Source organism: Winogradskyella pacifica, from assembly GCF_003386275.1.
Classification (GTDB): Bacteria; Bacteroidota; Bacteroidia; order Flavobacteriales; family Flavobacteriaceae; genus Winogradskyella; species Winogradskyella pacifica.
Map to the genome: position 1 here is coordinate 115344 of NZ_QREI01000004.1, position 230686 is coordinate 346029.

A 230686-nucleotide genomic window follows, 5' to 3' on the forward strand; every position below is an offset into this window, starting at 1 on the left:
TAAAAAGGTAAATATATTACGCGTAGTTGGAGATTCTATGTCAGCAACAATACCCTCAAAAAGAGGAGCGAGAAAATTGGCACTTAAGTGCGCAATACTTACAGTACCAAATGCAATAGCACAGATAACCATTATATCCGTAAGGGATGGATTTCGTTTTACTTTTTCAGAAAATGTTGACATTTTTTCTTTTAATTCCTCAATTGAAGACGTGTCTGCTTTTAGCCATTTATTAATACGATTTCTTTTCCCGATACCAATTAATATAATAGCCATCCAAATATTAGCGACAACAATATCTACAAATACCATTCCTCCGTATTTCGCTTGGTTGTAGCCATAAATTTCTAACATCGCCGTTTGGTTGGCTCCACCACCAATCCAGCTTCCTGCTAAAGTAGAAAGGCCTCTCCAAACAGCATCTGGTCCAACACCACCAACAGTTTCTGGTGATACACTTGCAATTAATATAATGGCGATAGGTCCACCAATTACAATACCTATTGTTCCGGTGAAAAACATAACTAAAGCTTTCCAACCTAAATTAAAAACGGCTTTTAAATCAATACTCAAAGTCATTAATACTAAGGCTGCAGGCAGTAAGTAGCGGCTAGCTACGTAATATAGACTAGAACTATGCTCGGTAATAACACCTGTTTCTGATACCGTTGTCCATTCTGGAGAAATTAAACCTGTAGTTGTTAAAACAGCAGGAACCATGTAAGCCATAAATAACCCAGGTACTATTTTGTAAAACTTAGCCCAAAAACCTGTTTTTATGGACTCGGTTATAAACACAAATCCTAAGGCTAACATTAAGAGCCCAAATACAATAGTATCATCAGTAAAAATCGGAGTATTATCCATGGTTTAGTTTATTTAGAACTTGCAAAATACAAAAATTTAAAACGAAAAAAGTGACCGTTTTCGATCACTTTTTTTCTGTTGAATTATCTTTTGGCTTGGGTTGCCGGTTATGTTCTTTTAGATACTGCATTAGCATCCATTCTATCTGGCCATTAGTACTCCGAAATTCGTCTGAAGCCCATTTTTCAATGGCTTTCAGCATATCTTCATTCATTCGTAGTGCAAAGGCTTTCTTCTTAGACATAGTAATGTTACTGTTTAAATTTTAATTTATAGGTCGCAATAGTGTTTTTAGCATTTTCTTCGTGTTGTGTACCAATTAACAGGTTTTTACCGGTTTTTAGTGTGATTTGAATTCCGACGTCGCCAGAAACATTTAAGGCTTTTCCTTTAGATGATGTATTCCAAATGGCTGTACCTCTTATGCCCCAACCACCATATTCACTTAAAGGACTGTAGGTTCTTACATAAGCGTTATCTATAGCATTCCACTTAATGGTTTTATAACTCCAATGGAACGGAAAGAATTGATAATGAATGCCTTCTTCATCTATTCTTGTACTTAGCTTAAACAAAAATAGTATTGAAGAAGCTAAAATAACGGCTCCAATGATAGATAATAATTCTGAAGTAGAAAAGCTGTTAGGATCTTCTATGTATGTTTTTATAATAATGCCAATAGGAACTAATAAACTCATTAGTATCAGTATAATTAACCATGGTTGATTAAAACGTTGTTCTTCTTTAAAGATTTTCATTATCTATTTTTATCTCGTTCAAAAACTACTGAAGACCAATTCACACCAATATCCTTAACGACCCAACCTTCACGAGCATGTTGATTAAGAAGATCTTCAAAATTTTGAATACGATTTCTAAAGCCTAATTTAGGAGTTACTACTTTATATTCTTTCATAATGTATCATTTTTACCGTCTGTCTTAAAAATCGCGAAGGCAAATATAATACCTATTAGTGTTCCGATAATTGAACCAAATATTAAACACGTTGCGATATTGTCAGTTATGGCACCAATTGTGGTGCCTATGCTACTTCCTATAGCTGACCCTATGCCAATACTAGAAATCTGTTTTTGATTCATTTTAATGATTTAAAGTTCCTGTATTTAATACTGGTGATGCATCTTTATCTCCACAAAGCACCACCATAAGATTACTCACCATAGCTGCTTTTCGTTCTTCATCTAAATCCACAACATTTTTTTTGCTAAGTTGCTCTATGGCCATTTCTACCATACTAACCGCACCTTCAACAATTTTATGTCTTGCTGCGACAATCGCTGTGGCTTGTTGACGCTTAAGCATGGCATTGGCAATTTCTTGTGCGTAGGCCAAGTAACCAATTCGTGCTTCTAAAACTTCGATGCCTGCAATGGATAAGCGCTCGTCTATTTCTTTTTCTAAGGCGTTGCTCACTTCATTAACACTAGAGCGTAAGGTAATATCTTCGTCTACACCTTCATCTGCAAAATTATCATAAGGATACATACTTGCTAGTTTACGAACGGCGGCGTCGGTTTGTACACGAACAAAATTTTCATAATTATCAACATCAAAAGCGGCTTTATACGTGTTGTGAACGCGCCACACTAAGATGGTGCTAATCATAATAGGGTTACCTAATTTATCATTCACTTTTAAACGTTCGCTATCAAAATTGCTTGCCCTAAGTGAAATTTTCTTTTTTGTATAAAAAGGATTTACCCAATAGAAACCATTCTTTTTTACGGTACCAACGTATTTTCCAAATAAAAGTAAAACTCTAGAACCGTTGGGTTGTACCATTAAAAACCCGAAGGCTAATACTAATGCGAATACGATACCAAATACAGACCAGCCTGTTTCTGTAATTGGTATTAATGCTATGCTTCCAAAAAAGAGTAGTATAAATAAAAATAGCATTAGGTAGCCATTGGCTGGGACGATGATTTTTTCTTCTTTCATAAGTTTAGAATTTAGTTGGTTAATCATTTTGATAAGTTAAAGTGATATTAAAATGATATCATAAAGATATACTATAATTTATAAGTATGCAAATATTTTATTTTGTTACAGTTTTAAAAAAAGAAATAGAAAATAAAGTTTGGCACAAGGTTTGCTTACTATTAATTGTAATGATTATTACAGCTGTTATCAATTGATAACAGAACTACAAAGTTGTAACATTACATTGGTTGGTTAGTTAGAAAAAGCATCTCGTGGTTGGGATGCTTTTCATTTTATTAGGTTAGTTAAGTTAAAAAAGCATCTCATTTCTGATATTTATCAGTAGAGATGCTTTTTGTAATTTAGGATATGTGAAAGCTGCTAAGACTTCATAAATGCAGTAATACGATTTAAAAGTTGCGGAGAGATAGCTCTAAAAGATTCGTTGTACGACTTTGAATTTTCTAAATCATCACCTGCGATTTCAAACAGTACATGGTTCATGTTTTCTATTATTAATAGTTCGGCTTCACTATTCGCTTCTTTTAAGACTTCGGCTTCACTAACAGAAACTTGAAGGTCTTTTGTGCCATTAACAATAAGGATGGGCATTTTTAACTCCTTAATAATGTCAGTAGGATTGTAAGCCATCCAATTCATCATAAACTCTTGTATGTCCGGACCAAATAGAGATCCTAATGCATCAGGATAGTCCGTTGTCGTTTTTCCTGTTTTTAATAAAGCGACAACGCGTTGTGTTTCTTCGCCCAATTTTGGAGCCATTTTAGTCACTTGTTCTATGAGTACATCTCCTATATTATTACCAGCACCTGCCAATGAGATAAAACCATCAGCTTTTTCTTTGGCAGACAACATGCCAACCAAACTACCTTGGCTATGTCCAACAATATAGATTTTATTATAAGTGCCTTTTTCTTTAAAATAATTTAATACATCTGAAGCATCATTCACAAAATCATCGAACATAATGTCCTTAGCGACTTTGTTTTGAAGAATTTGTTTAACGATGCGCTTATCATATCTAAATGTTGCAATACCATTTTCTGTAAGGCCTTCTGCTAATTTTTTTAAGGAGTTATTTTGAAGGAAGTTTTGGTTACCATTTCTATTAGTAGGACCAGAACCGGCTATGATAATTGCCAAATTTGGCTTGTCTATGGTTTTAGGAATAAGTAATGTGCCATCTATCCATTTTGAGATTGATACTTCTTCTTCATTATACGTTTTGTCTTGACTAAACCCAATAATGCTAATTGAACATAGAAAGAGAATTAAATAGTGTTTCATTTTTAAGTTTTTTAAGAGGTATAAAGTTAATTCATATTGAATTGAATTCTACATTTGTTTCAAATTTTATAGTGTCAATTTATTCTAGTCGGATGAATTTTGAAACGTATTTCATCGTTGAAATGCATCATTTCGTCTTGAAATGTTAAAATTATATGTATTTCAGCGATTAAATGTGTTTTTAAGCGTTGTAATTGAAAATGAATTATATATTTGACTCGTACTAAAATTTAGTTTTTAGTTCAATGGATTAATTAATTAATATTTGCCTTGTGTTTTGTTGACTTAGAGACCCTAAATCTACTAGCATAAAAAAAAGCAAATAAACGAAAACCGAGATTGAGGGATCTCGGTTTTTTGTTTTTTATAACTTCAAGTTCGTCAGTGTCCAACTTCAATTTTAGATAATTTTAAGTTCAGAAAAATACTTCTATGACAATTTTTAATTGTCATTATTTAGTTTTTAATTCCAACGCTTATAATGTTGCTTCACTAAAATAAGTTCCTACTGTATTTTTTATTAATTTAGTATTTTGATATGAATTACAAAACACTACTATATTTAGGAAGTTTAATCCTATTGACTTTCGGGTTTCAACAAAAGCAAACGTTACCAGATGGCTTTGTGTATGCCAAATCTGTGATTCCAGATTTAGATGTGGAATTAAGATATTTCTCGCAAAACAATTTTGTTGGTGACACCATAGATGGTTATAATGCAAATCGCTTAATCGTAACTAAAGGGACTGCTGAAAAATTAAAATTGGTCCAAGACGAATTACAAGAACAAAATCTTTGTCTCAAGGTTTATGATGGTTACCGTCCGCAACGTGCAGTGAATCATTTTATAACTTGGGCTCGCAAGCTGAATGATACCGTTAACAAAGCCATTTTTTATCCTGAAGTTCAAAAGAAAAACCTATTTAAATCAGGTTATATTGCATCTCGGTCTGGTCATAGTAGAGGTAGTACAGTTGATTTAACGATTACTGATGGAGAAACAGGGGAGCCTTTAGATATGGGCAGTCCGTATGATTTTTTTGGTGAAGCTTCTTGGGTTGCTCATGATGCCTTAACCGACGAGCAAAAGAAAAACAGACAGTTATTACAAACTGTAATGCTGAAACATAATTTTAGAAACTACTCAAAAGAGTGGTGGCATTTTACACTTCGTTGGGAGCCTTTTCCTAAAACCTATTTTGATTTTGAAGTAGAGTAACCTAGGTTTTCTTTAAGTAGATCAACCCGATAATAGGACCTAAAGCTAGAGTCATAAACGCATACTGCGATAGGTGATTCGTTGTGATTAAAAAGTTTAATAATTGAATACTCACAATGGTTATTGAAAAACCGATACAATTAACTATCGTTAATGCAGTACCAATAGATTGTACTTCGCAATTTTGAGCGACCAATGTAGAAAACAAAGGTGAATCTGCAATAACTGCCATTCCCCAAATTATCAAAAAGGTAATAAACAAAGGTGTAGAGCTTACCATAAAGAATACTGGTGAAAGCAAACAGCAAAGACCTGATATTGTTAGTGCTAAAATAGCCGTTTTTTTAATGCCTAGTTTATGAGAAATAAAACCACCTAAAATACAAGACACCGTTCCTGAGGCAATTACAATAAAAGAATATAAAGGTACATTCAGTGATGCATTATGAAGTTCTGAATGCATTATTAGTAGTATCGGTACAAATGTCCAAAAGGCATAAAGCTCCCACATGTGTCCAAAATACCCGAATGCTGCAGAGCGAAAGCTCGGTTTTTTAAAAACGTTTATAATCTTAGACATATCAAATGTATCAGCAAGCTTTTGGTAAGGACCGTTAGGAACTAATATAACAATGAGAAAGCCTCCAATTAAAGCTAATGTAGAGGTTGTCCATATTACGGTTTCCCATTTAAGATTAAATTCAAAAGACTGAATGAGATAAGGGAATGCAGTACCTAAAACTAATGCTGCAATTAAAAAACTGAGTGATTTTCCTAAGCCTTTCTCAAAATGATCTGCTGCAATTTTCATTCCTACAGGATATATACCTGCCAAGCAAAATCCAGTGAGAAACCTAAAAATCAATAATGTGAAAATCGTATTATTAGAATAAAGGATGCCAAGATTAAATGCGGCTCCTAAAAGAGCACAGATAAAAAACACACGAGATGGTGAAAATCGGTCGCTTAATGTAAAAACAGCAAAGATAAAAGTGCCGATAATGAATCCGAATTGTACAGAAGAACTGATGTAGCCTAAGGATTCTGAATTAAGATTAAAGAACGCAATTAAATCATCTGTAATAGCGTTTCCTGCAAACCATAAAGACGTACAACAAAACTGAGAAAAGATAATTATGGGTAAAACCCATTTGTGGGTGCTGAATTTGGTTTTCAAAATACCTTTAATTTAAATACGTATAAGCCCAATACATCAACCCAAACTGAAGTGGTAAACGTAATATTAAAATCCATTTCGGAATTCCGGCAGCTGCTTTTTCACTAGATAGCATGTACACATGAACTAGAAGAAATACGGCGAGCATTGCCATAATACCATAAATAGAAAATGCTTTTACTGCGGGAATACACAAACCTATGCCTAAGACTATTTCGGCAACTCCACTCAAGTACACTAAGGCCTTATGGTTTGGTAAATATCTAGGCATAATCCGCATATACATTTTTGGCCTTAAAAAGTGCATTAGCCCTCCAAAAATATAGATAGCCGCCATGATGTATAATCCAATAGACTCATTCATCTTTATAGGTTTTGTAGGTGAGACCGATACCGTAATTAAAAAGATTCTTGTCTAATAAGCTCGATTTAAACTGATTGCCTTTTTCAAACTTAACCCAATTATTTCCATTGATAAATACGCGTTTGATATAAGTGTTTTTCGCTTCAACTTCATCTGTGAATGGTAATAATGGTCTAAAGTTGGTCGGGATTTTAACAACACCTCCAGTTTTAGAAACAATCTCTTTGTACTTTTTGTTAGGAAGTAGTTTTCCGTCTTTATTAGTATAGCCTAAAACTTGTAATGATACAAAAAAACCATTTTCAGGAATGTAGATGCTATAATCATCAACATTTAAGTCATAAGCGTCCCCATCTTTTTCTGTGGCTCTAAAAACAATGGTTTCGTTAGTAAGCACATTACCAGGAACACCATTATTGTTATCGTAAAATTTCACTTTAAATAAAGTAGAGAACTTCTTCTTTTCGCTATTAGAACGGTTACGTTTTTCCCAATCTTTAGATTCTAACGCAATCGGAAATAATACATGCGTCAGTTTTTGATCTTTAGAAGTGGTTTTAGGGAAATAAACAGCAATTTCAGATTCTATGGTGGGTAGCCAGCAATTATAATAATCGTCATCTAAAGAGGGTTTCAGTTTTTCTTCTTTAAATTTTCGATCTATTTTATTCGCAATCATAACCGCATCTAGTTGATGAGCTTCGGGTTGCATTAATAAATATTGTGGTAAATTATTTGTTGCAACATTGAGGTCCTTAAAACCTAAAGCCGAAATAAATAACGAATCAATATCCGGATATAATTTTTTTGTAAAGATAAATTGACCTTCATCATCAGCAAAAACACCGTTACCATTACCAAAAGAAATGGTTGCGTAACTGACAGGGTAAGAGGTTATACTGTCTTTAATTGTTATTTGAGCAAACGAGATTTGCCCAATAAATACTAGAATAAATAAAAATTTCTGCATGGTTAAGCTTATAGATTTTAAAGATACATTATTTATAGGCATAAAAAAATGCCTCAATCGAACTTTGGAAGAGGCATTATACACTGTTTGGTTGATTAAGTTGATTACTCTTTATCTAAGTTCTTAGTCATTATATACCCTATAAATAAGCTTATGCCAGCCGTTGTAAACGTGACTCCAGGATAAATGGCGTCAGGAACTACAGCTAAACTCTTCTCTAATATTGAAGCGATAAGCATACCAAGACCAATTCCCATTAATAATAAGGCAAGATTTAATAAGATAACTTTCCAAATTGGAGATTTTGAGTGTCCTCTCAGAAATATTGAGGCATCTGCACCTTTCTCAATAAGTGCTAAGCGTTCTTTGTTCCTCGTAGAAAGGTATAAATAGATTATTCCAAAAATGACTAGAAACATGCTAATTGGTACTAAGATTCCTTCATTCATAATGTTTGATTTTTAATTGATTAATTTTAAATGTTTTAGCTTATGACGACAAGTTTTAAGAAAAGGTTACAACTTTTAATGAAAAAATATTTTTTATAAATTAGTGTAACCTTATACTATATTCTGTCGTCTTAAAGATGAATGACCACTAACGACGACCAGCAATTAATTGAGGCTATTAGCCAAGGAGATACTAAGGCCTATGCCCAATTAGTTGATCACTATAAAGATATGGTCTTTTCTTTGGCTTTGAGTATGCTTAAACATAGAGAAGAAGCTGAGGAGGTTGCACAAGATACTTTTATTAAAGTATTTAGGTCTTTAAATAGGTTTAAAGGAGATTCTAAATTCTCTACTTGGATATATAGAGTGACTTATAATACCTGTTTAGACCGTATAAAAAAGAACAAAAAGCATTATAATGATGTCGAAATAGATACGTTTACATTTAATAAAATAAGTACAATTGATAACGCCTTAGATCTTATGATTAAGGAAGAAAAAAGTGTTTTAATAAAGAAATGCATAGATAAATTACCAGAAGAGACTAGTACATTATTAATGTTGTTTTATTTTGAAGACTTGTCTTTAGATGAAATAGCTATGATTGTAAATATTGAAACAAATACGGTTAAAGTGAAACTCTTTAGAGCACGCAAGAAGTTAGCAGTTATTTTAGAACAGTATTTACATCCTGAAAATAATTTGAATTATGGAAAAGGGAAATAAAGAATTAGAAGCATTTATAGAAAAAATTATGTCTACTGAAAGTTTAGAGCAACCTTCAGTAGAATTTACAGATAACATAATGTCTAAGGTTAAAGCTATTTCTAATTCAAAGACAATAGTTTATAAGCCATTAATCCCAACTTATATTTGGATCGTAATTATAGGAAGTTTTTTATGGCTAGTAGGTTGTATTTACTTAAACGAATCTGTTACTAGTGTTTCATGGCTAGAACGTTTTACCTCCATAAAAAAAGTAATAGATCCTTTGGCAACTTTAACATTTGGCGCTTCTAAAATATTAATTTATACAGTTGTATTGTTTACTGTAATGTTAAGTATTCAAATACCCTTATTAAAGCAGTATTTTAATAAACGAATGATGGTTTTTAATCAGGATAATACCAAAATGGTATAGAAACTTCAGTTTTTGATATAGTAGCTGAAGCTTTTAGTTCCTTGCGTTTTACATGTAACATATGTTTACCGTCATCTATGTTTTTTATACCAATATAGGTTTCAAACCCATTTTGCTTTTTTATGGTTTTACCAAGTACAAAATCGGTTTTATACAGAGTAGAATCAATTTCAACAGAATAGAGCGTATTAAATGTGGTTAAATAGTCACTTTTTAATGAGCTATCATTGGATCCAGAATTCATGGAGCCTATTTCTGAAGTAATTCCTCTGGTGTCTTCCTCTGGTTTTAAACTCGGATTAAATCGGTAAATTTCATCTTCTATTGATTTATCAAAAGCTATAAATACTTTAACGTACGGATCGCTTATAACTTTACTATTAATAGCAATATTTTTAATAAAATCAGATTCCTCAACTAACATATCTTCGTAATTTAAAGAATTAGAAATGTTATTGCTCGAGTCCTCAATAAAATTAAAATAGTTAGATTGATTGTAATATAAGGAAGTCATCCATATCAATAAAATATAAATAGGAACTAAAAAGAGGCTCAGGCGTTTTCCAAATTTATTGTCTAAAAAATTATAAATTAATGGTCGGTACAAGAAGGAAAGTGTGATAATGCTAAAAACCCAGTAGAAAGGAAAATATACTTTACTAAGCCATTTTTTCTTTTTTAAATAACCGAGAGTAATAAAGTCGATAAAAGTTAGTAGCATACCAATAACTAAAAATGCTAAAAGGATAATGCCAACGTAAGTAGAAAAATCACGAAAGGTATGACCATTTAAAAATACCGAAACTATTGTAGCAATTGACCCAATGATTAGAACAAGAGCGAGTAAATAAAAGATGAGTAAAAACGTGATTGCGAAAATGATGCTACAATAGTCTTCTAATCTTGCAATATACCTATCAAAAGAACCTACTTTTATTTTTAGATAGTTGCTAAATCGTCTGGTGTAATTTAAGGTGTCGTATTCAATGTCTCCAGAAACATACCGTAATCCTAACGCACCAATCCATAAGCCTCGTAAAAGCACATGTAGTAGTAAGTTAAAAATTAATATGGAACACGCAGAAAGTGCAAGAATTAAAATCAACGTAAAAAACAGATTATTATCGTTTTGAGACTGGTGATAGGCCATTTTCATTTCTAAAGCTGGATAGGCTGAGAATAATCCAAAAATAGCAAAACCAGAAATCAGTAATTCTAATTGCCAGCTCTCTTCTTGTAATCGATCTAATAATTTTTTAAACGCAGGTTTCTTGTAATCGTCGCTCATCTTTATATTGGGTAGATTGAAATTCAGGTTAAATTTAGACATATTCAATTAAAATCAATCTTTTTTATCCTATTTTGAAACCCTTTCCAAATTCCATCGTTTTTATATTAGAATTCAACTTGATTTTTTGTTTTAAGCAGAAAATGAGAAGAAATTTATTCAGACGAGTCTATTTTTGAAAGTCATAGCATAGCTATGAGAAAAAAAATAGATGAAGAATGTGTGAGTTTTAGCCATTTTTTAGGAAATAGAAAAAGTCAATATGAGTTCTTAAAACCGCTAACCAATCCAATGCAGAAATTAGAAACTAAACTTATTAAGCTTTGCAAAAAAGGAAATCAAGTTGCGCAAATGCAAGTTTATGATAAGTATAGTCAAGCTATGTTCACCATTGCCTGTCGATATTTAAGTGAAGAAGATGCCAAAGATGCGATGCAAGAAGGCTTTTTAAAAGCGTTTAGACATATTGAAACTTATAAACCCGAATCCACCTTTGGTGCTTGGTTAAAACGCATTATCATTAACCAGTGTTTAGACGTTTTAAAGAAAAATAAACTAGAGTTTGAAGCGGTTGAGGTGTCAGAATTGCAGATTTCGAATGAAGATGATTGGCAATTTGATACTTCAATTACGAAGCAAGAGATTTTATTTGCCATTGAGCAGTTAAACGAAAAACATAGAATTGTAGTAAAGCTTTATTTATTAGAAGGCTACGATCACGAAGAGATTTCAGAGATATTAGAAATTCCCACAAAAACATCACGTACACATCTAAGACGTGGTAAATTAAAGTTACAAGATCTATTAAAAGATAAGTATAATGAAGCAAGATATTAGAACCTTATTTACAGAGGAGGACGATTTAAAAGCGCTTCCTAAAAATCATAGAAGTGAATTTGCAGATAAGCTTAAAAGGCAATCCAAACCAAAGCAGAATCCTTATACTTGGTTAAGTGCTGCTGCTATTTTAATTGTTGCATTAACTATAGGGTTTAATGTTATGGACATGGAAGCAAAACCAGATCCCAATCAAGTGTCACCAATTATAGCACAAGTTGAAGCTGTTGAAGCAGCATATCTTAAAGATATAGAGACCGAATGGCAGAGTTTTTTAACCATCGCAGATGATGCTGTTTTGGTAGAACGGTTTAGAAAAAAGCTGAAAGACTTAGATACAGATTACAAAGCTATTTCTGTTCAGTTTAAAGACGATTCTAATAACATTTTAGTTATTGAAGCACTCGTTGAAAATCTTCAAACGCGATTGCAGATTTTAAAAGACATTCAAAAGCACATCAACATATTAAATCAAAAAAACGAACAGTATGAAAACACCATTTAAAATTTTAGCACTGATGCTCATCACATCAGTTATGCTAAATGCACAGCAACATAAGATTCATACGGAGTCTTTTACGGCTGATAGAAATACCACAGCCATTTTTAATTTAGATAATATTACAGTTGCGTTGGAGGAGTCTACAGATGGAAATCTTCATGTGGATTATATTATGGAATTTGATGGGTATTCAAAGAAAGAAATTAATGCCTTTTTAGATGAGATAAAAGTAGAGGTCGGTAAATTTGATAATCATATTACACTCAGTGCGAGTAGTAAAAATAAAATTTCAATCGAAACTTATGAATTTAAAACAACAGATGCTATTACTATAAACCAATCATTTTTTGAGTCTAAAAAGGATTCTGTTAGTCGTAAATCATTAGATGCATTACGTTTAGAAATAGAACAGAATAATCACAGCATACAAAGTAATTCTTTGAAATATATTAACGACCGTTTTAAAAAAGTAGATAAAAATGGTAATATATCTAATTTTAAAAAAGGTGGTGTAAAAATGATACGAAGTCGTTTTATAATTAAAATTCCACCCTATTTAAAGTTAACAGTTAATGCCAAAGAATCAGGATTATATATAGGATATCATTTCAGAAATGAATTGACAGGAACACTGATTGGTGGCACTTTAAAAACCAAAGAAATCTCAAATCCATATAATAAGTTTAAGATTGAAAATGCAACATTGGAAACTATAGCAATTGAAGGTGGTGATTTTGAATTTATTAATGTGAAAAATGGTAAAATAGGAAGTGTGCAAAACACAAAAATTACCTCAGAGTTTTCTAAAGTTGAAATTGGAGAAATTCAAAATAACACAACAATAACAGACTTTAATAGTGAATACTATTTTTATAATTGGGATTCAAATTTTAAACGCTTTAATCTGTATTCTGAATATTCTAAAATCCATTTTTTCTATCCTGATTTAGATTTCAGTTTTAAGGCCATTGGTAACAATACTAAGAATTTTGTGGGAAATTATAAAATAGAAATGCAACCCACGAGCAAAGGTGAGAAGTATAGTATGATGGAAAGAAAACCAAGTGGCAAAGGAAATTTTTCGGGTGAAATTTACTTCGATATTATTCATGGTATTATTTATACCTACAACGATTCAATCAAAAAATAAAACAATTAAGTTATGAAAAGATTTCTAATTATTACTGTCGCATTAACGTGCTTCAGCGGATTGCTAGCACAACAAAAAGAAGCTGATTCTAAAACGGATTCATCTTTAAAAATGACAACTGAATATGCATCAGATATTGAAGAAATAAACGATCTTTTAAGTTTTGAAGGCATTGATTATATGAAGTTGAAATTTTCAGGCGAACAACTTAAAGGGAAAAGTTATCAGCTCTCAGTCAAGGAAATTTGGGATGGTAAAATAGTGTCTGATACCACCATTATAAATAGTAAAACGATTGGCTATAAACAGTTTGAGACCTTAAATGACACGGTGTTTAAAATGAAAGTGATATCAAAACGAACCAATGATAACCAACTGAAAATGACTTTTAAATTTCCTAGATTTAGTATCACTAAAAATTATGATGCTATCGACTCTGATAATTACAGTTTAAGAAATTTAGTAGATGAAAGCAGTTTAGAAATCGACTATAACAAGTCATTTTATCTGTTAGCCTATATTTTACCTTACGAAAGAGAAGATGGTTCTTTGTCTTGGTGTGACGTTGGTACATCTGGTGATGCTATTGAAAAATGGGGTGAAAAGTTCGGCATAAAACACTATTTACTTTTCGAAATGAAATTTGAATAATTCCATTATTATATAAACAAAAAAAAGCACTTAGGATCATTAAGTGCTTTTTTGTTTTTTTGCCAACAGCCAACAGCCAACAGCCAACAGCTATTCTAATACCAACGCTTCTTCTTCTTCTTAGAAGCTTCACTTTTACGACCTTTTTTATACTTACTACCTTGTCTTTTATGCACAACAGGTTCCGCTTTTGGATCTAGCGGATAAGGATGATCGGTTACTACAGGAATCTGAACATTAATAGCTTGTTCTATCTTTTTTACATAATTCTTCTCATCAGCAGAACACAGTGAATACGCATTACCTGTATGTCCCGCTCTACCAGTTCTACCAATTCTATGCACATAAGTTTCGGGTATGCCTGGCATATCAAAATTAAGAACGTTATCTAGTTCATTAATATCAATACCACGTGCCGCAACATCTGTAGCAATAAGAATTTTAACGTAACCGTTTTTAAACTTATTTAAAGCGGTTTGTCTTTCACTTTGTGGTTTATCACCATGAATACTATTTACAGAGAATCCGTTTTTTAATAAGGTTTCTTCAAGCTTATCAACGCCATTTCTAGTACGTCTAAAAATAAGAACACTTCCTTCAATAGTGTTGCGCATTAAATGTAAACACAGTTCAATTTTATTTTGCTTAGGCACATAATACAATAGCTGACTTACATCTTTTGCTACAGATTTTGTTGGTGTTACATCTATACGTTCAGGATCTTTAAGCAAGGTATTGGCTAATTCTTCAATTTTATACGGAATCGTTGCCGAGAATAATAAGGTTTGCTTTTCTTGAGGACAAAGACGTTCTATCTTTTTTACATCATCAATAAAGCCCATGGCTAACATTAAATCGGCTTCATCTAAAACAAAGGTTTCAATGAAATCGAGATTAATATAATCTTGTTTGTGTAAATCGAGTAAACGACCAGGAGTTGCGACTAAAATATCAACACCTTTTTTTAATATATCTATTTGAGGTTCTATCGAAGCGCCACCAAATACGACTAAAGACGTTAGATTGGTAAACTCAGCATAGGTTTTAAAATTCTTATAAATTTGTATGGCTAATTCCCGTGTCGGACTTATAATCAACGCTCTTATTTTCTTACCCTTTTTTGGTGCATCTTGCTTATCGTACAATTTTTGCAAAATAGGTAAGGCAAAAGCAGCTGTTTTTCCTGTACCTGTTTGTGCAGATACGATAACATCCTTGCCTTCTAATATAATTGGAATAGACCGTTGTTGTACCAAAGTAGGTTCAACATAACCAGAAGCTGCAACAGCTTTTTGAATCGGTTTTATAAGATGTAAGTCTTTAAATGACATAAGTATTGTGTTTGTGACAAAGGTAGAATATTTGTTAATTCAAACTTTGGTATAAAAATATTAAAATTACAAACCACGTCAGTTTGAGTGATTTGTGAAGTATCAGCAAATGACATCGAGAACCATATTGATTCAATTACTTCTCGAAACATTCCGCTGAAAAAAAGGATTACTCTAAGTAACGTAATCTTACTAAAAACGTTCTTTTATCCAATCGCTTTGTTCTTGTTCTGTTAAAAAAGTCCAAGCGATAAATCTACTGATTTTATGGCCTTGTCCCATTTCAATAGTTTTTACAACTGTCGCATTTACTTTTTCTAAAACTTTATAAGTTGGTTTTAGCGTCACTTCTTTCGAAATTAAACTTGTAAACCAGAAGCATTGTTTGCCAAAATGCTTACTTTCATAAATCATGTCTTTTACAAAACGAGCTTCACCACCTTTGGTCCATAATTCGTTATGCTGTCCGCCAAAATTTAAAAGTGCTTTATTAGGGCGTTTCCCTTTAAGGTTCCTTTGTTTTTTTAAGCTTGCTTTTTGAGCATCTTCTGCAGACGCATGAAACGGTGGATTACAAATAGAGAAATCTACTTTTTCTTCAGGTTTTAGAATGTCATAAAAAAAGTTGTTCGCTTTTTCTTGACGTCTAATTTCTAGAGTAGATCTTAAGTCATAATTTTTCTGTTCAATTTCTTTCGCAGATATAATAGCGGCTTCATCGGTATCACTTCCTATAAATGACCAACCGTATTCATGATGACCAATAATAGGGTAAATACAATTGGCACCAACACCAATATCGATACCTTTAATATGATTTCCTTTAGGAATAACACTGCCTTCACCTTTTAAAAGGTCGGCAATATTATGAATGTAATCTGCTCTTCCTGGAATAGGTGGACATAAATAATGCTCAGGAATATCCCAGTAGTCTAATCCGTAATGGTGAATTAATAAAGCTTTGTTCAATGCTTTTACAGCCGCAGGATTAAAAAAATCGATGGAATCGTCACCGTATTTATTAGGTGCAACATAAGGACTTAATTTTGGTGAACTTTTTATAAGTGCGTCAAAATTGTATCGTGATCTATGTTGATTTCTTGGGTGAAGTTCTGATTTTACTTCAGGATGCTGTTTTTTCTTTTCCAATACTTAATAATTTATGGAGGCAAAGATAGTGGAAAAGAAATTGGGTTATTGAGACCTAAGCCTAAATAACCCAATTCATTTTGAATATAATAACAATGAAATTAATCTACTTTTTTGAAACGTAACGTTTCGTCACCAGCTTCATTGTAAAAAGATAACGTTAGCCCTTCTTTTTTATACGTTGAAATGCTATTAAATGCCTTGTCAAAACGATCTGGAATTGCCATATCCATACACATTTTTCGAGTGGATGCCATAGCTCCAAACTCAATAGTATCAGAAGTGATGTTTTTTATTTGTCCGGTATAATTATTACAGCCATTAGTTCCAGAAGCGCGCATTTCAGTTGTGTTAATTTCAAGAGTTGGCACAGTGGTTGTGCTTTCAATCGCTTTTCCATTAATATGTGTTGTTGCCCAAATATCGTGAATCGCTAATTTAGGGTCTTGCTTTTTTTCTAACACTTTTATAAGATCATATTGAATTGAAGACGCATCAGCAGGAACACCTTCAGCATCTAATTGTGTTTCTGTGACTTCAATTTTTTGTAAGTAACCAGGTTCAAAAGTGAAACCATTTATAGGGGCATAAAAATTAGACCATTCTGCATTTTCATGATTCTCGGCTTTTGAAACCTGCAGACATGTTGTTTTTCCGGCTCCTGCGTCGCAGTCTACTTTAGCACTGTTTACCCAATAGGTTGCCGTTGTTTTTTTTGTAGAACCACAAGAGGATAGGACTGTGGCTAAAATAATAATTGGAAGGTTTTGTAATAATTTCATGTTTATGTTTTAGTTGTTTAGGGTATAAGTTTCAAAAGTCTTGCCAAGATTTTTTCTTAAAAGTTAAAAGAATGTTATAATGATTATCTTCAATCTAATTCTTACCAATGATGTATAGGTAATCGCCTAAATCATTTTCATAAGACTTCATTATATCATTTATTTTTCCGCTATCAATGTCGCGTCGTAGCGAGACTAAACCAGTTTTAATTTCATCTATAATTGCTAATGTACTAAAAGAAGAGATGCCATGTCTTATACTTTTATCAAAATATAATTCTGGATTTTGTTTTCCACAATACAGAAATTGATCTTTTAAATCGGGTTGGATGCTATAGATTTCCGTTTTTGTAATGTTAATATCTGCAAAATTTAAAGCATTTTCAATAAGTTTTAGTGAAGGCATTTGTGAAATAGAATCTTCCATCATTTTTGGAAAATAATGATTCAACCAATAACCTTTCATTTGTTCTGGAGTTGAAGTGAAAATTACAATTTCACCATTCGGTTTTAAAACATAAGCTAACTCAGAAAACGCTTGCATAAGATTAGACCAATGATGAATAGTTAAGGATGCTATGATGCCATCAACACTATTTTGTGGTAAGTCTGTTTTCTCTGCTGTACCAATATTCCATTGAATATTTTGATTTTTAGATTGTGCTTTTTGAAGCATTTCAATAGACGGATCAATACCAATACATTGAAATCCTTTTTTCTGAAACTCTGACGTATAATTACCAGTGCCACAACCAATATCTAAATACAATCCATCTTTATTCGGATTAAGATGTTTTAATAATTGTGATGTTAAATACGGATCTGCTTTTCGAGTTTGGTTATAATTGATTCCTATTTTGTTGTATTTGGATGACATAAATTGAATTGCTTAGTCAAAGGTAACAATCAAATCATCTTGTTTTACCATACTGCCTTCAGATAAACTTACCGATTTTATTTTACCAGATTTATGTGCTGTAACGGTTGTTTCCATTTTCATGGCTTCAATTATAAACAAAGGATCATTTTCCTTAATAGTTGAACCTTTCTTTACTAAAACTTTATATAATGATCCTTGTAAAGGAGCTCCAATTTGGTTGGCATCTTCTTTATCAATTTTCACGTTTTCTACTTTAGTAATATTTAATGACGTATCAAATATTTCAACAAATCGGTTTTCTCCATTCACTTTAAAAAATACGGTTCTTACACCTGCATCATTGGGAATACTCACCGAAAGTAATTTTACAATTATCGTTTTCCCTGGTTCAAGCGTAATGTTGGTTTCTTCTTGAAGCTTCATTCCAAAAAAGAAATCTTTAGTTGGTATAAGCGCTATATTTCCGTAAAGTTTATAGTTTTCATGGGCTTTCTCAAATACTTTTGGATATAACATAAACGATAAAAAGTCTTCTATTTCAATAGGTCTTGTAAAGCCTTGTTGGAATTTCTTTTTGAAAGCAGCGAATTCTTTAGTAAAATCTACAGGCGTTAAATGGGCATTTGGTCGGTCGGTATACGCTTCTTTATTTTTTAATATAATTTTTTGAAGTGCTTTAGGAAAGCCTCCAACAGGTTGACCTAAATCTCCCTTAAAGAAATTGATTACCGATTCTGGAAACGAAATTGTTTCACCACGTTCCATAACATCTTCTGGCGTGAGATTATTAGTCACCATAAAAATAGCCATATCACCAACCACTTTAGAGCTTGGTGTGACTTTGATGAGGTTGCCAAACATGGCATTCACCTGTGCATACATTTTTTTTACCTCATCAAAACGGTCTCCAAGACCTAAGGCAATGGCTTGTGGTCTTAAATTTGAATATTGACCACCAGGAATTTCATGTTGATAAACCTCAGCTGTGCCTGCTTTTAACCCGGATTCAAAAGGATAGTACATTTCGCGTGTATCTTCCCAATAGTTTGAAAACTGATTGAGCGTATTCATATCAAAGTCATGCGCACGTTCTTGACCTTTCATCATTTCAACAACCGCATTAAAATTGGGTTGAGAGGTCAATCCAGATAGGCCACCAAGTGCTACATCAACCACATCAACTCCTGCTTCAATAGCTTTTAAATAGGTTGCGGTTTGCAAAGATGAGGTATCGTGGGTGTGGAGCTGAATAGGTATATTTACAGTGTCTTTTAAAGCACCAACTAATTCCGTCGCAGCATACGGTTTTAATAAACCAGCCATATCTTTTATGGCAATCATATGGGCACCTGCGTTTTCTAAATCTTTTGCGAGTTGCGTATAATAGTTGAGGTTGTATTTGGTTTGCTTTGGGTCTAAAATATCACCTGTATAACTAATGGCAGCTTGCGCGATACCACCTGTTTTATTACGAACAAAATTCATGCTTGGTTCCATAGCTTTTACCCAATTTAGAGAATCAAAAATTCTAAAAATATCAACTCCATTTTCCCAAGATTTTTCAACAAATTTCTCAATTAAATTATCAGGATAGGCTTTATAGCCTACAGCATTAGAGCCGCGTAATAACATTTGAAACAAAATATTTGGAACCGCTTTACGTAATTCTCTTAAGCGCGTCCATGGACTTTCGTGTAAAAAGCGGTAACAGACATCAAAAGTAGCGCCTCCCCAAACTTCCATACTAAAGGTGTTGGGATGGTTTTTTGCAAAGCTTTCGGCCACTTTTAGCATGTCATAACTTCGCATACGTGTTGCTAAAAGCGATTGATGCGCATCGCGCATGGTGGTATCTGTATAATGTATTTTATTGTCGTCTTTTAACCATTGGCAAAAGGCTTCAGGACCTAATTCTGTTAGTAGATCTTTGGTGCCTTTTGGAAAGGCCTCCGAACGATTATACTTTGGAACTTTAGCCGTTCTAAAAACTTTGGTTTTATCAATATTTTTGACATCAGAATTACCATTGACAATCACTTCAGCAAGAAAGTTCACTGCTTTAGTTGTTCGGTCTTGTGGTAATTTTATTTCGAATAAAGCTGGAGTATTCTGAATGAAATTCACAGTGACCTTTCCTTCCTTAAACGTTTCATGCTGAATGACATTTTGAAGAAAATGGATGTTAGTTTTTACACCTCTAATTCTAAATTCTTTTAACGCACGTGTCATTTTCCGAACGGCTCCATCCAGTGTTCTACCATGAGCAGATACTTTTACAAGCATAGAATCAAAAAATGGACTCACGTTATACCCTTGATAAATACTACCAGCATCTAAACGAATTCCCATTCCGGAAGCACTACGGTAAGTGGTAATATTTCCGTAATCTGGAGTAAAATTGTTTTCAGGATCTTCGGTTGTTAATCGACATTGCAAGGCAAAACCATAGGTTTGTAAGGACTCTTGCTCGTATATTTTTATTTGCTGATCCGATAATTTATAACCACCAGCAATGAATATTTGTGTTTTTACCAAATCAATGCCAGTAACCATTTCGGTAACCGTATGCTCGACTTGAATTCTTGGGTTGACTTCAATAAAATAGATATTGTCTTGCTGATCTACTAAAAACTCAACTGTTCCAATATTGTTATAATTAACTTCCGAAGTAATAGCGACAGCATATCTGTATAAATCATCTTTTACCTTTTGAGAAATGTTATAAGACGGAGCGATTTCAACTACTTTTTGATGGCGACGTTGCACAGAACAGTCACGTTCAAATAAATGACGAATATTGCCATGTCTGTCGGCTACAATCTGTACTTCAATATGCTTTGGGTTTTCTACATACTTCTCTAAAAACATGGTGTCGTCACCAAACGCATTTAAAGATTCGTTTTTGGCGGAATCAAAATGTTGCTCTAAATCTTTATCATTCCTAACCACGCGCATTCCACGTCCACCACCTCCAGAAGCGGCTTTTAGCATTAAAGGATAACCAATGGCATTTGCTTCAGAAAGTGCTATTTTTAGTGAGCTTAAGTTTTTCTTGTTACTTTCTATAATAGGAACATTACATTTTACAGCAATTTTCTTAGCTGTAATTTTATCACCCAAAGCATCCATAACTTCCGGATCTGGACCAATAAAAATAATATCGTTTTCTGCACATCTCCTCGCAAATTCTGAATTTTCAGATAGAAACCCATAACCAGGATGAATAGCATCGACATTCTTTTCTTTGGCTAAAGCCACAATCTCTTCAATATCCAAATACGGTTTTAAAGGATCATTATCTTCACCAATTTGGTAAGATTCATCAGCCTTATTTCTATGTTGGGAATACCGATCTTCATAGGTGTAAACCGCAACTGTTGTAATATTAAGTTCCGTACATGCTCTTAGAATACGGATGGCTATTTCACTTCGGTTGGCAACTAGAATTTTTTTGATTTTCATAATTGGAAGGATATCTTTAATTGATTTGTATTCAGACCTCGTAAAGATATTAAAAGATTAACTACAACGTTTGCGCATAAAAGATATTATTTAACACTATTCAGAGTTTTAGGTGCTTAAGTCAGAATTAAGATCACGGTGAAGCTTAACCTAAATGTGATGTTTTTGAAGATTTAAGGGCTTGAAGAAGGTTGTTATCTTGTAAAAAAGGCTAAGCGTTTTCTAAAGCGTTTTGGTAAAGCTTCATTATCGAGAAGTAAATTGATGTGCCCTATATTTTTGTTTTCTGCGTAGAGTAATTCAAACAGTTGAAAAATAGAAATACTATCTTTTCCTCGTTCTAGTAATTCAAATGTATCTCCAACTTTGACCTCTCCTTCTTTTAAAACTTTGACATAAGTTCCGGAGTAACCATGCGTAATAAATTGTTGTAAAACAGTATCGGAGCCAAACTTATGCGCGAATTTAAAGCAGGGTTCTCTTGGTTGCGTAATTTGAACTAAAGCATTACCCAATTTATAAATGTCACCAATAAAAAGTTTCTTTTCGTCTAAATTTTCAACGGTTAGATTTTCGCCTAGCATACCATAAGTCCAATCTAAATTAGGATATAAATCTTGCCAATAGGGATACTGATTTGCAGAAAATAAGTAACACGCTTTAAACTCTCCACCATGTACTTTTCGATCCGAAACCTCGTCACCTTTAACATCGGTCAGACCTAAGTGAATAGCAACCTCAATCGGTTTTTTATATATCCCTGTGGTGATCTCTTCACCATTCCAAATAAATTTGGTTGGTTGCGCAATATTGGTTGAATTAATTTTCATTCAATAAAAGTATTAAAAATAGTACAACTAAGGGGCTTTATAATTTGCAATAATTTTAAGAATTCACTCGACTTGAAGTTCAATTTTAATCATTCGGAATGTTAAAAAAATGTTAAAGCATTTATATTTTAAAACCCACCCTTAAATTTTCTCGTAGGTATTTGTGCTTTCCAAAGTGGCAAAGCAATTAACCATTTTATCAAATACTAATCAACATGAAAAACAAAATTACTTTTGTTATTGCTATGGCAATGACTTTTTTTATTTCAGCAGATGCATTTGCGCAGCTAGTAACTAGCGGAGCAGATGATGGAACAGACGGAACACTACGAAATGAAATCGCAGACACACCAATTGGTGGCGTAATAACTTTTGACACATCAGTGACTACGGTAACGTTAAATAGCGAACTTTTAATTGATAAAGATTTAATAATTAGTGGGAATTCAATAACACCATTAACTATAGATGCTAATAATAATGGTAGAATATTTAATATCACTGCAGGTTTAGTCGTATTAAATGACTTAATGTTAATCAACGGTCTTGATGTTGATGGTGGTGCCATTTATATGACAAATTCAGTTGTAACTATTAATAATTCAATAATATCGGGCAATACAGCTAATGGAGCTTCAGGTTCTGGTGGTGGAATTTTTAATGCTATTGGAGGTGTTTTAGTGGTTAATAATTCTGAGATTTCAAATAATACAGCGAATAGAGCAGGTGGTGGAATTGAGGATAATTCTGGTGCAGGATTATCAATTACATTACTGAATGTTAATTTAGATAATAACAATGCAGGTGTGTCGCCTGCAACAGCAGCTCCAGGAAATGGAGGTGGATTACATATTACAGGAGCAGGAAGTGCTATTGTTAACGGAGGTACTGTTAATGGAAATGTCGCTGGTAAAGAAGGTGGTGGACTATGGAATGGTAGTGGTGTTTTAGATGTAATTGATGTCATGATAACAGGAAATTCTGCAGTAGGAGATGCTACTGGTGGAGGTGGTATTTATAATAATGGTAACGGTACAATTAATATTAGCGCAGGAACTACCTTAGTAGGTAACATTGCAAGTGGATCTACTCCAGGTGGACGTGGTGGTGCTATTTTTAATAATACTGGTGGAATTTTAAACCTAGCAAATGGATTAGCAATTACAGGAAACTATGCAAGTAGAGCAGGTGGAGCGATTGAAGATAGTTCAAACGGAACTTTAATTTTATCGGGTGTTACACTAACAGGAAATGCTGCAGGTGTAGACATTGGATTAGGAAATACAATTACACCAAACCCTGGAAATGGTGGTGCAGTACATTTATCTGGTACAACCAATGCAACAATTTCGGGTTTTTCAACAGTTTCAAATAATTATGCGGCTAAAGAAGGTGGTGGATTATGGAACAATTTAGGAACCATGGATGTGAGCTTAACGTTTTTGGATGCTAATATCGCTTCAGGTAACGATGCTGATGATGGTGGTGGAGCTATATTTAATAATGGAGGAACTTTAGTTGTTGGTAATGCAGCAGCAATAACAAATAATATTGCAAATGGAACTTCAGGTTCTGGTGGTGGAATTTTAAGTACAGATGGTGCTGTTACAATTACAGATGCTGTTTTGGCTTTTAATCAATCTAACCGCGCAGGTGGAGCTATTGAAATTATAGACGGTTCTATTGATTTCTCAGGAAACTACAATGTTAGTGGCAATAATACCGGTGTTTCACCAGCGATTGCTAGTCCAGGTAATGGAGGGGGTCTTCATATTAGTGGATCAGGAACAGCAATATTAACAGGAGGTACAATGAGTGATAATGTGGCTGCTAGAGAAGGTGGAGCTTTATGGAACAGTACAGCTACAATGACTGTAGATGGAGTATTAATTAGCGGGAATGTGGCAAGTGGACCAGCAGCAGATGATGGTGGTGCCGGAATTTTTAATAACGGAGGGACATTAATCGTTCAAAACAACACAACAATAAGCAATAATATAGCGGATGGAGCTTCTGGCTCTGGTGGCGGAATATTAACTATTGGTGGTGATGTTACTGTAACAAATTCTACAATTACAATGAATCAGGCCAATAGAGCTGGTGGAGGAATTGAACATGCAGGTGGCACTTTAAATCTTATAGACACCACATTAGATATGAATAATGCAGGAGTTTCTCCGGCAATGGCTGCACCAGGATCTGGTGGTGGACTTCATGTATCTGGTGCTGCGACAACAAACATTACAGGTGGTACAACAAATAATAATATAGCAGCTAATGAAGGTGGTGGTTTATGGAATGGTTCAGGAGTTATGACTATTGTAAATCATATGGTTGACGGAAATATAGCTTCAGGAAATGACGCTACTACAGCAGGTGCTGCTGGTGGAGGTGGAGTTTATAATGAAGGAGGAACACTTGATCTTTCAGGAACAACTGAAATCACGAATAATATAGCTGATGGAGCACAATCTACAGGTGGTGGAATTTTAAACGCAGCAGGTACTTTAATGGCAAATGGAATTACAATTGCTTTTAATGAATCTAACAGAGCTGGTGGTGGAATTGAAATTAATGGAAGTGGACCAGTACTATTGACTGATGTAAGCTTAAATAATAATATAACAGGAGTTGTAACAGGAACAGGTGCACCTGGAAATGGTGGTGGACTTCATGTAAGTGGAGATAGCACTGTTGATATTGTTGGTGGAACTGTAAATGGAAATAATGCTGCTCGTGAAGGTGGTGGTTTATGGAATGGTTCTGGAATAATGACAACAGATAATGTTCTTGTAGATTCTAATATGGCTTTAGGTGCTGCAGCTGATGATGGTGGTGCTGGAATCTTCAATAATGGAGGAACGTTAAATATTACAAATGGTAGTATAATTTCTAATAATATGGCAACAGGAGCTTCTGCATCTGGTGGTGGATTATTAAGTACGGCTGGAGATGTTACTGTCATGGATTCTACATTCGATGGTAATGCAGCTAACAGAGCAGGTGGTGCTATTGAACTTATTGATGGTAACTTAATGTTTTCAAATTCAATAATGTCTAATAACGATGTTGATGGCTTAGCAGGAACTGCTGCTCCAGGAAATGGTGGAGGCTTTCACGTTACTGGAATGTCAGGAATGATTACAATTTCTACAAGTACCATAACAGGAAACGCTGCGGCTAATGAAGGTGGTGGATTATGGAATCAAGGAGGAACAATGATGACAGTTTCTATGTCTACAGTAGATAATAATACAGCTGCTGAAGGTGGTGGAATTTATAATAACACAGGATCAATCACTTCGGTTATGACGAGTACAATTTCTGGTAACTCAGCATTAGTTTCTGGTGGTGGATTAACAAATAATGGAGCGAGTTTAGATCTTAATGCGGTAACGGTTGCCAAGAATTCAACTGATGGAATTGGTGGTGGTATTGATGCCGTTAATACTGTTACTTTAAAAAATACGATTGTAGCTTTAAACACTGCAGTTACAGGAACAGACGTATCAGGAATGCTAACATCAAATGATTTTAATTTAATTGGATCAGATGATTTATCAGTATTTACAACTCAAACTAATGATATCGAAGGAGTAGATCCTTTATTAGGACCGTTACAAGATAATGGAGGTGTTACATTAACACATCAATTATTAACTAATTCACCTGCTTATGATGCTGGTGATGCAACGGATATGTTTGTAGATCAAATTGGTCAGGTTGTATTTGGAGGAGCAAGAGATATAGGATCTGTAGAAGCACAAGTCGCTTTATCAGTTGATGATTTTAATGCTGCTTCAGTTTTAAATCTTTATCCAAATCCAACAAAAGGACAATTTAATATTGTGATAGATAATTCTGTTTCTGGTGAAATAAAAGCTGAAGTTACAGCGTTGTCTGGAAGAATAGTAAAGCAAATTAAGATAGTAAATGGAACAAACTCCATAGATATTAGAGGGATATCTACTGGGATTTATATTGTTAATGTATTTACAGAACAAGGAAGAGTATCACATAAGTTGATTCTGGAATAATAGTTAGTAATTATTTAATAAATGAAAAGACCATCGAAAGATGGTCTTTTTTTGTTTTCACTATTTTTATTTGAGCGCTAGCCAAAACGGTAACAAATTCTTTTTAATTTTTTGGAAGGCTTCAGGTAAATCAGTTAAAGGTTCCTCGGTAAATGTGAAAGGTTTATCGTTTTCAAAATTCCAATAGGGCTCTTCTAATGTACCATCGGTAGATGTTGTGTGTGATTTTGGAAAATTCGTCATGGAGAGCTTTCCATCATTATTTTTATTGATGCCAAATATTTTTAAATCTTTTGAGGTCGAATAGGTTAGACTTAGTTTTAAATTAAGCGATTTTTTATCATCAGACTTGTAGAATTTCTTCTCTTTTATAGGGAAGTTTTCAAGTTGAGGGCTCCATGAATGATTAGGATGTACTATTTTTGACAATTCATTTTGAATATTTATACTATCACTTTCAGTTTTAATAAATGTCATTAAGTTTTCTTGTACGATTATAATAGTTTTTTCTTCCGGACTTATAGTAACTGTTGTTTTTTCTGAAATGATGTTACTTTGATGAACACCGAAAAAAGTACCTACAACAAAGAATAGTATTTTAATTTCTTCCATGGGCTAATTTAAATAAAAAATCATTTCTTATTTATCAGTTTTAAGGATTTAAATATAGATGTAAAAAAAAGCGCAAGTTGTACAACCTGCGCTTTTTAGCTATTAATCCTTAGGGGGAATATGTTAGTATAATTAGTTAGGTAATTATGCTGATGCAAAAATAAAAGGTTCAGAATAAATAAAAATTGATGTAGGATAATAAATGGAAAAATTTTAAGAATTGTATAATTCTTTTCGAATACGGCTTAAACTTTCATTTGTAATACCTAAGTAGGATGCTATATGATAATTCTTCAATCTTTTCTCAATATTATTATGAGTATCAAGAAAAACAAGATAACGCTCTGTCGCAGATTGTGATAAACTAACTATAATTCTTTTCTGAAAAGCAGCAAAAGCACTTTCTAATTTTTTTCTAATAAAAGTTTCTACTTGAGGAATTTCACTATATAAAAGCTCTTTATCAAATTTAGAAAGACTGTAGAGTGTTGTATCTTCAATAACTTCAAGATTCATTATAGCCTTTGAAGAAGAAAAGTAAGCCGTGAAATCTGTAATCCACCAATCTTTTATTCCAAATTGAACGGTGTATTCTTTTCCGGAAGTAGACATATAATACGTCCTTAAGCAACCCTGATAGATATAAAACATATCATCTATAATATCATTGGCTTTAAAAATTAGGGCTCCTTTTTTATAATGTTTTTTATGAAAAACGGAAGATGCAAATTTTAACTCTTCATCTGTAAATGAGAGTCCTTTAAAAATTTCTTGAACTTTTGAAGTATCGTTTTTCACTTTAAACTTAATATAATCGTGAAAGTATGTAAATACTTTTAAATGAGCGTCTTGATTTCGATGCGCTAGGTTAAAAAAATGTTGACTAGCTTTTCTTTGTAAGAAAAAACCACTTTGAATTAACAAAGTGGTTTTAGTCTTGACTCTTAGCTCTAAAAGCGAAGCGGTCTTAATCTATTTTATCATCTCATAACTACGCTTAATAAAGTTCGTTAACTCTTCACCTTTTAAAAGGCCTTGAGATAAACGTGCTAAATCTAAACTTTGCGTAATTAAACGTTCTTGTTTCTTTTTGGTTTTAGTTTCTAAAATTTCACTAACCAAAGGAGAGTTTGTGTTTACGATAAGATTGTACATCTCTGGCATATTACCAAACATCTGCATTCCGCCGCCACCAGTCTGTTGCATCTCTTTCATACGACGCATAAATTCTGGTTGCGTAATAATAAATGGAGACGAATCGCTATCCATAGCTTCCAACTGTACAGCGAACTTTTCAGAAGGTATTACTTCTTTTAAGATGGTATCTAATTCTGTTTGTTGCTCTTCTGATAATTTAGAAATTGCAGTTTCATCTTTCTTGATTAAATTATCAATATGATCACCATCAACTCTCGCAAAAGAAACATTTTCTTTAGTAGATTCTAACTTCTGAATTAAATGCGGTACAATAGGTGAGTCTAAAATTAATACTTCATATCCTTTCGCTTTTGCAGCTTCAATGTAGCTGTGTTGTTGGTCTTTATTAGAAGCATAAAGCATAACTAACTTACCATCTTTATCTGTTTGAGTTGCTTTTGTTTTGTTGAAAAGCTCTTCATATGTATAGAATTTACCATCAACCGTTGGGTACAAGGCAAAAGCATCAGCTTTTTCGAAGAATTTCTCTTCAGAAAGCATTCCGTATTCAATTACGATTTTAATATCATCCCATTTTGCTTCAAAATCTTCACGATTCGCGTTGAATAATGATTTCAATTTGTCTGCTACTTTACGAGTGATGTAAGATGAAATTTTCTTCACAGCTCCATCAGCTTGTAAGTACGAACGCGATACGTTTAATGGAATATCTGGAGAATCAATAACACCACGTAACATGGTTAAGAATTCAGGAACAATTCCTTCAACATTATCTGTTACATAAACTTGGTTTTGGTATAATTGAATCTTATCCTTTTGCATGTTCATATCGTTCGTCATCTTAGGGAAATACAAGATTCCTGTTAAGTTGAACGGATAATCTACATTTAGGTGAATGTTGAATAAAGGCTCTTCAAATTGCATTGGATACAATTCTCTGTAGAATCCTTTATAATCTTCATCTTCTAATTCCGTTGGTTGTTTTGTCCAAGCCGGATCAGGATTATTGATGATGTTATCTACTGTAATCTGTTTGTGTGGCTCAGTCGTTTCTTTTCCTTCTGCATCAGTAGTCGTTGCAGGAGTAAATTCTGGATCGTTTATTTCCTTTGTTCCAAACTTAATTGGAATAGGCATAAACTTGTTATACTTATTCAGTAACTCACTGATTCTATTGTCTTCTAAAAATTCAGTAGAATCTTCTGCAATATGAAGAATGATTTCTGTTCCTCTATCTGCTTTATCAGAAGGCTCTAATGTAAATTCAGGAGATCCATCACAAGTCCAATGTGCAGCATCAGCACCAGTATGCGACTTAGTGATAATTTCAACTTTTTCTGCAACCATAAATGCAGAATAGAAACCAAGACCAAAATGACCAATAATTCCTGAGTCTTTAGCCGAATCCTTGTACTTGTCTAAGAATTCCTCAGCACCAGAAAATGCAACTTGGTTAATGTATTTTTCAACTTCTTCAGCAGACATCCCTAAACCTTGATCAATGATGTGAAGTTTTTTACCTTCTTTATCAATCTTTACTTCGATAATAGGATTTCCATAGTCAGATTTAGATTCACCTATACTTGTAAGGTGTTTTAATTTTAGCGTGGCATCTGTACCATTACTAATAAGCTCACGTAAAAAGATTTCGTGATCGCTGTATAAGAACTTTTTAATTAACGGAAAGATATTCTCTACCGATACATTAATACTTCCTTTTGTCATGATATATAGTTTTTTGTATTATTAATTTGAATGATTAGGTATAGTCAAATAAAATACCAAGACTTAAAATGTGACAAAGTGACATAAGTACTATGCGTGCATAACGAATGTAAATTCTAATAAAAATAAATTGTATCTTATATCTTAAATTGCTGAACTAAATAATAAGTTTTCCGATGTTTCGGAAACGAAAATAAATTTTCGATGTACAATTCAAAAATAATAGGCTTAGGTAAATATGTGCCAGATAATGTTGTAACCAATGATGATTTATCTAAACTCATGGATACTAATGACGAATGGATACAAGAACGCACAGGTATAAAAGAGCGTCGTTGGGTAAAAAAGGGTAGTGGAGACACTACTGCAACCATGGGAGTGAAAGCTGCTAAAATTGCTATTGAACGTGCGGGTATTGATAAGGATGACATCGACTTTATCATTTTTGCAACCTTGAGTCCTGATATGTATTTTCCTGGTCCAGGGGTACAAGTGCAACATGCTTTAGATATCAAAACGGTTGGAGCGCTAGATGTGCGTAATCAGTGTTCTGGGTTTGTATATGCCATGTCTGTAGCCGATAATTTTATTAAAACAGGAATGTATAAAAACATCCTAGTTATAGGAAGTGAATTGCATTCTTTTGGTTTAGATAAAACAACGAGAGGTCGTGGAGTCTCTGTTATTTTTGGTGATGGAGCAGGAGCTGCCATTTTAACTAGAGAAGAGGATAACTCAAAAGGAATTTTATCAACACATTTACATTCGCAAGGAGAACATGCAGAAGAATTAGTCTTAATTGCACCAGGAATGGGTAAGCGTTGGGTTAGTGATATCATAGAAGATAACGATCCTAATGACGAAAGTTATTTTCCGCACATGAATGGCCAATTTGTATTTAAAAATGCAGTGGTTCGTTTTAGCGAAGTGATTATGGAAGGCTTAATGAAAAACAACTTAAAAGTTGAAGACATTGATATGTTGGTTCCTCACCAAGCAAATCTTCGTATTTCACAATTTATACAACGTAAGTTTAAGTTAAGCGATGACCAAGTGTTTAATAACATACAAAAATACGGAAACACAACTGCAGCCTCTATCCCCATTGCATTAACTGAAGCTTGGGAAGAAGGTAAAATAAAAGAAGGAGATACCGTTGTTTTAGCTGCTTTTGGTAGTGGGTTTACTTGGGGAAGTGTGATAATTAAGTGGTAAACAAATCCCTTTGAAAAAACGGATCTCATACAGTTTAGATCAAAATTATTGATTAAAAAACATCATGTTTTATAAGATCGAATAGTATTAATTATGAAAAACAGCTTAGGATTTGTCGGATTTATTGCAATCATTTTTTTGACCTTCGGAATTACCTATTTAGATTTTGATAATTTGAGTTTTGGATATAATTATAAGGCTTATGCCATGTTAATTATTGGGGTTGTATTATTTGGTTTTGTGCTTTATGGATTTAAAAAGAGCAGCAAAAAATAAAACATAGGCTTTATGAACAAACTATTCTCTTTATTATTTTTAATTCTTTGTTCACAGTCAAGTTTATTCGCGCAACAAAACGATGTTTACATTAAAGCGGGTCTTTTATACGACAGCGAACAAAATGCCCTTTTAAAAGATAAAGTGATTTATGTTAAGGGTAATAAAATTGTATCTATTGGTGCTTTTAATACCATTCCAGATGATGCTGAAATCATAGATTTAACCGAATACACTATCCTTCCTGGTTTAATAGACGCGCATACGCATGTGCTTTTTTCTCAAGATGCAACCGAAGACTTTTCTGAACATAGCATTCATTCGCTCACTATGGAAAGTGATGCCTTAAGAACACTTAGAGGTTCAAAACGCGCAAAGTCGTATTTAGATGTTGGAATTACAAGTGTGAAAGATCTTGGTAATTCAGGACTTTTTCTAGATGTAGCGTTGCGTGATGCGATTAATGAAGGGACTATTGATGGCCCACGTATTTTTGCATCAGGACCAATTATGGCCGCTACAGGTGGTCAAGTTTATGGTGTATCTCCAAAACATCAAAACCTTATAGATTTAGAATACCGTATTATAAATGGAGTAGAAGATGCTAAAATTGCGGTTAGAGAACACGTGAATCAAAAGGTAGATGTTATTAAAATTTGTGCAGATAATATCCCGAACAATACACATTTATCCATTGCAGAAATGAAAGCGATTGTAGAAACCGCAAAAACGTATAGTCTTTCTGTTGTAGCGCATTCAATTACAAACCAATCCGCATGGAATGCCATACAAGCAGGTGTCGATGGCATTGAACATGGATTTAATTTAGCCGATTCTACATTGACCTTAATGGCTAAGAAAAAGGTGTTTTTAGTACCAACCGAAAACAGTAGAACCTATATGAACACGTATAGCAAACTTGCAGGTTATGACGATGATGATTTAGGTTGGGTAGATAATTATTTAGATAGAATGAAAAGCAGACTTTCTAGAGCCATCCAAAAAGGGGTGACAATTGTAGCAGGTTCTGATAATTATACAGATATCGGAGGTACTCGAGGTGAATCGTCAAGAGATATGTTTCGTGCGTATTTTGAAGCAGGAATGAAGCCGTTGGATATTTTACAATCGGCAACTTATATCTCTGCGCTAAATTTAAATAAGCAAAATGAAATAGGAGTTCTTAAGTCTGGTGCAAAAGCAGATCTTATTGCGGTAAAAGGACATATATCTACCGATTTTATAAACACAATAGGACACGTCGTATTTGTAATGAAAGAAGGAAAGGTCTACGTGAGCCAACACAATTAAACAATTCACATATTTTACTTAATCCATAAAACTAAAAAAAGCCCAAACAAAAATCTGTCTGGGCTTTTCAGCTATTAACCAACTTAACTAACACTATTATAAAAATTAATTTATAATTACTATTACTTAAAACTTATACTATACTAGACGTAAAAAGTCCTATTATATTTCATAGGTTTCCACTTTTAACGTGTATTTAACAAAAACCCGAAACTTGCGTTTCGGGTTTTCTTTATTTAATAGTTAAGAATTAACACTAACCATAAACATTCTTTTTAACTATTAAATAATGGGTTTAGAACATACCTCCACCTTCTTTAACGTCGTTATCACGCTGCTTACGAGATTTTGCTCTGTATTTTCCTCCACCAAAACGGTAAGATAAACGTGCTGATATTTGCTGACTTTCCCAATTAAATCGTCCGGTTTGTGCATACGGTCTTTCACTCGTAAATTCGGCATACATCGTATTGAAAATATCATTGTAACTTAAGCTGAAATTAGCTCTCTTTTCCATGAAACTATAATTAAGACCTAAATTAACCATGAGCATATCGCTCATTTCAAATTGAATATTTTTGTTTTTCCCTCTATACATTCCGAAAATAGAAAAACTCAAACTTTCATCGACTTTAAAGCTATTGAAAGCTCTTGCACTCCAAGCGATGTTATCTACTTCAATAGTGTTTAAGATAATATTCATATCCGTATCAAACGATTCGGCAATACTTTTTTGAGATTGTGAGTATAAATCAAAACTCGCATTAACACTCCACCATTTGGTTGGACGGTAATTTGATGATACTTCTACACCGTAAGATGTGGTGTTATCAAAATTCAAATTCGTTAAAATTAAACGATTGATATCAGCTCGGTCTATTAAAACGGCTTGTTGTATTTCGTCTTCAATAATTCTGTAAAAAACACCACCGGTAATACTTCCTTTTTTAAGCTGTCTGGTGTAATTCATTTCAATAGAATTCGTAAACTGAGGTCTTAATTCTTGATTTCCAAATTGTGAAATTAAAGGCGTGTTCCATTCTGGTAATGGATTTACTTGTCCAATACCAGGACGATCTATTCTTCTGCTATAACTTAATTGATACGAGTTTTTATCTGTAGGAGAATAGGTGAAAAATGCTGATGGATATAATTCAAAATAATTGTTTTCAAAAGGAATTATAAGTTCGTCGTTAGAGGCTAAATCTTTTTTGAAAGCTTCAGAATCTACATTTACGGTTTCTGCTCTTAAACCAATTTGGTAGCTCCATTTTTCTAATTTAGCACCATAAGTTGCATAAGCAGAATAAATATCTCTAGTATAATCAAAACGTGTGGTTGTCGGAATATAGTCACCGTCTTGGTTGGTTTCTCGTGCATCAGACTCGTAAAAAAGATTAGTGTCAAATAAACGCGCTTGCAATCCTAATTCTAATTTAGTAGTTTCCGATAATGGATTTACATAATCTAAATTTAAAGTGGTATTTGTTCTATCTGTGTCAGTATCTTCTAAAAAGTTAGGACGTTGAGAGCTGTAAAAAATATTATTTACTTCGTTATTGCCCTCAAAAGTATTGTAATCTGCTTCAAGTTCTATACTATGGCCTTCCTCATTAAAATCGTGCTTATAATTAACATTGTATTGTTGCGAATCATTATCACTACCTCCTCTTGTAAATTGCGATTCATTTAATGATGGATTAGACAAGTAATTGATATTAGAATCTGCAGTACTCCAGTTATCAAAAATATTTTGATTGGTAAAAACCGAAATAGTATTCTTATCATTTAAATAATAATCGACTCCAACTTTAAACAAATGCGATTTGTTATTATTTAAAATGTCAAAGTTTTGTTCAATCCCTTGCTCAGTCCTGTTAAACGCTCCATTATTCGCGTTTTTAGCAATACTATTACTATAAGAACCGTAAACATTTAATTTTCCATTTCTATAATTCGCATCAATTGAGCTATTAAATTTTGCTTCAATATCGTGCGATAAACCAAAATTAATATTACCATTAAAACCAATTTGTGTGTTTTTATGAAGTACAATATTAATAATCCCACTCATACCTTCAGGATTGTATTTTGCAGAAGGGTTAGTGATCAATTCAATACTTTTAATTGAAGTTGAAGGAATCTGTTTTAGCAATTGATCGGCAGGAATATTAGATAACTTTCCATCGACCATAACTCGTACATTTTGGTTACCACGCAAACTTACAGAACCGGTCTGTTGATCGACGCTTACAGAAGGTAAGTTGTTCATAATCTCACTTGCCGTTGCGCCAGCAGTTTGTAAATCTTTACCTATGGTAATAACTTTTCTGTCCACACGTTGTTGTATTGTAGACACATCTGCAACTATGGTTACTTCATCTAAACCGGTAGATTCTTCTTCAAGTTTAATATCTCCAAGGTTAGGTTTGTAGTTGCCCTTGCCAATGGTTATGTTTTTATCAATGGTTTTAAAACCTACAAATTGAATAGAAACAATAACTTTTCCTTCCGGAATATTTTGAATTTCGAAAGTTCCGTCGTCACTAGTTATACCTCCAGTAATAATTTTATTCGCCATATCTTTAATGACAATATTTACATAAGGTAAGGGTTCGTTTAATTCTGCATCTATAACACGTCCTGAAACAGAACCGTCTTTAATATCAGAATTGGAGTTGGGTTGCGCACTTATAATGGTTGATGAGATCATTATAAGCATTAGTAAGAAATGCTTCATTTTTGATTGAAATTTTGGTTATTTTTTTTGATTGATTTAACAGTTTGTTTAACAATAGACGACTATATTTAGGTTGTGTTACTCTAAAAAGTTTACTTAACATTATTTTAACATTATGAACAAAACAACATTAGTTATCGGAGCATCTCTAAAACCAGAGCGCTATTCTAACATTGCCATAAAACGATTAAGACGTTATAATCATGAAGTGAAAGCCTTTGGATTAAAAACAGGAAAAGTTGAAGATGTATCTATTGATACAGAGTTAATGCCATATAATGGAATAGATACCGTGACATTGTATCTTAATCCGCAACGTCAAAAGCCGTATTACGATTACATTATTGGTTTAAAACCAGAACGTATTATCTTTAATCCGGGAACAGAAAACCCGGAATTTTACAATATTTTAGAACAGCATAATATTGATTATGAAGTTGCTTGTACTTTAGTATTACTGAGCACCGGACAATATTAAGCCTTCTTTTTTATAAGAAGTAAACCTAGAAACATTAATAGACCATTGTAGATTAATATTTCGAATCCGATTTCGTGACCATTAAATAATTCTTTAGAATATAGATTTAAGATATATGAAAGAAGTGGAGCCGCAATAGCGATAATCCACACTAATTTATCTTTAATTTGAAATTTGGTAATTAAGCCAAAAGCAAATAATCCTAATAACGGTCCGTAGGTATAACCCGCTGCTTTAAAGAGTTCCCAAATTACAGATACATCTGTAAAAATGATATCGAATAATAAGATGACGAGAACAAGTACAGCACTAAAGCCAATATGAACACGTTTTCTTAAGCCTCTTCGTTTGGCTTCGGGTTTGTTTTCAATATCTAAAATATCGAAACAAAATGATGTGGTTAACGATGTTAAAGCAGAATCAGCACTAGAATAAGCCGCAGCAATTAAGCCGAGTAAAAAGAAAGCTGAGGTTACAATTCCTATTTCAGGAAGCATTGCAATAGTAGGGAATAGATCATCTTTAGACGCTGTAATTCCGTTTTTAGCCGCGTACTGTGTTAACATCAAACCAAGGACAAGGAAAAGGATATTTACAAAAACAAGAACAATACTAAAGGTTATCATGTTCTTCTGAGCGTCTTTTAAATTACGACAGGTTAAGTTTTTTTGCATCATATCTTGGTCTAAGCCTGTCATGGTGATGGTGATAAAAATTCCAGATAAAAAGCTCTTCCAAAAATATTGAGAATCATTACCATCTTCAAAGAAGAAGACTTTGCTAAGGTTGCTTTCTTTGGTATAAGTGATAATGTCTCCAATACCATTCAAGTCTAAAGCAGATGCTAAAAAGACAATCGTTACGATTACAGAAACTAACATAAATAAGGTCTGAAGCGTGTCTGTGAAAATAATAGTTTTTATACCTCCTCTAAAGGTGTAAAGCCAAATTAAGGCAATGGTAATTATTACGGTTATTGCGAATGGAATATCAAACAGATCAAAAACTAAAAGTTGTAAAACTTTAGCAACTAAAAATAAACGAAACGACGCACCAACAGTTCTAGAAATTAAAAAAGCGATAGATCCTGTTTTATAACTGACAATACCAAAACGGTCTTTTAAATACGTATAGATTGAGGTGAGGTTGAGCCTATAATAGAGCGGTAAGAGGACGTAAGCAATTATTAAATACCCAAAAAAGTAACCAAAAACAACCTGCAGATATCCAAATTGTTTGGCTTCAATAGCACCAGGAACTGAGATGAAAGTCACCCCAGACAATGAAGCTCCAATCATTCCAAAAGCGACCAAATACCATGGGGCAGATTTGTTAGCCTTAAAAAAAGCGGCATTAGAATCTTCTTTTCCAGTGAAATAAGAGATTAAAATTAGCAATCCAAAATAACATACAATTAATAATAGTATTGCTGTTGGAGACATGATGTATAAGTTTTAATAATATTTACGAAAAATAGTGTATTTGAAAAAAAGGACTGCGTTAAAGTAGAAATAATTATGAAAAACTTATTTAGATATTCAGGATTTAACTTTAAATAGACTTTTAAAACAACGCCTTTTTTATGTTCAAAAATCTTTACCTTCGCGCCTATGGAATTTTCATCAAAACTCTTAGAAAACGCAGTTAACGAAATGTCGCAATTACCAGGTATTGGTAAGCGAACGGCATTGCGTTTAGTGTTACATATGTTACGACAACCAGAAAATCAAACCTTTCAATTAGCTAATGCGTTAACGAAGGTGAGAGCAGAAATTAATTTTTGTAAATCGTGCCATAATATTAGCGATACGGTGTTGTGCGAAATATGTTCAAACCCAAAACGTAATAGTGAATTAATTTGTGTTGTTGAAGATATTAGAGATGTTATGGCTGTAGAAAATACAAGCTCATTTAAAGGTCTGTATCATGTTTTAGGAGGAAAAATATCTCCAATGGATGGTATTGGACCTCAAGATTTGAATATAACAACTTTAGTCGAAAAAGTAAAAACAGGTGAAGTAAAAGAATTAATTTTTGCTATGAGTCCAACGATGGAAGGAGATACAACTAACTTTTATATCTTCAGGCAAATTCAAGATTATAATGTAGCAACATCAACTATTGCAAGAGGAGTAGCTGCTGGTAATGAATTAGAATATACGGACGAAATTACTTTAGGCCGCAGTATTATAGATCGTGTGCCTTTTGAAGCATCCTTAAAATCTTAATGATATATTGAAGCTATCTGTCATCATATTAAATTATAATGTACGCTATTTTTTAGAATTATGTCTAAAAAGTGTGGAAGCTGCCATTGCTGATATTGATGCAGAAATTATAGTGATAGATAACAACTCCCCTGATGATAGTTGTGCTATGGTGAAGGAATTATTTCCTTCTGTGAAATTGATTGAAAACAAAGATAATTCAGGATTTTCTAAAGGTAATAATATAGGAGTTGCGCAAGCTAAAGGAGAATATTTATGTATTCTTAATCCGGATACGATTGTCGCAGAAGATACGTTCACAAAACTTATTAAGTTTACTGACGGTAAAGATAATCTCGGAATTGTAGGTTGTCAACTTATAGATGGTAAAGGTAATTTTCTACCAGAAAGTAAACGTAATGTGCCTACACCAAAGGTGTCCTTAAAAAAAGTATTAGGTAGCACTAATGATTATTATGCCAATCATATTGAAACCGAAAGTACAGGCAAAGTAGATATTTTAGTCGGAGCTTTTATGTGGCTGAAAAAAGACGTGTACGACGCTGTTGGTGGTTTTGATGAAGACTATTTTATGTACGGAGAAGATATCGATTTGTCTTATAAAGTGGTTAAGGCAGGTTATGATAATTTCTACTTTGGAGAAACGACTGTAATTCACTTTAAAGGAGAAAGCACTCTAAAAGATTCGAAGTACGCAAAACGGTTTTACGGTGCCATGCAAATATTCTACAAAAAGCATTTTAAGCAGAATCTATTATTTAATGCTGTGGTTTGGGTAGGTATTAAAATGGCACATTTTTTACGGAAGAATACCGTTGAGGTAAAAATAAAGTCAAATCAATCCTATTTATATTCAGTTGATTTTGACCCAATTTTGGTAGAACAATTACCAAATCCAACCCACATTGAAAATACAATACAAGATAATATTGAGAATAACAGTCTAATCGTTTATGATTTTAAAATGTTGATTTCAAGCATTGTAATTGCAGATATGAAACAAAAATCGAAGCAAGAAAATATTGTTTTTAGATTTCTTTTAAAAAATAGTAAATTTATCCTCGGAAGTGATAGCGCTACCAATAGAGGGGAAGTGCTTCACTTCTAGAATGTATTTGTTGAATAAAAACCAATAAAACATCTATTTTTTTAGTAATTTTGCACGCGATTAGCAAATAACGACCTACAAATTAAAGATATGGCAAATTTTGAACTTAAGTTACCTAAAATGGGAGAGAGTGTTGCAGAAGCAACTATAACCTCATGGCTTAAAGATGTTGGAGATACTATTGAAGCAGATGAAGCAGTTTTAGAGATTGCAACAGATAAAGTAGATAGTGAAGTGCCGAGTGAAGTGGATGGCGTTTTAATTGAAAAATTATTTAACGTTGATGATGTTGTACAAGTTGGGCAAACTATAGCAGTTATAGAAACAGAAGGGGGAGGAACGGTAGACGTAAAAGCTCCTGCTGCTAAACCAGAGCCTACTGCAGAACCAGTAGCACCAAAAGTAGTTGCCGAAGTTGCACAAACTGTTGTAGCTGCAAAAGCATCTGTAGAACCTTTGGTCTCTACTGAAGATCGATTTTATTCTCCACTAGTAAAAAATATAGCAAAGCAAGAAGGCATTTCTCAAACCGAATTAGATACTATTTCTGGTACAGGGAAAGATGGGCGCGTTACTAAAAACGATATTAAAGCGTATTTAGAATCTCGTAGTTCTGCTCCAACTGCTGTTCAGAAATCAGAACCTATTTCTGCAACGAAATCTGAAGACACGAAGACATTAGACGCTGAGCGTAGTAAAAATTCAATTGAAGCTCCTAAGAAGGATATTGCTCCGGCTCAAGAAAAACCAAATGCGGATAAGTCAATTGCAGTTTCTGGAGGTGATGAGGTTATTGAAATGACCAGAATGGGGAAACTCATTTCAAAATATATGGTAGATTCAGTACAAACTTCAGCACACGTGCAGTCGTTTATAGAGGCTGATGTCACTAATATTTGGAACTGGAGAAAGAAAGTTAAAGATGGCTTTATGAAGCGTGAAGGTGAAAATCTAACCTTTACTCCAATCTTTATGGAGGCGATCACTAAAGCTTTAAAAGATTTCCCGATGATGAATATTTCTGTTCAAGGAGATAAAATCATTAAAAAGAAAGCGATTAATGTTGGTATGGCAGCAGCCCTACCAGATGGTAATTTAATTGTACCAGTCATAAAAAATGCTGATCAGTTAAATTTATTTGGCATGGTAAAACGTGTTAACGATTTAGCGAATAGAGCACGTTTAGGAAAATTAGATCCAGACGATATACAAGGAGGAACCTATACTGTTACTAATGTTGGTACATTTGGTAGCATCATGGGAACACCAATTATTAATCAACCACAAGTTGGTATTTTAGCTTTAGGAGCTATTAGAAAAACACCTGCAGTAATAGAGGGGCCAGAAGGAGATTATATTGGTATTCGTTTTAAAATGTACTTGTCACATTCTTATGACCACAGAGTGGTTAATGGAGCACTTGGAGGTCAGTTTGTAAAAGCTGTTAAAGATTATTTAGAAGGTTGGGATAGTGACAGAGAGATATAATGAATTCTAAAAAACTAATTGATAGTAAAACAAAAGCGAAACTTATGGAAGTAGGTGAAGTTGTGTTGTATTGGGTGGGAGGAATTTTACTTATATCAATAGGTTCAGTTATTCTTTATTATCTAGTAGTGTTAGTTTTACATTTTATAACCTAAGAGATATAAAAATATATATAAAAAAGCACAGTTTTAAACTGTGCTTTTTTTGTTTTTTACAAGCAACTCTTTATAGCGCTCAGAACATCTGTTTTTTATGTTGTAACTTATAAAGGTTTAGTAATAAGATTTGTAGCAAGTGTCTTTATAAATTCGTTAACCTTATACGGTTTTACAATAGAATCATCAAACTGTGCGCTTTTAAAACGATCATCTTGTTCGTCTTGTGTTACGGCTGTTAATGCAATGACAATGACGGGTTTTTGAAGTTCTCGGATTTTTTTAGTCGCTTCTATACCATCCATAATAGGCATGTGAACATCCATCAATACTAAGTCGTAATCCGTTAGCATAATTTTATCAATACCTTCCTGACCGTTAGTGGCAACTTCTACTACAATATCATGACTTTCCAATGTTTTTTTAGTCACCATAAGGTTAATTCTGTTATCATCTACAACTAATATCTTTTTACCGCGAAGCATTTCAATTGAAACAGTATCTTCAATCTCTTCATTGGCATGCTTCTTTTTTGTAGTTCCAAAAGTGATCTCAAAGAAGAAATTTGAGCCTTCGTCAACTACGCTTTCTAGTTGTATGTTAGACTTCATATCTATGAGTAATTTTTGTACAATAGTAAGTCCTAAGCCAGAGCCTTGAAAATCACCTTTGTGTTTAAGTTGTCCAAATTCCTCAAAGATTTTTTGTTGGTCGGCTATAGGAATTCCTTGACCGTTGTCCTTAACTTCAAACTTTAGCTTTAAGTCATTTTTTTTAAGGTCTAATAAACTAACAACGAGCTCTACTTTTCCGTTAGTTGTAAATTTTAATGCATTACCCAATAAATTGATGAGGACTTGAGACATTTTAGTTTGATCTCCATTGATCCATTTAGGAATATTAGGGTTTAGCGTTATAACTAAATCATTATTAGTTTGTCTCGTTAAGTATTCTAATGATTCTTTAATATTATTTAAAAAATCTTTAAGGTGAAAAGCTTTTGATTCAAATTTGATTTTCTCATCAGAATCCATCTTGTTTAAGGTCAGTACATCATTTACAAGGTTTAGTAAATAGTCTGCTGAAAATTTTAGGGACTGCAATTCTGTTTTATGAGATTTTAGATTACTGTCGTTATTAAGAACAGTGCTTAAGCCGATAATTCCATATAAAGGTGTACGCAATTCATGGCTCATTGTAGATAGGAAACGAGATTTAGCCTCTGCTAATTTTTCGGATTCTAGTTTAGCTTCCAGGTATTCTTTATTTTTTATTTTTAATTCATTGTTAAGTTTTCTTCTGTTTTTTGTCACCTTTAAAAGGTAGAATAAAAGACCTAAGAGTACTAAGAAGACAACAGCACTAAAGATTAATAATTTTCTCTGAGTCTCTGATTTTTCGACTATTAATTCATTTCTGAGGGCTTCGGTTTTTAATTCTTCCTGTATTTTAGCATTTTTAAGAGAGGTGATAAGGTTGTCAGCCGATTTTTTAATTTCTAATTTGCTTTGCTCTAAAAAAAGGCTATCTTTTAGTTTGCCTATATCATAGGCTTTTTGGTAATTACCTTTAAAGGCAAGGCATTCAATATAACCGTTATAAGCTTTCTTTAGTACGTCTAGGTTATTCGTTTCTTTTGATAAAAGAATGGCTTGTTTATATAGGTCTATAGCTAAATCATAATCGTTAATTCTATAAGCATAATCGGCTTTGTATAAATTAAGACCAGCGTGTCCTATCTTAAAGTCTTTAGGAATATGCAACTCTGCAGTATCGAGATATGGCTTCGCTTCTTTATGTTGATTATAATGATCAAAATATATTTGAGCTATATTATGATTTAGGAAGAAAAGAGCAAGATTATTATTATCCTCCTTTGCCACTGGTATTCCTTCCTTAAAAGAATTTATGGCTTTATCTGGCTTTCCAAAAGCATAATAGATATTACCTAGATCTATATGAGAACCCACAAGAGAAGTATTGTCATTTAGCTTTTTAGCTAATTGAATGTTTTTTCGAGCATACTCAAGTGATTTTATGGAGTCGTTTAAGTTGAGATAGGAATTTGCTAAGAAGCTACGAATTTTACTAATCTCATTATTTAGCTTATTGTCCTTTGCTATTTTAAGTATGTCATTTGCTTTAAGAATAACAGAACTGTAATCCTCTTTATAGTAATCAGCGATCATCAGTTCTTTAACTGAGTCCAAGTAAATTTTGGTTTCAGAATCTTCACGGTTTATAGAGCTGTTGAGCGAGCTTTCTTTTTTTTGTGCATGAAGGCCACATACTTGAAAAGTGAGAATTAGGGCAAATAAGAATGTTCGCATATTAATCGATAAAGGATAGTAATAGCTGTCAAAGTACTTATTTTTTATATAAAACCTATCATTTTAATCTCTAATATTATGGAGGCCACAGCGCTAGTTAATGTAAAATAAGCTTTAAAATGAGCTGCAAGTTAGGTTTTAGAGTGGCAACCATAGTATTACCGTAGTTTTTAAAAATTATGATATTAATATTTAGCTTTCAATAGTTTGCTGAAACTATAGGCATAGCTTATTAATCTAATTACAGCTTTTTCATCCCAATCAAGGCTATTCTAGTTATTCTAATTATCTTTGATTCTCAAAACTAAAACAATGCAACTCAACCTCACAAAACCTATCTGCTTTTTCGATTTAGAAACTACAGGTATTAATATTTCAAAAGATAGAATCGTAGAAATTTCAATTCTTAAAGTTCATCCAGATGGTAAGGAAGAATCTAAAACGTGGGTTGTAAATCCTGAAATGCCAATTCCTGCAGAGGTAACAGCAATTCACGGCATTTCGGATGCCGATGTTGTTGGCAAACCAACATTTAAAGAATTGTCTAAGGAAATTTATAACTTAATTAAGGACTCAGATTTAGGTGGCTTCAATTCTAATCGTTTCGATATTCCGTTGTTGGCAGAAGAAATGCTAAGAGCAGAAGTAGATTTTGACATGAAGAATACACAATCCGTTGATGTACAGACTATTTTTCATAAAATGGAGCAGCGTACTTTAGTGGCGGCTTATAAGTTTTATTGTGATAAAGACTTAAGTGATGCACATAGTGCAGAAGCAGATACAAAGGCTACTTACGAAGTTTTAAAAGCACAATTAGACCGTTACGAAGATTTAGAAAACGACACCAAGTTTTTAGCAGAGTTTAGTTCTCGTAAAAAATTCGCAGATTTCGCAGGTTTCTTAATCTTTAATAAAGAAGGTGAAGAGTGTTTTTCATTCGGAAAGCATAAAGGGAAACGCGTCTTAGACGTTTTAGAGAAAGAACCAGGCTATTTTGGTTGGTTATTAAACGCTGATTTTCCATTATATACGAAGAAGGTTTTGACGGCTATTAAGCTTAGTCAATTTAATAATAAGTTAAGCTAACAGCCAAAAGCTAAAAACCAACAGCTAACCAATGAAACTAATCTGCATAGGTCGCAACTACACCGACCACATTAAAGAGCTCGACAACGAAAAACCAACAGATCCTGTGGTGTTTTTAAAACCAGATACATCGATTTTACTGAAGAAACAACCGTTTTTTATTCCAGATTTTTCAGATGATGTACATCATGAAGTTGAGGTTTTAGTGAAAATCAATAAAGTTGGAAAGCATATCGATAAGAAATTTGCACATAAATATTACGATGAAATCGGACTCGGAATAGACTTTACAGCACGAGATCTTCAAGCGCAATTAAAAGCAAAAGGCTTACCGTGGGAAAAAGCTAAAGCCTTTGATGGTGCTGCGGTTATTGGTAAATGGTTGCCAAAATCTAAATTTCAAAATCTAAATAATATTAATTTTAGTTTAAAGAAGAATGAAGAGATTGTTCAGTCTGGAAACACAGAACTGATGCTTTGGAAAATTGATGAACTTATAGAATATGTGTCAAAATATTTCACTTTAAAAATTGGAGACATTATATTTACGGGCACACCAGCAGGAGTTGGAAAAGTTTTTGCAGAAGATCAATTAAAAGGATATCTTGGGGACGTGGAAATGTTTTCAATTAAAATTAAATAAATGTCACAACATTATCAATTACACCGTGTACGAGAAATGGCTGAGGGAGACGAAGATTTCGTTGCAGCTTTAGCGGCCGCTTTTATAGAAGAAGTGCCAGAAGATGCAGAACGTTTAAGAATAGCAGTACCAGCAAAAGATTATAAAGAAGTTTATCAAGCTGCTCATAAAATGAAGCCTACTATAGATTTGTTTGAGCTTGGTGTTTTAGATACGCTGATCGAAGTACAAGATTGGGGAAAGTTGGAACAATCGGACAAAAATGTAGATCAACAACTTATAGAGGTTTTAACCGCAGTAGATAATGCTGTTAATGAGATTAAAGCCGATTTCGGACTCTAAATGCAAGCAGAAATTATTACTATTGGCGATGAGATTCTCATTGGCCAGATTGTAGATACAAATTCGGCATTTTTAGGTAAGGAGTTGAATAAATTTGGGATTTCAATCTATCAGATTACATCAATTCAAGATGATAAAGCGCATATTCTTAAAGCTTTAAAGGAAGCTGAAGAAAATGCAGATATCATTATTATTACAGGTGGTTTAGGACCAACAAAAGATGATATTACTAAGCACACCATTTGCGAATACTTTAATGATACCTTAATAGAAGATAAGGCTGTTCTAACTAATGTAGAGCAGATTTTTTCAAAATATAGTGCAGCACCACTTTTAGAAGTTAATAAACAACAAGCTTTAGTGCCTTCTAAAGCCACGGTTCTTATGAATCACAATGGTACAGCACCAGGTATGTGGTTAGAGAAAAATGGTAAAGTATTTGTGTCACTGCCAGGAGTGCCTTTTGAGATGAAAGCTTTAATTACAGAGCAAGTCATTCCGAAGTTAATAGGGAAGTTTAAGTTTCCATATATAATGCACAAAACCCTCTTAACCTATGGTCTTGGCGAAAGTGCATTGGCAGAACGAATTGCAACATGGGAAGATCATTTACCCAATTTTATAAAATTAGCATATCTACCAAGTTTAGGTCGCGTGCGCATACGGTTATCTGCAAAAGCTTTTGATAAAGTAATGGTGGATGCCGAATTACACAACCAAATTAATTTGCTGTTACCACAAATTAAAGATGTTTTTATCGGTTACGAAGAAGATGAATCTATTGAAGCGGTAATAGGTAAGCAATTAACTGAAATGGGAAGAACTTTAGCTGTCGCAGAAAGTTGTACCGGAGGAAGAATTGCAAAATCATTTACAGAAAATGCAGGTGCGTCTGCTTATTTTAAAGGTGGTGTTGTGACTTATGCTTCAGAATCTAAAGTGAAAATTTTAGACGTTTCAGAAGACGATATAAAAAATCATTCTGTGGTGAGTAAGCAAGTTGCTGAGACCATGGCTAAGAATGTCAGATTATTATTTGATAGCGATTATGCTATTAGTACCACTGGTAATGCAGGACCGTTGAAAGGAGATTCGGATGTAGAAGTAGGAACTGTTTGGATTGCTATTGCTTCAAAAGATGACGTTTACTCTGAAGTTTTTAACTTCGGAAATCTTCGCGAGAAGGTAATTGTAAGAGCTTCAAATAAAGCTTTTGAAATGCTTCAGAAATTTTTTTTGAAAAAGTAGAGTTTTATGTTTGCTGAAACCTAAAGTTTTACTAAATTTGCACCCTGTTTAAAATATCCATGTTCGGATTTTAGATTCTTATTGAGATTAATTTGAGGTAATTCCTTTAAATACAATAAGAGTTAGCAGAATAATAAATTATAGACCTAAAGAAAGAAAACAATGTCAAGAGTTTGTGAACTTACTGGGAAGAAAGCGATGGTTGGGAACAATGTTTCTCACGCAATGAATAAAACGAAACGCAAGTTTGATGCAAACTTGATCAAAAAACGTTTTTATATTCCTGAAGAAGATAAGTGGGTAACATTAAAAGTTTCTACATCAGCATTAAAGACTATCAATAAAATTGGTATCGAAGCGATGTTAAAAGAAGCTAAAGCAAAAGGATTTTATAAATAATAGCGTTTACGCTTAAGTCAATTTACAATGGCAAAAAGAGGAAATAGAATACAAGTTATCTTAGAGTGCACAGAGCACAAAACTTCTGGTCAACCAGGAACATCAAGATATATTACAACAAAAAATAAGAAGAACACGCCAGATCGTATGGAGATTAAGAAATTTAATCCTATCCTTAAGCGTATGACTGTTCATAAAGAGATAAAATAAGATACCATGGCAAAGAAATCAGTAGCGTCTTTACAGACAGGATCAAAACGTTTGACAAAAGCTATAAAAATGGTGAAATCACCAAAAACTGGAGCATACATGTTCGTAGAATCAGTAATGGCACCAGAATTTGTCAATGACTTTTTAAACAAAAAGTAATCTTTATCTATATAGAGATTAACAGAACTGCTTTCATTTGAAAGCAGTTTTTTTATGTTTATATTTGAAAAACATCTGACATATTAACAGTAAATTGTTATAGGCAAGGTTGTTGCAATGTAATAATTGTAAATAATACTGTCACACTGAGCTTATCGAAGTGCGATTAATAACCTAACTACAAAAATGAGTTTTTTTAAAAAAATATTCTCTTCCGAAAAGAAAGAAACTTTAGATAAAGGCTTAGAGAAATCTAAATCTTCTTTTTTCAATAAATTAAATAAAGCCGTTGCCGGTAAATCTAAAGTCGATGATGACGTTTTAGATAATCTTGAAGAAATCCTAGTCACCAGTGATGTAGGTGTTAATACCACATTAAAAGTGATTACACGTATTGAAGAACGGGTAGCAAAAGATAAATACCTAGGTACTTCTGAATTAAATAAGATTCTACGTGAAGAAATAGCAGCGCTATTATCTGAAACCAAGTCTGGCGAAGAAACCGAATATACCATTCCTGAATTACCAAAACAAGCAGATGGTTCTAAAACACCATACGTTCTTATGGTTGTTGGCGTGAATGGAGTTGGTAAAACAACAACAATTGGGAAATTAGCTTATCAGTTTAAGAAGAAGGGTCTAAAGGTTGTTCTTGGAGCAGCAGATACGTTTAGAGCCGCAGCTATAGATCAATTACAAGTGTGGGCAGATCGTGTAGATGTACCAATGATACGACAAGAAATGGGATCTGATCCTGCTTCTGTAGCGTTTGATGCCTTACAGTCAGGTGTCAATCAAAATGCAGATGTTATTATTATTGATACTGCAGGTCGTTTGCACAACAAAGTGAACTTAATGAATGAGTTGACTAAAGTAAAACGTGTCATGCAAAAAGTGGTTGGTGATGCACCTCACGATGTATTATTAGTTTTAGATGGTTCAACAGGTCAAAATGCTTTTGAACAGGCCAAACAATTTACAGCAGCTACCGAAGTAACATCGTTAGCTGTGACCAAATTAGACGGTACAGCAAAAGGAGGAGTTGTCATCGGAATTAGTGATCAATTTCAAATTCCTGTAAAATATATTGGAGTAGGTGAGGGTATTGAAGATTTGCAAGTATTTAATAAATATGAGTTTGTAGATTCGTTTTTTAAATAAATTCTTTTCATACCAGAATACTCCAGAAATAGTAAACTTAAGTATGTCTTAATATATATGGCATTACATTTTAAGAATTATAGAATTTTAAAGCCGATTACAATAATTTCACTATTGTAGTATTCGGCTTTTATGTTTTTTAAACATGCAGTGTCGTTAATGTTGGTATATATTACACCACAAAGTCCTTTGCTTCCAAAACAATTGAAGGCTTATGCGGCCTTTCCGTTGTTTTTTATTTTAGTATTTTTCGGTATACTGAGTGCTTTCGGTATTCAAAGTTTATGGTTTAAACGGTATAATGTTAAATATGTTTATGCTACGTTTGGATTGTTATTTTTGTTTTACATTTTTCAGTGGCAGATCTATCAGTGTATGATGCGTTTTAATCCTTATAGCTAATTAATTAATGCGTTAATCTTCAACCAAAGCGCGTTATCAAAATTTGAAAGTGCAAAATTATCATCGTCTGCAGATTGTCCCATCCTAACGACAACAAGCTTTTTACTAGGAACCACATATATTTTTTGATCATTTTTTCCTAAAGCAGCATACATGTCATTTGGTGCATCTGGAATAAGTTGACCTGGAAATTCAACCTGAGTTTGTGGTAAATGGTAAGATGATTTTCCATTTAGCCACCATAAATAACCATAAGCATCATTAATGGATTGAGAGGTGGTTGTTGCCTGCCTAAAATAATTTTCACTAACAATCTGCTGGTCTTCCCATTTGCCATGTGCATAAGCCAATAATCCAAATCTGGCCATGCTTCTTGTATGACTTCCATAAACTTGTAAGCCATTAATAGTAAGCCAACCACCATTCATACCTATGGGTGCTTTTAGTTTAGTGTTAAAGTAAGTATTCCAAGTTTGATTGGAAGCTTCAGAAACGACATTTTGTAGTTTTACATAGACGTTATGATATGCCCAACGTGTGCCAGCATCAGCGATATATTGTAAATTGTTAGGTGACACATCATCACCTAAGCTGTCATCTAAGCCAGAAGTCATTGATAATAAATGTTTGCAAGTAATTAAATTTTCTTTTTCTAATGAAGTGTTAGTCCAACCAGTTCCTAAATAATCAGAGACTTTGTTGTTTATATTTATAAGACCTTCGTCTTGTGCAATTCCTGCAACCGTAGAGGTTAAAGTTTTACCAGCACTCGCCCAATACCAAAGTGTTGAACTCGTATGGCCATTGAAATACTGTTCTTCAACAATTTTACCATTGTAAAGCATCATAAAACTTTTGGTATGCTTCTCTTCAAGAAAGTCTAATAAAGGTTGTAATTCATTAGTATTCCAGTTTAATTCGGAAATGGATGTTGTTTCCCAGGTATCAGAATTTATCGGAGGAAAGTAAATGGCTTCATGTTCTGGTTCTTCAGATGTAGAACCATCATTAGTAGAACACGAAAAATTAAAGAAAAAACATAACATTAATATAGCTATAGGTCTTGCTTTCATCATTTTATTTAAAAATAAGACTATAAAAATAGGAAAAAGTTTAATCTCGTTAAGCAGCAATCGATTATCGTAAATCATTCCGTATCTTTGCAAACTGATTTACAAAAAGCATGAGAACTAAAAGCACAAAAAAGAATAGAATCAACGTCATTACACTAGGTTGTAGTAAAAATGTTTACGATAGTGAAGTGTTAATGGGGCAACTTAAAGCAAGCGGAAAGGACGTGGTCCATGAGCAAGAAGGTAATGTTGTGGTTATAAATACTTGTGGGTTTATTAATAATGCTAAAGAAGAAAGTGTGAACACCATTTTGGAGTACATGCAAAAAAAGGAAGATGGTGAAGTTGATAAAGTGTTTGTTACAGGTTGCTTAAGTGAGCGCTACAAACCAGACTTAGAAAAGGAAATTCCAAATGTAGATCAGTATTTCGGAACTACAGAATTACCTGGCTTATTAAAAGCATTAGGTGCAGATTATAAACATGAATTGATAGGGGAACGTTTAACAACAACCCCAAAGAATTATGCTTATCTTAAAATTGCTGAAGGTTGTGACCGACCGTGTAGTTTTTGTGCCATTCCAATTATGCGAGGAAAGCATAAAAGTACACCGATTGAAAACTTAGTAACAGAGGCTGAAAAATTAGCAGCTAATGGCGTTAAGGAATTGATTCTTATTGCACAAGATTTAACGTATTACGGTTTAGATATTTATAAAAAACGAAACCTAGCTGAGTTATTAGAAAACCTAGTAAAGGTTGAAGGTATCGAGTGGATTCGCTTGCACTATGCATTTCCAACAGGTTTCCCGATGGATGTTTTAGACATTATGAAGCGCGAACCTAAAATTTGTAATTATTTAGATATTCCGTTACAGCATATTTCTGATGACTTATTAAAATCTATGCGTCGTGGAACGACCAAAGCAAAGACGACTAAATTGATTCATGATTTTAGAGCCATTGTTCCTGAAATGACGATTAGAACAACACTTATTGTTGGGTATCCTGGAGAAACAGAAGCACATTTTCAAGAACTTAAAAAATGGGTTTCAGAAATGCGTTTTGAACGTTTAGGATGTTTTACCTATTCTCATGAAGAAAATACACACGCCTATAATTTAGAAGATGATGTTCCGGAAGAGGTGAAAATGGAACGTGTTAACGAGATTATGGAAATTCAATCTCAAATCTCTTGGGAATTAAATCAAGCCAAAATAGGACAGGAATTTAGAGTCGTTATTGACCGAAAAGAAGGGAATTATTTTGTAGGACGTACAGAATATGATTCACCAGATGTTGATAATGAAGTGCGCATTGATGCTACTAAAACGTATTTAAAGACAGGTGAGTTTGCAACAATTAAAGTTACCGAAGCAGAAGATTTTGATCTTTATGGTGAAGTGATTTAATCATAACTATTTTTATGCACTACTATAATAGTGCTCTAAGTTTTTTATGATGGTACAAGTTCTAGTGATGTAGCTTGTACCATCATTTGTAAAATGCAAGCGCTGTTTCTAGCAGTGTTTTCGCTTTTAAAAGGCTTGTAATTAGAAATTAGATTCTGTCTGGCCAAGCATTTGGGTGCTCTCCACTAAATCCAAATTCAGATAGTTCATTTATTTGATTCATTTCGTCATAAGATAACTCAAAATCAAATAGGTTTATATTCTCTTCAATGCGCTCTTTTGTAATTGATTTAGGAATTACAATTACATCATGTTGGATGATCCAGCGAAGGCAAACCTTTGCAACCGACGTATAATGCGTTTTTGCGATTTCTTTTAAGCGTTCATTTTCAAAAACTTTTCCTCTTGCTAATGGCGACCAAGATTCAACTGCAATGTTTTGCTTTTTACAATAGTCAACTAAGTCGCGTTGCCAGTAACCAGGATGAAATTCTATTTGATTAACAGCTGGTTTTACTTTAGCTGTTTTAAACAAGGCTTCAAGGTGTTCTTCAAAAAAATTACTTACACCTATAGATTTTATTTTGCCCTCGGCTTGTAATTCTTCCATAGCTCTCCAAGCATCAGCATTGGCTTTTTGCCAATTATCATAATTTTTGGCATTTGCAGGCCAATGAATGAGATATAAGTCTATATAATCTAATCCCAATTTTTTAAGGGATTTTTCAAATTCTTCTTTAGCCATGTCATAACCTAAGTTGTCTCGCCATAATTTGGTTGTCACCAAAATTTCTTCTCTTGGAACTCCACTCGCTTTAATGCCTTTTCCTACGGCTTCTTCATTGTTATAAGCGGCAGCGGTGTCTATTAATCTATAACCGTTTAAAAGGGCATGTTTAACAGATTCAATTCCTTCTTGCTCTTTAGCTTTAAAGGTTCCAAAGCCTACAATCGGCATTGTATTTCCATTATTTAAAATTATATTTTTCATACTTCAATATAGTATTAATTGTAGATGTTTTCTTTAAGAGGAAGACTGTCATAATAGAATTTTGATGTGTATTATTCTTCCGAGACAATTTTCCTTATTCAATTTAGAAAAATGTTATTGTTTTAAAAAATCAATTAATGGTTCTATAAAACTTTCAAACTTTTCTATGTGAGGTAAATGTCCAACGTTTTCTATTTCTACCAATTTTGCATTAGGAATTTTCTTCTGGGTTTGTTTTCCTAATACATCATATAATCCCATGGTCTTTTTTAAATCTTCAGAAACAAGTCCTTTACCCAAAGCTGTTCTGTCTCTAGTACCAATAATTAAAAGTGTTGGTGCAGTAATATTTTCAAATTCGTAAACAACAGGCTGTGTAAAAATCATGTCGTAGGTTAACGCTGCATTCCATGCTATGGTTTTATAATCTGAATTTAATGTCCAGCCAGCTAATAGGTTTACCCATTGGTCGTATTCAGGCTTCCATTTATTGTCGTAATAATTTTCTAATTGGTATTTTTTAATGCCTTCATAAGATTTTTTTAATTCATTTTTATACCACCATTCTACAGGTTTGTAAGGCACTTTTAGTTTCCAATCCTCCAGCCCTATGGGATTTTCTAAAATGAATTTTTCAACAGTTCCTGGATACATTAAAGCAAAACGTGTGGCGAGCATGCCACCCATGGAATGTCCCAAAATGGCAGTTTTCTTAATATTTAAAGTATCGAGAAGGGTTTTGGTGTTTTGTGCGAGTTGCTGAAACGTATAATGAAAATGCTCTGGTTTAGACGATTTTCCGAACCCAACTTGATCTGGTACAATAACACGAAACCCTTCTTTAGTTAGCGCTTGGATAGTCGTTTTCCAATAGGCACCATTAAAATTTTTTCCATGAAGCAACACTATGTTTTTTCCGTTATAATTATCAGGTTTTACATCCATATACACCATTTTTAATTCTTGCTCTTGTATGGTCAACTCTAACTTAGAGACAGCATATGGATAGTTGTAATTTGCCAATTCAATATCTAACCATTGTAAACTATCTGTTTGTGCCTTTGTAATTTGAAAGACGAATAAAAGTGTCAATCCTATTATTAAATTCTTTTTCATGATGTGATTTTGTATTAATTGTGTTTTATTCCATGCTTATAGGTCAAATAGAGTATGCAATCTTAATGCCACTAAACCAATTTCTCGGCATTCCAGGATAATAATAACGTGGTTCTGAATTGCCAAATCCAACGGCATTAATTAATACGGATGAAGCATACTGTTTATCTGTAAAATTATTAACACCTATATTAATTTCAATATCGAAGTCTTTCGTAATTGAATTCTTGTAAGATAATTTGGTGTTGAAAACGGTATATGCATCCGAAGATAAAGTGTTAGCATCGTTTAATGGCATATCTCCAATATGGATAAAATTAGTGTTTAAGTTAAAATTTTTAAAGCCTAACTGAAGACCTCCATTTATTTTCACCTTAGGAACACCTGTTAATTGATGGTCTGAATAATCAGTTTGGTCATCAACGAAATCTATAAAGCGATGGTCTGTAATTTCGGCATTTATATAGGGGGAAAGTAAAAATCCATTACTAAATTTTTGTGTATAAGAGGCAGACAACTCAATACCTTTATGTTCTGTTTTACCTGCATTACGACCAATATATTGATCATCTCCAACACGGTCAGCCACCAATAAATTGTCAATATCGAGTAGGTAAGCTGAAAGCTGAAATTTTAATTTTCTATCTAATAAAAACAGTTCACTTCCAATTTCGTAATTAAAACCAGTTTCTGGTCCTAAGTCAGGATTGATCACTCCTTCTGGTGTTAATGTTTCTTCTATAGAAGGGTAATTGAACCCACGGCTGACGTTTACATAAATAGTTGTATTTGGTGTAAATTGATATAAAACGTTTAAATTTGGAGCAAGTATAGGGTCAAAATCACGATCTGCATTTTTATTATTCTCACCAGTATTAAAGTCATCTTTAAACTTATAATTGGTCGTGTTGAAATTCACACCCAATTGCGCTTTTAGTTTTTCGGTAATAGGCAGCGTTACCGTTGCAAATGCATTCAGAGTGTTTCTATTCTCTATATTATCACTGAGTAATTGGCCTTCTAAACTTCCATTATTCGCATTGCTGTCATAAAGATTTTCAATGGTTTTCCAGTTGTACTGATCGCTATAAATTTCGGCACCAAAACTAAGATTTGCTTTATGGTTTAAGAATTTAAAATCTTTTGCGAAAAGTGTTCTGGCACCATAACCATTCGTATATTCATCTAAAATATTAAAAGGACGTGGTTCATAATGATCGAGATAACTATAGAAAATGGATGTGGTATTACTAAAATTATTAGTAAAGCGATGTGTGTAATTAAGTCCAATTAAGACCTGCTTGTTATCTTCAAAACCTTGTGCAGCATTCCATGTAAAAGCTGCTTGCGAAGGGTCTTCATTAAAGGCAGTTTTGCTTATAGAACTTGGTATTTGAGCAAAATAATCTGTGTAATTTATTAAAAGTCCAATGTCATTTTTAGCGTCAAAAGTATAGTTAGACGTTAATAAAAGTGCTTTTCTATTATAATTACTGTTTTCGCGAAATCCATCTGATTTTAAATGATCATAATTAAGATTTAGAGCTAATTTATCATTGGTAGTAGCAACAGAAATATTGTTTTTTATCAAACCGTAACTTCCAACAGTAAGATTGCTTTTAAAATAAGTTTCACCTTCTAAAGCTTGTTTAGAATTGAGTAATAAGGTACCTCCTAAATTTGTACCATATTGAGAGGCTTTAGGGCCTTTTACAATTTCCAAATTACCAATATCTTCAGGGTCAAAAGCATCAATAGCCGTTTCTCCTATACCGTTTGTTATCGGTATGCCGTTAAAATAAGCACGAATTTTGTTGGTACCATAAAGTGTTCGCGATCCGACACCGCGAATAACTATTCTATTGGTATTTATGGCGCCACTTTGAATATAAACTCCAGGTGTTTCGTTAATAGCCGAAGTTAAATCTATCGGACTGAATTCCTCAAATTTCTCTGACGAAATTTTTGCTGTAGGAATAATAACCTGACTTTCTTTTTGATAGGTTGAAGAGATGAGGACTTCTTCAAGATCTAAACTGGTTTCTAATGCTGTAAGCTCGAATACACTGTTATCTTTAGAATACCGAACCGTTCTTATATAATAATTGGGATGTTTTAATTTTATGGTTATTGGCAATTCAAGCGTTTGTGAAAGGGTAAATATACCTTGAGCATCGGTTTTAGAAATCAGCTCATTTTCTATAAAAACAGACACATCTGATAGTGGTGTACCCAGCGCATCTTGAACTTTACCTTGGCTGTTTTGAGCGTTTAAAGGCATAATAAAGGCGGTTATAATCATAACCGCCAAGGTTTTAAAAGGTGTAAACTTCATGTATACTGTTGTGAGGATTGGTATTTATAAAACTATAATATTAATTCTTATAACTTACTTTCCAAATGGTATTCCCAGAATCATCATTAACCAATAGGTCACCAGATGGAGTAACAGCTACACAAACTGGTCGTCCGTATACATCAGTCTCACTATCTTCAGCTATAAATCCTGTTAGAAAATCTTGAGGTTTCCCAGTAGGTTTACCATTTTCAAATGGTATAAAAACAACACGATACCCTGAAAGTACTGAACGGTTCCAAGACCCATGTTGCCCAACAAATAATCCATTCTTATATTTAGAAGGGAAATTGCCTTCATCGTAAAAGGTGAGTCCTAATGACGCGGTATGAGGTCCTACAGACACATCTGGTATAATTGATTTTGCGACAAGATCTGGTGCTTCACCTTCTAAGCGTGGGTCTTCAATATTTCCAAAATAAGAATAAGGCCAGCCGTAAAAGCCTCCTTCCTTAACGCTTGTAACATAGTCAGGTACAAGATTATCACCAAGCTTATCACGCTCATTTACTGCTGTCCATAGTTCTCCGTTTACCGGATTCCAATCCATTCCTACAGGATTTCTAAGACCGCTAGCGTAAATTTTTTCATTCGCCCCATTTAAATCAACTTCTATAATATTAGCACGACGGATTTCTTCTTCCATTCCGTATTCTCCGACATTACTTGCCGAACCTACCGAAATATAAATTTTATCTTGTGCTTTATTGGTAATAATATTCCGTGTCCAATGGTTATTATAACCACCAGCAGGAAGCGTTACTATTTTTTTGCCTTCAGATGGTTTAAGAGCTGTTTGCCCTTCCTTGTATGGATATTTATAAAGTCCGTCCGTATTTGCGACATAAAAATAATCACCAATAATTAACATGCCTAAGGGTTGTTTTAGGTCTTCAAGAAAAGTGTCTCTAAGTTCAATTGTACCATCGTTGTCTTTATCTCTAAGAATTGTAATAAGACCTGCACTATTCTTGGTGTTGGCTTCACAAACAAACAAATCTCCATTGGGTGCTATATACGTCCATCGTGGGTTTTTAAATCCATCTGCTAATTTAGTAACCGTAAATCCTTCTGGAGCGACTGGCATTTTACCTTCTGGCCAATCTGCCATGCTATTTTGTTTTCTTACCGACTCTGTTGCGTAAGGTTTTGGTAGAATTAATTCTCCTATAGCTGTTTGCACCGTATCTGCCGGCTCTTGAGATATCATTTCTTTTTCATCTTCAGATACTTTCATTTTCTTTTCTCTTTCCGTTTTACAAGATTGTAAAGAGACCATTATAAGAAGTATTATAAATGTAGTTTGTAGTTTCATAACGTTTGTTTTCGGTTTGTTCAAAAGTAAAGTATTCCCTATATTTTTTTAACTCATTTGAAATACGAATAGACTCAAATCGATTCTTAACCTTCAGTTAACATGCTTGCTAAGCACTTATACTTTAATCTTTCTATAACAGTTTGTGGTATAATTTATGATTATTATGAGGTATGAAATCGAAACTTATTACCACATTTATAGCACTGATTTTAGTCTCTTGTAAGCAAGTGCAGCATGTTTCGGATTCTATTACAAAACCTTCCGCAAGAACTATTTTTGAACGTGATTTTAAAAACAACGATAGCATATTTCAGCGTTATAAAATGGCGTACCGAAATGCCAAACGAAACAATCTTCAGTTGGAATTACCTATTGTCTTAAATTCAAAATCGGACACTTTAGACTTTAAAGTATTAGCTTATACTTTAAACTTACAACGTGGTGAGCGTTTTAAAATAGAATCACATACGGATAGTTTACAATTGGCGATTGATGTGTTTATGTTTGAAAATGATTCGGTAATATCTGAAAAAGTACTGCATTCTAATGAACCTGAAGCAAATCGTTTAGAATTTGATGTGACTAGAACTGGAAAATATAAAATAGTAATTCTTCCGAATCTTAAATTTAGCAGCAACTTTGGAATAATACTATTTGCGGAACCGACTTTAGCGTTTCCCGTTAGTGGAAAAGATAATAAAGCGATTCAAAGTTTTTGGGGTGCGTCGCGAAGTAGTGGTAGTCGCTCACATCAAGGCATCGATATTTTTGCTAAACGAGGAACACCAGTTGTAGCTGCAACTAATGGTTTTATTTCAAACACTGGAAATCGTGGTTTGGGCGGTAAACAAGTGTGGTTGCGCGATGGACTCTTTGGCCAGTCGTTATACTATGCGCATTTAGATCGTATTGCTGTGTCTGAAGGCAATCGTGTTAAGACGGGAGACACCTTAGGTTTTGTTGGTAACACCGGAAATGCTAAAACCACCAGTCCGCACTTACATTTTGGAATTTATACAAGTGGAGGGGCTGTAGATCCTTTGCCTTTTGTAAAACAAACTAATCCTATTGAAATAGTAATTATACCGATGCTTTTAAAAGGAGAAACGCGTCTTCGGAAAAATGAGCTAAGAGCTGGTGCCAGTGTTAAGTCGAAAAAACTTCAAGATTTAGAAGCAAATACGCAACTTGAAATTTTAGGAAAAACGCAACGATGGTTTCATGTACAGGTTAATGATACTTTACAAGGTTTTATGCATGAGTCTTTAATTAAAGAAATTGAGTGAATTTTTAAGTGATAGATGGTAAGACTTAACGAAACTAAATCTGATGAATCTATGTCTTCTCAATATAATAATTGTTTAAGATGGAATCCATTTCTTCTTTTCCAGAAGCTATACGTTCAATCTTATTCCATAAATCATCTTTAATTAAAACGCGTAACGGTTGCTCGTTAAAAGGTATTTTACCAAAAACGTTCAAAATTTGTTGATCCCAAATTTTATGGAAGTTCAATAAATCATCTGGGTAAACAACTCTTCTCTCTGTGCCTTCATCAACACCTTCAAAGGGTTCTGTAATATTTAAATACCCATAATCGTCTGTTAATTGTTCGCCTGGATGAATGTCTCGTATAGCAATTTCAAAATCATAGGCGGTTGTAAAACAATTAGAATTAAAACTATGGTTAACGAATCGTCCATTATCCCAACACAGCACAAAGTTGCCCTTATTGTTCCTATAAGAATACGTATCTAAGATAGTCTTGTAGATGGGATCCATAGCATTAAATGCTTCTGGACTAAAGTCCCGATCTAATTGGTCTAAGACCCAAGTAATGGTTCCGGCAGGAATAAACTCAGTAGCAACAACTCCGTAGCCAATCTCTTTGTTTATAAATTTTAATTCTGTTTTTGGGTGAATCATATCGTTTTAAATTAAGTGTATGCTTAATTAAAAATAATACTTTTTTCGATTCAAAAATAAGTCGGTTGAAAATTATTATTGACCTTAATTTGTCGTCAGTATTCTCTTGAGTAGGCTAGAGCTGAACCATGTGTTTTATAATTATAAAGTTTATTGTTTTCTATATATGTTGATCTATTAAAATAGCATTACCATCAGGATCTAAAACTACAAAACTTGCAGGTCCTGAACTCGCTTCATCAGCTTCGTTCTCTAATTTAATGTTGTTGCTTTTTAAATGTTTTTGAATATCTCGTATATCATCAAAGTTATTGAGGGTTTTAGCATCTTGATCCCAACCAGGATTAAAAGTGAGCATATTATTTTCAAACATACCTTGAAACAAACCCACAAGTGTTGATTCGTTTTTCATAATAAGATAGTTCTGTTCTAAATCACCACCAAAAACAGAAAATCCTAAGGTTTCATAAAAAGCTTTTGAAGCTTTAATATCTTTAACGGCTAGACTAATTGAAAAGGCTCCTAGTTTCATGGTTTATTCTTTTTTGTAATACTAAAAGGTATTGAATGTTTGAATTTCCAATACCTTAAAATATAAACGTTACTACTTTAATTCAACAACACTGCATCACCAAATCCTAATCCGTTTAATTTACTTAATTGCGTTTCGGCATCACCAACAATCACATAAATCATTTGGTTTGGGTTTATGTACTTTTCAACCAGTGCTTTAATGTCGTCAACACTTAAATCTTTTACAATAGATTGGCGTTGTTTGGCATAATCGTCTGCATAACCATAATTACTAATATTACTCAGCATATTTAATTTAGAACCTAAAGTTTCAAACGCACGAGCGCTACTTTTTAAGGAAAACCCTTTTGTGATTTCTAAATCAGCCTCACTATAATTGGTGCCGTAATTTTCTAAAATCTCTTTAATCAAAGCGGCAGATTCATAAGTCACGTTAGTACGAATAGAACTATTAATTGAAAATTCTCCTGTATTAGCGTCACCATCAAATCCAGAGCTTATACCATAAGTGTAGCCTTTAGATTCGCGTAATTCTTGTGTTAATTGAGACGCAAAACTTCCACCTCCTAAACGGTAATTCATTACAGACGCAGCATAGTAATCCGTATCAGTAGCTTTTAAAGACGGATAGCCAAAGGCGATAACCGATTGTTTGGCACCAGGTACATCATAGAAAAATACTTTAGATGTTTCTGGTGTTATAGCTTGTGGTAATTCTGGGATCACAACATCTTTAGATTCCCAAGTTGTATTAATAGTTTCTAAAGCTGCGATAACATCGTTTTCTGAAATTGAACCTACAACGTGTACATTCGTGAGTTTCGGAGTTAATTTAGTCGAGTAGAAATTTTGTAAATCAGAAATCGTAATCGCATTTACGGATGCTTCTGTACCATTATTGTTATACGCTAAAATGTTGTTTTCGCCATATAATTGCTTTGCAAATGCATTAGCAGCAATACTATTTGGATTTGCCTTTTGGCGTTGAATTCCACTAATCGTACTTTGTTTTAATAAGTTGAATTCTTCTTCATCCCAACGTGGTTCTAAAAGAATTTCAGTCACTAAAGCCATAGTCGCATCAAAATGTTTTGCTAAGGTCGTTCCAGAAATAGTGACACTATTATCTGTGGCATAGCTGTAAATTTGAGCGCCTAGACTTTCAATGGCATTTTCTAAAGCTTCTGGTGTTTTGTTTTTTGTGCCTTTACTCATTAAATTGGCCATCAGGTTAGACACTCCAACTTTATCGGTTTGTTCTAATAGTAAGCCCCCTTTTATTTCCAATTCAAATTCTACTAATGGCACTTCGTTATTTTCAATACCAAAAACTTTGATTCCAGAATCTAAGTTGTGCTTCCATACTTTAGGAATTACTAAATCTGGACTTTTTCCATATTCTGGTTCTACAGATCTATCAAAACTGCTTGGCGTTTTTTCGTATTCTGCGGCTAGGCTTGCATCAAAAGTATCTTCAGCACCTTCAACTATTTGCTCTTCTTCTACAACGGCCTGCTGAGAATTATCTAAAACTAAGTTCATTTGTCCTTTTGGAACAAAGCTCGTAGCAATAAAATTCTGATCCTTAATGTATGTGTTGTAAACACGCATCACATCTTCTGGAGTGACGGCTAAAATGTGTTGCACATCTTGATTGATAAAACCAGGATCACCTGCAAAAATTTCATATTGTGCTAATTGAAACCCTTTGCCTAAAACACTAGATAATCCTTTGTAGAATGACGTTTCCTGTCCGGCTTTTATACGATTTAAATCCGTTTCAGAAATCCCATTCATTTCAAAATCTCTTAAACCTTCATTAATAGCACTAGCAACCGTATTTAAGTTGGTTTGATCGAATGCTGTAACCCTTAACATTAATTGTCCGGCTATCTCAGAAGAACTTTGATACATGCCGACATTACTTGTTAACTGTTGGTTTTCAACTAAAACTTTATATAATGGTGCTTTTTTACCTTCAGTTAAGTATTGCGATAATACGCTTAGTGCATATGTGTCTGGATGATATTCATAAACGGTTGGCCACGTCATTGTTAATCGCGGTGCACGTGCAAAATTGTCTTCATAAAATAAGCGTTTAGACGTTTTTAGTGTCACTGGTTGCTTTTTCATTTTAGGAATATCTTCTCCTCGTGGAATTTCATCAAAATACTTTTTAACCCATTCTTTCGTTTGCGCTACATCAATATCTCCAGCAATGGTTAAGGTCACATTATTCGGTACATACCAACGTTTGTAAAACTCTTTTACATCGTCTAATGTTGCGTTTTGTAAATCTTCTAAGGATCCAATAACCTCCCAACTATATGGATGGCCTTCAGGGTATAGATTACTATTTATTACACTAGAATTAAAACCATAAGGTTGGTTGTCTACACGCTGACGTTTTTCGTTTTTAACCACTTGTTTTTCTTTAGCCAAAACGGGTTCTGTAACTGTATTTATAAAATAACCCAGTTTATCGGCTTCTGCCCAAATCATTTTTTCTAAAGCATCTTTTGGTACGGTTTGAAAGTAATTGGTACGATCTTGACTTGTAGAACCATTAGCGCCAGAACCTCCAATACGAGCACTCATTTGGTCTAAACCACCTTTGCCTAAGTTTTCAGATTCTAAGAATAAAAGATGCTCAAATAAATGTGCAAAACCAGTTCTGCCTGTTTTTTCACGTGCTGATCCTACATGTGCTGTTAATGCTACAGCTGCTACTGGGTCTGATTTATCAACGTGAAGAATGACTTGTAAGCCATTGTCTAAAGTGAATTTTTCGTACTCGACTTTAAATTCTGGAGTCGTTTCTTTGGTGTCGTTTTCTTTACAAGACGTTATTGTAAAAAGCACTAAAAAGGCTAAAAGTATTGATTTGATGTGTTTCATAATTATGTATTTGAGTGATGATGATTTATGTTATAACAGGTTGAATGCGATTTGAAAATTTTTGAAATTGATATAATAGTTTTTCTGTCTTTTGAATACTGCATCTGACTTTTTAACACTAATGATAATTTATAAATAGTACTATGAATTATAGCATTCGTTTATTAACTCAGATTTTTAAGCACTTCAATAATGTCATCTGGTTCAGAGCGTGTTCTGTAGTCCACATTGACATAGTTCCATATTACTCTACCATCAATTCCTATAATAAACGTAGCCGGAATTGGTAAAACACTAGCATTGCCATTATTGATTTTTTTAAGATCGAGTTGTCTATCTACGCGCATGTGATCCAATAAAAATTCAGGAACTTCCCAAGCCACACCATATTGTGAAGCAACTTTTGCATCTTGATCAGACAACACTGTAAATTCCATGTTATTTATTTCGTTTGCTGTTAGGGAGTCATCTGGCACTTCTGGACTAATAGCAACCAACGTCGCTCCTAATTTATGGATGTCGTCTAGTTTAGCTTGTAAAGCTCTTAGTTGTAAATTGCAGTAAGGACACCAACTACCGCGATAAAATGTAACAATTACTGGCCCCTTTTCTAGTAAATTAGATAATGAAATTAATTCTCCTTGTGGATTTGGTAATTTAAAATCTACTGCTATTTCTCCTATTTTAAGAGCATTAGATCCTTGTTCGAAAGCTTTTGCTTTATCAATGGCTTCATCAACTCCTTTCATAAAGTCAGGTTTTGCTTTTCTTCCAGCAGCAATCTTAGCGTCAGTTTGTTCTTTTAACGTTTTCATTAATTGTATTTAAAACTATAATTCGTATGCATTATTATTCACCATAAAAATAGAGTTCACTAAAAACAGTTTTCCATTTTCCCAGAAACTTCTAAAAAGTGTATTATCTACCATGTAAATAAAACTACCATTGCCCATATGTTCTTCACCAAATACTAAGGTTTGGTCTAAACTTTTCAATGCATTTTGTCCTGCAAAACCAGAATAAACTTTGGTGTTATTTAAGTAAGCTACATTGTAACCACTATCTAATAAACTGTATGCCGTACTACCTAATTTTAAGGTGAAGTAATTGTCGTCATAGCCAAAAGCCATAGGATGTGTATGATCTACTTTTGCATTAAAAATAGCTCCCGTAATTAAGTTGTTACTGTATTCTCGTTCGCGATCTGCGTAAGCGGTTAGGTTGTCTTTCTTTTCAACGTCATCTTCTTGTTTTTTATAATTGAGGCTAAAACCATCTTTACCAGCAAAGCTTCGCAGTGCGCCATCAATAGCAATCACTTTACCTCCAGCACGTACCCAGTCTTTAAGTTTAGTCATATTGTCTTCCGTAAATACGTTTCTGTAATTACCATTCGGAAGAATTAAGACATTGTACTTGTCTAAATTTATGCTTCCAAAATCATCTGTATTAATAGACGTTAAAGGGTAGTGCAATTGCTGCTCAAAGAAATGCCAAACTTCACCATAACTTAAAGACGATGTACCCTCTCCAGAAAGTACAGCAACCTTTTGCTTGTTTACTAGTTTAATATCTGGTGAGCCAATATCTGGTGTTGTTTGTGAAAACCCTGAATTAATTTGCGTTAAGTGTTGTGCCTGTTCTTGAGCAATCGTATTTAAGGTTTCTAGGAAATTTTTAATGTGTTTATTGTCGCCTTTAGTAATGATTAATGAACCACGTTCAAATTTATTGTTGTTTGATGTGAATGGTTTTTCTGTAAAACGGACTTTGAAATTATGTTTCAATAGCGCTGCTAAAAACTGAGCATCGTCCATAGAATTCCATTTACTAACATAGCCGTAAGCATCGGTTAATTTTTGCAATGCTTTTTTACTTAAAAGTGTTTCACTCGGAATTTTGGTAGTACTCGCCATCGCTTCTAATCCATAGGCATAAGGTAATGACCAAGCCGTGATATCGTAAGTTAAGGAATCCGAAAGTTTAGCATTTGGTTCAAATAAGGCTTTTACCATTTTACCTTTGGGCTGGTTGGCGTGTACAACTAAAGCCTTACTGTCAATGTTTAGAGAACCTTGTTTTCCGGTAGCATAATTCATGCCCGAAACTTTAGATGTTGTGGCATTTTCGAATGTGATATGGTGTTTGTTTAAAAGTGTTTTTAAGCTATTCAATTTATCTTCATTCCCTTTTAAAACGTAACTTTTATATTTTAAGTTGGAATTGTCAAAGAATTTAGCAAACTCAGTATTTAGTTGTTTCGCATTTTTTGAAGCCATTTCAACCGTTGAAAGTCCAGAGGTTGTATGATGCGTTAAGCGCTCCACTAAAGTTAAAACGTGGCCTTCATCATTAAAGATCCCTAATCCTGCCATACCATGTCCGCCTTGCTCGTAAGTCATTCCCATAGCTCCCATAAAAGTGGGGTAGGTATCACCATAACTCGGATAAAACAAATCGAAACGTTCTCTGGTAAAAAACAACCAACCTTCAGCATCAAAATATTTAGCGTGATTTTTTCCAATTTCAGTTTGAAAATCACGTTGCCAATCGGTGATCACTTCATGAAATGGTTCTGCGGCAGGTGCAAAATAATACGGTTCGTTAATGCCTTGTTCATGAAAATCGACATGTACATGAGGCATCCACTTATTATAGACTTCTAAACGTTGTTGTGTTTCTACTTGTGATGCCCAAACCCAGTCTCTGTTTAAATCAAAAAGATAATGATTTGGTCGTCCTCCTGGCCAAGGTTCATTGTGCTCGCTGGCTTGTCTGTCTATATCATAAGGTTGACTTGCCGTTTCATTATACCAATTGATGTAACGATCACGACCATCCGGATTCATGGAAGGATCAATAATTACAATCGTATTTTTAAGCCACTCTTGTTTTTCGGTTAGCAATTTAAATAAGGTGAGCATTGATGCTTCTGAGCTTGATGCTTCGTTACCATGAACGTTATAACTTAACCACACAATGGCAATGTCATCTGCAGAAGACTCTCCTTCTAATAATCCAATGTTTTTTAAATTATTTTCTCGAATTGTTTCAAGATTTTTAATGTTTTCTTCGCTAGAAATATAGGCTAAATATAACCCTCTTCGTTCGTTTGTTTTACCGTAGGTTTCTAGTTTTACTTGGTTAGGAATTTGCTTTTGCACCGTTTTAAAGTAATCGATAACTTGATGATTTCGACTAAATTGTGTGCCAATTTCATAGCCTAAAAAGTCACTTGGAGATGAAATGGTTTGAGCAGTTAATGAAAGTTGAAAACAGAAAATAATAAGAAGAGAAGTAACTAATTTTTGCATTGAAGTTGGTTTTATTTTGATGCTAGTAAATATACGTAGCATAAGTGAATTAACTAAAAATTAGGAATTAAAATACTGAAGAGCCTTATATTTATGCCATAATTTGAGATTTGTATGCCAACCGATTATATCCCATTTAGAGAAACTAATTATTTCTCCGACTTTATCTGTAATTATTTAGACCAAAAACCGGAATTAAACGACTTTTATAATCGTTTTCCGTTGTTAGAAAATTTTGAAGCTCAGATAGAAGAGAAGCAATCAAATATTGATGATCACTTTGCCGAGAATCGACAGGTGTTAGTAAACACTTTAACCTCGCAATATAAAGATATTGAAACCTCAGGTGCCACTGCGGAGAATATCCAAAGCTTAGCTTCTAAAAATACGTTTACAATTACTACAGGTCACCAGTTGAATTTATTTACAGGGCCACTTTATTTCTTATATAAAATTATTTCAACCATAAATTTAACCAAGCAGTTAAAAGAAACCTATCCAAAATACAATTTTGTGCCAATCTATTGGATGGCTTCGGAGGATCATGATTTTGAAGAAATAAATTATTTCAATTTTAGAGGTAAAAAAATACAATGGAATTCTAAACAAACCGGAGCAGTTGGTCATTTTGATACTAAAGGTTTAGATGAAGTATTTGAAGTGATTTCTTTAGAATTTGGAGCAGGAAAAAACGCAGAACAATTAAAAACATGGTTTAAGGAAGCGTATCTCAATCATAATAATTTAGCGGATGCGACTCGTTATTTGGCAAACCAGTTATTTGGAGAACACGGTTTAGTAATTTTAGATGCCGATGATAGCGAACTGAAACGTTTGTTTATTCTGCAGATGCAAAAAGAAATGTTAGAGCAAACGGCATTTAAAACCGTTTCTGAAACTAATAAGAAGTTAGAAGATTTAGAATTAAAGATTCAGGTAAACCCTAGAGAAATCAACCTCTTTTATATTAAAGAAGGTGTACGTGAACGTATTATAGAAAGTGAAGGGGTTTATTCAGTACTCGATACTGATATTACATGGAGCGAGAGTGAGCTGCTAGAACACCTCGATGAGATGCCGGAGCGATTCTCTCCCAATGTTATCATGCGTCCATTATATCAAGAAGTGATTTTGCCAAATCTCTGTTACATCGGTGGAGGTGGAGAAATGATTTATTGGTTACAATTAAAATCTAATTTTGAAGCTCAGAATGTGACATTCCCGATGTTGTTATTAAGAAATTCAGCTTTGGTGACATCTAAAAAACAAGCAGAAAAACTTGAAAATTTAAATATTTCAAACAAAGATTTATTTTTAGATAGGCATTCATTTATCAATAAAAAAGTTCGAAAAATTTCGAATATAGATATTGATTTTTCAGAGCAAATTCAACATTTAGAATCACAATTTAAAGGCCTTTATGATTTAGCAGACCAAACCGATAAATCTTTTGTTGGTGCTGTAAAATCGCAAGAAGTCAAGCAAATAAAAGGATTAAAACAATTAGAAAAGCGATTGTTATTAGCTCAGAAACGCAAATTAGCAGATCAAATAGAACGTTGTACAGAGCTACAAGAGCAATTGTTTCCTGGTCAAAGTTTACAAGAACGAAATACTAATTTTTCAGAATTGTATTTAGAATATGGTGATCAGCTAATTCCTGAAATACTAAAAGCCTTAGAACCTTTAAAAGGTGAGTTTTTAATTCTTAATTTAGAATAATTCATGCATAAAATTGATATTGAACTTGTTGAAATGACCTTAGATGTTATGAAATATGTCATAGGACGAGTTTCAGCAACAGAACATAAAATCGGAAAACCAAGAAAATCTGAAGAATTAAAAGCAGCTGTAGGTGAAACTATAACCGAAAAAGGAGTCGGCGGAGAGTATGCTTTTAACTTATGGAAAGAGCATTTAGCAACTGCAAATGTGCCTGTAGATCATCCTCGTAATTTAGCGTTTGTACCAGCGTCACCAACCAAAGCAGCCATTATGTTCGATTTAATAACGTCGGCATCGAGCATTCACGGAGCCTATTGGATGGAAGGTGCAGGAGGTATATTTTGCGAAAATGAAGCGATGAAATGGATGGTGTCCTTAACAGGTTTACCAGAAGGAGCATTTGGGGTATTTACAAGTGGAGGTACAGCAGCTAACTTATCAGCCATTGTTACAGCAAGAGAACATTGGAGAGAAAACCCAGAATATCAGCGCGAAAAAGGATTAATTATTACGTCTATTGGAGCGCACTCATCTGTAAAAGCCATGGCAAAAGTCGCTGATGTAGATATTGTGATGGTCGATTCTGAAGAGCATTTAACAGGCGAGGCTCTAAAGGAAGCTATTGCTACTTTAACAGCACATCAACGCAAATGTTTGTTTGCAGTTGTAGCTACAGGAGGAACAACCAATGCAGGAATTATTGATGATTTAGAAAGTGTTTCAAAAGTATGTGAAGATGAAAATCTATGGTTTCATGTTGATGCTGCTTATGGAGGAGGTGCTTTAGTTGCTGATTCGGTTCGTCATTTATTTAATGGTATTGAAAAAGCAGATAGTATTACTATAGATCCACATAAATGGATGTTTTCGCCTTACGATTGTGGAGCTGTGATTTATAAAAACATGGAATTGGCAAAAAATGCCCATTCGCAACAAGGCTCGTATCTCGAAATTTTTAAAGATGAAGGTGCACATGGATTTAATCCAACCGATTATCAAATTCAATTAACAAGACGCGTTAGAGGTTTACCGCTGTGGTTTTCTTTAGCAACGCACGGTACAGACCGTTATAAAGAAGCGGTTGAGCGTGGTTTAGAATTAGCACAAATTGCAGGACGACTTATAGAAGCGCATCCCAATTTAGAATTGGTGCGAGAGCCAAGTCTGTCTTGCGTACTTTATCGAAGAATAGGTTGGCAGCCCGAAGATTACACACATTGGACTTATGAAAATCACGAAAAAGGATTCGCATTAGTGACACCAACTAAATGGAAAAATGGGGATACCTATGAAACCTGTTCGCGTTTTTGTTTTATTAATCCTGATACCACTGAAAATGATATTGCGATGATTCTAGAAACTATGATCTAATTGAAACGTAATGACGTGTTAAATGAATGAATTATTTGATGGTTTTGTGATATTAACTTAATAACACAAAAGTTGGTTTTATGTTAAAAACTTAATCCAAAAAATTATAAATCATAAAACGTAATTTCCAAATCAATCCTTATTTTTGCGCATGCAACACAACAAAGTCCTAATACTAGATTTCGGATCGCAATACACACAACTTATTGCGCGTCGCGTTAGAGAATTAAACATCTACTGCGAAATTCACCCTTACAATAAAATTCCTTCAGATTCAGAAAGCTTTAAAGCGGTAATTCTATCTGGTAGTCCAAACTCTGTTAGAGGAGAAGCAGTGCTTCATCCTAACTTAGATGGTATCAGAGGAAAAAAACCGATGCTAGCCGTTTGTTATGGAGCCCAATATTTAGCCCATTTTTCTGGTGGTAAAGTTGCGGAATCCAATACAAGAGAATATGGAAGAGCAAATTTGGCGTTTATAAAATCTGACGAGGATTTCTTCGAGAACATACACGAAGGCAGCCAAGTATGGATGAGTCATAGTGATACCATAAAGCAATTACCAACAGGAGGAGTACTTTTAGCAAGTACAAGCGACGTTGAGAATGCAGCTTATAAAATTGAAGGTGAACAAACGTATGCCATTCAATTTCATCCTGAAGTTTACCATTCTACGGATGGTCATCAACTTTTAAGCAATTTCTTAATTAAGATTGCGAAGGTTGAGCAAGACTGGACACCACAATCTTTTGTTGAAGAAACCGTTGATAGTCTTAAGGAGCAATTAGGAAACGATAAAGTGGTCCTGGGTTTATCAGGAGGAGTAGATTCGTCTGTAGCTGCCATGTTATTGCATAAAGCTATTGGCAAAAACCTCTATTGCATCTTTGTGAATAATGGATTATTACGAAAAAATGAGTTCGAAGATGTATTGCATCAATACGAAGGCATGGGACTTAATGTAAAAGGTGTAGATGCTTCGGCACGCTTTTTGGATGCTTTAGCAGGATTGAGTGATCCTGAGCTAAAGAGAAAAGCAATTGGATCCGCATTTATCGATGTTTTTGATGTTGAAGCGAATTTAATTAAAGATGTAAAATGGTTGGCTCAAGGTACTATTTATCCTGATGTGATAGAAAGTGTATCGGCAACAGGAGGACCAAGTGCGACTATAAAAAGTCATCATAATGTTGGTGGATTGCCAGATTATATGAAATTAAAAATAGTAGAACCATTAAGAGCTTTATTTAAGGATGAAGTTAGACGCGTAGGAGCTTCTATGAATATGGATAAACAGTTATTAGGTCGTCATCCTTTTCCTGGTCCAGGTTTGGCAATTCGGATTCTTGGAGATCTAACCGCTGAAAAAGTACGTATATTACAAGAGGTTGATGCTATTTTTATTAATAATCTCCGTTCTTGGAACCTATACGATAAAGTATGGCAAGCAGGTGCAATGCTATTACCTGTGAATAGTGTGGGAGTCATGGGCGACGAGCGTACCTATGAAAAATGTGTCGCTCTAAGAGCTGTAGAAAGTACAGACGGAATGACTGCTGATTGGGTGAATTTACCGTATGAGTTTTTACAAAAAACATCAAACGAAATTATAAATAAAGTGAAAGGTGTGAATAGAGTTGTTTACGACATCAGCTCAAAACCACCTGCAACTATTGAGTGGGAGTAAAAAAAGTTATCAGTTTACAGGTGCAGTATATAGTAAATAAATAAAAAAAAATCACTGATCACTGAACGTTGTCGATGTACAGTCTCAATCACTGTATAAAGTAAAAAAGTAAGCTGTTTTAAATAGCCATTTACAGTAAAATAGAATTCATGAAAAATATCTTAACCATCATTTTAATTGCTTTTACAATTGGTCTAAGTGCTCAAGACTACATTGAGCACACCGTTAAGCCAGGTGAAACAATTGAAAGTATTGCCAAGGGTTATTTAGTGACTCCGTTTGATATTTATGCACTAAATCCGGATGCTAAACGTAAGTTTCAGCCTAATACAGTTTTAATTATTCCAAACTCTAAAGTTAAGAATAACGCTATTGTAGAAGATAGTAGAGAACTTATTGGTTATAAAAATCATAAAGTAAAACGTAAAGAAACCTTATACGGATTAACAAAAGAATACAATGTTTCTGAAGAAGAAATTAAAAAAGCAAACCGTTTTTTGTATTCTGAAAATCTTAAAAAAGGCGATAAAATTAGAATACCAAAATACAGAACGCAAGTATCTAAACAAACCTTAAATAATACCGTAAAAAAATATACGGTTCAGGCTAAGGAAGGGAAGTGGAGAATTGCTTATAAATTTGGAATTTCTGTTACTGAGTTAGAAGCTTTGAATCCATTTATGAATGAAACCATTCAGCCAGGAGATGAGCTAAACGTACCTAACATTGATGATAACGAAGAAAAACAAGTTGAATCGACTTTTGGGTATTACGAAGTGTTACCTAAAGAAGGTTTTTTTAGACTAAAAGTAAAATTAAATTTAACTCAAGAACAACTAGAAAAATTAAATCCTGAATTAAAAGAGACAGGTCTAAAAGCAGGAATGGTATTAAAAGTACCAGCAAATGTTGACACAACGAGTAGCTTAGAAATTGTTAAAACCACAAACTTAAAAAGTAATCTAACCAATTTTAAGACTAAAAAAATAGCCTTAATGTTACCGTATCGTCTCGATAGAATTGATGTAGATGCGGTTGAAGAAACCAAACAGAAGATAAAAGAAACACGTTTATTATCTACAGTATTAGATTTTCACGTTGGTGTTATGATGGCTTTAGATTCTGCTAAGCAATTAGGGATTTCAACAGATTTAAAGGTTTTTGACACGCGTTATCATGTTTCAAAAACAGCGGATATTTTAGCTGATAATGATTTTTCTGATTATGATGCTGTGATTGGTCCAATGGAAGAAAATAGTTTTAACCGTGTCGCAATGACATTAAAAGCCGATAATATTCCTGTTATTGCTGCTATGAACAAGCCAAAGCAAGTTTATAGTAATGTCTTCCAAACCTTACCAGAAAATAAGTTGTTAAGTAAAACAATGATCGATTTTGTAAAAGCGGATAGTTTAAAGACTAAAGTGGTTATTATTTCAGATCATGCGCACAGAACGAGTAGTGAAGCGTTACAAAAACAATTTCCAAACTCTAAGTTAATCTTAACTCAAAAAGATAAAAAAGATAAGACAAAAGATGCCTATTATATTTATCATTCTAATTTACAAAATGTGTTTTCTGCCGGTAAAACGGTTGTGTTTTTAGAAACTGAAAACACATCTTTAGCTTCTAGTGTTATTAGTATGCTTAATGGTTTTGCTGTAAATAAAACTGAAATTGTATTAGCAACTCTAAACAAAGGGAAAGCATTTGAAGGGAAGGATATAGACAATAATAATTTGTCTCATCTTAAATTTCATTACCCATCTGTACATAAGGATTTTGACGAATCGAAATCAAATGGTTTCGTAGATAGGTACCGTAAAGAATATGGAGTATCCCCAAGCAAATATGTAGCGCGTGGATTTGATATTACTTTAGATCTTTTAATGCGATTGGCTTCTGCTGAAAACCTATATGAAGCATCAATAGATTCAATTGAAACGGAATATATCGAAAATAAATTCAGATATAATAAAGCCTTAATGGGCGGTTATGTTAATGAAGCAGTATATATTGTAAAGTATGATGACCTCAGAATTGTAAAGGCTGAGTAAGTCGTTAAAAAAGGTTATTGATAGTAATTTCCTAGTCTTATAGCGTATTTAGTATTCTAATATCGAAAAAGATTTTACATTTAATTCGAAATAATTACTCTTGAAAAACCTACTTATAATTATAACCTTACTTTTTCTTGGAGGTACGTCTCATGAAGAATCTGTAACTTGGAATGAAAAAACCAAGCTAACTTGGGCCGACTTTAAAGCGCCACCAAGTTTAACGTCTAATGCTGTTGCTGTTACTGCGTCAGGTATTACTTTTGGATATGCCGTTAAGACGTCTGGAGAAAGAATCGTTGACTTCTCTACCACTGTAGAAGCGCACTTTTATCCAAATAAGTCTTGGTACATAAAGGAAAAAGGAAACCCTCATGTTTTGGCTCATGAACAGTTACATTTTGATATTACAGAACTTTATGCACGTCAATTTAGAGCACAAATAACAAAGTTGATTGTTAATCAAAATGTAAAAGAGCAGATGAACAGGCTACATGCTAAAATTAATGAAGCCGTAAATGAAACTCAAAAACTTTACGATGAGCAAACTAACCATTCTATGAATATTGAAATGCAAGAGGAATGGGAAACAACAATTCAAATTGAACTTAAGAAATTTGAAGACTACAAGTCACAATAATTTAGGAGCTTTTATCTACACTAAAATTTAATTAAAAATGGAATTAGACGGCACAGTTTTAATTGAATTGGCACATTACAAAATGCCATTTGGCAAATACAAAAATCAATACTTAATAGACGTCCCAGAACATTATTACATCTGGTATCAACAAAAAGGATTTCCTGAAGGAAAACTTGGTCGTATGATGGCACAGATGTGCGAAATAAAAATCAATGGCTTAGAAGAGTTGATTTATACGATTCGTAGGGATTTTAAAAAGCAGCGTTAATACTGTTTTCAGAGTAAAACTCAAGTTAGAGGTTATAGAATCACGGTAATCTGTTTAGGAAATTCTTTTGAGTTACAGCAATGATGAAACGCAGCAATAGAATAAAAGTTGAAGTTGTTTATTTGCGACAATACACAAATTATGATCTTCTTTACGTGCTTGTTGTTAGGATTTATTATTGCCGCTTCCGGTAGTATTGTCCCTAGTTTTTTGAATTTGACTGTTGTTAAGTTTAGTTTAAAAAGTGGTCGGAAATCGGCTTTATATCTCATTGGTGGTTTTGCGACCGTATTATTTTTTCAAGCGAATATTGGTGCTTATTTATCAAGTGTTCTAATGAAAAATTCTGAATATATTTCTACTATACAAAAAATTGGTACAGGGATTTTATTCTTGGTCTCTATTCATTTTTTTAGATTACATTTTACTTTAAAAAAGCAGAAAATTAAAACGGAAATTAAGAAGTCTAAAGCTTATTTTCATGGCATAGGCATGTCGCTGCTCAATACTTTTGCAATTCCGTTTTACTTTACAGCGATTTCTTTTTTAATAGGATTAGATTATTTTGAATACTCTTTTCTAAATAGTTTTTACTTTTCAATAGGTTCAACCTTTGGTTCGTTTATATTATACGCTATCTATGCCACAGTCGCTAGTAGAATAGAGCATAAACTAACTTTTATAGCAACTAAAATGGATTTTATATTAGGGTGCTTAACAGGTGTAGTTGCTATGGGGAATCTCATTTATTTAATTTAAGTCAGCTCTGCGTTTTTAGACGGAGTGTTTAGAACTAAAAGAGCATTTTTGTTTAGTTATTATTAAAGATAAATAAGTCTGATTACTGTTTCTTCCGTAGCGTAACTGCCTTATATATTCGGTTAAATTATTCTATATGGAAATACCTTTTGCTTTTAAAAGTAAATTAAGTATATCATAAGATTGAAATGTGCGTTATGTGCTTGTTTGTAATGTTTTGTCATTCAGTAGCTAAGGTTCTAATTCGTTTGTGTTTAACGATAGAAATAATAACATATTAACAAACCATAAACAAATAGAGAATAACTCATTAAATTTCGTAATTTTGCCTGCGTTTAAAAGCGTATCATGACCACAAACCCTAAGTATATTTTTGTAACTGGCGGCGTGTCTTCTTCTCTCGGAAAAGGCATAATAGCTGCATCTTTAGCTAAACTCCTTCAAGCACAAGGTTACAGAGCAACCATTCAGAAATTAGACCCATATATTAATATCGATCCAGGTACCTTAAATCCTTACGAGCATGGAGAATGCTATGTTACGGATGACGGAGCCGAAACAGATTTAGATTTAGGTCATTACGAACGTTTTTTAAACGTACCAACATCACAAGCTAATAACGTAACTACTGGTAGAATTTATCAGAGTGTTATCGATAAAGAAAGACGTGGTGAGTTTTTAGGAAAAACGGTACAAGTCATTCCTCACATTACAGACGAGATTAAACGTAGAATCCAAATTCTTGGAAATTCTGGAGATTATGATATCGTTATAACTGAGATAGGTGGAACCGTTGGTGATATTGAGTCTTTACCATACATTGAAGCTGTTAGGCAGTTAGAATGGGATTTAGGTGAGCATAATACTTGTGTTATACATTTAACTCTTGTGCCTTATTTATCTGCTGCAGGTGAATTAAAAACCAAACCAACACAACACAGTGTAAAAACATTGATGGAAAGTGGAGTGCAAGCTGATATCTTAGTTTGTAGAACAGAACATCCACTTAGTGATGGTATAAAAACCAAACTTGCACGTTTTTGTAATGTAAAAAAGGAAGCGGTTATAGAGTCTATTGATGCTTCTACTATTTATGATGTACCAAACTTAATGTTAGAAGAAGGTTTGGATAAAGTAGTTTTAAATCAGTTACAACTTAAAAGTGATGTGCCAGATTTAAAACGTTGGAACGAATTTTTAAAACGTCATAAGAATCCTAAAAGCGAAGTTACCATTGGTTTAATTGGTAAATATGTAGAACTTCAAGATTCTTATAAATCTATTTTAGAATCGTTTATTCATGCAGGAGCAGAAAACGAAGTTAAGGTTAATGTAGAACCAATTCATTCTGAATATTTATCAGAGAGCAATATAGAATTCAAATTAGGTCATTTAGATGGTGTTTTAGTAGCTCCAGGTTTTGGTGAACGTGGTATTGAAGGTAAGATTGATGCTGTGCGTTTTGTGCGCGAACAAAATATTCCGTTTTTAGGAATTTGTTTAGGTATGCAAATGGCAGTAATAGAATATGCTAGAAACGTACTAAACCTTAAAGACGCGAATTCTGTTGAAATGGATGAGCGTACTCCAAATCCTGTAATTAATTTAATGGCATCACAAAAAGGTGTGGTTAATAAAGGGGGAACTATGCGTTTAGGAACTTGGGATTGTAATATTGAAAAAGATAGTATTGCCTATAAAGTTTATAATTCAGAAACGATTACAGAAAGACATAGACATCGTTTTGAATTTAATAACGATTATAAAGACCAATTTGAAAAAGCAGGAATGAAAGCTACTGGCCTTAATCCTGAAACTGGTTTAGTAGAAATTGTAGAAATTCCTGAAAACGACTGGTTCGTTGGTGTGCAATATCACCCAGAATATAAGAGTACAGTAAAAAGTCCACATCCGTTATTTGTAGCATTTGTGGCTGCTGCTCTAAAATACAAGAAGAAGAAAAAGTAATAATTAATATGTCACTTTGGCGTAAAATACATTTTGGACAGTTTTTTGGGTTGTTCAATTGATATCATATAAGACCTGTCAGATTTAAAAAACATGACAGGTCTAAAATTGAAAATTAAAGATGGAAGAAAAGAAATTCGACGTTAAATCAATAATAGGTTTTGTCCTTATTTTTGGTATATTATTATTTATAATGTATCAAAATCAACCAAGTCCAGAAGAACTTGAAGCTCAGAAAATAGCAGAACAAGAGCAGGTTGAAGCTGAAAAAAATCAAAGTAAGCAAAATGAAACTTTAGTAACGTCGTCTTCGGATTATTCTACAAATACGCAAGCTTTAGATTCTACACAAAAAGTTGCACTTCAAAATAAAGTTGGTTCTTTTGCTTATGCATTAACCTTACCAACTGTAGGTGACAAATTTACAACGGTTGAAACCGATGTTTTCGAATTAAAGTTTAATACTAAAGGCGGTCACTTAGCAGAAGTAAAGTTGAGAAACTTTGTAGATTACGATTCTGTGCCAGTTTATATGGTGAGGGATAATAATAGTGCTTTTAATATTACATTTGGTACTTCGGATAATAGAACATTAAATACACAAGATTTTCCTTTTCAACCAAGTGTCACTAAAAGTGGCGAGAACACTATTGTTTCTATGAAACTTAAAGTGTCTGAAACGGCATTTTTAGAATACCGGTATGAGTTGAAGCCTAATGATTATATGATTGATTTTTCAATTAAATCTCAAGGTTTAAGTGGGGTATTTAATACATCGCAACCTATTGAATTAGATTGGAAACAAAAAAGTATTCGTCATTCTAAAAGTATAAATTACGAGAATCGTTATACCAGATTAACGTACATGTACGATGATGGTAAAGTTGATAAATTATCACAAGGTAGTGATGATGATGAAACTGTTGATGATGTAGAATGGCTTTCTTACAGACAGCATTTCTTTAGTTCTATCTTAGTAGCTAACGATAGCCCGTTTAAAAAAGTAACATTGACCTCTTTAGATTTAGTAGAGGATGAAGAAATAGATACTTTATATACTAAGTTATATACCTCTAAAATGCCATTAGCTTTTAATGGTGGAGAATTAAATCAAAACTTAGGTTTATACTATGGACCTACAGATAACGCTACTTTAAAAGATTATGATAAAGGTTTAGAAGAAAGTATCCCTTTTGGATGGGGAATTTTTGGATGGATCAATAAAATTTTATTCATTCCATTATTTGGTTTCTTAAGTCAACACTTACCATCTTATGGTATTGCAATTATTGTGATGACTATCTTGGTTAAAATTGTACTATCATTTGTACAGTATAAGCAATTCTTGTCGCAAGCAAAGATGAAAATCTTGAAGCCAGAATTAGATGCTGTAAGAGAAAAGTACAAGGACAATAAGTTAAAAGCACAGCAAGAAACTATGGCTATTCAAAGCCGAGCAGGAGCAAGTCCGCTTAGTGGTTGTTTGCCAGGTTTAATGCAGATTCCTGTATTCTATGCCTTATTTATGTTTTTCCCAACAGCTTTTGAGTTAAGACAAAAAGGATTTTTATGGGCAGACGATTTAAGTTCTTATGATTCGGTTTTAGATTTACCTTTTCACATTCCATTATATGGAGATCACGTGGCTTTATTTCCGATTTTAGCTGCAATTGCTATTTTCTTTTACATGAAAATGACTACGGGTCAGCAAATGGCAACACAACCAACACAAGAAGGGATGCCAGATATGGCTAAGATGATGAAGTATATGATCTACTTCTCTCCAATTTTAATGTTGATTTTCTTTAACAACTACGCATCAGGTTTAAGTTTGTATTATTTTATCTCTAACTTAATTAGTATTGGTATTATGTTAGTAATTAAAAACTACATAATTGATGAGGATAAAGTGTTAGCTAAAATTGAAGTCAGCAAAACGAAGCCTAAGAAACAAAACAAGTTTCAGAAGAAAATGGCTGAAATGATGGAGCAAGCAGAACAGCAAAAGCAATCACAACAAAAAGGAAAGAAGAAATAAGTATTTCAACTTTCTATTCGTATAAGATTTATAGCCTCAACATTTTGTTGAGGCTATTTTATTAAAAATAGTATGCAGATGGTAATTGATCTTTGTAACAAAGCAGATATTAAAATAATCGTTGATGGTCTTAATGCTTACAATTTAGATAAGGTCGCAGCATTATCGCCTATTTGGACACCTTTAGAATTCTGTATAAAAAATGAACAGGGCGATGTCATTGGTGGTGTTTTAGCTGGTATTAACTATTGGAATGGTTTAGAGATTAAAATTTTATGGGTCGATGAGGGCTATAGAAAACAGGCCTTAGGAACTAAGCTTTTAAGTTATATAGAAAAGGAAGCTACAAAAAGAGGAGCAACTATGGCAATGGTTGATACTTTTGATTTTCAAGCAGAAGGTTTCTATATTAAGAATAACTACGAAATTATTGGTGAAATTAAAGATTTCCCAAAAGGGCATCGACGGATTTACTTTTCGAAAGTATTACAATAAAAAAGACTCAAACCTTTTACAGTTTGAGCCTTTACTTAACTAATTAATCAACGTATTTAAAGTGAGGCTGTCAACCTTAATTTTACTTTTATTGCATTGGTAAAAGTACCTTGTCAATGACATGCACAACACCATTCATAGACTGAATATCTACTAAGCTAGTCACAATATTACTAACACGGTCGTTAGAATCTGTTAACGTAAACGCAGTGTTGTCAGCAGTAATTTCTCCACCTAGAGTCATAACAGCTCCATTTGGTAAACCACTAGATTGTATGTTACCACTTACGATATGATACGTTAAGACAGCGTCTACTGTTGCTGGTGCTAAATCACCAAGAGTAGTATTTCCTGAAGGATCTAACTCTAATAATAAATTAGCGAAAGCGTCATTTGTTGGCGCAAATACTGTAAATGGTCCAGCAGAAGCATCAGAAACTGTAGAAATGTATGGTACTGTTGGTGTACCAGTGTCAGCCAATGCTAATGCCGCTACTAAATTTGATAAAGCAGGATTGGTTGTCGCAAACGTCGCAATTGTTGGTAAGCCAATGACTTCATCAACAATATGTACAATACCATTACTAGCAAGGTTATCAGCATTAGTTACCGCAGAAGAACCGTTTAACATCACGCCATTCGATGTTGTGTAGTATAAACTTAAGTTAGCTCCATTAGGTCCTGTTGCAGCCGTGTTCGTATAACCAGATCCAGCGTCAACTAAATTAGTTGATGTTACTGTTGATCCGATTATTACATGGTTCAATAAAATGTTTTTTACTAAGGCGTTTTCTGCTGTAGATAAATTGTTTAGATCTAAACCAGTATCGGCTAATAATTGTGCAAATGCAGCATTACTAGGTGCAAATACAGTAAAAGGGCCTTCACCTTGCAAGGTTGTTACTAAGTCAGTGGCTTGCAATGCAGCAGCTAAGCTCGTTAAATTGTTTTCTAAAGCGATGTCAACTACAGTTGTAGGAGTTGGTGATGTTGTGTTATCATCATCATCACTACAAGACGTAAAACCTATAACCAATAGAAATACTGTAAGTAATTTGAAGTTTTTTGAAATAATTTTCATTGTTTTGAGTTTTTATATTGTTCAACATTCAAACCTTAATCGGTTTGTTTAACAAAAATACAAAATGATTAAACAAAAAGTTTTTACGCTTTTCACTTTAACACTATTTTTAACATCTGCTTATGCGCAAAACTCAGTCAATCAATTTGATAAAGACGGACTAAGGCACGGTACATGGACTAAAAACTATCATAACACCAAACAGAAACGTTATGAAGGAACTTTTAAACATGGAAAGGAAATAGACTCATTCAAATTTTACACCTTGTCTTCAGGAAAAAGTGTGCTAAGTGCGATAAAAGTCTTTAATGAAAGCGACAGCATTGCTAATGTTACTTTCCTAGCTTCAAATAAGAAAGTGATTAGCGAAGGTAAAATGAATGGCAAACGATTTATGGGGCCTTGGACATTTTATCATAAAAATTCTGCTGCTAAAATGATTGTAGAGAATTATAATGAAGAGGGATTACTACATGGTGAGCGCTTTGTGTATTTTAAAAATGGAGTCGTTGCAGAAAGTGCCAATTATAAGAATGGTAAACTTGATGGTGAATCAAAATGGTTTTCCGAAAAAAGTGTCGTGTTAAGACATACACATTATAAGGACGATGAGTTGGAAGGTAAAACGATTAATTATGATGCTTTAGGTAATATAACTTCAGAAGGAAATTATATTAAAAGTCAGAAAAACGGCATTTGGAAATACTATAAGGATGGTGAACTCTCCAAAAAAATAGACCATACCACACAAGAAGTCTTATTTAAGAAAGAATAGCTTAAAGCTATGCGCTCTATAGAATTTCAGAATGGCAATCTTAATAGGATTGCCTTTTTTATTTGTAATTTTGCCGAAGTTTTTCGAACAAAAACATTATGAATATATAATGTTCATGTTTTTAGATTGTCCCCTTTACGGGACTTTAAGGGTGTTTTTAAAAAAGCACTAGTTATTAATTAAAAGAGATACCTGCTTTGGCAGGTAATTAATATGAAAAGAGTCATCGTAGGACTTTCAGGAGGAGTAGATTCTAGTGTTGCAGCCTATCTTTTAAAAGAGCAAGGGTATGAAGTTATTGGCCTGTTTATGAAAAATTGGCATGATGACTCTGTAACCATCTCTGATGAATGTCCATGGTTAGAAGATAGTAATGATGCCATGTTGGTGGCAGACAAATTGGGTATTCCTTTTCAAACGGTAGATTTAAGCGTACAATACAAAGAGCGTATTGTAGATTATATGTTTAATGAATACGAAAAAGGACGCACACCAAACCCAGATGTACTTTGTAACCGTGAAATAAAGTTTGATGTCTTTATGGACATCGCCTTAGAGCTGGGAGCAGATTACGTTGCAACAGGTCATTATTGCAGAAAAGGAACCATCGAAAAAGATGGAAAACAAATCCATCAGTTGTTAGCTGGTGCAGATGATAATAAAGATCAATCCTATTTTCTTTGTCAATTATCTCAACAACAATTGGCGAAAGCTTTATTTCCTATTGGTGAATTACAAAAACCAGAAGTGAGAGAAATTGCGAAAGCTCAAGATTTAATTACGGCTGAAAAGAAAGATTCTCAAGGCTTGTGTTTTATAGGAAAAGTAAGATTACCAGAATTTTTACAACAACAATTAAAACCCAAAGCAGGTGATATTGTAGAGGTGTCAGATACGTTTGAAACTTATAGTCAAGCGCTTCCAGAATTCGATTCAAAAGAAAACGAATTAGAATTTTTGTCTAAAAAACCGGTTTATAGTTTAGCAGACGGAAAAGTAGTCGGTAGACATCAAGGCGCACATTATTTTACCAAAGGACAACGTAAAGGTTTAGGAGTTGGAGGTACAGTAGAGCCTTTATTTGTTATAGATACAGACGTAAAAGACAATGTAATTTACACAGGTCAAGGGAAACAACATCCTGGTTTATACAGAAATGTATTGTTTGTGACTAACGAAGAATTGCATTGGGTGCGTGAAGATTTAGCAATAAACGAAGGAGAAACCATGGATGTCATGGCAAGAATCCGTTACAGACAAACCTTAGAGAAAGCCACTTTGCATAAAGTCGCTTCAGGGATGTATGTGGAATTTGAAAACAAACAATCCGCAATTACCGAAGGTCAATTTGTGGCTTGGTATATAGAAGACGAATTGTTAGGTTCAGGAGTTATTTCTTAACTTGGCTTTAAATAAATTTTTCTGATAGATTATATAGAGATCGTCAGTTCGAGTGATTTTTAACTGTTTTCTAGTTGAAAATGATCTCGATAACAAGTTAGATGTATAGTCTTATGAAAAATAGTTTTACAATACTACTTTTAATTTTTATTACCAATAGCTTTGCTCAAGAAGACGCCTGGATTTATCTTACTGACAAACCAAATGTTTCAACAGCACTAGCAAATCCTACAAGTATTCTTACTCAAAAAGCAATAGACAGAAAACAGAGGCATAATATTACGATTGATGAACGCGATGTGCCAGTCAATGAAATTTACATTTCAGATTTAAAAGCCCAAACAGGAATCACGGTTTTGGCAAAATCGAAGTGGTTTAATGCTATCCATGTTAGAGGGACTGAAGAAAATATTAACGCTTTAAGCAACTTAACTTTTGTTGAAAGTATTGATTTCGCTAATAAAAACTTGAATACGTCGTCAAGAAGTGCATCACAATTAAGCAAAACAGAAATAGAAGATGAAACCGTTGCTTTTATTTATGGGGATACACAAAATCAGGTAGAAATGATTAATGTAGATAATCTCCATTTAGCTGACTTTACAGGTGAAGGCATTACTATTGCTGTTATGGATTCTGGGTTTCCAAATGTAAATACTATGGGCGCATTTCAGCGTTTACGAGATAATAATGATTTATTAAATGGTTATGATTTTGTAGATAGAACCTCAGATGTGTATGCCTTTACAGGAAGTAATCATGGTACAAAAGTACTAAGTACAATGGCTGCATTTGTACAAGATCAGTTTGTAGGAACAGCACCAGATGCGTCTTATTATTTATTTAGAACAGAAGATGCTGGTAGTGAAAATCCGGTAGAAGAAAGTTATTGGGTAGAAGCTGCTGAGCGTGCCGATAGTTTGGGAGTAGATCTCATTAATACGTCCTTAGGATATACCACTTATGATAATTCTAATTACAGTTATGCACCTTCTGACATGAATGGTCAAACCGCTTATATTTCAAAAGGAGCTTCCATAGCTGCGGAGAAGGGAATTTTAGTAGTGGTTAGTGCTGGTAATGCTGGTGCAACAGATTGGCAAACTGTTGGTGCACCCGGAGATTCACCAGATGTCTTGTCTATTGGAGCTGTAGATGGAAATGGAAATTTTGTGTCGTTTAGCTCGCAAGGTGGACCAGCACAAGTTGGCTATCAAAAGCCAGATGTGGTAGCTAGAGGTGGAGCCGCTTATGTGGTTAGTGAATTTAATAGTATCGTTCAAAATAATGGTACATCGTTTAGTAGTCCTATTCTCTGTGGTGGTATTGCGTCGTTATGGCAAGCATTACCAGATACTTCACCAACCGAAATAAAAGATTACGTTAGGCAATCAGCCTCACAGTTCAATACACCAGATGATTTTTTAGGATTTGGAATTCCGGATTTAGATTTGGCAAAAAACTTAGCGCTATCAATTAATGAGGAACAGCTTGGTGATTTTAAATTTTATCCAAACCCGGTAAAATCGAATTTGAACATCGTCTTACCCTCAACTGTAAATCAATTAGAGGTTTCAATTTATAATCAATTAGGTCAAGAAATTTTGAATCAGATTATAACCGAAAATTCTAAAACCATAAATGTTTCAAGTTTTACAGCAGGAATTTATTTGATTAGATATTCATCTCAGAACATTTCAAAAACATTAAAGTTTATTAAAAGTTCTAATGAATAATTTACGTTAGTTCGAGTGATTTCGAGTTGTGAGAAATCGTATAGAGAGCAGCATGAACTATAATTCCCTTAGTACAATAAAAATTATCCTCATTTTCAATCGTGAAATTCACTTGAATTGCCGAAATTTATACGTTTTTACAACAGATATAATTTCAAACTATGGCAAATAGAATCACATCACTTTTCAATATAAAATATCCAATTATCCAAGCAGGAATGATTTGGAATAGCGGCTGGAAATTAGCTTCTGCATCAAGTAACTCGGGAATCTTAGGGTTAATTGGAGCAGGCTCAATGTATCCAGATGTTTTTCGAGAACACATTCAAAAATGTAAAGCGGCAACCGACAAGCCTTTTGGTGTTAACGTACCCATGTTGTATCCAAATGTTCAAGAGATCATGGATATCATTGTAGAAGAAGGTGTGAAAATTGTTTTTACGTCTGCCGGAAATCCGAAGACTTGGACCAAATGGTTACAAGATAAAGGGATTACAGTGGTGCATGTGGTCAGTAGTGTAAAGTTTGCTTTAAAAGCACAAGAAGCCGGAGTCGATGCTATTGTTGCCGAAGGTTTTGAAGCCGGTGGCCATAATGGAAGAGATGAAACCACAACGTTAACCTTGATACCAATGGTAAAAGAACAACTTGAAATTCCTTTAATTGCAGCAGGTGGTATTGCCACAGGAAAAGCCATGTTAGCCTGTATGATTTTGGGTGCGGATGGAGTACAGGTAGGAAGCCGATTTGTAGCGAGTGAAGAATCCTCGGCACACCAAGCGTTTAAACAAGTGGTCGTTGATGCCAAAGAGGGAGATACACAATTAACTTTAAAAGAATTAGCTCCTGTAAGATTAGTGAAGAATAAATTCTACAACGATTTACAAGAACTCTATAAAACAAGTCCAACATCAGAACAACTTAAAGAATTATTGGGAAGAGCTAGAGCCAAACGTGGTATGTTTGAAGGAGATCTAGAAGATGGTGAACTAGAGATTGGTCAAATCGCAGGATTGATTCATGATGTGAAACCAGTTGCTAAAATTGTTGAAGACATGATCAGTGAATTTGAGGACGCTAAGAAATCCTTGATTACATTATAGTTAGCTTTTATGTGTGCTGATAATTAAATTATAGTTAAGTAACTATAAATATGGTAATTAAGGTGGTTTTGTTTTATCATAAAAATTAAATCTAACTTTATTTTTTGTAAGATGATAATTTATTGAATTACGACGTTTTAAAACACCTAATTACTTATTTCTTTTTAAGAAAAAACCTAAATTTGTGCTTGCTAATTTTAGCTAGTAGCGTATGAATTTAACCACCGAAAACATCCTCTTAATAGGTTCACTATTACTTTTTATAAGTATTATAGTAGGAAAAACATCTTATAAATTTGGAGTACCAACATTAATACTCTTTTTAGCTATAGGAATGTTAGCCGGTTCAGACGGTATTGGTGGTATTCGTTTTGATGATCCTAAATTAGCACAGTTCATTGGTATCGTTTCTCTTAACTTTATATTGTTTTCTGGTGGTCTAGACACCAATTTCAAAGCCATAAAACCCATTCTTAAAGAAGGGCTTATTTTATCTACACTGGGCGTTTTTCTTACTGCAGCAACCCTTGGTATATTCGTTTGGTTTGTCACAGATTTTACGATTTATGAAAGTTTACTATTAGGTTCTATTGTGTCTTCTACAGATGCAGCTGCCGTATTTTCTATTTTACGTTCAAAAAATTTAGCATTAAAAACGAACTTAAGACCAACATTAGAGCTCGAAAGTGGAAGTAATGATCCCATGGCTTACGTGTTAACGTTGGCGTGTTTAAGTTTAGTAATAAATCAAGACCAGAGTATTCCCACGATGATTTTTATGTTTTTTCAACAGATGATCTTAGGTGGTATTGCAGGTTTTGCCTTTGGTAAATTGAGTAGGATTATTATTAATAGAATTAAGTTAGGTTTCGAAGGACTTTACCCTGTTTTAGTAATTGCACTGATGTTTATTACATTTTCGGCAACTGATTTTGTTGGGGGGAATGGATTCTTAGCTATTTATATATGTGCCGTGTATTTAGGAAACCAAGATTTAATACATAAATCTACAATTCTAAAAATGTTTGACGGGATAGCATGGTTAATGCAAATTGTCTTATTCCTTACTTTAGGTTTACTCGTATTTCCGTCTCAAATTATCCCTTACATGGGCATAGGGTTGTTAATCTCCGTATTCCTTATTCTTGTTGCACGACCAGCAGCGGTGTTAATAAGTCTCATGTTTTTTAAAATGAAAATGAGAAGACGCTTTTATATTTCGTGGGTTGGTTTACGTGGTGCCGTTCCAATAGTATTTGCGACGTATCCGCTTTTGGCAGGTATTGATAAAGCCAATATGATATTTAATATTGTTTTCTTTATTTCGGTAACTTCTGTTTTAATTCAGGGGACAACCTTATCGCTATTTGCAAAATGGTTAAATGTGGCGTTGCCAGAAGAAGTAAAACCTATTGCAGAGAACGATCGTTACATTCTTAATTTGCCTAAATCAGCAATGGAAGAAATCTTAATACCGCCCCATAGTTTTGCCGTAGATAAACGAATTATAGATTTACATTTTCCTACGTCGGCATTTATTGTAATGATTAAGCGAAATAATAAATTTGTGCGTCCAGGAGGTTCTACAGTTATTGAAGCTAATGATACTTTAGTCGTTCTATTAGATAATGAAGATAGCTTAAACGAAGTGAACGAAATACTAGATAAAACCTTAATAGGTTAAAATTAGTATTTCACGTTACCGCAGTAGATAATAATGTTTAATTTTTATTTGTAGTTCTAAAATTTATCGTTATTATTAAGTGACTAAAATAATGCCAACTAATTAGTTTTTAATGACTCAAATTATCATATCATGAAAAGAGTAATAGTTTTATTTATAGTGCTTTATGGGTTTTATTCTTGTAATGAAACGTCGAATGGTGATGGGTACGAAAAAATTGATTGGAGTACGAGACAAGCAAATATTCAGCCTACTGATTCTTTAAAATCGGGAAAATCATATCTATCCGTTTATTCTCAAATTTATAGCTATTCTCAGCACAAAATGTATAATCTTACGGCAATGATAAGTATTAGAAATACAAGTGCTAAAGACACGATGTACTTATCTAAAGTAGATTATTTTGATACACATGGTACCTTATTAAAAACGTATTTTGAGAACCCGGTTTACTTAACTCCAATGGAAACTTTAGATATTGTTATTAATGAGGTTGATATAGCAGGTGGTACAGGTGGTAATTTTATTTTTGATTGGCAAACACCTAAAAATTCGCCTGAACCTATTTTTGAAGGAGTAATGACATCTACATCTGGTCAACAAGGTTTATCTTTTTTAACGCAAGCGAAAAGAATTGATTAATAGCCTTTAATTTTAGACGTTAATAGCGTCCTATTAAAATTTCAAAGACACCTATTATTTACTAAATAATTCATTCTTAAAACTAAATGGAAGTAGTACTTTTGCGCCATGGTTTTAAGCAACTACACTAAAGAATTTAGATATAATCTTAAACTCGCATCTCCTGTGATGTTGGGTATGCTTGGTCATACTTTTGTGAGTTTTGTAGATAATATCATGGTTGGCCAATTAGGGGCTACAGAATTAGCGGCAGTCTCTTTAGGGAACAGCTTTATTTTTATTGCCATGTCTATAGGAATTGGTTTTTCTACAGCGATTACACCTTTAGTGGCAGAAGCTGATACTGAGAAAAATTTCGAAAAAGGAAAATCTATGTTTAAGCATGGACTTTTTCTTTGCACCGTTTTAGGATTGGTTTTATTTGGCATCTTATTATTTGCTAAGCCTTTAATGTACATTATGGATCAACCAGAAGAAGTGGTCGATTTAGCGATTCCGTATTTAGATTTGGTAGCATTTTCATTAGTACCACTGATAATTTTTCAGGCATTTAAGCAATTTAGTGATGGTTTATCGCTAACCAAATACCCAATGTATGCTACAATTGTAGCTAACTTACTCAACGTCGCCATTAACTATGTGTTGATTTTTGGAAAATTTGGTTTTCCTGAAATGGGAATTGTTGGTGCAGCCGTTGGGACTTTAGTTTCTCGTTTTGTTATGGTCGCTTATTTGTGGTGGTTACTAGCTAAACGCGAAAAATCAAAAGCCTACGTAACTAACATAAAGTTCTTTGAATTAAGTAAAGAACCTATGAGAAAATTAAGCAATTTAGGACTGCCAAGTGCAATGCAAATGTTTTTTGAAGTCGGAATTTTTACAGCAGCCATTTGGTTAAGTGGAACTTTAGGAGCCAATGCACAAGCGGCTAATCAAATCGCCTTAAATCTATCATCTATGACGTTTATGGTAGCCACAGGATTGAGCGTTGCGGCAATGGTTAGGGTTGGAAATCAAAAAGGATTAAAAGATTTTACAGCTTTAAAACGTATTGCTGAATCTATATTTTTTGTTGGATTTATTTTCGCGGTAATTTTTGCTTTACTCTTTGTAGCCTTCCATCAATTACTTCCTGATTTGTATGTGGATTTAGATGATCCTGAAAATGCAGTAGATACAGCAGAAGTTGTAAAAATAGCGGCAACATTATTATTAGCAGCAGCTGTTTTTCAGATAAGTGATAGCCTTCAAGTGATTGCCCTTGGTGCGTTACGCGGGTTGCAAGATGTAAAAATACCGACTATAATTACGTTTATATCGTATTGGGTTGTTGGTTTTCCTATTAGTTATTATTTAGGGAAAGCAGAAGCTTATGGAAGTCTTGGAATTTGGATTGGACTCATTGCAGGTTTAACTGTAGCGGCTATTCTATTGTTTATTAGATTCAATATACTGACCAAAAAACTTATCGTTAAATCATTAAATTAAGGAATGATATTAAAGAGTATTTTGATATTTCAATATTACTCGAGTAGCTCATTCAAAATCTATATATTTGCAACTTAAGTTGAAAAACTGAAGACTTTCAAACACAAAATTCAAAAAAAATGGAATTACCAAAATTCATATTAGGAGACAATACAGATTATCCTAATGCCATATTTATTATACATACTGAATTTCCTCGTTTTATTATTAATCTTGAAGATGATGAAGTAGAGTGGTTTGAAGAATTTGATCAGCACGATGAAAAGGAACTAGAAACTGAAACTGAAAACTATATTCAGCAAGCTACAGACTTTTACGATAGAGAAATTGCGAGATACGACGATTAATGCTAGAACAACTTATACAGTACGACAAAGAACTTTTTTTATACCTCAATAATTTAGGATCGGATACATGGGATAATTTATGGTTGGTAATTACCAATAAATTCACATCAATACCATTGTACGCTGTATTGTTGTTTACAATTTACAAGAAATTTGGCTTAAAAGCCTTGTTGTTAATGGTGTTTGTAATTGCAGGTATGATTGCGTTTACAGATCAAATGACCAATCTTTTTAAGGATACGATCCAACGACCGAGACCTTGTAGAGCACAAGGAGTTATGGATGTAGCGCGTTATATCGCACCGCGTTGTGGAAAATACGGTTTTTTCTCAGGTCATGCGTCTAACTCCATGTCAACCGCAATTTTTGCTGGCTTGCTATTACGGCCATATTTTAAGAACCTTATTTATGTGCTAATTATTTGGAGCCTAATTGTAGCCTATAGCCGTATTTATGTTGGGGTTCATTATCCTTTAGATCTAATCTGTGGATTAAGCTTTGGTGCTATTGCTGGCTTTGGCTTTTACAAGTTAAATTTATATCTTATAGATAGATTTATTTCAAAGTAAGCTTGTAAAGTTGATTTATTAATCGTGATTTATGATCTCTATCAGAAAAGTTCAAATCATAAGTAGCCATAAATTCAATGGTGTAAAGCTTCGCTAATTCGTCAATCTTTTCAGGATTTGTTGTTGACGTTAATAATCTAAACTCTTTTTCTTTCGGAAGTTCTATACCCTCTTCGGTTTTAATACTCGGAATTTTTTCACCATAATTATAAAGAGCTTCGGGTGAAACACCATCTAAAGTGTAAAGCGGTATCTTATCTGATGCTAATTCAGAAAGTGGTTTGTAATCTGCTTGTGATTGCACTTGTGCTAAAGGTAAAACCAAAACACCTACGCTGAGCATAAACGCTATGACTAAGTAGAACGTTGCCTTAATGTTTTTAGCTTTTAACTGCTTAAAAATGAAGAAGCCAATAATGGCTAAAACGATAGCTGAAACGATAAATCTTGCTAGAACAATTCCTGTTAAAAACGGTCCTAAAAAGAAACCAGCTATCCAAAAAAGTAGTGCTATAATGCCTATTAAACCAAATTGAAAATATACAGGAAACGTTTCTTTTTTATCCTTTAAATTCTTGAATTCACGAATTAAATACTCCATATAAAATCCAATATTTAAGGCTAATGGAATTAATACTGGCATTAAATAACGCGATTTCTTTTCAGGAATAATAGATAATAAAATAACGGCAAAAATCGTCCAAAAGAACGTGAAGCGATACGCTTTGAGATTACTGACTCTTGTTTTTAAATAAGGATACAGCAAACTAATAAATGCAGGAACTGTCCACAAACCACTCTGAATAAAGAAGCTCCAGTAATAATAAAACGGTCTTACATTGTAACTGTGCCAATTTGAAGTTTCGCGTTGTGCAATGGCAGAAAAGGTTTCAGGGTCTGCAACTCTAACATGCAAGTACCACCAACCACCTAAAACAATTCCAAAGACTAAAAGGCTAACTAATTTTAAAAAATGAAGCGTTCCTCCTTTATATTTAAAAGCAACACCATACGCAATAATAAAAGGTAAGAAAAGGACGTAAAGGGAAACGGGCCCTTTAGATAACACCGAACCCGCTAAAAACAAGACAAAGAGTAAACTTCTTAGAATTGTAGTTTTTTGATTTTGGAACAGAATAAATAATTGATACAAGGCCATCAACATAAAACCATGGGTGTAAATATCCCAAGGTGCCTCAATCGTAATACCTAGGGTATAAAAAGAGGTCAATGCTATAAAACCATTGATTAAACTATGGGATTTAGTTAGCTCTAATTTTTTTGATATAAGGTAAGTTGAAATCCCAATACTTGCCACAAATAGTAGTGCTGGCCAGCGTAAAGCCAAAACAGATGTTATACCAAATATATAACCAAAAACAGCTGTAATCCAAGTGGGTAATGGTGGTTTTTGATAACGGGCTTCACCATTCATTGTGGTTAAAATCCAATTATTATCAGTGAGCATTTCTCTGGCAGAAATAAAATTTCGAGCTTCCATAATGGTCACCGGAATGGCATCTATAGTAAAACCGAGCATTACAATTACAAAAAGTAAAAGACTGAGTATCGGATATTTTTCAATGAGTTTAATCATTCGTATGTCTAATTAAATAAGCGTTACGAGCGTAGATCACTAAACCAAATAAATGACCGACAAACAGTACAGGATCTTTTCTTATAATAGCATAAGTTAATATTAAACCTGCTCCAATTAAGCTCAAAACCCAAAAGCCCATAGGTAAAGTTGATTCTTTGTTGCGTTCAGAATGAATCCACTGATACACAAAACGCAGTGTGAATATGACTTGTGCTACAATTCCTAAAACCAATAACCATGTTGGAATATCGGCATTTTGAAAGAGTAATTCTACATCTATTTGATTGTTATTATAATAGAATACAACAATTAAAATGGGAACAATGAAAAGTAGATATTGTACAATCTTCGGGAATTTTTGCCACTGACCTTGTAGTTGTAAATTCCGAATGTATATGAAATACGTTAAACTCTGACCTAACATAATAGCAAAGTCTAAACGTAAATAACCATAAATAAATAGTAAAAATGAAGCAATTAAACTCAGCGTCCAAAAGGTTTTTGGAGTGATAACTTTACGTTGTTTTTCAGAAGTTATCCATTGTATAATAAGCCGAGAAGAAAATAGAATCTGGGCTAAAAATCCAATACTGTAAATTATCCAGTCTTTCAAATTAGAGCTTTTGATTGCTTGATTTTGCTACCTCGTAATTGATATACTTTTTCTTCATCCACAGATATGCAAAACAATCCATTAAAGGCCCGAGTAATCGATTCCAAACTCCAAATTTTGCTGTACCAGCCATTCTAGGAAAATGTTGCACCGTAATCTGTGTGACACGTCCGTGTTGTAGCATAATCATTGCTGGTAAAAAACGATGTAACCCTCTAAACATAGGAATCCGTTTTGCATAATCGGATCTTATAACTTTAAGAGGGCAGCCAGTATCGTCCATGCCGTCGTGTGTAAAAGCACGACGTATTCCGTTGGCAATTTTAGACGACATATTCTTAACAAATGAATCTTTTCGGTTAGAGCGTACACCTGTAACCAATTCATAAGAATTTATATGTTCTAAAAGGATATTAAAATCTTCAGGAGCGGTTTGTAAATCAGAATCGATATAACCAACCAGTTCAGAATCCACATGATCAAAGCCTGCTTTTATCGCAGCACTTAATCCTCTATTCTCTTTAAATAAGATGTATTCAAAAGCGTCGTTACGTTCGCAAATCGCTTCAATTAAAACTTGACTATTATCGCTAGAGCCATCATTTACAAAGAGTATAGACGTTGTAACCGTAGCGATTTTAAGATATTTTAAAAGTTCCGATTCTACACGTTCTAAATTTTCCTCTTCATTATAAACGGGAACTATAATAGTGAATTGATACGTCATGCGTTATATTGCTTTGTCGGCACAAAAATATCGTTTTTTTGTGTTACAGCGCAAATCTTATGATTTAAAGTAAATGGTATTACTCTGTAGATTCCATTTTTAGTCTTATATCATTTGTTATTTTCTGTAATTCTAAATTCTCAGGGTCTTTCATTTCGTTTTTTACCGCTTCAACATACTCTGGGAAATCTCTAAATTTTAGCGCTAAAAGTGTTTCCGATTTTATGAAGAAAAACAAGATACCAACGGCAGAAATTATAGTAAGGCGAATTAAAAGTGTTTTGTAAAATCTATTTTTATGTGTAAAAAATTTAAAAATGACAACAGTAACTATAGGTAATACGCTGGCTAATCCTATCAGTAAAATGATATTACCATAAGGCCATCTTTGAAATTTGAATAGAATACTTATTGAAAGTATTGATAAAACAAGTCCAGTTCCCATAGTACCAATTACGCGTAATATGCTAATGTCTTTATAAGATTCCTTTTTAAATAAATTTCTAAATCTAATTTGATTTAAAAGCCCGAAGCTAAAAACAAAGTAAAGCATTGATAATAGTAGCGTCAATAGCGTAATAAGTAGAGCGGCATAAGGATACGTAAAGCATAATCGCAATACCATTAATAGGAGTATCGCTAAACCAATACTAATTTCAGTCTGTTTCATTATTTTGAGTAGTTGTTTTGATGCGCCAATTAAAGAGAAAGCAAATACTCAGCAGCAGCAAATGGAGTTGTTTTTCCAACTTCAACCAGTTTGATTTGTAAAGGCAATTCTATTTTAATTTTAGAAGCGTTATAAAAATCAGACTTCAAACGGTCTTCAATGGTTTGCAATAACCAAAATTTATTCTGATTGTTTCTGTTGGTTTTAAAATACTGATTCTCTGACGTGGTTTTGGTATAATCTTCAATCATGTTCCAAACTTCAGCTATGCCTTCGCGTTTAAGTGCGCTACATAACGATACTTTTGGCGACCATTCAGAGGACTTAGCAGGATATAAATGCAACGCTCTATTAAATTCTACCTTAGCTAATTTAGCGGCTTTTAAATTTTCACCATCAGCTTTATTAATCACAATAGCATCGGCCATTTCTATAATACCGCGTTTTATACCTTGTAGTTCATCTCCGGCACCAGCTAACTTTAATAGTAAAAAGAAATCAACCATACTATGTACAGCGGTTTCACTTTGTCCGACTCCAACAGTTTCAATAATAATGGTATCAAAACCTGCTGCTTCACATAGAATAATAGTTTCACGTGTTTTTCTAGCCACTCCTCCTAAAGAATTTCCGGAAGGAGAAGGGCGTATAAACGCATTTTCATTCTTAACCAAATCCTCCATACGAGTTTTATCTCCCAAAATACTACCCTGACTTAGACTACTACTAGGGTCTACGGCTAAAACCGCTACTTTTTTTTGTAAAGTCGTGAGGTGAATTCCAAAAGCTTCGATAAAGGTGCTTTTTCCAACACCAGGAACACCTGTAATTCCTATTCTAATAGATGTATTAGAATAAGGCAAGCATTTGGTTATGATCGCGTTTGCCTTTTTAGAATGTGAAGGATTGGTACTTTCAATTAAGGTAATTGCTCTACTTAAAGCCGTTATATTTCCTGAAAGAATACCAGAAACTAAATCATCGACTGAAATGGTTTTTTTCCGATTCGCTTTTATGATTTTGGCAACATTAGGACTTAAACTATCTGGTGATTGAACACCATCTTGTTCATGCAAAGCAGATTTGTATGTCTTGTTTTTATTTGCCACCTAAAGTCCGTTTATTTCTCTGTTCTTGCTTTCTTAAGTTCAATAGGAACTTCAATTAGCGTATTATCCCAAGCCATAGTTAAATTGAGATGGCCTGTTTTATTATCAAAAGCAATGGTAAAACGCTCTACAGTAACGTCTAATTGTTGTGTTGGCACTTGAAATTCAAGCGCATCGTAATTAGGATCCCACATCGGTTCCATTTTTTCATCAACTCCCCAATCATACTGTTTAGAGTTAAACATTACTTTCCATTTGTCTTTCATTGGTACGGTCCAAATCGTATATTTTCCTTTCTTTAATTCTAAACCATCAATAATAAGTGATTGGTTAGTTTCAAAAGTAGTCGCTTCATTTGCTCCTGTTCTCCAAACTTTATCAAATGGCACTAATGCTCCAAAAACATCACGATCGCGTTTAGAAGGTCTGTTGTATTGAACCTTTATATTTAAATCGTTAAGCGTAATTTCTGCTGAATCTTTCGGACTCAATCGCGGTGAAAAAATGTTTTCAACAAATGCAGAATATAATAGCAAGCCTAATGCTAAAATGGATAAGATAATCAGGAGGCGTTTTAACATAGTTGTTAATCTTAAATAATTTGGGTTAAATTATAATGCAAACTTATGCATTCAAGATTTAAAGATAATTCAAATCCCTAACTTTATGGATGTCAAACGTTGAATTTTATGGAAATCTTATAAAATCGAAAATATTTTGAAGATTCTTGCAACACTTCAATTTTTGTGTCGTCTTTAAGGTGTAACCAATCAAAACCAAAACCAAAATCAGTACGTTTCAAATTCATATTGTTGAAAAATGCAAACAGAACGATAGGCAAGCGCAGATGCAATTGTACAATCAATACTGTAACGGCATGTTAATCGTAGCACTTCGATTTGTTAAAGATAGAATGGAGGCGGAAGATGTTGTACAAGAGGCGTTTATAAATGCGTTTTCAAAATTAGAACATTTTAAAGCTGAAGTCAGTTTTGGAGCCTGGTTAAAACGCATTGTTATCAATAGATGTATTGATGTTTTAAAATCGAAACACCAACGTTTGATTGCATTAGAAGAACATCACTTAAGTGTCATTGATGATGATAATGAGAAGGATTGGACCGTTGAAGACGGTATTACAGTTGATGACGTAAAATTAGCGATTGAGGCTTTGCCTGAAAAATACAGGTTTGTAGTGCTCTTGTATTTAATAGAAGGTTACGATCATAAAGAAATATCTGAAATTTTAAGTATTTCTGAAATCGCCTCTAGAACGCAATTATCGCGAGGAAAACAAAAATTAAAGGACGCATTAAAATTAGAAAAAGATGGCACAAGATCTTAGAAATTTATTTGAAGAAGACTCAAAAGATCAGCAGACAAAAATGTCTGAAGATCATGAAGCCCGTTTTCTTAAGAAATTAGAAAATGAGTTTCCAAAGCAGCAAAAATCAACTAACAGATTTGGCATTTTAAATATTGCGGCAAGCGTTGTGTTGCTGTTGGGCTTAAGTTATGGAGGATATCAGTATTTTCAGGTTCCTACAAAAATAGTTGAACCAATTAAAGTTGTTGAGACCGAACTAAAATCCTTAGGTGATGTGTCTCCAGACTTAAAAAAGGTGGAAGATTATTACTTAGCCAGCATTAATTTAGAATTGTCTAAAGTGCAACTCACCCCAGAGAATAAGGAATTATTTGATGGTTATGTGGAACGACTGAAAGAGCTAAACGATGAATACAAAGCCTTAACTATAGAGCTAAATGCCAATGGTCCCAATGAATCTACATTAGATGCATTAATTAATAATTTAAAATTTAGACTCAATTTAGTGATGCGACTAAAAGATAAACTACAAGAGTTTAATGACGATGCCTTTTCTGAAGAACGTGTTTAAAATGCTGTCACGCTAAGCGCAGTCAAAGTAGTATAAAATCAATCAATCAATCAAATTAAATCAAAAAACGAACAGATTTTACTCAGTTTAACTGGGTATGTCAAAAAAAATCAAGACTTATGAACACCATTAGAATTTTAGTAATGTGCCTTTTAACCACGTTTGGTTATGCACAAAAAAAGATGACTAAAACATCACAATCTATCAAAGTGAACAAAGAGGTCGTTGTCGATTTAAACACCAGTTATGTTGAAATAGAAATAGATACATGGAACAAAGATGTGGTGGAGGTTGAGGCTTATATTGAAGGTGATAAATTATCTGATGCCGAATTAAAAGAAGCTTTAGAAAACTGGAATTTAAAAGTAGAAGGCTCTAGTAATAGGGTGCTTATATCTTCAACAGGAGGAAGTAGTTCTAGTTTATTTCCGCATTCAGAATATTCTAATGCCTTAAAAGAATTAGAGTACCGATTAATCGAATTACCAGAAATGCCAGAAATGCCAATGATGCCAATGTTACCAGAAATGGTAGAAATACCAATGGTGCCAGAGATGCCAGAAATGCCAGTGATGCCAAAGTTACCGACCTTACCAAAAGGCATTATGACTATAGAATTTGATTATGATAAATATCAAAAAGATGGAGAAAATTACTTAGCAGAATGGAGTAAAAAGTACGAAAAGAAGGGTGGTAAGGAATTTCAGAAAAAAATGGAAGACTGGGCACGGAAATTTGGGGAGTCAGGATACCAAGAAAAAATGCAAAAATGGGGAGAACAGTACGGTGAACGTTTTGAAGGGAAATGGGCCAAAGATATTGAGAAATGGGGTGAGAAATTTGGCGAAAAGTACGGTAAGGATATGGAAAAATGGGGAGAAGAATTTGGAGAGAAATTCGGGAAAGAATGGGAAGAAAAAATGGCAGCTTGGGGAGAAAATTTAGGGAAACAAATGGAGGAGCGCTCTGAAGCCTTGGAGAAGAGAGGTGAGTCAATGGAAAAACGCCAGGAAGCACTTGCCAAACGACATGAGTATTTGGCGGATAAAAGAGCGTCTATTTTGGTGAAGCGATTAGAATCAGGAAATAATAGTAAAGTAAAAAAGGTGATTAAAATTAAAATCCCTAAGAAAGCAAAACTAAAGACTAATATTAGGCATGGTGAATTAAAAATAACATCTGCAATACATAATATGAAAGGTGATATTTCACATTCATTTTTAGTAGCAGAATACATTGATGGAAGCGAAACTTCCATCAATGTATCCTATTCTCCAGTAATGGTGAATACTTGGAATTTAGGAACTTTAAATCTCAATTTTGTAGATAAAGCTCAGATTAAAACGGCTCAAAATTTAGTGCTGAATTCTAAATCGTCTAATGTAACAGTTGGCAATTTAATAGACACGGCTATTATTGATGGAAGTTTTGGTGATTTAACGATTTCTAATTTAAGTGCGACTTTTAAAAATCTCAATTTGGTTTTAGAAAATAGTGATGCGCTTATTAATTTACCAAAGGATATAGATTATACCCTTTATTTTAAAGGCAACCGTTCTAAGTATAATAATAAAGCAACGACGCAAAAAACACTTCGTAATTATCCTGATGGACAGAATTCTAACCGAAATATTATGGTCAATGCTAAGTTTAGTAATGTGATTATTAATTAAAGCGTAATTATAATGTCAGTTTGCGTGTCGTTGACATCTAATTGTTTATTGACTGCGACGAATCTTCGATTTAAAATTTATTATTCAATTCACATTTAGTTTTCCATGAGATAGATTTTCTATTTTTATGGAAATTTTGTTTTTATGTCATTTCTCACTTTCGAAGCCTTTTTAAATTCACTCCAACCACATTCGTTGTTGGATGCTGATCGTACTTCTAACGATTTTATTACACTCGATTTATCAATTCATAATCCGGAATTAAAAGCTGTTAACGTGGCTTCTTCAGATGATTTAGAACATTTTATTTGGAAGCATATCAAAACCAATGGTGCCAAAATCGCTTATGGAGGTTACATAGAAAAACGTGGCATCTACCAACGCAGCACCTATTTTAATCAACAAAATCCTGAGGAAGAACGCAATATTCACTTAGGTATGGACTTATGGATAGGGGCTCATACTCCAATTTACGCTCCTTTAAATGGAACGATTCATAGTTTTAAAAACAATACCAATCATGGAGATTATGGGCCAACCATTATTTTAAAACATCATATTGAAGGCCTTGAATTTTATACCCTATATGGGCATTTAAGTTTGGCATCAATTCAAGATTTAGAAGTTGGAGTAGAAGTAACTCAAGGAGACCAAATCGCAACACTGGGAACGGCGGAGGTTAATGGCGATTATCCTCCTCATTTACACTTTCAGATTATAAAAGATATTCAGGATTTTAGCGGAGATTATCCAGGCGTGAGTAATCAACTCAATTTAGCCTTCTATAAAGACAACTGTCCTGATCCTAATTTACTTTTAAAGCTGTCTTAGCTTTTTCTTCGCTTTTCAGAAGTTTTATAAATCCATTCCGCAATAAAACATAAAGCAATAATTGCCACAGAAACGAGCACACCTGTAAGGTTCGATTTGTACTGTTGATTAATTAATATAACCAAAGCTAATACGCAAAGTGTACAACCAACGATCGGAATTATTTTATTACTACTCGTGTCTTTAGAGGTTTTAAAACCCACAAAATTAACGATGCCAAAAATGATGATGAACCCAACGCTTCCTGCTGTAGATATGCTTTCTAAATCTAAAATATTCACTAAAACTAAAGTTGCAATAGCTGTGACTAGTAAACCAATAGGTTGATTCCAAAGTTTAGACGTAAAGTGATGTGGTAATTCATCATCTTCTGCAATTTCAAAATTAACACGACTACCTCCATACAACGATGCATTGATAGCAGAAAATGTAGAGATTAATGCTGCAATCGTAATAATGGTAAAGCCTATTTGTCCTAACATCGGTTTTGCTGCTTCTGCCAACACGTAATCTTCTGCCGTGGCAATGGTATCAAAAGGCAATGAGCCAACGGTGACTATGGCAATGATAATGTATAACACAATAACGAAAATGACAGAACCATAATATGCCCTTGGGATGTTCTTTTTAGGGTTGATAATATCTGGAGCTGCATTCGCAATAAGTTCAAACCCTTCGTAAGCCACAAAAATCACCATGCCTGCTGCAAATAATTGTACTGGAGATTCCCAATGCGAAATAGCCAATTGTGATAGGTTAGGATTTCCGATGAGACCATAAGCACCAACACCTATAAAGCCAAAAAGTATAATCAGTTTTATGATCACAGCATAAGACTCTATCTTTCCTACGACAGCAATGCTATAATAATTTATGGCAGTGGCAAGGATGATAATGGCGCTTGCATAAATATGAAAATCGACTGTTTTGTTTGAGGTCAACTCTAATAAATTAGGTGCATACGATCCAAAAGCAGAAGCGTAGAGCGAGAGCATAATAATATAGCTAATCCAGAGTAAGTTATTAATGGCTCCACTAAAAATAGACACGCCAAAACCTTGATTTATAAATTTTACAGTGCCTCCTCGGTCCGGATAGTGTTGCGATAGTTTGACATAACTATAGGATGTAATTAAAGCCAAAAGTCCAGCAAATAAAAAGGCTACAGGTGTTCCGCCTTGGGCTATGGATACGGCCAATCCGAGAACGGCAAAAATACCACCACCAACCATACCACCAATACCAATAGAAATCGCGTCTTTTAAACTTATTTTATCTGCCATATTTATTATTTTCTAAATCGAAAATTAAAGGTAAAACCATACACCGTGTATTCTCGTAAGTATTTTATGAGAAGACACTTAATCACCATCCTTGTTTTACTACCATTGGGCCTATGGGCTCAAAAAATAGATCATACGAGTTCCTATAGAGCCATGGAAAATGAGCGTTATTTCAGGTTTCATTATGATAATGATTACTTCGCTGCCACAGACGAAAACTACACACAAGGTTACAGTTTTGAACTGGTATCCCCTAAATTAGAAAAAAATCCTGTGAATTATGTATTTCTGAAACCTAAAGATGTCACCACAAAATACGGATTAGCTATAGAACATATCGGATTTACTCCAAATGATTATGTGAGTAAAGCGATTCAATTTGGAGATCGCCCTTTTTCATCTGCGATAATGTTGAAGAGTTTTGCGATAGCCACAGATACCATTCGCAAAAGGAGAATCTCACAAGGATTGAGTTTGGGATTAATTGGTCCAGGAGCGTTTGGTAAAGAAATGCAAGTTGGAATTCATGAAGCCACAGGAAATAAAATTCCTGGAGGTTGGGACAATCAGATAAAAAATGATGTGGTTGTAAATTATAGAATCGACTATGAAAAACAGCTTTATAATTATAACAATCTAATCACGTTACAAGCACAAACCACAGTGCAGTTAGGAACATTGTTTACCAATGCATCTGTGGGTTTTAATACGAGATTAGGCCTGTTTAACTCGGTGTTTTCGACTACCCAACACAAAAAGAATTTTCAAATTTACGCTTATGCCCAGCCAATGGTTAGTGTTATTGGTTATGATGCCACTTTACAAGGAGGTTTAATTAATACAGATAGTCCGTATACTATTGCATCAAATGAAATTGAACGATTGACCGCACAATTTAACTTCGGACTTGTGTTAAAAACTAAAACGCTTTATTTCGAATATACCAGATCTGCCATCACCAGAGAATTCGAATCTGGTGCCTCCGCAAAATGGGGTGGTATTCGGATTGGGTTTACGTTTTAAGATACATCAGACTTATTAGTTTGAGAAGTTGCTAAGAAATGGCCAATAAAGAAACCAATAATAGCAAATAGCCCATCCGAAAGTGTAAACCAAAGTTCTTTAGGTAGCATAACAATATTAAAAAATGTAGCAGCAAGCATTAGCGCTCCAACAATATAACTTGGTATCCTACTTTTTTTAGAAATTAAAGCAGCCACAAACATACCTGTAACAATACCTAAAAAGTGGGCAATGACTACAAATATCTTTGCACCCATTGGTATTTTATCCATGTTACTGCTAAGCCATTCTAGATCCATCGCATTGGCTCCTTCGGGCAGAGGGAATAGACTTTGACCAATTAGAGATTCAAAGATATAAACCGTTACAGATGCTGCAATAAAACCAATTATGGTTGCTAATATATTTCTCATTATGGACGTTGGTTAGTTATAATAAATTCAATTTATGCTTAAAAGGTATGACATATTATAAGGTTTCCTTCAACCACTTAAAAAATTCGTGTTGCCAAACTAGTGCATTTTGAGGGTTTAATACCCAATGGTTTTCTTCAGGGAAATATAATAACTTACTTTTTAAACCTAGCAGTTGTGCCGTTTGGTAAGCAGCTAATCCTTGCTCAATTGGCACACGATAATCTTTTCCACCTTGAATAATTAACATCGGAGTATTCCATTCTGCCACCTTGTTTACAGGATTAAATTCATTATAAGCCTTTTGTGCAGCTTCATTGGTTGTATCCCAATAGTCGCCTCCAAAATCATGGTTCACAAAAAATAACTCTTCTGTTGTACCATACATACTTCTGGTATCAAAAACACCATCGTGAGAAATGAATGTTTTAAAGCGATTGTTATGAATCCCTGCTAAATAAAACACAGAATACCCACCAAAACTAGCACCAATAGCACCCAATCGGTCGTTATCTACATACGGTTCTTTTGCGATAGCATCAATAGCAGAAAGGTAATCGTCTATGACTTGGCCTCCCCAATCTTTACTGATGTCGGCATTCCATTTTACTCCATGTCCTGGCATACCACGACGGTTAGGAGCCACAACGATATAGCCTTGCGACGCCATGAGTTGGAAATTCCAACGGTACGAATAAAACTGAGATAATGGAGATTGTGGACCACCTTGCGCATATAATAAGGTTGGGTATTTTTTTGTAGCATCAAAATTAGGAGGTAGAATCACCCAAACCAACATTTGTTTCCCGTCTGTTGTAGTGACGTAGCGTTTCTCAACTTTTGGTAAATCGACACTATTGTATAAATCCTTGTTGATATTGGTTAGTTGGGTAAAGCTTTTCTTTTTTAGATTGAAACTAAAAATATCAGCCGCATGGTTCATGTCTGTTCTTGTCACCAATAAAGTATTGTCTTTTTGAGCGATAATACTCGTCACATCAAACTGACCTTTAGAAAGTTGTTCTACTACCGGAGCGATACGTTTTTTACCCGGATAATTCACTTTAAAAAGTTGAATAGTCCCATCTACAGGTGCTGTAAAATACACATGATTTCCGTCGTTACTCCATGTAAAACTTCTTACGGTGCCATCCCATTGTTGGGTTAAATTCTGTTTTATGTTGTTGTTTAAGACAATGATATCATTTTTATCACTTTCGTAACCATCGGTTTTCATTTGTAACCAAGCTAGCGCTCCAGTTGATGAGAACGCCGGATTGGTATCATACCCTTTGTTGTCCTCTGTAATGTTCTCCGTGGTTTTAGAATCTAGATTGTATTTGTAAATATCCGTATTGGTACTCGTAGCGTAGGCTTTACCTTTAAGTTTTTTGCTGACGTAGTAAATGGCTTTACTGTCTGGCGACCAGATATAATCTTCATCACCACCAAACGGTTTTTGAGGTGTGTGGTAAGGTTCGTTAGGCATAATGTCAATGCCTGTGGCATCTTCTGATCCTACTTTTTTATAAAATAGGTGATTAAAACTACCATCGCTCCAAGTATCCCAATGGCGAATGTCTAAATCTGAAAATATATACACATCAGATTTGTCTAAATTCTTATAAACGTCTGTGCCTTTAATCGCTTCAATTTGAACCTCAGTATTAAACAATTCATGGTTGCCATCTGTCGATACATTTTTGTCTGTAGCTTTAACATCTTCCTTTTTGATTTCGACGATCGTGCCACCGTCTACAGGCATTTTAAAGTACTTGGAATCGTAACTATTGTCTTCAATGTTTGGTGTTTTTACAGTAAAAAATAGGGTGGTTCCTTCGCTATCTAAACCCATAACACTAAGGCGTTCTACTTGCCATAATAATTCTGGGGTCATTGTTTTTTGTGCGATCATTAGGTTGCTAGTCAGGATTAATGTGAAAATAAGGAGGGTGTTTTTCATAATGGCTATTTCAATAATTTACAAGTGTAAAGTTAAGAAGATTTTTCCATTGCAAGGAACGGTATTGTAAGACTTCTGTGGTTGTGCAACAGGTTTATGAGTTGAGTTAATGTGTGAATTATTAGTGATTTGGGGTAAAACCGCTCAAGACCTTGATATGACTCGCTTTAACCTTGCTTTAACCATAATATAAGCATGTTATAACCACGCTATAACCTATATTTTGAGATGTGTGTTTTTTGCATGAAAAAGGGAGCATTTTAGTATAACGCTAGTTTGACTTGATGAGTTAAGTGATTAATTTAGAAAGGCAGTTTAACAGCTCATTTTATTATAACGGAAATGTGATTCCTACCGCCATAGCTCCAACAAACTGCTTAACAGAAGGTTGAGAGTAATAGGTAAATCCTAAATCGACATTATTGTTTTTTCCTAATTCTAGTCCGAATGCAATAGGGATGTGATAGATGATGCCGCCTTTATCACTATAATCGTAGTATGTGAAGGTTTCAAATTTACCGATAGACGCTCCTATTCCTAGTTCAAGATAGGGTGCTACCCAAGGAATTGGTGCTCTAAGTCTCGCTTTTCCGCCAAGTAAAAAGGCTTTGGATTCTGCTTTTTCATTCGTAGGATTGTTATTTAAATCTTTACCATTGGAATTTGTTATGATCATACCAGCATAAGGTCTTAATTCAAACCAAGACGTCACTTTTAATACGAGTTCCCCTTGTAATAAAAGACCACGATCAGCTACATCATCCATACTATTATAAGGGACACTAATGCCTAAACCGATGAGGGCATTTATTGATTTTTCCTTTATAAACTGTGCGCTTAGGATGTTTGAGGTAAGAACTACTATGAATACGATTAAAGTTTTTTTCATAATTTGTGGTTAGGTTTTAGTGTATGGATGGTTGGGTGTTTTATGGAACTAATTTAAGGAATGAAATATTTAATGCGTGTTATTTTTTTGCCATAGTACTTTTGTTACCATACGCTATTTTACTAAATTCCAATCTTTACAGTTCTGATTCATTTTTTCCAAAGCAGCAATGAATTCCGATGTGTCTAAAAAATAACTAGGATATGCTTTTTTTAATGATTTCATTGATATAGAAGAAACTAATACAACAGCATTTTCTGATTCTTCTATACTTTTTTCTAATTCTAAATATTCGTCAGTTGCTTCTTCAAATTGAGTTTTTTTAAATGTCGTAATATTCACAAACATTTCTTTAATATTAATGTTTATGATGTAATAATCTCCTATATAATTGTCGATTTCAATTTGCCTTGCAGAAATACGTAAAGCTTTTAAAATTGGAATTATATTTAGTTTTTTAGTGAAGTTATAGCATTCAACCATTAAATTTTCCATAGTTCTTTCCGAATGCTCCTTCAAAACAGGAAGCTTTTCTTTTATTGCAAATAAAGAACTAACAATTTTAAAAAAGTCTAGCCATTCATCTGGTCCTTGACTAGATTTTAAAGAGGTTTTAGTTAATATTCCAGCAGTCTCAACTGCTGTTGCCCAATTGTGTTGAAGTTTAGTTCTAATTTGCAATTCCAATAATAGACCTTGATATTTGTCAATTTTTGAGTTATATATGTAAATGAAATGGACACTGCGATAACCAGATTCTTTAGGTCTTTCTACATAGTCTACAACTCTTTTTAATTTATGATTGAGTTTGTTTTTGTCGAGAATTTTCTTGAGTTTAGCTAAATCTTTGGTGTCTTTTAGTACAGCTCTAAATCCACCTATGTCTTGCATTCCACCAAGTCCCATGCTCTCATTCAAATCAAGTTTATATTCAATTGATGTTAGACGTTTTAATCGTTGAGAAACAAGAATTGGTTCAATATTTTGTTTTTCCGTTATCCGTAAAAGCGCATTTTTCATGACATTTAAAGGGTGAAGGTGATTGGCTCTCCATTCGTTAATTTTTTCAAGCGCAGTATTTCTAGCTTCAATCGATTTTGATGAAAGAATTAACAGACCTGCTTTAGATATTTCTTTTTTACTGAATGTCATTTTTAATGTTTTCTAACGGTTAGTATATGAAAAGTAGGCGATTTCGAAGTGCTAAACTTTCGGTTAAGCACAAAGTCCGAAGCGAGTCGAAAGACTTGAATTTATTGCGATTTCGCCTGTTTTTTGTGTGTATTATTATGGGCTTTTATTTTTAGAATGGGAAATTATCCTCTTCGTTATTATTTCTGTTCTGCTGATAAACCGGATAATCGTCTCTTCTCCGATTAGTTTTTGTCCATTTTCTATCAAGCCATTTAAACTTATCTAAATCATATCCAACTTTACATTCTGTACATTGATAAGTGTTTTCATTTATTTCCGTCATCATACCTGAACACTTGTAACAATAATATTCCTTCTTTTCTAAGTGTCCATTTTGGTTTTCAACATTATCTATTAATTCTTCGTGAATATAACCGCCTACTTTGTTCAAATTGGCTAATCTTCTTTTGAATAGATCTTCTGAGCAACAAGTGCCACAATTATGACAAATGAAAAGGCCGTGTTTACACCTCTCTGAAATTCTACTATCTATTATAGTTTTGCACTCGCCATATAAACAATTATTTAAATAAATTTCTTCGTGTTTTTTAGAACAAGTTTTTTCTATGCAATAAAATCTAATATCTCTAAATAAAGCAAAATGAGAAGTGTTTTTTGGATATATTAAATTATTACATTCTTCGCAGTAAAGTCTTTCCAAAAGTCTGTTAAAAGCATTAATATGGCCCAAAAATTTAAAATAATCACCATCTTCAATAAGGTCTATGCCATTATTTTTACTAATGTCAATTTTAAGTATGCGTAGAAAATCTAACAAAGTATATTCTTCCCAAATGTCTTTATTTTGACTTGATAAAGTGTTGTCAAAATCTTCTGTCGTATGACTGTCACAAGAGTTGTTAAAGCATTCTTGGTTACAACACCACCAAAATTCTCTTTTAAATTTGTTATGTTCTTTATTAGCTTTTCTGCCTTCACAGTAAACTATTCCCGAAGGAATATTTTTTTTTGAAGAAACCTTTTTCCCTTCACGTATATTTCTTGTAAACTGAACTAAGTGAATGTTGTTATCATAATGTTTTCTGTCCTTTAGTTCTATGAAGAATCTATTTTTTTTGCAAATAAATAAACATCTTCCTTGTTTGAGGAAGGAACTCCCCAATGATTTTTATCAGGATTCCATTTTCTATTTGGTATCTTTTTTACTTCTTCTTTTAGATTTTCAAAGTTTGGGTTTTTCTCAAAATAAGTGTAACTACCATAATAATTTTTACCTTCTGCTTGTCTTCCTGGTTCAAATTCTATAGCATAATAAAATTGACCTTCGCCATAAAAAACTTGGGTTATTTTTCCTACCGTATTCCAATCCCAATCGGCCGTTAATCTTCCTTTACATTTATCAAAATAATGCTCAATTTTGAATTTTTTATCACTGTTATTTCTCAAATCTTTTAGAATCAAATCACTTTCGAAAACAAAGTTTCCTGTTTTTACATAAGACTTTAAACATTCAATTATTATATGAGTAGAAATATCAAGAACAAAATCGTTATTGTACTGCTCATTCGATAAATACAAGTCCACATCTGCTCTTAGTATCTCATCAAGTTTTTCTAAATCGAAATCTATCTGTTGATTGTGTTTTAAATAAAATAATCTTTTGAAAATGTTTACTTGGTCATTTGGCTTAAAGTAAATAAACTTTCCTTTTAGTGTTTCAAAATCGAATTCTTCAATAATTTTTAAGTGCCATAAAATTAAAGGAATACAAGTGTTTTGTAATGAAATTAAAGAACTGATAGAATTGTTATCAATTGAAATAATTGATTTAATAGAATTGTATAAAGTGTAAAAGTCAAATCGACTATTTATTGTTTTTGTTTCTTGGATATTTGAGAACAAAATTTTCTTCGCAGCTTCTTTTGATATTGTTTTTGTCAGTAACCAATCATCTAACTCACGGTAATAATCTTCATTATGATTTAAGTATGTGTTTAAATGATTTTCCGGAAGAATCATACCTTTTTTTAGTTTCCAGAAAGCAAAGTATTCTTTTTCCTCTAAGCGATTGAATATAAGTTTATCATATTTTTCAAATAGTTTGATAGAATGAAATTTAGATTTATCTAAAACTATTTCGTATTCATCTAATTTTAATAACTGTTCTAGTACAATATCTATTTGCTCGGTATTGGAATTCTCAAAATTCAAGAAATATTCTAAATCATTTGCATTTTGTTCTTTGACTTTTGTTTTTATAAAATCATTATTTAGTTCTAATAGGTTTTCATTCCAACTGTCTATTACTATTCTAAACGAACCATTTTGTATGATTTTTTTTTCAAGTTCTTTTTTTATTGAATTTATAATCTCATCATCTAAAAAAGTTGGCTGTTCAGAAATTATTTTTTTTAAATCCCAAATAGAGATTATTTCGTTTTTTGTTGAATCATCTATTTTTTGATTTACTATTTCAAGATAATGTGATTTCGCAATTTTTGTTATGTCCCTTGTTATTTTTGTTCTGAGGTTTTCGGTATCAATTATTTTAAAAATTTGGTCAAAATTTAGGAAATCTAGAAGGTTGAAATTTTCAGCTAAGTTTCGTGCTTTCTTGATTATAATAATGTTTCTTGTTTCAATTTTTTGAATTGATTTTAACTCTACTATTTCAATTTCCTTGTAACAATGTGTTAATATGGAATCGCTTGGTTCAAAATCAGTTAAAATTTTCTTTTTCCAAAATTGAAGTATTTGAGTATTACTAAGTTTATTAATTCGAAAATTTATAATTTTAAGAAGAAGAGTTTTGAGATTGTCAATTTTTGTATTTTGATAAGTTTTATAAATCCAATTATGTTTTTCGAGAAGTTCACTTTCTGATAGATTTTCTATTCCTTCAATGAAAAAATCTTTCACTATAGAAATATCGAAATCAGCATTCAATGAGTTGAATGTAAGTTGAAGTAAATTGAATTCAGAGTATTTTACCTTTACTATAAAATTATGCTCTTTAATAGAGAAAAGTGTTTGCCAATCATTTGAATTGTTTTTATTAAAATATTTACAATCTAATGCAGTATTCTTATTTCTTTGAAACCCAACATTGAATAGTATTGGTATTTTGTTTTCAGTATTGAGGTTTCTCGAATCTTTCCAATTTGAAATATGTAAAAATACTTCATTGTTGTCGGCTGTTTTTATCAGTCCGAATCCTTTACTATCATCAAACCATTCTATTAATCCAATTTCCATTCTTTAAGTTGGTCTGTTTTTTTTAATTGCCCATAATTAGTTATAAGAGCACAATCATTCTAGTTATCCCTTTTTTCATTCCAGATAACAAGCGCAACAGCACTCCATTCTTCGTTTATAAAACTAAGCAATACTTTGCTAAGTTTAGTACGTAACTTTACGTACATGTTCATAAAAATAAGATAGTTATGAGAGTTCTGATTACTGTTTTCCGTAATGGCATAAAAAAAAACTAAGCGATTGCTGAGAATTTTAGGTGTTGTTTGTAGGTGTTAGGTGGTTTTTGAAGCTATCTAAGTGATACTTTGTTTTTATTGTAGATCTCTAAGTGGCGTGTAAGATCTTTGTAAATAGTATGATGCTTGGTTATAACGCTTCTCGATACATGCCGACAAAAAGGTCGGAACACTCGAAGTGCCATACAGGAAGCTGTTAATTTTTTTTGTTCTTTGAAGACCTAACAACTACCGTCAGTTTCAGTGTTTTGAGTAGGTGAGAGGCAAGTACTTACGAATCGCCATTGTTATAAATGGCTTTTACAAGTTATATTCAATTCCGAAATTGAAAACAAACGATTTAATATCTTCTCTTTCTATTAGTCCGGTAAATGCTCTTATGTTTAATGATAACGCATCTGATACATCATAGCCTGTACCTAGGCATACGCCAAAATCGAAATTAGCATTCCCTTTTTTTATAAAACTGCTATCGTTGCCATCTAAAAGAATTTGAGACGATTGTAAGTTTCGGTCTATAATAAATCCGAATTGCGGGCCACTTTCCATATAAAAAGCTTCTGAAAAATAGAGTTTTATGGGTAGGGGAATTGAGATGGTGAACTCATAGACCTGATATTCAAAATCAAATGTGCCAGTGTACGGTAATGGGTTACCATTAAAATCTGTGATTGGATTATCTTTCGTATTTATTTTACTGCCCTGTAGCGCAAATAGAAGTTCGGGTTGGAATTTCATTTTGTCGGTTATTTCAATTTTATAGAAGCCACCAATATAAAATCCAACTTGATAGTTGTAGTCTCTTAAATTTTGATTTGGGGTATATTTCCCATAGTTAATACCTCCCTTGATGCCGAAATTGGCAATTTTATCTTGAGCGATAATAGTGGCATATGAAAACATGAAAAAAACTAAGAAGGCTGCTTGTAGTTTGTTCATTTGTAGTGTTGCTTAATTGGTTGTGAAGTTGTTGCGTATGATTAAGCACCTAATTTAGTAAATAAAAACCGAATATAAAATCCGTACATATTTTTGTAAGTGGGGGAGGACTAGCCATTAATTATACACCGTATGAGCCCAGTGGTCATACTTTTTTTCTACCTATAAAATAATAAAAAATCGAACCAATATTTAAAAACGTAATTAAAATAATAGTCCAAAATGTTTTTTGTTTAGTTTCTTTGATTTATTTATTTCAATAACTCCAAGTATTAAAAAAAGCAAAGTTAAAATAACACCTATAAATAAAAATGAGTTAGCAAAGCTCGAATTGTAGTTCAATTTTAGAATGCTACCAATTAATGAAAATATTAATGAGCCTATAAAACTTGTGTGGATAACTATTTTATTTTTCATTTATTGACTATTATTTAATGATTTGAATTAATTTAGGATATGACTTCTGAAAGTTGTTCTTTCTTATTTTGATTACAGCTATAATTGGTAGTATTATATTTAAAAGGTATAATCCGATAAAAATATACCCTAAGAAGCTAAATTTTTCATAATGCATTATTTTTGTTAACGCGTATCCAATAATTATTATCGATGTTACGAAAGTCCAAATAATTTGAAAATTTAAAACGTTCGCACCACTATTTTTTAATCCAATAATTTTATCCTTTTTGGTCAGCCATAAAATCAATGGTAGTATGATGTTACCTATAGGAATAACTAAAAAGGAGAGCACAGAAAGATGAAAATATGTTAAATAGGTTTTATCAATCTGTTTGCCATAATCGAGAATATCCTCAGTGTTTATTTCTAATACTTTACAAATTAGGTTAAGTGTTTTTCCACGAGGTTCATTTTGGTTCGTTTCTATTCTTTGAATGGTTCTTAGATTAATTTTTGCTAAATCGGCTAACTCTTCTTGGGAAAGACCTTTCATCTTTCGCGCTTCTTTAATTTTTTCGCCTATTTCGTTCATCGTTTGTCTTTTAATAATATATCACAAATGTAATTCTGAAATGATATAATTGATAGCGGTTTGATTGCGACATTTTTACGACATTTATGTCAAGTAGCTGGTTTTTTAGGGTTTAATTGATGCTAGCGCTTCTTGTGTATTATTTTTCCGAGTTTTAAGCACCTATTTTGCAAATACAAACCGTATAGAAAATCCTCTAATTTTGGTAAGTAGGTTAGAACTATCAATAAATGATATATGGTGTTCGCAAATCGTTTTTATTCGTTTTTAGTTTTTTGAAATATTCGATTTTTCATCTAAAAGGCCCAAAAATTCAGCGAGAGGTAATTCAGATGCATTTTTTTTTGAAAATAAAATTTTAATAATGGAAAAATAACCAATACCTCCTAATTGAGTTAGATAATAACGTTTTAATACATTCGCCGAGTTTGTTTTAAAAAGATAGAAAGATCTCTGCTGAATTTCGAATGTTTTTAAATCAGTTATTGATTTGTATTCAACTCTGTTATTGTTAAAATAAACAGCGCTTTTTGAAAATTCTACTTTCTTTAAAGTGATAAATAAAGTAAAAGCTAGTATTGCTATAATCCAAGTTCCATAGTCCCAAAATCGACTTAAATTAAAAAATTCAGTTATTAAATAAGCCAGTAACAACACAAACCAAGAAAGGAAGTATTTTCTGAATATAATGTTAGATGATATTTTTTTTCGTTGTTCCATTGAAATCTCTTCTAATGTCAAATTTTGTTGTTGACATTCAGTTAATTATGTTTTTTGTCAGATTTGTCAATTTCACCAACATTTAGATTAATTTTTCACGATTCGTTAGCTCGAGGAATTAATCGGATTCTGATGTGGTAAATGTTTGCCAACTTCTCATAAGAGAACAATCCCTCACATGTCCCTTTTTTAATTTTGGATAACAAAAGATATAGCAATTCATCCTCAGTTTATAAAACTAAGAAAAACTTTACAAAGTTTAATACGTGACTTGACGTTATTTTAATGAAAATAAGAGCGTTGCAATACTTATAGTTACTGTTTACCGTAATGGCATAAAAAAAATCCTGATGTATTGCATCAGGATTTTTTGATAATATGACTTTGAGATCTATTTATTATGGTCTGCTAAAGGTGATATCATAATATGTGCGCGGTGTGTACCAGGATTCATAATCCAAGGATGGTTAGAGGCTACTGGTGCTTCTGGTAAGCCTGTAGATGCTGCTGTAGCCCAAGGTAAATATACCACATAACGAAGTTTTGCTTCATCTACTTTTGCTGTTGTAGGATCATACTCTGCTTTTGGTCCGGAATAGATGTGCAACGTCGCCCCTGTAGGAATATTAAATTTACCCGCTTTCATTTCTTCTTCGCGGATATCAAATATTTCTTGATGTTTTTTGCCTTCGGCTTTTAAGGCGCGTCCTCTTGCCATAAATGGGTCGAGGTCTTTGTGATAACAGGCAGCACTAAAGCCTTCTTTATTAGGGTCGTCTGCAAGAACAATAAATTCATTATCACCTTCTCTTAAAGTTACAAATTCACCTGCCATATTATAGCCAATCACTTTACAATTGGCTCTACTGGCTTCGGGTGCAGCCATTAATGCGGTTGCAATTAAGGCGTCGTCAGAATCTATCGCTTTTAAGTTTTTATTGGTTTCGGTTGGTGTTGTTTCTGTTGTGGTTTCCGTTGTATCTGAATCTTGAACGGTTCCTTTTGTTTTGTCTGTAGAATTACAAGACATTAAGAGTCCTGTGAAAATTATTGCTGGGATGAGGTGTTTCATGTTGGGTTTTTAGGTTGTTAGACAGTTAGATTATTAGACTGTTAGATTGTTAGATTGTTAGATTGTTGGATTATTGGATTTTTGGATTTTTGGATTGAATTGTTGTTTTTAAAGTTACTAAAATCTGATGAGATTAAGGAATATGAAGGTGGATGATTATTAAAGGAGCTGTTTTTTATTATGATGCTTCTCGATACATTCCGACGAAAAAAAGTGGAAATGTTGGAAGTGACGTTGCATATATCACAAAAAAATCCTGATGGGTTAACATCAGGATTTTTAATTCTATTAATGAGATTCCTGCGTCCGCAAGAATTTGTGTTATTCAACAATTACCCATTCTCCTTTTTCAATCAAAGGAATGGCTTGCTTGTATTTAACGTCTTTAGCTTCACCGCTCATAACATGTTTAATCGTTACTTTATCGTTACGACCAATTTTTGGTTGGTCTCTCACAATCGTTTCAACGACTTGCTGTTGTTGGCGAGAAGCGCCTTCACCAGCTTGTCTGTTTTGAGACGCACGCTCATCCAAGTTAGGAATGTCGTCTTTTTGTGTTTCAAGTTTTTCTTGCTTACGTACTCTCGCTTCTTGAATAGTGTTTGCTGTTTCTTGAGGAATTTCACCTTTAAATAAGAATGATATAACATCTTTATTTACAAGATCGATCATTGTTTTAAACAACTCAAAAGATTCAAACTTGTAAATTAATAATGGATCTTTTTGCTCGTGAACCGCTAACTGTACCGATTGCTTAAGTTCGTCCATTTTACGTAAATGTACTTTCCAAGCATCATCAACAATGGCTAAAGTAATGTTCTTTTCAAAATCATTAATTAATTGCTTTCCTTTCGTTTCGTATGCTTTTTCTAAATCCGTTACAACTTGTAAGTTTTTAACTCCGTCTGTAAATGGTACAACGATACGCTTAAATTTATCGCGTTGTGTGTCATATACATTTTCAATTACTGGGAATGCTAAATCTGCCGCACGTTGCATTTTCTCTCTGTAGTGCTTAAAGGCCGCTTTGTAAATAGTACCTGCAATATCAGTGGCGTTCATTTTTCCGAATTCAGATTCAGAAATAGGAGACTCCATTGAGAAATAACGAATCAATTCGAATTCAAAGTTCTTAAAGTCGTTGGCGTTTTTGTTGGTTTCAGCGATGCCTTCTGAGGTATCAAAAATCATGTTCGCTAAATCCACTCTTAAACGTTCACCATGTAAAGCATTACGACGACGCTTGTAAATCACTTCACGTTGCGCGTTCATAACATCATCATACTCTAATAAACGTTTACGCACTCCAAAGTTATTCTCTTCTACTTTTTTCTGTGCACGCTCAATAGATTTAGAAATCATACCATGTTGTATCACTTCTCCTTCTTTTAAGCCCATTCTGTCCATCATCTTAGCGATACGTTCAGAACCAAATAAACGCATTAGGTTATCTTCTAAAGACACATAAAACTGTGAGCTTCCTGGATCTCCCTGACGCCCAGCTCTACCACGCAACTGTCTGTCTACACGACGCGAATCGTGACGCTCAGTACCGACAATGGCTAAACCTCCTGCTTTTTTAACTTCGTCACTTAACTTAATATCGGTACCACGACCAGCCATGTTGGTAGCAATAGTTACTTGCCCAGCATTACCAGCTTGTGCTACAATATCAGCTTCTTTTTTATGTTGTTTGGCGTTTAAGACGTTATGATCTATTTTACGAATGCTTAACATCTTACCTAAAAGTTCTGAAATTTCAACGTTAGTTGTACCAATAAGAACAGGACGACCTGCATTAGAAAGGCTTACAACTTCGTCAATAACCGCATTGTATTTTTCACGTTTCGTTTTGTAAACTAAATCGTCTCTATCATCTCTAGCGATTGGTCTGTTTGTTGGAATTTCTACAACATCTAATTTGTAGATTTCCCAAAGTTCACCAGCTTCTGTAACCGCAGTACCTGTCATACCAGACAGTTTACGGTACATTCTAAAGTAATTTTGAAGGGTTACGGTGGCAAAAGTTTGCGTAGCAGCCTCAATTTTTACATTTTCTTTAGCTTCAATCGCTTGGTGTAAACCGTCAGAATAACGACGACCATCCATAATACGACCTGTTTGCTCATCTACAATCATTACTTTGTTGTCCATTACAACATACTGATTGTCTTTTTCGAATAACGCGTACGCTTTTAAAAGTTGGTTTAACGTATGAATACGCTCCGACTTAACATTGAAGTCTCTAAATAAGTCTTCTTTAAGATCTGCTTCTTCTTCAGATGATAAGCCTTTACTTTCAATCTTAGCAATTTCAATACCCATTTCTGGCATGACGAAGAAATCTGGATCATCTTTACCCGAAAGGAATTCAACACCTTTATCAGATAATTCAACTTGATTATTTTTCTCATCAATAACATAATAGAGTTCTGCATCTACTAAAGGCATTTCTCTGTTGTTATCTTGCATATAGTGATTTTCGGTTTTTTGAAGTAATTGCTTCACACCTTCCTCACTTAAATACTTAATTAAAGCTTTGTTTTTTGGAATACCTCTGTAAGCTCTCAATAATTGAAAACCACCTTCTTTAGTATCACCGGCAGCAATTAACTTCTTAGCTTCTGCTAAAACGCCCACTAAATATTTACGTTGTACTTCTTCGATAGCATTTACTTTAGGTTTTAAAGCATCAAATTCGTGCTCTTCACCTCTAGGAACAGGTCCAGAAATAATTAAAGGCGTACGTGCATCATCGACTAATACAGAATCGACCTCATCGACAATAGCATAGTGGTGTGGACGTTGTACTAAATCGTCTGGCGAATGCGCCATGTTATCACGTAAGTAATCAAAACCAAATTCGTTATTTGTTCCGTATGTAATATCTGCGTTGTAGGCTTTACGACGTGCGTCAGAGTTTGGTTGGTGGTAATCAATACAGTCAATACTCATACCATGAAACTGAAAGATTGGTGCCATCCAAGCGCTATCTCGTTTTGCTAAGTAATCGTTAACCGTTACTAAGTGTACCCCTTTTTCTGCTAATGCATTTAAATATACAGGAAGTGTTGCTACAAGCGTTTTACCTTCACCAGTTTGCATCTCTGCAATTTTACCTTGGTGCATCGCAATACCACCAATAAGTTGCACATCATAATGAATCATGTCCCAAGTAATAGGCTTCCCAGCGGCATCCCAAGAGTTGGCCCAAACGGCTTGGTCACCTTCTAAAGTTACATAATCATGAGCGCCAGAAATTTCACGGTCAAATGCATTTGCAGTTACCGGAATCTGTGTATTGTGCACAAAACGTTTTGCTGTTTCTTTTACAACTGCGAAGGCTTCTGGAAGAATATCGTTTAAAACACCTTCAGTTATGTCGTAGATCTCGTCATCGATTTTATCGACTTCCAAATACATATCTTCGCGTTCGTCAATATCTTCAGTAATCTTAGCTTTATCTAAAAGCTCGTCTTTTTTAGTTTGAAGTGGTTTCCTTGCTTCGGCAATTTTGGCTTTAAATTCAGCTGTCTTTGCCCTCAGTTCGTCGTGTGATAAAGCCTCTAATGCTTTTTCGAAAGTTTTTATTTTTTCAACAATAGGTTTAATTGAACTTACATCTTGTTTGGATTTATCTCCAACAAAAACTTTAAGCACTTTATCTAAAAATGTCATATTGATAAGTTTGTAACAGATTGAATTGTTTCAATCTTTGTATTAATTTCAGTTAGTTTGTTTATTCGATGTCACGCTGAGCGCAGTCGAAGCGCAATTGTACTTAGTTTTATTTAAATCACTTTGACTGCGCTCAGTGTGACAAAAAGGTTTTATTTATATACCATTATATTTATAATGCGTTGCATTTCTACATTCTGCTAAAATTTGCAACATCTTCGCATCTTCATTTATTAATGCTTCTTTTTTTGCTCTTGTCCATTTTTTAATTTTCTTTTCAAAATAAATAGCCTGAAGCACATCATTAAATTCTTGATTGAAAACCAATTGTATTGGTCTTCTTTTAAACGTGTAACTATCTCTATGTTTACCTAATTGATGTTCGTTATATCTTTTTTCAAGATTATTAGTAATTCCTGCATAATAGGAATCATCAGAACACTTTAATATATACACATAATAGAAATACATTATTTAGTTTTAATAATTTTACTAGATGTCAGCTTGAGACAATCGAAAACCTTTATAATAAGCACTTCGACAAGCTTCACTTGGGTGCCTTCAAAACAAAATATATTTCGTTTCTTGTCAATGCTCAGTGTGACATTATATTTCACATTTAAAATCGACCATCCGAAAATAAAAAAAGTCTCTCAGTTATGATAACGCAAGAGACTTTTTTGTGATAATTTTATATGTTAATATTCATCCTCATTCCAGAGGTAATCTTCGTCAGTAGGATAATCTGGCCAAATTTCTTCAATAGAGTCGTAAGAATCTCCTTCATCTTCTATTGCTTGTAAATTTTCAACAACTTCTAAAGGTGCTCCTGTTCTAATTGCGTAGTCAATAAGCTCGTCTTTGGTTGCTGGCCAAGGCGCATCACTTAAATAAGATGCTAATTCTAATGTCCAATACATAATTGCGTTGTAATTTTATTTTTTGCAAAAATAATTTTTTAGTTGAACAATCCAAGAAAAAATCACATTAATTAGCTGTTAACTTATATAAAATAATTTATCGGTCTTGCTGAACATTTATGTTTATGTGGTTTGAATGATTCAAACGTCACTTAAATAAATGTTTCATCAGTATAAAAAGAACGTGTAATGGTCAACTTTTAATTTCGGATTAAATTTTGCTGTTTTAATCCTGTGCTGAAGAGATTATTCATTCTCTCTTATTGATTTTTAAGGAATTCATGATTGCTATGCAGTTGCTTCGTCCTGCGTTCTCGCAATGGCATTAAATTAAGATTCTTTATTCGGAATCCATTTTATTTCTTCAGCTTGTAAGTCATGTGACAACTTCCGTGCCAACACAAAAAGGTAGTCAGATAGTCTATTAATATACATCAATGTTTCAGGTTGAAACGGTTCTAAGTCATTAAGATGCGACGCCAAACGCTCAGCTCTACGGCATACGGTGCGTGCAATGTGACAGAATGACACGGTTGTGTGCCCGCCAGGTAAAACGAAGTGCGTCATAGGAGGAAGGCTGTCTTCCATAAGATCCATTTCTTTTTCTAGTTTCTCAATGTCTTCGTTAGAAATCTTCGGAATGTTTAATCGTGCTTTACCGTTTTTTAATTGTGCTTTTTCAGGATCTGTCGCTAAAATAGCACCAACTGTAAACAACCGATCTTGAATATCCATCAATGTGTTTTTATACAATTGATCGATATCTTGATCTCTGATTAATCCAATATGCGAGTTAAGCTCATCAATAGTACCGTAGCTTTCTATTCTTATATGATGTTTTGGAACTCTTGTGCCACCGAAAAGTGCGGTTGTGCCTTTGTCTCCTGTTTTTGTATATACTTTCATGTAAACAAAGTTAAGAGTTATGAGTGGAATGTTGAGGGTTATGGGTTAAAAAATTATATGGTTTATGTGGAAAGTGGAAAGTTTTGAGGATGATGCAATAACCAAGAACCTAGAGTCAAGAACCAAGATGCAAGAGTCAAGATTAAAGATAAAAGAGAATAGATAAAAGATAAAAGAGCTTTTATTTATAAATGACGAATTTGAGCTAAAGGCTAAAGGCTAAAGGCTAAAGGCTTGTAGTTGTTGGTGGTTGGTGGTTGGTAGGGGAGAGACAGGATGTAAGAACCAAGAACCAAGAGTCAAGAACCAAGAACCAGGAGCCAAGAACCAGGAGCCAAGAGTTAAGAGATGAGAATAGAGAAAAAAGAGGAAAGAATATAGAGGAAAGAGAAAAGATTATAGAGGGTTTGGTTGTGGATTGATTATGTTGGGATAAGAGCTAAGAGCTAAGAGTCAAGAATAAAGAAAAGAGAGAAAATAGAGACAAGAGACAAGAGACAAGAGACAAGAATTTAGAGTTAAAAAGTTTCTATCTAAAAGTTTAAAATTTAGTTTTCAACTAACAACTAACAACTAACAACTAACAACTAACAACTAACAACTAACAACTAACAACTAACAACTAACAACTAATTAAACGTATCACTCTCAATAACACCATCTCGTAAACGAATAACGCGTTTAGCATGTGCTGCAATGTCTTCTTCGTGAGTTACCATGATAACTGTGTTTCCTGCGGCGTGAATATCACCAAAGAGTTTCATGATTTCAATTCCTGTTTTAGAATCTAAGTTACCTGTTGGCTCATCGGCTAGGATGATTGATGGTTTATTAACTAAAGCTCTACCTACAGCAACACGTTGCCGTTGTCCTCCTGAAAGTTGGTTGGGTTTGTGGTCCATTCGGTCTGCTAGTCCAACATCAGTTAAAACTTCTGTAGCACGTGCGATACGGTCTTTTTTTGAGAATCCGGCATAGACCATCGGTAAAGCCACATTATCTAATGCCGTAGTTCTTGGTAGTAGGTTGAAGGTTTGAAAAACGAATCCGATTTCTGTATTTCTAATGTCTGCGAGTTCGTCATCTGACATTTGACTTACATCATTTCCATTTAAGTTATATGAACCTGCCGTTGGTGTGTCTAAACATCCTAATAAATTCATTAGTGTCGATTTTCCAGAACCAGATGGTCCCATAATAGCGACATACTCGCCACGTTTAATGTCTAAATCGATGCCTTTTAGAACATGAACAATTTCTTGTCCTAATTTAAAATCTCTAATGATGTTTCTAATTTCGATGACGTTGGCACTCATGATTTTATGTTTTTTCTGTCACCTTGAGCGCAGTCGAAAGGTATTAAAAGTAGAATTTTATTTGGTTTCGACTGCGCTCAACCTGACATACGATATAGGTTGTAAATCTACCTGCAAGATAAAAGATTTTGCAGTGATTTATTTAATAAGACGCAAAACTTGTTGACTTGTTACAGTCTAATTTTAAAATGTTCTTTTGCTTGTTCTTTTCTGAAAAACACAAAACCCAAATTGAAACAATCTACCGTGACCGTTACTGCATTGTGATTTCTAATATAGTCCCATGCTTCCGTCATGCCCTTTGACCAGTAAATATCATCAAAGACAAAAACAGTGTCATTGTGAGCAGTAGGCAACAAGGCTTCAAAATATTGAATAGTAGCTTCTTTGTTGTGATGGCCATCGAAAAAGATGAAATCGTAACTGTTGTGTTTTAAATCGGGGGTCTTATCTGCAAAGTTTCCGACTTCAAATTCAATATTGTTTATGTTAAGCTTTGTAAGTTGAGATTGTGCAAATGTAGAGGTGTTTAAGCAGCCTTCTATGGTCGTGATTTTTGCGGAATTATTTGCTAATGCCATAGCATAGGTTCCCATTCCTATTGACGTTCCTAATTCCAAAATACGCTGAAACCCGAAGTATTTTGAAAGTCTGTATAAGAGTTCTGAATCTTTTTTAGAACTGCTAGACGTTTTTACCATTTTACTAACCTTACGTTGGTTAGCGTCTAAAACCTTTGAGCCTTCACCTAAATCTATAATATCCAAAATGGCACTAGAGTTTTCTAAGGCTTTTTTATAAAGTTTTAGTTTAGCGTAGGCGTCATGGTTGGTTTTATCATAAAGGCATTTGGTTACAAAATTATAGACAAAAGGGGAGTGGACACCATGTTGGTTGGTGGCTTTTGAAAGGAATTTTAGGTATGCTTTTATTTGGTACACTTTATTAGTTTCAGAGTTTCAGAGTTTCAGAGTTTCAGAGTTTCAGAGTTTCAGAGTTTCAGAGTTGCTGAGTTTGGAAGTCTCAAAGTTTCATAGTTTGGGAGCTACGGAGATTAATTTATAAACTTCGTGTTTATTGGTAAGTATTATTTAATTACAACGCTTAATTGTTTTCTGTGACCTTAAATAGATACTTTTCCTAACCATCTAACCATCTAACCATCTAACCATCTAACCATCTAACCATCTAACCTTCGAGCTTTTCAGCCAATTCAAACCAACGCATTTCTTTTTCTTCAATGGTATCAATAACCACTTGTAATTTTTCTGAAAGTTTACTGATTTGGTCTTGACTTAATTCAGGATTAAGAAACTTGGCTTCTAATTCGGTTTTATCTAATTCTAAAGATCTTATTTTAGAGGCTAAGTTTTTGTATTCCTTTTGTTCGTTATAATCTAATTTGTTGGCTTCGTTTTGCTTTTCAGCTTTGGAATCAATAACTTTTTCTACGACTTCAATTTGTTTGGGTTGACTTTCGTCATAGGCTCTAAAATCGGAATAATTTCCTGGGAAATCATCAACAACTCCTTGACCTCTAAAAACAAACATGTGGTCTACAATTTTATCCATAAAGTAACGGTCGTGAGATACCACTAATAATACTCCTGGGAAATCCATTAAGAAATCTTCAAGAACATTTAACGTTACAATATCTAAATCGTTAGTAGGCTCATCCAAAATTAACACATTCGGATTCTGAATTAAAACAGTACATAAGTACAATCGTTTTTGTTCACCACCGCTTAGTTTTTCAACAAAATCCCATTGTTTTTTTCTGTCGAATAAAAACTTTTCTAGTAATTGTTGTGCGCTAATTTGTCGGCCTTTGGCTAATGGAATATACTCGCCAAATTCTTTAATAACATCAATAACTTTTTGGTTAGGTTTGGCTTTAATGCCGCCCTGTGTATAATAGCCAATCTTAACGGTTTCACCCAAAACAACTTTACCGCTATCTGGCTGTGCACTTTGGGTTAAAAGATTTAAAAATGTAGACTTTCCAGTTCCGTTTTTTCCAATGATTCCAATACGTTCACCTTTTTTGAAGGTGTATTCAAATTCATTTAAAATCGTTTTGTCTTTAAATGCTTTTGAGACTTTATGAAACTCTATGATTTTACTCCCTAGACGTTCCATATTAATATCCAATTCTATGGTGTGATCGTTACGACGTTGGTGTGCTTTTGATTTTATTTCAGAGAAATCATCAATTCTACTTTTAGATTTTGTGGTACGCGCTTTAGGTTGGCGACGCATCCATTCGAGTTCTTTTTTAAAGAGTTGTTTGGCTTTACCAACTTCAGTAGCTTGATTCTCTATTCGAGCTTCTTTCTTTTCTAAATAATATGAATAATTTCCTTTATAGGTGTGTAATTCACCATGATCTAACTCTATAATTTCATTACAAACACGTTCTAGGAAGTAACGGTCGTGCGTTACCATGAATAGTGTTTGTTGTGTTTTAGCGAAATACTCTTCTAACCATTCTATCATTTCTAAATCTAGGTGGTTGGTAGGTTCATCGAGAATTAAAATATCAGGTTTGCTTAAAAGTGCTTGTGCCAATGCTAAACGCTTTTTCTGTCCACCAGAAAGTGTGTTAACTTTCAGAGAAAGGTCGTCTAATTTTAATTGCGATAAGGTTTGCTGGTATTGTGTTTCAAATTCCCACGCGTTATAGCGATCCATACCTTCAAATGCTTTTTGATAGGCATCTGCATCTTCTGGATTTTTTAAAGCCTGTTCATAGGCTTCAATGATTTTTAAAACCGGGATGTCAGAAGCGAAGATGGTTTCTTCGAGTGTAAGGTTAGGATCTAAATCAGGTTCTTGATCTAAAAATGCTAAACGCAATCCTTTTCTAGCGACGATCTGTCCATCATCTGGAGTGTCCTTTCCAGCTAACATTTTTAGGATGGATGTTTTTCCACTTCCATTTTTAGCCACAAAAGCAATTTTCTGATCTTTATGGATACTGAAAGACAAATTTTTAAAGAGCACAAGCTCTCCAAAAGATTTTGATATATTTTCTACGTTTAGGTAATTCAAGGTGTTTTTTTTGCAAAGAACGGAAATAAACCAAAAAGAATCGTATTAGTTTTGATATTAGTGTTGATACATTATATTTGTGTTCAAAGATCCATTGTATTTATGAAGCATATTAGGCTTTTAATTATTGTTCTGAGTTGTGTTGTTGTATCGTCTTGTATCCCTCATAAAGACACCATTTATTTGCAGGTTAAGGAGGGTGCTATCAATGATACTATTCCTAATAATCTTAGTGAAATTCAGAAACCTTATCGTGTTCAAGTTAATGATATATTGAATATACGTGTTAAGGCATTGGACCAAGAAACGGTATCTATTTTAAATCCAGTAGGTGATGAGAATTTAAATGCTACTAGTGCAGAACGTGCCTTTTTTGATGGCTTTATTGTAGATGTACATGGAAATGTAAGAATGCCAACACTTGGTTATATTAATGTCTTGGGATTTACCACAGAAGAGATTGAGAAAGCTTTAGAGCAAAAACTATTGGAAGAGCAATTTAAAGAAACTGCTAATATTTTTGTTACGGTAAAATTGGCAGGTTTGCGTTACACCGCGAATGGTGAAGTAGGCTCGCCTGGGAGCCAAGTGTTGTATACCGAGCGCGTGAATATATTTGAAGCGATTGCCAATGTTGGAGAAATCCCTGTAACAGGTAATAAAAAGGATGTTTTAATTATTAGACAATATCCTCAAGGTCAGCAAATACATCATTTAGATTTAACAGATATAAGAGTGATGCAATCTCCTTATTATTACATACAACCCAATGATATTATTTATGTAAAACCTTTAAAGCAAAAGTCACTTGGTACCGGTGAAACAGCACTCTCAAGTATTGCTGCGATAGCTTCGATACTTTCTTTACTTACTACAGGAGTTTTACTTTATTCAAGACTATAATACACATGAAAGATTATGACGATTTAGAAGACCAAGATTCGCAAAGTATAAGTTTTGATTTTAGAGGTTATCTTTTTAAAGTATTAAATCTATGGAAATTTGTATTGATTTGCATTGGCGCAGCTATGCTAATCGCTTATTTTATTAATGTAAGAAAGCAAAATGTTTACCGCTTAGATTCTTTAATTTCTATAGAAAACGATCAGAATCCATTTTTTACGGCTAATACTAGTATATCCTTTAATTGGGGAGGAACCTCTGGAAAAGTCGGTAAAGTAATGACCGCTATAAAAACGCGTACCCATAATGAAATTGTTGTGGATTCTCTTCAGTATTATATGGATTACCTAGAAGAAGGTAAGTACCGAAAAATAGATATTTATAAAAGCGCGCCTTTTGAATTTATTATAGATAAATCTAAAGCTCAAGCATTGAGCTACCCAATTGGGATACGGTTTTTAAATGCCAATGAATTTGAGGTCTTTACTGCATTTGAAGAAGCAAGTGTTTCTACACAAACCTATGGAGATAAATCTAAATCTACAGCAAAGGTGCCAACAGGCGTATTCACAAAAAAAAATAAAAGTGGTGAGGTTATTGCGTTACCATTTTTAAATGGTCAAATTATAGTAAAGCCGGAGCGTAGCATTACACCAGGATCGGAATATTATCTTCGGTTTAGTAATTTTGATGGAGTGGTTAATAGTTACAAGTCTAGTGTTATGATTACCCCAGTTGGGACTTCCGCAGGTTCTATTTTAAATTTACAGTTGGCAGGTCATAATAAAGCTAAAATTGTAGATTACCTGAATGCTACTTCTGAAATTTTGAGTAAAACCGAGTTGAAGCGTAAAAACCTATACGCCACGAACACCATAAAATTTATTGATAGTAGTTTGGCAGCCGTAAATGTAAATCTTGAAGATTTTACGGATGAGATGAATACGTTTAGAAGAGATAACAAGGTGTTTGACGTAAGCACTGAAATCTCTCAAATTTCAGAGGAGCTGCGCCAATTTGAATTGGAAAAGCAAAATGAAGAATCGAAACTAGATTATTTAAATAACCTTGAAGTTTATTTAAACACTAAAACTGATTATACTAATATAGCAGCTCCTACGAGTGTTGGTATTGAAGAAGGAAACGTACTTGGTGGTGTTTCCAAGATTGTTGCTTTGGCAGCAGAGCGTCAAAATTTAGAATATACCACTAAAGAGGGGTCAGGGCTTTTTAAAGAGTTGGATCGCCGAATTGATTCTGAAAAAAATGTATTGCTTGAAACCATAGATGCTACCAAAGAAACGATTGGTGTACGAATAAGAACTTTGAATAGTAATATTGCAACTTTAGAATCAAAATTAAGTGGATTACCAGAAGATGAGCAACAGTTTTTAAGGATTCAACGAAAATTAGATCTCAGTCAGGAAGCTTATGATATTTACCTAGCAAAACGCAGTGAAGCTGCTATTGTAAAAGCGGCAAACATTTCTGATATTACTGTAATTGATGAAGCTAAAGATATTGGAGGAGGTTTAATAGGGCCTAATAAGAGTCTTAATTATATGATGGGCTTAATGCTAGGCTTTTTTCTTCCGATGTTATTAATTTTTATTGTCTATTTGTTAGATAGTACCATTCATGGATCTGATGAGATTGCCCGATTGTCTAAAATCCCTATATTAGGTTTAGTCGGTAAATACCGCTATAAAAATAATTTGGTAGCTTTTGAAAAACCGAAATCTGCCGTAGCTGAATCTTTTAGAGCCATCCGTTCGAGTTTACAATTTATTTTTAAAAATAAGAGAACAGGAGCTCATAAGGCAGATACATTAATGGTAACCTCTTCTGTTAGTGGAGAAGGAAAAACATTTACATCCATTAATATTGCTACAGTCTATGCGCTTTCAGGAAAAAAAACCATTTTATTAGGTTTGGATTTACGTAAGCCAAAAATCTTTGATGATTTTAATATTACTAATGAGAAAGGTGTGGTTAATTATCTTATCGGAGATGATACCTTTGACAATATTGTTACCCATACACAAGTTGAGAATTTGGATGTTGTTCCTTCTGGCCCAATCCCACCTAACCCTTCGGAGTTATTGATGAGTGATAAATTAAGGGAGCTTATTAGTATGCTTAAGCAAGAGTATGATATCATTATTCTAGATACTCCTCCTTTAGGTTTGGTTACAGATGCCTTAGAATTAACGCAATATGCAGATGCCACTATATTTATGGTCCGATTAGACTATACAAAAAAAGGTATGCTTCAATTGGTAAATGCTAAACATCGAAGTGGAGAGCTTAAAAACGTAAGTTACGTGCTCAACTTTTACAGGCATAAAAACAACAGTAATTATGGTTATGGCTACGGCTATGGCTATGGTTATGGCTACGGTGTCTATGGTAGTACGTATCACGAAAAAGATGATCAGTCTATTCTTAAGAAGATAAAAGAGTTTTTGAAGCGGATCTAGTTGTTGGCTTTTGGCCTTTAGCTGTTGGCTGTTGGCTGTTGGTTGTTCATAAAATTCAATTTGTCTTCTTTTGAAGTTAGGGCCAGAGCTGTAGGTTTTTAAATGGTTTTTAACAGTATGCTTATGATTAGTAAATCGCAACTTAAAGTTAAACGTATTTTTGATGTTGTCGTTGTCATACTATTTCTACCATTACTTATCTTTCCTATTATTTTATTAGTACTCATTGCTACAATAGACACTAAAAAATGGGGAGTCTATTCTCAACTTCGTGTTGGTCAGTATGGAAAACTTTTCAGGATTTATAAAATTAGAACTTTAGTAGATGGAGACCATCAATTAGGGCAATTAGAAAGTAGTGCAACTTCTATAGGTAAATTTTTAAGGCAAACTAAATTAAATGAATTACCTCAGCTTTATAATGTCTTAATAGGTGATATGAGTTTTGTTGGTCCGAGACCTGATTTGCAGGGTTTTGCTGACGAATTAACTGACGACGATCGCATTATTTTAAAAGTCAAACCAGGAATTACTGGTCCGGCGACCTTAAAATACCGAGATGAAGAACAGCGTCTAAAGCTTCAAAATGACCCAGAACACTACAATAGAACGATTATATGGGTTGATAAGGTGAAAATCAATAAAAAATACGTTCAGAATTATAGTTTTTACTTAGATTTGAGACTTATTTTAAAATCTATTTTAAACAAATGAATCATTCAGAAGATAAAATTGCAATAATTGGATTAGGTTATGTTGGTTTGCCACTTGCTGTAGAGTTTGCAAAAAAATTCTTTGTCGTTGGTTTTGATATTAATAAACAGCGCATCAGTGAATTAAATACAGGATTAGATAAAACCTTAGAAGTTGAAAATGATCATTTAAAATCGGTATTAACGTCAGATTTAAATGCTAGCAAAGGTCTTTATATTACAGATGATATAGAAGCATTAACCGTTGCTAATTACTATATTATCACAGTGCCCACGCCTACAGATGCTTTAAACAAACCTGTGTTTACTCCTTTAATAAAGGCTAGTGAAACAGTTGGAAAAGTATTATCTAAAGATGATATCGTGGTTTATGAGTCTACGGTTTATCCTGGAGCAACTGAAGATATTTGTATTCCTGTATTAGAGAAAACTTCTGGACTCGTTTATAATAAAGATTTTTATGCAGGGTATTCACCAGAACGAATTAATCCAGGTGATAAGGAGCATACGGTCACAAAAATATTGAAAGTTACTTCTGGTTCTACTCCAGAAATAGCCATAAAAGTTGATAATCTTTATAAAAAGGTTATCGTTGCAGGTACGCATATGGCACCTTCAATAAAAGTGGCGGAAGCTGCAAAAGTAATTGAGAATTCGCAGCGTGATATCAACATTGCCTTTGTTAATGAATTGTCTAAAATCTTCAGACTTTTAGGTATTGACACTAAGGCTGTATTAGAAGCTGCAGGAACCAAATGGAATTTCTTAAAATTCTCACCAGGTTTAGTAGGTGGGCATTGTATTGGAGTCGATCCTTATTATTTGGCACAAAAAGCGATAGAATCTGGTTATGATCCTGAGATTATTTTAGCAGGTCGTAAGATGAATGACAGTATGGGAAGCTATGTGGCTACCGAAACGGTGAAAATGATGATTAAAAAAGGAGCCACTATTAAAGGTTCTAAAGTGCTTGTATTAGGAATTACCTTTAAAGAAAATTGTCCGGACATTAGAAACTCTAGAGTTATTGATATTATTGAAGAATTAGAAACATACGATGTTAATGTCGATGTCTATGATCCTTGGGCTTCTGCAGAAGAAGTAAAGCATGAGTATAAATTAGATTTAATCTGTGAATACACTGAATTAAGTTCTGAATACGATGCGGTAATTTTAGCGGTCTCTCATAACCAATTCTTAAAATTAGATATCACGAAATTAAAATCACAAACAGGTGTTGTTTTCGATGTAAAATCATTACTTCCTTTAGACACCGTAGACGCTAGACTATAATGTATTCAAATCCACATCATACCGCAGACCTTTCTAAATTAAGTTTTTTAATCACAGGAGGTGGAGGCTTTATTGGCTCTAACCTTACGGAATACTTATTAAAGTATAAAGCTAAAAAAGTACGTGTTTTAGACAACTTTTCTAATGGTCATCGCGAAAACTTAACTGAATTTATGGATAACCCAGCCTTCGAATTGATAGAAGGCGATATCCGTGATTTAGAAACATGTAAAAAGGAGATGGAAGGTATAGATTATGTCTCTCATCAAGCCGCTTTAGGTTCTGTGCCGCGTTCTATTAACGATCCGGCAACTACTAACGAGGTTAATATTTCAGGGTTTTTAAATATGATGATTGCGTTGAAAGATAGTTCAACCGTAAAACGTATGGTCTATGCGGCGTCTAGCTCAACGTATGGAGATAGTAAAGCTTTACCAAAAGTAGAAGACACTATAGGAAAACCCTTATCACCATATGCCGTAACAAAATATGTGAACGAGTTATATGCAGATGTTTTTGGTACTACTTATAATACTGATGTTATTGGCTTACGCTATTTTAATGTGTTTGGACCAAAACAAAGTCCGGATGGTGCATATGCAGCGGTAATTCCTTTATTTATGCAAGCGCTTAAAGATAATGAGCCTTCTAAAATTAATGGTGATGGTGAGCAAACCAGAGACTTTACATTTATAGATAACGTTGTTCAGGCTAATGTAAAAGGATTTTTCGCATCAAAAGAGGCTAAGAATGAGGTTTTTAATGTGGCTTGTGGTGAGCGTATTACGATCAATTATTTATGGGAATCTTTGCGCATTGCCGCCAATTCTGAATTAAAAGCTATTTACGGACCTAATAGACAAGGTGATGTTAGAGATTCTTTAGCCGATATTTCTAAAGCGCAAAACTTGTTAGGTTATGAACCAAAATATACCGTAAGAGAGGGGTTGAAGATCACTTGGGATTCGTTTGATTCTTAATATACGCTTTTCTGCGTGTTGAACACTCCTTTCTTCACCTCGTTCCTCTGGAATTTTTCCCATGCGCCAGCTCGCCCCTTCACTAAAATAGTCCGCAGGTCTATTTCCATACGTTCGGTCGTCCTCTTTGAAAAAAAAAGAGGGGAGCGGGATTAGGTGGTTCTATTTGACATTGTTTTCTGGAATTTGCTTTTTTTTTATCATCTATACTTTTCTTTTAATAAAGTGGCAGAAAGTATGGCTGGTGGTTTATTTTATAGTTTGCTGTTACTTTTAAAATTCTTTTTTCTTATAATTTGAACCAGAAAGTTTATTGTTTATACAACTTATTTGGGTTTCCTAAATGTGCTCCTCCCTTTAGTTAAAGGGAGGTGGCTGAATCGCCTTAGAAGGTTCAGACGGTGGGCTTGCACTTTTGCCTCATTTCACAACAGTTTAAAATCCTATTTTATTCTTTTGTCTGTGTTTTAGTATCTCTATGGAATTACTATATTTACCCAACAAAAAACAAGAGTCACATTGAGTAAGATAGAAGATGATGGTTGGTTGTATACCATTTCCTCAGAACGTAAATTAATAGATTTTAATTTTAAGGAGATTTGGCGTTATCGTGATTTACTGATGTTATTTGTAAAGCGCGATGTGGTAACCGTATATAAACAAACGGTTTTAGGGCCACTTTGGTACTTAATTCAACCGTTATTTACAGCGCTTACATTTACGCTTATTTTTAATAAGGTTGCCAATATTGAAACAGGCACAGTACCACCTTTCTTATTTAACCTTGCGGGTGTTTCTATTTGGAATTATTTTAGTACTTGTTTGAGCTCTACAAGTGACACCTTTAAGACTAATGCTGCCATTTTTGGAAAAGTCTATTTTCCGCGTATCATAGTTCCTTTATCTATTATTATGTCTAATTTGATGAAGTTCGGGATTCAACTACTCATCTTTATCGCTTTTTATATTTATTATTATTTTAACGGTGCTGCCATACATTTAACAGCAAGTATTTTGTTTTTTCCTTTTATAGTCTTACTCATGGGCTTACTTGGTTTAGGTATGGGAATGATTATCTCTAGTATGGTGACTAAATATCGTGACTTAAAATTTTTAGTTGGTTTTGGTGTACAGTTGTTAATGTACGTGTCTGCCGTGATGTATCCCTTAGCTTTAATGCGAGAGAAATTACCAACCATTGCGTGGGTGGTAGAATATAACCCATTGGCATATATTATTGAAACTGCCCGTTATATGTTGTTAGGGACAGGTACTTTTAGCTGGTTTGGTATTTTATATACTGTAGGTGTGACATTGCTCATACTATTGCTTGGCGTTATTATTTTTAATAGAACGGAGAAAACATTCATTGACACGGTTTAAGCTATTGGTTTTGAAGGGGGTGACAAAAAAGAATAAAAAAAATACAATAAAAAATAAATAGAATACCTATGGTTATTTTAAAAGCCGATAATATTAGTAAACAATACAGACTAGGATTAGTGGGTACTGGTACTATTAGCCACGATCTAAATCGATGGTGGGCTGGTATTAGAGGAAAGGAAGATCCATATTTAAAAGTAGGTGCTGTTAATGACCGTAGTACTAAAGCCGATAGCGATTATGTTTGGGCATTAAAATCTATTAACTTTGAAGTGCAACAGGGAGAAGTCCTTGGTATCATAGGAAAAAATGGTGCTGGGAAATCTACGTTGTTGAAGATACTCTCACGTGTTACTATTCCTACTACAGGCGAGATAAAAACTAGAGGTCGTATTGCCTCTTTATTAGAAGTTGGTACAGGTTTCCATCCTGAACTAACAGGTCGGGAAAATATTTATTTGAATGGTGCTATTTTGGGTATGACCAAAGCCGAAATAAAAGTCAAAGAATCTGAGATTATAGAATTTTCTGGTTGTGAACGTTATGTAGATACCCCAACTAAACGCTACTCTTCTGGAATGCGTGTACGTTTAGCTTTCGCAGTAGCCGCTTTTTTAGAACCTGATATTTTGGTGATTGATGAGGTGTTGGCAGTTGGTGATGCTGAGTTTCAGAAAAAAGCTATTGGGAAGATGCAGGATATTTCTAAAGGTGATGGTAGAACGGTATTATTTGTAAGCCATAATATGGCAGCTGTAAAAAGTTTGTGTACGCGTGCTATTGTGTTGGAACATGGAACTACTGTTTTTGAAGGGGGTACTGATGAGGCTGTCGATTTTTACTTAAAAGAAAGAAAGATCTCAGACAAAATTGATTACAGTAGATTATCTTCTTCAAATATAGAAATTAAGTCCATTAATGTTTTTGCAAGAAACAAGAATATTGGTCAACCAATTTATATGAATGACAATGTTATTATTAAGGTAGATTTTTTAAAAAAAAGTAATGAAAATATTGGATTAAATATAAGAATAAAAGATGACTCAGAAAATTTTCTTTTTACTCATGGTAGTTTAAATGATATAAACAATAGTAATGATATTGGGGAGTTAACCTATTTAATAGAAATACCTAAAAATATACTTAATCAAGGAGAGTTTTTGTTGGATTTTGGATGTGTCATAGGCAAGTCTTTTCATTTTATTGAAGAAAATATACTATCATTTGTTATTAACCCAGAAAACAAGGAACTTGGAAGTTATATGGGGAAATCTAAAGGTGTATTCAACTTAAAACTAAATTGGAAAAAATGTTAACATTTGGTAGACTAAAACCTAAATTTATGATTTTAGGTGTGCAAAAAGGTGGTACAACATCTTTACATGAATATCTTGTACAGCACCCAAGTATTTTAGGTCCTACAAAAAAGGAATTGCATTTTTTTGATTCTTTTCAGCCTTTAAATATAGACGATTATCATAAAAATTTTCCGTTTAAATTAGTTACTAATAAAATGACTTTTGAATCAACACCACGTTATATATATTATCCTGATGTGGCAAGAAAAATTTATGACTACAATCCGAATATGAAATTTATTGTAGTATTGAGAGATCCTGTGAAAAGAGCATATTCTGCATGGAATATGTATAAGCAAATGGGCGAGAGTGAAAGTATGAGGAATTTTTTTAAAAAAAATGAAATAACGTCTCCAAAAGAAATATTTTTCTCGTTATTATACAGTAAAGAGACTTTTCCAAATTTTTTAAAAATGGCTAATTATGAGTTAGATAATGAATTAAATTCTAATTTTATTGAACCTTCCATTATAAGAAGAGGTTATTACAAGGAGCAAATAGATACTTATTTAGAGTATTTTTCTCTTGAAAATTTTTTGTTTATTGATTCTTCAAGTTTAAAAAATAGAACCTTCGAAGAGTTAAATAGAGTAGCATCATTTTTAAATATTTCTGATTTTAATAGCTTAGAGCTAGATTTGGAGATGAAACATCAAAGAGTGTATTCAGAACCGTTAAGTGTTGAGATATATGATGAGTTATTACTTCATTTTCAAAATAAAAACAAGGGGTTAGAAGAGTTGGTTAATCTTAATTTTGAATGGATGCGCAATAAAGCGAGTATACATGTTTAGTAAGAATAGAGAGAAAATATTTTGCATAGGCTTCAATAAAACTGGAACTACAACTATTGAAAAAGTTCTTAAAGATTTTAATATTAAATTAGGGAATCAGAAAGAGGCTGAAGTTCTTATGCCTAATTGGTATGAAAGAGACTTTAAAGCAATTTTTCATTATGTAAAAAGTGCAACCGCTTTTCAAGATATTCCTTTTTCATTACCTTATACTTTTATAGCATTAGAACAGAAATTTCCTAATGCAAAATTTATACTTACTGTTAGAGATAATGATGAACAATGGTATAATTCAATAAGTAAATTTCATTCAAAATTATGGTCATCTGATGAAAATGTACCCAACGTAAGCGAACTTAAAAATGCGCCCTACCGCTACAAAGGTTTAGCCTATGAGTATGTTAAACAGGTGTTTAATACGCCAGATGAGGATTTATATAATAGGTCTATTTTAATGAAGACTTATAATAATCATAATAATCTTGTTAAGGACTATTTTAGAGCACATCCAGAAAAGCTCATCGTTATTAATACGTCAAATAAAGCGGATTATTTTAGACTATGTGATTTTTTAAAAGAGAAACCATTGCATGATAATTTTCCATGGGAAAATAAAACTAGTGATATAAAATGATAAACGTTACCAAAACATTTTTACCACCGCAAGACGAGTATCAAGCCATTCTAAAAAAAGCTTGGGATACGGGGTGGATGACAAATAGGGGTGTTTTAGTGAAAGAGTTAGAGCATAAATTACAATCCTATCTTGGTATTTCAAATATCATTGCCATGACTAATGGTACTTTGCCTTTACAAATAGCAATAAAAGCATTGGGGTTGCAAGGTGAAATTATAACCACACCTTTTAGTTATGTAGCGACAACTAGTAGTATCGTTTGGGAAGGTTGTACTCCTGTCTTTGTAGATATAGATCCAAATTATTTAACTATTGATGAAACGAAGATCGAAGCGGCCATTACATCTAAAACTACAGCAATTTTGGCAACTCATGTTTTTGGAAATCCATGCGATGTAGATGCCATTGCTGCCATTGCAAAAAAACATAAGCTGAAAGTGATCTATGACGCTGCACATTGTTTTGGGGTCACTTATAAAGGGCAATCTCTTTTTAATTATGGTGATGTCAGTACCTGTAGTTTTCATGCTACTAAGTTATTTCATACCGGTGAAGGAGGTGCTTTGTTTTGCAAACCAGAACATTTTGAAGCTTTGTATTCTCATCATAATTTTGGACATGATGGGCCTGAATCTTTTCAAAGTTTAGGGATTAATGCTAAAATGAGCGAGCCACAAGCGGCTATGGGTTTGGCAGTATTGCCCTATATGACAAAAATCCTCAAAGAACGAAAGGCAATTGTTGAGAGTTATAATCAGGCTTTTGAGCCAACAAGTTTGCAATTGCTAAAGATTAGAGTCCAAACCAATTGGAACTATAGCTACTATCCTGTGATTTTTGAAAATGAGAGCCAGTTGTTGCGTGTAAAACAAGCATTAGAATCTCATTCTATTTATCCGAGACGTTATTTTTACCCCTCTTTGAATACACTTCCATATGTTAATCCTTGTAGTTTGGCTGTTTCGGAATCTATATCGTCTAAAGTTTTGTGTCTACCATTATTTGCTGGTCTAGCAACTGAGGATTTAAACCAAATTATTAATATTGTAAAAGAACAGTTGTTATGATAATAGTTGGCGCTAAAGGTTTTGCAAAAGAGATTTTGCAAATAGTATCAGTAGATATGGGTTTCTCTGATAAAGACATTGTTTTTTTTGATAACGTAAGTGTTGATTTACCTTTAAAACTATATAATAGATTCAGGATATTAACTTCTTTTGAAGAGGTAGAAACCTATTTGTTAAAAACGGAAGATAAATCTTTTGTTTTGGGATTGGGAAATCCATTATTAAGGAAAAATTTATTTGAACAATTTACGCAATTAGGAGCACAACCAATTTCAATTATTTCGAAAAATGCCGAAATTGGTAATTTTGACGTTGATATAAAAGTTGGGGCAACTATTCTGTCAGGTGTAAAAATATCTAATTCTGTGAATATAGGTATAGGGTGCTTAATTTACTATAATTCAATTGTTACACATGATTGTATTATCGGAGACTTTGTAGAAATATCACCTAATGTAAACATACTTGGTAGAAGTAGTATTGGGGATAATTCATCTTTAGGAGCATCTTCTGTAATTTTACCAGATACTACCATTGGTAATAATGTAGTAGTTGGTGCTGGTACTGTTGTTCTTAACGATGTCCCAAATAATAGTACAATAGTAGGTGTGCCAGGTAGAATTATTTCAAAAGAGATAAAGATATGATGGTTTCGGTATGCATGATTACTTATGGTCATGAAAGATATATTTTACAAGCATTAACAAGTATATTAAACCAAACATGTGATTTTGAATTTGAAATAATACTTTCAAATGATTGTTCTCCTGATAATACAGATTCAATAGTTCTCGATTTTATCAATAAAGAAAACCTATCAAATAAGATTAAATATTTTAGTCATGAGCAAAATTTAGGTATTACACCCAATTTTGTTTTTGCACTTCAACAATGCAAAGCTAAATACATAGCAATTTGTGAAGGCGATGATTATTGGACAGATTCTTTAAAATTACAAAAGCAAGTAGATTTTTTAGAACAAAACAATAGTTTTTCAGGAATAGCTACAAATTCGCTTGTAAAGTATGAAGGTTCCACCAAAGAACATTTGTTTAAGAAAAAACTAAAGTCTGAGCTACAAACAAATGACTTGTTAGAATCTAGACATTTTCATACAGCAACGTTTATGTTTAGAAAAACAGCATTTAGAAATGATTTCCCAAAACAAGTTTTATCAGCAGATAGAACTTTATTTTTATTAGTGTCTTGTTTTGGTTCTATTAAGTTATTAGACGATGTGACTGCTGTATATAGAAAAAATGATGGTGGTATTTCTCGACAGGTTACTTCTAAACAAATGAAATTGGATTATAATATCGCAAAGTATATTAAGAATTATAATTCGGATTTTAATCTTTATAAATTAAAAAGTTTTATTTCTAAAACGGTATTAGAGTATTCTTTTAAAGTTTATTTTGTAGACTTTGTTAAAGCTTCTATATATCTTACTTATTTTAATGTTAAAGAAAGAAGAGGTGTAAAAGGAAAGACTAAATCAATAAAGCAAAGTTTAAAATTGATTAAAAAAAATTGTGTAAAAATTGGATAATGATTAATACATATATTATTATAGTTACCTACAACGGCATGCAATGGTTAGAAAAATGTTTAAAAAGTTGTACTAACTATCCTGTTATTATAGTGGATAATGCTTCTACAGATGAAACCGTTTCTTTTATCGAGACCAATTACCCAGATGTTACTTTATTTAAACAAGATAAAAATTTAGGTTTTGGACAAGCTAATAATCTAGGGATTCGGTATGCTCTAGATCAAGGTACAGAGCATGTTTTTTTACTCAACCAAGATGCTTATTTGATAGATTCTGTTTTGGATGATTTAGTAGATTTTCAAAAAGAGCGTCCAGAATATGGGGTGTTGAGTCCTATACATATTACAGGGGATCAGAAAAAATTAGATAAAAATTTTTCTAACTTTATGCTCAAAGAATACAGTGGTCAGTTTTATTCTGATTTTGTATTGGGCAATAAATTGCATGATGTATATGAAGTACCTTTTGTAAATGCAGCAGCTTGGTTAATTTCTAGAAAATGTTTAGACACTATTGGAGGTTTTGATCCTTTGTTTTTTCATTATGGTGAAGATGATAATTATTGTCAGCGTGTACTATATCATGGTTTTAAAATAGGGGTTTTGCCAAATATTTATATCATTCATGATAGAAGTGATCGAGTGGTTTTTAAAACGTTGATATTTAGTCCTGAATATTATGGTAATTTAGAAAAAGGGTATAAGGTTACTTATGCGAATATAAATTCAGACAATACACTAGAATTAAAAATAAAGAAACTTAAAAGAACGATTCACAAACTTCAATTACAAATGAAATATGAAAGAGCTCAAGGCTATAAGAAGGAATTAGCTCTATTATTGGCCATAAAACCTTTGATAGAAAAAAGTCGAAAGGTAAATAAAGTCTATGGCCCTCATTACCTGTAAGCTAAAGATGTTAGGTTAGTTTTGCTAAATAGTTCTTAATGGGCTTAATTGAATACAAAAACGGACGCCAAAAGCGTCCGTTTATCGTTTACACAGTTTAACTGTTACAACACCTCCAGGATTTGCAACGCATTGAATGTTCCGTTTTTAAGCGGATATTGTATGTTGTTTATTTCTTGAAAGAATGCTACTTTTAATAAGTAAAAATTTTGACCTGTACCAGTGGCAGGAGCCGTTGGTGTTAAGGTTATCGTAGACGTAGTTCCATTAATTGGTAACACCTCTACATTACTTATTTGAAAGTCTTTTTCTAAGGTTCCGAAATCTAAATTTAGAAACCCAGCTGTAAACTCTACATGTGTTGCTCCAGTAGGAACCACTAATTTTTGAATGGGAGTGAAGTTACTAATCGTTACTTCACCTGTAGCGGTATCTAAACCGTAGTCGGACAGTAATACTTCTGAAAGGCTAGATTTTCGATTAAAATTAAAACCTCTGAATGGTATTTTGCCATCAGGTGTTGTAATGCCAGTGGCTACATTTCTGCTTCCTCTTGCAGAGGTAAGGTCAAAATTCTTAACCTGCGTCATCAGTTGTGTGACTCGCGATGCTAATTTATTATCCTTAGCATTAGAGACGAGATCTATAATAGCGCGTCTCAGTATTTTACCACTGGTGGCGCTAGATCCAAATTCACTATTGTTTTCTCGCGTTCTTTCGAAAGCGGGATCGCTTTGGATTCTGTTTTTACTTACTCCTCCTTTGGTGCGTACTTGATATCCATCTTCTGTTTTATAGAAGTTAACATCGTCTAAAGTGCTTTGCACTTTGAATAGGCTTTTATATTTTGCCATTTTTTCTAAAGTTTATGTATGCATTCTTTTTTTAGCATACGGGTTATACAAATTAAGAGGGTTAACACAGTAGTTTATTAAAGGTGCACTTAAGCATGAGCTCCTGCTTAAAAATTTCAATACAGACTACTGCATTACCTTCTTATGGGCTAAAGTACTATGGGTTTGAAGTCCTCATTTTTGTTTTGGGTGTTTTTGAGGATTTTGATATAAAGTTTATTAATGTGATTGATTTTTAGGGTTTTGTGGGTATTTGTTGCTGTTTATGAGGTTTGGGTTCTATAGGTTTGTTTTTAATCAATTTGTGCTTTTTGATGTTTTTGGTGGTTTTTGGTGTTGGGAATTATAGGTTTTATGGTACGGACTGGGTATGAAGTATGTAGGGAGTATGTAGGGAGTATGTAGGGAGTGCTTGAACACCCCTTTCTTCACCTCGTTCCTCGGGAATTTGCCCATGCACCAGCTCGCCCCTTCACTAAAATAGTCCACAGGACTATTTCTATACGTTCGGTCGTCCTCTTTGAAAATAGAGGGGAGCAGGATTAGGTAGTTTGTTTAAGCTGTTTTTATGCTTGTTCCTCGGGAATTTTGCCTTTACGCCAGCTCGCCCCTTCGCTAAAATAGTCCACTGGACTATTTTTATACGCTTGGTCGTCCTCTTTGAAAAAAAAAGAGGGGAGCTTGGGTTGGGTTGTTCTTTTGGGATTCGTTTTTTTTCTTTTGTATTTTCATTATAACGATGGGGTCTGGGTTTTGAGTGTTTAGTGGGGTTGGGTTTTATGTTTATGAAATTTTTTGTGCTTATTGAGGTGGCTGTTACACCCCTTTCTTCAACTCGTTCCTCGGGAATTCATTCCCCTCTTTAAAAAAAAGAGGGGAGCGGGATTGGATGATTCTTTTTTTGATTCTTTTCTGTATGCTGCTTATTTGGCCTTTATACTTTTCTTAAAAAAAAGAGGAGTTAGATTTTAAGTAATTGTTGGGGATTTTGATGATGGGAGCGAGCGTTTTGATTTCTTTGGAGAAATCACACCTCGTTTTTCTTGAATTCGGATAGTTATTGGGCGGGAAGGTTTATTGAGGTTGAGGCTTGGGGGTTAATTTATTTAAGATTTTTTGGGTGGCGTTGGAGGGAAATAATAGGGGGGCTTATGGATTGTATTTTTTAAGTGTGTTATAACTATAAGAAAAAAATATTAATTATCCTTATTGTAATAGTGATGTTCTCTTCTTTAATATCAATGTGCTTTGATGTCATTCAGGATTGTTATTAGGTTTAAGTGGTTAATAATGCGATGAATTGTAGTATTATGTTAAGAAAAGACTTTATTATGTTAAGAACTTGTGAGCAATGTTTATAATTATCTTTTTTTAATTCCAGTATTTGGATTAATTTGCATGTAGTTAACTATCAAATCATTAAAGCCAAGAATATGAAAATCCGAAGTAAAGTACCAAGAGGAAGACGAATTAAAAGTTTATTAACAAATGAAACAACTATGCATATACCCTAAAGAAGTTGCTGTTATTATAGGTAAGTCCCAAACTACCGCGCAGACATTAGTACGGACCATAAAAGATATTCATGGTAAAGCCAAACATCAGGCTTTGACTATACGTGAGTTTTGCAACTATATGGATCTACCTTATGAAGAGACTTTTAATATGATTAATAATATTCCGTTAAAACAAGAGAGTGCTTAGGCTTTCTGTTTATTGCAGGTTTATTGTTTTATTAGGTTTTTTGACTTCATTTTTTTGGTGCCTTTTTTTTTATTCTACTTTATTGCTGAAGATTTTCAAGTTTAGCATTGTTTCTTTTAAAGCTTATCTCCCTTTTTTTCTTTTTTGTGTTTGGTTTTCATCTGACTTTGTATTTTAGTACCGTAATTTGTACTTATGTCAAAACAACCCCTTGTTTCTATTATTATTCCCACATTTAACCGTGCTCATTTAATTGGTGAAACGCTAGATTCAGTGTTAGCACAGACCTATCAAAATTGGGAGTGTATTGTCGTGGATGATGGTAGTACGGATGGAACTGACCTATTATTAGCTACCTATTGTCAACAAGATTCAAGAATTCAATACCATCATAGACCTAATAATCGACTTAAAGGAGGGAATACTTGTCGGAATTATGGATTTGAATTGAGTAAAGGGGAGTTTATCAATTGGTTTGATAGTGATGATCTGTATTTACCTGATGCGCTTAAAACGATTAGCTCTGCATTTAAAACAAATACGGATGTCGTTATAAGTCCGATGGCTAGATTTGACGGAGAGACAAAGCACTATTTAGGGGTGAATACCATAGAGAAAGTACCACTGATTCCGGCCTACTTAGTTGGGGAAGTTGCCTTTTACACTGATGGTCCTACTTGGAAACGTAGTTTTTTAGAGCAGCAAGAGTTATTATTTGCTGAAGATTTACCAATTATTCAAGATTGGGATTTTAATTTGCGTATGTTATATCAAAATCCTAATATCGTTTTGCTTACAGATGCTCTAATTAAGTATCGTGTTCATAATCAGTCTTTACAAAAACAATTATCTAAGTTAGATATGATTTTAATCGCTGAAGATTTTAAAACAAGATTTAAGCATTTAGACTTGTTAGCTCAATATTATCCAGAAGGTGTTCCTATTTTAAAACAATTTATTTTAGATCGACGTAAACATTTTGTGAAATTAGCATTTACTAGAAAAGATATATCTAAAATGAGTTTAGCAAAAGATTTAATACAAACTCAGAAATCACATCACGATTATATAGGCGTTATTAAAACTTATCTAGGGTTATGGTCTTATAAATGTTTTGGAAGAGGGTATTGGTTTTTTAGGTGAGGGCTGTAAGAAGTGATAAGTGGAAAGTGTAAAGTGGGAAGTGTAAAGTGTAAGGTGGGGAGTAAAAAGTAAAAAGTCAGAAGTTGCTTCTTGATACAACCTTTTTTTGCAGCGCTGTATTAAGTTTTTGAAGAGTTGATTTTCTAAAAACCACTAATTATCAATTTTCAACTACCAACAAAATTACTATCTTAGCCCACAGCTATTAAAACCTTTATTTTCATGACCAAACAACCTTTGGTGTCTATCATTATTCCCACATTTAATCGAGCACATTTAATTGGTGAGACTTTAGATTCTGTATTGGCACAGACTTATCAGAATTGGGAGTGTATTGTAGTAGATGATGGGAGTACAGATGGTACAGATCAACTTATAGCTAGCCACTGTGCGAAAGATTCACGATTTCAATATCATCATAGACCCACAGATCGTTTGCCTGGAGGGAATGCGGCTCGTAATTATGGGTTTGAGGTTAGTAAAGGGGAGTATGTTCAGTGGTTTGACAGTGATGACTTGATGCTACCAAATAAAATAGAAGTTAAAGTTAAAGCAATTATAGGAAAAAAGGTAGATTTTGTTGTTTGCGAAAATGCAGAGATTTACTCGTTAGAGCCTTATAAATATAGAAAACGATGGTTGATTAAAACAGAAGGAAATACGTTACTCAATCATTTAAAAACAAATGTCGCATTTACTACAGCGGGCCCTTTTTTTAAAAAAAACTTTTTAAAAGATAAATTATTATTTGATGAACGCGTTCTAATTGGCCAAGAATGGGAGTTTTATTCTAGGTTATTATGTTCAAAACCAAAAATCGATTATATAGATATTGTACTTTATCATTTTAGAAATGTAGAGAATGGAATTAGAGGATTAAAATCTGAGGTTAAAATTTTAAATCGTGCAAAGACGGAAATTAACTTATTTAAATATATAAATAAATCTAAATATTTTGATGAAACGATATATCTAGACGATTATAACCGTTATAAGTTTTTTTTGATTTATAATAAGTTTGTTTTTTTGCGTAATAATTTGTCATGGAGGGTTGCTGTATTATATATCATAAAAGGTTTACGAACTGTACATAAATCGTATTATTTTAGTTCATTAAGAAAAGTTGTTTTTAATCCTAAATTAGGAAAGTTTTTATTTAAGTAATGAAAAAAGATTTAGTGTCTATAATCATCCCGACTTATAACCGTGCTCATCTTATTGGAGAAACTATAGCATCTATACAGCGACAAACTTATACTAATTGGGAGTGTATTATTGTTGATGACTCGTCGACTGATAATACTGAAAAAATTCTATTAAATTATATAGAAAAAGATAAAAGAATAGCATTTTATCATAAACCAGATAATTTACTAAAGGGCCCTTCTGCATCACGAAATTTTGGGTTTATAAAAAGTAATGGTACTTATATTAATTGGTTGGATAGTGATGATGTAATGCATCCTGAAAAGTTAGAAACAGACTTGAAAAACATACAATCTGGTGATTTTGATTTTACGATTAGTCAATCTGCTTTTTTTAAAGACGACGGTAAACCTAGTAAAAAATATTGGAATAAAAACCTATGGAGTGATGATCCTATTAACGATTTTATTTTAAAAAAAATAGGTTGGGGTATTAATAATCCGTTATGGAAAAGAGATAGTTTAATTAATAGTGACTTGAAATTTGATGAGGATTTAATCACTGCGGATGATTATATGTATCATATTCAAGTCTTATTATTTAAACTAAAACCAAACGTAAATCAAGAGGTCTTGGTTTTTAATAGAGAGCACGGAAATAGGTTAAATGATTTTGGCAGAAAAGCACCGTTTAAGCTTAAAAATAACATATACTTAATGAAGAATAAAGAGAGTTTTACTCTGAATGATGATGTTAAAGCGTTTTTAAACAGACAATATATTAGGCAAGTTTCAAATCTATTAAAGAATAAAGATATAAAATTAGCACGGAATTATATTAAAAATAAAAACTTAAAATTTTACGATTTAAAGACGAATACTGAAGTTAGGATGCTTTATTTTAAAGGTTTAATTTTTAAATTAACAGGAATTGGTTACGAGTTTTTAAAAGTCAAGTAATTTCATTAAAGGTTGGCTCATTGTAATGAAGTTAAATAATTCATATAACGGAGTATTATACAATTTATAAAAGGTTTACATCATAAGAATAAAACCCTATTTAATATTAATTAGATTGATGCTTTTAAGCACGAGTGAAGTTAAATCTTTTATTGTTTCATAAGAATTAGAATTTAGTATTCCAAGGTATGAGATGATTACATTTTTATATAAAATTGAATAATAATGAAAACAGCTTTAGTTCTTACCGTTAAAAATGAAAAGCGTTTATTGCGTGATAATCTATTATATCATCGTGCTTTGGGTGCTCATCGTATATTTGTTTATTTTGATGGTACAACAGATGATGGTAAAGCTAGTATTGAGGATTTAGACTTTGTTACGATTCAAGACTCGGTGTCTGGAGATGTGTATGCTCACTTATCTTATTTAGAAAAATTCACAAAAAATGCAGTTGAGCACCATACAGCTAGACAATGTTTAAATACCTATGATGCGATACAACACTGTAAAAAAGAAGGGGTAGAGTGGCTGATTTCTTTAGATGCTGATGAATTGGTATGTTTAGATTTTAATCAAAAACAGTCTTTTGCTGAATTTTTTGATACCATATCAAAAGATACAGCAATTGTAAACTTTAAAGTATTTGAAGTCTTACAACGTAAATTGTATTATAATAATGTATTGGAAGAAGAAACTTTGTTTAAAACCACCTCTTCTTTTAAGAATAGATTTAAAGCTGTAAAAAAGAGTGTTTTTAACCCTTTTACTAAAGAGCATCAGTCTTTTTGCTATTGGTACGGACAACATTTAGGTAAAGCTGCACTGCGCGTTTCGAATGATATTATACCCAAAAATGTACATCGTTACAAAACTATAAGTGGAGCGCCACTGAAAAATGTAACTCGATTAGGCTTATTACATTACCATGCATATGATGCAGAGGATTTTATAAAAAAATTTAAGAATTTTAAAAAGCGTGCTAACACGTATTTATCAGGTAATACAGTTGACGTTTTAAAATTATTATTACGAGACGTTGTGAATCAACCTAGTATTTCTCCTAAGGATTTAGAAGATTATTTTAAACATTATATTATGTTTTCCCCGAAAGAAGTTCGTCGTTTATTGAAGAATAGATGGGGCTACCTTTTTAGATATAAGCCAGCTCTAATTCAAAAGATTACAAGTGTTAGAGAAGTTTTTAAGAACATAGAAAGAATTAATAAAACTTAATATATTTTTGAAACCACCACTTAAAATCGCCATATACACAGGTCTTATTCCGAATACGACGTTTATAGAAACACTCATTGCTGGAGTGGCTAAGAACCATGAGGTTTTACTTTTTGGAACGGTTAAAAAGAAGACCCATTATTTTTCTAAGCGTATTACAATTATAGATACACCAACATCGCTATCTAAAAATATACCCTTAACACTTTGGAGAACCCTAAAGTTGGGTGTTCAGCATCCTAAACGGTTATCATTGGCTATAAAAGAAGCGAAAACCTATCCTACATTGTATACCAAATGGCTTCGGTTTTCACGTTTTGTGCCAGTGTTATTATACGCGCCAGATATATTTCATTTGCAATGGACAAGCCGTATAGACCGTTGGTTGTTTTTAAAATCGGCCTATCCATGTCATATTGTAGTGAGTTTGTTAGGATCGCAAGCTGCTATTTTACCTTATATAGACCCAGAAGTGTTTAAGCGTTATCAACGCTGTCTTCCTAAAGTAGATGCTATACATTCTGTATCTGAACATTTAGGGCGTCAGGCTGCAAATTTTAATGTCTCTCCAGAGCGTGTTCATGTGATTTCGACCCCTATTCCAACAGCTGCTTTTTCCTATTATAAACCTTTCCAGAAACGGGATGTTAAACCATTTCAGCTGGTATCTGTAGGACGGCATCATTGGGTAAAAGGTTATCGTTATGGCATACAAGCGGTGCATCAGCTTATTCAATCTGGTATTGCCGTTAATTATACTATTATTGCTGCAGGGAAAGTTACGGAAGATCTTTTATTTCAGGTTAACCAGTTGGGGTTACAAGATTATATAACCTTCAACCCAGGTTTGCCTCAAATGGCATTATTTGAACACTTGCAAACGTATGATGCTTTGCTATTGCCAAGTTTAAGTGAAGGTATTGCGAATGTGGTACTGGAAGCCATGGCTATAGGGCTGCCTACAATTTCTACGAATTGTGGAGGCATGGCAGAAGTTGTGATTCCTGAAAAAACTGGATGGTTGGTACCTGTTAGAGATGCTAAAGCCCTTGCTGATGCTGTTGTTGATTGTATGCAAATTGACGTTGAAGATAAGCGTAAAATTACACAGGAGGCTTATGATTTGATGAATGCTAATTATCATGAAAGACATAGTATTGCTCGGATGCTGCGGCTATATGATGAAGTTGTAGGGAGTGATGTTGAAGTGGATAAAGTGTAAAGTGTAAAGTGTAAAGTTTGAAGTGGGAAATTGAATTTGAACTCGAATTTGAGGTTGAATTTGAAGAAGAACCCTTCCGTCTTTGTTTTCTTTAAGGGAAAACAAATCCACTTTCACTTGAAAAAAGGGAAGGAGTTGGTATGACAGGATTTGATAGCGATAGGGAATAGGAGTTAGGGAATACGTGTATGTGCTCTTGTGTTTATAACTTACCTTTGTCAGTGTCATAGTTATTTGAACTAATTACAAAATTATGGGCAAACGTCTTAAAATTGCTGTTTTTTCAGGGACCATTCCGAGTACTACTTTTATTGAGCATTTAATAAAAGGAGTATCTCAAACACACGAGGTGTTATTGTTTGGTGTGCAAACTAAGCCTGTAGCTTATGGGTCTGAACACATTAAGGTTTACGGTACTCCAAAATCCCATGTAAAGAATGCTGTTGTAAGTAGTGGTAGATTACTGCAGTTGGTTCTTAAATCTCCAAAAAATGCGGTGAAATTATACCGCCATACGTCTCAATTTAAAAAGCGCTATGAGCGATGGGTTTGGTTTACAAAACTCTTACCTATAGTACTGTACAAACCGAATGTGTTACATATTCAATGGGCTAAAGATGTCGCCTTTTATACGGTATTACAAGATACGTTTGGTGTTCCTATTGTGGTGAGTTTACGTGGTGCTCATATTAATTATACTCCTATAGTCGATTTGCAAATTGCAACTATTTATAAACAGGAATTCCCAAAAATAAAAGCCTTTCATGCCGTTTCTAAAGCTATTGAAGACGAGGCAAGGCTTTATGGAGCTAAAGCTACTGCTATCCATACGATTCATTCTCCGATTCCGACTTTCTTTTTTGATCATTATCGGGCTTGTGAAACCGTGCAGGACAAAACCATACGCTTGGTTTCTGTTGGGCGCTTTCATTGGGTTAAAGGTTACGAAACAGCATTAGATACTATAGCCCTATTGAAAAATAAAGGTTATCATATTCAGTATACCATTGTAGGGCCAGACGAGTTCACTGAAGCCATATTATTTCAATGCCATCAGCTCAATTTAGTAGATAACATCGCTTTGGTTGGAGCTATGCCTCAATCAGAATTGATTTCGTTTTTACAGCAATTTCACGGCATGTTACTGCCTAGTTTAATAGAGGGAATTGCTAACGTGGTGTTAGAGGCTATGGCTCTTGGCTTACCTGTGGTGTCCACAGATTGTGGTGGTATGGTAGAAGTGGTGATTCCTGATGAGACCGGATGGTTGGTGCCTGTAAGAGATTCCGAAGCTATGGCTGATGCTGTGATAGCTTTGAGTGAAACGTCAGAATTAGAATTGCATGCGATAACGAAACGCGCCCATGAGTTTGTGAAGGAGGCTTTTAATGCTGAGGATAGTGTTAGGGATTTTGTTGCTTTGTATGAAGGTTTGGTTGGTGGTTGAAACTGAAGTTGAAATTGAACTCGAAGTTTAAACTGAAGCTGAATTTGAAGAAAACCCTTTCGACTTTGAATTTTTTGATGAAATCAAATTTCCCTTCCTTTGAAATTATTATATTCGTCGTGCTATTAGACTATGAAAACAATCATCACACCAATAATCCCTGTTACACCCACTTATGCTAAGGTAGAAGCGCCACATGAACTGCATTTGGAAGCCATCTGTGTTTTTGCTGCGATTGGTTTTTTTTTAGATACAGATACCTATTGGAAAGATGAGGTCGTGGTACGGCCAGGGTGCAAGCATACCATTTCAGAGGATGGTTATCTCTTGGATAGTATTCCTTGGTTTGAATGGCACTATACACCTGATAAAACCCGTGATTTTGACGCGACTTTACAAGAATTTACAACGCTGTTCGAATCTATTATAGAAGAACAAACGGTTGGCAAAAAAGTGATTTTACCTTTATCTGGTGGTTTAGATAGCCGAACACAGGCTGTAGCGTTACAGCATTTAAAAGCATCTGTGAATAGTTATAGTTATGATTTTCATGGAGGTTATAAAGAAACTCAAATAGCCGAAGATATTGCTAAAGTTTGTAATTTCGATTTTACGGCCTATACTATTCCAAAAGGCTATTTATGGGATGTAATCGATGATTTAGCAATATTGAATCGTTGTGAGTCTGATTTTACCGCTCCACGACAAATGGCAATAGTTGATGAATTTGATACTATGGGTGAGGTATTTTCATTAGGCCATTGGGGAGATGTGTTGTTTGATGATATGGGAGTTAGAGATGATTTACCATTAAAGGAACAGGTAAATGTCCTTCAAAAAAAACTTATTAAAAAAGGAGGGCGAGATTTAGCCGTACAACTTTGGACGCATTGGAATTTAGAAGGCGATTTTGACTCTTATTTTGAAAATCGTATTTCTACATTGCTTTGCGCTATAGATATTCCTAACAGTGCTAATGCGCGCATTAGAGCATTTAAAAGCTTATTTTGGGCACCGCGCTGGACATCTGTAAATTTAGCCATATTTGCTAGTAAGCATCCCGTAACTTTACCGTATTACGATCAACGGATGTGCGAGTTTATATGCACGGTTCCAGAAGCTTTTTTAGCCAAACGAGAGTTGCAAATCGCTTATATAAAAAAACGAGCTCCAAAACTAGCCAAAATTACATGGCAAGAGCAAAGGCCATTTAATCTCTATACGTATCCTAAAAATAAGATACCTTATAATTTGCCTTATCGTATTACCAATAAAATGGAAAGAGTCTTTCAGGAAATTTTAGGAAAGAAGTATATAGAACGAAATTGGGAGCTGCAATTTTTGGGTGTTAGTAATGAAAAGAAATTATATGACTGTTTATCACATAAAAATTTTAATGATTTTATATCGAAAGACATTGTAGACGACGCCTATTATGGTCTGCAAACAAAAACGCCTTTAATTTATGCACATCAAGTGAATATGTTGCTGGTCTTGGCTCAATTTAAACGATTTAACGATGAGTAGACCCTTACGTATTCTGTTTACTATTCCAAATTTTAAGACTGCAGGTAGTCAATACGTGTTATTAGCATTAATCGCTAGGCTAAATAAACATAATTTTAATGTTATAGTAGGTATTGAGAATCATTGGGATGAAGCAAAAAAAGTAATTCCTGTAAGTGATTTGGTAGAACTACCAAAGCTTTTTAAAGTTTCTAAAATACGTTTCCTAAAGCAGTATATTAAGGTTCTTAAAAAGAATCAAATAGATTTAGTACATTCTTGGGATTATAAATCGAATTATTTAGAGCCCTTGGCTTGTAGATTGTCAGGTGTAAAATATTTGTACACAAAAAAAAATAATTCATGGTCTCGCTCTTGGCAATTAAAAAGTCTATTTTCTCATTTTATTGCCTATGATCAACCTGAAATGAAAAAGCGGTTTTTTTCGAATAAACATTATGCGAATAAAATAAAACTAATTCCCCATGGTGTGGATTTATTAAAGTTTTTTCCATTAGAAAAAATATCACATTCAACATTTAATATGTGTTATGTCGGCACTATAAATGAAAATAAAAATCAGTTGTTTATTTTAAAAGCCATGTTGAATCTTCCTGAAACTATTCATCTAAACGTGTTTGGAAAGGCAGATGTTAATTATAAAAAAGAGTTAGATGTATTTATTGAGAATAATGATATAAAAGATCGCGTGCATTTCTATGGTTATATTTCTCAAAGTCAACTGCCTGAAATTTTCAGAATTCAAGATGTATTAGTATTGTCATCATTGGAAGAAGGTTTTCCTGTGTGTTTGTTAGAAGCTATGGCTTGTGGATTACCTGTTTTAAGTTCCGATTCTGGCGGAGGTGCAAAGTTTATGTTGAACACTATGGTTGATGACTGTTTGTTTTCAATCTATGAAACAGATGATTTTAATCATAAGATTTTGAATTTAACGCATAACCCTAATTTATATAAATCACTCAGAAGTAAAGGTTTGGATCTGGTGCACAAAAAGTTTTCAATAGAGCGAGAGGTTAATAGTTATGTTGAATTATATACTAATCTTTAATTTATAACTCCATGTCTTTTTTTCAAGGGTATAATAAGCATGTTTTAGTAGTTGGGTCTGCTCGCAGTGGTACCAGTTGGTTAAGTGAAATAATAGCCTTACAGAGCCGATACCGTATGTTGTTTGAGCCAGAGCATGAATTTAGAACACCTAAAGGTCACTTGCTTTGTGACCAATGGCTAACAACACAGGAAAATACAGAAAGTCAAAATAATTATTTAAAAGCTGTATTTAATAATCGTGTGGATTGTGATTGGATAGGTCAGATATCTAACCGTAAATTTAAGCGGCATTTATGGCCTTTTCTTCCCAAAATGTATGTTATAAAAATGGTACGTGGTAATTTGTTTGCTCGTTATGTTAACCATAAATTTGATATGCCAACGATTCATATTATCCGGAATCCCTACGAAGTGATTCATAGTCAAAAACGTGTTTGTTTTCCATGGTTATTTGATTTGTCTCATTTTGCCAACCAACCAAAACTGGTGACTTTAATTAAAAACCACTTTGGTTTTGATATTACCAACTATGAACAATTGCAACCAACCGAACGTTTAACTTTACGTTGGTGCATTGAGAATGTATTGCCATTAGAGGTGTTGGAGTCTCCAAAAGGTAAATATGAGGTTGTAAGACATGAGGACTTAATAAAAAATATAAATTTGTTTTATGGTTTGTGTGAGCGTTATGGTTTGGAGCCTTTATCTGATATTAAAACCCGTTATACAAAACCATCGAGTAAGATGCATCCAAGAAGTCAGTTGTTAAAGAAATCGACGTTTAGAGTTCCGTTGTTAGATGACGTTGATATGAAGTACATAAATGCCATTTTGTTGAAATTTAACACTAGATTATACCCTATTGTTGATGTTTATAGTCATGAAGAATAATGAATAAACATATAGCCCTTATATTATCGCAACCACCAGGCTATTCCGAGACTTTTTTTAAATCAAAAATTAAAGGCCTGCAAGACGCAGGTCATCAGGTGAGTTTGTTTGTTTATAAAGATGACCCTAGGTTTACAGACTGTAAGGTTCTTCCAATGCCTAAAGTGTATGCTAATCCTATTCGTCATTTTTTTGCGACACTAGGAGTTGTTTTAGGTTTGCTTCCTTATTATGAAAGGGTTATACGCTATATGAAACTAGAGCTTAAAGCCGAGAGAGAACTTAAACAGATTTTTAAATATATTTATATAAATGCGACAATTTTAAAAACAGATGCAGCATGGTTACATTTTGGTTTTGCAACCTTAGCTTTACAAAGTGAACATGTCGCTAAGGCGATAGATGCAAAAATGGCGGTAAGTTTGAGAGGATTTGATATTGATGTGTACCCTATGAAACATCTTAATTGTTATGCTAGATTATGGCAAAACGTGGACAAAGTTCATGCCATTTCTAAGCATACGTTGCAACAAGGCTACTATCATGGTTTGCCAAAAAACACTTCTGTTCAAATTATAACTCCTGCTGTAAAATTAGTAAACTCAGAGCTCCTTATTAATAGAGGTCAAAAAGCATTACAAATTATTACCGTTGGACGTTTACATTGGATGAAAGGGTATATAGATGTTTTGGAAGCTTTAGCCATCTTAAAACACCAAAATAACAATTTCCATTATCAAATTATAGGTATTGGCCCAGAAGAGGAAGCTCTAAAATTTGCGATACATCAATTAGGATTACAACAGCATGTGACTTTATTAGGAAAACAATCTAATGAAGCTGTTTTTAAATATATTGAAAAATCAGAGGTGTATTTACAATATAGTCATTCGGAAGGCTTTTGTAATGCGGTATTAGAAGCTCAGGCTTTAGGTAAATTATGTATCGTGTCAGATGGTGGAGGCTTGCCAGAAAATATCATAGATGGTGAAACTGGTTGGGTGGTGCCAAAGCGACAGCCAAGACTATTAGCAGAAACCCTAGAAAGAGTAATAGCACTTGATGATGCTATAAAAAGTCAATTTTCCGAACGGGCCATAGCACGTGTTCAACATGAATTTACATTACAGCAACAGCAAGCTAAGTTTGTGGAGTTTTATAATTAAAGCTAATTAGATATGACATTCTACTTTCCAAAACTGCATTATGACAAATCATTTCGTGGTCAAACCTTCCCATTGTTAAAACCTTTTTTAAAGGGCGAGGAATTTTCTGATGACGAGCGTACAGCCATGTACGGTATTTCTGAAGATGAAGTTGCGTTTGTTGATGTTTTAGAGGCTTCGGATGTGGCTATATTAACGATGTCTTGGAATTATTATGTGAAGACTAAGCAACGAGCAAAAGTGATTCAGTTTTTAAAGACTACACAGCATTTAAATATAACCACTTGGGTTGTGCTATTAGATGATGTAGGTATAGATTTTCCTGATTTTCCTCATGTGAAATTATTTAGGCAGAGTGGTTATCGTTCTAAAACTCCTAGATGGCATGTTGGGTTGCCTGTATTTATTTCAGATCCATTAAAAGCGTATTATAATCGGAATGCCATTTTTGAACGGCCTTATGTTGAAAATCCTACAATAGGTTTTTGTGGTTTTGCAACATCAAATGTTGCATTAGCTTTAAAAATAAAAGTTAAAATTGCATTAAAAAATTTGAGTTATTATTTAAAATTAAATGCTCAAGAACCTGAAATGATCTTGGCCGCAGCTCATTGGCGGCATAGTATCTTGAAGCGATTAGAGGCTCACCAAGGTCTTATTACAAATTTTATTTATAGAGCAAAGTATCGCGCAGGAACACAAAATACAGCACAACGCGCGGCATCGACATTAGAGTTTTTTAATAATATGAAAGCTTCTGATTATGTGGTTTGTGTGAGAGGGGCTGGTAATTTTTCAGTACGTTTGTACGAAACCTTGGCGATGGGACGGATTCCTATTTTTGTGAATACGGATTGTATATTGCCTTTTACAGAAGCAATAGATTGGAAGGAACATGTGGTTTGGGTGGAAGCTGATGAGATTGATAACATAGGGGCTATTGTAACTAATTTTCATGAAAAATTAACTGAAGATAGCTTTGTAGAATTACAGCAAAGTAATAGGTGTTTATGGGAAACTAAACTTCAATTAAAAGGATTGTTGTAAAATAATTATGAGTCAATACAGATATTTTAAATCAGACGTTAAAAGAATGCTAGGAAAGCATAACATTAGAATTTTACATATTTGGTTAAGCCGTTGTTTTATAGGTGTTTTACTTTATCGCTTGGAGCGGAGTTTGTATTTAACGTTAGGAAAAACATATCCTATAATTAGAATCTTATTTTTACCGTTTATTTTACCAATGCAGTCCTATTCCAATATCGATATTCATTATAAAGCTGATATTAAAGGGGGTCTTTTAATATTACATCCTTCTGTTGGGTGTGTCATTTCTGGGGCGGCTTATATTGGTGAAAACCTAACTTTAGTAGGCGGAAATGTCATAGGGTTAAAGAGTGGAGGGTTTAGTGAAAAATTTATTATTGGGGATCATTGTAGTCTTGGTGCAAATGCTACTATACTAGGGCCAATAAAACTGGGAAATTATATTGAAATAGGTGCTTCTGCTTGTGTAGTTAGTGACTTTCGGGGAGATGATTTAACGTTAGTAGGTGTGCCTGCAAAAAAAATAGAAAATAATTAATAGTTTAAAATTGAATAAAAAAAATGAATATTCGTAGTTTAATAAAGAATCCAAATAATTATATACAAAAGTTGAAATGTAGAATAACACGTTTTGTTAGAGTTTATAAATATAGTGGAGATACTGTTACTTGTGAAAATTGTTTGTGGCTAGGACAATTTTTTTTCAATGGTGAATGTCCTAAATGTAAATCACTACCAAGAACTCGATTAATACCTTTCTCAATAGATTATTTTAAATTAAAATCAAAAAATTTAAGCATTTTACACGTTGCTCCGAATCTAACAGAATATAATGGCGTTCAGTTTAAATTAGAACAAGTCAAGCAATATGACAGATTAGATATTAAGCCCATTAAGCATGTTAATTTAATAGAAGACTTATCTAATTTAACATTAAATGATGAATCTTATGATTTAGCGATAATTTGGCATGTATTTGAACATATAGAAGAAGATCTTAAAGCTATTTCTGAAGTTTATAGGGTTTTACGTCCGGGAGGGAAATTATTAATGAGTGTGCCTATTTACCCGAATGGTAATCTTAAAACTTTTGAAGATAAAGCTATCCTTTACAAAGATTATGGTCATACTCACGGTCATTATGATCATTGTAGAAGTTGTGGTTTGGATTATTATAAACGATTTGAGTCTTTTGGATTTTCAACCGAAACGTTAAATGTGAATGCATTAAATGACGATTTAATTTTAAAATATGGTTTAAGTAAAGGACACACTGTGTGGTGTTTTACAAAATAAATATGTTGTTTTCTTTTTTAAAATATTTGCAACCCACTCACTATTTTCGATTATCGAGATACAATGGGAATTCGATTTTTCCTAAAGTAAATTTGTTGCCAGATACTGTCAATTCTAAGTTAACAGAAGATTTAAATTATTCAAGTGCTTTGGCTAGGTCTTATGATTTATCATGGCAAGCTGTACAGTGTGGTTATATTGGTAATGCAGAAACCTATATTGAGTTTGATGAAATCCCCGTTGTTGATAATTACCGATTTGCTCGAAAATATTTTAGTTCGTTCTGGGTGTTGTATGTTTTAATTGTTCGCCTTTTAAGTTTTTACAATCCCATAACAGAGGTGCTTGGGTGGTGGAAGACTCGTAAGGTTTCGCGCAGCACTTATTTGGAAACACCACTAGTATATTCAGCGTATGATGCTTTTGAATCGGAGTTGATTAAGCAGAGCCCATTAGTGACAGTGGTTATCCCGACGTTAAATCGCTATCCATATTTAAAGGATGTGTTACATGATTTAGAGCAACAAGATTACACGCCTTTTGAGGTTATTATTATTGATCAATCCACGCCATTTCAATCAGAGTTTTATGTTGATTTTCAATTGGATCTACAGGTGGTGCATCAAACAGAAAAAGCCTTATGGTTGGCTAGAAATAGCGCGATAAAGATGGCCAAAGGAGACTATATCTTATTATTTGATGACGATAGTCGTGTTTCTAAAGATTGGATACGTGAGCATTTAAAAGGCTTAGATTTTTTTAAGGCCGATTTATCTTCTGGAGTTTCTATTTCTGAAGTAGGAGCACCTACACCAGCCCATTATGCGTATTTTAAAATCAGTGATCAATTAGACACAGGTAATGTGTTGTTAAAAAAAGCTGTTTTTGAAGCTATTGGTCTCTTCGATAGGCAATTTGAAAAACAACGTATGGGTGATGGTGAGTTTGGTTTACGGTCGTATTTAGCAGGTTACTTAAATATTTCTCACCCCTACGCCAAACGTTTACATTTAAAAGTAGGAAGTGGTGGTTTACGAGATATGGGCAGTTGGGATGCTTTTAGAACAAACTCGTTATTTGAGCCGCGTCCTATACCAAGTGTGCTTTATTATTTTAGACGTTATTGGGGACATACAGCAGCGCGTTGGTCTTTGCTACGTATCGTTCCATTATCTATTATGCCTTATCGTTTTAAAGGCTCGAAACCGATGATGCTTTTGGGCGCCTTGGTTTCTTTGTTTATTTTGCCTTTTGTGCTCTTTCAGGTGATTAAGTCTTGGAGGTTGGCAAGTAATAAATTAAGAGAAGGGGCTCTTGTAGAAAAGTTAAAAGTTAAAAGTGAAAAGTGGGGAGTTGAAATTGAATTTGAAGCTGAACGTTAAGTTGAATGATTGGATTGTCCCCTTGAGGGGACTTTAGGGGTGTTAGAAATGTAACGTATAGTTTCCTCGGAGCTACCGAGCGAAGCTCTTAGGGGTGTTTATAATTTCGGTACTAGGAATAACCCTTCCGTCTTTGTTTTCTTTTGAAGAAAACAAATCCACCATCCTTTATTTTCGATGGTTATCAGTTGGGAGGAGGAGCTTAATAAAAAAACAAAAGGTCATTACGAGGGCGTAGGACGACGTAATCTGTATACTATTTACGGATATTTTATGGGACTGCCGCGTCCTGCGTCCTCTCAATGACAAAATAGATTATAATTTGAATAAAAAGATTCTTATAGTTACCTCTGAATTCCCTCCACAACCTGGTGGCATTGGTGACCATGCTTACAATATGGCACTTCATTTAAGTAAAGCTGCATATGATGTTTCTGTTATTGCGGATCAACGTTCTTTAGATGGGAAGGAAGAGGCTGATTTTGATACGACTTTACCTTTTAAAATGTTACGAGTTGCGATAACTAGCCCTCGTTTTAAGATGTATATTAAGAGGCTAAGATTTTTAAGAAAGGCAATTTCTTCAGCAGACGTGGTTATTGCTTCAGGTAAATTTTCGTTGTGGAGTGTGGCTATTTTAGGTCGGCAACGATCTACTGCAAATTTGGCCGTCATACATGGGTCTGAAGTTAACTTCACCAATATACTATTAAAAACCAGTATTAATTGGGCTTTGCAACGGTTTGTAAAAATTATAGCCGTATCGCAATTTACAAAATCGTTAATTCCTGCAACAATTCAGGAAAAAACGGTAGTCATTCCTAATGGTTTTAATTCGGATAAGTGGCTTATTGAAACAACTATAGACATAGAATTAAAAGGGATTCCTAAATTGATTACAGTAGGTCACGTTAGTGAGCGAAAAGGACAACAGGAAGTGATTAAGCTGTTGCCAAATTTAGTTAAGCGTTATCCAGATATTGCCTATCATTGTGTCGGTTTGCCAACAGAGCAAGAGGCTTGTGTTTTGTTAGCTAAGCAGTTAGGTGTTGCGGATCATGTTTTTTTTCATGGCCGTGTTAGTAACGCTGTTTTGAAATCGGCATTAATGACTAGTGATGTTTTTGTGATGTTAAGTACTATAACGACCACAGGTGATGTAGAAGGTTTTGGCATTGCATTGTTAGAAGCGAATGCTTTGGGAGTTCCTACGATTGGAGCAAAAGGTTGCGGTATTGAAGATGCCATACAAGAAGGTAAATCTGGATCTTTGGTTACTTTGGGTGACGAGGTTGCTTTTGAAGCCGCTTTAGAGCGTTTAGTAACCTCAAAAGCAATGTATGCCGAAACAACAAAGGCATGGGCGAATCAGCACGACTGGGATGTCATAATTAAAAAATATATTGAAGAACTAGAACAATTGATCATAAATGTTAAATAGTCACGAATTGTATATGGCTGTTATTTAAATATTAAGTGATTTTAAAGTGTGTATGACACGTAGGTTATCAGCGAAACTTCTTATTTTTGAAGCCAATTTAAATTTGTCAATCGTAAAATATATTTACAAGATTAAAATTTATATAAAGTAGAACTTTATATTTTTTTAAACCTTATCGGATACCAATGAAATTAGTAATCATATCTCATACCGAACACTATCAAAAAAGCGATGGCAGTATTGTTGGTTGGGGGCCTACGGTTACTGAAATTAATCATCTTACCGCAATTTTTGATGATATTGTTCATTTAGGGATGTTATATACTGGTGAACCGCCAGCAAGTGCATTGCCTTATACGAGTTCGAAAATAAAATTTGTAAATATTCCAGTTGTAGGAGGTACTGGATTAAAAAACAAATTAAAAATTATAACAGCTGCTCCAAAAACGATGCAATTAGTAAGCCGTTATGTTAGCACTGCAGATTATTTTCAATTACGAACTCCTACAGGGATTGGAGTCTATTTAATTCCCTATTTAACTTGGTTTACACAAACATCAGGCTGGTATAAATATGCCGGTAATTGGAAGCAAACCTCTGCACCTTTAGGGTATGCCTTTCAGCGTTGGTTTTTAAAAAGGCAATCACGTAAAGTAACTATTAATGGTGCTTGGAATGACCAGCCACAACATTGTGAGACATTTGAAAATCCGTGTTTAACTGAAGCAGATTTAGCTTTTGGTAAAGCCATTATGACCACAAAAAGAATGGTGCATCCGATTAACTTTTGTTATGTTGGACGCTTAGAAACACCAAAAGGAGTTGGACGTATCATTGAAGCTGTAACAGCTTTAAAACCTGAAGACAAAGCAAAACTAGGTACCATTCATTTGGTTGGAGATGGGGTTGAACGAAAAGACTTTGAAACGCAGGCGGCATTAAGCGGAGTTAATTTTAAGTTTCATGGGTTCTTGTCACGTCATTCCGTTTATGAAATCTATAAAGAATGCCATGGCTTTTTAATGCCTACAACAGCATCGGAAGGCTTTCCAAAAGTATTGGCGGAAGCTATGAATTTTGGATGTGTTCCCATAGTTTCTAATATTTCTTCTATTGGGCAATACATTAAAACCGATGAGACTGGTTTTGTATTATCAGATATAAATAAAGATACGCTTAGCTCCCGTATTATTGATTTGGTAAATCTGTCTACACCTGATTATCTACGGCTAGTGTCCAATGGGCAAGAGGTTGTAAAGCGTTTTACGTTTACATACTATAATGATCATATCAAACAGGCTATTTTAAATTAAGGGTATGGGAATAGCAATGAAACATAAGCGTTATGATGATAACTTTATCCCGCTCCTTTTAGGTCATGTGTTTTTAGGTGTCGCTATTTATTTTTTTGAACCTATTGGACGTGTTTATTTTTTAGGGGTTTTGTTTTATTTTTTGTGGCATATAATTACCTCACCCGAAAAAGAAAAAACAATGTATGTCTTGTTGGGCTGTGCTTATATCGTTGGTGGTGAGGTCTTTTTGCGGATGACCAAAGGTTATTTCTTTTATGAGACAGGTAAGTATTGTGTGTTATTAATGATGCTCGTAGGAATTTTTTACAAAGGTGCATCTGGTAAGGCTTATCCTTATTTTTTATATCTTATCTTATTAGTGCCAGCCGTTATCGTTGCTTCCATTACGTTAACTTATGATATTAATTTTAGAACCAGTGTCACTTTTGTTCTTGCTGGGCCTGTAACTTTAGGTATAGCCACATTATTTTGCTATGATAAAAAAATAACACAACAACAAATTTTAAAGGTCTTGCAGTATTTAGTATTGCCTATTATTTCTATGACGGTGTATTTGTTTTTATACAATCCCTCTATACGAGAGACCATATCAAATACAGCATCTAATCCAGCAACGTCAGGTGGGTTTGGACCGAACCAAGTTTCTACAGCTTTAGGCATGGGTATGTTTGTAATGGTAGTGCGTATTTATATGCAATCTCCTAGCTTTTTCATGAAAATTTTAAATATTGTGATTTTTGCCGCTATTGCATTTAGAGCTGTTGTTACTTTTAGTCGTGGAGGAGTCTTTGCTGCTATAATATGTATCTTGGCCTTTCTTGGAATTTTGTTTCTAAAATCAAATTACAAAGTAAAAAATCAAATCATAGGCTCTACATTTGTTTTTTTATTTGCGATCAGTTCTACATGGCTTATAGCCTCAGTTGAAACGGGTGGTATGTTAGATAAGCGCTATGCCAATGAAGATTCGTTAGGACGTGAAAAGGGGGATGCAACTACAGGTAGAGGTACATTGTTTATGCAAGAAATGGATGGGTTTTTGCAAGATCCTATATTTGGCATTGGGGCTAGTAGGACAAAGGATATTCGTATTCAAGAGACAGGAGAACATTTACCCTCACATAATGAAGTTGGTCGTTTATTAGGAGAGCATGGGATGCTTGGTATTATTATATTACTAATTTTAATTATAAAACCCTTAGCATATCGTGCAAGACATCCCGGTAGTTATTTTTTTTATGCTTTTTTGTTTTTTTGGTTTGCTACCATTAATCATACGGGTATGCGGATTGCTGCACCGTCGTTATTTTATGCATTGGCCTTATTAAATATTATAAATGTTAAGAAAAAAAATATTATACATAGGAAACAACTTATACAACAATAAAACCAATCCTTCTTCTATACAGGTTATAGGTAGCCAGTTAGAGAGCGAAGGCTTTGATATGTTTTATAGTTCTAGTAAAAACAATAAGATTTTAAGGCTATTAGATATGCTTTATTCTTGTATAAAATATAGAAAAGCCGTTAGTAATGTTATCATTGATACGTACAGTACTAGCAATTTTTATTTTGCTGTCTTAGTCGGGCAATTATGTCAATTTTTAAAATTGCCTTATGTTTTAAGTCTTAACGGAGGGAATTTGCCTGCGCGTTTACAGAATAACCCTAAATTATGTGCTTTTACTTTTAAGCCTGCTAAAGCCTTAGTATCTCCATCGCTGTATTTGATGGATGCTTTTCATAAGCATGGTTATACCGAGGTGGCTTATATACCGAATGCCTTGAATTTAAATCATTATGAATTTAAGTCGAGACCGATAGAAAATATTAATTTATTTTGGCTTCGTTCCTTTTGTAAAATATATAATCCGTGCTTAGCGGTTGATGTACTGAAAGCTTTACAAGAGCAAGGTTATAAAGTGAGTTTATGCATGGCTGGCCCAGATACAGATGGTTCTCTTAAAAAAGTGAAAAAACACGCTAGGTCTTTAAATGTCGAGGTTTTCACGCCTGGAAAACTTACTAAACCAGAATGGACACACCTAGCTAAGGATTACAACGTGTTTATTAATACAACTAATTTTGATAATATGCCAGTCAGTGTTATTGAAGCTATGGCCTTAGGGTTACCTATAGTCTCTACTAATGTTGGAGGGATGCCATTTCTTATTGAAGATGAGGTTGATGGCATTTTGGTGCCGCCTAATAATTCAAAAGTATTTGTTGATGCCATTTTAAAATTAAAATCCCAACCTAATGAGACAGAAACTATGGTGGTTAAGGCTCGGGAAAAAGTAGAACAGTATGATTGGATGCTTTTAAAAGAGCGTTGGGTTGAAATATTAATTACTAATTAGTTTTTTAATTTTAAAAGATTACCTCTAAATAATATATTACATTGCCTAAATTTTGATTGATAAATAAAAAAATGAACGATACTCACCATAAAACTTTAGAAGTTAATAAACGCCAAAAAGAATTCTACAACGACACTAATAAGCATAAGAATTTCGCAACAAAGCTTTGGTCAAAGTTAAGAAATGGAACTCTACATAAATATACTCATGACTTAGATCTTAAAAATAAGGTGTATTCAGAGCATAAATTATGGTTAGGTAATTTAGAGGATAAAAAAGTGCTTGATTTAGGTTGTTTAAGAGGAAACAATCTTTCATTGTATATGGCCAAAAACGCAAAAGAATATGTTGGTATTGATCTCAGTGATGTGGCCATAGAAGAATTAAACGAGAAGCTAATTAATGCAGGTTGCACAAATGCAAAAGGAATTGCTGTTGATTTTTTATCAGCAGATTTTAAGCATGAAAATTTTGATGTTATTTATGCCTATGGTGTTTTACATCATTTTGAGGATTTTGATTTATTAATTAATAAATTACAGGAAAAATTAGCCAAAAATGGTAGTATTATATCTTACGACCCTTTAGAAACAAGTTTTCCTATAAAGTTTGTAAGAATGCTGTATAGACCTTTTCAGTCCGATAAAGACTGGGAATGGCCATTTACTAAGGTGACCTTAAAAAAATTAGATTCAAGTTTTAATATCGTGGAAAAAAGAGGAATTCTCGGCCAAAGTAAATATGGTTTATTATTAAATTACTCGCCTTTATCCTCTGTGTCAAAAAAGGCTAAAATTCTAAAAATGATTGATAACGATTGGAATGCTAAAAATTGGACAGATATCTACCCATGTATGCACCTTACTATGCTGTTAAGAAATAAAGTATAATACTTTTTTTATTTGTGGTGTGCGTTATTCACTGAATCCTATCTTAAATAAATGGCGTTTTTTTAATTATTATATTACACTTTTAATTAATACAAATTATTGATGTTATAATATCATTATTTTACTATGTAAACGTACAAAATATTAATGACGTTGAAAGTTAAAAAAGTTCACAGAAAACGGAAAACCTTAAATAACCTGATATAATGCTCAAAAGGAAAGTTCTTTTATTCTAAATAAATGTTAAAAAACCATTAGACTTCTTATATTTACAGCAGAGTTTATATAAATAATGTCTAAGAAAAAAAGTATACATTTCGAGGTTTCTGAGCGTAAGATTCTGCTGAGGGTTGTTGACTTATTAATGGTGTTTTTTGGTGTCTATGCCTTAAGTTATCATTTTGATTTTGAATACATTGTTTTTAGCAAAGAGAATAGTGTTGCCTTAATCTTATTAGGGGTTTATGTTACACTTTTTGGTACTATTTTTGAACTCTACGATTTACAAAAAGCCAGTCAGCTAGACACGACGTTTAAAAATATTGTCATCACCGCTTCTACGGTACTTTTGTTTTATCTGTTAACTCCGGTGCTAGCTCCATATTTACCAGTAGAGCGTTTACAAATTGTATACCTCTATCTTGTTTTAATAATTTCAATTCTTTTATGGCGAATCGTTTACATTAACTTAATAGAATCTCCACGGTTTTATAAGCGTGTGCTTTTAGTTGGTGAAATTTCCAATATTGATGGTTTAGTTAAAGCTTTAAATACCTCAGATCCCAATTACAAAATAGTGGGTTTTATTAATAGTGAAGCCTCGTCTTTAGAATCTGTAAAGTATAATGGACTTCCAGAGTTTGAAGCTAAGGACTTTTTAGAGACAATTAAGAAAGAAAAAATTTCTGAAATTTTAGTGGCGAGTTTTAACACCGAAGCTATTATGGCAGAAGTGTATCACGATTTAATTTCATTACTAGAGCGTGGGTTTAAAATTAGAGATTATACCCAAGTCTATGAGGAACTGTTACATAAGGTTCCAATTCAATTTGTTGGAAAGGATTTCTATAAATATTTTCCTTTTAGCCGAAGTAACGAGAATAAGCTTTATATTTTTGTGCAACGTGCCTTTGATGTTGTATTTGCAATTATAGGCTTGTTAATTGGTGTTTCACTATTGCCAATTATTTTACTAGGAAATGTGATAGGGAATAAAGGCCCTTTATTTTATACGCAAGAGCGCGTTGGTAAAAACAGTATGCCCTTTAATATTTTGAAGTTGAGAAGTATGGTGGTAGACGCCGAGCAAGATGGTGCTAAGTGGGCACAGAAAAATGATTCTAGAATAACAAAATTTGGAATGTTCTTAAGACGCTCTCGGATGGATGAAATTCCTCAATTTTATAACGTACTAAAAGGCGAAATGAGTATTATTGGACCACGTCCAGAACGTCCGTTTTTTGTGAGTGAACTATCGCGTATTATTCCTTTTTATGAAACACGCCATATTATAAAACCAGGTCTAACAGGCTGGGCACAAGTAAAAACACGCTATGGAGCTTCCGTTGATGACAGCTTAACCAAACTGCAATACGACTTATTTTACATCAAACATAGAAGCATCTTTTTAGACTTTAATATTTTTATTAAAACACTAAGTACTATTTTGTATTACCGAGGACAGTAGTTTCTTGAGTGAATAGTGAATAGTGAAAAGTTAAGAGTGAATAGTGTAGAGTGAATAGTGTAAAGTTTGAAGAACGAAGAAACAAGACTTGACTTCAACCATTAGATTACTGTCTATTCCTTAACGTGGAAACTATATGTTCTGACTACTTCAAATTATTTTGTAAATTCTTAAAACCTGATAATCAATTAGCATTGATTGGGTTAATTACATAACACAAATCTAACTAGTTATTAATCGAACATTACCGGATTAAATGATCTGGTATTTTAGCTTAATTCTGATTAAAGAATTTTACCAAATAGATATATCTTACTAATAGTGCTATAAGTAATGGAATTAAACCAATTGCAAAGACTTGCACACCGATAATCCAATGCGACGTTAGTAAACAAAGCATTATGATTAGGAATTTTAAATACTTTTTAAACCAGGTTTTAACTTTTGGCTTAAGCAATTGAGCACTTACAAAAATGTTAAGCGGGAATGCCCATAATACATTATAATTTTGAGCCGTCGCAGAATGGTCAGTCGCAAACCATAATAACAAAACAACGATACCAATAATTCCTGTAACACTAAAAAGTAATATATCTAACCACTTACTTCGTACCTTATTTTTATAATCCTTATAGGTTATAAATAAGATGATAATGGCTAATAGACCAATTACCACCAAAGGACTAAATAAGATGCCAGAGGCCGCATTTGTATCTTTTTTTTGATACAACACCGTTGAATTTTTAATCAAGCTTTCAGACGTACTTGTTTTTGCGGTTTTAAAAAAAGCATGAATATATTTCGGTAAAAACATAAACTCATAGGCTGAAGCTTGTTTATCAATAACAGCTCCTAATGCGATGTCAATTCCAAAGCTTCCCCAAGTATTTAAGCCGACTTGTTCGTGTATAAGCTCTCTAAATGTTTTTGGATCTAGATTTTCAGGTGTTATAAAGTTGATATCACCTTTTGTGGTTGTTTGTGCAACATCTCTAATTCGAGTGGCACAATTATCATAGAAAAAATCATATAAATACCGTCTATTTTCGGGTTTGTAATTGTTTTCTAGGTAATTGAATACATTCTGTTTTTCTTCCCTTGAAAGATTTAAAACCTGTTCTTCAATCGTACGATTCGCATTGCTATATGCATAAAAGAAACGATCAAAATTATGTCTGCTAATGAGATAGTTTAACTTTCCTTGTGCGAATTTTAAATAAAAATTAGGGGCATCAAAATCGTACTCACCGTAGCCGTAAACAACATCTATTCCTAAGTTAGTATCTTTTATTCTAAAACCATTATGACCAAAAGCATCATTTAAAGATTCACCTGGCCCAATAGTTAATACCGATATCTCAGCAGTATCGGATAGTTGAAATTGCTGAGCAAATGTTGAAGCAATAGTGAATAGGAAAATAAATGAGAGTAACTTTAATTTCATAAGTAAAACTATCTAAAGACGCTAAAGTCTATTTTTAAGGAAAATACGTTAGAATACAACGCCGCACTTTGGTCTCCAATATCGGTAAAGGCATAATCGATTTGAATACCTCTGTATTTAAAACCAACGCCAAAGTTGGGTTGGAATGTTATTTGTTCGGAGTCATCAATTTGTAGTTCATTTTGAAAATTACCCACCCCAGCTCTTAAAAACACTAAATCGGTATAGCCAAATTCAAATCCTAAAGCAGGATTGATACTTGCAAACGATGTAGATATTATATCATTATTTTGAGCAAAGCGCATATTTAAGTTTGCCGCTGCTAATAAGGAATAGTCATAATGGAAAACCCACTTTTTAGACATTCCTATTTGCAATTTAGGGATGGTAATTTCAGTTGTTTCTGGTAACTCTTGGTTTTCTCCATCTACAGCACCACTAATTTGTTCAAATTTATCTTCATCAATAGACCACGCATTATATGTGGTGGTTATATCTCTGGCCATTATTCCAAACTTCCAATCATTTTTACTTTCAAATTGAATACCAGCATCAAAACCAAAACCCCAAGACGATGCAAAATCACCTATAATTCGTCGGATAATTTTAGCATTCACACCAAAATTTAAACCATCTAAAGGTAATTTTCTAGCATATGAAAATGTGAGTCCATAATCGGCTGTAGAAAACGTACTTATTCTATCGTAATTAATATTGCCTTGGTCATCTATTAATTGTGTGGTATCTAAAATATCATCGACGCCAAATCGTATAAGCGAGAAGCCAACAGCACTTTTGTCATCTATAGGCATACCATAAGCGATATAGTTGTAATTGGCAATATTAGCAAAGTAGCTAGAGTGCATTAAAGCCAGTTGACTGTCTTCAAGATGTACCAATCCAGCAGGATTCCAATAGCTAGAATTAACATCGTCCGTTTGAGATACAACAGCGTTACTCATACCCAAAGCAGCAGCATCAACACCAATATTCATAAATTCATTTGAATATTTTCGGGTTGTCTGTGCTGAAACCATAAGAGTAGCAAGTGTCAATACCAAACTAAACACATAATGTCGCATATAAATCGTTTCTTTTTAGCTTACTTTTTATTAAAAATTGTTACCGTAACAAAGGCTATGCTAAGAATTTGTAATTTCAATTAATCTAAAAATAATTCAATTTCTTTATACGACATTAGTTGTTCAATTTGATATAAGAGAATTACATAGTAACTGTTCAATAGCAAAATTTTTTTACAAAGATGCATAATATTTTTCTATCTATTTAACTCTATAAGTCTGTTCTTATTGTTTTCTTTTAAAGTAAATTGAAAATAATATGAGATTAGAGCCAAATTCTTTTATATTTTTACAAAAAATACATCTATGAGTTTTAAAAGACACATTCCTAATTTTGTTACACTTCTTAACCTGTTTGCGGGTTGTATAGCTGTGATATTTGCTGTAAATGGTAACTTTATTGTTGCCGCTATTTTTGTATTTTTAGGAGTGTTTTTCGACTTCTTTGATGGCCTTTTGGCGCGTAAACTAAATGTGCAGAGTCCATTGGGTATTCAACTAGATTCTTTAGCCGATTTGGTAACTAGTGGAGTAGTGCCGGGTATTATAATGTTTAAGCTTATTTCGTTGACTATTGACGCACCGGATTATTCAGCCTATAATGATAACTGGAATTCTGTTTTTCACTGGCAAGGCTTTAAAATGTCTCTGTTACCCTTAATTGGTTTGTTTATTACCCTAGCGTCTGCTTATCGTTTGGCTAAATTTAATATAGACGAAGACCAACAATCGTATTTTAAAGGTTTACCGGTTCCTGCAAATACATTAGTGATTTTATCACTGCCATTAATTTTAGAATATCAGAATAATGATCTTATGAATTCTATAATTATTAATAAATGGTTCCTAATCGGTTTAACCCTTTTGAGTTGTTACCTCTTAAATTCTAACATTAAATTATTTGCTTTAAAATTTAAGAATTGGGGATTTAAAGACAATAGTGTACGTTATATCTTTCTTTTACTGAGTGTAGTCCTTTTAATTGTGCTTCACTTTGCAGCAATTCCTCTTGTTATCGGTTTGTATATTGCTCTTTCTTTGTTGACGCAGTCTAAAATTTAATTTCACCCAACTTAACTATTATTAATGGCTTCAGGATTTTTTGCACTACTAGATGATATCGCAGCTATAATGGATGATGTCGCTGCAATGACTAAAATTACCACAAAGAAAACAGCAGGTATTTTAGGAGATGATTTAGCAGTGAATGCTGAAAAGGCTTCAGGTTTTATTTCTTCTCGTGAAATCCCAGTATTATGGGCAATTACGAAAGGCTCTATGCTTAATAAGATCATTATACTACCATTAGCCTTTTTGTTAAGTGCATTTGTACCGTGGGCTGTTATAATGATATTACTACTTGGTGGTTTGTACTTAGCGTATGAAGGTGCCGAAAAAATCTATGAATTTATAGTACCACATCCAAAAGAGGTTACGGTTAATCTTAAAAAAGATTTATCCAAAGACGAATTATTAGAATTAGAGACATCTAAAATAAAATCAGCTGTCGTAACAGACTTTATTTTATCGGTTGAAATTGTAATTATAGCTTTAGGTTCTGTCGTTAATGAGACTATAGTAACACAGATCATTGTGGTCTCTATTGTGGCTTTAATCGCTACAATAGGTGTTTATGGTATAGTGGCATTAATTGTACGAATGGACGATTTGGGATTAAAATTTATTAGTAAAAGCAATGGTAAAAGCGGATTTTTATTTGGATTAGGAACGTTTTTAGTGAAAGCGTTGCCAATCATCATTAGAAGTTTATCAGTTATTGGTACAATTGCTTTACTCTTGGTTGCAGGTGGTATTTTTGTTCATAATATTGAATTTATGCATCATGTCTTAGAACAAATTCCTTCGATATTAAGAGATTTTATTGTGGGACTTGCCGCAGGAGCTGTTTGTTTACTCTTAGTCAATGGTGTGAAGTTGTTGCTTCCTAGCAAAAAAAATAAGCATTAAAATTCTATTGTTTTTTTTGTAATTGTTGGAGGAAAACACCAACAATGGCTAAGTGGAAAATAGCAATAATGGCATGGCGAGCCTCAAGTTGCCGACGTTGGTGTTTTTCACCAACGTGTTACTTTCTTAAATAAAAAATTTGTATCATCACTGTGTTTATGACAGTTGTGAATTCGATTCTGAATGTTTTTTATAAATTACAATTTATAATGATTTTAAAACCTTTGATAATAGACGATTGTCCACAGTTTTTTACTGCGACAATTTTGGATTGGAAAAAGCTATTACAGCCGGAAAAATATAAGCTAATTATCATTCAGTCTTTACAGTATTTAGTGAACGAAAAAAGAGTAATAGTTTATGGTTATGTGATAATGGATAATCATATCCACCTTATATGGAAACCAACACAATTATATTCTTTAAAGCATACACAGTTGAGTTTTATGAAATTTACAGCACAACGTATTAAACAAGATTTAGAACTAAATCATTGCGCAGTTTTAAAACATTTTCTTGTTGAATCTAAGGATAGGATGTATCAGTTTTGGAAACGAAGTTCCCTTTGTATTAATCTGTACTCTAACGATATTATTGCGCAGAAATTGAATTACATTCATCAAAATCCTGTAAAAGCGGGTTTGTGTAATTATCCTGAGAACTATAGGTTTTCATCTGCTAAGTTTTATAATGAAGAAAAGGATGATTTTAGTTTTGTTACTGATTTTAGAATATGATTGCGTGATTCTAGATTTTTCTTAAAGGCGTAATTGTTGGTGGAAAACACCAACAATGGCTTGTTTTTTAATACTTGTGAATGGCATTAAAATACTGTTTTTTAAGAATGGGAACAGGTTTGGTTAGTATTTTGATATTGCAATGAATTGTTGGTGAAAAACACCAACAATGGCAAAGAAAAACACCAAAAATGGCAAAGTTATTACTTCCTAAAAAAGAAGGTAAGTATTAAATTTGAGTGACTAAATTCGTTTGGTGTTCGCAGATAAGCCTCTATCAAGACGGAGATAGGTATCAAAAACAACAATATTTAGTCTTCAAAGACTTTTAATTCAGTGCCTAAAGTGATATTGTTAACCTTATCTTTTTTTCGTTCATTTAGATAAAACAAAGTCCAACTTTTGTCATTATCAAAGCGAGAACGTCTATAGGTGTTATTTGTACTTTTACTATAATTTACAGGGAAATAGGGTTTAATATGTTTTGGGAATTTATATAAACCTTCTTTAGTTGCCTTTTCATAAAATGGTGACGTTGGAATAAGGTTGCCTTCAGCATCTGCAGGACCTAAGTTTAATAAAGATAGGTAAAGTCCATTTTTTGGTAAGTAAATTTGATGCTGTTCTAAATCGATGTTTAATTTATCCGTTTTTTCATTAAATAGAATTGTGATAGATTCTGTAGTAATTTCTTTTCCAGGTGTTCCATTCTCATTGGTGTAAAAACTAATGCTATACAAGGTTGCAAATGGATGCCGCTTTAAAACTTGTTTTTTCTTACCCGAAAAATCCATAGTTTTATTATAGCTTGGGATAGTGACCGATTTGATCTGAACCTCTTTATCACTAAAATTATTCTCAATTAGGCAAGCAATTTCACTACCGATAGGATTCCGATAAGAGTTTAAGAAATCCTTATCGTTAATGGGTTTCGTCTTTTCTGTTTTAAACTTTCGCTTCTTATCAGATAAAACCACTTCCTCTAATTGTGTTGCAACAGGATTTAAACCAATAAGTTGTTCTTTTATGGAGTCAACAAAAATAGTTTTTGTTTCATAGCCTAATGCAGAGAGTTGCATGCTATCAGACGCGATGAGACTTAAGTTAAATTGCCCATTTTTATCTGTATAAATGCCATCTTTATCTCCAAAAGAGATATTTACGTAAGCAATAGGTAGCGCTGTTAATTGATCGCTAACGGTAATGATAGTTTCATTTTGCCCAATAATTGGAGTAAGTTTGAGAAAAATACAGAGGCTTAAAATGAAATATTTGATGTTCATTTATAATGAATGAAAGTTTAAGGAGCCGTAATAATTCTCCTTACAATAAGTCCTTAGAATTCTAATTTCTTCTTACGTAACTCAAAATTCTGCCCTAAATAAACCTTACGTACCATTTCGTCACTCGCTAATTCTTCAGGTTTACCAGCTTTAAGAATGGTGCCTTCAAACATTAAATAGGTTCTATCTGTAATCGCAAGAGTTTCTTGTACGTTATGGTCGGTAATCAGAATACCAATGTTCTTTTTTGTCAATTTTGCAATAATACGCTGAATATCTTCAACCGCTACCGGATCGACTCCTGCAAATGGTTCATCTAATAAAATGAAGTTTGGATCGGTTGCTAATGCTCTGGCAATTTCTGTTCTACGACGTTCTCCACCTGAAAGTAAATCACCTCTATTGGTTCTTATATGACCTAAACCAAACTCTTCAATAAGCGATTCCATTTTAAGGTGTTGTTCTTTCTTACTTAGTTTAGTAAGTTGTAATACGCTTAAAATATTGTCTTCAATACTCAGTTTTCTAAACACAGACGCTTCTTGAGCTAAGTAGCCAATTCCATTTTGAGCACGTTTGTACATTGGGTATTTGGTGATATTGGTATCGTCTAAAAAAATATTACCACCATTGGGCTTAATAATCCCAACAATCATATAAAAAGACGTGGTTTTACCAGCTCCATTAGGTCCTAATAAACCAACAATCTCTCCTTGATTTACTTCTAAAGAGACATCCTTTACTACTTTTCGTCCGCTGTAGGACTTCATTAAATGTTCTGCTCGTAACTTCATATATGGTGTAAGAACGCTAAAAATAACAAAATCATATAGATTCTATTCGCTTTGGCTATCATTTATTAAAAGTTTAACCTTGAGAATTGTGGTGTTCTATAGCATCCCAATACTCATGGGCACGTCGTAAATGCGGAATTACAATAGTACCACCAACCAAAGTTGCTATACCCAACGCTTCACTAATTTCTTCTTTGGTGATACCTTCATTATAAGAGGCTTCTAAGTGGTATTTAACACAATCGTCGCATCTTAGTACGGTTGAAGCTACCAAACCTAATAGCTCTTTGGTTTTTTTATCTAAAGCTCCTTCTTGAAAGGCATTGGTGTCTAGATTAAAAATTCGCTTTACTATTTTATTATTATCAGCTAATATTTTATCGTTCATTTTAGCACGATAATCATTAAATTCCTTTACAATATCAGACATAACTTAAGACTTAACTTTTGATTTTTTATTTTCTTTTGCAGCTCTTCGCTTCTGTTTTCTAATAACTAAAGCCGAAATATAAATGCTTATTTGGTACAACAATAATATAGGAATAGCTACAATAACCTGACTCGCTATATCTGGAGGAGTAATAACAGCAGATAAAATCAGCACAATAACTAAGGCATATTTTCTATATTGTCTTAAAAACTGAGGTGTTACCAATCCGATTTTAGTTAAGAAATAAATAAGTATAGGTAATTCAAAAACAAAACCAGCGGCTAAAGATGATGATCTCACAATAGAATTATAAGAACTTAAATCAAAAGCGTTTGAAACTTCTTCTGCAAATGTATAGTTCGTTAAAAAGTTTAATGATAAAGGAGTAATGACATAATATCCAAAAGCAACACCTAAAAAGAAAAGTAATGATGCGATTATTATAAATCCTCTAGAATTTCTACGTTCGTTAGTTTGCAACCCGGGACTTATAAAACTCCATAATTGATATAAAACATAAGGGAAAGCAATGACTAAACCTGCATAAATAGAGGTCCAGATATGTGCAGAAAACTGACCACCAACAGATCTTACTTCAATAACAAAAGGTAACTCACTAGCACAAAATGACATATCCATCCCTAAGAATTTAGACATTTCACACAGTGCAACGTAGGTTGGAAAATCCATGTGCTTAGGAGCCATTATAATTCCAACAACAAAATCTTTAAATATGAAAGCTAAGGTGGCTGCAACTAAAACACTAACTACAGATCTAACTAAATGCCATCGTAATTCTTCGAGATGATCTAAGAAAGACATCTCATCTACATTCTTTTTTGCCATTATATAATGCCTTCTTTTATTAAATCGTGAAGATGAACTACACCACAATACTTACCATCGTGCTCTACCAATAATTGAGAAATACCAAATTCTTCCATAACCTCCTTAGCGTCAACTGCCATAGCATCTTCTAAAATACGTCTTGGATTATTACTCATTATATCCTTGGCTTTTAAAGCGGTAAGATCATCACTTTTGCTCAGCATACGTCTTAAATCTCCATCTGTAATAATTCCTACAATTTTATCATTTTCAACTACTGCAGTTACGCCTAGCATTTTTTCAGTGATTTCAACAATCACTTCTTTTAATGAGGCCTCAAGACCAACTTGTGGTTTTTGATTTTGAGAGGATAAATCATTTACTCTTAAATATAAACGTTTACCAAGTGCACCTCCTGGATGGTATTTTGCGAAATCTTTACTCGAAAACCCCCTTAATTCTAATAAGCAAACCGCTAAAGCATCTCCAATTACGAGCTGTGCCGTAGTACTTGTTGTAGGTGCTAAATTATTAGGACAAGCCTCTTGCGCGACAAAAGCATTCAAAATATAATCGGCTTGTTGCCCTAAAAAGGAGTCGATGTTGCCTGTAATCGCAATCATTTTATTATTTGCATTCTTAATAAGTGGTACTAAAACTTTAATTTCAGGAGTATTTCCACTTTTTGAAATGCAAATTACAACGTCATCTTGGAGGATTAATCCAAGGTCTCCATGGATGGCATCTGCAGCGTGCATAAAAACCGCTGGCGTGCCAGTTGAATTTAATGTAGCAACGATTTTGTTAGCAATAATGGCGCTTTTGCCGATTCCGGTGATAATAACACGACCCTTAGAATTGTAGATTAATTCTACAGCATCAGCAAAATCTTCGGTTAGTAATTCAGCTAAATGGTCTATTGCTTTGCTTTCTAATTTTATGGTAGACTCTGCAGTTTTTAAGATAGTTTGCTTAGTGTTCAAAACTTATTATTTATTGAGTTTTCTAAGTTTAAAGATTTTGTTATCTTTAAACTTGTTGCAAATGTATATAAAATACCAATAGGGATTAATGAGTATTGCAGAAATTGACTTACACTCCGCATTAAAAAAGTACTTTGGATTTTCAGAATTCAAAGGCCTTCAAGAAGAAGTAATAAAGAACGTCGTAGCCGGTAATAACACTTTTGTTATTATGCCAACAGGTGGTGGGAAATCTTTATGTTATCAACTACCAGCTTTAATTGCTGAAGGTACTGCTATTGTAGTATCTCCTCTTATTGCGCTGATGAAGAATCAAGTAGATGCCATAAGGGCCGTGTCTGAGCACGAAGGTGTAGCACATGTTTTAAACTCTTCTTTAAATAAAACTGAAGTAAAACGCGTTAAGGATGACATTACAAATGGCATTACAAAGTTGCTATATGTCGCTCCAGAGTCGTTGACTAAAGAAGAATATGTTGACTTTTTAAGAACCGTAAAAATTTCTTTTATGGCTGTCGATGAAGCCCATTGTATTAGTGAATGGGGACACGATTTTAGACCAGAATATAGAAATCTTAAGACGATTATTAAGCGTATTGGAGACGATATTCCGATTGTTGGACTTACAGCAACGGCAACTCCGAAGGTTCAAGAAGACATTTTGAAGAGTTTAGGTATGCCAAATGCCGTAACTTTTAAAGCGTCCTTTAATAGACCTAACTTGTATTATGAGGTACGACCAAAAACTAAGACAGTAGATGCCGATATTATTCGTTTTGTAAAACAGAACGATGGTAAATCTGGTATTATATATTGTTTAAGTAGAAAACGTGTTGAAGGTTTAGCGCAAGTTCTTCAAGTCAATGGAGTAAAAGCGGTGCCTTATCATGCAGGTTTAGATGCTAAAACAAGAGTGAAACATCAAGATATGTTCTTAATGGAAGATACCGATGTGGTTGTGGCAACTATTGCGTTTGGGATGGGTATTGATAAACCCGATGTACGCTTTGTAATACATCATGATATTCCTAAAAGTATAGAAAGTTATTATCAAGAAACGGGTCGTGCTGGTCGTGATGGTGGTGAAGGTCATTGTTTAGCCTATTACGCTTATAAAGATATTGAGAAACTTGAAAAGTTTATGGCAGGTAAACCTGTTGCAGAACAAGAAATTGGCCATGCCTTACTACAAGAAGTAGTTGCTTTTTCTGAAACTTCAGTGTCTCGACGTAAATTTATTCTTCATTATTTTGGGGAAGAATTTGATAATGAAACTGGTGAAGGTGGAGATATGGACGATAATGTTCGTTTTCCTAAAAAGCAAGTTGAAGCTCAAGATGATGTTAAAATTCTTTTAGAGACTGTTGCTAAAACCAATGAAAAATATAAAGCTAAAGATTTAGTACAAGTACTTGTCGGCAATTCAAATGCACTTATTTCGTCACATAAAACGGATTTACAAGCGCACTTTGGTGTTGGTAAAGCTAAAGACCCTAGATATTGGATGGCTTTAATTCGTCAGGTTTTAGTGGCGCGTTTTTTAAAGAAGGATATTGAAACTTATGGTGTTTTAAGGTTAAGTAACGAAGGTAAAGACTTTATAAATAATCCGACATCTTTTATGATGGCTGAGGACCACGTGTTTGATGAAGAATCAAATGATGGTATAGTTACCAATTCTAAAGGTGGAGGAGCTGTTGCAGACGAAAAATTAATGAGCATGCTTAAAGACTTACGTAAGCGTAATGCTAAAAAGTTAGGAGTGCCTCCATTTGTGATTTTTCAAGATCCGTCATTAGAAGATATGTCTTTAAAGTATCCTATTAATATAGAGGAATTATCTAACGTCCATGGAGTAGGTGAGAGTAAAGCAAAAAAATACGGTAAGGATTTTGTTGGTTTAATTGCAGATTACGTGGAAGACAATGATATTTTACGACCAGAAGATATGGTGGTAAAGTCTACAGGGACTAATTCTGCTATAAAGTTATACATCATTCAGAATGTAGATCGAAAATTACCTTTAAGTGATATTGCCTCTTCAAAAGGTATGGGGATGTCTGCTTTTATAAAGGAAATGGAATCTATTGTGTTTTCTGGCACAAAGTTGAATATCAATTATTGGATCGATGATATTTTAGATGAAGATCAACAGGAAGAAATCCATGAGTATTTTATGGAAACTGAAAGCGATAAAATAGATGATGCTATTGAAGAGTTTGATGGTGATTATGACGATGAAGAATTACGCTTGTACCGTATAAAGTTTATGAGTGAAGTGGCTAATTAAGTGGTTATTGTTCGGTGGGCAAGTGTTCAGTGGGCAGTGTTCAGTGGGCAGTATTCAGTGGTTAGTTGGTAGTGGTTAGTGAAAAGTGTAACGTAAATGGTAAAATATTTAAGTTTTTAGTTTCTCGCTAGGTTTAAAATTCCACATTTTTTTTCTGTGGACATCTCTGTTTAAGATTTTCGCGCAAAGTCGCTAATGTAAAAATCAATTAATTCGAGAAAAATTAGTGTTAACTTTTTTAATCTTAACATTCATATATTGAACCCATTTTTAATTCTTTTTCTAATTATATGCATACCTTTTTATATATGGATAGTTAGTTTTTTAAATGCCTCGTTTTTCATACCATCTTTTGAAGACCATGAGGCTAAAGATTTTTTAGAGGCTCATGGTTATGAATTTGTGAAGTGCGAGGAAGTGAAAAACGATGGTAATCATAAACTCGAAGAACATTTTTTAAATAGCCTATATTCACTTAAGACACATTACCAACTTACAGCATTGTCTATTGCAGATGGTTCAGAGAAAAAATTCCGACTCATTTTAAAGAAAACCTATGTCCCTTTAAACTCTAAGAGGGTGTTGCATTATTTTGAAGAATGATAAAAGTTTAGAAATTAAATATTTGTTTTATTCTTCCTCGTCAGTAGCTTCAATAACCACATATTTACTAAATAGAATATCGTGCTTCTTTACTTTTATTTGAATGCTTCTAAGTGTGGCACTTTCTAAATTTTTAACATCACTTTCTTCAATCTGAAAATCGATTTTAGTAACATTTCTACCTTTAGTATCTGAGTTTTCTGATTCAAACTCTGGCATATCAGCTTCTAATTTTAATTTGAAGTCATCTCCAACAAAGTATAATTGCGCTCCATTTTTAGATTTCACATTGAGCGCACCAACAATAACAGTTTGAAAAAAGAAATAGCCTCCCAATTCATTTAAGCCAGCAAACAGAACATTATTTTCAGAGACACCAAAAGGTCTGTTTTCAACATCATTAATGATAGCTTCAATAGTATCACCAGACTGAGATGTTGTTTCAGAATTTTTAGAACCAAAGAGTTTAGATAAGGAAAATGCCATGTGATTTGTTTTTTTCAAAACTAAAAAAAAGAATCAGAACCCGAAATCGAATTTGAAGTTGTTTTTATTTCGATTTCAATTTCAGATTCGATTTCAAGTTAACTTTCTTATCTTTGCATCCTTAAACAAATTAAAATACAATGCAAGACGGTATATACGCAAAATTCAACACTACAAAAGGTGCAATTTTAGTGAATTTAGAGTTCGAGAAAGCTCCAGGAACAGTTGGTAACTTTGTTGCTTTAGCAGAAGGAAATTTAGAAAATTCAGCGAAGCCACAAGGAAACCCTTACTACGATGGATTAAAATTCCATAGAGTAATTCCAGATTTTATGATACAAGGTGGTTGTCCACAAGGTACAGGAACTGGTGATCCAGGTTATAAATTTGATGATGAGTTTCATCCAGATTTAAGACATAGTGGTCCTGGTGTTTTAGCTATGGCAAACTCTGGCCCTGGTACTAACGGAAGTCAGTTTTACATTACACATATTGCAACGGATTGGTTAGATAATAAGCATACCGTTTTCGGAAACGTAGTTGAAGGACAAGATATTGTTGATGCTATTGCACAAGGTGATAAAATTGAGACTATTGAAATCATAAGACAAGGTGATGCTGCTGAAAAGTTTAATGCTATTGAGGCGTTTAGAACATTTGAAGGGTCTCGCGAAAAGCGTATTGCTGCAGAACGCGAAGCTGTAAGAGCAGAGTTAGATAAATTAGCTGTAGGTTTTGATGAAACTAAATCTGGTTTACGTTACCAAATCATCCAAAAAGGAGATGGTAAAAAAGCAGAAAAAGGAAATACAGTTTCTGTACATTATAAAGGTCAGTTAGCTGACGGAACGGTTTTTGATTCGTCTTACAAAAGAAATTCTCCACTAGATTTTCAAGTTGGAGTAGGTCAGGTAATCGCAGGATGGGATGAAGGTATTTGTCTTTTAAATGTCGGAGATAAAGCACGTTTGGTAATTCCTAGTGATTTAGGTTATGGTGCTGCTGGCGCAGGAGGAGTCATTCCACCTAACGCAACTTTAGTATTTGATGTAGAGTTAATGGGTGTGAAATAATCACATTGTATTAGATACATACATCATAAAATTTAAAAAGTCTCACTTAATAGTGAGGCTTTTTTTTTGCTCACATTTATAATTAATTAAACCAAGATGATATCTAAAATGTTAAGAGTATAAATTGAATTGAACACCTGCACCAGTTAAAAGATTGTAATTGGTTATCTCTAGGTACTTTAGAAGAATTACGTGTGCTTTTTGTCATAAACCTTGTTTTTTAACAGTAAATTCTTACATTATTCTTTAATTTTAGAGAAAATCAAAACATACAATTTATGAAACAACTATTACTTAATTTTTTTGCAACAATCGGTATGATTGGGATGGTAACCGCTCAAGGTTACACAACACCAGATACAAATAGTACTTTTACTTTAGATGACCTTGTATCAGCGAGTCCGTCTTCCATTTCGGTGAGCGGAACGACGTATACCTTAGTAGAAGATCTTACAATCTCTGCAAGTGACACTTTTAATATCAGTGAGGATGTCACTTTAGAGATTGGTGCAGATATACTAATTACTATTTACGGAGTTTTTAATGTAAATGCGGATAATGCTGTTTTTACTGCTATTGATATTACAGCTCCTTATGATGGTTTTCGTTTTCAAGAATTTTCAGATATTACGATTCAAAATGCCACAATACAATACGGAGGTGGTCTACGTGTGCTTACAGAAACATTTACTATTGATAATTGTTTAATAACCAATAATGTTTCGGGAGTTTCTACAGGTGGTGTTATTGGAGTTTCAAGAGGTAAACCTCAAATTACTAATAATACTATAATATTTAATCAAACGACTGCTATTGGGTCTGGCGCTACAAACCAAGTTTCTCCTTATATATTTAATAATTATATTGAAGGGAACAACCAAGACAATTCTAACCGTCCTCAGATTAATTTAGGACCGACATTAGAAGATCCTACACAAATTATTCAGAATACTATTAAAGGTGATCGCAGTTTATCACAAGTAGGAGGAATTTCTGTTTCTGACTTAATAAGTGCAGGAAGTGTGAATGCTGTAATCGATGACAATATTATAACTGACAACCGTTATGGTATAGTGATACAAAGTAACAATGTGTCTGCATTTATTAGAAATAATGTGATTGAAGACAATAATACTCAAAATAATCCTAATCTTGGTGGAAGTGGTATTTCATTGGTTGCTGCGTTAGAAGGCAATGTTATTGTGGCTAGTGGGAATGAAATTCGTAGGAATTTATGGGGAATTACACTTCAAGGCGAGTCTATGATTAACTTAGGTGACGATGTTGATAACGTTGGACAAAATGTGTTTTCTGAAAATGGTAATGGAGGTGTAACATATGCACTTTATAATAATACAGATAATCCATTAACTGCGATGCATAATTGTTGGGATGAAATTAATGTTCCAAATACATTAGCTGATGCTGAAGCTGTAATTGTACACCAAAATGATATTGGGACATTAGGATTGGTTACATTCGATCCGGTGAATTGTGGTTTTTTAAGTGTAGATGAGTTAGCTTATAATGAGATGGCTATTTATCCTAATCCTACTTCTGGTCAATTTAGTTTAACAAATAATACGTTATTTAATCAGATGAACGTTTATAGTATTGATGGAAAACTTATCATGCAAAAAACGCTTCAATCAGGTTCTAATGACTTATATTTAGATTTAAATACAGGTTTATATCTATTAGAATTCAACGGATTAAATGCAAAATCAACTAAGAAGTTAGTGATTAAATAATTTGAGACTTATAAAATTTTAAAAAAGCTCTACCGTAGTTGGTAGAGCTTTTTTTGTGGTTTAAAGTATACTTGATTTAGCTTATTGATAACAACGGTAATATTTCAGATTAACAGGGTAAAACGTAGTTATACTAAAATTTAGTTAGCTAAGTTAAAAGGTGTGTCGCCGGTTTATCGACTTCTTCTAGTCAGTTCATCTTCTGTAATATAACCATCGTTATTTTGATCACGCTTATTAAAGTTATCCTTTAATTTTCCTCTTGCTTCAGATTTAGAGATTTTACCATCATTGTTGGTGTCCATATTCTCTAGCATTTTACGGAAAGACGGAGTTGTGTTTTTTATATTCTGACTATTAGATTCTTGTTGGTTTTGCTTTACAGGCTGGGTATTTGGATCAGATTTTTGTGTAGTCTCAGTCTTTTCTAAGTCGTTTATGTTTCTAACGCTTCTATTTGAATTCTCGCTAGACGCACTATTTTGAGAGCGTGGTAAAGTCATTAGGTCTTCTCCATATATAATATTGCCTAAATAGTTTTTTCGAAGCTCTGCAGTTGTGGCGTCTTCATCTATATCTGTAACGTTGAAATGTGTTAAAACCAAAGTCTTAACATTGGACTCTTTTGCCATTTGCGAGCTTTCCGCTAAATTAACGTGTGCCTTTTCTTTTGTGCCGTTATTTTTCCCATTAGTATTAGTGCCTTTGCGTTTTGAACCAAGCGCAATAGCACCACCAGAATCCATTATTAAATAATCCGCATTTTTAGCCAAAATGGGTAAAGATTCTGAGTAGGTTAAATCACCCGAAATCACAATAGACGTATTACCGGCCTCAAAACGATAGGCGAGCGTTGCAATAGTATGGTTTACGGGAGTATACGACACGCTAATATCGCCAATTTGAAAGGTGTTATTTCCAGTTAAGTTTTTAGCTTCATACTTAGAGGTTACATCGCTTAGAGTTCTTCCTGATTTTGATAATCTATAATCAATGTCTTCTTTATAAATGTTAAGGATGTGATTTATTATTGAAGTGGTTTGTTCTGGTCCTGCTATAATTGTGTTGTTGCCACCAAGAAGTGATTGAATAAAAATAGGGGCCAACTCCTCATTATGATCTAAATGATGGTGTGTAAACAGCAAACCGTCTATGTCTTTAATTTTTGTGTCAATCTGATCTAAATTGGCTTGAGTGCCATTACCCATGTCGACTAAAATATGAGTGTTTTTAGAAGAAATTAACACCGAAGGCCCTGAACGTTCTGTATTATATTTGGGAGATCCTGAACCAATTATGGTTGCGGTTAATGGCGAATTGTTTTCTTGAGCGCATAGTTGTGTTCCTATAAAAAGCAGTATTAAAACCCAGTGGTTTTTCATTTTATATATTTCTTTCTTTGACACCTCGTTTTCTTAAAGGTTTAATTTAAGAAGGAAATAACTATATTTAAAATTGGTAAGGAGCTTGTGTGTGATGAGTTGCAGTTTTCTTTTGCTATAGGTAAATTGGAGAAAATAGTTGGAGGGGATTAGAAAAGTGCTTTAGTTGAAAATTAATGAGTATTTCTCTTGCCCTCAGTTATTTTGAGCGATAACTAGTCTTCCTTTTTCTCCGAAATAGATGTACTTATTTAAAAATAGAAGTTGTTATTTCGTAAGGAGGTTTCATTCATGATACTATCATTTGATACTATGAAAGATACGATCGTTTAAGTTGACGTAAGTAATGAAACGGTGTTTTTTAACGGTCACCACGTTGCTGTGTGATTGTGCGCTAGTATTTTTAAATAGGAAATAGGATGTAATAAAATAGCATTAATGTTTGATGGAAACTGTAAAAGTGCTTTAGTTAAAAGTTAATGAGTTTTTACTACAGTACTTTGTCGCGGTGCGTAATTTTTTGACGCAGACATTGGATTCACCTGTATTTGTCCCCCGATTGCTTTCAATACTTTCATAATTGTCGAAAATTGTGGTTTCGCACCATCAGATAAAGCTTTGTATAAACTCGGTCTGCTTAATCCAGTTTCTTCCGCAATTTTTGTCATTCCGATGGCTTTTGCAATATGTCCAATTGCATTAATTATATCCGCATTATTTCCTTCTTGCAAAACGGTATTGAGGTATTCCGCAATCATTTCTTTGCTTTCTAAATAATCCGCTATTTCAAATCTTGAAGTTCCCATTTTCTATTTATTTAATTTTTTCCAAATTTCTTTCGCTTTTGCAATATCCTTTTGTTGCGTAGATTTATCTCCTCCAATTAGTAAAACAATTATTTTTCCGTCTTTTTCTTTAAAGTAAACTCTGTAACCTTTCGCAAAATTTATTCGCATTTCACGAATTCCATCGCCAACTGTTTTACAATCGCCAAAATGTTCGTCAGTTTCTAATTTCTGAATCCTAAACAAAATTTTTGCTTTTGCCTTAAAGTCTTTTAACTTTCTCAGCCATTTGTCAAATTCATCTGTTTTTTCAATAAAGAACATAAGCACTGTATCTACTTGGATACAAAATTAAGAAAAATATTTGAATATATTCAATTCAGATTGAGTTTTCAGCAGAGTGAATTTTTATGCAGCACAACTAGTTACAACAATATAAATACACACTTTATCTCATCCGTTTTACGGAAAAAGAATAGCTTTCAACCTCACTTCCTACCAACCAAAACTAAACTTAACTGCTTTCCGAAAATCGCAGAAATTCCTGCAGCCAAGCCACCAACAACACCTGTAACCAGCATTAAAACATAAGGATTACCTCCTAATGGTAAGAGCACAGCGATACGTTTGGCTAACGTAAAATCGTTTCCACTACTTAAAAAATAACTCATTACAAACCAAAATAAAAGTACGGCTAGAAACGGAATAAAAAACACGGCTGCTTTTCTTAAGGGTATAAATAAAGCTGTTGCTAATGCGGCTGTCATTACAGACCACCATGGCAGAAATAAGGATAATACATATGCTAAGACTATAGTGACTATAAAATTGATGATATTTTTGCTCATTAGTTCTTTGGTGTTAAGGTTTGTGTGCCAATAATAGCGTCGGTTGCCGTATTACTTTGTAGAAAATTAAGGCTATGGTATTTTCCGGCAGCCCAATCGTCTATAAAATTATCGTAATATTTACTTCCTGGGTTTCCAGATTGTCCACCTGGATAAATACCAAAAGCAGTAGGAGGTGAGGTCATTTCTACAATCATTCTCCAAGATGGGCCGTGGTCTTCGGAAGTGGCATTGACAATACTTCGATCTCCACCAATAGGAATATCGAAAACAGAAAAAGCAGGTAAGCCTTGTAATAAATGACTTGCATGAGTGGCTTTATAAGTTAGCCAAGTGTAGTCGCCTTTTTCGGCTTTAATTTCTATAAGACGTGCAGCAGCTGCTTTAAAGGCTAATAAAAATAAGTCTTTTGCGGTTTCTGTTTCAGGGGTGTCTACAATATCCATAAAGGCATCATCGCCTTTATTTTTTAATAAATAAATGGTTTGGTAGGTGTATGGTTGTTCTAAGGCTGTATCTTCTACATCAAACTCATCCCAAACCATATCATAAAGTTTTCCATACCATTGTCTAAAAATACTAGGTCCAACTTCGTTAATATCGTTATTAAATTGCCAAGTCTTTATTTCATCATAGATGGCTTTTTCTTCTTTAGTTAAGCTAGAATTATCCATGTGCTCTAACATATAGGGTACAATTTCGGCAGCTTTAAGGTTATAGTTATTGTTGTGTAAATCCTTGAAATCTTGAACACTAAACTTATCCTTAGAATTAAAGAAATCATTAATGACACGATTCCTATAGGTTTCATAGCCATCATTAAACACATAATATGGATAGGTTTCGTCAACAGGATGCTGATTCGCAGAACTTACAAAACCACGTTCCGGATTTTTAGTGTGTGCATTAAATTCTTGTGGGATAAATCCTTGCCAATCGTTTTCAGATTTGCTACCGTTCATAATAAACTTCCCTTGACCTTCCCATTTATTCGGTAATAAGCCTTGTATCCATAATGCAATATCTCCTTCGGTGGATGCAAACACAAAATTCTGTGCAGGTGCAATCCAGTTTTTTAAAGCCTCAGTATAGTCATCATAGTTTTTAGCTTTGTTTAATTCGGTGAAGGTCTTTTGGCCATTCCCAGGAATATGACCTGTCCACTGCATGGCATAACCCGCTAATTCTTGGTCGGACTTAAAGTTTTTATCATAGACCACAGGACCATGATGTGTGTAGAGTACAGAATCCTTGTAGGTTTCTTTACCTTTTATTTTAATCTCTTCAACGCGTACAGACACATCTTTCCATTGGTCATCGAATTTATATTGTGTTCTATCCTCATTAAATTCAATTTTATACCAATCAATAACATCTCTTGTGGCATTGGTTTCTCCCCAAGCAATATGTTGATTAAAACCAGAAATAACAGCTAATGCACCAGGTAATGTGGCACCAAAGGCATTGTGGTCTGGAGTGCTCAATTGCATAACAAACCAAATGGAAGGTAAGTTTAAACCTAAATGTGGATCGTTAGCTAAAATAGCATTTCCGGTAGTTGATTTTTTGCCAGAAACAGCCCAGTTATTACTACCGTTATCTGGATTCGGTTTATCGATAGTTTCGGAAATAGAATCTAAAACAGGTGTGCTATTTGGTGTTGGTGTTTGTGGCACATCAATAAAACTCCAATCGGTGTCTTTTGAGATTATTGGATCTGTAATGTCGAAGAAATCTGGAAACAATAAATCGAATCGTTCTTGTCCAAACAATCGTAAGGCATTCGTGTTTTCCATGTCGTCGTCTCCACCAGCCAACATTTTAGTCATATACATTAACAACAAAGCCGTTTTTTTAGGTGTCCATGCTTCGGGTTCATAATCCAGTAGTTTATATTCAACCGGTAAATCTTTTGGCTCTAATTGATTAATGTAGCTATTTACCCCATCTGCATAGGCTTGCACCATGGCTGAAGTGGTTTCATCTTCTGCCATTTTATTTAGAGTTTGTTCAGCCCCGTAACCCATGCCTCGTCTACGTTCTTGTCGGTCGTAATTAAGTGCGGCGTCTCCTATAATTTCAGATAACCGACCAGAAGCTGCAAACGTCTGAAATTCCATTTGCCATAGCCTGTGCTTTGCTGTAAGATAGCCTTGTGCTCTGTATAAATCGAGATCGTTTTGAGCAAAAACATGCGGAATTAATTCGGCATCATAATGCACGGTGACGTTGTCTTTTAAATCGGGAATCGAAACCTCTCCTGTAATGGATTCGTCGGTTTCATTTTGCCAGACTCCAGTGTATGGATTTAAGAATTTACCAATAGGTGGAATGGATCCGAACTTAGTGTTTAGCGCAAAGAAAATGGCTATCGTTAGTCCGAAGGATAGAATTAGTTTAAAATACTTCATGAAGTTAAATTATAGAGAATTTAAAAATAGGAAAATTATTGTTAATGTGAGGCACGGACTGCACTAATTATTAGTAGTGTTGAATGTGAATTAGTGACACTGTAACTAGAACGAAATACCAAGGGATAGAAGCTTTGCGACTTAAAGGCTATACGCGAGAGATTGTAGTGGGATTTGAGGGGGGGGCTTAAAGTATACGACGTTTTTACACAGAGCGACACAGAGTTTACACGGAGAAAAAGAAGGAAAATTAAAATTTTAAGAACTAAATTAAAAATGAATAACTAATTTGCTAAAGGCTAAAGGCTAAAGGCTAAAGGCTAAAGGCTGAAAACTATCGAAGCACCAACTTCTTAACGACTTCCTTTCTTAAGGATTCATTAAGCATCTTTATAATTTTATCTGTACCGTAACTCAATTCTTCACGTAGCACACTAGAGCTGAGTTGTACATAGAGTGTGTCGTGTTTTAATTCAATTGCGGTTGTGTAATTATTAACTCCGTTTCCCATAAGATTTGCCCAAGCTTCGCGCACATCTACTTTATCTAAACCAGACTGTAAATTGTTGGTTTGTACAAACTCTTTTAGAATGTCTTGTATGGGTTGGTTATCGTTATTTCGTTTTGCCATTTCTAATTGTCTTTACGTATTTTAATCGCTCTGTTGCCCAATTAATTGAAATTATTCTAAATCTAATTTTATAGGAGTGTAACGTTTGTAAAGATACACATTTTCATCCTCATTAACGATTTTAAGTTGGGTTGGTGTGGCCTCTAAAACCGTTTCAGTCCAATTCGCATAAGGAGTTGTGTAGTATATGTTTAATTTGTTGTCTTCAACTTTTAATTGAATGGTCTCCGCATCATCAGATGTAAAATAGGTGTCATTTATGCCGGGTTTTAGTTTTTTTCTAAAACCTTTTAAGCTATCATTTACACTTATGTAATCTATAGTTTCGTTGAACTTGTATTCTTTTTTACTGCCATCTGCCATGGTAACTTCTTCAATTTCCCAATACCCTTCTACGTGCTCAATGTAGATTTCTTGGTTTGGAGAACAGCTAAATATAAAAAGGCAGAGTAGCCAAAAATAGTTTTTCATAATTTGAAAATTTTATAGGATTGGTGGGTTTGCTTTATCACATCTTCAGTACGTTCGGCATGTGTATCGCTTATAAATATTTGTCCAAAATGCTCGTCATCTACGAGATTGATGATTTGCGCTACTCGGTTTTCATCTAACTTATCAAAAATATCATCTAATAATAGAATAGGAGAGACTCCACTTTGTAGTTTTATAAAATCGAATTGCGCCAACTTCAACGCTATTAAAAATGATTTTTGTTGCCCTTGACTTCCAAACTTTTTAATCGGAAAGTCATCAATTAAAAAGACCAAATCATCTTTGTGTGTACCGACAGTCGTATATTGAATCGCTTTATCTTTATTAATCGTCTTTTTAAGTAAATCCATTAATTCATCATCAAATAAATCACTTTTATATTGTAGATCGATGGTTTCTTTACTTTGACTTATGGCTTCGTAACGTGCTTTAAAAATAGGAATAAACGTTTTTAAGAACGCATCTCGTTTTTTAAATATTTCCGTCCCATAATTATGAAGCTGTTCATTATATATAGACAGCGTATCATTATTAAAGGTATTGTTGACAGCGAAATACTTCAGCAATGCATTACGCTGAGAGAGTACCTTATTATAATTAATGAGTTCCGTTAAATAGCTTTTATCACTTTGAGAAATAACACTATCTATAAATTTACGTCTGGTATCACTACCTTCAATAATGAGATCGCGATCTGCAGGAGAAATAATAACGAGCGGTATAAATCCAATATGCTCACTAAACTTTTCGTAGGCCTTACCATTCTTTTTAATGACTTTTTTCTGGCCACGTTTTAAGGATACAATGATTTTTTCGGTGCGTTCATATTTGGAGAAATTACCATCCACTACAAAAAACTCTGCGTTGTGGTTGATATTTTGAACCGCAATAGGATTAAAGTAACTTTTTCCGAAAGCTAGATGATAAATGGCGTCTAATGCATTCGTTTTTCCGATACCATTGGCACCAACAAAACAGTTGATTTTGACGTCGAAATCGAAAACCTGACTTTCAAAATTTTTATAATTAACTAAAGATAGCGTGTTTAGATTCATGAAAAGATAACATTATGCCTAATTTTACTGATGTAATCAAGCATTTTCAACGTGTAATTAATAATTCAAAAATAACAAATAAATAGGCTTTTAAATCCCAATAAAAATTTTATTTTTGCGGACGCACAAAATGACAATTTATGGCAACGTATAAGAAAAGAGGCTACAAACCGAAGACAGTAAAAGAGAAGGAAGAGGTTTTTGAAGAAGAATCAACAACAGCAGAAGTGTTTAACACTTTAGATGAAGGTGCTTCCAAAACAGAAGAGTGGGCTGTTAAGAACCAAAAGTATATTTTAGGTTTAGTTGGAGCAGTAGCTTTAATTGTTCTAGGATATTTAGGTTATAATAAGTTAGTAGCAGAGCCACAACAAAAGGATGCTATGAACGAAATGTATACTGCTAAAAAGTATTTTGATGATGCTGTAAGTGGTATATCTTCAGATTCACTGTATAGAATGTCTTTAGATGGTGGTGAAGGTAAATACGGGATGCTAGATATTATTAATGAGTATGGAGGAAGTCCTGCCGCCAATTTAGCAAACTATTATGCTGGTATGGCATATTTGAATTTGAAAGATTATCAGAATGCTGTAGAGCATTTAGGAAATTTCTCAAGTGATGATAAAATGTTAAATCCTATCGCAAAAGGTGGTATTGGTGATGCATTTGTACAATTAGATCAAAAATCGGATGCTTTAGGGTATTACGAAAAAGCATTTAAAGCTAACGTTAATAGTTTTACAACTCCATTATACTTAATGAAAGCAGCGCGTGTTGCTATGGATTTAGGAGAAAATGCGAAAGCTTTAGAATATTTAAAGCGTATTAAGTCTGAATTTTCTGCTTCAACTGAAGCTAAGAATGCAGATGTTTTAATCGGAAAAGCAGAAGCAAGCTTATAGTCTATGGCTACAGTAAATCATAATTTATCGGCTTACGATAAAGCAACAATCCCAAACGCGAAAGATTTTCGGTTTGGGATTGTTGTTTCAGAATGGAATGACACCATTACCGAAGGGTTATGGCAAGGTGCTTTTGATGCCCTTTTAGATTGCGGAGCCATAAAGCAAAATATTGTACGTTGGAATGTTCCAGGTGCTTTTGAGCTAACTTACGGTGCAGCCAGAATGAGTAAAAGTATCTATGCCGACTCCGGAATGTTAGATGCTATTATTGTTATTGGTTGTGTTATTCAAGGTGAAACAAAACATTTCGATTTTGTATGCGAAGGGGTCACTCAAGGTATTAAAGATCTTAATGTAAAAGGAGATATCCCTGTAATTTTCTGTGTGCTTACAGATAATACACAACAACAATCTATTGATCGCTCTGGCGGCATACATGGTAATAAAGGTACCGAAGCAGCAATTGCGGCAATAAAAATGGCAGCTTTACGTAAGGAGACGTTGTAGGTTTTAGCCATTAGCCATTAGTCTTTGATATGAAACATGTAGAAGGCTCTCTCATTTGTATAATTCCTTTAGTTTCCTGTATTAGTAAATATTAAAATTATTTTTGCAACAGCCAACAGCCAACAGCCAACAGCCAACAGCCAACTCTGGCATCCTTTTTGTTAATAATTTTAAGGAATCCTTAAGGTATATTTCCTTGTATTTTCAGTACTTTTGAGATTAATCAAGTTTAATTAAAGAGCCACTTGTTTAAGCAAAGAAAAAATAAACGTTTTAATTATAAACCTCGTTTTCAGGATTCCGAAGACAAAAAGTCGAGAGCCGACTTCGAAGCAAAATGGAATGATGCTAAAGATGGAGACAAAAGTAGAGGCAAATTCCTCTCTTCATTACCAGCTTTGATCATATTATTAGTTTTGATTTTTGTTATAATTTATATTCTTGAAGGATATATTAGATAAGACTATTATGGGATTCATGAAATTGAAAAAAAATAAAAAGTTTAATTATCAACCACGTTATTACAAAGGGGACGGTAATCCGTTTGAACTTAAGCATAAGTTTGATGAGCATAGAACTTCAATATCTCCTGCAAAAGGTATTAAAGGAAAATTTAGTGCTGCTATTGATGACTACAAGCACAATCCGGATGATAATGTTAATAAACGCGTTATTATTATTGTTGCAGTTTTAATCTTGCTGTTTTTGTTTATTATTGGTTTCGATTTATCTATTTTCCTTCCACAAAGCTAATGTCAGATATTATTCAACTTTTACCAGATCATGTTGCGAATCAAATTGCAGCAGGTGAGGTCGTTCAGCGTCCGGCTTCAGTAGTAAAAGAACTATTGGAAAACGCCATAGATGCCAACGCTACAGAAATTAAACTCATTATTAAAGATGCTGGTAAAACCTTAGTACAGGTTATTGATAACGGTAAAGGAATGAGTGTTACCGATGCTCGTCTTAGTTTTGAGCGTCATGCAACTTCAAAAATCAAAGCTGCTGAAGATTTATTTCAACTCAATACGAAAGGTTTTAGAGGCGAAGCATTAGCGAGTATTGCTGCGATTGCGCATGTTGAACTTAAAACGAAACAAGACGAAGACGATTTAGGAACTGTCATTGTAATTGAAGGTAGTGAGGTGAAATCTCAAGAAGTTTCCGTAATCCCAACAGGAACTTCCGTTGCAGTAAAACATTTGTTTTTTAATATTCCGGCAAGACGTAATTTTTTAAAGTCCGACACTGTTGAACTTCGCCATATTACAGACGAGTTTCATCGTGTTGCTTTAGCGCATCCTAATATTGCTTTTGCTTTTTATCATAACGGTAGTGATTTGTTTAATATTCCAGAAGAAAACTACAGACAACGTGTGGTGCATATCTTTGGAACTAAAACCAATGAAAAGTTAGTGCCAGTTGAAGAGGTAACGGAAGTTTTGAAAATTTCAGGTTTTGTGGGTAAACCTAATTTCTCTAAGAAAACAAAATCGGAGCAATTCTTTTTTGTCAATCAACGTTTTATTAAGAGTCCTTATTTGAATCATGCTATTAAATCGGCATTTGAAGGCTTGTTAAAAGATGGTTATCATGCTAGCTATTTTCTAAATCTTACCGTTGATCCGAAATCGATAGATATCAATATTCACCCAACAAAAACAGAAATTAAGTTTGATGATGAGCACACGCTTTATGCGATTTTACGTTCTGCTGTTAAGCATAGTTTAGGGCAATTCAACATTGCACCAGTTTTAGATTTTGAACATCAGAGTAGTTTAAATACGCCTTATGATTACAGGGATAAAAAAGCGTCCACGCCAGCTATTGAAGTGGATCGTAGTTTTAATCCATTTGCAGAGGAGTCAGGTATAAAACAAAAGACCACAAGTCATAATACTGGGTTTAAGTCTTCACCAACAGCATCATGGGAAAGTTTGTATGTAGGTTTAGAATCGAAAGCTAATAATTCGCCATCTGATTTTAGTCAGGTGACTTTTGAAAGTGAATCTAAAAACGAGTCTATTTTTAGTGATTCGTCTATTGAAACTAGAAAAACGACGTTTCAATTGCAACAAAAATATATTGTGAGTACCTTAAAATCTGGCATGTTAGTTATAGACCAGAATAGGGCACATCAACGTATTTTATATGAAAACTTTTTAAGGCATATTACGATAAAAGAAGCGACAAGTCAGCAATTATTATTTCCGTTACAATTGCATTTTACACCCAACGAAATAAAAATTATAGAAGACCTAAAAGCTGATTTAGAGCATACAGGTTTTGTGTTTTCGGAATTGAGTGCAAAGGAGATTATGATAACTGGTGTTCCTGTTGGAGTGCCAGAAAGTGAAGTGTCTATTATTTTAGAACAGTTAATTAGCGATGTAGAAAATGATGTGCCAGACACTAATTTTAGTGCTGCAGATTTGTTAGCTAAATCTATGGCAAAGAGTTTAGCTATTAAAAACGGTCAATCATTAAACAGCACAGAACAAGAACATATGGTAAATAGTTTGTTTGCCTGTAAGGAACCCAATGTATCACCAACCAATAGACCAACGTTTATTACGATGGCAGTTGATGATATTGAAAAAAAATTCATGTAGTATATGAAATTTAATATAACAGATGCAGTAAAGCATTTAATTATTATTAATGTAGTAATGTTTATAGGGACAGTTACATTAGGTGATGGTAAATTGTTTGATAATTTATTCTCAATGTTTTTTCCTACAAATGATTTGTTTCAACCGTGGCAAGTTGTGACGCATATGTTTATGCACGGCAGTCCTGCACACCTTCTGTTTAATATGTTTGCACTTTGGATGTTTGGTACACCTGTTGAGCAACGTTTAGGAACCAAAAAGTTTTTATTTGTATACTTTTCTGCTGGTTTTGGAGCTTTATTATTTCAATTAGGTTATTATTATGTAGATTATTTTACTGCAATGCAGAGTATTGCTGACTTAAATTTAAGTACTGAGCTTTTGCATAAAATAATGAATATCGATGCCTTGTCAGGTGATTATATTCAGGGCGAAATTCTTCATCAAAAAATGATACCATTATTAAATGAGGCTAATTTTACGACTCAGATTACGGGTGATAATTTTAAGGCTTTATTTGATTTAAATGTTCTTAACCGAAGTGCTATGGTGGGAGCGTCTGGCTGTATTATGGGAATTTTAGCTGCTTTTGGTATGATGAACCCGAATGCTGAATTAATGATGATATTTTTACCTATACCAATTAAAGCTAAATATTTTATTCCGGGAATAATATTATTGGATGTTATATCGGCAATAACCGGAACCTCTTTCTTTAGTCCTAGTAATACGGCATATATGGCACACGTCGGAGGCGCAGTAATTGGCTTTTTGATTATGTGGTATTGGAAAAAAAATGACATGAATAAATTCCGTTGGAACTAACTATGAGTACAATTGAAGATTTAAAATATAAATTTAAGAACCTCGATGTTTTCGGTAAGATCATTGCGATAAATATTATCGTATTTATTATTGGTCTTATTTTTAAATCATTATTGCGGTTTAATCTGTTTAGCTATTTTGAATTGCCATCAGATATCATGGATTTTCTGTTTCAACCATGGTCTTTAATTACTTATGGCTTTCTACATAATGGATTGTTGCACTTGGCGTTTAATATGTTGTTTCTTTACTATCTATCTAGAGTGACAACAAATCTATTTCGCCAAAAAATGGTTCTTAATATTTATTTCTTAGGAATTATTTTTGGTGGTTTAGCCTATTTAGCGGTTGCTAATTTGGTGCCACTGAGTTTCTTTAATGCTTCTGGAGTACTTGTAGGTGCATCTGCAGGAGTCAGTGCGTTATTACTTTTTGTGGCTGCTTATATGCCTAATAGCGAAATTAGATTGTTTAATTCCTTTAATGTAAAATGGAAACATATCGCTATGGTTATCGTTGGTTTAGATGTGTTTAGAATGTCTTTAGGACTTAATCAAGGTGGTTATGTTGCGCATTTAGGAGGGTATTTATTAGGTTATATTTATGCGACTAAATTGCTCAAGGGTGTAGATATAGGAAAAGGATTTGAGCGGACTATGGATAGTTTTATGAATTTATTTAAACCTAAATCTAACTTAAAAACGGTTCATAAAAATAAATCTAAAAGTACAACGACTAAGAAGACTAAAAATCCTTCTGATACGTTAGATAAACAGAAGAAGATTGATACGATTCTCGATAAGATTAGTAAAAGTGGTTATGAGAGTTTAACAGCCGAGGAAAAAGCATTTTTATTTAAAGTAGGTAAAGACTAAAACGCGTGAAAGGTTTAAGATTTGGTAGTAAAATTGTGTTTGTCATCAATTCGTTGGTGGCATTTTTATTGCTCATATCTTACATTCTACCTTATGTTTCACCGAGAAGTTTTGCGTCATTGTCTGTTTTAAGTTTAGGTGTTCCTTTATTGATTTTAGCCAATATTGTTTTCTTTATTTACTGGTTACTTCGTGTAAAGAAACAAATGCTGTTATCGTTAATTGTGTTGTTACTAGGCTGGAATTATATAAATTCAATGTATAAGTTTTCAGCTTCAGAAGATACTAAAGATGAGGCGAGTTTTTCTGTGATGTCGTTTAACGTCAGACTATTTAATAAGTATGATTGGTTGAAGGATAAAACAGTAAAGGAGACTATTCTCGACTTTATAAAGAAAGAACAACCAGACATTTTGTGTCTTCAAGAATATCCTAGAAGCGAACGAGTAAAACTTGAAGGATACAATGACTTTAATGCTACTTATAATAAAGACGTTAAAGGTGGACAAGCTATTTACTCTAAATTTCCAATTATCAATTCGGGTTCGTTAGAATTTCCTAACACCTATAACAATGCTATTTTTGTTGATATTGTAAAGCAAAAAGATACAATTAGAGTTTATACATTTCACTTGCAATCTTCAGGGATTGAAACTGATGTGGAAAAGCTTAAAAAAGAAACATCTAGTCATTTGTTTAAGCAAGTTGGTGCAACGTTTAAAGCACAACAAGATCAAGTAGAATTGTTTTTAAAGCACAAGTCCAAAACGAAATATAAGACGATAGTAACTGGTGATTTTAATAATACACCTTATTCTTATATCTATAGAATGGTGAAGGGCAACGATTTAAAAGATACCTTTGAAGCTGCTGGTAATGGCTTTGGTAGAACTTACGATTTTAAGTTTTTCCCGATGCGAATCGATTTTATTTTAGCGGATGAAGATTTTACAGTTAATGGTTTTAAAACTTTTGATGTAAAATTATCAGATCATTACCCTATAAAAACCACGCTTAGTTTACAGTAAACTACATTAGCCAGCAATCTGCGGTGTCTGCAATAATGTGAATTACCAATCCAAGACCAATCAATCGTAACTTTTTAGGAATTAGCAGCGCTATATAAACCACAATTGCATAGTAGGAGTGGAGTGGGTGAAAGTTAATACTGCAACGGTTAGGGTCAAAAATAGGATTTGCCAATAAGTGGTCTAAATCTATTAACATACCTAATATCATAATGCCATAAGCCTTTAACCAATACGTCTTATAAAACACAATAGCCACGACTAAAGGTAAGCCAAAGTGTAAACCGTAATGAATAGAGGATTGAAGCATTATTTATGTGATTAAGTCATGTTTAAGCTAGGACTTAGGCTACGCTCTGTTACTATTTGAATTTTTCAAGATTTACGCTTTTATATGAGCACTAATTCTTGTTTTTTTAAATATAATTCTGTGTTTGGTCCTTCATTAAATAGCAGATCTAAAATACTAAGATTAGGAATAAACCCATGCTTCTCAGTAAAAACTTGGGTGTAAGGCTCAAATGTTTTGACTTCGGAATTTCGCTTTACTAAATTTCTATAGTCTATTTTGTCTATCGGTTCTTTTTCAAACGCGGTAGTTTGAATAGGTTGAGTATTTAATTGAAGGCTATTTGTCAGGATTTCAAAACATGTCAAATTAAAGTCTAATATATAATCGAATTGCTTTTCAAATAACGGCATAAGGTCATCGATATAAAACTCAAAAAATGGAGACATACTGTAAGCTGATTGTAGCGACTTTAAATGGAGAAGTTGCCATTGTTCTTCATTAGCAATCTTCACATCCTTATAAAGCTGTCTGTTCTTCTGAGTGTAACTTACAGGAACTGTTAAAGCCAACTTACCATTAGCACCATAAATTTCGGTTCGGTTTCTATACGATTGTTTTTGATAGTTATCAGAAACTTCAAGATGAATGGAATCCGCATTTATAACAGCCCAAAAGTGTGCAATATTTGGAAAATATGTTGAATATATAAGACCTGTCATAGCGACTAATTGAGTCTGTTTTTATGATGTTGCCTTTTTCTTCTTTCTCCACTTGTTAAAGAATGTAATTCCTAAAACAAGGACAATAAACGGAATTAAATAAGAGGTACGTTCATGGCCACCACTCACGGTTGTAAATATGCGATCCCAACGGAAACTCCAATTTTTAATACCATCATTAATGCCATCAATACTCATCCAAATGAAAACAGGCTTACCAAAAATATGATCGTTTGGCACAAATCCCCAATACCGGCTATCAATAGAATTGTGTCTATTGTCTCCCATCATCCAATAGTAATCTTGCTTAAACGTGTACGATGTAACTGGTTGGTCGTCAATAAAAATTTGATCACCTCTAGTCACAACATTGTGCCCTTCGTATTCTCCAATAGCACGTTTATAGATAGAAATATTTTCAGGAGTTAAGTTAACTGTACCACCAGCTTTCGGTATCCACATTGGTCCAAAGAAGTCTGAATTCCAAGGGTAATTAGCGTCTCTAGGAAAAATCTTGCCATCAACACCATCTTCTTGTTTTGTTGGTACAATAGACGCTACTTCTGGGTGTAATCTTAATTTAGCAACTGCTTCATCCGTTGCAGCAGGTATAGAATAAGAACCTTCTGTTGTTCCATAACCTAGACCATCTGTGATATCATATTTCTTCAAGATATCAATAATTCGGGCAGGTTGTAATTGTCTGTTAAACGTAATATCATAAGAAAACTGTAAGTGAGATCTTGGTGGTAATTGATTTTGTTTCCCGTTGATAAAGACATAGCCATTTCTAATTTCTAAAGTATCACCAGCAACACCAACACAGCGTTTTACTAAGTTGGTTTTTTTATCGATAGGCTTGTAGTAATTTCGGTCTGGATAAAAATCATTCATGTTCAGCAAGGTATCTGCTGGCTGATTAAAAACAACGATATCGTTACGTTCTACGTTTTCAAAACCTGGAAATCTGAAAAAAGGCAACTGAAGTTTATTGATCCAAGACGTGTTACGTTCTTCAAAATTATCGTTATATAAATACGATTTTTTACCTATAACAGGAATGGTGTCATGTACCATCGGTGCTCCAACTGTGGTCATAGGTGTACGTGCACCATAATGAAACTTACTCACAATAAGAAAGTCACCGACCAATAAAGACTTTTCTAAAGATGAGGAAGGAATTACAAAAGGTTGAAAGAAATACGTGTGAACAATTGTTGCAGCTACTATAGCAAAAAGGATAGATGTTATCCATTCTCCTGTCGCTGTTTTTGGTTTAAGCTGCCTATCTTTAATATAATTAACGTCTGCAACATAATTGAGGTAGAACAGGTAAAAGCCTAAAGTAACAATGCATAAAAGGGCATCGATTTTACTGTCTTTTCCATAAGAACGCGCTGTTTCTATCCATACTGCAGGAATCATAATAAGATTTACAATTGGTAAAAACATTAAAATTACCCACCACCAAGGGCGTGAGATAATTTTCATTAAAACCACGGCGTTGTAAATTGGCACAAAGGCTTCCCAAGCTTTTCTGCCTGCTTTAATATATAATTTCCATGTCGCTAGTCCATGTATAATTTGTAAAATGAGTATAAAAATAAACCATTGTGTCCAGGTCATAACCTTATATTTTGTCTAGTGTAGGTTGAAAATTATTTTAATGCGTTGCAATATATTGGCAAATTAATCAATGTTTAAGACATCTTTCATACTAAAGATGCCTTTTTTATCTTTTATCCATTCTGCAGCGATTACAGCTCCCATAGCAAAACCTTGTCTGCTGTGCGCTGTATGTTTAATGCTTATGGCATCTACTTCAGAATTATAAGTAACTTCATGAGTGCCAGGAATTCCTTCAATGCGTTTAGCATCAATCTGAATTTCGGTAGCTTTTGGCGCGTCTAAAGTCCAATTACTATAATCGGTGTGCTCTATAATTTGCTCTGCTAACGTGATTGCTGTTCCGCTTGGTGCATCTAATTTTTGTGTATGATGAATTTCTTCTATTTCTGTTGTGTATTCAGAAAATCCAGACATTAATTCGCTTAATTTTTTGTTGAGTTCAAAGAAAAGATTAACACCCAAACTAAAATTTGAAGCATATAGAAATGTGCCCTCTTTAGCCCTGCAATAGTCGATGACGTCATCGTAATGATCTAACCAACCTGTTGTTCCTGATATTACAGGGACACCAGCATCTAAAGCTTTTTTTATGTTTGCGACGGCAACCGATGGAATACTAAAGTCTATGGCAACATCAGCATCAGCAAAATCATAATTAGAATCTGCATCTGATATTTTTAATACGATATTGTGACTGCGATTTACTGCGATAGCCTCAATACTTTTTCCCATTCTTCCATAACCGAGTAACGCTATTTTCATGTTAAAATTTAAAATTAAATGTTAATCCCAAATCCGAAGTGTTTTCCATTTGGTTGTATTGATAATGTGGACTAAAACTTAGGTTTTCATCAACATTAAATTGAAGTAAATGCGCATCTATATTGGCATCAATTATATTTAGGGCGTATAAACCTAAAGTTATTAAAACCGACATTTCTTTATTTCGTCTAAACTGCTCTTGTGCTCTAATAAGTCCATCATCAGAAATTGAACCATAAAACTCGTCAGTTGTATAACCTGCTAAACGACTTTTGTAAGCATCTCTATAACGGTCAAATTGCTTATCATTTCTTACAAAAAAGTAGACACCTGTACCTATAGCTCCCCAAACAATCGGAATTTTCCAATATTTTTTATTGTAAGCCTGACCTAAACCAGGAAGTACTGCAGAGTAAAATGCAGCCTTAGAAGGTCTTAAAGGATCTATTTCTTTTTTAACTAAGGTTTCATTTGCAATAATCGGACTCTCTTCTATGGCAATACCAGTGCTGTCTTTTTCGATTTGTGAAAATGAAAAAAGAATAGAGAACAAGCACACTAAAAGACTGTAAAACCCTTTATTTGTCACGTTGAACTAATTTTTTAATTCGGTTAAAATCTTCTTCAGAATGGAACGGTATGGTTATTTTTCCGCTTCCGGTCTTAGTCACCTTAACGTCTATTTTATGTCCGAAGTATTCTGAAAAGTCTCTTACTCCTTTTTTAATATGCTTAGGAATTTCGAAAGTAGGTTCTTCTGCTTTAGCCGGTGCATCAGTATTTAAATGCTTTACTAATTGTTCCGTAGCTCTAACGGATAATTTATTGGTAATGATTTTTTCGTAAACTTCTAGTTGGTCTACTTGGTCTTCAATATTGACCATAGCACGTCCGTGCCCCATACTAATAAAGCCATCTCTCATACCTGTTTGAATGATGGGATCTAACTTTAATAAACGCAAATAATTTGCAATCGTAGAACGTTTTTTTCCAACACGTTCGCTCATTTGCTCTTGTGTAAGTTGAATTTCGTCAATTAAACGTTGGTAGGATAAAGCAATTTCTATTGGGTCTAAATCCTGACGTTGAATGTTCTCCACCAAAGCCATTTCTAACGACTCTTGGTCATTAGCTATTCTTATATAGGCAGGGATAGCTTCTAAACCAATTAATTTTGACGCTCTAAAACGACGTTCCCCAGATACCAATTGGTATTTGTTAAACGCTAATTTTCTAACCGTTATAGGTTGAATAACTCCAAGCTCGCGTATAGAAGACGCCAGTTCTTTTAATGTTTCTTCGTTAAAATTAGTTCTTGGTTGAAATGGATTGACCTCAATACTTTCAATATCGAGTTCTACAATATTACCAACCACTTTATCTGCATTTATATCCTCTGCAGAATTTATATCATTATCAGGATCTTTTAATAAGGCCGAAAGACCACGTCCTAATGCTTGTTTTTTTGTTGCTTTCGCCATTATAATTCATTTTTCTTAATCAGCTCCTTTGCAAGGCTCAAATAATTTACTGCTCCTTTGCTGCTTACATCGTAGTTAATAATGCTCTCTCCATAACTTGGGGCTTCTCCTAAGCGCACGTTTCTTTGAATAATCGTATCAAACACCATATCACTAAAGTGTTTCTGAACTTCTTCAACGACCTGGTTAGATAAGCGTAAACGAGAATCGAACATTGTTAATAATAAACCTTCTATGTCTAACGCTTCATTATGGATTTTCTGTACACTTTTAATAGTATTTAACAGTTTTCCTAAACCTTCTAATGCAAAATATTCGCATTGAATAGGTATAATTACAGAATCTGCAGCTGTTAATGCATTCAAAGTAAGTAATCCTAAAGACGGTGCGCAGTCAATTAAAATGTAATCATACTCTGACTTTAAGTCGATAATGGCTTTTTTAAGCATGTACTCACGCTCTTCTTTATCTACAAGCTCTATTTCTATAGCTACAAGATCGATATGAGCAGGTAAAACATCTACATTAGGGGCATTAGATGCTACAATGGCGTCTTTTGCTAAAGCAGTGTGTTCTAAAACCTGATACGAGCCTATCTCAACAGCATCTACATCAATACCTAAACCCGAACTTGCGTTGGCTTGAGGATCGGCATCTATAAGTAGGACTTTCTTCTCTAGGACACCTAGTGAAGCGGCTAAATTTACTGAGGTTGTTGTCTTACCAACTCCTCCTTTCTGATTTGCTATTGCAATGATTTTACCCATTAAATGATTTGGTTAAATATAAGGGCTTAAAATTACGATTATTTACGACTTTAAGAAATTGAAGTTGTTAACAGTTCTATAAAAAAAAGCAGCCTTCTATAGAAACATAAAAGGCTGCTTAATATTAAAAATGTTATTTTATTGTTCTGGATTATGAATACCAGTAATATAACCTTGAGTTAAATATTTTTTCGCCGCACTATGCAAGTCGGTAACGGTTAAACTATTTACAGCGTCTTCAAATTTTAAGATATTATGCGCATCTTTTTTAAGATAATCTGCATTTTTAAGTTGTCCTAGCCAAAATCTATTCGTTTTTAAATCTTCTTCATAATCTAAGATTTGAGCTTTTTTTACTTTTTCTAAATCCTTTTCTGTTGGGCCTTCATTTATTAAAAGATCAACTTCTTTCATGGTTGCTGTTATAAGTTTATCAACATTTTCTGGACCGCAAGGAAAGCTAATATTAAATCTAAACCAATCATAAGGCATATTACTAATACTCGCATTGGCACCAGCTCCGTAAACGCCTCCTTCCTCTTCACGTAACTTTTCAATTAATTTAATTGATAAAACTTCTGCTAAACTTTTTAAGGCATGAGCTTCTTTTTCATCGTAATCCGTTGGGCCATGATAGGTTATTCTTACTGAGCTCTTAGGATCTTCACCTTTCTCAACTATCTTTTCGTGAGAACCTGTTAGTGGTCTAAAATCACTTACTTTATAAGATTCATTACTTTCTGTTGATGGTAAACTTGCTAAATAGGTTTCGCATAATTCAACGAGTTTAGTTTCGTCGATGTTACCCACAAAATAGAAATTGAAATCACCTGCATCAGCAAAACGTTCCTTGTATTTTTCGTATGCTAAGTTATAGTCCGCATTGTCCATGTCTTCAGCAGTTGGAAATCCGGTGTATCTTGGGTTTTTTCCATAGATAAACTCTGATAATTGATCTTGAAAATAAAATTGTGGACTTGATAATAGGTTGCCTAAAAATGCTTTTTGTTTATCTGCAAAGCTCTTAAAGGCATTTTCATCTTTGTTTAAAGCTGTAAAATGCAAATGGGTTAATTGAAATAGTGTTTCTAAATCTTTAGGCGTTGTATTACCTGATAAACCTTCGCTATAAGTACCAATTGACAACCTTACATTTGCGATTTTGCCAGACATCATTTTTCCTAATTCAATCTTATCAAAACCATTAACACCTGCTTCTGTTAAACCTCCATTAGCATTAGAGGTTGCTTTGTATTCTTCATCTGTGTATAATGACGTTCCTCCGTAGCTAAACGCATCAAATAAAATTTCATCATTTTTAAAATCAGTTTTTTTATAGGTTACGGTAGCGCCATTGCTTAAGAATAAGGTGGTTGTGCCTAGTATGTCGTCAGTTTTATAGTCTGCAATGCTACCTTTAGATGGCATTTTAGTAATTAAGGAGGTCGCAACAGCTTTGTCTTCATAAGGTTTTAAATCCATGGCGTTAACTGAATCTAATAACTCTAGTACTTGCGCTTCTTTAACTTGCTCTAAGTCATCATTTTCTGGACCTGTAAGTATAACTACGCGATTATCTTCTTTAATATAAGATTTAATCAATGCGTTAACTTCATCTAATGTAATAGTAGGTAGTTGTGAATTCATAAAATCGAACCTCCAATCCATACTAGGGATAGGGTTCTGTTCTAAGAAATTACTAACATAACGACCTACAATTCTATTCGATTCCATTTTGTCTCTGTCTTTGTAGGCACGTTCCATGTTGGCAATGATGTCTTTTTTTGCCCGATTAAATTCTCCTTCGAAAAAACCATGTTGGCGAACACGTTGGTTTTCTACTAAAAGTGTTTTTAAGGCATCTAATTGCCCGGTTGGACTCGTCATAGCAGAAGATTGGTATGCGTTCTTAGTACGTGCATACGTGCCGCCATAATAGGTGAAGCCATATACAAAAGGAGGGTTGTCGCCATTTCTAATTTCATCTAGTCGATTATTTATCATTTGAGAGAATAAATTTTCTACCATAGATTTTCTGTAATCAGCGTAAGTCACATCTGGTTTAGAGTTTACCTTATCCTTAAACATTAATCGTACGTTTGAGAAAGGTGCTTCCTTGTCAGATTCAATAGCGACAAAGGTTTCCTTATGATTAGGTAAATCAAATGACGGTCTAGGTCTTGGATTCTTCGGGTTTTTTATATGTCCGAAATGTGATTTTATTTTTTCTTCTAATACTGCTACATCAATATCACCAACAGCAATAACGGCCATTAAGTCTGGTCTATACCAATCTTTATAAAAACGCTTTAGGCTTTCGTATTTAAACGTTTCTAAATTTTCTTTTGTGCCAATAGGGAGACGTTCTGCATACATAGATCCATGCATCATTTTTGGTAGATATTCTTGCATCATTCGCTCGTCAGCTCCTTTACCCAAACGGTATTCTTCTAAAACAACGCCACGTTCGTTGTCGATTTCTTCATCGGTTAAAAGCGCATTGTGCGCCCAATCTTCGATAATTTGAAAACCTTTTTCAAGTTTTTCCGGATCATCGCTAGGTATAGGAAGGATGTAAACCGTTTCGTCAAAGCTAGTGTAGGCGTTTAGATGTGCTCCAAATTTTACTCCGATGCTTTGTAGATAATCAACTAACTCATTTTTTTCGAAATTTTTAGTGCCATTAAAACACATGTGTTCCATAAAGTGAGCTAGGCCTAATTGGTCTTCATCCTCTAAGATAGAACCAGCATTAATAACGAGTCTTAGCTCTACTTTGTTTTCTGGTTTTGGATTGTTTTGAATGTAATAGGTAAGGCCATTTGATAAAGTGCCTGTTTTAACATTGGAGTCGGTGGGAATAAGATCTGATGGGGAATAATTAACTTTTGATTCTGTGGCTACAACCTGAGCATTTATTGGAAACACGAAGGTTAGGCACATTATTACTAATGTACCAATACTAAAATTTTTCATTGACTGATGGGTTTAATGGATTAGTGTTTTATAAGAATTCTCTACTAATCTAAATATAAAATAATGAAAATCAAAGTAATGACGATATTTTAACTAAGTACTTAGTTTGAATACGAGGCTTGTCTGTTCAGAAATTCCAGAATAGAATTAAAGTAATCTTCGCCTCCAATTTCCCAAATATCCGAATGGCCGGCAGCTTTAAGCTCTATAAATTCTTTGTCAATACTTTTAATTCTTAAGTAGTTGGCTTTTCCTTTTGCAACAGGAATGGCTTTGTCTTTGGTGCCATGAACAACTAATATCGGTTGTGTGATATTTTCGCTGTATTTGTATGGGTTAGCCTCATCAGGGTCGAAACCGGCAATACGCCCTGCGCTGTTCACAAGATAATTGCTGAAAAACTTTAGATTGAATCCTGTGTGACGCTTAAAATAATATTGAATATTTGCCTTTAAGTCTGTGAAGGAACTTTCTGCAATGCCGTATTTAACCCGTTTGTCAATGCCCATTGTTTGTAAGGTGAAGGCTCCTCCTATGGATTGTCCCCAGAGTCCTATATTATCTAATTTTTCATTATTAATTAATTGGGTAATTACTGTTTGAATATCTTTAGTTTCTTTAGCTCCATAGGTGAAAAATTGCCCCTCGCTTTCACCAAACCCTCTAGAATCTAATGCGACGGAGTTAAAACCATTGATTGAAAGAAATTCACTTAAATCTATAAAATGATCTTTAGTATGGCTACTTCCATGGAGTAGTATAATTGTGCCTTTAGCATTTGCTGAGTTCGAGTAGGTGAGTAGAGCAGATAGTTTAAGCTTATCAAAAGTTATAATGGTTAATTTCTTTCTTTTGAAATTAGAGTTGTTATTAAGTTCTGTTTTAAGGTTTGTAGCTTTTTCAGTTTTAAATAATTCTGCAATAGGGTTTCTCGTTTCTACAATAAAACGCGGAAAAATAAAATGTATAAATAATAATCCTAAGGTGATAAGGATTAGAATATACCGTTTAATGCTTTTTTTATTTGTCCTCATAGAGTGTTGGACATCGTTTTAGTATAGCTCAAAAATTTAAAAAGAAAAGCTACGAATTAATCAATCAGTATTTCTAAAATCTGAATAGCGGCTTCACTAATTTTAGTTCCTGGTCCAAAAACTGCAACAGCACCAGCGTCGAATAAATATTGGTAATCTTGCTTAGGAATTACGCCTCCAACGATAACCATAATGTCATCTCTACCGTATTTTTTTAGCTCTTCTATGACTTGAGGTACTAGTGTTTTGTGTCCTGCTGCTAAGGAAGATATGCCTAGAATGTGAACGTCGTTTTCAACGGCTTGCTTTGCGGCTTCTTTTGGTGTTTGAAAGAGTGGTCCGATGTCTACATCAAACCCTACATCGGCATAACTCGTAGCGACAACTTTGGCTCCTCTATCATGTCCATCCTGTCCCATTTTGGCAATCATAATTCGAGGTCTTCGTCCGTCTTGTTCTGCAAATTGATTTGCTAATTCTCTTGCTTTTTGAAAGCTTTTATCGTCTTTTATTTCTTTGCTGTACACTCCTGAAAATGATTTAATTTGTGCTTTGTATCTACCGAACTCAACCTCTAGAGCGTCGCTTATTTCTCCTAAAGTGGCACGTTTTCTTGCGGCATCTACTGCTAAAGCTAATAAATTTCCTTCACTTGTCTTTGCGGATTCTGTTAGTTTTAACAGTGCTTCTGTGACAGCGGTATTATCACGACTTGCTTTTATGCTATTTAAGCGTTCAATTTGTTGTAGTCTAACGGTTTGGTTGTCTACTTCGAGTGTGGATATTGGGTCTTCTTGTTTTAAACGGTATTTGTTGACGCCAACAATAATGTCTTGAGTAGAGTCTATTCGGGCTTGTTTACGAGCTGCAGCTTCTTCAATTCGTAATTTGGGAATTCCGGCTTCAATAGCTTTAGTCATACCTCCTAATTCTTCAACTTCTTGGATGAGTTTCCATGCTTCTTTCGTAATATCATCCGTCAGTTTTTCAACATAATAACTTCCAGCCCAAGGATCTACAGATTTAGTGATATGTGTTTCTTGTTGTAAATATATTTGCGTGTTTCTAGCGATACGAGCAGAAAAGTCTGTTGGTAAGGCAATTGCTTCGTCTAAAGCGTTAGTGTGTAAGCTTTGTGTGCCTCCAAAAGCTGCCGCAGAAGCTTCAATGCAAGTTCTGGCTACATTGTTAAAAGGGTCTTGTTCGGTAAGGCTCCAGCCAGAAGTTTGGCAATGGGTTCTTAAGGCTAACGATTTCTGATTCTTAGGGTTAAATTGCTTTACAAGTTTTGCCCATAGCATTCGCGCAGCACGCATTTTGGCGATTTCCATAAAGTGGTTCATGCCAATAGCCCAGAAAAAGGATAGGCGGGGAGCAAAGGTGTCGATGTCCATACCTGCTTCAAGTCCTTTTCTTATGTATTCTAGGCCGTCAGCCAAGGTGTATGCTAATTCGATATCGCACGTGGCACCTGCTTCTTGCATGTGGTACCCAGATATGCTGATGCTGTTGAACTTTGGCATATTCTTGCTAGAATATTCAAATATGTCGGAGATGATCTTCATGGATGGCGTGGGAGGGTAGATGTAGGTGTTTCTTACCATAAACTCTTTTAGAATATCATTTTGAATGGTTCCTGCGAGTTGTTCTGGTTTAACTCCTTGCTCTTCAGCGGCCACAATATAAAATGCCATAATAGGTAGCACGGCTCCATTCATGGTCATAGAAACCGACATTTTATCTAGTGGAATTTGATCGAAAAGAATTTTCATGTCTTCAACCGAATCTATAGCAACACCTGCTTTACCAACGTCACCAACCACGCGTTCGTGGTCAGAATCGTAGCCTCTGTGTGTCGCTAAGTCAAAGGCAACTGACAATCCTTTTTGTCCTGCAGCGAGATTTCTTCTGTAAAATGCGTTGCTTTCTTCTGCTGTAGAAAAGCCTGCATATTGTCTAATTGTCCAAGGTCTGCGAACAAACATAGTTGAGTACGGTCCACGAAGATTTGGAGCAATACCTGCAACAAAATTAAGGTGTTCTATATTTTGAATATCGTCTTTTGAATACGTCGATTTTACCTTGATGTTTTCGGCTGTAAGAAAGTCATTTTCTTCGCCTTGTTTCAAAGTTTTAGCTTCGTTATTTAGTGTTATATGTTGAAGATTTTTTCTAGACATTCTTAATATGTTTTAAGGGATAAAAGAGAACTATAGGTTTTGTCAATGCCGAGTTTTACTCGTTGTTTAATCTTTTGATTTCCAATTTTTCAGACAGTCTTTTGTTAATGACTGGTTCAATTAGAGTTTTGCGTTTTTCGATTTTTAAAAACGGACTAATTTCAAGATCATTTTTCATTTTGTCAGCATTATTAGGATGTTTGTTTGTGCCTAACAAAACTAGTTTTTCTGCATCGAAATCGGCCTGTTCTTTAGCCGCACTTTCTTTAATTTTTCTTTGAATGGTTCCTTCTTTTAATTGACTTAAAAAGCCTCCGTTGGCTTCGATATCCTTAAATAATTCGAGTGCTTTTTCTGCTAATTGTTCCGTTAAACTTTCAATATAATACGCTCCATCTGCAGGGTTATTTACCTTATCGAAGTAGCTCTCATTTTTTAAAACCAAGAGTTGATTTCTGGCAATACGATCTCCAAATTCATTTGGTTTATGAAATAGAGAATCATAAGGTAAGTTGCAAATTTCATTAACTCCACCAAGAATAGCGCTCATACATTCTGTAGTTGTTCGTAGCATATTAACGTTATAATCGTATATCGTTTTATTACGTTTGCTTGGTGCGGCTATTATTTTGCAATCTTCACTAACACCATATTCAGAAGCTAAGGTTGCCCATAATTGACGTAAAGCTCTAATCTTTGCTATTTCAAAGAAGTAGTTTGAGCCAACAGACGTATTAAACGTTACGTTTATCTCCTTTAAAGACGTATCTTTATGCGCTTCGTAATGATTTAGATATTCATTTGCATGCGCTAAGCTATAGGCTAATTGCTGAACAATAGTAGCGCCAGCATTTTGATATTGACTTAGATCTATACTAATTTGATTAGTAGATTTTACAATTGCTTTAAGTTTGCTAAAGTCATCATTAAGATTGTTGAACCAGTTTCCTGTTTTGGCTAGATAACCTATGATGTCTGTATGGATATGAATTTGAGGGGTTTTTGCCGTGTTAGGAATAGCATTCATTAATTTTTTAGTGAATACTTCAGAAAGAAAACCGCACTTAATATGAACATTTACGGTATCTAAATCTATATTTTGAAGCAAGTGCTCTGTTGAAGTGTTTTCAGAAGCTATATTAAATATAATGCTTTCAGCTCCACGGTGAATAGCATCTATCGCTTTTAAATTAGCGACGTTAGCATCAGTAACTGTAATAGATTGCGCTATTTTCCATTTCGTTGCTTTGCTTTTTGAAATTTCAGGCAAGGTTTCAAATTCATCAGCATGGTAAAATGGTTTTACATTGATGTCTTCATTGGTTTTCCAGATTAATGTATCGTTGTAATCTGCACCTTTAAGATCGACTTGTATTTTTTGTTTCCATGCTTTTGATGACACGGAATCAAAATCTTTAAATAATGATTTACTCATCTTGTTTGTTTTTCGGAATACTGTCTTCGTATTCAATAATGAAAATATCTTCGTTAGATTTCTTCATATAGTAAGTTTCGCGTGCTGTACGCTCAATACCTTCGTCAGTACTTAGTTCTTTAATAGCTTTATTGTCTTTTGCCATCTCATTTCTATAGTGCTCTTTTTGGTATTCTAACTCGTTTATGTCCGTGTTTAATTCATGATGAAATAACCATGAATGCGCATCAAAAAATAACATCCAAACCATGAAAACGACAAGAACTATAACATAGATGTTCTTAAATGGTTTAAGATATTTTATATTGAATTTAGACATTATAAGCGTTCGTTGATTATGGTTTTAACGATATCTACGGCAACGGTATTGTATTTGTTATTTGGTATAATGATATCAGCGTATTCTTTCATGGGTTCAATAAACTGCTGATGCATTGGTTTTAGTGTTGATTGGTAGCGTTGAAGCACTTCGTTGATGTCACGGCCTCGTTCTGTAATATCTCGTCTTAAACGTCGTATTAGGCGCTCATCAGAATCCGCATGCACATATATTTTAATATCAAATAGATCTCGGATTTCAGCATGAGATAGTATTAATATCCCTTCTACGATCATCACCTTTCTTGGTTTTGTAACAATAACATCGCCTGTTCGGTTGTGTTTCACAAATGAATATACTGGTTGATTAATACTGTTTCCTGCTCTTAATTCTTTGAGGTGTTGCTCTAATAATTCAAAATCGATAGATCTTGGGTGGTCAAAGTTAATTTTAACGCGTTCTTCAAAGCTTAAATGCGAGGTGTCCTTGTAATAGGAATCTTGAGATATTACTCCAACTTCACCTTCAGGTAATTCTTTTAAAATAGTGTTTACAACTGTTGTTTTTCCGCAGCCTGTACCACCTGCAATTCCTATAATAAGCATATGTAATTTTGATTTGTTTGATTGCTACAAATTTAATTATTTATGTAGTATAGTTCATTTATAATTCGGAAACTTTCTCTGGCGTAACAAAGTTGTTAATCGTATTTCCCCAACTGTTGTTGATGTAATTGATAACATCAGCAACTTCATTATCGGAAAGCCCTAAAGGTGCCATTGTACTATTGTAAGTAATACCATTTACTACAATCTCCCCAGACATACCATATTTTACCGCTTTGATGCTTTCGGTTTGGTTTTCTCTTAAAAAATCTGAATCGGCTAGGGGAGGAAAGGCCCTTGGTACACCTTTACCATTTGGTAGGTGACAAGTGATGCACATATCATTATATACAATTTTGCCACGTTCTATACTAGCTATTAGTTTAGGGTTATCTTGATTAACTGTATTGTGGTTTTGAGCTATTGTATTCGATTTTTTAGTGTTTGAATTACATGATACAAGTGCTAATATCGAAATTCCGAGGATAATTATTTTTTTCATTTTCTTATTAATTTTACAATACCTAAATTTTCTATGCCGACGTAAATAAACCCATCAGGACCTTGCTCTACGGATCTTACGCGTCCTAATCCGTCAAGTAAACGTTCTTCTTTTATGACTTTATTATCTTTTAAAGTGCACATGTCTAAATATTGAAATTTTAGGGAACCTACTAAAAGATTGCCATCCCAATCACCATAGTTGTCACTATTAATGAAAGCCATTCCACTGGGTGCAATGGACGGATCCCAATAGTGAATGGGCTGTTCCATACCTTCTTTTTCTGTGATATCGGTGAATTTTGTGCCAATATAATTTACTCCGAAGCTTATTATAGGCCAACCATAGTTTTTTCCTGGTTTAATGATGTTTATTTCGTCACCACCCTTAGGGCCGTGTTCATGCGTCCATAGTTGTCTTGAATCTGGGTGAATTGTCATGCCTTGGGGATTTCTATGGCCATAAGAGTAAATAGCCGTTTTGGCACCCGATTCATTAACGAAAGGATTATCTTCAGGAATAGAGCCATCAGCATTAAGGCGGTAAATTTTTCCGCCGTCTCTGGTAATATATTGAGGGTTCTCATCTCTATTTCCTCGATCTCCAACCGAAAAATATAAATATCCATCATCATCAAAAGCGAAACGAGATCCAAAATGTTGACCTTTAGTTGTGTTGGGTGAGGCCTTATATAATACTTGTAGATTTGTTAAACTATGATCTTTAAGTTGGGCTCTTGCTATAGTTGTATTTCCGCCAGAATCTTCACCTTCAGATGAAGCATAGGAAAGGTAAACCCAATTGTTTTCTTTGTAATTAGGATGTAAAATAATATCTAATAAACCGCCTTGGCCACGAACATAAATTTCTGGCAGACCAGAAATACTTGTTTTTGTTCCATTCTTAAAATGAATAAGCTCACCTGATTTTTCGGTAATTAACATGGAATTATCAGGAAGAAATGTAAAACCCCAAGGAATATTTAGATCTGAGACTATTATTTCGTGTGTATTTTCTGAATTTTTAGGATTTTTATCTTGCGCGCATGCTAGTGTGCTAGAGAGGATTAGTCCGATAATGATACTTTTTATATCCATAATTTTTTTGTCTAAAAAAGATTAAGAGTTTAAAGTTAGACAATTGTTGTTGGATTATAAAGAAAAATTATATATTTGCAGTCCGAAATTGGGAATACAACTTCGGGGTGTAGCGTAGCCCGGTTATCGCGCCACGTTTGGGACGTGGAGGCCGCAGGTTCGAATCCTGCCACCCCGACTAAAAAAAACTCTATAAATCTTTTGATTTATAGAGTTTTTTAGTTTTTAAACTATTGTAATATAAGATGTTCGGTGTCTTCTAAAAAAAAACTGCTTTTCAAAGTGATATGAAAAGCAGTTTTTTAAAATTAGTTATTACTCTTTTATAAGTCGATGTTGACTTATTTTTCCATGAGATGCAATTCTAACTAGATACACTCCACTTTTAAGCGAAGCGATCTCAATAGTATTATTTGCATTAACTTTTTCTGAAATCACCAATTTACCAAGCATATTATAAATACTTACATTGACTTCTTCAACTGTTTTAATGTAGAATTTATTAGAGGCTGGGTTTGGGTAAATAGCAATGGTGTCAAGATTTTCATCATCGACTCCTAATACCTGTTGATTGATAACTCCAATGCCATCCAAATCAAAGCCACCAGAATAAAATGGTGTGGTAAAAGGATCATTAATAGCGTTACCAAAACTATCATATCTGGCATAAGCTGGGTCAATACTTCCGACAACATCAATTATTTTGATGTGCGTAATATTATTTTTGTCTAATAAAGCATCCTCCTCTAAGTCTGATAAATCAAAAGGTGTTCCGAATAACCCTTTGTATTTTCCTGCGAGATTGTTGATATATGTCGGATCAATAGTTCCAAATCCATCAATTTGCGTTTCTGTTTGCGTTTCACTATGAGATGGAAACCTGAAATAATTAACACCATCAGAACTCACTTCAACAAAAGCTAATTCTAGAAAAGTAGCACTAAAACTATTTTCAAAAACAGCAAAGTCAAAACCATCGCCATCGGTAATTGGTGTCTCAAAGGTTAGGGTGGCTTCACCAGCATCTCCTAAGCTTACCACGCTATTGGTTGCGGAGCCTAAGGCATCTTCAGCTGTTCCATAAGTTGCATAATTACTATCCTCATGCTCAAACGTAGGGTTAGAAATATCAACATGTCCACGTTGTAATTCTATGCCAGTTGCCCAAGCTACAAAAACAGGACTATCAGCAGAAATAGCAGTAGAACCTGGTTCACCTGCAGCAGGCGCATAACTTTGAGCTTGTAAAACAAAGCTAGAACACAGAAAGAGAAGAACCGTTTTTATCATTTCACCATTAGTTTTAGAGTTGTAGAATTTCCTTTCACTTCAACATTAACTAAATACATTCCGGTTTCTATACCTTCTAAAGAGATTGGTTGCGTGTTTGTATAGTTTACGTTCTTTACTAATTTTCCTGATACATCATATAATTTTACAGTAGCATTTTCTGTAAGGTTTAATTGAAAACTTCCAGATGCAGGATTCGGGAATATAGTTGTGTTTTCAAAAGCATAGTTATTAACGCTTAGAGTTCCTTCGTTTTTGTAAACTCCATTAGGAAGTGGTCCTACGATGTGTTGTGTTAGTAAAAGTCCGCTTTCGTCATATACAAATACTTTTCCTGGGCTTACATAATCTATAGCATCTAATAAATAGAGCTTGTCGTCAACCTTGTTAAAACCATAAGTGAGTTGTGCGTCAGTCGTTGTATTAAAGGCTACTGTTGGAAGCGTTGTATCTGTTGAAGCCATTTTATAAATGTTATTATTTAAAACATAATATAAATCAGTAGCATCTAATGCTAAAAAACTTGGGTGCTCTGACGTTTGAAAATCAATGGTCACATGGTTTTGATAATCTGATAAATCTATTTTGTGAATACTACCTAAAGTTTCATCACCTGTCCAAGCTTGTTTTCCACTAGCAAGTACATATAAATAATCATCGTCAACTTTTAACGATGATGGCACGTCGCCTACAGTGATTGATTCTACAGTACTTGTTGCTATATCAATTACAGAAACAGAATTACCATAACCATAACCACCTTGATGCGCCACAAATAATTTTCCATTTTTCTGAACAATTTTTTCAGGACCTTCAGCTACAAGAATTGTTTCAGTAATGGTATTAGTTGCTAAATCGATTACAGCAACGTAATCATCAGTTGTATCTGATGGATCTCCCCAATTAGTCACATAACCATAACCATCATAAAATGCGATATTACGTGGGGCACTTAATTGATCTGTAATGCTAGCCGAAAAAGCAAAAGTCGTACTGTTCATTACTTTTATTTCGTCACTATAATGAAGTATGACATAAGCAAAATCGCCATAGAAGCCCATTCCTTGTCCTGTATCACCTAAAGTCATACTAGGATTTTGAGTCGTGAAAATATCATTTTCTAATGTTCCATTGGCATCAATATGTGAAACTGAAGCCGTATTTGTACCAAATAAACCTTCGTTTAAAATAAAGAGACCATCAGAGTAGTCTTGAGCGTAGCTTGTTGCAGATAATAAAACTGCAGATAGAATGTAAAGTGTTTTTTTGTAATAGTTTTTCATAGTTTAATTGTTTTTAATTTATTATTATAAGTTGTTAAAATAGAATGCATTCGGAATGATTTGGACTGAGAATTGGTTTTGTAAATCGCCATTAAGATTATAAATAAATGCTTCTCCATTAGAAACGTAATCTTTAGCATCAGCGATATAGATAGCACCTTCGTGCACCTCAAAACCATAAAGAATCTCAACACCATCTGCTGCTGTTGAAAAAGAAGGGGTTTCTGGAAGCTGAAAACCATTGCTGTCTAAACTGTATACAGCATTGTCCATGGTGTAATACAATGTTCCATTTTCAAATTCAAGATGACTAGGATGTTGCTCTGTTGAAAAATTAAGAGTCGTTATGTCATTAATATCAGATAGATTGATCTTGAAAAGTTTTGCTAGGGTTTCATCTCCTGTCCAAGAGGCTTTACCAGAACAAATGACGTAGAGATATCCGTTGTCTATTACCATGCCATCTGGTACATCTGCCACCGAAATAGTATTTGCTAGACTTTGTGATGCCACATCAATGACACTTACAGTATTACCATAGCCATAGCCACCTTTGTGCGTTATGTAAAGTTTATCATTATTCGATAGTATTTTTTCCGGACCTTCAGCTACGGGGATTGTAGCTTCAATAAGATTTGTATCTAAATTTAAAACCGCGACAAAGTCATCGTTGACGTCATTTGGATCTCCCCAGTTGGTGATATAGCCTTTGTTGTTGCTAAATTCAATGTATCTAGGATTGACAATCATATCACTTACTGTTGCGATATATTCAAACGTATAGCGATTAACAATCTCAATGGTAGATGAGTTATTGACCACTAAATACGCATTGTCACCATTAAAACCCATACTTTGTGCGGTGTCTCCAAGATTTACACCGTTAACTTCAGTATAAATGGAATTATAAACGTCACCTGTCTCTCCGAAAAAAGAAATTGAAGCATTAGAATAACCAAATCCGCCTTCATTCAAAATAAATATACCGTCTGTATAATTTCCAGAGGGTGGTTGCGCAGTAATAGGATCGTCTCTGTCATCACTAGTACAGGATGTTATACTTAGTGTCGCTATGATTAAGAGGCTTGCTAATTTGTGAAAATGGTTTTTCATATTTTAAAATTTTAGATGTAAATAGAAGTTGAAATTCCGCCCAGGCATTGGTCGGTTGAGAACGCTTTCGTAAGATTCGTTCCAAAAATTGAGTATTTGTGCACCTAGCTTATAGTTGCGTTTTTTACCAAGCGTATATTCGGCTCCCAAATTAGCCACCATATAGCTGTCCAAAATATGTTCGGTAGCATGGTCGGTAGTTGTAAAGACTTCATCATTATTGAGGTATTGGTAATAAGCTGAAATTCTTTTGTAATTGTAACCCACTGAAGACGTGAATTTGTAAAACGGCACATAAATTAACTGCTTTCCTGTTTCTTTATTCTCTGAAACCGTGTATGCAAAAGTTGCAGAACCTGTGAATTTATGATTTCCAAATGATTTTTGAAGTGTAACGACCGATTCTAATCCGTAAATTTCAACCTTATTCGTGTTTTCTGGTCTGAAAATACCTGAATTATCAGGAACCCAACGCAACAAGTTTTCGACATAATTATAATAACCAGTTAACGAAACGGATAGGTTTTTAAAGTTGAAATTATTGCTGATTTCACCTTGATAAGAGGTTTCGGGTTTTAAATCCGTATTTCCAACGCCTTGCCAATACAGATCATTATAAGTCGGGATTCTAAAATTCCTGGACGTGTTAACCTTTAATTGATAAACGTCGGTGAGTTTAGCACTAAAACCTGCAGAATATAAAAGTGGATTCCCATACTGCTCATTGGTTTCTTGACGCAATCCTAATTCGTATAAAAATTTTTCTGAAAGCACATGTTTAAAACTCACTAAAGCAGCAGACAAATTGCGGGTTTCTGAAGCAATATTAGAACCACGACCATCATTGTGTGTGTAATTAAGTCCAGCGGTAAGTAACATTTTATTAGACAGAGCGTAATCTAGTCCGTATTTAGCTATAAAACTAGTGACCTTTCCATAGGTGTAAAAGTCATTATCAATGTTTCCAAAATAGCGGTATTCTTCGGTGGTGCTGGCTACTTTAAGATTGGATTTAAATGCACTAAAATGACTTTCCCATTCTATTAATGAGCGCGTGTTGAAATCTGTATATTTTGTTTTTAAAGCATTTGGTGTAGGTACCGAAAAATTCCGTCTACCGTCATATATATTAGCAAAAACTTTAAGTGTGTTATTTGAATTCAATTTTGAAGTCCCTGCAAAACTGACATTAGTATTGTGGTATTGGCCATTAATATTGATGCGGTCGGTTTCGGGATACGGATAATTATTATCAGAAGCATTTCTTGCAATACCTAAAAGCATGCTGAATTTCTTTGAGGAATAATTGGTTTGGTAATCTATTCCGTAGGTGTTAAACTCACCATAATTAGCAAAGAGCTCATTATGAAATCCTTTGTTAAAGCCCAATTCATTTACTAAATTAATAGAGCCTCCAATAGCGCCACTGCCATCAGCAACACTAGAACCTCCTGGTTTTATTTCTATTTTGTTATAACCACGTGTATTTATGGTGTTAAAATCAGTTTGCCCAGTGGTTTGTGAGTTAATATTAATACCGTTCCAAAGTACTGAGGTTTGCGATGCTGTAGTCCCTCGAAACGACGGAGAAGAAACCATGCCTAGACCATTTTCCTTAAAATAAACGGTACTATTAAAGTTTAGAAAATTGGTTAATGAAGCTTGGTTTTGTTTTAGAACACTGTCTTTAACTACAATAACGTTTCTAGTGTATGTAGAATCTTTAAGTTGATAAGCAATAAGACGTACCTCTCTCAAAGCCGTTATAGAGTCGGTTTGCGAATGAAGCATAGAACAAAAACCTATGCAAAACAAAATGGTGCATACAAAATATCTCATAAACCCGATGCCTTTTACCCGAAAGCGGTTGTGTTAATTGTTGGTAAAATTGGCAGGTCTCCTGACTCATGTCCTACTAATGGTCCTTCCCATTCTAAAAGAACAGTGGATGTTGAAGATTTTCATTAGAGGCATCCCAAAAAGGGACTAAACTTACAGTTGCGGGAACAGTTCAGGATTATTAAGTTAATAACTATTTTACCTGATTCCCTTTTAATCATATCTATAATACATAGACATAAACCAATAGAGGACAAAGGTAGATAATTGTATTCTATTTTAGATAAAAACACCTTCTTATTTAGTGTAAATATTGAAATTGTTTGATGATAGATTAAATGCCTTTTTGGAGGCATTTTTAGATCTCGATTATAATGGGTAAATCGTCGTGAGTAGAAGAATTTTTACATAAAAAAAACAGTGCCAGTATGTGGTTTCTGGCACTGCTAAAAAACATCAAAAATCTAACCCAATTTTAATGTAATTGTTTATGTCTTTTAATAGGTAAATATCTAATCAATGATTTTTATATCAACAGAAGTTCTGCTTTGCCAACCTGTTTCATCGGTTACTGAATATGAGCAATGGTAGTCTCCTGTGTCTATATCATCTGGGATAGTGATACTGATGTTAATCTCATAAGTTGATAATCCACCTTCGATTTCAAAATTTTCCATGTATATGAATGGATTTACGGCTCCTTTTATCGGCTCTAAATCACAAGTTTCTCCTTGATCATCATGAGTATGGTGATCAAAATTATGGTGAATGTCTAAGCTATATGAAGCCAGTGCTTTGTTGTCTGCAACCTGTGCTTTAAAGATATAAGTTTCCCCTTTTAGGAGTTGTTCGCAAGCTTGCGGAAAACCTTCAGCGTAATTAATACTTATAGTAGGCTTTTCTTCATCGATAGTATTACTGTCGTCGCTAGAACATGAAGTAAAGAGTACTATGACTAAGATTAAATTAAAATATTTGGTAATCCATTTCATGGTAAAAAGTTTAAAACCGCATAGTATGTGCGACACTATGCGGAATAATTAATGTTTAAGATGCTGTAACATCAATATGTGTTTCGTAAGCTTTAGTGTTTCCATCTTCATCTTCAACAGTAAAAGTTATATGATACTCTCCTGCAGGTGCAGTTGCTGGGACATCAATATGCTCGTGGAATTCTACGTCTGTTAAGCCATGATAACCTTCTGAGAATATGATTTCAGAATCCCATTCTACTTCACCAGCACCAACAGGAAGACCGTGCGCATGGATATCTACTGTAATATTGTGAATGCCATTAAGTGCATTAATCATAAATTCAGCATGAAAATCGCTCCCTTTAGCTGCAGCAGCATCCACAGAGAAACCACTTAATATTATGGAATCTAAAACCTCTAAATGCCCTTCGATTGCTGTACTATTTCCAAGCTCATCAGTAACAGTTAATTCAATGTGGTATTCTCCAGAAGGAATATTAGTTGGTACATCTACATGTTCATGAAATGTAGGATTGATGACTTGATAATTACTCCCTGAGTATTCTTGGAAAAAGTCCCACTCAACTTCACCATCAGCTAGAGGTAAATCGTGAGCATGGATCGAAAGCGTAATACTACTGACCACAGCTTCTGCATTTATTTCGGCTTCTAAATGAATGTCTGATCCTTTAAAAGCAACCTGATCTGTAGAGTGTACGCTGCCTTCCCCATATTCAAAATTAGTTATTTCTGGAGCATTAAGACTAGGTGAACTAGCGTCATCATCACTGCTACATGAGTTTAAAAGGATTCCGAAAAACGCGATAAGCGCTAAAAATTTAAAATTTGATTTCATAAGTTTTGTTTTTGTGTTCATAATGTTTGTGTTCATGGTTTATAAATTATTTATGGTTATTAAAAGGATTGTGTGAGTGCTATAGAGATGTTTCTTCCGGCTTCTGGCACATCGATTAAGCGGTAAAAACTCGTATGGTCGTAATAATTAGTATTGAAGACGTTATTGAGTTTAAACTTTATTTCCAATGCTTTCTGAGTTTTAAAGACATCTATTTGTGTGAGTAATGCCATGTTTAAGACTTGGTAGCCCTCAGTTTGTTCTTCTGGTGGTACAATCTCATCTTGTGCTGCCGTAATTCTGTAATCGGCCCTTAGTTGAGGTTGTTTAAAAAAGAGAGCATCTTTAAACTGATAGTTTGCAGAAAACAATCCGGATAATGGTGGAGAAAATGGAATAGTAAAACCTTCTTTTGGGCCACTGGTTTGTTTAGAGTAGACGTATTCAGCAGAAGCATCTAATTTTAAATTAGGAATAACACTTGTACTCGCTCTTAATTCTCCACCTGCTCTAAATACCTTGTTTTGTGTGTATTCGTAAATTTGTAACGTCTCATAATAATTTGAAGTCGGATTCAGGTAAATAAAATTTTCGAAGAAATTGACGAATGGACTAACTCCGATGCTAAAACCCTTTGTGGTGTGGTCGATATCAATATCTAATTGATAAGATTCTTCAGGGTCTAAATTAAGGTTGCCTTGCTCATAACGGTACATGTGATAATTCACGCCATCTGAAGCTAATTCATTAGGTAAAGGCATTCTAAAACTTTTTCCTGCATTTATTTTAAAGGTGGTATTGTTTAGAATATAACTTAAGCCTACAGAAGCGCTCACATTTCCAAAATTGAGCGTTTTGTTTTCGGCTCTTTGTAAATAGACATATGAGGTAGAACCATTAGCATTATTGATGGTGGAAGGGTACCAATCAAAATAAGACTTACTATGTATTTGTCCAAAATCATAACGAACTCCAGCTAAAAGATGTAAATCTGAATTGATTTTAAACTGATCAAAAGCAAAAGCACCAATTGTAAATCGGGTGTATTCGGGTATTAAAAATCCCCAACCACTTATAGTATTATGCTGAAATTCTACATTTACACCAGTAACCAGATTATGCTTATCATTAGATTTAAAACTATCCTTTGCATTTAGGGTAAACGTATTTTTATGAAACCCACGTTCTTTGCTATCTGAAGGTGTTGGCATATAACCGTGCGGTATTGGTTCGGAATGTTCCTCTCTTAAATTATTTTGAAAACCGAAATCGAGATTAATACTGTGTTTATCTAAAGCTATTGACGTGTTATTCGTGATTTTAAAATGGTTCACTTTATGATAAGGCAGATCAATATCTCTATTAGACTGGTCGTAATCAATGCGCGATGTTCTCACTTCTAATCCATGTGCATTAGCGAAAAAGCCATTTTTAGCATTGACGTTGCTAATTGTGGTTTCTGAGGTTATGCGGTCTGAAATATACCCGACACTTATACTAGCGTTAGCTTCTTTTCCTGCGGTGTTACGTAGATTATTGTCGTGTAGCGTAAAGATGTAATTTTCGTAATTTATTTGGTCTGTAGGAACTTTATAATCGCCATAATCTCTATAGGTGAGGCGTCCACGGTAAAACCATTTCTCTTTTCTGGCTTGGATTCCTGCTGAAATCCCTAATAAATCATTGTTGCTTTCTCCTAAGACATTCACTTCACCACTAAAGGAATTTGCAAGCGGTATTTTATTTGGTTGAATATCTACAACACCAGCAATAGCATCAGAACCATAAACCAAAGAAGCCGGTCCTTTTACAATCTGAATAGTTTCAATGCCATATTGGTCTATTTCTAAACCATGATCATTTCCCCATTGTTGTGCTTCGTGTTTTATACCATTTTGTACCACTGCAACTCTATTAAATCCTAAACCTCTAATGACAGGTTTAGATTGTCCGGAGCCAATTTTAATAGTACTTACACCCGGAATTTTACTTAGGGTTTGCATCAAACTATTTTCTCTGTTGGTAGTAAGAAATTCTTTAGAGACCAATTGAGAAACTACAGGCGATTCTTTATGTTCTCTCTTTTTAGTTTTTCCGTTGACCTTTATTTCGTTGAGTTCGGTGGTAGATTCCTCTAATAAAATTTTAAGGTTTTCGCTATTTGAGCTTGCTTTTATAGTAATTGTTTTAGAAGCGTAACCTAAATGCGAAACCGTAAAGGAGTAGATGCCTTCAGTAACATTAGGAATGGTAAATGTTCCTGAAGCAGATGAAATCGCATGAAGATTTTCGCCATTAATAGTGGCACCTTCGATGGGTTGTAAAGTGTTTTGGTTTATTACGGATCCTTTTATTTGAAAAGAATTCTGTGCAATAGCGATTGTGCTTAGGCTAAAAAATAGCCATAAACTCAGGGTTTTGTATAACATAATATGATACAATAAGATTTGTAGGATTCGTCAAACGGACGACCCATTATAAAATCTATTTGGTTTGAATGAAATCGGATTTTCTATAACGAATCAAATGATTTAAATAGCTAAAGTTTTAGAGCTTCACTATGGAAGAAGACGTCTAAACGCATTAAATCATGGGGTCTCTGAGTATCTCGATATTGAAGCACATAATTCTAAAAATGGAACTAATGCTTCAAAAGCTAAAAGGTATATAGAGAGAGACTTATAGTGAAAAGGGAGGAGGTCTAGACAGTAGTTGACTAGAAGTAATCGTCTTATGAGTTACAAAACTGTAAGCGTTAAAGTTGTCTCTAACGATGACCAATTCTGTGTTTTTAATGTAAAACTCTTGTGCCTCTGGAGTTAGGATAGGTATTACATTATTAATTGTAGCATAATCACAAACCTCACAATGTAACTCTTGGTCCTTGTCCTCATCGTGAGTTAAGGCGTGAAGCCCAACCATTTTTAAGGAAAGAAAAAGTATAATAAAGAAGTATGTGATGCTGTTCTTCATTTAATAATTAAAATATTTACGTTTTTAAATTTGTTTAGTAAGTTTTAATTAGTGGTTTTGCTTAGTCGCTATGCGTAATAATTTCCAATTAGCATAATGTGCTAAAGCGAGTAAAGTTGCACCTATAACCGTATTACTAACCTCCCATAAATGTGTAAAGTGAAGTCTGCCTATAGCTATAAAAGCAAACCCTAATAAAGCAATCTTTAAAGGTTTGGTTTTATGGTGAATTGTTTTATAACTTGGCCAAAGCGAGGTTAATAAAAACACAATTCCTAAACTTATGAATACCCACTCAATCATTGGATTATTTAAAAAATATAAGCTACTCAATGAAGAGAACGAAAGTAAAATAGGGAATATAGCACAATGAATGGCGCAAATTAAAGAGCTTGAAAGTGCTATTATATCTAGGGTATTATTTTTTATTTTATTCACTTTACTAAACGTTAAAGAATTTAAAAGCGACTACGTCGCATTACTGTGTTTTGCAAATATATTATTTATTTATAATATTGCAATGTTGTTGCAATAAATTATTGCAAATAAATCGCATTAACAATGAAAAGAAGAAATACACCGACTAAAGAAGCCGTTTTAAGTGTAATCACTAAAGCCGGACAAGCTATGAGTCAGGATGCGATTGAAGGCGAAATTTCTATTGATATTAATAGAGCAACAATCTATCGTGTGTTAAATCGTTTTTGTGAGGATGGTGTGTTGCACAAAGTTATTGCAGAAGATGGTAAACAATATTTTGCCTTATGCGATGGTTGTGATGAAACACATCAAATGCATCAACATTTTCATTTTAAATGTACGGTTTGTGAAACATTAGAATGTCTTCCTAATGAAGTTAATTTTTCGATTCCAAACGGTTACCATGTAGAGAACGTAAATTGTGTTTTAACAGGAGTGTGTAAAAAGTGTTCTTAATCGTTAAGACCTAAAAATTCAACATCACTTAGGGTTTTCATAAAAGCAATTAAGTCTGTTTTTTCCTGTGGTGAAAGTGGTATTCTGTTGTTATTATCTTTTAAAATAGGATCTAAATTATCAGCTTCTAAAACACCAGTATCTAAATAATTGAGCACATCTTCTAATGTTGCAAATTGTCCGAAGCTACCGTAAGGAGCAGTATATTCTATATTTCTTAAACTAGGCACCCTAAAACGCATATAATCTTCAACAAGACCTGTAATTCTGGCACGTCCTCCTTCTTCAGGGTCTGGATTTATAGGAAATCCGATATTTCTAAAGCTTTGATCCGTGAATAGTTCTGTATTATGACAGCTGATACATTTATCTTGAAAAACAGCGTAACCTTGCGCTTCACTTATTGTAAATGTTTCACCTTCATTGCGTTTTACTTTATCGTATTTACTGTTTGCCGAAATTAAGGTGTATTCATATTGTGCAATACTATTATAAATACCATCAGCGGTAATACCTTCACCTTCAAATGCTTTATTAAAAAGCTCCATATAAGATGGATCTGTTTCAAGTTTACCTATCACTTCTAAAATTGAAGAATCCATTTCTTCATGTGTAATAATAGGTACTAATGGCTGATCTTCTAATTGAAGTTTATTGCCGTCCCAATTATAAAACTGCATAAACGCCATGTTTTGTACAGGTGGCGCATTACGAAGTCCTATGCGGCCTTCGATTCCTATTCCTTTAGGATTATGATCTGCAAAAGCACTTTCTTGAATATGACAACTCGAGCACGAAATCGTGTTATCTGCACTCAATTGTTTGTCAAAAAATAGTTTTTTCCCTAATTCAACACCAAATTCTGTAGGTGTATTAGTGTATACTGAACTGTTGAATTCAGGAAAATCAATAGGAATATTTAATGATATTTCCGGATTGTTATAAATAACACGTTCAGAATCATCGTTATTACAACTCGTAATTAGCAATACTATAGCGATATGTCGTATGAGTTTTTTCATGAAAATATAGTATGAAACTAGTAAAAAGAGTCGGCTAGAGGTAGGCCTCATAACCGACTCATTAATTTTAGATTTAGTTTTCTACAGATGTAATAGAAAACATTCCTGTAACATCTGTTGTACCGTTACCTCCAATATTCTCTACAAACTTCATCATTTCAGTAGCTGTATGAGCACTTGGTGTTGCGTTGTTCGAAATATCTTCAGTTGAAACCAACGTTACTGTGTGGCTATTTCCACTTAAGAAATAATCAAAATCAGCTTTGATAGCAATTGTTGGTGCACTATTACCAACAGTTGCAGTAGCAGGTAGACTTAATGTAATATCTCTATAAGCATCGACTCCTTGTGTGAAATTTTCTTCGTCACCTTCTAAAGTACTTCCAGAATGGAAAGACAACTCTTTATTATCTGTATCATAGAACCCTTCAATTTTAGTAAAACGGTATCCTGTTCCCCATTCCCAATGCATTTCAGTATCATTTGAGCCTGCGTTATCATAAAACGTTGGAAAGCTAACTTGATCTAAAGTATTTAAGTCTGATCTTACACCTAAACCAAATTTAATTTCTGTATAATCTCCAACAGGAATATCACTTAAAACGTAGCTTAAAGTTTCTGGTTTTGCTTGGTTAACCACCGTTGCACCTGTATCTAAATTGTTGACGTTATAAGGAATTTCAGTACCATTAGCTTTTATAAGACGAATGTTACTGACTACGTATTTTAATTCAGAAAAATGGTGAACTTGTCCTGCATCAGAAGTATTAACGGTAGCTTCTGCAGAAGTTGCTGCACCAAGGACAATAGGCGTACTGTTAAATGTATTGCTGAATTCTAAAGTCACATTGTTTGCTACACGGTTGTCGTCATCAGAACTACAAGACATAAACGCAACAAGTACTGCTGCTGATAACATATATTTTTTAAGATTTTTCATTTTTTAAATTTGTAATAATTGGTAATTTGTTTTAAATAATATTAAGTGCGATTAAAACCCTCTGTATATATTGGCGGTGGCACCAGTATTTCTAAATAGGGTTCGGTATGCTGAAATTCTTTGTAAATCACCAATTCCCTCTTTTTTGAGATTTTTGGAATTTTTAATTCAATTTCGAAATTTGAACTGAATGCCAAATCAAAATTTCTTGTATTAATAATTTTTTCTGAAGGGGTATCTTCCGTTTCTTGTAGTTCTTTTGTTAAATGACATTTACCATTACATTGTAGTTCTGGTTTGCTTTTATTGATACAAAATTGTTCTATAATGGCTTTTTGGTTGAGTTTAAAGTGCATAATAACGACGGCTTGCTGCGAAACAACAAACAGAAATATAAGGGTCATTATGAAACTAAAAACGCTGCGCATCTCTTTAGAAGTTGAATTTTAAAGACGTGAAAATATTACGTCCCATTCTCGGAATGTTTCCCCAATCGGCATAAGTACTGTAGTATGCATTCAATACATTTTCTGCCCCAACTTGTATAACGGTTTTATAATCTTTAATGCGGAAGGTGTAATCTGCAGATAAATTCCAAATGGTATAAGAAGGTGTTTGGTCTTCACCATATTCTGGACTGTAATGGATTTGTTCTAAATCTCCATTTATCGACGTTTGAAAGCTTAGATTATGATACTGATAATGAAGTGCTGTTTGATAGCTTAAAGGCCTAATAAATGGCAAGTTATTTTCGTTTTCATCCTTTCCACGTGCGTAAGTTAGAACGCCTTTCCAGTGTAAATTGTCTAAAATGGAATAACTTCCATTCAGTGAGAAATTGAATAACGTTGAATAATCCAAAGACGTGTAGCCTTTAACACCAATAGATTGATAATTCATTGGGCTACCTAAACTTAATATCCGACCAATGATATAATTCTCAATGTAGAAATAATTCACACTAGCTTGAATACTAAATTTATCATCTTTATAACCAGCACTAGCACTGCCTTCGTATGATATTTCATTTTCAAGATCAGGGTTTCCAATATAATCGTAACGATCAAAACTATTATAAATGTAATAGCCATAACCTTCGGAAACCGATGGTGCTCTGTGACCGTAACCACCTCCTACAGAAAAATTAAAGTTATTGATATCTAATTGATAACCTGCGTGTAAACTAGGTAATAGTCTCGTTTTTTCTTGTGGTGTGCCTGGGTGAAATATCCAGTTGAATTCTACATATTTCGAATGGTTGTAATTGACTCCCAAAGAGGCACCAAAATTCAGTTGACTTTTCTCAGATATTTCCCAGGAGTTGTTGATGGAAAGTCCGGCAAAAGTCGTTGTAACTCCAGGCCAACTGTAAGCAAACATGCTACGCTCACTTCGGTCTTGAGGATACATGCGCATTTCGGCTGTAGATAAATTATTATAAGCGTTTAGTTGAATTTCAGAGCTAAAACGATTCTTTTTAATATTCGCTTTAGAGAGCAAACCATAAGTGGTGCTCCAGCCTGGCATATCCATATGGACCAAGTTTTCAGGACGTGTGGTATCATCCATATAATGTTCAATAGCATTAAAATAAATCTTAGTATCTAAGGCTCTGAATAAACCCTTTTCAAAGACTTGTTTGTATGTTGCTGAGGTGATTAAGGCACGCGATAACCATAAATCCATGGGTAAAGCAGGATAGCCAACATCATTAGCTTGGTCATAGATTGCTTCTAACTTTACAGAAGATAACTCACTTGTTTTATAGGCTAATCCCAAAGACGCATTGAATTTAGTGAATTGTGAATGCTCAACGTCATCATTATTTCCGTCACTATAATTTCCGGCATTTCGGAATGCTAAACTTCCATCGACGACAAATTTATCACTAGAATAAGAGGTGTTCGCTAAGTTGAAAAACTGCTTATTATTAAATTCAAAACCTGTTTGGTAAGCGCCATCCCATTGCTTTGATAAGCCAAAAGGTGTGCTTTTTCGTTTTAAATCAATACTTCCGGCAACGGTTGCACCATGCATATTACCTTCTTGCCCAGATTTAATATCAATCGCAGACAAATTATTACTCTCTACATAAGAGGTAATAGGATCCATTTTATCTGTACACGCACCAAAAACGTGCATACCGTCAATGGTAATTGTAGAGCGTTCCGAACTCATATTGTTTAGTAACGGTTCCCATGCATATGCACCGCGTTTTATAAAACTGATATTTTCTGAAGACGCTAAAAACTCATCGACGGAAACGGCCATTTTCATGTCTGTTTCAATCTTCTTTTTAACTACAGATACTAATTTTACTTCGCTGAGTGCTATAATGCTGTCTTTCTTTTTTTCTGTGTTTTGTGCATGGATGAACAATCCGGCAAAAAGCAATAGTATAAGGGTTAGGAATTTCATCATTATTAGAATAATATATCGATATATAGTTCGCTTCTTGCTCCTTCAATTCCTGGTGTGAATTCGGTAGATACTTCTGTGCCTTTTAAAATTTCACCAAATTGGTTTTGCAACCTGAAATTTAAAGTCCAGTTTCCCGTCATAGTATAATTGACGATTCCATAATATAAACCATCTTCTTGCTGAGTTAAATCTTCATTGTTTAAAGAGGAATGATTTCCCATTGAGGGTTCTGGCATTCTTGGATCTAATAATAAGGTGTAATCGGCGACTTCAGAATATGAAAACTGAGAAGCATCAGGAAAAGTACCAGCGTCATTACTAGGTGGATTGTATGTGTAGATGCCTGCAACCAATTCATTTTGTGCAATTTTGGGTTTCTGTGGTGCTACTAAAGCGATAAAATATTGCTCACCATCACTTCCTGTAAAGGAGGTCATGTTCAAATTCATATTAGTTTGCGCTTCTACAATAATATCTTGGTCAACCGTGTATGTTTGGTCATTGTCGGTAAATGAGAGGTATAGTTTCCAGTTTTCTAAATCGGTACTTTCATTGGTGAAGACAGTGTAGCCAGAATAATAATCCTCTGTGGAATTATAATTTAAATTATAACGATGTGGACCCGAAGAATTATTACCATTATAATTAGTGCTAATAGGTAAGAATGTGATTTCTGACGTATTTAAACTTTCGTTAGTTTGAGTGTTGATGATTTTTAAACGGAAGTCATTGTAACCTTTATAGAAGGTTCCGTTTAAGGCTTCAATACTAATCTGATAATCATTTTTAATGACGGACACAACTTCGAGATATTCAAAATGCTCTGTAACTACAGTGCTTATTTCAGATTCGTAATCGGTTTTATCTAGTGTACACGATGTAACCGCAACCAGAATTGCAGCCACGAGAAAAATGCTTTTCTTCATCACTTATAAGTGTTTTATTTAAAAAAAATAAGATGTAGCTGCAGCTATTTTAATACTTAAACGCTGTTTAAATAGTAACAATATTAGTATCAAATTAGGTGCGTAGAAAGACAGAAATTACTGTTAGTTTCGCTACAAAGGAGACGTAGAAACCTTGTCCGTGTAGACTAGTAGATATAAAGCAAAAGTGTTAGATTATTAATTAGCTCTAATTAATGATCTATGGATGCAGTGTATAGGCTAATGATAAATCACTTAGCGACATACTAATTCTATAAGTTACAGAGGTTCTATTTTAAAATTAAGCGAGTGGAGGATGAAAGATAAAATTCATAAAATTGAATTTATAAATTTTATGATATGAAGTGTTTATTTTTGAATTTTCTTCTTTTACGATGCTATCTAAAGTATTAATAAAAATATCTTGAAAGAAAACAACTTGATGTTCCGTGGGAGAAGACTGGTTTTTATCGCTACTTTTTTCAGAATCGGAAACCTTGGCTAATTCCTTTTTTAAATAGCATTTACCATTACAACCCATTTCTGGGGTTTCTTTATTAACACAAAGTTCATTTTTAATGTAATCATAAAAAGCAGCATACTCCACAAATGGAATAGTAGGTTTTAAAAGCATAAATAATGCTAAAAAGAGTGTAGCTGTTTTCACATATCAAAGGTCTTTAATTATTTTAAAATTTCCTAATGTTTTTAAATTTGAAATAAGGGGTGTTATTTGTGCAAATGAAATATTCAGAAAGGATTACCTCTTTTAATTTATAAGGAATTTATAGTCGGAAGGTGTTATTTTAGCTTCATCACTACGAATTCAATTTTTTGACATTATTTTTAGAGCAATTCTTAAAAAGAGTCTTTAATTTCGCAAAGGGAATCAATGTGCCTAACAAACGATTATGAAGATTGATAAATTTGTCCTATTTATTATAGGAATTATAATACTAGCTTACTTTTTTCCGGAATGGGGAATTGAAAATAGCGAAATTCCTATCGACACTATTAGTGCCATAGGAATTTCACTTATATTTTTTTTCTATGGATTGAAATTACATTCAACCCAATTAAAAGCAGGACTTAAAAATTGGAAGTTGCATCTTCTGGTGCAAGGTTCTACGTTTTTAATGTTTCCGTTACTAGTGTTGCTACTGCGTCCATTTATTCAAAATGAGGAGCAAGAAACGATTTGGTTAGCCTTCTTTTTCCTGGCAGCATTACCATCTACGGTATCATCGTCAGTAGTGATGGTATCCATGGCAAAAGGAAATATACCAGCAGCTATCTTTAATGCTAGTATTTCAGGAATTATAGGTATTGCCGTTACGCCCTTGTGGATGGGGTTGTTTATAGATAGTACGCAAACCGATTTTGATTTTACCGATATCTACCTAAAGCTTATTATTCAGATTATATTACCTGTAATATTAGGATTACTCTTACAACGTTTTTGGGGTGATTTTGCTATTAAGCACAGTAGTAAATTAACGTTGTTTGATAAGTCTATTATCTTATTAATAATCTACAAAAGTTTTGCGGCATCGTTCTATAACAATATGTTTAGTGCGGTTTCACTTTTTGATTTAGCTTTACTTTTAATTGGCGTAATGGTGTTATTTATTATCGCGTTTTCGTTAACAGGTTTTATGGCTAAAAAGCTTGGTCTTAACAGAGAAGATAAAATAACAGCTCAGTTTTGTGGTACTAAAAAGTCATTAGTACATGGGACTGTTTTTTCTAAGATTCTTTTCGGTAATATGGCGACTATTGGTATTATTCTATTACCGCTGATGTTGTTTCATGCCATACAGATATTAATAATAAGTGTAATAGCATCAAAAAACCGGTAAAGTTTGGAGTTGCTCTACGATAAACTTATTCTAATCAGAGTTTATTAAAACCACTTGAAATGAATTCCTGAAATAGCTACAGCTGCAACTAAAATTAGTAATACAATTATTATAAACCACGCACCAAATTTAGTTTTCGTGTCTTTTTGAAATATATAATCTCTTGTTTTTTCTTCTTCGTCTTTTACAAATTTCATAATTTCTCTTTTTTTACTTGTTAATATAGGTTGTCTTAATGTTTACAAAGGCCAACATACCTTCTTTGGATAATTCACGACCATAACCTGAAATTTTTGTTCCACCAAAAGGTAGTCTAGGATCAGATTTTACCATCTCATTGATAAAAAAGCCACCATCTTCAATTTTTGAAACGCGTTTTGATGCCGCTTCATAATTTGAAGTAAAAACCATAGTTCCCAGCCCAAATTTTGAGTTTGCGGCTGCTTCGTAAGCGTCATCTTCCGTTTTTACTTTTATAATAGCGGCAACGGGCCCGAAAGTTTCTTCTTTAAATACGGGCATTTCAGTAGTTACTTTGGTTAGAATTGTCGGTTCGTAATAAGCTCCATTTCTTTTATGACCTTTTATGACTTTAGCTCCTAAATCAATTGATTGTTGAACTTGTTTTTCTAAAGTTTCTGCTAAATCTTCACGAGCCAAACAAGATATTGTGGTGTCTTCTTCTAATGGATTTCCATATTTTAAATCTTTTACCTTAGAAGTGAATTTTTCAATAAAGACATCATAAATATCTTCTACAACTATAAACCGCTTTGCTGCAATACAACTTTGTCCAGAGTTTTGCATTCTCGCTTTGACGATAGTGTCTATATATTTGTCTAAATCCGCATCTTTTAATATGATACACGCATTATTTCCGCCTAATTCTAAAAGCGACGGTTTTAAATTTTTACCAGCCAATTCTGCGATTTTTCGACCTGCTTTTTCGCTTCCGGTTAAAGACACTGCTTTTACAGTATCATTTCCCATAAGGTCTTCAATAGTTTCATGATCCGTTACAAGTGTTTGAAAACATCCTTTTGGGAATCCTGCATCTATAAATAGTTTTTCAATGGCAATAGCACAACCAGTAACATTAGAAGCGTGTTTTAAAAGTGCCACATTCCCTGCTGTTAATGTCGGGATTGCGAACCGAAATACTTGCCAAAACGGATAATTCCAAGGCATAATGGCCAATACACAACCCAAAGGATCATAACTTATAAAGCTTTCGTGCGCTTCGGTTTCAATAAGATCATCTTGTAAAAATTGTTCTGCATTTTTTGAATAAAAGTCAATGAGATAAATGCATTTTTCAATTTCAGCTTCACTTTCAAGAATTGGTTTTCCCATTTCTTCAGTCATTAGTTGACTCAAGTGTTGCTTGTTTCTGAATACTTCCTCAGCTAAATTTTGTAATAATTCTATGCGTTCTTCAATTTCAAGCTCTTTCCACGTTTTAAAAGTGGAGTCTGCCAATTCAAGTTTCTCTTTCAATTTTGATTTTGAATCTTGTGCATAGGTCTCAAGATGATTCCCATTAAAAGGGTTATATGTTTTTATAGATTTCATAGGCGTAGTTATCTTTCAAATTTAAATATATCAAGCAAAACGTGTTAATTCTATTACTAAAATGTTTGACGCTAATAGTAAATAGCATTTCAGCTAATATTGCTATCTAAAGAGTCAAATTGTAGCTTCTATTACCTATATCTTTGTATAACAGCAGCGTGCTGAAAATTAAAAATAATCATAAAAAATAATATCATGAGTAATAACGGAAATACAGTTTTAGGAATTTTGGCAGGAACAGCAGTAGGAGCAGTTTTAGGAATTTTATTCGCCCCAGATAAGGGTAGTGTAACACGACAAAGAATTGCAGATGAAGCAGCAACAAAAAGAGACTTAATGGCTGAAAAAGCAACTGAGCTTAGAGATTCTTTAGGTAATACTATTTTATCTCAGAAAGAAAACTTAGATGAGCAAGTAGAATACATTGTTTCTAATGCGAGTTATAAGGCAGAAGATGTGATTACCACACTTGAATCTAAATTAAGAGATTTAAAAGAAAAGAATAAAACTTTACAGAAAAAAGCATAATCCATGAGTGTATTTAATGATATAAATCACACCACAGAAAAAGCTTCTCATATTGGTGAGCGCTATATTAGAGCGTCTCACCAATATTTTAAGTTGAAGGTTTTTCAGCAGTTAACCCTGTCACTAAGTTTGGTGACTAAGGTTTTTGCTGTTGGTAGTCTTTTGTTTGCAGGATTGGTTTTCTTGTCTATTGCAGGAGCTATAGAATTGGGGAATGCAGTGAATAGTTATTCATTGGGATTCTTATTAGTTGGTCTTATTTACGTAGTGATTTCAATTTTAATCTATTTACTTAGAGCAAAATTCAACGCATATATTATAAAGAAAGTCGGACTTAAATTTTTTAATTAATATGAAAACATATACCACATTTAAAGATATAGAGCACGATTTAACGCGTCACAAGTTAGAGCGCGATATTGCCTGGGAGGAACTTAAACTCATTAAAACGGAGTATAAACAAGATTTAGAACCTCTAAATTGGATCAGTACAGCCTTAAAATTAACAGGGAAATACAGTTTTATCGCAATGATAAGAAACTGGCTTTTTAAGAAGTAAGTTATATAAGTTTGCTAAACCTAAACTTTAGCAACAATTTGCTTTTTAAACTCATTAGGCGAGAGGCCAAATTTTTCCTTAAATATTTTAGAGAAGTAACTTCTACTTGTAAAACCTATAGAATAAACGATTTGAGAAATATTTAAATCGGTTGTTTTCATTAGGTTTCTTGATTGTTCTAGTCGGATATGACGAATAAACTCAGTAACAGTGCGCTTATATATAAATTTAAACCCATCTTGAAGCTTAGCCTGAGACAATCCATAATCTATAGACAACTGGTCTAAAGAGTATTGTTTTGCAGGCTCTTTTTGTATAAGATCACAAATTTTCTTAATCGTCTTTAATTCCTTTTTTGAAACAGAGGTAGGCAGTTTTTTACCTTTAATTTGTCTATCGTGTTGTTGAATGTGTAATGAAAGAATTTCATACACCTTGGCTTCAATTTTTAAGATTCGAAGCATGCCTTTGGATTTAATCTTATGGATAGATTTAACATCATCAGCCATTTTTAAATTTAGTTCTCCAAAATGCGAAAATCTATTTTCGTGATCTGTATCTACAAAAACTTCGTATAGCTTTTTATTAAGAGACGACACATTTGTGGTCCGTTTCTTCATAAACTCTTTACGTACAATTTGAATAATATTGATTTGTAATTTTTCGTTTTTAGGAAAGTGTATATAATTAACACCTTCAGACTTATTAGTGAAAATTACAGATTGAAATTGCTCTGTCTTGTGTTCTTTATTTTGCACTCCAAACCGATGAGAAAAATAGCCTTGAAGGTTATACATAAAACGGATAGGGTTAAATTCTTCACCTTCAATTCTAAGTATAAATTCTTTATGAAATGTTATATTAAAATCTAAGAGATTAACTCCCCAATCAAAAGGAATATAAATGATTTGACCTTTAGCATTGGCGTTATCGATTGTCATGGTATATTCTCCCCAACGTTCTTCAATTTGACCATTTAAATCCTCACTAATTTGAGTAAGAATATCTCTTGTGTTTGTTGGGTTAATTACAATTTCTATCATATTGATGTTTGGCTAGTACTTAGTTGTGTAATTACCTGTTTTAATATTGTTTAAGTACAGATAACATGTTATAATAGTTGATAAGGTTTTTTGAATGCAATTGAATAATTGTAAAAATAGACGATTTAAAATCGATTTCACTTATAGTTTTTACAAAAATCAAAAATTCGTGCAACATTATCGTTGTGAAAGGTATAACAGTTAATTTTTCAACTATATGAGCAAATTATAGGGTATTTCTATAATTAACTTTGTTAAACAACATTTTAACCGCCAAAAC

At 33.8% G+C, this 230686-nt stretch carries 212 protein-coding genes, 1 tRNA gene, 1 pseudogene and 1 riboswitch (1 of these 215 running past the window's edge); of the genes and pseudogenes, 103 read left to right on the forward strand and 111 right to left on the reverse strand.

The genetic code is table 11. From position 1 onward, the window contains the following. The 7 genes from DFQ09_RS10000 to DFQ09_RS10030 form a co-directional block, all read right to left on the reverse strand. Positions 1-867 carry the 5' portion of a DUF819 family protein gene (locus DFQ09_RS10000; protein WP_115809913.1) on the reverse strand. 444 nt of this gene lie to the left of the window's left edge, so the window shows 867 of its 1311 coding nt (coding positions 1-867); the start codon lies at positions 865-867; its stop codon lies beyond the left edge, outside the window. A 64-nt stretch (positions 868-931) separates the two neighbouring features. Next, on the reverse strand, positions 932-1111 hold the full coding sequence (locus DFQ09_RS10005) for an Arc family DNA-binding protein (RefSeq protein ID WP_092469092.1): 180 nt from the start codon (positions 1109-1111) through the stop codon (positions 932-934). Between the two features lie 7 nt (positions 1112-1118). Beyond that, a complete protein-coding gene (locus DFQ09_RS10010) occupies positions 1119-1625 on the reverse strand; it encodes a hypothetical protein (protein WP_115809915.1) in 507 nt (168 codons plus the stop codon). Then, a complete protein-coding gene (locus tag DFQ09_RS10015; protein ID WP_115809917.1) occupies positions 1625-1783 on the reverse strand; it encodes a DUF4177 domain-containing protein in 159 nt (52 codons plus the stop codon). The genes DFQ09_RS10010 and DFQ09_RS10015 overlap by 1 nt, the downstream gene beginning before the upstream one ends. Then, positions 1780-1968, reverse strand: a complete 189-nt coding sequence (locus tag DFQ09_RS10020) for a hypothetical protein (RefSeq protein WP_115809919.1) — start codon at positions 1966-1968, stop codon at positions 1780-1782. Before DFQ09_RS10020 ends, DFQ09_RS10015 begins: the two co-directional genes overlap by 4 nt. A gap of 1 nt (position 1969) precedes the next feature. Further along, positions 1970-2830, reverse strand: coding sequence for an SPFH domain-containing protein (locus DFQ09_RS10025; protein WP_115810353.1), 861 nt, complete (start codon positions 2828-2830; stop codon positions 1970-1972). Between the two features lie 363 nt (positions 2831-3193). After that, positions 3194-4120: an alpha/beta hydrolase family protein gene (locus tag DFQ09_RS10030; protein ID WP_115809921.1), complete on the reverse strand. Its 927-nt coding sequence runs from the start codon at positions 4118-4120 to the stop codon at positions 3194-3196. 538 nt (positions 4121-4658) lie between these two features. Here DFQ09_RS10030 and DFQ09_RS10035 point away from each other — a divergent pair. After that, positions 4659-5339, forward strand: coding sequence for a M15 family metallopeptidase (locus DFQ09_RS10035; protein ID WP_115809923.1), 681 nt, complete (start codon positions 4659-4661; stop codon positions 5337-5339). Between the two features lies 1 nt (position 5340). Here DFQ09_RS10035 and DFQ09_RS10040 read toward each other — a convergent pair whose 3' ends face one another. The 4 genes from DFQ09_RS10040 to DFQ09_RS10055 form a co-directional block, all read right to left on the reverse strand. Next, entirely contained in the window at positions 5341-6516 is a 1176-nt protein-coding gene (locus tag DFQ09_RS10040; protein WP_115809925.1) for an MFS transporter, read from the reverse strand. 7 nt (positions 6517-6523) lie between these two features. Beyond that, positions 6524-6880, reverse strand: coding sequence for a DoxX family protein (locus DFQ09_RS10045; RefSeq protein WP_115809927.1), 357 nt, complete (start codon positions 6878-6880; stop codon positions 6524-6526). After that, positions 6873-7850, reverse strand: a complete 978-nt coding sequence (locus tag DFQ09_RS10050; RefSeq protein ID WP_115810355.1) for a hypothetical protein — start codon at positions 7848-7850, stop codon at positions 6873-6875. The genes DFQ09_RS10045 and DFQ09_RS10050 overlap by 8 nt, the downstream gene beginning before the upstream one ends. Positions 7851-7954: 104 nt before the next feature. Then, positions 7955-8299 carry a DUF6249 domain-containing protein gene (locus DFQ09_RS10055; RefSeq protein ID WP_115809929.1) on the reverse strand — a complete coding sequence of 115 codons (345 nt, stop codon included), beginning with the start codon at positions 8297-8299 and terminating at the stop codon, positions 7955-7957. A gap of 141 nt (positions 8300-8440) precedes the next feature. On the opposite strand from DFQ09_RS10055, the gene DFQ09_RS10060 reads away from it, so the two are divergent. Together DFQ09_RS10060 and DFQ09_RS10065 are read left to right on the forward strand one after the other, a co-directional pair. After that, positions 8441-9028 (forward strand): RNA polymerase sigma factor, encoded by a 588-nt coding sequence (locus tag DFQ09_RS10060; RefSeq protein ID WP_115809931.1) that lies wholly within the window; start codon positions 8441-8443, stop codon positions 9026-9028. Beyond that, positions 9012-9443, forward strand: a complete 432-nt coding sequence (locus tag DFQ09_RS10065; protein WP_115809933.1) for a hypothetical protein — start codon at positions 9012-9014, stop codon at positions 9441-9443. The genes DFQ09_RS10060 and DFQ09_RS10065 overlap by 17 nt, the downstream gene beginning before the upstream one ends. Here the strand turns inward: DFQ09_RS10065 and DFQ09_RS10070 are convergent. Next, positions 9415-10731 carry a hypothetical protein gene (locus tag DFQ09_RS10070; protein ID WP_115809935.1) on the reverse strand — a complete coding sequence of 439 codons (1317 nt, stop codon included), beginning with the start codon at positions 10729-10731 and terminating at the stop codon, positions 9415-9417. The two genes, DFQ09_RS10065 and DFQ09_RS10070, sit on opposite strands and share 29 nt — an antisense overlap. A 195-nt stretch (positions 10732-10926) precedes the next feature. Here DFQ09_RS10070 and DFQ09_RS10075 point away from each other — a divergent pair, with 195 nt between their 5' ends. The 4 genes from DFQ09_RS10075 to DFQ09_RS10090 are packed head-to-tail and all read left to right on the forward strand — an operon-like array spanning position 10927 to position 13871. Next, on the forward strand, positions 10927-11568 hold the full coding sequence (locus DFQ09_RS10075) for an RNA polymerase sigma factor (protein WP_245940344.1): 642 nt from the start codon (positions 10927-10929) through the stop codon (positions 11566-11568). Next, on the forward strand, positions 11552-12073 hold the full coding sequence (locus DFQ09_RS10080) for a hypothetical protein (protein ID WP_115809937.1): 522 nt from the start codon (positions 11552-11554) through the stop codon (positions 12071-12073). The genes DFQ09_RS10075 and DFQ09_RS10080 overlap by 17 nt, the downstream gene beginning before the upstream one ends. Then, on the forward strand, positions 12057-13220 hold the full coding sequence (locus DFQ09_RS10085; protein WP_115809939.1) for a hypothetical protein: 1164 nt from the start codon (positions 12057-12059) through the stop codon (positions 13218-13220). Before DFQ09_RS10080 ends, DFQ09_RS10085 begins: the two co-directional genes overlap by 17 nt. A gap of 12 nt (positions 13221-13232) precedes the next feature. Then, positions 13233-13871, forward strand: coding sequence for a hypothetical protein (locus tag DFQ09_RS10090; RefSeq protein WP_147298344.1), 639 nt, complete (start codon positions 13233-13235; stop codon positions 13869-13871). A gap of 95 nt (positions 13872-13966) precedes the next feature. Here the strand turns inward: DFQ09_RS10090 and DFQ09_RS10095 are convergent, their stop codons facing one another. The 6 genes from DFQ09_RS10095 to DFQ09_RS10120 all read right to left on the reverse strand — a co-directional run bounded on the left by DFQ09_RS10095 (position 13967) and on the right by DFQ09_RS10120 (position 22305). Next, positions 13967-15202: a DEAD/DEAH box helicase gene (locus tag DFQ09_RS10095; RefSeq protein WP_115809943.1), complete on the reverse strand. Its 1236-nt coding sequence runs from the start codon at positions 15200-15202 to the stop codon at positions 13967-13969. A gap of 192 nt (positions 15203-15394) precedes the next feature. Beyond that, positions 15395-16351: a 23S rRNA (adenine(1618)-N(6))-methyltransferase RlmF gene (rlmF, locus tag DFQ09_RS10100; RefSeq protein ID WP_115809945.1), complete on the reverse strand. Its 957-nt coding sequence runs from the start codon at positions 16349-16351 to the stop codon at positions 15395-15397. A gap of 101 nt (positions 16352-16452) precedes the next feature. Further along, positions 16453-17133: a DUF4377 domain-containing protein gene (locus DFQ09_RS10105; protein WP_115809947.1), complete on the reverse strand. Its 681-nt coding sequence runs from the start codon at positions 17131-17133 to the stop codon at positions 16453-16455. Between the two features lie 94 nt (positions 17134-17227). Then, positions 17228-18010 (reverse strand): class I SAM-dependent methyltransferase, encoded by a 783-nt coding sequence (locus DFQ09_RS10110; RefSeq protein WP_115809949.1) that lies wholly within the window; start codon positions 18008-18010, stop codon positions 17228-17230. A gap of 12 nt (positions 18011-18022) precedes the next feature. Beyond that, positions 18023-21475 carry a pyruvate carboxylase gene (locus DFQ09_RS10115; protein WP_115809951.1) on the reverse strand — a complete coding sequence of 1151 codons (3453 nt, stop codon included), beginning with the start codon at positions 21473-21475 and terminating at the stop codon, positions 18023-18025. Between the two features lie 194 nt (positions 21476-21669). Next, complete coding sequence (locus DFQ09_RS10120) at positions 21670-22305, reverse strand: MOSC domain-containing protein (RefSeq protein WP_115809953.1); 636 nt, start codon at positions 22303-22305, stop codon at positions 21670-21672. 215 nt (positions 22306-22520) lie between these two features. Between DFQ09_RS10120 and DFQ09_RS10125 the strand changes: the two genes are divergently transcribed. Next, the gene (locus DFQ09_RS10125; protein WP_115809955.1) at positions 22521-26342 is read left to right on the forward strand and encodes a beta strand repeat-containing protein; all 3822 of its coding nucleotides are present in this window, start codon (positions 22521-22523) and stop codon (positions 26340-26342) included. 66 nt (positions 26343-26408) lie between these two features. Here the strand turns inward: DFQ09_RS10125 and DFQ09_RS10130 are convergent, their stop codons facing one another. The 3 genes from DFQ09_RS10130 to htpG form a co-directional block, all read right to left on the reverse strand. Next, a complete protein-coding gene (locus tag DFQ09_RS10130; RefSeq protein ID WP_115809957.1) occupies positions 26409-26954 on the reverse strand; it encodes a hypothetical protein in 546 nt (181 codons plus the stop codon). Between the two features lie 213 nt (positions 26955-27167). Then, a complete protein-coding gene (locus DFQ09_RS10135; RefSeq protein WP_115810359.1) occupies positions 27168-27752 on the reverse strand; it encodes a Crp/Fnr family transcriptional regulator in 585 nt (194 codons plus the stop codon). 174 nt (positions 27753-27926) lie between these two features. Next, the gene (gene htpG, locus DFQ09_RS10140; RefSeq protein ID WP_115809959.1) at positions 27927-29837 is read right to left on the reverse strand and encodes a molecular chaperone HtpG; all 1911 of its coding nucleotides are present in this window, start codon (positions 29835-29837) and stop codon (positions 27927-27929) included. Between the two features lie 204 nt (positions 29838-30041). Here htpG and DFQ09_RS10145 point away from each other — a divergent pair, with 204 nt between their 5' ends. The 3 genes from DFQ09_RS10145 (at position 30042) to DFQ09_RS10155 (ending at position 32639) form a co-directional block, all read left to right on the forward strand. Continuing rightward, entirely contained in the window at positions 30042-31052 is a 1011-nt protein-coding gene (locus DFQ09_RS10145) for a 3-oxoacyl-ACP synthase III family protein (RefSeq protein WP_115809961.1), read from the forward strand. 93 nt (positions 31053-31145) lie between these two features. Next, entirely contained in the window at positions 31146-31328 is a 183-nt protein-coding gene (locus DFQ09_RS10150) for a hypothetical protein (protein ID WP_115809963.1), read from the forward strand. A 12-nt stretch (positions 31329-31340) separates the two neighbouring features. Beyond that, a complete protein-coding gene (locus DFQ09_RS10155) occupies positions 31341-32639 on the forward strand; it encodes an amidohydrolase family protein (RefSeq protein WP_115809965.1) in 1299 nt (432 codons plus the stop codon). Positions 32640-32934: 295 nt separating this feature from the next. On the opposite strand, the gene DFQ09_RS10160 is transcribed toward DFQ09_RS10155, so the two are convergent. Continuing rightward, positions 32935-35379, reverse strand: a complete 2445-nt coding sequence (locus DFQ09_RS10160) for a TonB-dependent receptor domain-containing protein (protein WP_115809967.1) — start codon at positions 35377-35379, stop codon at positions 32935-32937. Positions 35380-35494: 115 nt separating this feature from the next. Between DFQ09_RS10160 and DFQ09_RS10165 the strand changes: the two genes are divergently transcribed. Beyond that, positions 35495-35857 carry a CoA-binding protein gene (locus DFQ09_RS10165; protein WP_092469144.1) on the forward strand — a complete coding sequence of 121 codons (363 nt, stop codon included), beginning with the start codon at positions 35495-35497 and terminating at the stop codon, positions 35855-35857. Here DFQ09_RS10165 and DFQ09_RS10170 read toward each other — a convergent pair. Then, positions 35854-37299 carry a sodium:solute symporter gene (locus DFQ09_RS10170; RefSeq protein ID WP_115809969.1) on the reverse strand — a complete coding sequence of 482 codons (1446 nt, stop codon included), beginning with the start codon at positions 37297-37299 and terminating at the stop codon, positions 35854-35856. The two genes, DFQ09_RS10165 and DFQ09_RS10170, sit on opposite strands and share 4 nt — an antisense overlap. Before the next feature lie 168 nt (positions 37300-37467). On the opposite strand from DFQ09_RS10170, the gene recR reads away from it, so the two are divergent. The 3 genes from recR (at position 37468) to DFQ09_RS10185 (ending at position 40681) form a co-directional block, all read left to right on the forward strand. Next, complete coding sequence (gene recR / locus DFQ09_RS10175) at positions 37468-38085, forward strand: recombination mediator RecR (protein WP_092469149.1); 618 nt, start codon at positions 37468-37470, stop codon at positions 38083-38085. A 7-nt stretch (positions 38086-38092) separates the two neighbouring features. Beyond that, positions 38093-39193, forward strand: a complete 1101-nt coding sequence (locus DFQ09_RS10180) for a glycosyltransferase family 2 protein (RefSeq protein WP_115809971.1) — start codon at positions 38093-38095, stop codon at positions 39191-39193. 90 nt (positions 39194-39283) lie between these two features. After that, positions 39284-40681 (forward strand): dihydrolipoamide acetyltransferase family protein, encoded by a 1398-nt coding sequence (locus tag DFQ09_RS10185; protein WP_115809973.1) that lies wholly within the window; start codon positions 39284-39286, stop codon positions 40679-40681. A 262-nt stretch (positions 40682-40943) separates the two neighbouring features. On the opposite strand, the gene DFQ09_RS10190 is transcribed toward DFQ09_RS10185, so the two are convergent. After that, positions 40944-43046, reverse strand: coding sequence for a tetratricopeptide repeat-containing hybrid sensor histidine kinase/response regulator (locus tag DFQ09_RS10190; protein ID WP_220347454.1), 2103 nt, complete (start codon positions 43044-43046; stop codon positions 40944-40946). Between the two features lie 432 nt (positions 43047-43478). Between DFQ09_RS10190 and DFQ09_RS10195 the strand changes: the two genes are divergently transcribed. The 8 genes from DFQ09_RS10195 to ftsY all read left to right on the forward strand — a co-directional run bounded on the left by DFQ09_RS10195 (position 43479) and on the right by ftsY (position 48417). Continuing rightward, positions 43479-44255 (forward strand): 3'-5' exonuclease, encoded by a 777-nt coding sequence (locus DFQ09_RS10195; protein WP_115809977.1) that lies wholly within the window; start codon positions 43479-43481, stop codon positions 44253-44255. Between the two features lie 31 nt (positions 44256-44286). Continuing rightward, on the forward strand, positions 44287-44898 hold the full coding sequence (locus DFQ09_RS10200; RefSeq protein ID WP_115809979.1) for a fumarylacetoacetate hydrolase family protein: 612 nt from the start codon (positions 44287-44289) through the stop codon (positions 44896-44898). Continuing rightward, the gene (locus tag DFQ09_RS10205) at positions 44899-45240 is read left to right on the forward strand and encodes an Hpt domain-containing protein (protein ID WP_115809981.1); all 342 of its coding nucleotides are present in this window, start codon (positions 44899-44901) and stop codon (positions 45238-45240) included. It begins immediately after the preceding gene. Then, entirely contained in the window at positions 45241-46488 is a 1248-nt protein-coding gene (locus DFQ09_RS10210) for a competence/damage-inducible protein A (RefSeq protein ID WP_115809983.1), read from the forward strand. A gap of 162 nt (positions 46489-46650) precedes the next feature. Next, the gene (gene rpmB, locus DFQ09_RS10215) at positions 46651-46887 is read left to right on the forward strand and encodes a 50S ribosomal protein L28 (RefSeq protein WP_040757375.1); all 237 of its coding nucleotides are present in this window, start codon (positions 46651-46653) and stop codon (positions 46885-46887) included. A 27-nt stretch (positions 46888-46914) separates the two neighbouring features. Further along, entirely contained in the window at positions 46915-47097 is a 183-nt protein-coding gene (gene rpmG, locus DFQ09_RS10220; RefSeq protein WP_020896723.1) for a 50S ribosomal protein L33, read from the forward strand. A 6-nt stretch (positions 47098-47103) separates the two neighbouring features. Then, entirely contained in the window at positions 47104-47256 is a 153-nt protein-coding gene (locus DFQ09_RS10225; protein WP_008271041.1) for a DUF4295 domain-containing protein, read from the forward strand. Positions 47257-47442: 186 nt separating this feature from the next. Then, complete coding sequence (gene ftsY / locus DFQ09_RS10230) at positions 47443-48417, forward strand: signal recognition particle-docking protein FtsY (protein ID WP_115809985.1); 975 nt, start codon at positions 47443-47445, stop codon at positions 48415-48417. Positions 48418-48815: 398 nt separating this feature from the next. On the opposite strand, the gene DFQ09_RS10240 is transcribed toward ftsY, so the two are convergent. Then, entirely contained in the window at positions 48816-49892 is a 1077-nt protein-coding gene (locus tag DFQ09_RS10240) for a serine hydrolase domain-containing protein (protein ID WP_115810361.1), read from the reverse strand. A 110-nt stretch (positions 49893-50002) separates the two neighbouring features. Between DFQ09_RS10240 and rimO the strand changes: the two genes are divergently transcribed. After that, positions 50003-51304 carry a 30S ribosomal protein S12 methylthiotransferase RimO gene (rimO, locus tag DFQ09_RS10245; protein ID WP_115809989.1) on the forward strand — a complete coding sequence of 434 codons (1302 nt, stop codon included), beginning with the start codon at positions 50003-50005 and terminating at the stop codon, positions 51302-51304. A gap of 148 nt (positions 51305-51452) precedes the next feature. On the opposite strand, the gene DFQ09_RS10250 is transcribed toward rimO, so the two are convergent. The 4 genes from DFQ09_RS10250 to DFQ09_RS10265 all read right to left on the reverse strand — a co-directional run bounded on the left by DFQ09_RS10250 (position 51453) and on the right by DFQ09_RS10265 (position 57082). Then, positions 51453-52295 carry an aldo/keto reductase gene (locus DFQ09_RS10250; RefSeq protein WP_115809991.1) on the reverse strand — a complete coding sequence of 281 codons (843 nt, stop codon included), beginning with the start codon at positions 52293-52295 and terminating at the stop codon, positions 51453-51455. A 114-nt stretch (positions 52296-52409) separates the two neighbouring features. Beyond that, entirely contained in the window at positions 52410-53411 is a 1002-nt protein-coding gene (locus DFQ09_RS10255) for an alpha/beta fold hydrolase (RefSeq protein WP_115809993.1), read from the reverse strand. A 43-nt stretch (positions 53412-53454) separates the two neighbouring features. Further along, positions 53455-55713 carry a TonB-dependent receptor family protein gene (locus tag DFQ09_RS10260; protein ID WP_245940345.1) on the reverse strand — a complete coding sequence of 753 codons (2259 nt, stop codon included), beginning with the start codon at positions 55711-55713 and terminating at the stop codon, positions 53455-53457. Between the two features lie 73 nt (positions 55714-55786). After that, the gene (locus tag DFQ09_RS10265) at positions 55787-57082 is read right to left on the reverse strand and encodes a PQQ-dependent sugar dehydrogenase (protein ID WP_115809997.1); all 1296 of its coding nucleotides are present in this window, start codon (positions 57080-57082) and stop codon (positions 55787-55789) included. A 173-nt stretch (positions 57083-57255) separates the two neighbouring features. Here DFQ09_RS10265 and DFQ09_RS10270 point away from each other — a divergent pair, with 173 nt between their 5' ends. Next, positions 57256-58371, forward strand: coding sequence for a peptidoglycan DD-metalloendopeptidase family protein (locus DFQ09_RS10270; RefSeq protein ID WP_115809999.1), 1116 nt, complete (start codon positions 57256-57258; stop codon positions 58369-58371). A gap of 49 nt (positions 58372-58420) precedes the next feature. Here the strand turns inward: DFQ09_RS10270 and DFQ09_RS10275 are convergent, their stop codons facing one another. The 5 genes from DFQ09_RS10275 to DFQ09_RS10295 all read right to left on the reverse strand — a co-directional run bounded on the left by DFQ09_RS10275 (position 58421) and on the right by DFQ09_RS10295 (position 65757). After that, complete coding sequence (locus DFQ09_RS10275) at positions 58421-59011, reverse strand: SET domain-containing protein (protein ID WP_115810001.1); 591 nt, start codon at positions 59009-59011, stop codon at positions 58421-58423. Between the two features lie 160 nt (positions 59012-59171). Then, positions 59172-59543 (reverse strand): VOC family protein, encoded by a 372-nt coding sequence (locus DFQ09_RS10280; protein ID WP_115810003.1) that lies wholly within the window; start codon positions 59541-59543, stop codon positions 59172-59174. 77 nt (positions 59544-59620) lie between these two features. Continuing rightward, a complete protein-coding gene (locus DFQ09_RS10285) occupies positions 59621-62443 on the reverse strand; it encodes a M16 family metallopeptidase (protein WP_115810005.1) in 2823 nt (940 codons plus the stop codon). Positions 62444-62607: 164 nt separating this feature from the next. After that, the gene (locus tag DFQ09_RS10290; RefSeq protein ID WP_115810007.1) at positions 62608-63258 is read right to left on the reverse strand and encodes a peroxiredoxin-like family protein; all 651 of its coding nucleotides are present in this window, start codon (positions 63256-63258) and stop codon (positions 62608-62610) included. A 15-nt stretch (positions 63259-63273) separates the two neighbouring features. Next, positions 63274-65757 carry a M14 family metallopeptidase gene (locus DFQ09_RS10295; protein WP_115810009.1) on the reverse strand — a complete coding sequence of 828 codons (2484 nt, stop codon included), beginning with the start codon at positions 65755-65757 and terminating at the stop codon, positions 63274-63276. Positions 65758-65871: 114 nt separating this feature from the next. Between DFQ09_RS10295 and bshC the strand changes: the two genes are divergently transcribed. The 10 genes from bshC (at position 65872) to DFQ09_RS10345 (ending at position 78768) form a co-directional block, all read left to right on the forward strand. Then, the gene (gene bshC / locus DFQ09_RS10300) at positions 65872-67479 is read left to right on the forward strand and encodes a bacillithiol biosynthesis cysteine-adding enzyme BshC (RefSeq protein ID WP_115810011.1); all 1608 of its coding nucleotides are present in this window, start codon (positions 65872-65874) and stop codon (positions 67477-67479) included. 3 nt (positions 67480-67482) lie between these two features. Next, positions 67483-68853 carry a pyridoxal phosphate-dependent decarboxylase family protein gene (locus DFQ09_RS10305; RefSeq protein WP_115810013.1) on the forward strand — a complete coding sequence of 457 codons (1371 nt, stop codon included), beginning with the start codon at positions 67483-67485 and terminating at the stop codon, positions 68851-68853. Positions 68854-69004: 151 nt separating this feature from the next. Further along, complete coding sequence (guaA, locus tag DFQ09_RS10310; RefSeq protein WP_115810015.1) at positions 69005-70540, forward strand: glutamine-hydrolyzing GMP synthase; 1536 nt, start codon at positions 69005-69007, stop codon at positions 70538-70540. A 149-nt stretch (positions 70541-70689) separates the two neighbouring features. Then, entirely contained in the window at positions 70690-72597 is a 1908-nt protein-coding gene (locus DFQ09_RS10315) for a LysM peptidoglycan-binding domain-containing protein (protein ID WP_115810017.1), read from the forward strand. A 100-nt stretch (positions 72598-72697) separates the two neighbouring features. After that, positions 72698-73237, forward strand: a complete 540-nt coding sequence (locus DFQ09_RS10320; RefSeq protein ID WP_115810019.1) for a DUF922 domain-containing protein — start codon at positions 72698-72700, stop codon at positions 73235-73237. A 37-nt stretch (positions 73238-73274) separates the two neighbouring features. Beyond that, positions 73275-73508 (forward strand): DUF3820 family protein, encoded by a 234-nt coding sequence (locus DFQ09_RS10325; RefSeq protein WP_115810021.1) that lies wholly within the window; start codon positions 73275-73277, stop codon positions 73506-73508. 141 nt (positions 73509-73649) lie between these two features. Beyond that, entirely contained in the window at positions 73650-74267 is a 618-nt protein-coding gene (locus DFQ09_RS10330; protein WP_115810023.1) for a LysE family transporter, read from the forward strand. Positions 74268-74615: 348 nt separating this feature from the next. After that, positions 74616-76235: a CTP synthase gene (locus DFQ09_RS10335; protein ID WP_115810025.1), complete on the forward strand. Its 1620-nt coding sequence runs from the start codon at positions 74616-74618 to the stop codon at positions 76233-76235. A gap of 121 nt (positions 76236-76356) precedes the next feature. Beyond that, the gene (gene yidC / locus DFQ09_RS10340) at positions 76357-78273 is read left to right on the forward strand and encodes a membrane protein insertase YidC (protein ID WP_115810027.1); all 1917 of its coding nucleotides are present in this window, start codon (positions 76357-76359) and stop codon (positions 78271-78273) included. A 78-nt stretch (positions 78274-78351) separates the two neighbouring features. Further along, the gene (locus DFQ09_RS10345; RefSeq protein ID WP_245940346.1) at positions 78352-78768 is read left to right on the forward strand and encodes a GNAT family N-acetyltransferase; all 417 of its coding nucleotides are present in this window, start codon (positions 78352-78354) and stop codon (positions 78766-78768) included. 88 nt (positions 78769-78856) lie between these two features. On the opposite strand, the gene DFQ09_RS10350 is transcribed toward DFQ09_RS10345, so the two are convergent. After that, a complete protein-coding gene (locus tag DFQ09_RS10350) occupies positions 78857-79849 on the reverse strand; it encodes a fasciclin domain-containing protein (protein ID WP_115810031.1) in 993 nt (330 codons plus the stop codon). 64 nt (positions 79850-79913) lie between these two features. Here DFQ09_RS10350 and DFQ09_RS10355 point away from each other — a divergent pair, with 64 nt between their 5' ends. The 9 genes from DFQ09_RS10355 (at position 79914) to DFQ09_RS10395 (ending at position 89594) form a co-directional block, all read left to right on the forward strand. Further along, positions 79914-80624, forward strand: coding sequence for a toxin-antitoxin system YwqK family antitoxin (locus DFQ09_RS10355; RefSeq protein ID WP_115810033.1), 711 nt, complete (start codon positions 79914-79916; stop codon positions 80622-80624). A gap of 213 nt (positions 80625-80837) precedes the next feature. After that, positions 80838-82025 carry a tRNA 2-thiouridine(34) synthase MnmA gene (gene mnmA / locus DFQ09_RS10360; RefSeq protein WP_115810035.1) on the forward strand — a complete coding sequence of 396 codons (1188 nt, stop codon included), beginning with the start codon at positions 80838-80840 and terminating at the stop codon, positions 82023-82025. A 113-nt stretch (positions 82026-82138) separates the two neighbouring features. Continuing rightward, on the forward strand, positions 82139-83761 hold the full coding sequence (locus DFQ09_RS10365) for a S8 family serine peptidase (RefSeq protein ID WP_115810038.1): 1623 nt from the start codon (positions 82139-82141) through the stop codon (positions 83759-83761). Between the two features lie 161 nt (positions 83762-83922). Next, positions 83923-84864, forward strand: a complete 942-nt coding sequence (locus tag DFQ09_RS10370) for an NAD(P)H-dependent flavin oxidoreductase (protein WP_115810040.1) — start codon at positions 83923-83925, stop codon at positions 84862-84864. Between the two features lie 211 nt (positions 84865-85075). After that, the gene (locus DFQ09_RS10375; RefSeq protein WP_115810042.1) at positions 85076-86548 is read left to right on the forward strand and encodes a potassium/proton antiporter; all 1473 of its coding nucleotides are present in this window, start codon (positions 85076-85078) and stop codon (positions 86546-86548) included. 132 nt (positions 86549-86680) lie between these two features. Beyond that, complete coding sequence (locus tag DFQ09_RS10380; protein WP_115810044.1) at positions 86681-87190, forward strand: DUF3124 domain-containing protein; 510 nt, start codon at positions 86681-86683, stop codon at positions 87188-87190. Between the two features lie 108 nt (positions 87191-87298). Then, the gene (locus DFQ09_RS10385) at positions 87299-88678 is read left to right on the forward strand and encodes an MATE family efflux transporter (protein ID WP_115810046.1); all 1380 of its coding nucleotides are present in this window, start codon (positions 87299-87301) and stop codon (positions 88676-88678) included. A gap of 119 nt (positions 88679-88797) precedes the next feature. Beyond that, entirely contained in the window at positions 88798-89025 is a 228-nt protein-coding gene (locus DFQ09_RS10390; RefSeq protein WP_020896762.1) for a hypothetical protein, read from the forward strand. Beyond that, positions 89025-89594, forward strand: coding sequence for a phosphatase PAP2 family protein (locus DFQ09_RS10395; protein WP_115810048.1), 570 nt, complete (start codon positions 89025-89027; stop codon positions 89592-89594). The genes DFQ09_RS10390 and DFQ09_RS10395 overlap by 1 nt, the downstream gene beginning before the upstream one ends. On the opposite strand, the gene DFQ09_RS10400 is transcribed toward DFQ09_RS10395, so the two are convergent. The 6 genes from DFQ09_RS10400 to DFQ09_RS10425 all read right to left on the reverse strand — a co-directional run bounded on the left by DFQ09_RS10400 (position 89581) and on the right by DFQ09_RS10425 (position 94894). Further along, positions 89581-91191 carry an ArnT family glycosyltransferase gene (locus tag DFQ09_RS10400; RefSeq protein ID WP_115810050.1) on the reverse strand — a complete coding sequence of 537 codons (1611 nt, stop codon included), beginning with the start codon at positions 91189-91191 and terminating at the stop codon, positions 89581-89583. The two genes, DFQ09_RS10395 and DFQ09_RS10400, sit on opposite strands and share 14 nt — an antisense overlap. Continuing rightward, positions 91184-91807: a lipid-A-disaccharide synthase N-terminal domain-containing protein gene (locus tag DFQ09_RS10405; RefSeq protein ID WP_020896766.1), complete on the reverse strand. Its 624-nt coding sequence runs from the start codon at positions 91805-91807 to the stop codon at positions 91184-91186. The genes DFQ09_RS10400 and DFQ09_RS10405 overlap by 8 nt, the downstream gene beginning before the upstream one ends. 1 nt (position 91808) lies before the next feature. Next, complete coding sequence (locus tag DFQ09_RS10410) at positions 91809-92534, reverse strand: glycosyltransferase family 2 protein (RefSeq protein WP_115810052.1); 726 nt, start codon at positions 92532-92534, stop codon at positions 91809-91811. 79 nt (positions 92535-92613) lie between these two features. Then, the gene (locus DFQ09_RS10415) at positions 92614-93204 is read right to left on the reverse strand and encodes a hypothetical protein (RefSeq protein WP_115810054.1); all 591 of its coding nucleotides are present in this window, start codon (positions 93202-93204) and stop codon (positions 92614-92616) included. Between the two features lie 29 nt (positions 93205-93233). Beyond that, the gene (gene meaB, locus DFQ09_RS10420; protein WP_115810056.1) at positions 93234-94313 is read right to left on the reverse strand and encodes a methylmalonyl Co-A mutase-associated GTPase MeaB; all 1080 of its coding nucleotides are present in this window, start codon (positions 94311-94313) and stop codon (positions 93234-93236) included. An 11-nt stretch (positions 94314-94324) separates the two neighbouring features. Continuing rightward, entirely contained in the window at positions 94325-94894 is a 570-nt protein-coding gene (locus DFQ09_RS10425; protein ID WP_115810058.1) for a DUF2911 domain-containing protein, read from the reverse strand. 296 nt (positions 94895-95190) lie between these two features. Here DFQ09_RS10425 and DFQ09_RS10430 point away from each other — a divergent pair, with 296 nt between their 5' ends. From DFQ09_RS10430 to DFQ09_RS10445, 4 genes are all read left to right on the forward strand, one after another. Further along, positions 95191-95658 carry an RNA polymerase sigma factor gene (locus DFQ09_RS10430; RefSeq protein ID WP_394347266.1) on the forward strand — a complete coding sequence of 156 codons (468 nt, stop codon included), beginning with the start codon at positions 95191-95193 and terminating at the stop codon, positions 95656-95658. Then, positions 95642-96211 (forward strand): hypothetical protein, encoded by a 570-nt coding sequence (locus DFQ09_RS10435; RefSeq protein WP_115810062.1) that lies wholly within the window; start codon positions 95642-95644, stop codon positions 96209-96211. The genes DFQ09_RS10430 and DFQ09_RS10435 overlap by 17 nt, the downstream gene beginning before the upstream one ends. A 119-nt stretch (positions 96212-96330) precedes the next feature. Then, on the forward strand, positions 96331-97884 hold the full coding sequence (locus DFQ09_RS10440) for a hypothetical protein (RefSeq protein ID WP_115810064.1): 1554 nt from the start codon (positions 96331-96333) through the stop codon (positions 97882-97884). Positions 97885-98028: 144 nt separating this feature from the next. After that, entirely contained in the window at positions 98029-98715 is a 687-nt protein-coding gene (locus DFQ09_RS10445) for a peptidoglycan DD-metalloendopeptidase family protein (protein WP_115810065.1), read from the forward strand. Here the strand turns inward: DFQ09_RS10445 and DFQ09_RS10450 are convergent. Beyond that, positions 98712-99998 carry an APC family permease gene (locus tag DFQ09_RS10450; RefSeq protein ID WP_115810066.1) on the reverse strand — a complete coding sequence of 429 codons (1287 nt, stop codon included), beginning with the start codon at positions 99996-99998 and terminating at the stop codon, positions 98712-98714. The genes DFQ09_RS10445 and DFQ09_RS10450 overlap by 4 nt on opposite strands. Positions 99999-100064: 66 nt before the next feature. On the opposite strand from DFQ09_RS10450, the gene DFQ09_RS10455 reads away from it, so the two are divergent. Next, positions 100065-101021 (forward strand): lipid A deacylase LpxR family protein, encoded by a 957-nt coding sequence (locus tag DFQ09_RS10455; protein WP_115810068.1) that lies wholly within the window; start codon positions 100065-100067, stop codon positions 101019-101021. Here DFQ09_RS10455 and DFQ09_RS10460 read toward each other — a convergent pair. From DFQ09_RS10460 to DFQ09_RS10545, 19 genes and pseudogenes are all read right to left on the reverse strand, one after another. Further along, the gene (locus DFQ09_RS10460) at positions 101018-101434 is read right to left on the reverse strand and encodes a hypothetical protein (RefSeq protein ID WP_115810070.1); all 417 of its coding nucleotides are present in this window, start codon (positions 101432-101434) and stop codon (positions 101018-101020) included. The two genes, DFQ09_RS10455 and DFQ09_RS10460, sit on opposite strands and share 4 nt — an antisense overlap. A gap of 55 nt (positions 101435-101489) precedes the next feature. Next, the gene (locus DFQ09_RS10465) at positions 101490-103397 is read right to left on the reverse strand and encodes a S9 family peptidase (RefSeq protein ID WP_115810072.1); all 1908 of its coding nucleotides are present in this window, start codon (positions 103395-103397) and stop codon (positions 101490-101492) included. Positions 103398-103728: 331 nt separating this feature from the next. Continuing rightward, on the reverse strand, positions 103729-104286 hold the full coding sequence (locus DFQ09_RS10470) for a hypothetical protein (RefSeq protein ID WP_115810073.1): 558 nt from the start codon (positions 104284-104286) through the stop codon (positions 103729-103731). 114 nt (positions 104287-104400) lie between these two features. Next, positions 104401-105438: a RelA/SpoT domain-containing protein gene (locus tag DFQ09_RS10475; RefSeq protein ID WP_115810075.1), complete on the reverse strand. Its 1038-nt coding sequence runs from the start codon at positions 105436-105438 to the stop codon at positions 104401-104403. 151 nt (positions 105439-105589) lie between these two features. Then, a complete protein-coding gene (locus tag DFQ09_RS10480; protein ID WP_115810077.1) occupies positions 105590-106603 on the reverse strand; it encodes a hypothetical protein in 1014 nt (337 codons plus the stop codon). Further along, positions 106537-108387 (reverse strand): hypothetical protein, encoded by a 1851-nt coding sequence (locus DFQ09_RS10485; protein WP_245940347.1) that lies wholly within the window; start codon positions 108385-108387, stop codon positions 106537-106539. Before DFQ09_RS10485 ends, DFQ09_RS10480 begins: the two co-directional genes overlap by 67 nt. Before the next feature lie 147 nt (positions 108388-108534). Further along, a pseudogene (locus DFQ09_RS19190) lies at positions 108535-108696 on the reverse strand (cold-shock protein); the annotation flags it as partial. Positions 108697-109232: 536 nt separating this feature from the next. Continuing rightward, on the reverse strand, positions 109233-109871 hold the full coding sequence (locus DFQ09_RS10490; RefSeq protein WP_115810081.1) for a porin family protein: 639 nt from the start codon (positions 109869-109871) through the stop codon (positions 109233-109235). Between the two features lie 145 nt (positions 109872-110016). Next, positions 110017-110118, reverse strand: coding sequence for a PLDc N-terminal domain-containing protein (locus DFQ09_RS19195; RefSeq protein WP_115810363.1), 102 nt, complete (start codon positions 110116-110118; stop codon positions 110017-110019). Between the two features lie 180 nt (positions 110119-110298). Beyond that, positions 110299-110862 (reverse strand): helix-turn-helix domain-containing protein, encoded by a 564-nt coding sequence (locus tag DFQ09_RS10500; RefSeq protein WP_115810083.1) that lies wholly within the window; start codon positions 110860-110862, stop codon positions 110299-110301. Positions 110863-111129: 267 nt separating this feature from the next. Next, the gene (locus tag DFQ09_RS10505; protein WP_147298345.1) at positions 111130-111603 is read right to left on the reverse strand and encodes a hypothetical protein; all 474 of its coding nucleotides are present in this window, start codon (positions 111601-111603) and stop codon (positions 111130-111132) included. A 370-nt stretch (positions 111604-111973) separates the two neighbouring features. Next, positions 111974-112654 (reverse strand): hypothetical protein, encoded by a 681-nt coding sequence (locus DFQ09_RS10510; protein WP_115810087.1) that lies wholly within the window; start codon positions 112652-112654, stop codon positions 111974-111976. A 321-nt stretch (positions 112655-112975) separates the two neighbouring features. After that, positions 112976-116332 (reverse strand): preprotein translocase subunit SecA, encoded by a 3357-nt coding sequence (secA, locus tag DFQ09_RS10515; protein WP_115810089.1) that lies wholly within the window; start codon positions 116330-116332, stop codon positions 112976-112978. A 156-nt stretch (positions 116333-116488) separates the two neighbouring features. Then, positions 116489-116803, reverse strand: coding sequence for a GIY-YIG nuclease family protein (locus DFQ09_RS10520; RefSeq protein WP_115810091.1), 315 nt, complete (start codon positions 116801-116803; stop codon positions 116489-116491). 227 nt (positions 116804-117030) lie between these two features. Continuing rightward, positions 117031-117252 carry a DUF2795 domain-containing protein gene (locus tag DFQ09_RS10525; RefSeq protein WP_008272287.1) on the reverse strand — a complete coding sequence of 74 codons (222 nt, stop codon included), beginning with the start codon at positions 117250-117252 and terminating at the stop codon, positions 117031-117033. Between the two features lie 330 nt (positions 117253-117582). Next, complete coding sequence (locus tag DFQ09_RS10530; protein ID WP_115810093.1) at positions 117583-118158, reverse strand: cob(I)yrinic acid a,c-diamide adenosyltransferase; 576 nt, start codon at positions 118156-118158, stop codon at positions 117583-117585. A gap of 629 nt (positions 118159-118787) precedes the next feature. Beyond that, positions 118788-119474 (reverse strand): ABC transporter ATP-binding protein, encoded by a 687-nt coding sequence (locus DFQ09_RS10535; RefSeq protein WP_115810095.1) that lies wholly within the window; start codon positions 119472-119474, stop codon positions 118788-118790. A gap of 170 nt (positions 119475-119644) precedes the next feature. Next, the gene (locus tag DFQ09_RS10540; RefSeq protein ID WP_115810097.1) at positions 119645-120415 is read right to left on the reverse strand and encodes an O-methyltransferase; all 771 of its coding nucleotides are present in this window, start codon (positions 120413-120415) and stop codon (positions 119645-119647) included. 247 nt (positions 120416-120662) lie between these two features. Next, complete coding sequence (locus DFQ09_RS10545; protein ID WP_115810099.1) at positions 120663-122525, reverse strand: ABC-F family ATP-binding cassette domain-containing protein; 1863 nt, start codon at positions 122523-122525, stop codon at positions 120663-120665. 102 nt (positions 122526-122627) lie between these two features. Here DFQ09_RS10545 and DFQ09_RS10550 point away from each other — a divergent pair, with 102 nt between their 5' ends. The 13 genes from DFQ09_RS10550 (at position 122628) to DFQ09_RS10610 (ending at position 136593) form a co-directional block, all read left to right on the forward strand. Beyond that, positions 122628-123428, forward strand: coding sequence for a polysaccharide biosynthesis/export family protein (locus DFQ09_RS10550; protein ID WP_115810101.1), 801 nt, complete (start codon positions 122628-122630; stop codon positions 123426-123428). Positions 123429-123433: 5 nt separating this feature from the next. Then, a complete protein-coding gene (locus DFQ09_RS10555) occupies positions 123434-125908 on the forward strand; it encodes a polysaccharide biosynthesis tyrosine autokinase (protein ID WP_115810102.1) in 2475 nt (824 codons plus the stop codon). Positions 125909-126031: 123 nt separating this feature from the next. Beyond that, positions 126032-126622, forward strand: coding sequence for a sugar transferase (locus tag DFQ09_RS10560; protein ID WP_115810365.1), 591 nt, complete (start codon positions 126032-126034; stop codon positions 126620-126622). Continuing rightward, positions 126619-127914 carry a nucleotide sugar dehydrogenase gene (locus DFQ09_RS10565; RefSeq protein ID WP_115810104.1) on the forward strand — a complete coding sequence of 432 codons (1296 nt, stop codon included), beginning with the start codon at positions 126619-126621 and terminating at the stop codon, positions 127912-127914. Before DFQ09_RS10560 ends, DFQ09_RS10565 begins: the two co-directional genes overlap by 4 nt. After that, positions 127914-128894 carry an SDR family oxidoreductase gene (locus DFQ09_RS10570; protein WP_115810106.1) on the forward strand — a complete coding sequence of 327 codons (981 nt, stop codon included), beginning with the start codon at positions 127914-127916 and terminating at the stop codon, positions 128892-128894. The genes DFQ09_RS10565 and DFQ09_RS10570 overlap by 1 nt, the downstream gene beginning before the upstream one ends. A 519-nt stretch (positions 128895-129413) precedes the next feature. Next, a complete protein-coding gene (locus DFQ09_RS10575; RefSeq protein ID WP_115810108.1) occupies positions 129414-130277 on the forward strand; it encodes an ABC transporter permease in 864 nt (287 codons plus the stop codon). 68 nt (positions 130278-130345) lie between these two features. Then, on the forward strand, positions 130346-131593 hold the full coding sequence (locus tag DFQ09_RS10580; protein WP_115810110.1) for an ABC transporter ATP-binding protein: 1248 nt from the start codon (positions 130346-130348) through the stop codon (positions 131591-131593). After that, positions 131587-132429 (forward strand): sulfotransferase, encoded by an 843-nt coding sequence (locus DFQ09_RS10585; RefSeq protein ID WP_115810112.1) that lies wholly within the window; start codon positions 131587-131589, stop codon positions 132427-132429. Before DFQ09_RS10580 ends, DFQ09_RS10585 begins: the two co-directional genes overlap by 7 nt. Continuing rightward, on the forward strand, positions 132422-133063 hold the full coding sequence (locus tag DFQ09_RS10590; protein WP_115810114.1) for a sulfotransferase: 642 nt from the start codon (positions 132422-132424) through the stop codon (positions 133061-133063). The genes DFQ09_RS10585 and DFQ09_RS10590 overlap by 8 nt, the downstream gene beginning before the upstream one ends. Further along, positions 133060-134133 carry a DegT/DnrJ/EryC1/StrS family aminotransferase gene (locus tag DFQ09_RS10595; protein WP_115810116.1) on the forward strand — a complete coding sequence of 358 codons (1074 nt, stop codon included), beginning with the start codon at positions 133060-133062 and terminating at the stop codon, positions 134131-134133. Before DFQ09_RS10590 ends, DFQ09_RS10595 begins: the two co-directional genes overlap by 4 nt. Continuing rightward, positions 134130-134780: an acetyltransferase gene (locus DFQ09_RS10600; RefSeq protein ID WP_115810117.1), complete on the forward strand. Its 651-nt coding sequence runs from the start codon at positions 134130-134132 to the stop codon at positions 134778-134780. The genes DFQ09_RS10595 and DFQ09_RS10600 overlap by 4 nt, the downstream gene beginning before the upstream one ends. Before the next feature lie 14 nt (positions 134781-134794). Then, positions 134795-135682, forward strand: a complete 888-nt coding sequence (locus DFQ09_RS10605; protein ID WP_181897168.1) for a glycosyltransferase — start codon at positions 134795-134797, stop codon at positions 135680-135682. Further along, positions 135682-136593 (forward strand): glycosyltransferase family 2 protein, encoded by a 912-nt coding sequence (locus tag DFQ09_RS10610; RefSeq protein WP_115810121.1) that lies wholly within the window; start codon positions 135682-135684, stop codon positions 136591-136593. The genes DFQ09_RS10605 and DFQ09_RS10610 overlap by 1 nt, the downstream gene beginning before the upstream one ends. A gap of 104 nt (positions 136594-136697) precedes the next feature. On the opposite strand, the gene DFQ09_RS10615 is transcribed toward DFQ09_RS10610, so the two are convergent. Continuing rightward, positions 136698-137447 (reverse strand): hypothetical protein, encoded by a 750-nt coding sequence (locus DFQ09_RS10615; RefSeq protein WP_115810123.1) that lies wholly within the window; start codon positions 137445-137447, stop codon positions 136698-136700. A gap of 1488 nt (positions 137448-138935) precedes the next feature. Here DFQ09_RS10615 and DFQ09_RS10620 point away from each other — a divergent pair. From DFQ09_RS10620 to DFQ09_RS10720, 21 genes are all read left to right on the forward strand, one after another. Next, positions 138936-139151, forward strand: coding sequence for a hypothetical protein (locus tag DFQ09_RS10620; RefSeq protein WP_115810125.1), 216 nt, complete (start codon positions 138936-138938; stop codon positions 139149-139151). Between the two features lie 195 nt (positions 139152-139346). Further along, on the forward strand, positions 139347-140294 hold the full coding sequence (locus DFQ09_RS10625; protein WP_115810127.1) for a glycosyltransferase family 2 protein: 948 nt from the start codon (positions 139347-139349) through the stop codon (positions 140292-140294). Positions 140295-140516: 222 nt separating this feature from the next. Further along, on the forward strand, positions 140517-141458 hold the full coding sequence (locus DFQ09_RS10630) for a glycosyltransferase family 2 protein (RefSeq protein WP_115810129.1): 942 nt from the start codon (positions 140517-140519) through the stop codon (positions 141456-141458). Continuing rightward, positions 141458-142399, forward strand: a complete 942-nt coding sequence (locus tag DFQ09_RS10635) for a glycosyltransferase family 2 protein (RefSeq protein WP_115810131.1) — start codon at positions 141458-141460, stop codon at positions 142397-142399. The genes DFQ09_RS10630 and DFQ09_RS10635 overlap by 1 nt, the downstream gene beginning before the upstream one ends. Before the next feature lie 225 nt (positions 142400-142624). Then, complete coding sequence (locus DFQ09_RS10640; RefSeq protein ID WP_115810133.1) at positions 142625-143635, forward strand: glycosyltransferase family 2 protein; 1011 nt, start codon at positions 142625-142627, stop codon at positions 143633-143635. Between the two features lie 7 nt (positions 143636-143642). Next, positions 143643-144857: a glycosyltransferase gene (locus tag DFQ09_RS10645; RefSeq protein ID WP_181897169.1), complete on the forward strand. Its 1215-nt coding sequence runs from the start codon at positions 143643-143645 to the stop codon at positions 144855-144857. Between the two features lie 253 nt (positions 144858-145110). Then, positions 145111-146304, forward strand: a complete 1194-nt coding sequence (locus DFQ09_RS10650) for a glycosyltransferase family 4 protein (RefSeq protein WP_115810135.1) — start codon at positions 145111-145113, stop codon at positions 146302-146304. 132 nt (positions 146305-146436) lie between these two features. Then, positions 146437-147831: an asparagine synthase-related protein gene (locus DFQ09_RS10655; RefSeq protein WP_115810137.1), complete on the forward strand. Its 1395-nt coding sequence runs from the start codon at positions 146437-146439 to the stop codon at positions 147829-147831. After that, positions 147824-148882: a glycosyltransferase family 4 protein gene (locus tag DFQ09_RS10660; RefSeq protein WP_115810139.1), complete on the forward strand. Its 1059-nt coding sequence runs from the start codon at positions 147824-147826 to the stop codon at positions 148880-148882. The genes DFQ09_RS10655 and DFQ09_RS10660 overlap by 8 nt, the downstream gene beginning before the upstream one ends. Positions 148883-148893: 11 nt before the next feature. Then, positions 148894-149775: a sulfotransferase family protein gene (locus tag DFQ09_RS10665; RefSeq protein ID WP_115810141.1), complete on the forward strand. Its 882-nt coding sequence runs from the start codon at positions 148894-148896 to the stop codon at positions 149773-149775. Next, positions 149775-150941 (forward strand): glycosyltransferase family 4 protein, encoded by a 1167-nt coding sequence (locus DFQ09_RS10670; RefSeq protein WP_115810143.1) that lies wholly within the window; start codon positions 149775-149777, stop codon positions 150939-150941. The genes DFQ09_RS10665 and DFQ09_RS10670 overlap by 1 nt, the downstream gene beginning before the upstream one ends. 12 nt (positions 150942-150953) lie before the next feature. Continuing rightward, a complete protein-coding gene (locus DFQ09_RS10675) occupies positions 150954-151988 on the forward strand; it encodes an exostosin domain-containing protein (protein ID WP_115810145.1) in 1035 nt (344 codons plus the stop codon). 7 nt (positions 151989-151995) lie between these two features. Continuing rightward, complete coding sequence (locus DFQ09_RS10680; RefSeq protein ID WP_115810147.1) at positions 151996-152529, forward strand: LbetaH domain-containing protein; 534 nt, start codon at positions 151996-151998, stop codon at positions 152527-152529. A 23-nt stretch (positions 152530-152552) separates the two neighbouring features. Further along, positions 152553-153287, forward strand: coding sequence for a class I SAM-dependent methyltransferase (locus DFQ09_RS10685; RefSeq protein ID WP_115810149.1), 735 nt, complete (start codon positions 152553-152555; stop codon positions 153285-153287). 95 nt (positions 153288-153382) lie between these two features. Further along, the gene (locus DFQ09_RS10690) at positions 153383-154669 is read left to right on the forward strand and encodes a glycosyltransferase family 2 protein (protein ID WP_245940348.1); all 1287 of its coding nucleotides are present in this window, start codon (positions 153383-153385) and stop codon (positions 154667-154669) included. A gap of 322 nt (positions 154670-154991) precedes the next feature. Continuing rightward, positions 154992-156110 (forward strand): glycosyltransferase family 4 protein, encoded by a 1119-nt coding sequence (locus tag DFQ09_RS10695; RefSeq protein WP_115810153.1) that lies wholly within the window; start codon positions 154992-154994, stop codon positions 156108-156110. 185 nt (positions 156111-156295) lie between these two features. Next, positions 156296-157423 (forward strand): glycosyltransferase, encoded by a 1128-nt coding sequence (locus DFQ09_RS10700; RefSeq protein WP_115810155.1) that lies wholly within the window; start codon positions 156296-156298, stop codon positions 157421-157423. A gap of 4 nt (positions 157424-157427) precedes the next feature. Continuing rightward, positions 157428-158813: an O-antigen ligase family protein gene (locus DFQ09_RS10705; RefSeq protein WP_245940349.1), complete on the forward strand. Its 1386-nt coding sequence runs from the start codon at positions 157428-157430 to the stop codon at positions 158811-158813. After that, positions 158764-159786: a glycosyltransferase family 4 protein gene (locus DFQ09_RS10710; RefSeq protein ID WP_245940350.1), complete on the forward strand. Its 1023-nt coding sequence runs from the start codon at positions 158764-158766 to the stop codon at positions 159784-159786. The genes DFQ09_RS10705 and DFQ09_RS10710 overlap by 50 nt, the downstream gene beginning before the upstream one ends. Positions 159787-159857: 71 nt before the next feature. Then, positions 159858-160676 carry a class I SAM-dependent methyltransferase gene (locus DFQ09_RS10715; protein WP_115810157.1) on the forward strand — a complete coding sequence of 273 codons (819 nt, stop codon included), beginning with the start codon at positions 159858-159860 and terminating at the stop codon, positions 160674-160676. 292 nt (positions 160677-160968) lie between these two features. Further along, positions 160969-162363 carry a sugar transferase gene (locus tag DFQ09_RS10720; RefSeq protein WP_115810159.1) on the forward strand — a complete coding sequence of 465 codons (1395 nt, stop codon included), beginning with the start codon at positions 160969-160971 and terminating at the stop codon, positions 162361-162363. A gap of 274 nt (positions 162364-162637) precedes the next feature. On the opposite strand, the gene DFQ09_RS10725 is transcribed toward DFQ09_RS10720, so the two are convergent. Both DFQ09_RS10725 and DFQ09_RS10730 read right to left on the reverse strand, forming a co-directional pair. Continuing rightward, the gene (locus DFQ09_RS10725; protein ID WP_115810161.1) at positions 162638-163807 is read right to left on the reverse strand and encodes a lipoprotein N-acyltransferase Lnb domain-containing protein; all 1170 of its coding nucleotides are present in this window, start codon (positions 163805-163807) and stop codon (positions 162638-162640) included. 8 nt (positions 163808-163815) lie between these two features. Beyond that, on the reverse strand, positions 163816-164889 hold the full coding sequence (locus DFQ09_RS10730) for a putative type IX sorting system protein PorV2 (protein ID WP_115810163.1): 1074 nt from the start codon (positions 164887-164889) through the stop codon (positions 163816-163818). 306 nt (positions 164890-165195) lie between these two features. Between DFQ09_RS10730 and DFQ09_RS10735 the strand changes: the two genes are divergently transcribed. The 3 genes from DFQ09_RS10735 to DFQ09_RS10745 all read left to right on the forward strand — a co-directional run bounded on the left by DFQ09_RS10735 (position 165196) and on the right by DFQ09_RS10745 (position 167594). Next, positions 165196-165951 (forward strand): CDP-alcohol phosphatidyltransferase family protein, encoded by a 756-nt coding sequence (locus DFQ09_RS10735; RefSeq protein WP_115810165.1) that lies wholly within the window; start codon positions 165196-165198, stop codon positions 165949-165951. A 24-nt stretch (positions 165952-165975) separates the two neighbouring features. Beyond that, on the forward strand, positions 165976-166857 hold the full coding sequence (locus DFQ09_RS10740) for a DUF808 domain-containing protein (protein WP_115810167.1): 882 nt from the start codon (positions 165976-165978) through the stop codon (positions 166855-166857). Positions 166858-167066: 209 nt separating this feature from the next. Then, a complete protein-coding gene (locus DFQ09_RS10745; protein WP_115810371.1) occupies positions 167067-167594 on the forward strand; it encodes a transposase in 528 nt (175 codons plus the stop codon). A gap of 311 nt (positions 167595-167905) precedes the next feature. Here DFQ09_RS10745 and DFQ09_RS10750 read toward each other — a convergent pair whose 3' ends face one another. From DFQ09_RS10750 to DFQ09_RS10770, 5 genes are all read right to left on the reverse strand, one after another. Beyond that, positions 167906-168877: a carboxypeptidase-like regulatory domain-containing protein gene (locus tag DFQ09_RS10750; protein ID WP_115810169.1), complete on the reverse strand. Its 972-nt coding sequence runs from the start codon at positions 168875-168877 to the stop codon at positions 167906-167908. 53 nt (positions 168878-168930) lie between these two features. Continuing rightward, entirely contained in the window at positions 168931-169671 is a 741-nt protein-coding gene (lptB, locus tag DFQ09_RS10755; RefSeq protein WP_115810171.1) for an LPS export ABC transporter ATP-binding protein, read from the reverse strand. Between the two features lie 73 nt (positions 169672-169744). Continuing rightward, entirely contained in the window at positions 169745-170101 is a 357-nt protein-coding gene (locus DFQ09_RS10760; RefSeq protein WP_115810173.1) for a carboxymuconolactone decarboxylase family protein, read from the reverse strand. 3 nt (positions 170102-170104) lie between these two features. After that, positions 170105-170947, reverse strand: coding sequence for a twin-arginine translocase subunit TatC (tatC, locus tag DFQ09_RS10765; protein WP_115810175.1), 843 nt, complete (start codon positions 170945-170947; stop codon positions 170105-170107). Then, positions 170947-171912, reverse strand: a complete 966-nt coding sequence (locus DFQ09_RS10770; protein WP_115810177.1) for a KpsF/GutQ family sugar-phosphate isomerase — start codon at positions 171910-171912, stop codon at positions 170947-170949. Before DFQ09_RS10770 ends, tatC begins: the two co-directional genes overlap by 1 nt. Before the next feature lie 88 nt (positions 171913-172000). On the opposite strand from DFQ09_RS10770, the gene DFQ09_RS10775 reads away from it, so the two are divergent. Together DFQ09_RS10775 and DFQ09_RS10780 are read left to right on the forward strand one after the other, a co-directional pair. Further along, a complete protein-coding gene (locus tag DFQ09_RS10775) occupies positions 172001-174202 on the forward strand; it encodes a RecQ family ATP-dependent DNA helicase (RefSeq protein ID WP_115810179.1) in 2202 nt (733 codons plus the stop codon). 258 nt (positions 174203-174460) lie between these two features. Beyond that, positions 174461-174805 carry a hypothetical protein gene (locus DFQ09_RS10780; protein WP_115810181.1) on the forward strand — a complete coding sequence of 115 codons (345 nt, stop codon included), beginning with the start codon at positions 174461-174463 and terminating at the stop codon, positions 174803-174805. A 27-nt stretch (positions 174806-174832) separates the two neighbouring features. On the opposite strand, the gene DFQ09_RS10785 is transcribed toward DFQ09_RS10780, so the two are convergent. Beyond that, positions 174833-175291, reverse strand: a complete 459-nt coding sequence (locus DFQ09_RS10785) for a hypothetical protein (RefSeq protein ID WP_020896059.1) — start codon at positions 175289-175291, stop codon at positions 174833-174835. Positions 175292-175431: 140 nt separating this feature from the next. On the opposite strand from DFQ09_RS10785, the gene DFQ09_RS10790 reads away from it, so the two are divergent. Continuing rightward, positions 175432-176364: a peptidylprolyl isomerase gene (locus DFQ09_RS10790; RefSeq protein WP_115810183.1), complete on the forward strand. Its 933-nt coding sequence runs from the start codon at positions 175432-175434 to the stop codon at positions 176362-176364. A 278-nt stretch (positions 176365-176642) separates the two neighbouring features. Next, a complete protein-coding gene (locus DFQ09_RS10795) occupies positions 176643-178115 on the forward strand; it encodes a T9SS type A sorting domain-containing protein (protein ID WP_115810185.1) in 1473 nt (490 codons plus the stop codon). Between the two features lie 173 nt (positions 178116-178288). On the opposite strand, the gene DFQ09_RS10800 is transcribed toward DFQ09_RS10795, so the two are convergent. From DFQ09_RS10800 to recF, 8 genes are all read right to left on the reverse strand, one after another. Then, positions 178289-179497, reverse strand: coding sequence for an MBL fold metallo-hydrolase (locus DFQ09_RS10800; protein WP_220347455.1), 1209 nt, complete (start codon positions 179495-179497; stop codon positions 178289-178291). A 476-nt stretch (positions 179498-179973) separates the two neighbouring features. Further along, a complete protein-coding gene (locus DFQ09_RS10805; RefSeq protein ID WP_115810190.1) occupies positions 179974-180303 on the reverse strand; it encodes an addiction module antidote protein in 330 nt (109 codons plus the stop codon). 3 nt (positions 180304-180306) lie between these two features. Further along, positions 180307-180606 (reverse strand): type II toxin-antitoxin system RelE/ParE family toxin, encoded by a 300-nt coding sequence (locus DFQ09_RS10810; protein ID WP_020896064.1) that lies wholly within the window; start codon positions 180604-180606, stop codon positions 180307-180309. 164 nt (positions 180607-180770) lie between these two features. Then, entirely contained in the window at positions 180771-181130 is a 360-nt protein-coding gene (locus DFQ09_RS10815) for a hypothetical protein (RefSeq protein ID WP_115810192.1), read from the reverse strand. After that, positions 181130-183541 (reverse strand): penicillin acylase family protein, encoded by a 2412-nt coding sequence (locus DFQ09_RS10820; RefSeq protein ID WP_115810194.1) that lies wholly within the window; start codon positions 183539-183541, stop codon positions 181130-181132. Before DFQ09_RS10820 ends, DFQ09_RS10815 begins: the two co-directional genes overlap by 1 nt. A gap of 334 nt (positions 183542-183875) precedes the next feature. Beyond that, a complete protein-coding gene (locus DFQ09_RS10825) occupies positions 183876-184172 on the reverse strand; it encodes a DUF721 domain-containing protein (protein WP_020896067.1) in 297 nt (98 codons plus the stop codon). Positions 184173-184223: 51 nt separating this feature from the next. Further along, the gene (locus DFQ09_RS10830) at positions 184224-184643 is read right to left on the reverse strand and encodes a lipocalin family protein (protein WP_115810196.1); all 420 of its coding nucleotides are present in this window, start codon (positions 184641-184643) and stop codon (positions 184224-184226) included. Next, positions 184640-185719 (reverse strand): DNA replication/repair protein RecF, encoded by a 1080-nt coding sequence (gene recF, locus DFQ09_RS10835; protein ID WP_115810198.1) that lies wholly within the window; start codon positions 185717-185719, stop codon positions 184640-184642. Before recF ends, DFQ09_RS10830 begins: the two co-directional genes overlap by 4 nt. A gap of 140 nt (positions 185720-185859) precedes the next feature. Here recF and DFQ09_RS10840 point away from each other — a divergent pair, with 140 nt between their 5' ends. From DFQ09_RS10840 to DFQ09_RS10875, 7 genes are all read left to right on the forward strand, one after another. After that, on the forward strand, positions 185860-186624 hold the full coding sequence (locus DFQ09_RS10840; protein ID WP_115810200.1) for a tetratricopeptide repeat protein: 765 nt from the start codon (positions 185860-185862) through the stop codon (positions 186622-186624). Positions 186625-186627: 3 nt separating this feature from the next. Continuing rightward, positions 186628-187134 carry a 6,7-dimethyl-8-ribityllumazine synthase gene (gene ribH, locus DFQ09_RS10845; protein ID WP_020896071.1) on the forward strand — a complete coding sequence of 169 codons (507 nt, stop codon included), beginning with the start codon at positions 186628-186630 and terminating at the stop codon, positions 187132-187134. Between the two features lie 468 nt (positions 187135-187602). Beyond that, on the forward strand, positions 187603-187887 hold the full coding sequence (locus DFQ09_RS10855) for a riboflavin synthase subunit beta (protein ID WP_115810204.1): 285 nt from the start codon (positions 187603-187605) through the stop codon (positions 187885-187887). Further along, positions 187887-189746, forward strand: coding sequence for a DNA mismatch repair endonuclease MutL (gene mutL / locus DFQ09_RS10860; RefSeq protein WP_115810206.1), 1860 nt, complete (start codon positions 187887-187889; stop codon positions 189744-189746). Before DFQ09_RS10855 ends, mutL begins: the two co-directional genes overlap by 1 nt. A 3-nt stretch (positions 189747-189749) precedes the next feature. Continuing rightward, positions 189750-190571: a rhomboid family intramembrane serine protease gene (locus tag DFQ09_RS10865; RefSeq protein WP_115810208.1), complete on the forward strand. Its 822-nt coding sequence runs from the start codon at positions 189750-189752 to the stop codon at positions 190569-190571. Between the two features lie 2 nt (positions 190572-190573). After that, positions 190574-191446, forward strand: a complete 873-nt coding sequence (locus tag DFQ09_RS10870; RefSeq protein ID WP_115810210.1) for a rhomboid family intramembrane serine protease — start codon at positions 190574-190576, stop codon at positions 191444-191446. 5 nt (positions 191447-191451) lie between these two features. Further along, the gene (locus DFQ09_RS10875; RefSeq protein ID WP_115810212.1) at positions 191452-192474 is read left to right on the forward strand and encodes an endonuclease/exonuclease/phosphatase family protein; all 1023 of its coding nucleotides are present in this window, start codon (positions 191452-191454) and stop codon (positions 192472-192474) included. Between the two features lies 1 nt (position 192475). On the opposite strand, the gene DFQ09_RS10880 is transcribed toward DFQ09_RS10875, so the two are convergent. The 15 genes from DFQ09_RS10880 to DFQ09_RS10950 all read right to left on the reverse strand — a co-directional run bounded on the left by DFQ09_RS10880 (position 192476) and on the right by DFQ09_RS10950 (position 208272). After that, a complete protein-coding gene (locus DFQ09_RS10880; RefSeq protein ID WP_115810214.1) occupies positions 192476-192784 on the reverse strand; it encodes a DUF6122 family protein in 309 nt (102 codons plus the stop codon). Positions 192785-192864: 80 nt separating this feature from the next. Further along, positions 192865-193485 carry a WbqC family protein gene (locus DFQ09_RS10885; RefSeq protein ID WP_115810216.1) on the reverse strand — a complete coding sequence of 207 codons (621 nt, stop codon included), beginning with the start codon at positions 193483-193485 and terminating at the stop codon, positions 192865-192867. Positions 193486-193506: 21 nt separating this feature from the next. Then, a complete protein-coding gene (gene lepB, locus DFQ09_RS10890) occupies positions 193507-195111 on the reverse strand; it encodes a signal peptidase I (protein WP_115810218.1) in 1605 nt (534 codons plus the stop codon). 63 nt (positions 195112-195174) lie between these two features. Beyond that, positions 195175-195876 (reverse strand): 4-hydroxy-tetrahydrodipicolinate reductase, encoded by a 702-nt coding sequence (dapB, locus tag DFQ09_RS10895; protein ID WP_115810220.1) that lies wholly within the window; start codon positions 195874-195876, stop codon positions 195175-195177. Between the two features lies 1 nt (position 195877). Next, on the reverse strand, positions 195878-196465 hold the full coding sequence (locus tag DFQ09_RS10900) for a DUF5683 domain-containing protein (RefSeq protein WP_115810222.1): 588 nt from the start codon (positions 196463-196465) through the stop codon (positions 195878-195880). After that, positions 196455-197357 carry a ParB/RepB/Spo0J family partition protein gene (locus DFQ09_RS10905; protein WP_115810224.1) on the reverse strand — a complete coding sequence of 301 codons (903 nt, stop codon included), beginning with the start codon at positions 197355-197357 and terminating at the stop codon, positions 196455-196457. Before DFQ09_RS10905 ends, DFQ09_RS10900 begins: the two co-directional genes overlap by 11 nt. After that, the gene (locus DFQ09_RS10910) at positions 197357-198124 is read right to left on the reverse strand and encodes a ParA family protein (protein ID WP_115810226.1); all 768 of its coding nucleotides are present in this window, start codon (positions 198122-198124) and stop codon (positions 197357-197359) included. The genes DFQ09_RS10905 and DFQ09_RS10910 overlap by 1 nt, the downstream gene beginning before the upstream one ends. Positions 198125-198262: 138 nt before the next feature. Further along, positions 198263-201100 carry a M16 family metallopeptidase gene (locus tag DFQ09_RS10915; RefSeq protein ID WP_115810228.1) on the reverse strand — a complete coding sequence of 946 codons (2838 nt, stop codon included), beginning with the start codon at positions 201098-201100 and terminating at the stop codon, positions 198263-198265. Between the two features lie 101 nt (positions 201101-201201). Continuing rightward, positions 201202-202134, reverse strand: coding sequence for an alpha/beta hydrolase (locus tag DFQ09_RS10920; protein WP_115810230.1), 933 nt, complete (start codon positions 202132-202134; stop codon positions 201202-201204). A 56-nt stretch (positions 202135-202190) separates the two neighbouring features. Beyond that, positions 202191-204314 (reverse strand): methylmalonyl-CoA mutase, encoded by a 2124-nt coding sequence (gene scpA, locus DFQ09_RS10925; RefSeq protein ID WP_115810232.1) that lies wholly within the window; start codon positions 204312-204314, stop codon positions 202191-202193. A 55-nt stretch (positions 204315-204369) separates the two neighbouring features. Next, positions 204370-205749, reverse strand: a complete 1380-nt coding sequence (locus DFQ09_RS10930; protein ID WP_115810234.1) for a methylmalonyl-CoA mutase subunit beta — start codon at positions 205747-205749, stop codon at positions 204370-204372. Continuing rightward, a complete protein-coding gene (locus DFQ09_RS10935) occupies positions 205742-206068 on the reverse strand; it encodes an FtsB family cell division protein (RefSeq protein ID WP_115810236.1) in 327 nt (108 codons plus the stop codon). Before DFQ09_RS10935 ends, DFQ09_RS10930 begins: the two co-directional genes overlap by 8 nt. Beyond that, positions 206068-206673 (reverse strand): uridine kinase, encoded by a 606-nt coding sequence (udk, locus tag DFQ09_RS10940; RefSeq protein WP_092468706.1) that lies wholly within the window; start codon positions 206671-206673, stop codon positions 206068-206070. Before udk ends, DFQ09_RS10935 begins: the two co-directional genes overlap by 1 nt. 58 nt (positions 206674-206731) lie before the next feature. Further along, the gene (locus DFQ09_RS10945) at positions 206732-207175 is read right to left on the reverse strand and encodes a c-type cytochrome (RefSeq protein ID WP_115810238.1); all 444 of its coding nucleotides are present in this window, start codon (positions 207173-207175) and stop codon (positions 206732-206734) included. Beyond that, complete coding sequence (locus DFQ09_RS10950) at positions 207172-208272, reverse strand: PQQ-dependent sugar dehydrogenase (protein ID WP_115810240.1); 1101 nt, start codon at positions 208270-208272, stop codon at positions 207172-207174. Before DFQ09_RS10950 ends, DFQ09_RS10945 begins: the two co-directional genes overlap by 4 nt. Positions 208273-208375: 103 nt before the next feature. On the opposite strand from DFQ09_RS10950, the gene DFQ09_RS10955 reads away from it, so the two are divergent. Continuing rightward, positions 208376-208450, forward strand: a tRNA-Pro gene (locus DFQ09_RS10955). Between the two features lie 137 nt (positions 208451-208587). Here DFQ09_RS10955 and DFQ09_RS10960 read toward each other — a convergent pair. From DFQ09_RS10960 to DFQ09_RS11000, 9 genes are all read right to left on the reverse strand, one after another. Further along, positions 208588-209562: a T9SS type A sorting domain-containing protein gene (locus DFQ09_RS10960; RefSeq protein WP_115810242.1), complete on the reverse strand. Its 975-nt coding sequence runs from the start codon at positions 209560-209562 to the stop codon at positions 208588-208590. Next, positions 209559-210845 carry a YncE family protein gene (locus DFQ09_RS10965; protein ID WP_115810244.1) on the reverse strand — a complete coding sequence of 429 codons (1287 nt, stop codon included), beginning with the start codon at positions 210843-210845 and terminating at the stop codon, positions 209559-209561. The genes DFQ09_RS10960 and DFQ09_RS10965 overlap by 4 nt, the downstream gene beginning before the upstream one ends. A gap of 24 nt (positions 210846-210869) precedes the next feature. Beyond that, positions 210870-211958 (reverse strand): YncE family protein, encoded by a 1089-nt coding sequence (locus DFQ09_RS10970; protein ID WP_115810246.1) that lies wholly within the window; start codon positions 211956-211958, stop codon positions 210870-210872. A gap of 3 nt (positions 211959-211961) precedes the next feature. Next, positions 211962-213749: a TonB-dependent receptor plug domain-containing protein gene (locus DFQ09_RS10975; RefSeq protein WP_245940351.1), complete on the reverse strand. Its 1788-nt coding sequence runs from the start codon at positions 213747-213749 to the stop codon at positions 211962-211964. 82 nt (positions 213750-213831) lie between these two features. Then, positions 213832-214059, reverse strand: a riboswitch (cobalamin riboswitch). A gap of 250 nt (positions 214060-214309) precedes the next feature. Continuing rightward, positions 214310-214789, reverse strand: coding sequence for a DUF4625 domain-containing protein (locus DFQ09_RS10980; RefSeq protein ID WP_115810250.1), 480 nt, complete (start codon positions 214787-214789; stop codon positions 214310-214312). Between the two features lie 55 nt (positions 214790-214844). Beyond that, the gene (locus DFQ09_RS10985; RefSeq protein WP_115810373.1) at positions 214845-215627 is read right to left on the reverse strand and encodes a DUF4625 domain-containing protein; all 783 of its coding nucleotides are present in this window, start codon (positions 215625-215627) and stop codon (positions 214845-214847) included. Between the two features lie 59 nt (positions 215628-215686). Continuing rightward, positions 215687-218056, reverse strand: coding sequence for a TonB-dependent receptor (locus tag DFQ09_RS10990; protein WP_115810252.1), 2370 nt, complete (start codon positions 218054-218056; stop codon positions 215687-215689). A gap of 250 nt (positions 218057-218306) precedes the next feature. After that, a complete protein-coding gene (locus tag DFQ09_RS10995) occupies positions 218307-218600 on the reverse strand; it encodes a hypothetical protein (protein WP_147298346.1) in 294 nt (97 codons plus the stop codon). Positions 218601-218648: 48 nt separating this feature from the next. Continuing rightward, entirely contained in the window at positions 218649-219038 is a 390-nt protein-coding gene (locus tag DFQ09_RS11000) for a MerC domain-containing protein (protein ID WP_115810256.1), read from the reverse strand. A gap of 123 nt (positions 219039-219161) precedes the next feature. Between DFQ09_RS11000 and DFQ09_RS11005 the strand changes: the two genes are divergently transcribed. Continuing rightward, positions 219162-219536, forward strand: coding sequence for a Fur family transcriptional regulator (locus tag DFQ09_RS11005; RefSeq protein ID WP_115810258.1), 375 nt, complete (start codon positions 219162-219164; stop codon positions 219534-219536). Here the strand turns inward: DFQ09_RS11005 and DFQ09_RS11010 are convergent. The 6 genes from DFQ09_RS11010 to DFQ09_RS11035 all read right to left on the reverse strand — a co-directional run bounded on the left by DFQ09_RS11010 (position 219533) and on the right by DFQ09_RS11035 (position 225512). Beyond that, the gene (locus DFQ09_RS11010) at positions 219533-220558 is read right to left on the reverse strand and encodes a cytochrome-c peroxidase (protein WP_115810260.1); all 1026 of its coding nucleotides are present in this window, start codon (positions 220556-220558) and stop codon (positions 219533-219535) included. The genes DFQ09_RS11005 and DFQ09_RS11010 overlap by 4 nt on opposite strands. Positions 220559-220631: 73 nt before the next feature. Continuing rightward, complete coding sequence (locus DFQ09_RS11015; RefSeq protein WP_115810262.1) at positions 220632-221498, reverse strand: MbnP family protein; 867 nt, start codon at positions 221496-221498, stop codon at positions 220632-220634. Positions 221499-221539: 41 nt separating this feature from the next. Further along, on the reverse strand, positions 221540-221854 hold the full coding sequence (locus tag DFQ09_RS11020; RefSeq protein WP_147298347.1) for a hypothetical protein: 315 nt from the start codon (positions 221852-221854) through the stop codon (positions 221540-221542). 76 nt (positions 221855-221930) lie between these two features. Next, a complete protein-coding gene (locus DFQ09_RS11025; protein WP_115810266.1) occupies positions 221931-223919 on the reverse strand; it encodes a TonB-dependent receptor plug domain-containing protein in 1989 nt (662 codons plus the stop codon). A gap of 2 nt (positions 223920-223921) precedes the next feature. Further along, positions 223922-224845 carry a hypothetical protein gene (locus tag DFQ09_RS11030; protein ID WP_115810268.1) on the reverse strand — a complete coding sequence of 308 codons (924 nt, stop codon included), beginning with the start codon at positions 224843-224845 and terminating at the stop codon, positions 223922-223924. Between the two features lie 301 nt (positions 224846-225146). Beyond that, a complete protein-coding gene (locus DFQ09_RS11035; RefSeq protein ID WP_115810270.1) occupies positions 225147-225512 on the reverse strand; it encodes a hypothetical protein in 366 nt (121 codons plus the stop codon). A 244-nt stretch (positions 225513-225756) separates the two neighbouring features. Between DFQ09_RS11035 and DFQ09_RS11040 the strand changes: the two genes are divergently transcribed. Beyond that, positions 225757-226704 carry a bile acid:sodium symporter family protein gene (locus DFQ09_RS11040; protein WP_115810272.1) on the forward strand — a complete coding sequence of 316 codons (948 nt, stop codon included), beginning with the start codon at positions 225757-225759 and terminating at the stop codon, positions 226702-226704. A gap of 44 nt (positions 226705-226748) precedes the next feature. Here the strand turns inward: DFQ09_RS11040 and DFQ09_RS18915 are convergent, their stop codons facing one another. Continuing rightward, positions 226749-226901, reverse strand: a complete 153-nt coding sequence (locus tag DFQ09_RS18915; RefSeq protein WP_181897170.1) for a hypothetical protein — start codon at positions 226899-226901, stop codon at positions 226749-226751. A 13-nt stretch (positions 226902-226914) separates the two neighbouring features. After that, entirely contained in the window at positions 226915-228276 is a 1362-nt protein-coding gene (locus DFQ09_RS11045) for an NAD-dependent succinate-semialdehyde dehydrogenase (RefSeq protein WP_115810274.1), read from the reverse strand. A gap of 195 nt (positions 228277-228471) precedes the next feature. Here DFQ09_RS11045 and DFQ09_RS11050 point away from each other — a divergent pair, with 195 nt between their 5' ends. Genes DFQ09_RS11050 through DFQ09_RS11060 form a run of 3 tightly spaced genes read left to right on the forward strand, consistent with a single transcriptional unit; the run spans position 228472 to position 229363 of the window. After that, a complete protein-coding gene (locus DFQ09_RS11050; protein ID WP_020896114.1) occupies positions 228472-228804 on the forward strand; it encodes a YtxH domain-containing protein in 333 nt (110 codons plus the stop codon). A gap of 3 nt (positions 228805-228807) precedes the next feature. Further along, positions 228808-229155: a hypothetical protein gene (locus DFQ09_RS11055; protein ID WP_115810276.1), complete on the forward strand. Its 348-nt coding sequence runs from the start codon at positions 228808-228810 to the stop codon at positions 229153-229155. A gap of 1 nt (position 229156) precedes the next feature. Continuing rightward, on the forward strand, positions 229157-229363 hold the full coding sequence (locus tag DFQ09_RS11060; protein ID WP_115810278.1) for a DUF6327 family protein: 207 nt from the start codon (positions 229157-229159) through the stop codon (positions 229361-229363). A 20-nt stretch (positions 229364-229383) separates the two neighbouring features. On the opposite strand, the gene DFQ09_RS11065 is transcribed toward DFQ09_RS11060, so the two are convergent. Further along, on the reverse strand, positions 229384-230406 hold the full coding sequence (locus tag DFQ09_RS11065; protein ID WP_115810280.1) for a helix-turn-helix domain-containing protein: 1023 nt from the start codon (positions 230404-230406) through the stop codon (positions 229384-229386). Between the last annotated feature and the right edge of the window lie 280 nt (positions 230407-230686).

Excerpts from the sequence above, each read along its gene's own strand:
- DFQ09_RS10120 (WP_115809953.1), bottom strand. The coding sequence starts at position 22,305 with ATGAAAATTAATTCAACCAATATTGCGCAACCAACCAAATTTATTTGG.
- DFQ09_RS11025 (WP_115810266.1), bottom strand. The coding sequence starts at position 223,919 with ATGATGAAATTCCTAACCCTTATACTATTGCTTTTTGCCGGATTGTTC.
- DFQ09_RS10990 (WP_115810252.1), bottom strand. The coding sequence starts at position 218,056 with ATGTTATACAAAACCCTGAGTTTATGGCTATTTTTTAGCCTAAGCACA.
- DFQ09_RS10785 (WP_020896059.1), bottom strand. The coding sequence starts at position 175,291 with ATGGCATTTTCCTTATCTAAACTCTTTGGTTCTAAAAATTCTGAAACA.
- DFQ09_RS10520 (WP_115810091.1), bottom strand. The coding sequence starts at position 116,803 with ATGTATTTCTATTATGTGTATATATTAAAGTGTTCTGATGATTCCTAT.
- DFQ09_RS10490 (WP_115810081.1), bottom strand. The coding sequence starts at position 109,871 with ATGAACAAACTACAAGCAGCCTTCTTAGTTTTTTTCATGTTTTCATAT.
- DFQ09_RS10185 (WP_115809973.1), top strand. The coding sequence starts at position 39,284 with ATGGCAAATTTTGAACTTAAGTTACCTAAAATGGGAGAGAGTGTTGCA.
- DFQ09_RS10025 (WP_115810353.1), bottom strand. The coding sequence starts at position 2,830 with ATGAAAGAAGAAAAAATCATCGTCCCAGCCAATGGCTACCTAATGCTA.
- DFQ09_RS10385 (WP_115810046.1), top strand. The coding sequence starts at position 87,299 with ATGGTTTTAAGCAACTACACTAAAGAATTTAGATATAATCTTAAACTC.
- DFQ09_RS10225 (WP_008271041.1), top strand. The coding sequence starts at position 47,104 with ATGGCAAAGAAATCAGTAGCGTCTTTACAGACAGGATCAAAACGTTTG.
- DFQ09_RS10400 (WP_115810050.1), bottom strand. The coding sequence starts at position 91,191 with ATGATTAAACTCATTGAAAAATATCCGATACTCAGTCTTTTACTTTTT.
- DFQ09_RS10530 (WP_115810093.1), bottom strand. The coding sequence starts at position 118,158 with ATGAAAGTATATACAAAAACAGGAGACAAAGGCACAACCGCACTTTTC.
- DFQ09_RS10350 (WP_115810031.1), bottom strand. The coding sequence starts at position 79,849 with ATGAAAATTATTTCAAAAAACTTCAAATTACTTACAGTATTTCTATTG.
- DFQ09_RS10970 (WP_115810246.1), bottom strand. The coding sequence starts at position 211,958 with ATGAAAAACCATTTTCACAAATTAGCAAGCCTCTTAATCATAGCGACA.
- DFQ09_RS11005 (WP_115810258.1), top strand. The coding sequence starts at position 219,162 with ATGAAAAGAAGAAATACACCGACTAAAGAAGCCGTTTTAAGTGTAATC.
- DFQ09_RS10035 (WP_115809923.1), top strand. The coding sequence starts at position 4,659 with ATGAATTACAAAACACTACTATATTTAGGAAGTTTAATCCTATTGACT.
- DFQ09_RS10085 (WP_115809939.1), top strand. The coding sequence starts at position 12,057 with ATGAAAACACCATTTAAAATTTTAGCACTGATGCTCATCACATCAGTT.
- DFQ09_RS10060 (WP_115809931.1), top strand. The coding sequence starts at position 8,441 with ATGACCACTAACGACGACCAGCAATTAATTGAGGCTATTAGCCAAGGA.
- DFQ09_RS11045 (WP_115810274.1), bottom strand. The coding sequence starts at position 228,276 with ATGAAATCTATAAAAACATATAACCCTTTTAATGGGAATCATCTTGAG.
- DFQ09_RS10255 (WP_115809993.1), bottom strand. The coding sequence starts at position 53,411 with ATGAAAAAGAATTTAATAATAGGATTGACACTTTTATTCGTCTTTCAA.
- DFQ09_RS10470 (WP_115810073.1), bottom strand. The coding sequence starts at position 104,286 with ATGAAAAAAACTTTAATCGTATTCATAGTAGTTCTTACCTCAAACATC.
- lepB (WP_115810218.1), bottom strand. The coding sequence starts at position 195,111 with ATGACCTGGACACAATGGTTTATTTTTATACTCATTTTACAAATTATA.
- DFQ09_RS10625 (WP_115810127.1), top strand. The coding sequence starts at position 139,347 with ATGTCAAAACAACCCCTTGTTTCTATTATTATTCCCACATTTAACCGT.
- DFQ09_RS10290 (WP_115810007.1), bottom strand. The coding sequence starts at position 63,258 with ATGAAAACGTTAAAAGAACAAACTGACGCTAAGATTGCTGCTGGAAGA.
- DFQ09_RS10305 (WP_115810013.1), top strand. The coding sequence starts at position 67,483 with ATGCATAAAATTGATATTGAACTTGTTGAAATGACCTTAGATGTTATG.
- DFQ09_RS10905 (WP_115810224.1), bottom strand. The coding sequence starts at position 197,357 with ATGGCGAAAGCAACAAAAAAACAAGCATTAGGACGTGGTCTTTCGGCC.
- DFQ09_RS10660 (WP_115810139.1), top strand. The coding sequence starts at position 147,824 with ATGAGTAGACCCTTACGTATTCTGTTTACTATTCCAAATTTTAAGACT.
- DFQ09_RS10880 (WP_115810214.1), bottom strand. The coding sequence starts at position 192,784 with ATGCTTCAATCCTCTATTCATTACGGTTTACACTTTGGCTTACCTTTA.
- DFQ09_RS10160 (WP_115809967.1), bottom strand. The coding sequence starts at position 35,379 with ATGAAGCATTTCTTACTAATGCTTATAATGATCTCATCAACCATTATA.
- DFQ09_RS10725 (WP_115810161.1), bottom strand. The coding sequence starts at position 163,807 with ATGAAATTAAAGTTACTCTCATTTATTTTCCTATTCACTATTGCTTCA.
- DFQ09_RS10500 (WP_115810083.1), bottom strand. The coding sequence starts at position 110,862 with ATGAACGAAATAGGCGAAAAAATTAAAGAAGCGCGAAAGATGAAAGGT.
- DFQ09_RS10825 (WP_020896067.1), bottom strand. The coding sequence starts at position 184,172 with ATGGCAAAACGAAATAACGATAACCAACCCATACAAGACATTCTAAAA.
- DFQ09_RS10840 (WP_115810200.1), top strand. The coding sequence starts at position 185,860 with ATGGCAACGTATAAGAAAAGAGGCTACAAACCGAAGACAGTAAAAGAG.
- DFQ09_RS10595 (WP_115810116.1), top strand. The coding sequence starts at position 133,060 with ATGATAAACGTTACCAAAACATTTTTACCACCGCAAGACGAGTATCAA.
- DFQ09_RS10510 (WP_115810087.1), bottom strand. The coding sequence starts at position 112,654 with ATGAAACACCTCATCCCAGCAATAATTTTCACAGGACTCTTAATGTCT.
- secA (WP_115810089.1), bottom strand. The coding sequence starts at position 116,332 with ATGACATTTTTAGATAAAGTGCTTAAAGTTTTTGTTGGAGATAAATCC.
- DFQ09_RS10920 (WP_115810230.1), bottom strand. The coding sequence starts at position 202,134 with ATGAGGACAAATAAAAAAAGCATTAAACGGTATATTCTAATCCTTATC.
- DFQ09_RS10615 (WP_115810123.1), bottom strand. The coding sequence starts at position 137,447 with ATGGCAAAATATAAAAGCCTATTCAAAGTGCAAAGCACTTTAGACGAT.
- DFQ09_RS10585 (WP_115810112.1), top strand. The coding sequence starts at position 131,587 with ATGTTAACATTTGGTAGACTAAAACCTAAATTTATGATTTTAGGTGTG.
- DFQ09_RS10715 (WP_115810157.1), top strand. The coding sequence starts at position 159,858 with ATGAACGATACTCACCATAAAACTTTAGAAGTTAATAAACGCCAAAAA.
- DFQ09_RS10435 (WP_115810062.1), top strand. The coding sequence starts at position 95,642 with ATGGCACAAGATCTTAGAAATTTATTTGAAGAAGACTCAAAAGATCAG.
- DFQ09_RS10270 (WP_115809999.1), top strand. The coding sequence starts at position 57,256 with ATGAAATCGAAACTTATTACCACATTTATAGCACTGATTTTAGTCTCT.
- DFQ09_RS10870 (WP_115810210.1), top strand. The coding sequence starts at position 190,574 with ATGAGTACAATTGAAGATTTAAAATATAAATTTAAGAACCTCGATGTT.
- DFQ09_RS10345 (WP_245940346.1), top strand. The coding sequence starts at position 78,352 with ATGGTAATTGATCTTTGTAACAAAGCAGATATTAAAATAATCGTTGAT.
- DFQ09_RS10720 (WP_115810159.1), top strand. The coding sequence starts at position 160,969 with ATGTCTAAGAAAAAAAGTATACATTTCGAGGTTTCTGAGCGTAAGATT.
- DFQ09_RS10590 (WP_115810114.1), top strand. The coding sequence starts at position 132,422 with ATGTTTAGTAAGAATAGAGAGAAAATATTTTGCATAGGCTTCAATAAA.
- DFQ09_RS10280 (WP_115810003.1), bottom strand. The coding sequence starts at position 59,543 with ATGAAACTAGGAGCCTTTTCAATTAGTCTAGCCGTTAAAGATATTAAA.
- DFQ09_RS11010 (WP_115810260.1), bottom strand. The coding sequence starts at position 220,558 with ATGAAAAAACTCATACGACATATCGCTATAGTATTGCTAATTACGAGT.
- DFQ09_RS10975 (WP_245940351.1), bottom strand. The coding sequence starts at position 213,749 with ATGCTTCATTCGCAAACCGACTCTATAACGGCTTTGAGAGAGGTACGT.
- DFQ09_RS10605 (WP_181897168.1), top strand. The coding sequence starts at position 134,795 with ATGATTACTTATGGTCATGAAAGATATATTTTACAAGCATTAACAAGT.
- dapB (WP_115810220.1), bottom strand. The coding sequence starts at position 195,876 with ATGAAAATAGCGTTACTCGGTTATGGAAGAATGGGAAAAAGTATTGAG.
- rimO (WP_115809989.1), top strand. The coding sequence starts at position 50,003 with ATGAGAACTAAAAGCACAAAAAAGAATAGAATCAACGTCATTACACTA.
- DFQ09_RS10205 (WP_115809981.1), top strand. The coding sequence starts at position 44,899 with ATGTCACAACATTATCAATTACACCGTGTACGAGAAATGGCTGAGGGA.
- DFQ09_RS10580 (WP_115810110.1), top strand. The coding sequence starts at position 130,346 with ATGGTTATTTTAAAAGCCGATAATATTAGTAAACAATACAGACTAGGA.
- DFQ09_RS10555 (WP_115810102.1), top strand. The coding sequence starts at position 123,434 with ATGAAAGATTATGACGATTTAGAAGACCAAGATTCGCAAAGTATAAGT.
- recR (WP_092469149.1), top strand. The coding sequence starts at position 37,468 with ATGGAATTTTCATCAAAACTCTTAGAAAACGCAGTTAACGAAATGTCG.
- DFQ09_RS10030 (WP_115809921.1), bottom strand. The coding sequence starts at position 4,120 with ATGAAACACTATTTAATTCTCTTTCTATGTTCAATTAGCATTATTGGG.
- DFQ09_RS10565 (WP_115810104.1), top strand. The coding sequence starts at position 126,619 with ATGAATCATTCAGAAGATAAAATTGCAATAATTGGATTAGGTTATGTT.
- DFQ09_RS10740 (WP_115810167.1), top strand. The coding sequence starts at position 165,976 with ATGGCTTCAGGATTTTTTGCACTACTAGATGATATCGCAGCTATAATG.
- DFQ09_RS10885 (WP_115810216.1), bottom strand. The coding sequence starts at position 193,485 with ATGACAGGTCTTATATATTCAACATATTTTCCAAATATTGCACACTTT.
- DFQ09_RS10020 (WP_115809919.1), bottom strand. The coding sequence starts at position 1,968 with ATGAATCAAAAACAGATTTCTAGTATTGGCATAGGGTCAGCTATAGGA.
- DFQ09_RS10005 (WP_092469092.1), bottom strand. The coding sequence starts at position 1,111 with ATGTCTAAGAAGAAAGCCTTTGCACTACGAATGAATGAAGATATGCTG.
- DFQ09_RS10830 (WP_115810196.1), bottom strand. The coding sequence starts at position 184,643 with ATGAAAAACTATTTTTGGCTACTCTGCCTTTTTATATTTAGCTGTTCT.
- DFQ09_RS10080 (WP_115809937.1), top strand. The coding sequence starts at position 11,552 with ATGAAGCAAGATATTAGAACCTTATTTACAGAGGAGGACGATTTAAAA.
- DFQ09_RS10240 (WP_115810361.1), bottom strand. The coding sequence starts at position 49,892 with ATGAAAGCAAGACCTATAGCTATATTAATGTTATGTTTTTTCTTTAAT.
- DFQ09_RS10210 (WP_115809983.1), top strand. The coding sequence starts at position 45,241 with ATGCAAGCAGAAATTATTACTATTGGCGATGAGATTCTCATTGGCCAG.
- lptB (WP_115810171.1), bottom strand. The coding sequence starts at position 169,671 with ATGAAGTTACGAGCAGAACATTTAATGAAGTCCTACAGCGGACGAAAA.
- DFQ09_RS10685 (WP_115810149.1), top strand. The coding sequence starts at position 152,553 with ATGAATATTCGTAGTTTAATAAAGAATCCAAATAATTATATACAAAAG.
- DFQ09_RS10390 (WP_020896762.1), top strand. The coding sequence starts at position 88,798 with ATGGAATTACCAAAATTCATATTAGGAGACAATACAGATTATCCTAAT.
- guaA (WP_115810015.1), top strand. The coding sequence starts at position 69,005 with ATGCAACACAACAAAGTCCTAATACTAGATTTCGGATCGCAATACACA.
- DFQ09_RS10535 (WP_115810095.1), bottom strand. The coding sequence starts at position 119,474 with ATGAGTGCCAACGTCATCGAAATTAGAAACATCATTAGAGATTTTAAA.
- DFQ09_RS10425 (WP_115810058.1), bottom strand. The coding sequence starts at position 94,894 with ATGTTAAAACGCCTCCTGATTATCTTATCCATTTTAGCATTAGGCTTG.
- DFQ09_RS11055 (WP_115810276.1), top strand. The coding sequence starts at position 228,808 with ATGAGTGTATTTAATGATATAAATCACACCACAGAAAAAGCTTCTCAT.
- scpA (WP_115810232.1), bottom strand. The coding sequence starts at position 204,314 with ATGTCTAGAAAAAATCTTCAACATATAACACTAAATAACGAAGCTAAA.
- DFQ09_RS10195 (WP_115809977.1), top strand. The coding sequence starts at position 43,479 with ATGCAACTCAACCTCACAAAACCTATCTGCTTTTTCGATTTAGAAACT.
- DFQ09_RS10285 (WP_115810005.1), bottom strand. The coding sequence starts at position 62,443 with ATGAAACACATCAAATCAATACTTTTAGCCTTTTTAGTGCTTTTTACA.
- DFQ09_RS11060 (WP_115810278.1), top strand. The coding sequence starts at position 229,157 with ATGAAAACATATACCACATTTAAAGATATAGAGCACGATTTAACGCGT.
- DFQ09_RS10430 (WP_394347266.1), top strand. The coding sequence starts at position 95,191 with ATGTTAATCGTAGCACTTCGATTTGTTAAAGATAGAATGGAGGCGGAA.
- DFQ09_RS10445 (WP_115810065.1), top strand. The coding sequence starts at position 98,029 with ATGTCATTTCTCACTTTCGAAGCCTTTTTAAATTCACTCCAACCACAT.
- DFQ09_RS10125 (WP_115809955.1), top strand. The coding sequence starts at position 22,521 with ATGAAAAACAAAATTACTTTTGTTATTGCTATGGCAATGACTTTTTTT.
- DFQ09_RS10670 (WP_115810143.1), top strand. The coding sequence starts at position 149,775 with ATGAATAAACATATAGCCCTTATATTATCGCAACCACCAGGCTATTCC.
- DFQ09_RS10370 (WP_115810040.1), top strand. The coding sequence starts at position 83,923 with ATGGCAAATAGAATCACATCACTTTTCAATATAAAATATCCAATTATC.
- DFQ09_RS10790 (WP_115810183.1), top strand. The coding sequence starts at position 175,432 with ATGCAAGACGGTATATACGCAAAATTCAACACTACAAAAGGTGCAATT.
- DFQ09_RS10620 (WP_115810125.1), top strand. The coding sequence starts at position 138,936 with ATGAAACAACTATGCATATACCCTAAAGAAGTTGCTGTTATTATAGGT.
- DFQ09_RS10315 (WP_115810017.1), top strand. The coding sequence starts at position 70,690 with ATGAAAAATATCTTAACCATCATTTTAATTGCTTTTACAATTGGTCTA.
- htpG (WP_115809959.1), bottom strand. The coding sequence starts at position 29,837 with ATGACAAAAGGAAGTATTAATGTATCGGTAGAGAATATCTTTCCGTTA.
- DFQ09_RS10775 (WP_115810179.1), top strand. The coding sequence starts at position 172,001 with ATGAGTATTGCAGAAATTGACTTACACTCCGCATTAAAAAAGTACTTT.
- ribH (WP_020896071.1), top strand. The coding sequence starts at position 186,628 with ATGGCTACAGTAAATCATAATTTATCGGCTTACGATAAAGCAACAATC.
- DFQ09_RS10980 (WP_115810250.1), bottom strand. The coding sequence starts at position 214,789 with ATGAAATGGATTACCAAATATTTTAATTTAATCTTAGTCATAGTACTC.
- DFQ09_RS10745 (WP_115810371.1), top strand. The coding sequence starts at position 167,067 with ATGATTTTAAAACCTTTGATAATAGACGATTGTCCACAGTTTTTTACT.
- DFQ09_RS10070 (WP_115809935.1), bottom strand. The coding sequence starts at position 10,731 with ATGAGCGACGATTACAAGAAACCTGCGTTTAAAAAATTATTAGATCGA.
- DFQ09_RS10090 (WP_147298344.1), top strand. The coding sequence starts at position 13,233 with ATGAAAAGATTTCTAATTATTACTGTCGCATTAACGTGCTTCAGCGGA.
- DFQ09_RS10995 (WP_147298346.1), bottom strand. The coding sequence starts at position 218,600 with ATGAAGAACAGCATCACATACTTCTTTATTATACTTTTTCTTTCCTTA.
- DFQ09_RS10335 (WP_115810025.1), top strand. The coding sequence starts at position 74,616 with ATGACCACAAACCCTAAGTATATTTTTGTAACTGGCGGCGTGTCTTCT.
- DFQ09_RS10735 (WP_115810165.1), top strand. The coding sequence starts at position 165,196 with ATGAGTTTTAAAAGACACATTCCTAATTTTGTTACACTTCTTAACCTG.
- DFQ09_RS10930 (WP_115810234.1), bottom strand. The coding sequence starts at position 205,749 with ATGAGTAAATCATTATTTAAAGATTTTGATTCCGTGTCATCAAAAGCA.
- DFQ09_RS10665 (WP_115810141.1), top strand. The coding sequence starts at position 148,894 with ATGTCTTTTTTTCAAGGGTATAATAAGCATGTTTTAGTAGTTGGGTCT.
- udk (WP_092468706.1), bottom strand. The coding sequence starts at position 206,673 with ATGCTTATTATAGGAATTGCAGGTGGTACAGGCTGCGGAAAAACAACA.
- DFQ09_RS10105 (WP_115809947.1), bottom strand. The coding sequence starts at position 17,133 with ATGAAATTATTACAAAACCTTCCAATTATTATTTTAGCCACAGTCCTA.
- tatC (WP_115810175.1), bottom strand. The coding sequence starts at position 170,947 with ATGGCAAAAAAGAATGTAGATGAGATGTCTTTCTTAGATCATCTCGAA.
- DFQ09_RS10355 (WP_115810033.1), top strand. The coding sequence starts at position 79,914 with ATGATTAAACAAAAAGTTTTTACGCTTTTCACTTTAACACTATTTTTA.
- DFQ09_RS10570 (WP_115810106.1), top strand. The coding sequence starts at position 127,914 with ATGTATTCAAATCCACATCATACCGCAGACCTTTCTAAATTAAGTTTT.
- DFQ09_RS10630 (WP_115810129.1), top strand. The coding sequence starts at position 140,517 with ATGACCAAACAACCTTTGGTGTCTATCATTATTCCCACATTTAATCGA.
- DFQ09_RS10820 (WP_115810194.1), bottom strand. The coding sequence starts at position 183,541 with ATGAAGTATTTTAAACTAATTCTATCCTTCGGACTAACGATAGCCATT.
- DFQ09_RS10265 (WP_115809997.1), bottom strand. The coding sequence starts at position 57,082 with ATGAAACTACAAACTACATTTATAATACTTCTTATAATGGTCTCTTTA.
- DFQ09_RS10815 (WP_115810192.1), bottom strand. The coding sequence starts at position 181,130 with ATGAGCAAAAATATCATCAATTTTATAGTCACTATAGTCTTAGCATAT.
- DFQ09_RS10475 (WP_115810075.1), bottom strand. The coding sequence starts at position 105,438 with ATGACATTCAGTAAAAAAGAAATATCTAAAGCAGGTCTGTTAATTCTT.
- DFQ09_RS10600 (WP_115810117.1), top strand. The coding sequence starts at position 134,130 with ATGATAATAGTTGGCGCTAAAGGTTTTGCAAAAGAGATTTTGCAAATA.
- DFQ09_RS10650 (WP_115810135.1), top strand. The coding sequence starts at position 145,111 with ATGGGCAAACGTCTTAAAATTGCTGTTTTTTCAGGGACCATTCCGAGT.
- bshC (WP_115810011.1), top strand. The coding sequence starts at position 65,872 with ATGCCAACCGATTATATCCCATTTAGAGAAACTAATTATTTCTCCGAC.
- DFQ09_RS10525 (WP_008272287.1), bottom strand. The coding sequence starts at position 117,252 with ATGTATTGGACATTAGAATTAGCATCTTATTTAAGTGATGCGCCTTGG.
- DFQ09_RS10965 (WP_115810244.1), bottom strand. The coding sequence starts at position 210,845 with ATGAAAAACTATTACAAAAAAACACTTTACATTCTATCTGCAGTTTTA.
- DFQ09_RS10710 (WP_245940350.1), top strand. The coding sequence starts at position 158,764 with ATGTTAAGAAAAAAAATATTATACATAGGAAACAACTTATACAACAAT.
- DFQ09_RS10810 (WP_020896064.1), bottom strand. The coding sequence starts at position 180,606 with ATGTTCTTTATTGAAAAAACAGATGAATTTGACAAATGGCTGAGAAAG.
- DFQ09_RS10325 (WP_115810021.1), top strand. The coding sequence starts at position 73,275 with ATGGAATTAGACGGCACAGTTTTAATTGAATTGGCACATTACAAAATG.
- DFQ09_RS10440 (WP_115810064.1), top strand. The coding sequence starts at position 96,331 with ATGAACACCATTAGAATTTTAGTAATGTGCCTTTTAACCACGTTTGGT.
- DFQ09_RS10075 (WP_245940344.1), top strand. The coding sequence starts at position 10,927 with ATGAGAAAAAAAATAGATGAAGAATGTGTGAGTTTTAGCCATTTTTTA.
- DFQ09_RS10170 (WP_115809969.1), bottom strand. The coding sequence starts at position 37,299 with ATGTCTCCAACAGCAATACTATTATTAATTGTATGTTATTTTGGATTG.
- DFQ09_RS10415 (WP_115810054.1), bottom strand. The coding sequence starts at position 93,204 with ATGAAACAGACTGAAATTAGTATTGGTTTAGCGATACTCCTATTAATG.
- DFQ09_RS11020 (WP_147298347.1), bottom strand. The coding sequence starts at position 221,854 with ATGCACTTTAAACTCAACCAAAAAGCCATTATAGAACAATTTTGTATC.
- DFQ09_RS10145 (WP_115809961.1), top strand. The coding sequence starts at position 30,042 with ATGTACAATTCAAAAATAATAGGCTTAGGTAAATATGTGCCAGATAAT.
- DFQ09_RS10365 (WP_115810038.1), top strand. The coding sequence starts at position 82,139 with ATGAAAAATAGTTTTACAATACTACTTTTAATTTTTATTACCAATAGC.
- DFQ09_RS11065 (WP_115810280.1), bottom strand. The coding sequence starts at position 230,406 with ATGATAGAAATTGTAATTAACCCAACAAACACAAGAGATATTCTTACT.
- DFQ09_RS10110 (WP_115809949.1), bottom strand. The coding sequence starts at position 18,010 with ATGTCATCCAAATACAACAAAATAGGAATCAATTATAACCAAACTCGA.
- rpmG (WP_020896723.1), top strand. The coding sequence starts at position 46,915 with ATGGCAAAAAGAGGAAATAGAATACAAGTTATCTTAGAGTGCACAGAG.
- DFQ09_RS10960 (WP_115810242.1), bottom strand. The coding sequence starts at position 209,562 with ATGATAAAAACGGTTCTTCTCTTTCTGTGTTCTAGCTTTGTTTTACAA.
- DFQ09_RS10655 (WP_115810137.1), top strand. The coding sequence starts at position 146,437 with ATGAAAACAATCATCACACCAATAATCCCTGTTACACCCACTTATGCT.
- DFQ09_RS10260 (WP_245940345.1), bottom strand. The coding sequence starts at position 55,713 with ATGATTATAACCGCCTTTATTATGCCTTTAAACGCTCAAAACAGCCAA.
- DFQ09_RS18915 (WP_181897170.1), bottom strand. The coding sequence starts at position 226,901 with ATGAAATTTGTAAAAGACGAAGAAGAAAAAACAAGAGATTATATATTT.
- DFQ09_RS10460 (WP_115810070.1), bottom strand. The coding sequence starts at position 101,434 with ATGAGAAATATATTAGCAACCATAATTGGTTTTATTGCAGCATCTGTA.
- DFQ09_RS10065 (WP_115809933.1), top strand. The coding sequence starts at position 9,012 with ATGGAAAAGGGAAATAAAGAATTAGAAGCATTTATAGAAAAAATTATG.
- DFQ09_RS10410 (WP_115810052.1), bottom strand. The coding sequence starts at position 92,534 with ATGACGTATCAATTCACTATTATAGTTCCCGTTTATAATGAAGAGGAA.
- DFQ09_RS11030 (WP_115810268.1), bottom strand. The coding sequence starts at position 224,845 with ATGAAGAAAAGCATTTTTCTCGTGGCTGCAATTCTGGTTGCGGTTACA.
- DFQ09_RS10165 (WP_092469144.1), top strand. The coding sequence starts at position 35,495 with ATGAACAAAACAACATTAGTTATCGGAGCATCTCTAAAACCAGAGCGC.
- mutL (WP_115810206.1), top strand. The coding sequence starts at position 187,887 with ATGTCAGATATTATTCAACTTTTACCAGATCATGTTGCGAATCAAATT.
- DFQ09_RS10805 (WP_115810190.1), bottom strand. The coding sequence starts at position 180,303 with ATGGGAACTTCAAGATTTGAAATAGCGGATTATTTAGAAAGCAAAGAA.
- recF (WP_115810198.1), bottom strand. The coding sequence starts at position 185,719 with ATGAATCTAAACACGCTATCTTTAGTTAATTATAAAAATTTTGAAAGT.
- DFQ09_RS10015 (WP_115809917.1), bottom strand. The coding sequence starts at position 1,783 with ATGAAAGAATATAAAGTAGTAACTCCTAAATTAGGCTTTAGAAATCGT.
- DFQ09_RS10295 (WP_115810009.1), bottom strand. The coding sequence starts at position 65,757 with ATGCAAAAATTAGTTACTTCTCTTCTTATTATTTTCTGTTTTCAACTT.
- ftsY (WP_115809985.1), top strand. The coding sequence starts at position 47,443 with ATGAGTTTTTTTAAAAAAATATTCTCTTCCGAAAAGAAAGAAACTTTA.
- DFQ09_RS10610 (WP_115810121.1), top strand. The coding sequence starts at position 135,682 with ATGATTAATACATATATTATTATAGTTACCTACAACGGCATGCAATGG.
- DFQ09_RS10635 (WP_115810131.1), top strand. The coding sequence starts at position 141,458 with ATGAAAAAAGATTTAGTGTCTATAATCATCCCGACTTATAACCGTGCT.
- DFQ09_RS10750 (WP_115810169.1), bottom strand. The coding sequence starts at position 168,877 with ATGAACATCAAATATTTCATTTTAAGCCTCTGTATTTTTCTCAAACTT.
- DFQ09_RS10800 (WP_220347455.1), bottom strand. The coding sequence starts at position 179,497 with ATGAAAAACCACTGGGTTTTAATACTGCTTTTTATAGGAACACAACTA.
- DFQ09_RS10985 (WP_115810373.1), bottom strand. The coding sequence starts at position 215,627 with ATGAAATCAAATTTTAAATTTTTAGCGCTTATCGCGTTTTTCGGAATC.
- DFQ09_RS10380 (WP_115810044.1), top strand. The coding sequence starts at position 86,681 with ATGAAAAGAGTAATAGTTTTATTTATAGTGCTTTATGGGTTTTATTCT.
- DFQ09_RS10680 (WP_115810147.1), top strand. The coding sequence starts at position 151,996 with ATGAGTCAATACAGATATTTTAAATCAGACGTTAAAAGAATGCTAGGA.
- DFQ09_RS10705 (WP_245940349.1), top strand. The coding sequence starts at position 157,428 with ATGGGAATAGCAATGAAACATAAGCGTTATGATGATAACTTTATCCCG.
- DFQ09_RS10330 (WP_115810023.1), top strand. The coding sequence starts at position 73,650 with ATGATCTTCTTTACGTGCTTGTTGTTAGGATTTATTATTGCCGCTTCC.
- yidC (WP_115810027.1), top strand. The coding sequence starts at position 76,357 with ATGGAAGAAAAGAAATTCGACGTTAAATCAATAATAGGTTTTGTCCTT.
- DFQ09_RS11040 (WP_115810272.1), top strand. The coding sequence starts at position 225,757 with ATGAAGATTGATAAATTTGTCCTATTTATTATAGGAATTATAATACTA.
- DFQ09_RS10375 (WP_115810042.1), top strand. The coding sequence starts at position 85,076 with ATGAATTTAACCACCGAAAACATCCTCTTAATAGGTTCACTATTACTT.
- mnmA (WP_115810035.1), top strand. The coding sequence starts at position 80,838 with ATGAAAAGAGTCATCGTAGGACTTTCAGGAGGAGTAGATTCTAGTGTT.
- DFQ09_RS10915 (WP_115810228.1), bottom strand. The coding sequence starts at position 201,100 with ATGAAAAATTTTAGTATTGGTACATTAGTAATAATGTGCCTAACCTTC.
- DFQ09_RS10155 (WP_115809965.1), top strand. The coding sequence starts at position 31,341 with ATGAACAAACTATTCTCTTTATTATTTTTAATTCTTTGTTCACAGTCA.
- DFQ09_RS11050 (WP_020896114.1), top strand. The coding sequence starts at position 228,472 with ATGAGTAATAACGGAAATACAGTTTTAGGAATTTTGGCAGGAACAGCA.
- DFQ09_RS10550 (WP_115810101.1), top strand. The coding sequence starts at position 122,628 with ATGAAGCATATTAGGCTTTTAATTATTGTTCTGAGTTGTGTTGTTGTA.
- DFQ09_RS10275 (WP_115810001.1), bottom strand. The coding sequence starts at position 59,011 with ATGATTCACCCAAAAACAGAATTAAAATTTATAAACAAAGAGATTGGC.
- DFQ09_RS11015 (WP_115810262.1), bottom strand. The coding sequence starts at position 221,498 with ATGAAAAATCTTAAAAAATATATGTTATCAGCAGCAGTACTTGTTGCG.
- DFQ09_RS10465 (WP_115810072.1), bottom strand. The coding sequence starts at position 103,397 with ATGAAAAACACCCTCCTTATTTTCACATTAATCCTGACTAGCAACCTA.
- DFQ09_RS10050 (WP_115810355.1), bottom strand. The coding sequence starts at position 7,850 with ATGCAGAAATTTTTATTTATTCTAGTATTTATTGGGCAAATCTCGTTT.
- rpmB (WP_040757375.1), top strand. The coding sequence starts at position 46,651 with ATGTCAAGAGTTTGTGAACTTACTGGGAAGAAAGCGATGGTTGGGAAC.
- DFQ09_RS10010 (WP_115809915.1), bottom strand. The coding sequence starts at position 1,625 with ATGAAAATCTTTAAAGAAGAACAACGTTTTAATCAACCATGGTTAATT.
- DFQ09_RS10760 (WP_115810173.1), bottom strand. The coding sequence starts at position 170,101 with ATGTCTGATATTGTAAAGGAATTTAATGATTATCGTGCTAAAATGAAC.
- DFQ09_RS10045 (WP_115809927.1), bottom strand. The coding sequence starts at position 6,880 with ATGAATGAGTCTATTGGATTATACATCATGGCGGCTATCTATATTTTT.
- DFQ09_RS10675 (WP_115810145.1), top strand. The coding sequence starts at position 150,954 with ATGACATTCTACTTTCCAAAACTGCATTATGACAAATCATTTCGTGGT.
- DFQ09_RS10855 (WP_115810204.1), top strand. The coding sequence starts at position 187,603 with ATGGGATTCATGAAATTGAAAAAAAATAAAAAGTTTAATTATCAACCA.
- DFQ09_RS10910 (WP_115810226.1), bottom strand. The coding sequence starts at position 198,124 with ATGGGTAAAATCATTGCAATAGCAAATCAGAAAGGAGGAGTTGGTAAG.
- DFQ09_RS10945 (WP_115810238.1), bottom strand. The coding sequence starts at position 207,175 with ATGAAAAAAATAATTATCCTCGGAATTTCGATATTAGCACTTGTATCA.
- DFQ09_RS10250 (WP_115809991.1), bottom strand. The coding sequence starts at position 52,295 with ATGAAAAATATAATTTTAAATAATGGAAATACAATGCCGATTGTAGGC.
- DFQ09_RS10950 (WP_115810240.1), bottom strand. The coding sequence starts at position 208,272 with ATGGATATAAAAAGTATCATTATCGGACTAATCCTCTCTAGCACACTA.
- DFQ09_RS10450 (WP_115810066.1), bottom strand. The coding sequence starts at position 99,998 with ATGGCAGATAAAATAAGTTTAAAAGACGCGATTTCTATTGGTATTGGT.
- DFQ09_RS10395 (WP_115810048.1), top strand. The coding sequence starts at position 89,025 with ATGCTAGAACAACTTATACAGTACGACAAAGAACTTTTTTTATACCTC.
- DFQ09_RS10730 (WP_115810163.1), bottom strand. The coding sequence starts at position 164,889 with ATGCGACATTATGTGTTTAGTTTGGTATTGACACTTGCTACTCTTATG.
- DFQ09_RS10560 (WP_115810365.1), top strand. The coding sequence starts at position 126,032 with ATGATTAGTAAATCGCAACTTAAAGTTAAACGTATTTTTGATGTTGTC.
- DFQ09_RS10455 (WP_115810068.1), top strand. The coding sequence starts at position 100,065 with ATGAGAAGACACTTAATCACCATCCTTGTTTTACTACCATTGGGCCTA.
- DFQ09_RS10700 (WP_115810155.1), top strand. The coding sequence starts at position 156,296 with ATGAAATTAGTAATCATATCTCATACCGAACACTATCAAAAAAGCGAT.
- DFQ09_RS10095 (WP_115809943.1), bottom strand. The coding sequence starts at position 15,202 with ATGTCATTTAAAGACTTACATCTTATAAAACCGATTCAAAAAGCTGTT.
- DFQ09_RS10795 (WP_115810185.1), top strand. The coding sequence starts at position 176,643 with ATGAAACAACTATTACTTAATTTTTTTGCAACAATCGGTATGATTGGG.
- DFQ09_RS10150 (WP_115809963.1), top strand. The coding sequence starts at position 31,146 with ATGAAAAACAGCTTAGGATTTGTCGGATTTATTGCAATCATTTTTTTG.
- DFQ09_RS10130 (WP_115809957.1), bottom strand. The coding sequence starts at position 26,954 with ATGGAAGAAATTAAAATACTATTCTTTGTTGTAGGTACTTTTTTCGGT.
- DFQ09_RS10115 (WP_115809951.1), bottom strand. The coding sequence starts at position 21,475 with ATGAAAATCAAAAAAATTCTAGTTGCCAACCGAAGTGAAATAGCCATC.
- DFQ09_RS10935 (WP_115810236.1), bottom strand. The coding sequence starts at position 206,068 with ATGTCTAAATTCAATATAAAATATCTTAAACCATTTAAGAACATCTAT.
- DFQ09_RS10055 (WP_115809929.1), bottom strand. The coding sequence starts at position 8,299 with ATGAATGAAGGAATCTTAGTACCAATTAGCATGTTTCTAGTCATTTTT.
- DFQ09_RS10865 (WP_115810208.1), top strand. The coding sequence starts at position 189,750 with ATGAAATTTAATATAACAGATGCAGTAAAGCATTTAATTATTATTAAT.
- DFQ09_RS10640 (WP_115810133.1), top strand. The coding sequence starts at position 142,625 with ATGAAAACAGCTTTAGTTCTTACCGTTAAAAATGAAAAGCGTTTATTG.
- DFQ09_RS10200 (WP_115809979.1), top strand. The coding sequence starts at position 44,287 with ATGAAACTAATCTGCATAGGTCGCAACTACACCGACCACATTAAAGAG.